This window comes from Chlorogloeopsis sp. ULAP01, assembly GCF_030381805.1.
Classification (GTDB): Bacteria; Cyanobacteriota; Cyanobacteriia; order Cyanobacteriales; family Nostocaceae; genus Chlorogloeopsis.
In genome coordinates, this window is the sequence record NZ_JAUDRH010000012.1 from 57,672 (window position 1) to 279,296 (window position 221,625).

The following is a 221,625-nucleotide window of genomic DNA, read 5'->3' on the forward strand; positions in this document are numbered from 1 at the left end:
ATTGGGGATGGTAATGGGTATTCTGCTTTCTGGAGCTACTATCATGCTTTTAGAAGTCAGAGACACATCTGTTAAAACTCTGCAAGAGATAAAGGATCTGTTTGCTTATACCTTACTAGGAGTTATTCCTTCTTTGAAAAAGCAAACTGTTTCTCGTCATAAAGATACAGAATCGACAGTTCCGGAACTTCCTGTGAGAGACACTCCCCGCTCTCCGATTAGTGACGCGTATCGACAACTTCAGGCAAATCTGAAGTTTCTCAATTCAGACAAAGCGCTGCAAGTAATTGTAGTAACAAGTTCTGTTCCCAAAGAGGGCAAGTCTACAGTCTCTGCTAATTTGGCAGCAGCTATAGCTCAACTGGGGCGTCGGGTGTTGCTAGTTGATTCAGATTTGCGCCATCCCGTGCAGCACCATATATGGGGACAGACTAACGTAGCAGGTTTGAGTGATGTCATTATCGGTCAGGCTGAATTTAGGACAGTTGTGAATCAAGTAATGGATAATTTGGATGTACTGACTGCTGGAGTAATTCCTCCCAACCCCTTAGCTTTACTTGACTCGAATCGGATGGCTGCATTGGTTGAGTCTTTTTGTCAAACCTATGATTTTGTCATTCTTGATGCTTCACCCCTTCTAGTGGGAGCAGACGCTCTAACTTTAGGTAAATTAACGGATGGTTTGTTATTAGTGGCACGACCTGGAGTGGTCAATTATACTAGTGCTGCTGCTTCTAAAGAGTTATTGGAACACTCAAGCCAGGACGTTTTGGGCTTAGTAATCAATGGAGTGATTCTGGAAAATGAATCCGATAGCTACTTTCACTACACCAAGGCGTACTACCGCGAAGAGGATTCTACCATTCGTCAAAAAACTCCATCTCAGAGCCGGAATTTTGTTAGTTAGAAACAAGCTCAATTTTATCTGGAGCAATCACTAATCTGATAGGCGATTCCTCTAGCTATTGCTCGTATTCAGCTTTTTTATGAAGTTAGACAAATTCAAGCTCTTGATTGACCGCTTAGTCCAGAATTCTTTGGCTCGCAATACCCTGTGGATGTTGTTCGCCCAAGGACTTAGCTTAGTTTTGCAAGCTGGATACTTTGTCATTATTGTGCGAGTGCTGGGGGTAGAAGAGTATGGAGCTTTCGTGGGAGCGACTGCACTTGTAGCAATTCTAGCTCCTTTCGCTACTTTAGGAAGTGGAAATCTTCTGATTAAAAATGTATCTAGAAATCGGGCTTTGTTTGGGGAATATTGGGGAAATGCCCTGTTCATGATTTTTGCTTCTGGTTCAGCTTTAATTCTTTTTGTACTCCTGATTGCACCATTTATTTTACCTAAAACAATCCCACCTTTGTTAGTTTTTTTAGTAGCTGTAACTGATTTAATTTTTCACAGAACTTTAGGCACAGCAGGGCAAGCTTTTCAGGCTGTTCTATGGCTTAGTAAAACAGCTCTACTTAACGTTCTGCCAAACATAACAAGATTGATTGCAGCGTTGGCTTTGGCTAGCTTTTTCTCAAATCCGAATGCACTGGAATGGACATTTTTATACTTGAGCAGTACAGCAGTCTCTACCGTGATCGGAGTTCTGCTCGTCCATCGCAATCTAGGGACTCCAAAGCTAGCATTATCACGTATTAAGCCAGAAATTGTAGAAGGATTTTACTTTTCAGTCAGCTTCTCTGCCCAAACTATATACAATGATATTGATAAGACAATGCTGGCGCGTTTAGCAACATTAGAAGCTACAGGTATTTATGCGGCTGCTTACCGTTTGATTGATGTCGCTTTTGTGCCTGTACGAGCAATTTTGGCTGCTGCCTATGCAAAGTTTTTTCAACGTGGAGTTACTGGCATCAGCGGAACGATAGCTTTTTCCAAGCGGCTATTACCGATCGCAGGAATTTATGGTGCGATCGCTGGAATCGTGACATTTCTATTGGCTCCAGCTGTACCCTATGTGTTGGGTGATGAATATGCAGGTACGGTAGAAGCCTTACGTTGGTTAGCACCGCTACTCTTTCTCAGAGCCATGCATTACTTTGCTGCAGATACCTTGACAGGAGCAGGTTTTCAAGGGATGCGTAGTGTAATACAAGTGATTGTCGCTGTGTTTAACGTCTTGGTAAATCTTTGGCTAATTCCTCTGTATTCATGGAGGGGATCTGCATGGTCTAGTTTAGCTTCAGATACATTTCTCATGCTCGGTCTAGGGGTGTTAGTTGCTTTTCTCTATCAACGACAGATTAAAAGGCTTGAGAATCAATAATGGCAAACATTGCTTCTATGGTAGGAGACTTAGAAGGATTTAGATTGTTATACCAGAAGCTTAGAGAGGATTTCTACTTTCAACAACTAGTTAAGTATGATTGTCAACTGCTACAACCATAGTCGGTCTTTTCGCTGAGTTTATGGTAAAGCCAATGATGGTTTTAGCTGTTCGTTCCCCCAAGTTCTCAAAGCTTAGATAAGATACTTAACCTATGCAAAAGAGCTTTATTGTGTCAATACCAAAGGTAATTGAAAAAGTATTTGTTGTTATATTGCTTCTGTTTTTATCAGGCGCAATCATAGTCCTTTTGAATGAATCTGGGGAAAATCCGATATCGAAGGTTATTTCTGTTATCGTTCAGTTGGGTATCTCCTTCCCGGTTATAGTGTGGTGCAAGAAAATTGTTGGCACTGCTATCAGGGAAAAGCTCTTATGGGTTTTCATAGCGTTTGTTCTGGTTTCATCTTTCTGGTCTGCTTTGCCAGCAACTACCATACGTAGCAGCATCCTTTTGGTACAGATAACTTTGTTTGGGGTGTACTTAGCTACACGATATAGCTTGAAAGAGCAGCTGCAGCTATTAGCTTGGACATTTGGCATAGGAGCGCTACTTTCCATAGTAGTTACCTTGGTACTGCCAAGCTATGGGGTTATGGGTATGGGCAGCACACTTAATGCTCAGGCTATTGCGCATGTGGGAGCTTGGCGGGGTATCTACGTGCATAAAAACATCCTAGGTCGCATTATGGCTCTAGGTGCATTGGTCTTCTTAATATTTGCTACTAGTAGTTATCGACAGCGTTGGGTTGGATGGGCTGGCTTTGGACTGTCAGTTAGCCTGATTGTGCTTTCAACTTCAAAAACAGCCCTAGTAGTTTTGCTGGCTATTATTGCCCTAATTCCTTTATACAGAGCTTTGCGTTGGAACTACACTATAGCTTTACCCTTTTTCATTACTGTGATACTTCTGAGTAGTAGCGCGTCTGTGCTTCTCGTTGAGAACGCAGAAAGTATTGCTAGTACTCTAGGTAGGGATCTTACCTTCACTGGTCGTACCCATCTCTGGGCCGCTATCATTCATAAAATCCAGGAAAGCCCATGGCTAGGTTATGGATACGATGTCTTTTGGCGAGCAGGGTGGGATGGTGATGCCGCAGATGTTTGGTCTATGGTTAGACATCAAGCTCCGCATGCTCACAACGGTTTTTTAGAGTTAGCCCTTGACACAGGTTTATTGGGGATATCTGTATTTGTATTGTGCTTTTTAAAAGCTTGCCTTCAAGCAATCAAGTATGTACGCATTACTAACTCTTCAGAGGGGTTGTTTCCAATCGCATTTTTAACATTATTAATAATGGTAAACTTAACAGAAACTACACTTCTGAGAATACCTGTATTTTGGGTTATATATGTGACAGTAACTCTATCGATGTCCAAGTCTATGGTGTTTGGAGATTCAGTTGGTAGCAGAAAATCTAATAAAGCCCAAAGGGTAAACTTGACCAAGAGATATCAAGTAAAGCATTGAGGAGATTATTCAATTGAAACCTCTTGTAAGCGCAATCATACCAACGCGTAATCGAGCAGTGATAGTTAAAAGAAGTGTCCAAAGTGCTCTTGCGCAAACTCTTAAACAAATTGAAGTCATTGTGGTTATTGATGGCCCAGATGAAGCTACCCAAGTTGTACTTGCAGAAATAGACGATCCTCGATTGAGGGTGATAGAACTCCCGATTAGTGGGGGTGCGCCTGAGGCTCGTAATTCTGGGGTTTATCATGCACAGGGTGAATGGGTTGCCTTCTTAGACGATGATGACGAATGGCTTCCACAGAAGTTAGAACTTCAACTTGAAACTGCTAACCGTTCACAGTACGAATTCCCGATTATTACTTGTTGCCTAATTGCTCGAACACCAAGATCTGACTATAGATGGCCTAGAAGATTGCCTTCACCAACTGAATTAACTGGAGATTACCTCTTAGTGCGCAATTCTTTGTTTAGAGGTGAAGCATCTCTTCAAACCTCTACACTCTTTACAAGGAGGGATTTTCTCATGCAAAATCCATTTAGAAAAGAACTCCTAAAACACCAAGATATAGAATGGTTCTTACGTGCTAGCACTTTAGAGAACGCCAAAATAGAGTTCGTAAATGAATCTTTAGTTATTCATTACATAGAAGATCGAAGTGAAACTGTAAGTAGTAAAACTAACTGGCAGTATTCGCTTAAATGGATACAAGAAAATAAAAGCTTCGTAACACCCAGAGCTTATGCTGCCTTTATTATGAATCGCGTGAGTGCAGAAGCTGCAAAACAGGGTGATTGGAAGGCATTTAGAATTCTCTTACAAGAAGCTATGCGATCGGGTAAGCCAGAACCAATTGATTTCTTAATATATTTAGGTCTATGGTTGATACCTCAGGAACCTCGGCGTCTGCTTCGTGATTTTTTGATTGGAAGAAAACAAACATGAGTCTTAAGATGGCTTTCAGGTAAGTGTGAGTTAAGTAGCAAGATAAATATAACCCTTGCTTTCTACTCCAAAGTTAAACTACATAGATGAATATTATTGACACTATGAAGATTCTCCAAATTAGTCGTCAGTTTTTCCCATCTACAGGTGGTATTGAAAATGTCATGTATTGCTTGAGTCGAGCCTTACAGCAGAAAGGCTACTGTAGTGATACGGTAACGCTACGTTCTATATTCAATACGGGAGAGATAGCAGATGCTGAATCATTTGTTGATGGGTTGAAAGTATATCGATTACCCCATATTGGTATCAAGCGCTATCCAATTGCACCTGAGGTAATATCATTTGTGTCTTCTTATGATATTTTGCATATCCATGCCATAGATTTTTTCATAGATTTTTTGAGCTTGACACGCCCATTTCATCACAAGCCAGTAATAGTTAACACACATGGTGGTATTTTTCATACTCAATGGCTAGTTTATTTGAAGCAATTCTACTTTAGAATCTTTACTCGCTTATCACTGCGCGGAACTGATGCCATTATATGTGTAAGTAAACAGGACTACGATCTGTTTCGAACGATTGCACCAGAACATAAGTTACATATTGTTTCTAATGGGGTAAATGTGGAGCCATTCCTAACTATTAATAAACAAATTGTACCTGGGCTATTAGTAGGAATTGGTCGGATTGTGAAGCATAAATGTATTGAGCGATTGATTAGCTTTCTCCCAATACTGGCAAAAGACTTTCCAAAAGTTCATCTAATTTGGGTTGGCAACGATCCCGAAAAACGCATTCCCCAACTACTTGCATATGCACAGCAACTTGGTGTTGAATCGCGAGTCAACTTTGTAGGGCAAATTCCCGATCAAAAAGTCCAAGATTTGTTATCTCAGGCTCATCTATTTGTTTCAACTGCCGAGTATGAGGGATTTGGACTCTCTACTATTGAAGCAATGAGCAGTGCAACTGTCCCGGTAGTGACACCAGTAGGTGTTCATCCTGAGGTTGTACGAGAAGGAAAAACAGGTTTTATCTACGGTTTTGAAGAGCAGCAGGCACTAGAGTGTTTTCGCTACGTGCTATCACTAGATGAAAACCAAATTAATCAAATAGGAAACAACGCACGAGAAACTGCAAAACAATATTCTTGGTCTAGAGTTGTTAATTCTTATCTCGCCATTTATGAGTCTGTCTTATCAAAAAAATTGTCAAAATCTACAGCCTAACATCAGTAGTGACAGGCTTACTAACCAATTTCGTAATATAGATTCTCATATTCTATATTTTCAAAATTCATGAATAGAAAACGATTATTAACTAGACGACGTACCCTCTTGTTAGGCATGGGTGCCTTTACAGTGGCAGGTGGGCTCAGGCATTTAAACAACCAATTTCCAGAGATTGTTTATGAAGGGAAAGATGCTATAGGGAAGAAAAATTTTACGGTAGTTGGAGATATTCCTCTACGCGAGCGGGCTGCGAGCAAAGGATTAATATATGGGGCAGCTAGCTCATATAGAGCCTTAGCCTCAAACACAGATTATGCAACTAGCTTTGCCAAGGAATGCGCTATTCTAGTTCCGGAAGCCCAACTCAAGTGGGATGCCCTTCGTCCTAGCCCAAATCGTTTTGACTTTACTAGAGCCGATTGGATGGCTAAGTTTGCCCGCACTCACGGTATGCTTTTTCGCGGTCATACCCTAGTCTGGCACAAAGCTTTACCGAAGTGGTTTGCAGGTACAGTCAACAAACGAAACGCCGAGCGGATATTACTTGAACATATTAAAACAGTTGTTGGGCATTACGCTGGCAAAATTCATTCCTGGGATGTAGTCAATGAGGCAGTTTTTCCTGAAGATGGACGATCTGATGGCTTACGAAATTCACCGTGGCTTCAGTTTTTAGGAGCGGGTTATCTTGACATTGCCTTTCGTGCTGCAGCAGAGGCCGACCCGCGAGCCTTATTAGTTTACAACGATTTTGGCTTAAACTATCAGTATGAGGAACCAAAAAGAGCTGCTGTCCTTAAGCTGTTAGAGCGTTTGAAGTCTCGCGGCTCTCCTGTGCAAGCCCTTGGTATTCAAGCTCACTTGTGGTGTGATAACAGCAGCAAGTTTAACCCCAAAACGCTGAAGAAATTCCTGCGTGAGATTGCAAATATGGATCTGAAGATTTTAATCACGGAACTGGATGTTAGTGACAAAAATCTTCCCTTAGATGTTTCTATTCGCGATCGCATAGTTGCCGCAATCTATGAGGATTACCTTTCAGCAGTCTTAGAAGAGCCAGCAGTGATTGCAGTATTAACATGGGGATTGAGCGATCGCTACACATGGTTGAATGAAACTGACTCAAGAAAAAGATTGGATCGCTCACTTGTTCGCCCCCTACCACTTGATACCAACCTGAAACGTAAATTAGCATGGAACGCAATCGCACGCGCTTTTGATCAAGCCCCCAAAAGACATTCGGAACAAGTTAAAAGTGAGTAAATTTTGTCAATACATTTTGAGGAGAAGGAGATTACTACTTCCTTTCTTCCCCTACCCATTATTTGATTATCACTATCAAGAGACCTCTTGCATGAATCAAGAAAATAGAGCAAGTTCATAATTAAGAAGTCCAGCAATCAAGTTGCATCGCAAGCCAAACCGTTTTCTGCGTTTACGATATTGTTCTTTGAGAATACGAAAAATCTTCAATCGGCGGTTGATATGTTCGCCAACAACACGTAGTTGAGCTAGGTTGCGATTGTGCTGACGTTCTGGAGTCGATAAATCAGCGCGACGAGGTTTTTTAGTGGGTATGCAGCTATGAGAATGGATTTTGGCAATCCCTTGATAACCTTTGTCAGCTAAACACAATTGTGAGACAGGAAATCTGACTTTTGTGATTTTTAGTAATCTAAAGTCAGTAGACCGAAAAGTTTGGCGATCGCTAAAAAATAGTAGCCTGTGATACCGTTTTTGCAGAAAAGTGCAAAAGCTGATTACCTTGGATAAGTGATAAGTTTAGATTATTAATAAACTGCAAAAACCAACTAAAAACTAAAATCAGCCGGACGGTAAATAAACTTCGCAGGCTACCCCATAGTTGCGGTCTACTGCCTGTCTCTTAATCCCAGTTGTCGGTAGTAATTTTCTTGGGATGTGATGGCAGGTGTAAGTAACTGCTCAAGTTGCTGGGCAATTACTTCGTCTTCCACCATTGGGCGTTGCTTCTTTTTAGCATGATCTCGATTGGTTTTACGACTGCTGCTCACGGTTTTTTACAATCGCTCAGTTACTTGTATTAACTGAGTTTGCCATGATTTTGAACAGAGCAAATCATCCTAGTAGACTAGTATGATAATGATAATCAAAAAGAGGGGTGGGGAAGGAGATGAGCGTCGCTCATCTCCTTCCCCTTCACTACGATTATCATTCTTATACAGATATCTTTATACTCAAAGACTTATTGACAAAATTCGCTCTCTTCTAACTTGTTCCCAATGACATACTGTTGATTTATGGATACCTCAGCTTTTGCCGATATGAAAGTATGTACGATACTCACGCCAATATTCAAGTGCCACTAATAACTGGAATTTCTATATCCTAAAATACACTCTCTCTGACGTTTATTTAGTTTGCTAGAAATTCTTTGCAATTCATCTCTATGTAATGCAGATTTAGTAAACATTGTGATGGGCTGTCTAGAAGTGTAGGCAAAAGTTAATGAAAATCTGTCTGCTTCTACAGGTGGTTTAGCACGATGAAAAACATTGCACGTATCAGTAAAAATTACTGTACCATCCTGCCCTACGCAAGAATTCCAATCTGATTTAGCTACAAAACTTTCTATGACTTGATCTGAGACGAAACCAGCACTATATTTAAGAGCTTGAGATAATGATGAAGTGAGAGATTTAGAAATGTACTCAAAAGGACCGCCATTTAAACTGACATTATTTAAATAGACTATAATTTTGACCATGCGATAATCTTCTATGTCTATGTGCCATTGCCTTACATTTATTGGTTTCCCATTAGCAATTTCTCGACGAAAATCTACACCATGATACATTATTGGAAGACCAATATAATTTTCAACAATATTAATTAATCGTTCTTCAAGTCCCCAAAGAAAAATTTCTGGATAATTCATCAATATGCAAGAAGATAGACTAATTGAATATTTACCGTTACTGGGAAGTAATAGTAATTCTGGTAAAAGCTTTTTGGCGCTAACAATTAGTAGAGATGTAGAGGATATTTCTAGTGTTTGTAAATAGGTAACAAAAACTCCTTCTTGACGTAGAGAATCAATCAAAGTGAAGTCTTCTGGGTAAATTTTAGGTAAATAATTAACATATTTTTTCAGTTCTTTTTTATAAAAAAACTCGGATACAAATTTCAGGATAGGAAATTGCAGGATTTTCCTTTTAATTTTATTCGGTAGACGTTTAAGTTTTTTTACAATTATCATATCATTTGTATCGAAATAATACCATATAAAAAGGCAAAATTGATAATTGCAAATAATCATGAATTTGTCAATTTATATGCAACCTTGCATGAAATCTCAATATTCCTTAAAAAAATAAAAAAATTAGTGGAAACTAGAACCAAATTGGAGGTAAAATAAGGTGTTCATGATGCTAATCAGGCGAGAAAATCCATTCTGAAGTTGGGGAATAGAAAATACTTTGAGCCAAGGTTTAATCAGATTGAAAAGAATGATTGGTTGAACAATAAGACGTAAATTATTCAAGATATTCTTCCAACCAAAATTTTCATCCCACAAAGGATGTTCTGCAAATATTTGGAGAATATAGTTGTGAGAGTCGTGGAAGACGCTTGAATGAAGGCTAACCATGAGATAGGTACTACAAACTATTTTCCACCATCTCTGAATGTGAGGATAATGGGTCAGCCGGAAATCTGCCCATCCCAGTTCATTTTTACTTTGTTTGAGTCCATATTCTACCCATGTTCGTAAACCGTAGAGATTTCCAACTTCTGAGTATTTAATACCTGGAACATGCGTCATTAAAAGGTGATTCTGTTAAAAAATGATGTAATGATTGGTGATTCTCTAACCCCACAACATGAGCTATTTCTGGTAAGGATTTTCTTTTATATTTCCGATATCATTCCCAAATTTCAGTCCTCTTTTCTAATTTTACTCTTCCCAGAGTGACAAAAGAAAGTTATCTTTGTAAAATCCTTACGATATCGAGTTATATACTTGTTTTTCAAAAGCAAAACTTTACTTTGTATTTAGTGTAAATATACTTAGCTAAATAAAATAATGTGTTAGTTAATACTATATTAACGGACTATAAGTTATTTTTTACTTACGTAGTCTGTGCTTAAATAAGCGTTTTTATTTTGACTTGTGTATTTTTATCCGTGAAAGAGACAGTAGAGCGTCGCCCCTACAGTTCTTACAGGAAAAGGGTGCGATCGCCCCCTACCCCACCCCTACAACTGCTCCATCTTAATACCCGGCACTTCCAGCTTTACCGTCGTAATCGGCACCAGTCGCCCTACAGTCGTGTAATGGCTGCTTCCTACGGGTGTAGTAGTGGCACGTTCCCGAAATCGCCGCATCGTAATCAAAAACCACTCCCGCGTTTTGGGCATGGGTAATCTGTAAAGCTGGCGGGTATGATACCGTTGGCGCAATATTTCTTAACGCTTGAAATCCTTATGCCATCATAGGAAACTCACAACAAAAGTTTTCAAAAACCACCCTTTTAATGAATTCGCCTCCTCATGAACTTATCCAGTTATAATAATTATCATTTCTATTTGTCTGTTTGCGGATCATCCAGAATTTACCCAACTGGGTGAGCCTGCCTACAATGAATACTTAGATGCTGTCCTCCACAAAACTTGTGAGCAAATGTTTGGTAGGGCAATAAAGATTGGTAACTTTTTCCTGATTGATATTGCAGAGTATCATTTCTTTCATGGTGCTTTCCAAGTTGAAAGACGTATTGGGGGTGTGATTTATTTCGAGGATATAAAAATTGAGTTAATTGCAGTATCGGCAGATTATCCTCCTACCGATGCGGTTAAGTATTCACGTTCTAAAACAGGTTTAATCTCTCCATCGCTAACTCGTAAGCGTTGAGTTTGACTCAAAATTGAATAAATATCTGGGTAATTGGAGCGTGTTTGAGTATTCATGCAGGTGGGGGCAACAGTCTTTCAATAAAATTCTAGATGGATTCGGACAACAAACCTGACATATCTAATACTCGTCCCGACCAATCACTAGCTAGCTCGGACATATTTTTGCGTTCGCTCTCATCAGACCAAAGACTATCAAACTTTAATTTCCACCGTGCTAGTTGGACTTGAATGTTAACCAGTTCTTCGGCATATTCTGGTTCAATTTCTGCTGCTGTCCATTCGATAAAATACATAGTTTCATCTGCCACACTTTCAACTGCTTCAGGGTAAGCAGTATTACAAAATGTTCTCAACCTGGCTAAATTAGAAGCTATATGTCCTAAGCGATTTGATGTATTTTCGCTTTGAAACCGTGCTTGTTTTTCATCTAATTTCTGGTTCATATCCACCTATTAACTCCTGAGTGATTTGTTTAACACGTTCCCGAATTGTTGGATCTTGAATTAGCATCGAGCGATTATTCTGGCTGGGGCGAATGTTAATAATCGATTCATAGGCAATTGATTGATTAAAGGGAGTCCAGTCAGCACCCCAGATATCTCGCTGTCTACTACCATCTTCGAGCAATGCTGCTTCACATTCAGCGTGTTTTTCTCCTCCCCCTGCTAGAATTCCTCTTTCTATGTCTACTGCTATTTTGATATAAACTCCCAAAGTTTGCAGCATTTGCTCAACTTGTTCCAGTGTCGCTCTTTTCTTGATAATCAGTACCAAAATTTCACTCCTACCTGTGTAGATGCACAAGTCCAAATTCCATTTTGTAGGATCACTTGAATGAATACCACAATTAATCACTTGCAGCATTGTTGCATAGTCATAGAAATGTCACCAGAGTATGACTGTTTGCACGATATGTTCGTAGAAGTGCGGTATCAAGAGGGAAGCGTTGACAACATTTTTTCCGCACGTCTATTTGAAGTTAACCCCATTGACGTTGATGAGGCAACTGCTCAAGCTATCGCTGACTGGCATTATTGGGTAGGAAGGGGATACGAATTAATACATTACTAAGGGAGGCAAGGATTACCTGCAGGCATACTATCACTATGAATTTTGGAATCAGGGCGATCGCCTAATTAAATTGTCAAAATACATTCCCAAGCGGTTACTAAATCGAGTTCAGCAGCTAGAGCAAGAAAAAGCGCCAGTAAGAGAAATTCTGGGGGTGTGGTGGAATGAGGGGCGATAAACCTCCGCATTTAATTTTTTTCAAAATTGAGATTTGAGAGAAACTGTCTCACTTCATCGTATTCAGGAAATTTACCTGAAGACATATATCGAAAATCCCCACACTTAAGGGTTTCCAGTTCAGCACTAGTACATTTTGCTACACTGGCTTCAACTGACGCTAAATTTCCAGCTAGTTGCACGGAAGTACTTCATTCTTCCCAAACAGATCCTTGTTGTATACCTAAAGAGTATGGTAAAATGTTAAAGCTTGCTCCTGTACCTAGCAGTCTTGTGACTTCCACAATAGAATTTCGGTAAGCCAATGTCAAAGGTAATTGTGGTATTGCGTCAATATCACCAAATGCATCACGTCCTTCAATGAAGGGAAACCTTTGAGCGTTAACCATCGTTTGCTTGTTTGTCTTCTTCCAAAAGTGCAGCTAGTTTCAAAGCAGCATCATGGGAATTGAATGGAGACCACACATTGTAAGTAGCTCCCGGTTGCAGCGACAATGCTTCTTCATCTGCTAGTTGTTGAACTAAAAACTGCATGATTTGTAATTTTTCGGTACGAGACAGATTTCGCAACAGCGGCAATAATTCTGCTATGCTCATCTCATCAGACATTACGGCGTTTGCTGGCATCACTTCTGCTGCTTCCAAACAATCTTGTACTCCCTCTCAATAGCTGCCAGTAGCTTCGACTGCAACGATGACAGATACGGTTTTGTCTGCTTGCCTAACCCCTGCAAAAGCCAATCCACAGCTTCATCACGGCTAGCCACTTGATGTAACTGCCCTGACGGGGTGACAAGGAGTCTGGAAGGACTGGTATATCGAGATGTGGCGGTTGTGCGGTAGAAAAAGATAGGTCAAGTATTGTCAACAAGACCTATCTGATGAAAATGCTGCCTGAATTCTACCAAAATTGTTTTCAAAATTTACTAACACCCGCGCAGTACATGATGCTGCAAATCTTGGTAATGCTATTACAATTTCATAGAACAGTCACGATTGAAAAACTGGCAACAGTATTTCCACAACCAATACTCTTTGAAAGCAGACGTAAAAGTATTCAAAGATTTTTACTGCTACCACAACTGTCAATTCAGTGTCTTTGGTTTCCTGTAGTGAAGTATTGGGTAAAAAATCGTCAGATTAAAAAAGGGAAACAATTAATATTTGCGATTGATAGGACGCAGTGGCGGGAGCAAAATATCTTTATCATCAGCTTAATTGAAGACAAACGAGCCATACCAATTTACTGGTTAACCTTAACCAAAAGAGGTTGTAGCAATCTGGGAGAACAAAAAGCATTAATTCGTCCAGTTTTGCGCTTGTTTAAAGGCTATCAAATTTTGATATTAGGCGACCGTGAATTTCATAGTATTAGATTCGCCAATTGGTTACACACTAAGGAAATCAACTTTGTTTTGCGGCAAAAACAGGGGACATATATTCGCTCTTGTAATCAATCATATCAGCGATTACAAGATTTAGGGTTAAAACCTGGAGTCTCATTCTTTATCCATAATGCTCAATTGACAAAGCAAAAAGGTTTTGGACAATTTAATCTAGCTGGATACTATCCACGTAAGTATCGGAATAAGATTGAACCTTGTGGATGGTATCTACTCACAAATTTAGACAGTTTTTCAGCAGCTATTAAAAGCTTTAAATATCGTAGTGGGATTGAAGCAATGTTTAAGGATTGTAAAACAGGTGGTTACAATTTAGAATCCACTTATACGACTGGTAAACGTTTAATTGCACTGATTTTATTGGTAGCTATAGCCTACAGTTGTGCGGTCTTTAATGGTCGGAAATCACGACAAATTGGTTTGCAAAAGTATGTTGGTCGCCTTCAAGAATTAAAACGTTCTATACGTCGGCATAGCGCATTTTGGATTGGTTTATACGGTGAGCCTGCGCGTTGGGCGGCTCTGCCGACTTGAAGCGACTGGCGAACCCGTAAGGGTTATTTATGGGTAGGTGCAATGGAATTTTGGTCAGATTTGGCGATCGCTCTTATGCGAAAAAAGCCCAATAAGCTACCTCATTTTCAGAAAGGTCTACGCGCCATGACGCTTATTCAGTCAGCATTATAGCCTCACTGTCACCCCTTCAGATCTCATTTGTTGTAGATACTCCCACCCCCGATGGCGACTGATACGTTTTCCTGTCAGTTCACTTAACCAATCTGCTACCTTGCGACCATTCCACAACCCACCATCCGGTGCTTTGCCTTCCAGTACCTGCCACAGTTGCGCTTGTTGTACATCTGTAAAGAGTGCTTTTTTTCCTGGGTTATGATGCCTTTGGTCTCCCAGTGCGCTTGCACCTAGTTCGTTATAATTCCCATTATGGAGACTCGGCTGGTGCAGTAGTGTTTTCTTCTATCCCTAATATTTCATCCCCATTCTCAGGTGAGGTGTTAAGTTCGCTGCTGAAACTGGAGCGATCACTTTGGGGTAGTGATGAGTGCCCACTCCTGAGTAATGAGTTATCCTCGACTGAGGAGTCTTCACTCAATATGTTGGCACAAGAGTGAAGTAGTTCTACTGTCGAAGCCAGGAGTGTTCGTACACGAGTTAACTGATTTCGCCGCTCAATCCCAAGCCGAGCTTCCAAGTTTCGGGGATCGTCATCATGGCTTAAATGAACAACTCTAACTTTTTGCTCTTTTTGGGAAGGCTCAAATATTGGTTCATCGGCAGTGAGTTTGTTGTAGTCATAAATACCACTTGGACGTTTCACACTGTAATGATGTACCTCACAACCACCAGGGGCAATGTATTGTCCTTCTAGATTATTTAAGTGATGATGCAATTGTTGAACACAAGCAGCGATCGCCTGAAGGGGTGCAGTAACACCTAATGACTCAGGACTTTGAGGACATCCTCTGGACATCAGCATCATGATTGCGGCTTGACGGCGTGTAGTTCTAAAAGTTTCTTGAATACGTTCCCACTCCTGATTCCATAAACGTACTCGCAGTTCGCGTTCCTGTGCTTCAATCTCACGAACGCGAATTAGTTCGATTTCCTCATCTGGAGTCAACTTGGTAGCTGCTCCACAAGTCTTGTAATTTAAGCATTCTCCAGGATCTATCCCCGGTTGCAACATCATAGAGGCACAGTCAAAGCCAAGTCCGCAGATTTTACGAGGCATGAGTTAGCACATAGTTCTAGCTTAATATTTATATTTTATCAGCTAGAACAAGGAGATAAATCAAAGGAGATAAATCAAAGGAGATAAATCAAGCGACTTAATATTAATCGTAGTTTATGTCGTATAAAAGATAAGGGTATCTTATTTTGTGTTGTAGTCTTGTATTACGCTGTAGTTATAAGCATAATATGAGCAACTCACTCAGTTGATGGTTTAAAGCGTGGCAAAACTAACCATTCAAATACCGGATGAACTAGCTCAACGTTTAGAACCTCTGCAAAATCGTTTACCCGAATTGCTTTGGCGATTGCTAGATACTGAGCCAGGGCAAACAACACAACAACCCTTAGTCAGTGCAGAGACTATAAACATTCCGGAAATTTATCAAGAAGTTCTAGATTTTTTACTGAAGCGTCCAACACCAGAAGAAATTATTGCTTTTAAAGTCTCAGAGCAGGCACAAAGGCGGTTGCAAGCATTATTAGAAAAAAACCGCTCTGGTTCACTCACTTCAATGGAAATAGCAGAGTTAGATGTTTACGAGCAATTAGAACATCTGATGATTTTACTCAAGGCGCGAGCAACAGCAAAGTAATCAAATAAGATGTCTTCTAATTCAATTTCTACAGAACTGAGGAAGCTGGTTATCAATAGAGCGTCAGGACGCTGTGAATATTGTTTAATTCACTCCTGTTTTTCAATATATACCCATGAGGTGGATCATATTATTGCTGTAAAGCATGGGAGCGAAACTGTGGAGGAAAATTTAGCACTTTCATGTTTATCATGCAATCGCCATAAAGGTTCTGATTTCGCAACTATCGATGCGGCTACAGGAGAAATTGTTCCATTGTTTAACCCGCGCCGTCAAATTTGGGATGAGCATTTCTATTTTGAGGGCGCGAGGATTAAGGGGAAAACTCAGATTGGACAAGCAACTGCAAGGTTACTTCAGTTTAATCTTCCTAATCGATTGCTTCAGCGACAAGCGTTAATAAGCCAACAAAAATATCCGTGATTATTCATAGATTTTAGTTGACATTCTTATAAGAATAATTCTATTAAAGAGGCTTAATTTATATATAACAACTATGAAAAAACAAAAAATATGATGAATATCAACCAGCAATTAACACAATTAACTAAGTATTCACCAAACATATTCAAAATATCTAAATTAACAATGAATTATAGTGCAGATTCTTTACCTCCAATCAAACTCATTCCCCTTAACAAGGAAACTGTATCCGCACCAGAACGACAAAGAACAAATAGACCGACAAAAATAGCTGCACCCACTGATATTAGGTGGGTAAAAGTGCTGGAATTCTTACGTAGCAACAACCTTGCGCCTAACACTCGGAAATTGTATGAACGAGAACTAAAGCGATTTTTGGCATGGACAGAACTCCACTACCACGAATTGCGATCGCGACACTTTGGGCAGTACAAAGAGTACTTAATGCAAGAAGTACACACTCATGAGGATAAACCGCTTTCTAAAAGCAGTATCAATGCTGGAATTGCTGCTCTCAAAAGCTTTTTCAAATGGATGTGTTTAGCCTATCCTGACATTATTGCTACGAATCCGACGTTGAGCATAAAACTGGAAAAAGTGCCTCTACCACCAGCCCAGAGTTTAACACCAGAACAGATGGAACGGGTGTGGTCAGCTTTAGAATTGCTTGGAGAAACAAAGCAACGCGATACTGCGCTAGTTCACATTCTTAGCCACGGACTGCGGGCTGGAGAAATTGTGCAGCTAAATGTTGGCTCCTTCGATAGTAAGCTACTGTTTTTGCCGGATACCAAAACGAATGAACCACGCTTAGTGCCATTGCGAAAAGAAAGTCGGGAAGTTTTAGCAGAGTATTTACAAGCACGAGAAGAACAAGGTGAAGTATTAAACAGCCTTAGTCCATTGATGATTTCACACCATCCTTCATACCAAGGAGAACGCTTAAGTTACCACGGCATTTACTTTGCGATAGAAAAAATAGGTGAACTGGCCCTTATTGAAGATTTGCATCCGCACCAATTCCGGCATACTTATGCTACTGACCTACTACTATTGGGTGTTGATCCAACTCATGCGCGAAAGCTGACAGGGCATCAAAGTGAGAAAGCATTTCGACGGTATACACTCCGCAGTGAACAATCAGCGGCGATCGCTGCTTATTATCGTGCCATTGGCGAAGAAGATGTGGAGTAGAGTATGCCGAAGCCACTAGATCCTAAGTGTCAGCTATGCGCTAATTTACCAACAGCTAAAGCAAAGGTACTGCATGGGACAGACGGAGATGGATGTTGGAATCCCAAAGTCTGTCATAATCGCCGTTCGTTCTACCGCCGAAGAACCAAGAGTGATTCGACAGAAATTGATGTGATCGCTATTGTTCCACCAGCGACCTATTTTGCAGTGCTATATCTGTATAAAGAACCGGGAGATAAACCATTACATGCTTTGAGTGCAGAATTGTGGCTAGGACAAAAACCTGTTTGTCGCCTAGAGCCAATTCACTGTTTTGGGCTAACGGCTGGAAAGATACGCATCTATACAGATCAGGTATTACAGGTGTTTGCTCAACAATATGATATTTCGCTCTATCAATATAAAGATATGTTTGAAATTAGCCCAAGCCATTGTCCAGTACGCCCTTGTCCGTTACACCCAGAGTTATCCCTCTTTTGTCACTATGATGAGAGAATAATAAGATAAAAACGACGAAACCGTTGCTGTGAGCATGATACAGTCTCGTTCCGCTGCACCAACAGTAAAATTTGTGGACGAATATTGCCAGTGGTATAAAAACCTGTTTTCAGATGTTAGGAATTTCGAGGCTTTTAAGTACCTTCATGTGGGTTGTGTTTCAGATATAAAACGTAAAACCCTACCAGCGAGCGCTAAGATTGTTGGGTTAGATAATCATCAAGGATTACATCATCTTTTAACTTCAGCACATTGGGAAGTAGAAAAGTTAAGAACCTTGCGGTTAGAACTAATTTTACAAGTGTTAAAGGGAAGACCGATCATTTTAATTATTGACGAAACAGGAGATAAGAAAAAAGGAACATCAACAGATTATGTCAAACGGTAGTACATAGGAAATTTGGGAAAAACCGAGAATGGGATTGTGGTGGTGACAGCATATGGTGTGTTCTATGGTTTAAAACAAAGTAAGAATGAATTAGGTTGGGCAGATTATCGTTTGACTCACTATCCAGATATTGAGCGATGGTGAGCCAGCGCGTTGCGGGGGTTCCCCCCGTTGTAGCGACTGGCGAACCCGAAGGGTGGGAGATTGTTTGTAGTAGCTATTTGATGGTTAGTCTTCATTCAGACCAAATGCGCTCTTCTCCGTCACAATCTCAATCAAAATTGGCTTCTCATCCCTGGTGGAATAATGGTAAAGGCTGGAAGAATATTCTGAACAATCTCCGTTTAATAGTTCAACCTTTTATCCTATTTAATTTAATTCAACCTTGGCTTACAGTTTTCCTTATCCCCCAATTATCTTTGGGATTTGCGCTCACTTCAATCCATTGTTAATTACCTTACTTATCCCATTTTTATCTTCCTGTCTCACCCTGATTTCTTTTTTTCCTCTGCCTAAAGTGACAAAAGAGCGATAATGTGGAAGCGAATTGTCCCCTCGTCTGAATACCAACTGATGGTAGTTTTCTGACTTCCAGAGATAGGACTACTAGTAATTTCAAATGCACCTTCTGGTTGATGAATGCCGTTAGAGACTGCGCCGGGGATAACTTGTCGAAAAGCTGGACTGTCGGGACAACGACCCTCAAGTATGTTGTAACGAATACGCCACTCGATTGAGTTGAGAACGGATGCGACCAAGTTATCAGTTGCGCCATCAAAGAATATTGCCATAGGGATTTCTCCTACGATTAAGTTGTTATCACAGGAGTTATGCGAGAGCAACTGTATAAACATAGACAGTAAGAGATTATTAGTTTGAGTAGTGCTGCTGGTTAGTTTCTACAAATTACAATGTTTAGCGATCGCGTGTTGGATTTGGTTGATAAATTCGTCATGCTTTATTTATTCAGAGGGCGGTAAGCTAACGAGGATTGTGTTTGGCTGTACGTTTTAACATGAGGATTTCTCCTATCAATAAGAAAGTTCGTGTTCCGCTGTCTTCGACTGTTATAGATGTAGAGAGAATTGAGTTATAAAAATAAAAACCCTCTCATTAGAGGGCTTGGTAGCAAGAATTATTTGTACAGCTTCCCAATTTGTTTTTTAATATTAGATGATTTGAAATAGATGCGAAACGAGCCATCAGAGTAGTATTTGATATCGCGTTCGCTGAAAGAGATATCATCTTGACTCAGCCAAGTTTTTATAGAGTCTTGGTTTTCTGCCACAAATATAGCAGGGAAATAGACTCTACCAGTTTTTGCACCTGTTATTTGATGGATAAGAATTTGGGCCTGTGGTAGTGTAAGTACGACAGCCATAGTGTGAATTATTCCGTGGATTTTTCACCCCCTTCTTCGCGTTATGCGGCTGTAAAGGTAGTGTGGGTGAAAGAAAAATCCCTTTAAGAAAGAGGGACTTCTTGATTAATACAAATTACCTTTTTCATCAAACATGAAGTTTGAATTTACCTTTGTTGCTATTGTTATATTAATTAGCTTTGTATTTTTTACTTGCTGATTTGTCGTCTAATAAACTCGCTATATCTTGTGAGCTAATTTTGAGCTTATTTCTAGGGCAGTTTGGATATTTTAGTTTAATTAATTCTGGAGGACTAATTTCAATTACGCGTCTAGATAGCTCTTGAATTATTTGATTAGTTGTACATTCTCTTAATTTAACTAGCCCATCTGCAACGCTCTCTCTTTTCGTGTTATCCCATACAATAATTATTTTTCCACCAAGTGCTTTGATAACATTTTCCACTGTTTTAATTTTAGATTTTTCAAGCATTTCAAACAATTTGCCTATGGCAGAATGATATCTTGAGGCTGGACTGTTTTCTTCTCCAAGAACTTTTATATATTCTTTGGCTAATTTATACAGTGTCCATCCTAAATTCTCTAGGCGAGTTTCCAGTAATTCTTTCCAATTAGTATTATTAATTTCGTGCCACATGATAACTTATTCTTCGCTTGCTTCATGTAATTGAAGCAGCTGCTATTGTGGTGATTTATCCTAATGTAAACTTTTAATTTAATTAGTGGTTATTGAAATTTTTGTGAACCAACCTGCTCTGATGTACGTGTAGGTTAAATTGGTTGTTACCACACTCATTTATAAAAAATAACAAATATGGCTAAAACTAGTGATAAATCTCAACCTAAGAAGATAGTTTTAACTTTGGATATGGGTGGTAGCAAGACTAAGGCGATCGCTCAGGAGTATCCAGAAGGAAAGCCGCAAGTTTTGCTAATGGATTCGGAAGTGGCTGATGTAAGCAAAGCTTCAGTTGAGAGTATAGATGCAGAAGGGTTGCCCGAAAGCCGCGTTTGGGTAGGTGTGGGGGGAGAGTATTATGTGCTGGGAGAACTTGCCCGTCGTCGGTTTAAAGGTATATCTCAACTAAGAGAACTAAAGTATGAACTGGCTATACCCAAAGTATGTGCGATGATTTGGCTTGTGAAGGAGAAACTGAACCTGCATAATGATGTTGCGCTGTATCTAAATATTTTGCTACCGCCAGGAGAAGTGCGCGATAAGGAGCAGTTAGAAACTCGCTTGCGGGAAGTATTTAGGGGGTTTGAGACACCAGCAGGTAGGATGCGGGTGAAGATGATCCGCTATGAAGTAGCTTCTGAGGGTAGTGGGGTATTTTTCCATCGCCGGAGAGTGCTTGATGGGAATACACCTAACTCGTTGTATGTGATGTTGGGTTATCGCAATGCGAGTGTATTTCTTGTTATGGGTGGCGTTCCCAGTCGAGGGATAACTTGCGACTTGGGGATGTCGTGGCTGGTGAACAATTTTGTTTCCAAGGTATCAGGATTGAGCCAGGATAATCCTAATATTGTCGGAGTGTTGGTTGAGGCGGGAGCTGATTGTAACCCCCAACTGTTACAGAAACTCTCGCGCAAGCGTAAAGCCGATGAGATAAAAGCTGATGGGGAGTTAATGTCCAAGGCTTTGTTGCTTGCTCGCGATGAATACCAAAGGGCGATTGTGAGATGGTTGCGATCGCAAATGGAAGAGGATGTGTGCGAGGTGGTATTTTGTGGAGGTACTGCTGATTATATACGCTACGAAATTGATGCTTACTTCCAGAAGGAAGATATTAGGGTATCTTGGCATGGGGGTATCGCCATCCCAGATATAGCTAGCAGCATGGGCAATCGGATGGCGGATGTCGTTGCGCTACACGAGCATATGGTGTTGGAGTTTGATAGGGTGACTAATTACGAGCGCTCTCAACCTTTGTTTGATGCTCCTACGGTTAAACCAACTAGTACTGCCAATACTTTAGTAGAGGCTAATAGCTCTGCCAAGAAAGTTCCTAACTACACGCCCCGTGAGATTCCCAAGGAGTTTCTGACAATGAGCGATAAGATTTAGCCTCTGCAAGCATGGATTGGAGTAGAGTGGACATAGAGCAGTAGAAAAAGCAGTAGTTGCAGAAATTTCTGCAACTATTCTCTTTAGATTAATTTTTAAGAGAGTGTTTCTCTAGCAATAGTTGAGCGAACGCTCTTGGATGTATAAAAATAAATAGTCAGAATGTTATTCCTGACCGTTTTTTGATTGTTAAAAATTTTTAGTTAAATAACTTCTGGTTGATTGGCGAGATATTTTTCTCTACGCTGCCAAGTTTTGCGGTTGACCTCTAGTAGTTCAAGAAGCCCCTTGTTGAATTTGTCGATGGAGAACTGAATCATTTGTTGAGTTGAATATTTCGGCTGTTCAACTGTCCCAAAAGTTTCTTAGAACTTTGCCTTGAACTCATCCCATTCGGCTTTCTTCCATTTCTTACCAGTTTTGGCTTCACAAGATTTCCCGCAGACCTCCTGCAAGGCATAATAAACCTGCTTTAACTTGCTCTCCTCATAAGATGGAAGTATATAAATACCCATTGTAAAATCGTTAACTTGAGCAAGCTTTTTGGTTTTGGTAGCCATAATTATATCTCCTATTGAGAGTTATTTTTTATTCGTGTTTACTCGGCTAAAGCCGTTGAAAAAACAAACGACTGTTCGCTAATCAGAACAATCGTTTATTTTTTGTTGATTACAGTCCGCTTTTATAGAGTGAACTTCGTATAAAGTTATCTTGGCTTACGCAGCTTCTTCGATAGTTTCAGTAGATTTGCCCCAGTTCGTAACCTGGATCTCTTCAGCTTCTACATAAACAAGCTTTGCTTTCTCATCGCTACCTTTGGGAGTAAATACATTAGTTTCAATGCTTCCCGATACGTTCACTTGCATTCCTTTACGAAACTCAAGTTTGTAATTTTGACCGCACCAAAACTTGACTGGAATCCAGGAAGTTTCGCCTCCCTTTTTGTTAACTCCAAGGGAAATTTCCCAAACCTTGCGCTCGCCAATTTGGAATAATTTTGCGTTACCGATGGTTCCGGAAAGTACTACTACGTTGATATTCATGGACATCTCGTAAATGTTGTAACTTGAATCGTTTTTCTTCCGCGAATGCGGCTGTTCAATTCAGTTTTTCTTTTTAGGAGGGTTTTATTTAAACTTGGCTCTACTGCAGCATCTTTGCTTGTAACTCCGGTGTGGATTGATTTTACCCTGCTTAATTATATATTTGTAATATCCTCCAACTAGAGTTATACGTAATTATTGAATCTTCGTTTGTTGTGGGATTTTCGTATCTAGGTAAAGATGATTTTTGTTGATATCTTTACAAGTGGTACGTGCAATGTTAATCATCGACTAGATAAGATAAATTGCTGGGGCTAGTTTATCTAGGTTTCTTTACACTACGGATGATATCCTATGAGCTAGTTAGTGTGATTTCAGATGTGCGTTTAATGAATGCCCATCATCTTGCTTCAGCTTATTTTTGATAGTACTGTTTCCAACTTGATTATTTTTATAGCAGTACTCAGTTTATGAGTACTGCATTAAGAGCCTTGAATTATATTTACTATCATGTTCAATAAATACCAAAAGATACATCATTATTTTGTTTTGTTTAACCCTATTACATATATACTTGTAATGCCTGTATTAGGGTTAATTATTGGCTTACCCTACTTTTTCCGCTCACCTAAAATTGAAGAACCTCCTAAGCTTGTAACTGCACAAGACTTTGTGGATTATAGTGAAAAAATTTTAGCTAATAAGTTGTTTGGCGTTGATATTGATGGTAATAGAATTGAAGTATGTACAAAAGCGTTATCTTACCTCAACCAGGGTTTGAAACTCGATCCAAATAACGCTCAAGGTTACGCAGTAAGGGGACTTGTTCAAGATTGTCTCAATAAGTACAAAGCGAGTATATTCGATTTACAAAAAGCGAAGAACCTCTATCAATCCCAAGGGAAAGTTCAAGACGTTAAGCTAACTGAGAGTGCGATTAAAAGTATTAAAGAGAAATATAAAGCGAGATAAGTAGGGTAATTAGGATGCTTTTTGTATGTTTTAAGCTAAAGGAGGGATAATTATTATCTCCCTTGCTTCCTTATTTTAAGCTTTCCATCTCTGTGTTCTCTGTTTCAGATGGAAAGAGTTCTTCTATCTGTGCTAGCAGCCGATTGATTTTATTTGTTATCTTTTTGTCATTTTCTAGAAATTTCCTGTGTTTTTTTAATAGTCCTTGTACATTTTTTCCTCTTGATGCTAACTGTTGAAAGGGGGTTTCTTCTTTATCTGTTTTACCTGCTTCCAGAACACCCTCTACTATCTCTTTTATTTGCGATAGTGACAATCCTTCGTCAATCGCCTGCTTTATTATTTTCCCCCTCGCTTGTTCCTCCTTTACCCGTGCGATCGCATGGGCTTTGGTATATTCTAACTGCCCTCTTATAAGTACATCCTGGATATCGTTTGGTAGTTTAAGTAAAGGTAGGCGCGTTGTGACAAACGACTGCCAGGTAATTTTGCCAAATTTAGAGAACAAGTTTTGTATAGTAAGACTTTCATCGCTCCCCAAAACGTTTTGGGGAACTTTATTTTTTTCCTCATCTAGCATTCTGTTTAGAAGATAAACTATATTCTTTTGGTCAAGATTCAAAATAGCTGCGAGTAGTTCGAGAATACCAATGGTTTCCTCATAAGTGTTGAGATCTTCGCGTTGGAGGTTTTCGACCAAGCGGATGCGAACAGCAGCATTCTCATCGCAGTCGATTACATTGACGGGAATTTCTTCGAGTCCAGCTAGTTTGCTTGCTCGCAGGCGACGCTCACCAGCAACTAGTTCAAATTCGTTACTACTTGTGGATCTAACTACAATAGGGGAAAGCAACCCGTTTTCTTTAATATTTTCTGCAAGAGATTGAATTTTTTGCGGATCAAAGTACCTACGGGGTTGTGATGGGGGAAGGATAATTGAATCTATTGGGAGGGTAGTAGTGTTTTTGTTGTCTGAATCTTCTTGGCTAGCACCACTAAATAAATCATCGAGTGCGTTTTTATCGTATGCTTTGAGTTCAACTTGTTTAGTCATATTTATAGTTTTATAAGGTAATTTGCGATTTCTTCTAAGATACTAACTGCTGGGTGATTTTTCTTCCACAGAGCAAGCGGGAGATGTGCTTGTGATGCACTTGGAAAGTCTATCGAATTGGGAATGGGTGTAGTTATATGCGCCCGTCCTTCGATTTGTTTTTTAATGGCTTCGAGGATACCTGATTGTTGAAGGGTACGTTTGTCATATTGGGTTGGGATAAAAGCTGCGATTTGTAAGTCTTTGTGTCCTCCTTTCTTAAGACGGGCAATTGTTGTTAGCAATTGTTCTGTAGCAGCATAGCATTTATATTCTGTCTGCACTGGTATCAGGATATGGGTAGCTGCCATTACACTCATAATGCTTAGGTATCCCAGTGAGGGAGGGCAATCAATTAAGATGTAATCATATTCGCCGACTATTGGTTCAAGTGCAAACTTGAGTTTTTGTCGAGCGTCAGTTGTGATATCGCGTCCTAGTTCGATTTCAGCTCCGGTTAGAGCATTATTACTGGGTACAAGATACATATTATGGATAGGTTCGTGCCAAATGTATAGCGGCCCGCGTTCGGTGATAGCAGCATATATTGTCTGCTCATCTTTTAGCTCCTTGGGTTCTATTCCCATAAAGGTTGTCAGACTTGCTTGTGGGTCCATATCTATAAGCAAGACTCGGTGTTTTTGAGCAAGATGATACCCAATATTATGAACTGTGGTAGTCTTACCAGCTCCACCAGACTGGTTGAATGCGGCAATTATTTTAGTCTTCTTTTTTGGCATTTTCAAGGGTGTTTTTTAACTCATTTGAAGTGATTCTATCAAAGTCTTCTTGATAAAGAGTAAAAAAATAATGCCAATATGAGTCTCTATACCGACTCATAATGACATTATTCTTAATTCTTAAACTGGATACTTAAGTATTCATATTAGTATCCACTTTAAAAAGGAGGTTCATCACCTAGATTTTCATTATTATCACTGGAAATATTCTCCTCCAGCTCTTGTGCGAAATCAGAAGATTTTTCTTGTGTAGCTCCAAAATATGCTAGTTCTTGGAGGGTTTTTCCGGTGGGGATAAATCCTCTAATTACGAGGGTAGCTACTTTTTCTTTATAGTTTTCCTGTTCGTTAATTTGTAAATCGATGTACCCGTTAGCTATCCCTTGGCAGTTTTCCCCACTCCCTTTTATATCTACAGCAGGAGTACCTTTAGCACGGTAGGGGATTTCATCTACTACCATGCCGTCTTTACCCCGATAACTAAAACTAGCTACCCCATGACAAATGAGTGAACCTTCTCTGTCATGGGTCTCATTAATATTTTCGATTGTTAATGTCAAATTGGTTTCTATCATTTTATGGTGTTCCTATTTACTAATTGAACAATGCCCCCAAGCAAGAACTCTCTGCTAGGGGCTATTTTTGAATGCAAAGTTCTTTTAGAAATTTGCGTTAGTTATGTTCGCAGTTTGTTTGTCTTCTAAGGAAGATTTATCTTCACTGCGAGGAGAGCTTAACAGTTCGATTTTTTGGACAGTTACTACAGGTTTAGACCTCATAGTTCCTGAATTTTTATCCGTCCACCTATCAAAGCTAAATTCGCCTAATATAGCAATTTGGGTTCCCTTTTTGACATAATTTGCAATTACCTCTGCGGTTGATCCCCAAGCGGTAAGGTCAAACCAAAGTGGAGTTTCACTTTTATAGGGAGGCCGCACTGCAACCGAAATAGACGCTTTGACAGCCCCACTCTCGAAGTAGCGGACTTCCGGTTCTTGTCCTGCCCTACCAACTAATGTGATGCGATTGAGATACTCGCTCATAGGATTTTAATTTTCTAATACTTCAAATCCCTATTTGCGTAAGCACCTGTTAGTCTGTGGTTGTTGGTCACTGGGTGGAGCTACCCACAATTTGTCTGGTATTTTGTTTATCTATAAGTATAAAATTTGTGGCTACGGGAAGTATATATGTACGTGTTGAATTTTTATCAGTTATGGAAACATTCAAATTAGAGATAGACTTGATGCAACCTCTTCAAGTAAGGTTGGTAGAGTGCAAGTTGGTTTTACTGGCGTTAATGTGGATGCAGCATGATGAAAACCAACAAAGCAATATTCCTGTTGATTATTCATCACCCTTGCTTGTAGATAATTCAGAATGGCGAGATAGGTCTTTTGCTACCCCGGATGTTGAACATTTTAGGAAGGTATCTAATACTGCTCGAATTGGTGCTTGGGATGAGATGATTTTACTCCGTTTGAGTCATTATATTACCCCTCACGTCAATTGTTTGTATGATGCTTCTTTTTATGCGCTTGTAGTGATTGCGATGCATCTTATAGATGCAGAATTGAAGGGGATATTTGTCAACTCCAGCGATCAATATTTTGCTCGTAGATTAGTATACGAAAGTTTTGAGATTTTAGATAAGCATCAATTTGGCGATAACCTTAAGTTTGGTGATGAAATATATTTTACTGGTATTGAAGAAAAAGATAGCTTAAAGTGGGGAATGTTGCTAAATTACCTTAGCTTTAAACTGGCGGCTTTGGGTGAATTTATTATGGGTACTAGCGATATTGATGATGAAGTTGATAATGAATATGATGATTTAGATGAAATTGAAAGGGAAGAGTTTGATAGAAAATACGAACGTTTGCCTGCTGATTATTTCCAATGCAAACCTTATATTGAAAAATGCACTGACCGTTCAGAACTGCTATCAAGATTAGTCCAAAGGGTTGTTTATTACTTATTTGTAGGTAAAGAATATAATGCAAGTCGGTTGGATGAGATAATGTCTATTCCAGTTACTATTCGCTCTACTGTTACTTTTCAATCAAATTTGGCGATTGCTACTTATAGAATTGGTTATTTCATTACTGCTTCAGGGATTGAGGAATGGGCTGATGGCAAAAATTGGTTTTTGTGTAAGGCTTTTTCTAGTTTGATGCCTTTCTATAACCGAGGTAAGAAAGATGCTGCGGGATTATAAATAAAGAAAAAATCAGGATTATAAAGATAATTCTGATTTCACTTAATTCATGGTTCCACAGCTATCACTGCCTACCCAGTAGTTGCTAGTTGTTAAAAAAGTGATAATTGTGGGTTGATTTCTTCTAAAGTATTTACCTTTTTAGGGAGTTTTTGTTTGAGCCTTTTACCCCATTCACTACTTGCATTTTTGATTACACGAGTGCGGATATCGGTGGCGAGAGTGTCATAATCGTGTTGGATTTGTTTATAATCAATAGGAGTTGTACCAATGATTTTCCATAGATTTTCGTAATCATAATTTGGGAATGGTTTGTGCTTGATAAGGGTGGTATGACTTGCCCAAAAATATACGTTATTCCACTCCCAAGATAGCGGAACTTCAAATGTGATTGGCATCATCACAGCAAGTACTTCACTTGGCGTAGCAAGTTTACCTGTTTCTCCTTTATCTACTTCTTCTAAGATTGTATCTAATCTGTCGATTGCTATTGCTTGCCATACCCAATTGGGAATAGTATACCTCCATTCTCGTCCATCAGTAATTATCGGGCCAGCTAAATACTTTACTAACTGCACTTCAACTTCCGCTATTTCTAGCAAACAGGCAAATACTTTTCTATCCATTCCCATACTGGCTAATACTTTGAGCATTTTTTTAAGGTTGGGAGTTACTATTTTCTCTCCTTTCGACTTACTATTTTTGATGGTTTGTTCGATATCGAAAAGGGTTTGTTGTTGCATTTTAACCTCCAGATAAAAAGCCGCCAGTTAGTAGTAATTAACTGACGGCTTAGTGTGTGTAGCAGTATTTTCTTAACGTGAGTTCGACGAATTAAAAAACAGCAGGAGGTAGAGCAGGTAAGTTTTTGGGGTAAATATCAAGTGAAGGTTTTTGAGGCAAATAGGTATAAGCAGCCAAACCAGCCATCAAATTGACCAAAAAGTTAAAAACACTACGATGGCGAGAATGTTCTATCTGACACAGGTTTTTCAAGTGGTCATGAACTGATTCAATGACTGCACGCTTGCGTAAAAGAATTTGATCAATGAGTTTTACCAAGCGGTTTTTCATGTTCTTTTTGGATTTGGTCACGAACTGTAAGCCTCGTGCATACAATTCCTCAAAGAGTCTTTGTGAAATATATCCTCGGTCTCCAAATAGTTTACCAATCAAGTCCTTAGTCATATCTGGAACTGGTTCTCGGTCATCAACATTTGCAGGAGTAAGTTGAAATGCCAGCAGTTCTCCACAGTCATTAATAATTAAATGAAGTTTAAAACCAAAGTGCCAACCCACCGAGTTTTTACCCCATTTGACTAATCCTTTAAACACTTTGTGTGCATGTGCGCGGCATTGATGACAAACTTCGATAGGAGTGGAATCGATAAAACTAATCCCTGTAATTTCTCCCGTACGTGTATGTAAAAAGCAACATAGCAACATCAAACACCAAGGCATCAATTCCACAAATCTTGTATAGCTTACTAAGTTGGGAAAAGCTTTTTTCCAACCTGGTACTACCTGTAGTGTGTAGAACTCCTTAAATGTCCTATAACCACTGCCATGAAACGCTATCACTATTGTTATCACTTCACTTAGATGCATTCTCGATTTGCTGCGTCTCTCTCCCGTCATCGATGGTAGCTGCGGCACTTGTTGCCAGCACTGCTCCCATCTTGAGCAAAAATCGTCTACATCACAGAAAATCTGGGTTACATCTAGGCGAGATACAATTGTGGACATAGCTGAGACACTCTTGATTTTTTCTTCTAATTCTAGTCTCAGCTTTTTTTTGCACCTAAATCAACCCGTCGAACTCACGTTTTCTTAGGGCATGAGTAACGTATCCCAGATATTTCTAGGTGATACTGAAAAGCAAAGCTGCTTTCTTGCTTGATTGAATTTGGCAAGGCTTCCCGTATTTTTGGTCTTTTTCCACCAGCTTGTCTGCAAGTAGGTGAGTAATAAAGCTTGAGTTTGTTTATCCTGCTTGCTTGTCCAATTACTTACCTCCAGGGCTGTTATTATGTCTAGTGGAGGTACTTGCAGTTGGTCGAGTATGCTTTCAGGTATGGAATTTAACAGCTTGTGGAATGCGATCGCACGACCAGGGCTTACCGAACAAAGTTTGAGGATGTCTTGATGCAGGCTGATTTTATAGCTCTCCAAGATAGTTTTTACTTCATCAGGAAATAGTTGACTAAAAGGTACTATTTGACACCTACTTTTGATAGTAGCTAGTATATTTTGAGGTTGGGATGTGATGAGGATAAATACACCCTTTCCTGGCTCTTCTAAAGTTTTGAGTAAGGCGTTGGCAGCGGCGGGTGTGATGCTATCGCACTCATGTAAAATTACAACTTTTCGCTCACCCTCGATTGGGGAAGTTGAAACGAAGGTGATGATTTCCCGTACCTTTTCTACACCAATACTGGAATTATCTCCTTGGGGATGTATTTGCAGTAAGTCTGTGGATGCCGAGATATAGGAGGCAAACACAAGAGCAGTTTTAGTTTTACCTACTCCCTCGGTAGTACTAGTAAATAGGTAGGCTGGTGCAGTCTTACCGCTTGCGATCGCACTACTCAAAATAAGTTTTGCGGTATGCTGTCCGATAATTTCGGTGAATAAATTATTCATAAATTGCAGATTTTGATGATGCTAGGAGTAAAGTTGTCAATTCCAGTTTTGAGTTCGCCCTCAACTTGAATAAGTGCTACTAGGCTTTGTTTAAGTTTGGCGGTACTTACGGTTTCAACTTCCTTCTTGAGGAAGTACAGCCTTTTGGGGTTGGTTAGTTCAGCAAGTGTTGAGATTTTGTTATCGGGCAGTTTTCCTTCTACCCCAGTTTTGGTAACAAGCCAGGTACGGAAATAAGTTATGAGAGTGGCGATGATTTTGAGAGGGTGTTCGTTGTTACCTACCAGGCGGTGGAGTATTTGCGCTGCTGCATCTGCTTTACCATTTTTGATGGCGTGGCCAAGTTCGGTACAGTTAGTATTGTTATTGCTAACTAGGGCTTGTACATCTTCTAACTTTAGTTTTTCTCCTTGAGCGTAGATAGCAAGCTTGGCGAGTTCTCTATCAAGCCGTGCAGTATTGTTGCCAATTGCCTCTACAAGATAGCTTGTGGCAGTGGGAGTAAGTTCTAGGGAATAGGTTTTTACTGTTGTTTGAATTAGTTTTTCTATTCCTTGTTTATCCCAACTGGCGATCAGGGGAAATTCTTCAACCTCTACGTACTGGAGTAGTATTTTAACGGCTTTACTTCTGCCATCTGGTTTGTTTTGTGAGGTAATTAAAAGTAGGTTTTGTTTGGGTACTTTGGAAAGATTTTCTTCGAGAGAGGAAATTACTTCATCCGAGCATTTATTGAATATTGTCCCGTCTGTAATATGGACAATCTTTCCTCCCTCCCCAAAGGAATTGTCATTACCTCTGTTATTATCTGGGGTATTGCTGCCGTTTTACAATCAACTTGGATATAGTTGAATATCTCCCATTCTTGAGTAGTAACATCTTTGATTAATTGTTCTACCCTTTTTGATATTGAATAGGTATCTTCCCCATAAATTAATCTTACTGGCATGGGCAATATACATGTGAATTTCGTTATGGAGATTGCGTTAGCCAGTAAGTAGTGATAAATCATTTATCTTGGTTTTAAATTTCAAGTAAAAAATAGAAGCAGCCAAATTGTTTAAATGTACTTATTTATACTCCATGATTAAAGTATCTCGATTATATCTTTCTTCCTTCTGCCTTCTGCCCTCTGCCTTTCCCCAACCTAGATCACCAAAAGTTGCCAAGAACCGCTAGTTCAAATCAGAACCGAAGAGATTTTACCTATCGACTAAGAAGCAGCAGAAACGGAAAATATACCTATCTTCAGAGTAAGGAAAAAATAAAGTTTTTGAGAAAATTGCCCGGCTGTACAGCCCAAAAATTGGATAAACGGTTAGTGCCGTTCTTTCGTTGTTGATGCTGACTGTGATGAAGCGTCTGGAGAAGAATTAGCCTTTATTAGCAAGCTCTATCAGAAGATAGTGGAGACTCATTCGCATCCCGATCACGATAGAGAAGTTCCAGTGACGCTTAGATGTCATTGGAGCAGGAAGAACAAAATCAACACCTGTTAGCGATCGCCACCGCACTACGCCAACAAAAACTGACGATTATCGCTCAAGGGCTACTTAGGAGGTTTTATTTTAGCCCGCACAAAGCGCGATTTCACCGAGTGGGTGATTCATCGCCTTGAAGTTCAGCCGGATGACAAAGTGCTAGAAGTTGGATTCGGGCCAGGAGTGGGCATTGAGATTCTGGCGGCTGCGGTGTCAACCGGGTATGTGGCAGGTGCTGACTATTCAAAAGAAATGGTTGAGCAAGCCAGAGCGCGGAATGCGAAAGCGAGTGAGACAGGCTTAGTCCAACTTGAGTATGGCTCGGTTGAAAAGCTGCCGTTTGCAGATGACAAATTTGATAAAGCCTTGGCGATCGACTCCATGCAAGTTTGGCCAGATGCAATGGCTGGGCTGCACTCAATGCGACGGGTGATCAAGGTCGGTGGCAAGATTGCGCTTGGGTTTACTCCTCATTCCGGGCAATCGAGTACTGGATTGACCGAGATGCTCACGACGGCTGGCTTTACTGAGGCACATTTGGTAGAAACAGAGGGGTTTCTGTGTGCTGGCGACCAAATAATCAGCTGATAAACGTAAAACTGGCACACAATAATCCCAGGAGGCAATAAGATTTGTTCTAGTTAGATTTATTAAAAATAATAGCTAGAACAAAGGAGTAACCCATCAAATCCATTCAGCTACGTTAGAACTACCTGGACAGCGATCGTATTTCCCTTATGCCTCATAGCGCAGTCAATATCTATCTATTGGTGGAAGATGGCTTTGAGATTACGCGCCCCGTGTAGGATTCTCAAAATTTCGACTGTTTCATTGATGATGCGATAGAAAATCAGGTACTTGCCTTCAATAAGACAAAAGACACCTAGTGCTAAATCATCACGTCTGACACCAACTCTTGGGCTATCAGCGAGAAGCTGGCACTTTTTATCTATTTTTTCTAACAAGCGGTCAGCCGCATCGATGTTATTTTGGGCAATGTAAAGCCATATTTCCAACAGGTCTTCGTCTGCAAGACGAGTACGGACAACTAAAAAAGCCATCAGGTTTAATGTTTCTGGTTGTTCAGCCTGCGCCGTCCTTCTGCTTTCAAGTCTTCAAGGGACATTGAGGAAAAAACTTTTCGATCCGCCTCATCAATGCCTCGGCCAATTTCTTCTTTCAAAGAATCGGTATGTTCTTTCCACAGCTGCAAGGCGGCACAGATGACATCATCGGCAGAGGCATAGACGCCACTAGCCACATTGGTTCTTACCAATTCTTCCAGTTCCGAGGGCAAGGAAATTTGCATAAGCCTGCATTGTTTTCATTTGGGAATATAAGCTATTGTTACTGAAAAGTCCCATTAACAACAACTTTTTTCACCCCGTGTCTGCAAGTACAATACTTACAAGCGCTTGTACGCATCCCAAAAAGTCTTATGACGTCCGTTTGCCCGTTTCCCTGCCTCTACAGTAACAGACCACCTGCGTTGTTTTTTGTTGAGTAGTGATAATTTTATCTTAAATCGCTAGAAGACCTCAAGTGAAGCTTAATCGGAACTTGAGGATAAATAGCCGTCAGAAACGAGACACCCTTTGAGCGAAATCGAGCCAAGCGAGATAAACGCAAAGGGTAGTTGAGTTTTTGACAAAAACGAGACACCCTTTGAGCGAAATCGAGCCAAGCGAGATAAACGCAAAGGGTAGTTGAGTTTTTGACAAATTCCTGGTACTCTAACTAATAGTAACCATGCCAAAAAAATGATAGTCTACGAAGCAAAAGCAGAAGCGACAATAGAGCAGTTACTCAAAGTCAATAAAGCTTTGAGGACTGCTCTTTTTGTTAGAAATTCTTGCTTGCGTTTTTGGATGGATGGTCATGCAAAAAATGGTTACGATTTGAATAAATATACAAAAGTTTTGTCAGACAACCCTGCTTTTCCTTGGGTATCAAAACTCAACTCATCGGCAAGACAGGCAATGGCAGAACGTGCCTGGGCAGCAATCTCTAGGTTTTTTGAGAATTGTAAAAACAAAGTTCCTTTTAAAAAGGGTTTTCCCAGATTTCGTAAACTCCAAACCAGAGCATCTGTTGAATATAAACAAAGTGGTTGGTCACTTTCACAGTGTCGTCAATACATCACATTCACAGATAAGTTTGGGATTGGAACGATGAAACTAAGGGGAACTCGTGACTTAAATTACTATCAGTTAAAACAGATAAAACGGGTCAGGATAGTGCGTCGTGTGGACGGTATATATGTCCAATTCTGTATCGACCATGAAAGAAAAGAGCAGTTAGAACCAACAGGTAAATCTCTAGCTCTTGACTTAGGGCTGACTCATTTCTACACAGATAGTGATGGCAATAAAGTAAAAAACCCCAGGTTGCTTCGCAAGTCCGAAAAAACATTAAAAAAGGCACAACGAAGATTATCTCGTTGTGCCAAAGGTTCTAAAAATCGTGCCAAGGCACGAATTAGATTAGGCAAAAAACACCTGAAATTACAACGCCAGCGTAAAGATTGGTGCGTCAAATTGGCCCTATGCGTAATAATGTCTGCCGACATTGTGGCGTATGAAGATTTACAGGTGAGAAATATGGTGAGAAATCACAAACTAGCCAAGAGTATTTCAGATGCTGGCTGGAGCATTTTCACTCAATGGTTAGAGTATTTTGGCAAGGTGTATGGGCGAGTTGTAGTTGCAGTGCCACCAGCGTACACGACTATTGATTGCTCTAATTGTGGGCAACAAGTTCACAAAACACTCACTACCAGGACACATCACTGTCCACATTGCTCCTACACCGCTTGCCGAGATTGGAATGCTAGCCGCAACATCCTTAACAAAGGATTAGAACTTTTCAGAAATACCGATGGGCAGTCGGGAATTTACTACGCCTCTGGAGAGTCCGATCTCTGCTTGTACAAGGCGACTTCTACAAGTAAATCGTCTCGCAGAAAGAGGAAAATCCAACAGTGATGTTGGAATCCCCGCACAAAACACAGCTTTAGTGCGGGGTGGATGTCAAAACCATCTTAAAACAAAGTTAATTGTTTGTAACTGCTTACTATTTGAGGATTTGCTATTTGCAAAATTTCTTCTCTTTTTCGGGCAACCAATTGGAGATAGTAGTGGGATGAATACTTCTTATGACTGTTTATATTGGTTACTCCCTGGATACTGTAGTAGTAAGTTACGACATCTCCAGTTTTTCCTAGTTTGAGAAGTTCCTTTTCGCCTTCTTTAATTTTGCGGGTGATGCATAACTTTTCTTTGGGGTATTCCCTTGATAAAATCTGAGAACAGATGTGTGCGTAATATTCCTCTGCTGCTGATGTATTTTGAATTAGATAGGTTAAGTACTGAATAGAAAATTCTTTTTCTAATTGCGAGCGATCGCGGCTGCGCCAGTTACCTTTAGTAATGATTTTTCCGTCCGCAAGCCATAGAAGGTAGTTTTTGGTTCCCCTTTCTGGGATAAACATGGCATCGGCAATAAATTTTAGCTTGACGGTTATCCCTTGGGGTAGTTGACACTGAAGTGTAGTGTATACTTCCTCTGGGTTGGGGTGCGTGAAGAACACACTATCAGTATCAACTTCTATGGATGTTGCACTAGCTTTATTGATTACTTCGATCATGAATTGTAATGTGCGCCGACCGTAGGCTGTTACAAGGGCGGCTGCTTCCATATCATTGAAGGGTAGTTCCGAAGTGCCGAAGAACCCAAACTGAGAATTAGCTAGGACTTTGGTGGATTCTTTTTTTTCCTTAGCAACGATATCTCCAGTACTGGCGAGTTTTTCCAACCTCGACTTCTCGGTTACTAAATATTGCAGGATGTTCAATCCGACTCGGTTCGTATCTTTATGAGAGACAATCCCCTTTGACAATATAGTACTGGGATACATGGAACTAATATCAATGTACCCTACCCTTCTATACAATCCTGGTACAGAGTGAGCTATCCCCCCTTGAAATTTATACTTGCGGTCTGGTTTAGGCTTGTAACCAGGATAGTGATGCTCGAAAATTCTTTCCCATTTGGTACCGTTACCAGCGAGGGCTAGTTGCTGGAGGTTCATTCCCGGTACTACCAGTGCTTCGTAATAGTACGAGGGTACGAGCATATTGGCAATGAGTCGGGTATCTTCTAAGTCGTAGGTCAGATACTCCCTGATTTTTTCCCATCCCCTGCTACCAGAACCAGCTTTCCAGCAAACCTTGATTTCTTCATAAGGAAGAACTAATCGAGTTTGCGAACGCAATCCCATTTCCAAAACAGCTTGTTTGAGCGATCGCCCGTTGGTAAGTTTTTTGGCGATAAAATCCCACCTAAGAACGCAGATATAAATGTCTACGTGTTGGCAGTTGCGGATGAATATTTCCCGAATTTTTAGCGGTTCGCCGTGTACTTGAGCAGTTCGGATAGTGCGGGTCTTAGATGCGACTTTAAAGGGGTGAGCAATGCCGTGTAACTTGCAGCGAGTGATGATAAATGGTAAGTCAAATTGCATCCCGTTGTAGGTAAAAATTACTTCTGGATTTTTCTTTTCCAAATGATTGAGAAATTCCGTGATTATTTTCGCTTCTGAGATATCTATAAAAACAGTGGAACACCCTATTTCATCCATACATCCGATGGCGTAAATGCGATTCTCAACTGGGTCTATTCCTGCGGTTTCGATATCAACAAATAGTTGCGAAAGTTCCTGGTATCGCTTTAAGTGTACTTGGGGTTGCCAGGGTTTTATTGGAGTGGGGTCTTTCCAATATATGTCTAGCTTGCTTTCATCTACAACAATTATACCTTTAGACTTTTTAACAAAATCTCTGTGATTGTAACTCATGAATTAGAGATTTTTCCAATTGTATGTATTGGTGGTAATTAATAATTTCTTGCCTCAATAGCGTATGCTTATGTAGTGGTTTAATTATTTGACTTTTTTACAAAATATTTACAAGCCTTTTACCAAATAAAAACCTAATTATTTATCTAGTATATATACTTATACTAATAGTTCAATTTTGCTATAGTTAGTTATGTTATTTAAGAGATTTTTAATATTTTCTATCCTAATTTATCTAGTAGGCTGTTCTCCTAAATCTTCTGATAATACCGCACACTTGAATTTACCAAAACCTGTGGAATATTTAGCTTCCGTATCTCCCGCACCTGCTTCTCAATCTGAAGTTTTGCCAGAGTTATCCGAAACCAAGAAATTACCTGCTGTAGATTCAGTTAATGATTTGATTGATAATTTCCACTTTGATGGAGATGGGGTGAAGGTACGACTTGTTGTTAAGGACGATAAAGGTTGTTTTGTTTGGATAAAACCTTCTACTCCTGATGCAACTGGTGAATTGGTGATGGAGGGTTTGAAACGTGAGAAATTGGGTTTATGGAAAGGGAATAATACCCAAAGATTATTGACTCAATCTGCTCCTAATCAATTGGATGTCTACTCTCCACATGAGGAATTGCAAGCTAGCTATACTAATCCCTCCATTACAAAAGATTTATTGAAAGCACCAGGTGATTATAAGGAACGCACTGCTGGTTTTGACGTTCTACTGCGACGTGATTTGAGTAAGTCTAAAGTAGCACGTACTATATATACTAATCAGTGCGCCCAGTTTACTAATTTTTACTATCGTGAAGAGTTATCACCTTTGATAAGTGAGGAAAGATGAGAGGGAGACAAAGCAGAATATTGCAGCTTACACAGAGATATTAGCAGATTTGAAGTTTGAGAAAGACTTAATTTGTCAATTTTTGGCGAGGATGATATGCAAGAGTCAGTAATTTATCAAGATATATTGCAGAAGGGACAACAACAAAGAGCTTTTTCATTTTGTATGTCCTTAGTTAATGAACGCTTTGGTGAAATTGATTCATCAATCGTCGCACAAGTTAAAGTTTTAAATAAAGAACAGCTAGAAGTTCTGGTCGAGCGCTTTTTAAAATGTCAACAATTGCTGATTTAGTTGCTTGGCTTAACCAACAGTAAAGAAGTTAAGATTTTTATAAAAGTACTAAGTCAGAGATGAAAACTTCGACTTTTTATTTCCTATTTAATAACTATTAATTACAGCGTAGTTTATCAGGATTGATTTGAAACTGTATACTGGTCATCTTCCGCTTTCCAGGTAGCTCTTGAGCATCCAAAATATACCCAAGAGCTTGCAGTTCCTCTATAGTCCGCCACAGAATTTGGTTGTTCCTAGACAGGTTACTGCCCAACAGATCTAAATTTTTGAACAGATATTGCTTAGAAATCACTAAATATTGTGCATCAATTAGCTTATCCCATTTCATTCGGCTAGCAAGATAAACTAGTAGTTTCATCTTGTAGTCATGCTTGGCATTACTCCCCAGCTTCTGCTTAGTGTCTATGCTGTTGGAAAACAGTATGTAATCTCCTGTTCGCTCCGATCCCTCAAAGAATTCCAGCGCCACCGTATAAGCATCTGCCAGTTCATAAGTGTAATCGGCAGCCTTGGCTAAATCGAAGTCTCGTGGCACATTGTCGATTTCGTAATCTCGGATGCGGAGGATACTTTTGACGATGACCTTCGCTCCCATTGTGTTGCCTTTTTTCAAAGACTTAGCGAACACTAGCTCAGTTCTATGGAGAGCAACCAAGTCTTGATTAAGCTGCGATCGCGACCTGGCTGTGAAACTACCATCCTTAGCACGGGTATAGCCCAAGCTTTCTAACAGATCATTGGATCGAAAAGAAACAAGACTTCCGTTGTCCTGTTCTCGCGCTTCCTTGTACAAAAACAGCACAATCGCAACCTGCCGTGGATTTAAAAAGGTTAGCAATGCTTTAAATAAGCGCTGAACTCGGCGATCCTGAATCTTCTCCAGTCCCTTACTAATTCCCTCTTCTGTACAAACTTTCAGATTTAAGTTGGCATACTGGGCTTTCAGTTCCTCCCACTCCTGAGCAGAAAGTTCTTCTAATTGAACACGACGAGTCAATGCGACTTCGCTCTCGTCTTTAGGGTCAGCGTTAACTCGCATTTCTAAATAATAACCATCTGCATCAGCACGGAGAATGGGCTGTTGTACATCAGGGTTTCTAATTGATGCTCCTGCTCTAGGCAATACCATCAGCAGTTGTCCATCCACGGGAAAAGCGGTATGTTCCTTACTCACAACTATTACCTAATTATTGAGCAAATTTTATCAAGTCTGCCAGTTCTAAGCTGCCACACCTCCATAAATCAATAACAGTCTTAGTTAACAAATCTTTATGAAGACCTGTGATTCCGGCGTATGATTTTCACGCTTTTACCTGTGACTCCGGCGTATAGTTTTACCTGTGACTCCGGCGTATAAACATCCCGTTGACCTGTGACTCCGGCGTATAGTTTTACCTGTGACTCCGGCGTATAGTTTTTTGACTCAATTTTTTGAAAGGCTAATACTGCAAACTATCCAAACATTGACCTGTGATTCCGGCGTATAGTTTTACCTGTGACTCCGGCGTATAAACATCCCGTTGACCTGTGATTCCGGCGTATAGTTTTACCTGTGACTCCGGCGTATGAGCCACCTGTGACTCCGGCGTATAAGCGATTTTGCCCCCTTGATATCAAAATCTTTCAATGCTAAGTTTCAAATTTGACAGCCTGCTCGTCATGACTGTCGTCATTTAAAAAGCCGAGGAGAACAGCAATGGTTCTCTCCCGACTTACCTGAAGACTAGGACTTTGTTAAAGTCAACGCAGTGCCAGCCGCGTGGAACAAAAGCCCAGATATACAACTATCTAGACTTTAACAAAATTCCCGCTAAATGGTAAGCGCAGAGAACTTTACTTTTGCTGCTGCTCGGCTCCGTAAACTAAAAATTCACGGAGTTCGCGATCAATGGAAGTAAGCTCTAAGAAAATTGCATTATTTGACTTTATTAAGCTAAATATTGGCATTAAACAGACTTATTTCGCTATTTATTCTATATATCGTAATTATGCATTCACCATCTTCTCTAAGTTCATGTTCGCTTTGAACGAGGAGGGCGCTCAGTGATGATTACACAGCTTTCAGCATTTGAAATTGATACCTCACAAGCGATTAAGCAGCTAGAACTTTTGGGATATCAGCGAGGTGATGCTATTTATGTTCGGGCTTTCTTGCCTAAAGAAGACCCCCGTTACGCTCCTAACACAGGACGCAAAGCTGATAAACTCAACTTCAAACAAATTTTGCAGTGGCAGCAGCAGGGTTACGGCATATATTTTGTGATTAACGGCGGTGGCCATAAAGATGAAGACGTTCAACTGTGCCGTGCAGTCTTTATTGAGCATGATGACCTGGAAATAGAGTTACAGAAAGATTTGTGGCAAACACTTTCGCTACCAGAACCAACCTTTCAAATCCAGACTCGCAAATCCGTGCATTCTTACTGGGTGTTTGAAAAACCCATCCCAGTTGAAGAGTGGAAGCAGTTGCAAAATGATCTACTAACCTACACTGGTGCTGACCCAGCCATCAAAAATCCCAGTCGGGTGATGCGATTAGCTGGTGCGTGGCACATCAAGCCAGGGGAAAAGCCGCAAAGGTGCGATATCATCTCCCAGTCTGGTATTAGGTACACATATGAAAAATTGCGTTCCTCTGTGCCGTTATCGCAGAATCCTGAGTTAGTCCAACGAGAGCGTAAAACAGTGCAATCAGCAGCCAGTGCTTTTGCACACGAGCAACAGTACACTCGGTATGAAGATATCTCTGTACCAGTGCCAGTTGCAGTGCCGCTCGAAGTCTGTCTCTCCAAAGAGTCTCGTACTCTGCTCAACTTTGGGGTAAACGAGGGGGGTCGTAATACCAATGGAGCCAAACTAGCACGAGACTTAATTGGCACTGCCAATTATCTTACTAACATCGGTCAGCAGTTTGACGGCGACCCACAGCTACTGTTGCAGGACTACGCTAGTCGTTGTAACCCACCGCTACCAGCTAAAGAAGTTGATGCTATCTGGAAGTCAGCCGAAAAAGACCGCCCTAAACCCAGCTGTACTCCTTTATGTGTGGAAACCTGTATTAAGGCTTGGTACTGGAACACTTATATTAAGCCGAATCAAAATTTCTTGGCTAGTTCTGGTAAACCTGCTAGAAATCCTGGGTTTGGTAATGTTTCCAGTGTTGGGAAAAAGCCGCTTATTTCAGATGCCGCACTGCACGAACGCATTCTAGAAATTTTGAGCAGTTGTGATTCCGAGTCAGGGCAAGCGATCGCATTGATGGAGTTGGCGGCTTCGGTGGGGTGTCCCTATCGGCAGATTGAGCAGCTAGTTAAGCTACTTACTTTTGAAGTAGATTTACAAACTGACACTTTAGTTGCCACGCAGAAGCTTTCATCTTTGCTTAAAACTCATCCTCACCAACTTGACCTTACCCGATTGCTTGAACCTCAGTTCGCCCAACTTCTGATTGATACCGCTAAGGCCATGCCGACAGCTCCTGAATTTTTATTTACGACACTCTTGGGAACTGCGGCATCTCGAATTGGATCGGCAGCGCGAGTAATTGTAAAGCCATCCGCAAAGTACGCTCAACCGATGGTGATGTGGACGAGCATTGTAGCTGAATCTGGTTCTATGAAAACTCCAGCCCAACGGTTAATTATCGATCCCTTAGTGGAATTAGAAGCTGAGGCTTTTGAGCGCTATCGGATGGAACTAGCTGATTACAACAAGCTGCAAACAGTGGGTAAAAGCAAAAAGCAGGACGACTCACAACAGGAGCCAGCAATAGCACCCACTCGCCAGCGCTATCTAACTAAGGACAGCACACTAGAAACATTGCAGCGAATTCATAGTGAAAATCCTCGCGGACTGCTGTACTACCGGGATGAACTAGCAGGGTTATTCAAAGCCCGTAATCAATATCGCGGTGGTTTAGGGGCTGATGAAGAGCAGGAACTCGATCAATTCAATGGGTCTGCAATTATCTACGACCGCTCAGACAAATCTGTATGCTTACCTAAAAGTGCCATCTCACGTACAGGCAGCATCCAGTGGGAAGTTTTAGCTACTATAATGGGTGACCACAACGACTGCAACGGCAATTTTGCCCGATGGCTGTTCTGTGCTGCAAAGTCTCCCAAACGTTATCTGCGGTTAGTTGGAGAAAATACTGCTGTCGATACTGGTATCTCTCAAGGACTACGTCAACTTTACATAAAACTCGGCCAGGTGCCAGAACAAGATTACTTCCTAAGCACGGAAGCGGCTATGTTGTTTGAGGCGTGGCAGCATTCTCTCGTAGATGTCCAAGTTGCTGAGGAATCTTATGGACTGAGGGTAGTCTACCCCAAGATTGAAGCTTACACCACAAGGTTGGCACTGTGGCTACACATCGTCAATGCTGTCTTAAGGGGTGAAACTCCGAGTCAAGTCATCTGTGGTGACACGATGGAAAAGGCCATTGAGCTAGCAGCTTATTTCCTGTGGCAGCATAAATTAATTCATGCTCAAAACTCTCCAGAATCTGGGCTGACATCTTGGGGTCTGAAAATACAGAAAGTGGCTGAACGTCTGGGAGGGGCTACAGCTTCCATGCTCAAGAGTAGCATCCGCGCTTTCCGCAAAAAACCGACTTTTGAAATCCGGCGACTGATGGAAATGATGGCAGCAGCAGGTTGGGGTCGTGTTGAAAATAAAGGGTCTAACTTAGTCTACGTGCCAAATGGTGTGCCACTGAGTGAGATTGACAAAATTGACATAAATTTGACACCTGTGTCAATCCAAAAAACCCAAAGCACTCCTGGATTTGACAAAGAAATTGACTCATTTGACATAAATCTTAAGGCACCTGTTTCTTCAGAGAAAGTCACTAACTGCCACTCAAATTCCTCATTACGATTGGAAGATGTAGAGTTACGTCAATTTGTCAATTCAAACGCTCAAATGCCCACCGAAGAAGGCACTGACTTGATTGACAATAACTGTCAATTGGAGCGTCAATTGTCAACGGATGAATGGTCAAATATAGAATTTCTAGGCAATAGTCACGATCATGATTCATCTCGGTTGCTTCGAGGAAATGATGTACCAACTCCTCTGCCATCAAATGGTAATGTTACGGAAGCACTAGTTGACTTAAATTTCCCGAATGCTACCGCCAAGACAGAGCAAGACGTGAACCCAACAGTTACAGGTAGGAAATCAAACAATCGCAAGCTTCAGCCAGTCGAAATTTTGACGGCAGCTGGGGAGTGGATTGGTGGGTATTTTATTGATGCTTGTGTCACTGTTGCCAATTTAGTAGGGCGATTTAGTTTATTTGATGCAGAGGGGAGAATGCATGTCTTTGAAGGACAAATCCGAAGAGCATCATCAGGCTAGGTGCAAGCACAACTTTAACACCTACTTTTGTTACATTTATCGCAGTATCTTGTGTTCAATTTTACTCAAAAGTAAGGGGGTGAGACATACTGTAAAAACGGATAATAACTGTATATTAAGCTGAGAATTTCCCGTACAAAAGTTTCAGCTGTTTTTAAAAGGTATCAATTATGACAGTTGGAAAACTTAAATTAAAACCCGGTCAAGAAGTTAATGCAAATAAAAGTGACAAACGGGTAAAAAGAAGTGATAGTGAAATTTCAGTCACCACAACCTGTAATTCTTCTGAACAAGAGTCAGTAGAGCACGAACCCAAACCAAGGGAAGAATTTGCAACAGAGTCAGAATTACCGACGGCTGATACTGTAGTTGTTGCGGTCGAAGTGCTGGAAGAGCTAACCGAGGAGGAAAAAGCTGATCGTCACAGATTGGAACTAAAAATAGAACGGGCATTTTATGAAGCGGGTTGTGCCTTGAGGGAACTGCGGGAACGGCGGCTATACCGAAGTACTCATAGAACTTTTGAGGAATACTGCCGCGATCGCTTTAATTATAGTCGCGACACTGCTTACCTGAAGATTGCGGCTGCTGTTGTCTATGACAATATTCAGAAATTTTTGCCGACCATTGGTCGGCAAACTCCCATGCCGACCAACGAACGTCAGTTACGTGATTTAGCTAAAGCAAATTTTGAACCAGAACTTCAAGCGGCTGCATGGTTGCAGGGTGTAGAAGAAGCTGGCGGTAAAGTTCCTAGCGGACGCATTATTAAGGGAATTGTGGAACAGCTCAAGGAAAAGCCTCTGCTTCTTGCCAGTGATTTTTGCCAAATAGGTGAGGTGTTTACCTTAACTAGGTTAGAGGGTACTGAACGCAAATATAATGGCTGTTGGGCGATCGCAGTTGCCCTTAAAGAATTTAGTGTAGAAGTGGACGTTCATGACACTACTCTAAACGTGAAACCTGAAAACCTTAACAAAATTGATTCTCCGGAAGTACATCGCCAACTACCACAAATTAAAAAACGCATTAAGCGTTTGCGCGATTATGGAATACTAGATCGCTGTGCTTATACAGTGTTGGAGTCTCTGGGACGACAGACTTACTTGACCCCAGTCGAGGAAGGCTTGTTGGAATGGTTGGAGAAATATTATGGGGTTGATAGCTGAAACATAATAACTGGTCGATAGCAAAGCATCAAACGAGTATAAATAATTTGACATCCTCTCCCGCTAATCCTGACGGGATGTAGCGGGAGATTCCCAAGCCTCACGAATTGGGTTTCTGTTTCTTTCCCTTACGGGTTTTTCGCAACTGCCCTTTAGCAAAATGTCTATCAGGTCTTATGTTCGCTCCACAGACTGTAACGGTGTATCCCACCGCCAAAATGTTTTTCGCTGCATTGATATCCCTGTCGTGGTGCGTCCCGCAGTTGGGGCAGTCCCACTTCCTGATATTCAACGGCAATTTTTCAACAATATGCCCACAGTTGCCACAGCGTTTGGTGCTAGGAAACCATCGATCAATCTTCACCAAGGTTCGACCATACCATTTGGCTTTATATTCCAGTTGCCTCACCAATTCTCCCCATGCAGCATCGCTAATCGCACGGGCAAGCTTGGGATTCTTGACCATATTCTTAACTACCAAATCCTCAACTACTATCGTTTGGTTTTCACGAATCAGTCGAGTTGTCAGTTTGTGCAGATGATCTTTCCTGGAATCAGAGATTTTAGCTTGAAGACGAGCTACTTTGAGCCTTGCTTTATCTCGGTTACGAGAGGCTTTCTGTTTACGACTCAAAGACTTTTGGGCTTTCCTCAACTTTTGATAGTGTTTGTCAAAGGCTTTGGGATTAGCAATTTTCTCTCCTGTACTCAGAGTGACAAGGCTACTCACCCCAACATCTAGTCCAACAGTGCTATCGACTGGTTGCAAAGTTTCGTCAGATGGATCATTAATCCGCAAGCTGACAAACCAGCGTCCAGAAGGTTCAAGTTTAACAGTGATGGTACTAGGCTCGCATCCATTGGGCAGTTGCCTAGACCATTTAATTGGCAATGGTTGAGAACATTTAGCCAAGTAGACTTGCTCATCTTTCCATCGGAAAGCAGACTTGGTGAATTCTGCGCTGCCGCCACTGCGTTTCTTCTTGAAGTTGGGATATTTCGCCCTACCCGCAAAGAAGTTGGTGAACGCTGTTTGCAGATGTCTCAAGCCTTGTTGTAGTGGCACACAACTAACCTCATTCAAAAACCGGAGGTCTTCAAGTTTTTTCCAAGAAGTCAACATAGCAGAAGACTGAACGTAGTCAATCTTCTCTTGCCTCTCGTACCAAGCTTCGGTTCTCGCTGCCAAAGCCTTGTTGAAAACCAGCCGCACACAACCAATTGTCCGGCGCAACATCTGTTCTTGCTCGGCAGTTGGATACACTCTGTAACGGTAGGCTTTTTCCATACTTCACATTTTATCATTAAATCTGTGAAATACTTACAACCCGCTATCTACCAAAGTTTAACTACTCACTCGTCGCCCAAAGAGTCACCTGTTGCTGCTTTGCAGCAATTCGGCTCAGGGATGAAGCTCCTCGCTCGTCCCCATTCCTCTCACCGCCAAGAAGATCGCTGTGGCGGGAGTCTCCTGGGGGTGTTAGTTCAAGCTCTGTAAGGGGTGAATTTATCAAGATTAGGTTGTAGAAGATGTTATATAAAACTTTGTTATTATCAATCTTCTACAACGTGGATTCTACATAATTCTTGAAAACTGATGAGTAATTATTTAATAGACATTAGTTGTCTTTGTTGCAGCTTCTGAACAGCTTCTACCCATGCTGGTGCTCTTTTGCCATTAATGGGTGTAAGCTCTTGCCAGTGTTCTTGTAATTGGGCTTGTGTCATCTGAGGTAATTGAACATGCGCCCAATTGATAGCATCTTGGGGAGTTTTCCAATCTTTCCAAGGTTGCAGACTGTTCTTTTTAGTTGGAACTATCTCGATCAGGGTAGCTTCCAACCACAGGTGTGCTGCTTCATCCCGCATAAGATTTTGACGTGCCATTAGGAGTGCGATGCTTGATTGAATGCTGGTTGTACTCCACAATTGGGAGATGATTGTAAGTTCTTTCCAAGTGTCCTCCTCTAATTGAGTAAGATTTCTGCTATTGGGGTTAGTTTTGCAGACAAGTAGGTCTTTGAGGAAATTGACAAGACTGGTGTGGATGGTGGTTGGGTGCTTACCGCAGGTAATCCAATCTTGGAGAATGCCCAAGTTACCCGTGATTTCCCCTTTGGCGATATTTTCACACAAAGTGAGTAAATCGTGTTCGGGAATTGTACCTGATAGTTCCCACACCCAATTAGGAGTAATTTCTCCATCGCCCAGTAAGGTTAGCTGATCGAGAAGTTTGATTGAGTCGCGCAGATGTCCTTTACAAGCTTTGGCGATCGCCGTAACTGCTGATAGTGTGATGTTAATGCTTTGGTGGTGAGCAACCTCTACTAGGTAATCTACAACTGCTCTTGGTGAAACCCTTCTAAAATCAAACTTCTGGCAGCGAGAGGTAATAGTTTCTGGTACTTTGTGTATCTCTGTCGTACAGAATACAAACACTACATGGACTGGCGGTTGTTCGACTGTCTTTAATAATGCTTGCCACGATTGGTGAGACAGGGCATGACATTCATCCACTATCAGGATTTTGTACCTGCCCTCAATTGGTTTGAGTTGGAGGTTGGACACTATTTCACGAATGTTATCTACACCAGAGTGGCTGGCAGCATCAAGTTCGGTTACATCTACAGATGAGGAATTTGTGATAGTTTGACATGAATTGCACTTTCCGCAAGGTTCAGTTGTAGCATTCTCCAATGATTGACAGTTAAGGGATTTGGCGAGAATACGGGCTGTACTGGTTTTACCCGTACCCTTGGGGCCGGTAAATAGGTAAGCGGGTGCAATTTTCCCACAGGCGATCGCATTACTCAAAGTGCGAACAATATGCTCTTGACCGATAATTTGTGAAAGTTGTTGGGGACGATACTTTAGATGCAGTGGTGTGTACATATTTTTAGACTGTCAAGTTTTATAAATGGAATTTGTGTATAACCAGCACTATTACTGGCTATACTTTTTGGTTTATACGGTTGTGGTTTCCAATTCCGGTTTAGGTTTTGCTTCCTGCTTGCGTTTGCGGGATTTAGGTTTGTTAGTAGCAGGTGTATCAGATGTAGATTTCTCTTCCCGATTGGTTGTTTCATTGGATACCTGCTCTGCTTCTGGAAGTGACTCTGCTTCGGCGCTATTTTCTGCTACTGCTTCCGTGTCTGGTTTTGAGGTATCTTGAAGCTGCTGTGGTTTATTAAAATCCTGTACATCTACAGGCATAACTAGTGTTAGTTGGTCAAGTAATCCACCTACAGGAGAAATGATTACTGGCTGGAGAGGCTTGTTAAACCTGAACACGATTTCATCGGTTGAGATGTGCTTGAGTGCTTCTTGCAGGTAGCCGCTATTTAGACCAATACCGATGTTTTCTCCAACACTGGTTTGCGTTTTGATAAGTAGAGAATCTACCGCATCGCCAATATCAGTATTACCTGTCATTAATGTTGCTTGCTGGTCATTGACCTCCCATAGGATTTTGACGATTTTGTGTTTTTTCTCTGCAAAATGGCTAATTCTTTTGAGAATTATTTCCATTCCCTTGCGTTCTACAACTATTTCGTTGGCAAAGCTTCTAGGGATAAAGCTGTTGATATTGGGGAATTGTCCTTCTAGCAACCTGGATGTAAGTTCAGCATTTGGCAGGATAAATTGAATAGTGTTTTCTCCGACTTTGAGGGTACAACTGCTGTTTTGGGCTGCGTTCGAGAGGATTTTTTCTAACTCGGTAAGGCTTCTTCTAGGAACAGTAAATGAGAGTGGTTCGTAGCTTACTTCTAATTTGGAGGATACAAATGCAAGGCGGTGTCCGTCAGTGCTAGCACAACTCCAATTTTCACCTTGTAATTGAAAATGTACACCTGTGAGGACAAGTTTGGTTTCGTCAGTGCTGCTGCAATACAGACAAGATAAAAGTGCAGCTTGTAGCTTCTTGCTAGGGATACTGATAACGGTGGGGTTTTCTGTTTCTGGGATGCTAGGGAAATCTTCTGCGTTTCCTCCCACAATGCGACACTTTCCCGTACTGTGGCTGATTATGCAGCTGCGATCGCTAACCTCAATATCGAGTTCGCCTGATAGATTGTTAACCGTGTCAGCTATTAGTTTGGCGTTTAGTGCTACTGTACCTGCTTGTTTTATGTTAGCTATAGAATAAGTTTTGATACTAACATTTAGGTCAGTACCAATTACGGTGAGTTTGCCTGAGTCTGATGCTTCGATTAGCAGACTGCCAAGGATTGGGTCTACTGGTTTTGTAGATATGCCATTTTTGGCTGTTTCAATGAGTTCTGCAAGTACAGATTGAGCAATTGTTAGTTTCATTTGGGTTATATATCTTTTATGGATATTCATTCACGAGTGCTAGTTGTTACTAGCACTTATGTTTATTTTTAAAACACTCAGTACGGTAAGTCCTCAATAACGGGAGTTGAAGGTGGTAGTGCCATTACTTCGTTTGTGGCTTTACCAACTAAACGGTGGTGTTCGGCGACAACAGCAGAAGTTTTACCAATGCGATAGCTAAACTCAGGGTTAGCTTGCATCAATATTTGGAATTCTGCTTCTTTGTCCTCACAGAAGAATTCGAGGAAGTTGCTACCATCAGGGTTGGGAGATTTGTAGGATTCGACTACCGCTACCCAGGATTTATCGCGTTGGTTAATTGCTTCCTTGGGTTCGAGTGATGGTACGAAGGTGGGTTGGAATATACCAAGGCGGTGAAATTCTTGGGATTTTTCAGCAACAGGTACATCTGCAAACCTGGCGAACGCCACTTCTAGTTCCCGTTGGAATTGTTTATAAGCTTCACCAAATCTAGAAGAAGCTACTCCTTTAATTGAGAGAACGATTGGTTTGCTGTGGAGGTTGTTGTTGTTCTCATCCACTAGGTTAATTAAGTAGAACCGCCGCAGTACGACTTTATCTTTTCCTAGAGTTTGGTACATATCATATCCGTCACCGTACTCGTAGATACCGATAATTGCACCATCATCCCGTTGTTCGATGTACCTGGGAGAGATATCAAGAATGTGCATTCTAGGAGATTGCAGCAATACTCCCATCTCTGGCGTACCATTGGAAAAGGTATGTTTGTGGGTAGGTTCGCCTCCTTGCCAATCAATACCTCCTAAGTATTTATCCTTAATGAATAAGCCCACTTTCTCCGGCTCCATGTGGTTTATCATTTGGCATATGCAGACATTGCTCATGGGAGCGTTATATTCTGGGTTAGCAAATTTTGATATAGCAGACTTTCTCTGTTGGAGATTATCTGGAGTTGTAGGGGAAGGTGGTTGTTCTTTTTGTTCAGATGAAGTTGTACCAGATTTGGTTGGAGTTCTAGCCATAATTATTGTTGTTGAACTAGTTCAAATAAGGTGTGCATTTGCATATGTCGTGGTAAAAAAATAAAGCCGCCTGGATGTAAAAGACGACTTAGTAGATTTAATCGATTTAACAATATGAAGGTTGCTGTACATTATGGCTTGTGCATTTTGATGATTCGGGTGGTTACACCTGTGGGGTTATTTGATTTAAGAAAGGCATTTTTGGGTAAAGATTCATCGTATGCATTCCAACTTTCCAACCATTCTTTAAATTCTCGATATTTGCGGTTAAAGAATACTGATTCTGGAACAATTGCTATTAGTATTCCTCCTGATTGAATTAGCTCCCATGCATGATAAATATGTTCTACTAGCTGAGAGAATGGAGGATTCATGATGACGTGCGAGTAGAGATTATCTGTGGTATAACTTGGAAAATCTCTACCAACTAAATTAAACCCTTTGAGTTCGAGCATTCTGCGTAGAGTTGGGTTAATTTCTACTACTTCTAAATCCACTTGGGGGTATTTTTCGATAATCGCTTTGGCGATACAGCCAGAACCAGCACTTGGTTCAAGTATGCGAGAGTTTTCGTTAATTTCTGCTAATTGAATAAGGCGTTTACAAACATCAGGCGGTGTGGGGAAGAAATCTTTCCATGTCATCCCGATAATTTCCAATTCTAACTTGTTTAACTCCTGTTGAGTTGTACTTATCTCTTGGGGTTTAACATATAGTTGAATTTCCCTAATAGCAGATACAATTTCGCCTGCATTGTAGATACTTGCACGGTTGAGAGAATTTACCCAATCTTGGTAATATTTCTCGTTAAGGGTTTCTTGCAGTTCCTGGGGAGTTTTTCCCTGTTGAGAAATTCTAAACAGTGTCTCAACCTGTGACTTTTGAGAGATACCGCGCAGTACTTCGGGGATATTTCCCTTTTCCCACATTTGTGCGATCGCAAGCAACCAAGACTGGATTGTTTGTAATTCCATCCCTTCAGCGATAATCCCTTGGGCGATGCGCTTGCGGCGTTTAGTTGCTCTTTGGTTCCCAATAGCAGGATTGAGCTTTGCATCAATAGTTTTCTGCATTGATGTGGCTAGTTCTCGCAGCTTTGCAGCTTTTGTGGGGTTAGGTATATTGAAATTGAAAGTAAGGGTGTCGGCGGTGTCTGCTTGCGTTCCAGCTTTAAACAGTGATAGTGATAGCTGCATTTTCCTTCAAATCCTTGAGCGCGCATTCGACTATAAGAGATTCCTCTACATTCCAGGCTTTGACTTCCCAAGGGGTAGTTAGGCGTTCGCTTGGGCGAACAATCGCTTTTGAGCATTTTTCCTTGCAGGTAATCCATTTAAGGAATTTGTCTGCTTTTTCTTTGGAGTCAAACCCAAAGTAAGAAGTGATTCTTCTGCCTTTGGGATTTGTTATAGTTCCGACTCTTGGTGATAGGATATTGAAAGTCCACCCATTAGATGTAAGTTCGATTTTTTTGACTTTAATTTCCGAAGAATTCATAATTCGACTTCTGGGATAGCGTCTAGGTATTCTTGAGTTGAAATTTCTTTATTCATCCACCTTTGATGGATTATCTCCAAGTCTTCTTGTTGAGTTTCTTCTGCAATATCTTCCACAAAAAACTGTTTTAAAATTGATAAAAGCCTTTCTTTGAAGACTTGATTTTTTACTTGTGAATAGGTAAACTGATAGATATTATCTGTATTGACAAACAGGTAGATTAAGTTAATATGTTCGGGAGGTAATTGAGTTTTTTCGTGTAATAGAAATAATCTGAGTTGTGTATTCAATGAATTTTCTAGTACTTGGAAATTGGATAGTTTTTGAATAGTCCAATCTATTCCAATCACTTGTTTATCTTGGTAGATGATTAAGTCGTAATTAGCGTGTAATAACTGCAACTTGTAAAGATATTGCACTTCGGCATTCCATTCTTTGCTGCCAGGAATTTCTAGAAATGGTTTGACCGCTTTTACCCACTTGTCTATTTGAGGATATGCTTCTAATAGAGGTTCTACTGGTAAGCCTAACCCAATTTGTTGCATGATCAGGTGAAACTCACCACCAAGTTTTTCACCTGGGCTAATTGGGATTAGCCTTGTATTTACTTTTGAGTTTTTGCTTTCCTGTTCAATATTTTCTAACTGAATTGGATTGAATTTGTTCATCATAAATATCTGTCGTGATTGATTTTTCAAGACAGATATGTGTTAACTATTTGTGGTGATTATTATTTAAACTTGCTGGTATTTTTCAAGGTTGGTAATTGTGGTTTGGATGCTGCGACAGGACATGGTATTTAGATCGAAATAACTGGCGAACTTTGTGATTTTTCCTGTCAGGGTTAACTCTAAGAGGTATTGGGACGCGATCGCTGATGTCATGCGGTTAACAAACAACGATTGGTAGTTAAGTATTTGAATTTCCGCACACGACAGATTATTGGTGTTGAGTTCTTCTGGTTTGGGAAGTAGCAATTCGGGATGTATCAGCGCTGGTGAAGGTAGCTGTTTCCAGAATGAGGGAGTTTTTGGGTTGTCGCAACTATTTATAATGTAAAACTCCTGGTGGGTTCCCAATAGAATTTGTCCAGAGTGTGAACTATTGCCGCAGTCTAGCCAGAATATAGAAGCTTGTTCGCGAAGGCTATTATATTCCAAGCACGAGTGAATTTGCGCCCTGGCGGCGGCATTATCCACACAGCCTATAATAACCGTCAGTCTGTTCCACCTGTATTTGTTCATATAGTTGGGTGAAAACCAATCCAAAATCGCCTTTACCTCTAACCCGTACTTGGCGCTACACCTGGTAGCAAGACACCTAGCTTTAGGCAAACCCACCTCAGCTGCTTGGTAGTTTTGCCGGGCGATATTTTTAGGTTCGACTGTATCTCCGTCGATGATGGTAAGACTGGCTTCCTTGCCTACTCGGTTTAGTTGCAGCATGAGGCGGCACACTTCTTCAGCAAGATATCCTCCAGTACCGCCAGCACCTATCAAGATAAAGTCTACTTTCTGGTGGGGGTGGGGAACAACGGGGTAAGCTTTTTCACAGTCGAGTTGGATCATGGTTCAAATATAAAATTGGGAGCAATTTCAAAAAAGTGGTTATATATCCCTAACCTGCTGTATATTGTGGGGATTGTATTAACTGTCCCGACTATTGCAAATACGCGAAATTTCCCTGATTCCTCTTGGTTGTCTTGGCTACTGGGAATTGCTTTCATGCAGCCATGTGAATGTACTTCAACCAGTGCTTGCCTATATTGAGGGTTGTCTTGTTGTAGCGATCGCACGTGAGTCGATGATGCTTCCTGCATCGGAGTGTGTAACCACCAGCGATTATTCTCAACTCCCAGGTAGAAAAGTATTTCCTGATGGGGATTAACCCTTGCAGTATTAACGATGTCTGCAATCATACTTGCTGGCACTCTCGGTACATTTAACTTGAGATAAGGTTGTATTTCTGCTAACCCTGGTATCTTAGTACGGGCGATTGGCAGGCAAATTTCTAGTTCCGGGCGGTGCGATCGCAAAAAGACTCCATTAGCTGCAACCCAATATTCCTGAAGTTTTTGACTGTATGGGGGAAGGTTGGGATCGAATGTGTAGTAGTGACTGATGAAGGGATTACTCATGTTCAAATAGATACTTGGGTATGTCGTTAGGGCTTTTAATTCTTTGGTAGCTGCAACTTACTAATTCTTTGACTGGGAAGGATTTTGCACCCTGCAAACTGATTAGTAGGTTGCAAACATTGTGAGGATGCGATCTACACTTGTTCTGACTTAAATCCTGGTTAAAAGGGCTGTTCCAGAACAATTGCCAAGCTTTATTTATTGAGTCAGGATTGCAAGTAGGTGGGGTATTTTTACCGAAACAAATTCTATTCGAGTCATTCCAAATATTTGGTAAAGGCGCTTTGTATAACTGACAATCCTGCTTAAAGATTTTTCCCTTAATTACCCATAGATAGTAGCTGCTATAATTTCCAGCAAATATAAATCCTGGCATGGGAACAGTTATGGTTTTATTCCCTTCTAAAAGTTGTATTGTGATTGAGTATTTTTGAGGCGGGTAAAATTGAATAATACCTTCTCCGTTTGGTGTTTTCCCCCACCATAAAGTATTGGGAGATAACCATTCAGAACTAACGGTTTTAGCTGTAAATGCTTTTTCTACAGCTTCAGGTGATATAAACTTATGGCTAGTTTTATTCTCTTCTTTCTCTACTAAAACAAATTGACCTTTAAGTATGATTAAATGTCCTAGTACTTCTTGTTGTGGAATATTTGCAAGGATAGTTTGGGCGTTTACTTCTACATTCATTTGGCAGCTTTATTCCAGATTCTGATGATTTTATTTCGATTAGCTACTGATGTTTTTATCCAGTCGGATAACTCTTGAAATTGGTCTAACATGATAGTAGCTTCTTGCCATTTTTGAGCTAGAAAGACTATATTTTCTTCAGTCCAATCCCACCAATCTCCAGTTTCATAAGTTGTATCTAACCAGATGTTGCCTGTCGAGTAGTCCAGAATGCTAAGGCTAGTTGCTAAATATTGAAGGGGTGATTTAAACTTATTACAGATTTTCACAAGCTTTTGAAAATCTATATCCTCTACTCTTGCTATATAGTCAGGCTCAAATCCAAACTTCTCTTCCCAATATTCAAGCTGATACCCATTTCCCATAACCGACAGTAAGAACTTTTCGCTTGTTTCTAGACCTTCAAAGTCATTCTCCCACCATTCGATTATTTGTGGGACTATGGGAATATATTCATACTTGTCACAAGCTTCTATTTCATCAACAAATTCAACAGGGAATAGGTTTGAATCTACTAGCTGAATAAATTCAATTTCTCTATCTGAATAAATGCAATCAGGATGTGCTTTTCTATCGAGAGGAGTTATTGACTCATTCCACTGTTCTGGAAATAATTTTTGGTATAAGCTGAGTAAGTTTGCTTTTTGAGAGAGATTTTCCAGATAGATGATTGTTTCTTTGCAGATAATGGGTATTTTGAATAGTTCTAGTGATATCATAATTATGATGACTGCCGCTACGCGCAGATAGCGGCATTGTTTGACTACAGTACTGGGTAAATGCTGGGGATAGATGGTTGTTGTTTGAGAAAATTAGAAACTTTTTCTGTATATATCTCCCAGCTTTCTCCTACTTTGATTGTATGGGTTATTTCTGCTTGGATACTAATCAAAAGTTCTAGAGGTAGTTGATTTTTAATTTCTAAAAGTTTTAACTTCCAAGCTAATTCAAACGCTGGGTTAATTTGTTCTGGTGCTAATTTGAGTTCGGTGATACAATTACCCTTAGTTCCAGCGCGTTTAACTAGCCTGATTTCGGTTGTATCTCCTGTAGTTGTCCGAGTGATTTCGGCATTAGCATATTCTGGGAAATATGTGCTGATAGCAAGTCTGATTTTCTCATCGTTGCTTGCTGTTTCTTCTGGGATAGGGACTTGTTGACCTTCGATGATAGCGATATAATTCATGATGATTAGAACAGTGAAAGTTGTTTTTTGTTAGATTCGACTTCTTGATAATTGGCTGGTAACTCTCGCTTTTGTATTTGTTTCTTTTGGTTAGAACTTTTGGTAGTGACTTTTGTTTTTTCAGCAGCTTCAATGATTTTGGGTAGTGCTTCTTCTAACTGGTGAATGTAGTCTCTGAGCATTGGTTGTGAAGTTATTTCCTGATAGTTGATAGTTTCAATGATGGGTGGTGCGTTTCTGATACCAATTGATAGGATGGCTTGTTGCTCATCTGGATGAATGAGTATGGTTATTAAATATGTTTTGGAATTTAGAGTGCTGTTATCATCAACTTGCTCATCAATTTCATCATCTTCTGCGTTATTATTGTTACTAGAATTTAAATCACTACCGTAACTAACTTTGGGGTTAGTTATACTTTCCTGGTTTTGGTCTTGATTGTTCATGAAAGATTGGCAAATTTTGAGAGGGTACGGATGGTAATCCCGGTTCGCCTAAACGACTGCCATTTGTAAGCACATTCTCCCGGTTTATATTTGGGTGATAGTTGACTCCAGGTGTCCCATGCTTCTAGTAGAGTGGGACTGACTGATTTAAGCGCCATTCCTACCTGTATCCAAGTGATGTAGTCATCTGCGAACCGGGGGTGAATGACTTCCACAAATGTGAGTGCAGCCTGAATGTTAGTTTCGATATCTGGGTATAATTGGTATCTGTTTACCCCATATCTGCGGTTATATTTTTCTTGTGGTAGGCAAGTTGCCTTTTCCTTCTGCTTTGACATTTGGGTTATTACCCATTGGGGTGCGATCGCAACTTGTTTTTCTTGGGGACTGCAACCGGGAACCCACTGGTAATACCTCCCTTCTGGGTGATAGGAAGGAGGAAGGACTGAGACGTGATTTTTACCCCTAAACTCCAGATTTGATATTTTGCTAGAAGTAATTGACTTATGTTGGGGTATTAGGTATAGAAACTGGCATTTGTACTTGCCTCCAGAGGTAAAGGCGACTGTTGGTGGTAAGTATGCAAGTGCGCGATCGCATAATTTTTGGGGTGCAATCTCTTTTATTTCCTCCTCTTCTAGCTTTTCTGTAAGGATGAGTATTTGACCCCAGGCGTGTAGCCCATCGCAGTCGATGGCGATGATATGTCCTTGTGGTTGGTTATCGCCACAGACAATAGCAACCCCGGTGACACGTGTATACCTTTTCCCTGACCAAATCTTGCATTTAGTACGAATGAGTTCGGTTTGTAGCTGTTTGGGAGAATAAGTTTTATGCTGCCATTGTTTTCCTCCCAGAGGGCGTTTGCCGAAGGTAGGTACAATTTGCCAATTTGATGGTAATTGTTCCAGAGACGAGATGATTTTACGCGCCTGGGGGTGCATCGTTTCACGTGATTTTCACTTCTTTACTGTCGGTAGTTGTGTGCATGAGTTTTTAGGAGTAGTTAACATAATTCGTAATTTTTAATTAGAAAGTAGTGATTACGAACTACGAAATCCTATGGTTTAAGCTAATCGTTGGTTGAGGGCATTCTCAACTTGATAAGTCCCAAGGGTGCAGTTAGAATCGAGTGGGAATATGGGAAATTCGGGGAAGTTATTCATGGTTTTTGTTACTGTGCACAGCACCATTACTCCTTCTCTCCCCTTTTTTTCTTGATTGTAGTAATAACTGATTATTTTAAATTCGTTATTGCCTGCTTCAAATCTCTTTCCTGCAAATTGGTAGATAGCCTTTTTCCAATCGGGTTGCCAGCACATTAGAGTATCTATCGCCTTTTGTCTAAAGTCTGCTTTATCAATATGAGCAAGTATATTCAATATGCAATATTCTTTTTTGGCGATAACTTCACGGGCATAATTAATTAGCCAGTACTCTGCTTCTTGGAGAATGGCTTTTGATTCTCTGTTTAGGCATACTTCGTCATGGCTTTTTGCCATTACATATGCCCGTTGCTCAAAAATCATGCCGTTGAATCGCATTTTTAAATCAGATGGATAATACGTCATTAAATCAGCTAGTTCATTACTAATTGCTGGTAGGGGATATTTAATTAGAGGGCAAATTTTAACTTGATATCCCAATTTGACTGATTGATTAATTATGAGGTGAATATCTGATGCAGGAATGAAATCACCCAACTGATAGTTTGTATCTGTTAGTAAATATGCTGGTGCATGAATAATTTGGAATTTTTGGGGTGATTTTTCGCAGTCAGGAACTAACTCTACGTACATAACACTAACAAAAAGACTTTGCTTTAGCTAGCGTTAGTTTATGTCGTAGTTTTATTAATGCAGTATCGTATGTTAGTTTTTATAAACTGTTATTTAACTGTTTCATGAAAATTTTACTCTCTATATAAAATAGAAAGTAAAACCATTTTTTTAGAGAGTTTGTACCTGTTGTTGGATTAAATATTGAAGTATAGATAATCCAACTTGTTTGGAGATTGCCGTGTTATCATCAGGACACCTATAGATAACAGTACAGTTTGAACATCCGTGCTTGCATGGGCAATTTTCTACTAAAAACTGTGCCTTAGATATAGCTTTTTCCAGGTATTGAAATAGCGTATCGCACATTCCAGTTCCCCCTTCAACTGTGTCGAAGAAGTAGCCGACTAAATTAGGTTGCCTTGGTTCCTCATGTAGTATGAAATCGATATCCTTACTACTGGCTCCATGTTCAACTAGCGGAAGGGCTAGCATCAGTTGATGCGCTAAACTGTGGATGCAAATATCGGTTTCCTTGTATTCAAATAACTCTCTTTCCTCCCTGGAGATGTATTTCTGGTTCTTGATTACCGACCTAATTTGGTCTACCTTTGATTTGAATAAATTTTTTGCTTCCAGGTCTATTTCAACTTCCAGACAAGTTGTAGAATAGCTAATAGTTAAAGCTTCCTTGTACGGTACTTCTTCTACTAGCTGGATGATGTCTCTTTCTGTTAGTTGACTATTGCATATGGAACAGTTTTCTAATTTGCTTGCTAGGAATTGATTGTGATTTCTACAATCTCGATTCGGACAAGTCCATCTCAACTCCCGGTTGTATAACTTGTATCCTGATACTGACTCTGAAATTTTACATATTTTGGGAGTAAGTTTTATTACTCCTTTTGATAGTTGAATTAACTTTTCTTCGCCTGTTGTTTTGACTTCTTCAAATCTAATTGCTCCTTGAGGACGGGTAAATAGGTTTGTTTGGGATGTTGGTTTAAGAAAGGCTTGTCCCTCCTTGATTTTGAGTTCTAATGACCGATACCAAACGGGGTTGCCATCAAAATCTTGTGCTATGTAAATTGCATCAGGGTGTACCTCCCTCAACGCAGAATTTACAGCACTTTGTTCAAATTCTTCTCCAGTCGAGGTGTTGATATAGTCGATGTTGTTGCTTCTGCTTCCCCTAATTTTGATATCACCGTGTATGTAGCCCAAATGGCGGGCGCACGCTAGCTTGTTATTAAAGCTGTACACAAGCTTTTTGTCTTCAAGTAGTTGGTTTGCGATCGCAACTCCCACTTGTCCGAAATGCTTGGCAATTTGGTTGATTGTCGGGCGTGATTCTTTGCAGCAGGCTAGGATATGTGCTTGTAGTAGGTTTTCAAAATTGGGATTGAAGTTGATTACCTCCGGTGGGTCAATCAATAACCGTTCGGGGTGGTTTGAATAGTATGAGTCTAGGATTGATTGCCTGGAAGGGATAAATACTATCAAGCCTTCTTCCTTCCTACCAGCACGACCAGCCCTTTGGCGGAAGGAGAGGATGCTGCCGGGATACTTACAAATGAGTACGGCATCAATGCACCCCAGGTCAAGACCCGCCTCAAGTGCAGACGTTGAGACTATAAATTTAACATCTCCAGATTTTATATCCGCAATGATTTTTCTCCTTTGATTGTTTTTCAAATTGGCGTAGAATGCAGAGATAGTATTTTTGAGGTGAGGTAGTCCATTTTCAACTAATATTTTGCGAATTGTTTGGGTTAGGGTTTTGACCGTTTCGCGACTATCGCAAAAGCATATTCCAACCACGTCTTTACTAACAAGTAAAGCTGCTATTTGGGCGGTTGTGTACAGAACACTATTTTGGGGCTTGAGACTGATAAAAGTGGTTTGAGCTTTTCTTGCCCCACTTTGACTAATAACCGTAAGATTTTCCCTCCGATTGGAAATCTTTTGGGCTATCTCTTGACTATTGTTTATAGTAGCTGAGGCATAAATGTATTTTAGTTGTGATAAATTGCCTCCTGCTTGTTCTATTATTAGTTGGGTGCGACGATTAAGTAAAGCAAAATTAGCCCCAAAAATTCCACTATAGAAGTGAAGCTCGTCCACTACTATAATGGATATTTTGCGTAAGGTTTCAACGAAATTGTAGTTATCAAATTGGTAGTTGTTAAGCTCATGATGCCATACATCGGGAGTAACACAAATAATCGAGGGTTTGTGTGTATAAAGTTTTTTGCGTTCTTGGGATGGAGTATCGCCATTAATATTGAGAATTGCAGGGCGAATTGACTCTGGTAGAAGGTTTACAAATTCCCTGATTTTTTCTTCTTGGTCAAATGCTAGGGCTTTGAGGTTGAAGAAAATGATACAGGAGTTACCTTTGAAACATTCGTGAATGACTGGAAGTAGGAAAGATATGCTCTTTCCACTAGAAGTTGGTGTTTCAAGAATAATATCATTTCCTTGATTGTACGCTTCCCACGCTTCAATTTGGTGGGAGTATAATTGATTAATTCCTAGTTGATTGATGGCATTATTTACTGCTGAATGAATACTATCTGGAATTGGTTCTAGGTTAGCTGCTTGTTCGGGTATTACATCACAGTAGGCAAGTTTATTTCTACCTTCTATGTCAGTAGCTATTTCTTGATATATGAAACTTTTTGAGGATGGTGTATCTTGAATTTGGGAAAGATTTCCTTTCTTTATTTCTTCCTCCCAATTGAAGATAGTTTGGCTAATTACGCCTTTTCGGAAATAAAGGTTATCGCCGATAATTGCACTAACTTGGATTATCCCATGCTGCCTGGAGTAGATGCTGCGACTTGGTTGTAACCACTCTGGTCGGTTGCTCATAAAAAACTACCTACTTGTTGTTTTTAATAAGTAGGCGTCAGTGGTTGTAGTGGTTTTTATACAGATTTGATTATATTAATTTAATCGCCTGGATATACTCAAACAATTTTAATGGGACTGCCTACGCCGCAGTAGACAACATCACTAATTATATGACTAAAGTGAATTGTCAAAAAACTGATCTCATAGGACTAGGGATCATTGTTTGTTAGATACTCGATAGAAATAGAATTTATTATATAAATAATCAGAATAATTTGATTTTAATACCTTGGATTTCAAAAGCCAATGGGTTTTGACTTTATGAAATTTTGATATTACTGAGTGAACTTTGATTAAAGACAAGATTACCTTGACAATTGGAATAAATAGGTTAATTTAGATTATGTATATAGATATTTACTTATGAATTATGCTGAACGTAAATCTCAGGTTGAACTGTTAATTGAGTGGGCAAAGGAAGAGAAATTTAATGATAACGAGATTACTGTATACGACGATTTTTTTGCTGAAGGGGGTATTGAGAACCCTGGCAAGATGACGGAGCAAGATGCCATTAACTTTATTAAGTTCTTAGACCGTTGTGATGCGTCGAACGAATTTATAGCAAGCGCTTTGACTCGATTGGCACAGCTTGCTCCAGCGAGTGTGGTGTCACAAATACTAGAAAGTGATGTAGATGGAGATGGTTTAACTTTAGCTCAAGAGCTAAAACTTGGGACTAAGGCTACTGAATATAATACATCAGCCCAAATAGCTGCTGCGCGTCAACAGCAATATCAAGCATTTCCATCCAGGGATTCTGATTTTGAGCTTTAAGTTTTATGCAGTTTTTTTCTAGCAATTATTGTTACTTGTAAACAGCGATATTCTCCCCTATGCCACACCATACCCTGTATATGGACGCTTGTAGGGCGGGTGCAATCCCAAGATAATATCTTCCTTTGATACCCCCATCTCTACTAATGCTTGAGCAATATCTAGCTCAGTCGTATTGCGCTGAATCCAAATCTTGCCATCTTTAATATCCAAATGGATAAAACAGTTATATACTCGCTTGAGTCCTTCCCAACCAACATCCAGCAATTGATAATGGTCATGTTCTGTATCAAAAACCAGCTGACACTCAACATCTGGGTTACTATTTTCCGCAGATGCCTGTTCAGTTAGCAAGTTACGGATGCATTGGCGGTAGTATTCTATTCTCTCCATTCGATAACCTCCTCTTTAATTGGGTCGTAGACAACGAGCTTTAGTTGATAAAACTTGACCGCTTCTTGAACAAACAGTTCTTGGAAGAACGTTTTAAAAGTATCAAAAGGTACTGCCAGATAAAGCGTCCGGTCTGGTTCTTTCATTTGTAGGGCAAGCCGATAGTTGAGAAATTGTCCCAAAGCTACGTGAAAGTCAGTAATCGCCGAACTATTTAGAAAACTTTTTACTTCAACTGCTATTTTTCGCCCTGCTTTCTCAGCTCCTAATATCTTTTCTGCTGCTAAATCAATCTCGAACTTCACACCTTCAATTTTTATTATGAGCGGATCGGCTGTAATTATCCACTCTTCCTTCAGTAGTGCTTGTTTGACAGCAGCATGAAATAGGTCTTTGGCTGACATCTCTCCTCAGTGTGCTTTTAACTTTATCTTATTGTATGTAAATTAAAGTAATATTTGCTACATAGTAAATCCAAAGATGATACTTATGACATCATCTGGAGAGATTTGGAATTTGCGAGCAATACTATTTATATTAGCTTCTCCGTTCATGTGTTCTTGTAGTATTAGCTGAATCGTTGATTCAGATATCTTTGCTTTTTTACCCTGACCGATGCTAGTATAATAGCTTTTAATAAACTCGTTTATTTCTGCTCGTTCAAGTTCTTGCCAACATTTTTTACGGTTGCTCCAAAAACAATTCCCAGGTGCATAATTTCCGGTAGCATCTATACGGGCGATGATTGTATTTTTGGGAGCAGTTCCCATATCTACTAAGAATTGGTTAAAATCATCTTTCCAATCTGGATGTACCTCTATTCCACAACCACCATGTTTTTTATAAAAGGGGTGGTTTTTGTTATAACAAACCTGTTTTATATAATTCCATGAGTGGTATTCTCTTGAATTTTTTGATGTGATTTTGATTGCTTTTTTTCTTCTACATCCGCAGCTATTAGTATTACCAGCAATTAGACTGTGTTTGTAGACATATTTCTCTGTTCCACAGCTACAGCGTACTAAAACTTTTACAAATCTACCTGGTTGTTGTATTTCTGTGTTGTCAATTACTGTTAGTTCGCCGAAGGTTGTTCCTACTTCTATAAGATTTCCTTTCTTAATACAGCCGCAGCTTTTTGTTTTACCATTAAGAAGATTGTACTTGAATACTCCTCTTTCCGTACCGCAAGCTGTACACTGACATAGTATTTCTGTCCCTTGGTTTTTAAGTACTTGCCAGTAACCAAATTTTTCTCCTATGTCAATAGTTCGACTATGCATATTTACTAATATTTATTAATATATTTGTTTCTATAAAAATCTGATGAATTAGCTAATTCTTGATTAATACAAGAGCCAGCTAACTATCATTTTATATCTTGAGTTCGAGTTGTTTGGGTGCAGATAATTGGTCTGTTAACCACCTAATTTGCTGTCCAATACCCAAACCTTCCATTGGTGTCCTAATAACGTATTTATGCGCCTTTAATATAGGAATTACTTGCTTTCGATACAGTTTGCCAGTTAGGAAGACAATTTCTGTATCTGGGTTGGCTTTCTGCATGATTCTGCGGGCTACTTTCTGGGCCCACTGCTGGCGTTCTTTAGGGGATAGGGAGTGGGGGGATAAATCATAGGGCGAGATTATTTTTTCTGGCTCAAGAACTTGATGTAGAGGTGATAGGATGTTCCATTCGCCTTGGGTTTGGGCATATTTGCGACAAGCCTGGAAGTGCTGGGAGCAATAAACTTCCTTCGCCGCTGCTTTTTGATTGGTTTGTTTCCCACATCCGGCGACAAGGTAAAGAGTTTTTGGTTTGCTGAGATAGTGATAAGTTGCCAGTAGCGAGTTAAGGTTATGTGCCAGACGCATAATGCTTGCTGGGCGGTTGTTTATCTGCTTAGGGTTTATGCGATGATTCCGTGCGATCGCACAAGTCCGACAGTTGCACCTGGCTGCTTGATGCATTGGACATCTAGTCAGGCTTTCCCCATTGTTGAATAGAACTGTATGGAGAGAGAGTCCGTGAATAACGGCGAGGGGTGTTCTACTGGGCAGTTTTTCCTCTGCTATCTTGATAAAAATCTGTGCCTGTTGGAGATTATATTGTCGTCGCCAGTCAATATTTCTAAGGAGTAGATTATCGGGGCAAGTTACAATATCGCCAGGGCGGCTGCGCTCTCGATATCGGTTGGCTGCATAATATGCGTCACATTTCTATTCTATTTCTTTGGATTTCCCTTGAGGTGTAGCAGCGGCGACTGTTTGCTTTTGAGGGAAGCTAACAACCTGGGTGGGGGTAAACTGCTGTTTGATTTCTTCAGCCCGCCATTGTTGCAAGTCCTGCATGATGTATTTGAGGGGGGTGAACTCAATAGTGCTTTCCCCAAGCCTTTGTACCTCGTTTGTTTTGTGGGTCATGATTTTGAGGTACATTTCCCGCTGGTCGGCGATCGCCAACTTACCATCGTTGTCTTTAAGCTTTTGCAGGATTTCCTCATTATCCTGATTGAGTGCCCCTCCCCAGGCAAGACCTCCTTTTTTTGTCATCTCTGCCCACTGTTGAGCAATGTAAGGATGTACTTTAACAGGAATATCACCTGCACTTTGGATTTGTTGGGGTTGTTGGGCAGGGGGTTGTTGGACGTGTGCTGTTTGTCCGCCCTCGAATATCTGTTCAAGATTGAGTTTGCTGGCGTTTTGGGTAATAAACTTTACCTGATTGATGTCGTAGTCACTGATATTTATCTTGGCGACTTCTTTTTTTATCCCCTCCTCAGTTTTAGTTAAGTCAAATTTGACTAATTCCTGAGTACCCCTTTCCTCAGTTTTTTTAAACAATTGCAAGCTGGCTTTCTTGCCTTGAGGGTCACGGGTGCGTTTAATGGTAAATTCTCCTACAGTAAGTTCATCTTTCCCTACTGCCAAAAGAGTATTGTTGAGAGTGTCCAACATCTCGTTTTGTTTGAACACTTCCAGGGTTTTGATAGTGCCAACGGGAGCGAGACTGCCGAGGGTGTTTGCTACATCTCGGATGTCTGAAGTACTGAGGTTGGGTAGCGTTCCTTTATCTTGCAGGTGTTCGCCTACTATCAGGAATTCTTGGCGTTCGACCCCTAACATTTCTTGATTCTGTTTGGTAATTTTGGGTTCCCTGTTTCCCTTACCGGGTTTGAACTCAAAGAGTGAATTTTTCCACCCCTGAAGTTCGTCACTGCGACGATGAATGCTAATGGTGCCTCCCTCTTGCCGAATTACAAAGGCATCACTTCTATAAATACGGGAACCATCCTGTTCAATGGTGCCGTATTTTTTCAACATCTCGGTTGCAGCTTTGGCGATATCTTTGTTTTCGCCCTTGTAACGTTCTTTTTTTGCTTGTTTGTTTTTTATCTCGTATACAGGTACTTCTACCTGGCGTGCCCACTGCTGCGCTTGTGGTTCTACCCCTGGTGTTTTTGCTACCTGTTGGTAAGTATACTGGGCAGCATATTGTTCTTCTTCCTCCAAACTTTCCTTTTTGGGGGTTGCGCGCTTTGCGATTGCGCTTTTCTCTTCTTCCTCAACGAGCTTTTTATTACTGGTAACTGGTATTTCTTCTGAAGTATAGTTTTCTTTATTTTCTACTTTTTCCTGAAGATTACTGCTGACAAATTCTTTGAGGTTTTCTTCTACTTTACCTGGCTGATTTTCTACTGTTTCTGGGGGTATAGTTGATACAGTGGACTCAGAATTTTCGAGATTTGAAGGTTGGTTATCTACATTAGTTTCAGATTGTAAATCGCTTTCCTGACCTTCTATAAATTCTTTAGTATCTTGGTAATTCTTGACAATATCAGATGAAGCAGGTAGTAACTTTACTATTGGTTCGTAAGCTACATCAATAATTTCATCTTGAGAAAGGTTTTTTGTAATTAAGTTAGTCCTACATTTACCTTCATCATCTTGTTCATAAATGATAATTTTATTACCTGAAGAGGTATAGGCAGTTATTTTAATAGCTGCTTCGTAATCTCCAGGTTGATTATCATCTAAATCTGGTACATCTTGTACTAGACGAATGGCAATAGTTTGGGCTTGAAAATCTGTTATTTGTGCGCCTTCTCCTTGGGTAATAACTTGATGATTTTGAGGGTCGCATAAGTCTATTTTTTGCCATTTGTAAGCTCCAGGGGTAGATTCATCGGGGATCAGATTGTAAGTATCCTTACCAATTGTGATTGCGATTTTATCTGCTTCTTCTCTTTCTTTAAGTATTTCCCTAATCTTTTTATAAGTCTCAATCAGGATTTTGGCTAAATCCAAAGCTGCTTGGCTGGTGGTACTGGTTATTTGAAGATAGTTATCTGTTATTTTTTGTTGCTGGGTGTCGAACATGGTGGTTTTGGTAATCTATCGAGAAATACTGATAAGTTTTGTATCTATCATGAGAAAAATTCCTTATAGCTATCCACAGGCAATGGTGCATTTCCTGCTTGTACGGGTGCTTGGGGAATTGGGAAACGCTTATCTACCTCTTTTACCCTAATATCCAAATCTTCTTGAGTTGGTCGTTTTTGAGTACTTTTACGAGCAAGCTTATTGATAAGTTTGTCCCAATTTTTGCTGTTTTCTTCCTCCAGTCTGATGATATATTTTGGTACTTTAATATTTTTTAATATGGGTACAGAACCCTCTTTTCTATTATCATAAGCAGGGTTAATAAATACGCATTTACCGGGTGGTAACTTGAGAAACTGAGCAGGCTCAAATAATTTCCGAGTTTTCTCTTGGTCGGAGATTGAAATACTAGTTTTCCCCCCGACCATTGACCGGGATTTCTGCTTATATTTAATTTCTTCTTCACCAAGGTAAGCACTAAAAATCCTTGCGGATTCTTCTTCACCTGGGTTGAACACAAACTTTGTACCGCACGCACCGAGGATAGCTTTGGCGATTTCCTTACCATAGATTTTTTCTAACTGTCCCATGTTTTGCCAACCGAGGATACCGCAGAATCCTTCAGAACGTGATTCGTTGAGCCACTTAAATAAGTCTGGTAAGAAAATTGACGGCAGTTCATCGACAGAAACCACAAGCGGCCCAGTTTCTTTCCGCTTTTTGGCGATACTGCGGGCGACGGTCATATGCATAATAGAGGTCATCAAAGGACCCACTGCATCTCTACGTTCCCTGTCCAACCCAAATATAATCATCTGCTTCTTGCCTACCTCCAGTGGCAAGGTAGTCTTACCAATAAAGCAACCGAGAGTGTTTTTCGCCATGAAGCGGGTAAACATTAAACTAGCGGTACCGGCGATACCGGCGATGGTCTTTTCCGAACCAGCCGAGCTAAATAATTGACCAAAAGCTATCCGTATCCACGGGTTAAGGCTAGCAGCCATTAGGCGTTCGACCATCTTTTCGCTCGACAGGATAGCCGCTGCGGTCATAATGTCTGCGTACTCACCAAACTCTTTGGTTAGCATTAAAATAGCCTGCGTCAACTGGTCGCCGGCGGGGCCAAAGAATGCATCTTCAGAGGCATTTCCTAACAGGCGGAAGTTTTTGTTGATAACTGTAGCTAACTGCCGTGCGGTTTCAGCATCGCTACTGTCGCGCAAGAAATCGATTGGGTTACATACCTCTGATTCGGGAAATCCCGGTGCAAAGATATGTACGTCATACCCCTTGGATTTGGCATAACTGGCGATTTTAGCTTGACTAGCATACTTAAAGTCGTATAATACTATACCAAAATCTTGGTCAATTGCTGAGTAAATCATCGGGTTAATAGCTGAGAAAGATTTACCGCTACCAGGTGCACCAATTACGGCAGTCCCGCGTTGGACATCGGGTACATAAACAGGGACTCCCCCACTCCCCTTTGGTGGTTTTTGACCTTTATATCTATGTACTCCAATATACAAGCTGGCACTGTCGTATTTAGGAGAAGTGATTTGTTTGAGAGCTTTTTTCTTAGCTTGGGCGGTTTCCTTTGCTCCACCCCAATAGCTAGTAGCAAGCTTGCCTTTTTTGCCATTACTAAAAAGCTGTAAAAGCAACAATAAGCCAATTCCCCCTGCAAGTACCAAGCCTTGGGGTGAGATTAGCTTATCTGTATATATACTAAAGTCTTGATTGCTGCTTTTTTTATCAGCCTTTACTTCCCTAACAGTTTTAGTTTTGGCTGTTGCCAATAAGTAATTCATAATTAATATGCGTTAATTTTGCATAAGGAAATCGAAGAAATATGCGATTTTTTCATTGCATATTTCCTCGTATTTCGTATTGGTGTGTTGAGGAGATTGAGGAAACTTAGGGGGTTACTTTTTTGGGCACGCTGAGGGGAGTACCAAGGATAATTGGATCTATTTCCCGATAGGTGAAGAAGGGAACGGGGCCAATGAAGTAAGGCGAGCAGCCTAAATCAATCCATCCACGCTTGCAGATACGGAAGAACATTGCGGTGCTAATACTGCCGTCCGCCTCGTTAATGTCCCAAATGACTTGTTTAAATGATTTGCCGAAGGGATGTCTTCCTGTAGGTTCTTTTCCGCCGTTAAGGTTCCCCAAAATGCCGAACCCGCCTTTTACCTTTTGGTCTTTACCAGACATCCACTGTGCACCAACGACTATATCACTCCCCGAAACTTCGATATGACCACACTTTTTCTCGCACGGCACATTAAACCCAGCTTGATAGCTACCGCTTATTGATTTCCAGCGTCCGCTTTCAAGCGAACCGAGGGGTAAGTCTACCTTGCCGATAAAGCTAACATCGGGAATTGGTACACTGGGGAACTGGTCAAACGGAACATCAACTAATCCTGGAACTTGATCAATTGTTGTGTTTTGCCAGTTCGTGAAGTCTTTTAGCTGTGCATCCTCAATGCCAGGGATGCTGGTTAGCTTATACTTATCGAGTTTGACATACTTACCGAGTTCGGCTTCTCCCAGTTCGGGATAGTTGTCTAACACCTCACCAACAGTTTGGTAATCTGCGGCGTTGCCTGTAACTTTGGTTACTAGTTCTTGAATTGGTGGGATTGCTCCCACTTCCAAATCTTCTAAATTAGGAATAGATAAAGCAAGGTCTTCGAGTGTTTGCCACTTTAGTGTCTCAAAGTCAGATAGTTTGAGGTCTTTGAGTTTAATACCTGTGATGTTGGCGATGTCTTCAAGCGTGAAATCTTCAATATTGAACTCAGTTGCCTCAAAATCGCCTAATTCCATGACTTCGGAAAGGCTTTGTCCGGCACTCCAGGTGCGGCTTTCCTTCATCCCAGGATTGTTGATATTGGGGAATTCAACACTACCCCCTTCCCCAAACTTCATATTTTTGAACGTGATATTACTCCAATCAGGAGTAGGTGCACCGTTGACGTATTTAACTGCGATAGGTTGTTTATTGGCGGTTTTGGCTTGTTTGGTAAGATTAACCGAATGATTCAAATTTGAATACTTCGATGCAACTGTCTGGGCTAAAGCTTTCTCTCCAAATAGAAGACTACCGATATTGTAATTACCTCCAAACCGGATTAACCCGTGCAGGACGAGTCCTGCTATCATCCCAGTAGCCATGAGATACCGCCATGTATTCATTTTTTGTTCCCGCCATTGGTATCCCTTGCTGGGTAAGCTTTTCGGTTGGCTGGCTACTTTTGTTTGTACCGGGACAATTGCGGCTATTTCATCATTTACTTGGATGGTGTTTTTCTGTTGGTTTATTTCTTCGTTTGTAATATATATTACTTTAATTATTTGGTTGTCTGTTGCGAAATCTCTGGTTTCCATAGTTATCTCTTGCTTTCAACAACTAGATTCGGCGATGTAGGTTGTCCAAGTTGGGTATTATTTGTATCGACGTTGAGAGGAGGCATTTCTATGAAGCGTTTTCCTCCTAGCGACATGAGTTTTTCAACCAACTGCATTGATACTCCGGCATTGCTGGCGGCGATGACTAGTTCCTCTCCTTGGGAACGTAACTCAACAAGTTGATTCAGCCGCTTCCAAAGTTTGCTATCCACAGTAATCCACTGCTTATAAAGTGCAACTTGCATTCCTTTGGCGATATACCTGCTGTCAGATAGGGCGAGATCACTAACTTTTGGTTCTACCTGTTCAGGTTTGTTTGGTGTTGTATCGCCAATAATTTCAATTTGGCTGTACTGTGGTGCGCCAGTGCCTGATACTATCCGAAAATGATAAGATTTGCGCGTTCCTCCAGCTTCGGTGATTACCGTCATGTGTGCGCCGTAGGAAGCTGGCGGCAAACCAGGTATTTTGACTTTCTCGATCTGGCGGATGTGTATAAATCCAGCCCCTGTACTCTTCCCAGAACATCTGCCTAACCCTTCCAAGCATCCATCTACATCAAAAACAAACTTTGAGGGGTCATCCAACCAGATTTTCTTGATAGTTTCTCCGGTGCGGTAAAATGAAATCGATACCCCATGCCCGGGCCAGACTTTAACTGTCTGCAATTTGGCATTTTCCCCTGACACCTGGGACGCTGCAACTTGACGGATAGTATTGGCCAGTACAACTTGATTTAGTGTAAGTACAGAGGCGATCGCGCAGGGGGTAATTAAACTAAAGCTGTCTATATATCTGAGTTTCACAGTTTGATTGACCTATCGACTTTAATAGTAACTCTGGTATTTTTAGGTACATACCAGACATTAGGACGGCGGTTGATTTCATCAGTGGCACGCTCTGTCCGCTTGCTAACTGTTTCGCTAAGTTTGCTAAAGGCACCTTCAAGGAAGGCAGCTGCAAGGTTGCGGTTGTTATTGCGGCTGCGGGTTCTTGTCCCACCTAAAGGCAAATCTTCTGTGACTTCTTCATCCGGCTGGTTGATAATTTCCCCTACCTTGGCAAGACCAGCTATTGTCCCCAAGGTGGCATCATATTTGGCAATTTCAAATCCCTTGTCGTCGTGAGGTCTGGCGATTAGGGGTGAACCTGCCTCTCCCAAAACTGATATCGTTCCGGGTGATACTGGATACTCGGTTCCATCCTTAAGGATGGCTGTGACTTCGGCACGCACGCCTGATGTGCTATCAACCGAAATCATGGTGATACTTAAGAGCGTTCCTGCCCCAATGGCAATCTCACCAGTATTGTTATAAAGAGGTTCGTCCAATTGGGCGACAAATCTGAGCGTATTTGTCTGCTCCTGGGAACGACTGTTATTACTGGTTTGGGGTATAACGAGCGGAGTTACCAGGGTTGCACTTGCAAACGAACCGACAACTAAATACTGCGGTTGTGTTTCTTGGAGTATCTGCGCTTCTTCTGGCAGGTAGTTATTTGCAACTTGTTCGATTTGCTGAGTGGAGTTGTTTTCTTTATTACTAGCAAGACTGGATTCTACGGTCTTTTCTTTGTCAAGTTCTAAGCTAAATTGTGGCTCTTTTACCGAGAAGCTATAAATAACTGGCACGGCTTGATTGTTATCTTTGTCATCAGTATTGCTATACTCTGGAGTACTGTTGTTTGTGGTTATAGGTTGCCAACGCGGGCGCAGTTCTTCAACTTGATTAGAGGTATTGGTAACTGTTTCGGTATTCTCGCTGCGGCGGCTACGGCGACGACGAGAGCGATTGGTATTTTGTTGTGCTGGACTTACTGTTTCTTCAGTTGCACTCACTTCTTCTACTGTTGTGTTTGTGGATTCGCTTACAGTAGTGCTGGCTAACGTATACTCAACCCGACCAACCGAACCTAGACTACGCAGGCGTTCGATCTCGGCGAGGGGGTCTTTGGCAATGGTTTGGTTGTCATTAGCTGTTTGTTTGGTAACTTTTGCCAGTAGATTGGGGGAAAGGCTGGAACTGTTAGGAGAAGGAATTGTTGGCACAGGGGCGCTAGGACGCAGAGGTGGTATTGGTTGGGAAGCGACTTTTGTGCGTCTTATCCCAACTGGTTCAGAGGCTTGTTCCCCATATACGTGCCTTCTGGAATTAGGGGTAGTTTGCCCTGTAACTACCTTTTGTTGTCGAGTAGGGCGCGCTTTTTCTTTAGATTTATCCTCCTCAATATCTTCCACTTCGTCTTCCTTCTCGCCTTTTTTACCATTTAACGCGTCGAGTTCTTCTTGCTGTTTGGCGAGAGCGAGTTTGGCGTAAATATCCCCTTCTTCTTTTTCAGATGAGGTAACTGTGGGAGTGGAAGTAGGGATTACTTCTGGTTTTTGAGCATTATTGCCACCGCCGTTTATCATCCCGTTAAGGACGACAAACATGAGTATAAAACCTACTCCAAATGCACCTCCGATGATACCCAATCTTGACCAGGGAGATGTGACAAAATCGTGTTTGGTTTGTACTAATGCAGGGTCTTCTGCTTCAATTTCCTCTTCGTCAACTACCTCATCTTCCGTACTTGCTATTCCATCTTCTACAGGTTTTTTATCTTCATCAATTGGTAGAAGACTATCTACAGAAGAAAATTTATGATGATTTGGAGTGTCGTCTTGTAACTGCAACATATTTATATTAAGTAATTACTAATACTTTTCTTTTTTACCGAGGTTATAATCAACGATTTGGGTAATCTCCAGACCTGAGCGTCTAGCTAAATGAATTTTTTTATCAAGTTCGGTTGGTTTGGCTGGCAACTTTGGAGTATCAATAGCTTCGACAGTAATTGTTTTGTTGAAGGCAATTCCTTTACCTTGGTTTTCGCTTCTATTAAAGCTTACGAGCGTACCAATATAATCAACTTCCCATTTTCCATCTTTAATTTTTCTGGGTTTGGAGATATGGCGAGTTACGAGTGAGACTTGAACTTCACCGTTAAATACACCACTTGGAACAATTTCTGCTAATTTTTTAATAAAGTTTGCCCGAAAATCTTGATTTTCAGATAGTGCAAATGCTGCTTCCCAGGCTCTTGTTGGAATTTTTTTTCTGTTATTTCTTTTTGTCTGGATATCTATTCCTCTATCAGGTTTGGTAATGTTTTCACCATTTTCGCTTGCTTCGATAATCCCGTTCCAACCGAACATTTTAATCATGCTATCTGAGATAAATCTTTTAATAGTTTCGTCATCGCGTTCGTAGGAACCGACAAATTTAGCAGGTGAAATAGACCCATCTTGGAGTTGAACAACTGTCATGCCTTTGACATAACGGTTTGTACCAGAACTTATTCCAAAAACTATAAATTGTAGTAGAAGAGAAAGTATGCCTGCTGCTGCACCTACTGTAGTTGCGATCGCAACTGGTGTTGAAGTTGATTGACCGTAACTAAGGAGGCGAAGTGGTTGCGATTTTGCTTTTAATTTAACCATAATTGATTAATCATTTACCTTTTGAGGCGATAGATTTAGATACGTTAACTGCAATTGAAGAACCACTCGTTGCGGCAGCACTGGCAACTTGTGTGGCAACTCCGACTGTAAATTCAGCTGCTTTGCCTAATCCTGTCCAAACTGCGAGTCCGCCACCAGCAGCTAATGCAGATGCAAGTATGGGAGAAAACACACCTACAAATAGGAGAAAAATCATTGGCTGACTGGATTCAGATGTAGCGATTAATTGTCCGCACAGCCCGATCATGATGTTAAAGCAGAGTTTTGCCATTCCCACTGAGAAATAGCCAGTTAACCAGGCGAAAATTGGTTTAGTACCGTAGGGGAGTAGCGAACCACCTACTGCTAGTGGAGCAAGGAGAGCGGTTAGCAGCATTGTGAATTCGATTCCCCACTGATAGGCTACATTTAATCCGAGTAAAAGAACGCTGACGAAAGAGACGATTTGGTCACCAATGTAGCCAGTAATGCTTGAAGCTAATTTTGACCCCATCTCAGCAGGATTTAGACTTGACAGTGCATCTTTAGCTGCACCTAAAGCTGCTAGAGGCCCAAATTCCCAGCTTCCAGAACCGGGCGCATCTCCTTTAAAAAGATTGGGTGCAGTTTTTCTAAGTTCTTTTTCTGCTTGGTCAAAGCATTGTATTTTGTCTTCAGTTGTACCTGGCAAAGAACGGCAGCGTTCCATTGCTTTTCCTACTTGGTCTTTTAATAAAATATTTCCAACAGCTCGGTTATAAGCTACCTCTAGATTTGAGCCAGCTGCTGTGAATTTAAGTACATCGTTGTTGATAGTATTGATATAACCTCGGATTGCAAGTGTTCCGCTTTTGAGCAATGCACCATTACTAGCTAGTAATCCGATCACAATGATGGGCCATATCCAACTGGATAGAGCTTTCATGTCTTCTTGATTAATCCAGTTTTTGGCAAGTTCTACCATGAAGAAAATAAGTGTAGCAAGAGCGAAAAAAGTAGCTACATTACACATCGAGATATATAAATTGCCATCAAGAGTTTCTTGCCAAAGTTCATTAAAGCTTGCTGAAATAGTTTCACTAACATTGGCGGCTGTTTTTAAAAGGTCTTGTCCAAAAAAGTCGTCTGGACTGTAATAAAAAAAACCGAAGAAAATTAGATTCATCGTATTCTTAACATTTATCTGAATCATCTCTTAGAAAAACTAAGAGATGATTTGTAGGTTATTCCATAGCTGTTGATCTAAGATTGCTGTAACCAGATATTTCCATTAATTGACTGGACAGCGCGTCAAGATTTACATTTTCTCTTTGTCTTGCAGCAGCATTTTGTTCAGCAATTTGACTGAGCATCAAATTAGTTTGCTGTGCATCGTGTCGTGCTTGCAGTCCGTCAGTACGGGATTGTCCCAACATTGAGACAATTTGTGAGTTTTGGGCAGCAATTACCTTGAGGATGTTTTGTGAAGCATCCATTGTTTGTGCAGATTCCGCGAGTTCTTTTGCCTCGGCTACAGTTTGTTGGGTTGCTTCAATTTCCTTTTTGGTACGTTCTTGCCCTTGCTCTCCCAAGACACTTTCAACTGTGGCGCGGGTGGTTTCGCGCTCTAGTTCGTTTGCTGCTGATACTGCACCCTCAACGGTATTGCTTTCGTTCCAGAAACCCTTTTGTTTGAGTTGCTCTTTGAGCTTGTCGGCTGAGTTTACTGGATCGGGCATACCCATACTGCCAGTCGAGTTAATAGTAGCAGTTTTAGCCTCATTTTTGAGTCCACCCCAACTTTCATTTATTGCGGCGGTGAGTTCGTTTTTAGTTTCTTCAAAATAGCTATTGAGTTCGCCCAAAATTTCATTAAAGAAATCTTCGATTGTGAATGCGTAACTAGGTGCAGTTCCCATCAGGGTAATTATCCCGATTATCGACCCAATAATTAATCCTTGCTTGGATTTGAGCTTGAATTTTTGTTTCATAATCTACTTACTAGTTATGGATGTGGCAGTTAATTTAAGCCACTTGTTTAGAGTTTTCGTTTAATGTTTTTTCTTCTGTAGCTTGTACTGTTAGTACTGGTTTTTTATTCTCTGAATTTAATAGTTCTTTGGTTTCTGGTGTTGGTTCTTCTCCCCGAATCATCTGCACGTATGCTTCGGAGAATTTCACCATTCCCAACATGGGATTATCTTTATATTTATTGAGATATAAGGTACGTAATTCTTGCTCGTTGGGGTTGTTTGCTACTGCTGCAAGTAAGCAATAAGCAGGGTAATATCGACAGAAGGTAAGTTTACCGTTGTCATCGAGCAACCACTGCGAGTAAATACTTTTTTGTTTGGGAAAAAATGCTTCCGTGCTGTTACGAGAGACGATTTCATTGGGATATTTGAATCTTGCTACAAATGGATCTACTGCTGATGTTTGAATCCGACCAATAAGACGGGTTGTAAGGTTAGCAAAAATCTTGGGAGCAGACTTACTTTGGTAGATACTTTCAGGTTCTTGTGCTGATAAAATTACTCTAATACCAGCTTTTGCACCATTAGCGCACAGGCGACCAATTAGCTCGGCGATTGACTCAAAGGAGAACAAAATCGGCGCTTCGTCCAGGAAGAAAATACTTTTCGGACTTGATAATGCTCTTCTCAATGCAGCTGCATATGCTGATAGTGCCAGTACTGCTGCATCAGCTTCAGATGATAACGAACGTAAAGCAAATACAAGTAACCTTGCATCAGTTCTAAAGCTAGATGGACGGGCGATTGATTGACCAACTCGGTTATTTAGCCAGAACTTTAATCGCAGTCTAACTTGGTTGAGTGCGCCTAATATTTCGGTTGAATTATTAGTAATTGAATCGAGTTTGATATAACCGGGAGAACAAAAATTGTAAAAGTCTTGGAGTGTTGGGATATCATTCCATGCTTGCGTACCTACTCCCGATTCAAGTGCAAGTTTGTACCGCAATTTGATATCGTCGTCATTGAAGAAAGTCTCAAGACTAAGGGTAATTACACTTTCAATATTTGATATCATGATGGGACTAACCCCTACGGGATTTGTCCCCAGCACCATTGTTATTAAAGTTGATTTCAAAAAGTCCTTAAAATCGGTCATTCGCTCTTTAATTACTTCAGGTTCATACCCTCTTAAATCGGGAATCTCGAATAGGTTGTTTGCCTCTTTACTAATGTCAAAATACGCACCCTCTTCTCCCAAAAATTGCGTGTAATCTGTAAATGTCGAACTACCGTCGGGTTTGGGATAGTCAAGGGCAATAACGGGAATACCCTGAGCAAGGGCTGGTGTAAGCAATCCGGCAACTAGTACGGATTTACCAGCCCTGGTGGTACCAAAAACAGCTAAGTTTTTATGCTGGTTATAGAGATCGAGGTGGACTGGTGTTCCTCCTTCTTCGGCGATTAGCTCAAACCCGGATTTATCACCCGTGGCGGTACGTACCAGGGGCATGAGTCCGGGTACTTCAGATGAGAAGTACGGGAGTCTGCGGTTGATGGGTTTGGTAAGTAGATTTTCCAAAATAATAGGAGTAGTTTGAAACCAAGTTTTCCATGCATATTCGAGTTCTCGTTCTACTACCGCAGGCCTAAGAAAGCAACTGGAAAGATATTTGCAAGCTTCGTCTAGTTGTTGACGTGTGTGACTATGGATACAAAACACAAGGGCGGTGTGGATGGGGATAGACCCTCTGAGCATGGTTTCTTGGGCTTTGACAGCTTCTTCGATGTTCATGTTGGCTTTGACATCGATGCTGCCTTTGTCCGCAGACATAGCGGATGATGTAATTGACTGTTTAGTTATTCTTTGAACCGCTGTTTTGGCAAGCGATTGGTTGGCTTTGCTAAGTTGGCAAATAATTTCGGTGTCGGAGATTTTTTCGCGAGAGAGGACTTCCCAGAGATATCGTAGTTGGTCGTATTCAGCTATCCAGCCTTGCGGTTTTTCGCTGAACTGAAGTACGCCGATATACTTGTCTTGGAGTTTTACCCAAGCGCGATCAACAAAAGGAACAGACTGTTCGTTTTCCAGTACGAGGTGTCTAATGTGGAAGTCGCTGGTTTGTTCTTCTCTAAGTCCCTCGTCATTGAGGATAATAGGGTTGGGGATAGGGATTGGTTGTGAGTGGTTAAACTGTTTCCAAATAACTTCCCAAATGTCACCTGCTGTAAGTACTTTTGTTGATAGACCCATTGTGTTAGCGATAATTTGCTCCCACATTTGGAACCCGGAAGTGAAGCTATCGCGGAGGATAGTTTCGATACGTTGGTGTCTAACTGAATGAATCTCTCCAGTAAATTGTTGCCAGTAGGTTTGCAGTTGCTTAATAGCTTTTTCGATGGGGTCGTTACTTTTAGTATCCTCGGTTGCAAGTACTGTGTAAGTACACCAGAAGCGGAGAAATTTGTTCTTGCGTACCCCTGCTTGGGTGAGTTCTCTTGCCCGCAGGCGTTCTGACCTAATTAGAAGGGTTAGCTGTTCGAGGTTGCATGATGACTCAATTTTCCTTAGTTCTTGCTGTCTTGCTGTATCATCAGTGAACGAACCCATGTGAATGGTCAGGGTTTCGCGTTCCGGTAATTCTTTGAGTCCTCCTTCGATGTTCTCGAATATAGGTACAATTTGTTCTTCGGGTAGGGATGGGTGAATTCCCTGAATGTCAAAACAGAAGCGAACTTGAATATCTTCTTTCTTTTTAAGAATTAACGCACCGATATCTTTACGACCAGCAAGCGAGATGCTTGCAATCCCGGCTAAGTGAGTGATGTCTTCAAACGGGGTGAGGTTTTTGACTACTCCCAGTTGTTCGGTATTGAGGGATTTTCTGCCAATTTTTTCTTTATTTTTAGTTGGCTTTTCTTTACTCGAAGTCATAGCTATCTAAGCGTTAATATTTCTTAAGAGAGAAAGATTATTTGCGTTTTTTTCTTGGTTCTGGTTGGGGGGGATTAACTAGCGATACGAAGGGTTTGTATCCGCGAACGATGCGGGGTGTACCGATAAACTTACCGAAAAAGGCTTTATTTGAAGATACTGTCCACCAGGTTGCCCATCCCCAAGCGGTTACTATTCCTGTTGCAAGCCAGGAAGCTTGCATAAAACCCTTGACTACCATGTAGGAGATGAGAGCGATCGCACTCCAAGGAACAATTTGGTCGGCGGGAAATGGCCCAAGGCGTGGTTGTTCTCCTAATACGCGGTTGACAGTACGAAATTCCCGTTCTCTGGCCATTATTACGAAAGACAAAAGTCAGTTTTTGAAATTTTGATGAGTGGCACTTGTGGAAGTGTGCCACTCGTGGTGGCTTTTTTGACGAATGGCTCCTCAGCCTGTTACCAGTCCTGCGAGCAAGTCTCCAACTACAACTGTGAGGGCAACGATAATTGGTGTACGGGCGATTGTTTGCCAATCTTCGTCATTTCTGGCAGCTTGAACGACCCTAATCAGACCAATACCAAGGTAAATTAAGAACAAACCGCGCAGAACCGCAAATACGTATCTAATAATGTCTTCGTTAACACCTGTAAAATACTCTGTGAAAAAGTCTTCTGCGTTTTGCATGAACTGAGCATTTGCGGGTGCAGCGGCGATATCCAACATAAATACTGCACCTACCAAGCAGAACAGGACAGTATAGATATTGATACCATACTTGCGCTGCATACGCTCGAAGTTGGAAAGTAGGCTGTTCGCTTCTTTGGGTAGTAGAGCTACAATGCCAGTTCCAAACGCGAGCGATGCCATTATCATGTGGTGGATGGAGATATCTGCAATCATCAAGCCAGTACCAACTGCCATCAGTCCAGCGATGCTGGCGTTTTCTTTCCAATTGCGCTTTTTGCGGTGGGTCTGAGTGGGATATCCGTATTCTTCCTCGTAGCTCTTAACGCGATCGTTTCCAAATTCGGATTCGTAGTATGTTCTCATATGAGTTGAAATTACGGGATTAGAATTGCTTTTATCTTGAGAGAAGTCGTCGCAGAGATTTTCTTTCCAGTTCACTTCTAGGGTTTGATTAAAACCTGGAAAGCTTTGTTGCTTATGTGTTTATTCTATGAGGGACAATAATTTTGATACATCAGATTAATTGTTTAAGTTTTGATGCTATTTTTGCCTACAAAGTGTTAAAGCAAATTTAAATGCTAGTTAGATTGACAAAGCTAAAAATTTATTTCAAAACTATCTTTAAGCAAAGTAAAAATCCCTCAAATAAGTATTTTGAGGGATTAAATGTTTTATTTTTATTCTTTTTTATGAGAAACAGATAGATTACTTGTTGAAATTTATTTCGATATATTTACCAATTTTTAGTCCTAAAGAATCTGCACTACCAGCAGGTAATTCAATTACTTGATTTACAGGGTGAATTGAACTGTATTTAGGACATTCTTCAGTTTTGCAAGGAGGTGTATTTCTGACGATATTTTTAATTTTTCCATCTTTGAGAAATATCATGTCTAGTGGGATGTAAGTATCCTTCATCCAAAGTTTTACTTTTTCAGGTTTGTCGAGTACAAATAACATTCCGTGATTATTGGGAATCGAGTTACGAAATTTGAGTCCGTGGTTATATTCTTTTCTATCGTCTGCTAGTTCGAGTTGAACTGTTTGATTGTTGCTGGTAAAGGTTGCACCAATCGGTAGATACTGGGGTTGGCGAGTCCAAAAGTAGTATGGTAGGGGTGAGAGGGCAGCAGTAAAACCGGCAATTGGCCCGGCAATATTAAGAATTTTGAGGAACAAGCTTTTCTCTGAAGTTTGTGCGCCTTTTGTTTGAGTACTGGTTTGAGTTGTTTGTCTTGTGACTTCCATAATCCTTCTTAGATAAATAAAGTGGTAAAGTGGCTAGAAAAAGAACTTGATGTATGCGAGCGCTAACCAAAAATATCGATGTTACCAACGGCAAAGCGCGACGAATCGAGAGGTGAGCTAGGTAAAGCTTGTTGGTCAGCTTTGTTACGCATAGACTCAACTGTGTCAGCTTCCCGAATGGCGAGAGGGTTAATTTGACGGCGTTCTTCGAGTAATGCTTCAATGGTTAGTTTGAGTGGGGGAAGTTTTTCTTCTGAGTAGGTATCTTCTTTTACTGTTGAGCAGAATATAGTGCTGGCGGCGCGTTCTACAATTGTCTGAATTTCAGCACCCACACATCTATTAGTAGCTTTGAGGATTCTGCGCCACTCTTCTTCGCTCCAGGGGTCGCTGCCATTGCGGAAGCGCTCGTCAAACCGGGCAGCGTGCAGTTTGAAGATAGCGTATCTTTCCCCATTGTTAGGCAGGTCTACCTTGAACAGGTAGTCAAACCGTCCGGCACGGGTGAGTTCGGGTGGCAACCATTCCATGCGGTTGACAGAGGCAATCACTAGCACGTCGCTTGTTCTTTCCTGCATCCAGGTTAAAAGCTTACCTGCAAGGCGTTTAGCTAAGTCATCATCTCCGGCAAAACCCTTATCAAAGTCGTCAAAATAGAGTATTATTTGTGACAATTTATCTGCTAGTTTTAGCAGGCGTTCGAGTTTAATTTCGGCTTGATTGCCAAAACTGCGGAAATTACCCCAATCAACCATGATGAGGGGAATACCCATATTTTGCGAGCAGGCTTTCGCGGAGTGGGATTTCCCCGTCCCTGGTGGTCCCACTAGCATAATACCTTTTGGTACGCGCAAGTTGTATTGTTTGGCGCGGGGGGTGAGGAGGCGCTTAAACTTTTGGAATGATTCCTGCATGAGTTCTAACCCACCCAGTTGGACTTTGGGTGGAGGTAGGAACTCAATATCGTAGAGGCGGTTAAGGAGTTGGATTTTTTGTTTGAGGAGAGCGATCGCTACTTCTTCTGAGTTATTGAAATCAGTAGTTTTTTTAACTTCTTTGAGCAGATTAATTATATCTGATATGTACAACCCCATCCCAGCGTTTGCTACTGTGAGATAGTCTATTTCGGTGTATTCTGAGGGTAATATCCTGGTTTGAATGAGTGAATTAATAATTTCGCTAACATCGGGTAAATCTTGCTTCCAGATAGGAATTTCAGCCACGATATCGCTACTAATATCAGCAGTTGCTCCTAGAAGTAGGGCAATTTTACCAGTATTTTGATTGTAATGTTTAATATTAATTAGTGAAGATTTAATCCATTCGGATACTAAGAAAAATTCAGTTTCTTTTGGGCGATTTTCCTTAATCCAAGGGTATATATTCTCGATAATTATAACGCCGCTTTCCTGATATTCTTTCCAAAAGCTGAGTACGTGAAAATAATCTTCTTTATTGTATTTTGGCTTGGAAATATAGTCTTTAAATTCTGCAATCTGTAATTTTGAATTCTCGACTGTCAATTCCTTGATAGCTTCTTCGCCCAAGTTCCACAGATAACACTTGCGGTTGTTGTTTTGGCAGAACTGGGTGATATGCACCAGTAGGCGCAGTCTTTCTTGGAGGGGAGATTCGCAGGCGATGAGAGGGTATTCCTCTTGAATCAGCCCTTCGAGTATCTGGAAGCTGTACATAGCTCGATTTAATGTGTATAAGAGCGCATTTTCTCCTATCTACACAAGATTTGGCATCTAATTTTAGTTCTAAAAAATATCCAATATTAGTTGGTTTTCACAACTTCAATATGACTGTAAGACTGGATATAAGACTATTTAATGTTTAAGGAATTTGTGAAATTAGAGGCTAGTATTTAAACTTTTGACTAACTATGTCTAAATTATCTAAACCAGTTCCATCCTTTCCCCAGGTGTTTGTTCCTCAATTGGTACGAGATAAGAAATTCGCCCCCGTGATTGTACCTTCGGGTACGGGTGATGCGCCTGTGGGAGCGAGTGAGAAGCTATTTGAGAATGTCTTGAAGCATTATTTTGGTGATGCAGTTTTCCCCCAACAGAAAATGTTGCCGCCGGGGCATGATTTGCACTACACGGCTGACTTTCTCATTGTTGAACCAACTACTGGACTCCATCTGGATGTGGAGGTTGATGAACCTATCTCGTTTTCAACAGGAGAGCCTACCCACTGCATCGGGCAGGACGACTATCGCAACAAGTGTTTCGTTGATGCTAATTGGGTGGTGGTGCGATTTGCCGAGGAACAAGTTTCATCCCAGCCAGAACGCTGCGCTCGATTTATTGCTGGTGCGATCGCACAACTAACGGGCAATGAAACCTATCGTCAGAACTTACTTCATATAGAGAAAGTTACTCCCATGCGACAGTGGTCGTACCGTCAGGCTGCAAGGTTGAAGAAGAAGGATTACCGCCAAGGCTATCTGCAACAGAGAAAGAATTAGGAAAGGCAGTTGCAATTTTAGAGGGTATTGGGAAAGGGGAAGCGGAAGGTTTAATTGAAGCTCTTACAGCCTAACTGTGATGGACTGGTACACAATATTGACCTACTCTACCTATACCGGAATTAGCTTAAGTTGTTTTAATCGTTCTTGGGGATTCACTACTTCAACCTCCCAGAATTTTTCCATTGCCAAATAGAGTTTATTGAACTCTCCTGGCTGCAAATCTAGGAGGTTACACAATCTTAGGACTAGTTTATCCTCATCGATATAGTTATGTTCACACAGGTAGTTCCTTACCATTTTATCACCGCTACTTTCACGGTCAAATGTAATGCCGCACCTGATTTCTTCTATAAACATTTTTGGTTCGGGAAACTTTTTTTCATATTCCTTAAAAATTAAGGCTATGCTTGTGAGTTCTTCAATTGAAAATTCTTCCATGTTTGCTATACCCATATATTATTTTCTGTTTAACTTAGTATTAAGTATAGCTATAAAAATAAAAAATAGTCTTTTCGATAATTACTTTATCTTGATTTGTCCTAAATTTTATATTTTGGGATTTATGATTATTATATACTTGATTACTTCAAAACATAACCATTAGAATGGTATTTATTTATAGAGTACCTTTCTAATGGTTTTTATTGATATTACATTTTGTTTATGGTAATCTTAAATAGGATGCCAACAAGAGTTGTAAATTTAAGATTGTTTCTTCCTTCTCTATTTTGTGGAGAAGATGTAGTATATTAAAGAAACTATCTACTGAATTGAGTAACTGGCGTACTAAGATTTCTTGTTCGTTTGTAAATGGCTCATATATGAACGGATTTTTTCTTTAGGTATGAGCAAATATTAGGACGTAGTTTTCATTAATTGTGTGACATTTTCCAAATCCCTATCCTGTTATCCAGGTTTATGTTTCTTTATTTTCGTTATAACATCTAATTTGTGGCGTTTATGCTGGTTTCTTGTCCATCATACTTGGTGACTTGGTTGATTGATAAGTGTAATAACTGTATTTGAAGTTAGGGGATTCCATCGGGGACGAGAGAATTTTTCACCGTCAAAATTGAACTGTACTAGACAAAATGTTTCTACTACATCCCCCCAAGCTTGATTGTGTCGGGGATAATGTTCTATAAAGAGAAATCCTGGGTTTTTGGCTAACTCTTCCTCTTTATATTTATTCCAGATAAGGGTAGCGAGTCTTTCGCATGAGTTGTGATTGAAGTTCCCGTTTCTGATTCATCTAAGTCCGAACAGATAATAATCACGGGCATCGAGTACGTGCGATAAATTCTTAATTTACATTTGGAAGTCCAAATGTTCAAGTTAATTTGTTCGTAGTCATTTCCTGCCCCTTTCCACTCGAAGATTGTTTCAAGTACGAGATTAGGGCTGTTTAGGTTGATATTGCTGTTATTATGCAAATCCTTGTCCTGCTTTAATACAAACCCACTTGTTAATATCTTGGCGTTCCCAGATTGCATCCCATAAAGGTGCTTCCATAACTAGTTTCCAACTACCTGTTTCCTGTCGGGCTACTTCCTTGAAATATTCTAAAGTTTTGTCTTCTTCGTCTTTTTCACCGTCATAATAAATTTTTCCATTTTTGGTTATTTGAGCTGTGCCAAATCCGACTTTAATTACTGTATCCAAAGGGCAAATGCTGCCGATAGGATTCCGAGAAGTATCGGTTATGTTTAGATGATAGCCCATTATGAAAATAATTTTTTAGGTTTTTTCACAACGGGCGTTAGCTTTGGTAGTGGTCTAAATTTTAGCTGAAATTACTATTGAATCTGGTTATATTATTGCTGCTAAAGCTTTAGCATTAGCAAAATTATTTTTACCGTTACTGTTAATAACTGCTTGTTGAATATCACTGCTAGTCGTAACTACAGTATCGTTTTCGAGGATGATAAGTATCCGGATGTAGTTTTCTTTTACTGTACTTTTATTGAAGACAAAAAAACCCCTGTTTTAGGGATTTTTCGCCTTGTTTTTCCGATAATTTTTTGTTTTTCGGTCAGGCACGGCTAATGGATGCGATCGCCTTTTACTACAGGAGCAGCGACTGTATTCGGGGTCAAAGTTATTGCTAGTTAGGGTGCGCTTTTGAGACAAAAACAGACTTTTACTGCACCCTAACTGATTAACGCACTTGTAGTTGTTAGGGTGCGCTTACAACCAAAATTTGGCTTCAACCGCACCCTAAGTGTGCTGCACCAAAGCACAAGTAGAAATTAGGGTGCGCTCATAACTGGAAATCTGCCTTTGACCGCTTCAAGAAGGAGATTCCAAATATCCAAAAGTTAAAGAATTTTTAATTAGAATTACTGATCCTCATAATTTCATTCAAGTGTAATGCCCCTACCAGACTACATCGACAACTCCCGCCACAACTCCAAACCATCCTTTAAACCTTAATTGAGGGTGAAAACCAAATAGTCCTCGATATGCTCAGGCTATCGCCCCCATCCAATTCTTATAGGAAACCCCAAGCGATCGCTCCCTATCTCCCTATATCCCAGGTTCGGCTTGAAGGAGCCAGTGGAGACAACCAGCCGGCTGAAGCCGGGCGACGGCACAAAACGAGCAAGCGTGAATTAGTGTTTGCATCGCGACCAAATGAAAATACCGCATCGTGGCAAGAAAAAATTAACTTCGATAGTAATTGATGATTTGATGATTATCCAGCGATTTCCTTAATTTGAGCGCTAGTAAGTCTCAAATTCTCCCCACTGGGAAGATTTACCGTCAACTCAAATTTTGCATCCAAAGCGTATAGATAAGCGACAAACTCGTCCCAAGTGTGGGGATAGTTGCAATTTTCTGCCTGTTTTACCCATTTTTCATCTTTACTTTCTGTAAAACTAACTTAAAAAATAAAACCCCACGTGTGAGGTGGGGGGTTTCTCTTGTTGGTACTAATGTACTATAAAGTGACGAAGTTGACAAGCGATTAGGGTAAAGATTGAAACCTGTAGGCGATCGCTGCCAGTAATAGTCGGATTTATGGTAATGATTAGACAAAAATCACACTTATAGCTGCTCTAAATCACAATTTTCTATCTGGAAAATTACTATTCGAGTTTGAAGATATTTGTAGAAATTGAAAATTGAGGTAACGACAATGACTTTTAATTTAACTGATGCCATTCAAGTTATTCTGATTGCTGCTGTCGCTAGCGTAGTGTTGTCTTCTGGTATTTACTGGACATTACCTAAAGCTAAAAAGGCATGAGGGAGTTATAGCATTACAAGAGCGATCGCTTATACATGAATGCGCGGTATAGTCCCAGACTCTCTTCCTAGTCACTTCTACACGAGAGTGGCGTGTTGTGGTGTAGCTTGAAATATGGTTAGCAAACGCTACTTGCATTTCCAATATGAATATCAGGATAAATAAGCTGCTAAAGCCGTAGATGAGGATGTAGAGAATTGCGTCTAGTATCTCTTGCATTGTTTTAAATTTATGTTTTGATATGACTAATAACTAGTAATTTTGAAGCAAGTGAATGATATGAATGCTTTACGGGATTTTTTCTAGTTGTAATCTTGAAGATACTTTGATTTTTTGATATCAAATAAAAGTGGTTTGATTTTACTCCAACCACTTGATAATAAATTCAGAAATTGATAGGATATGCCTGTGTTTGTTTGCTTATTTTATTAGGGCTTATGCTCCTAGTTGTGGTTTATTTATTTACGATTTATTTTTCCACCTGATTGGACTTTAAACCGTACCTGCTTACCGATAGTTATCTCAGCAACATTGCTGACATCTTTACCAGATTTGTAGGCTTCGAGGATTGCTTGATTATTAGCTTGGTACTTGATAGTTCTAAACTCCGAAGGAAAATCTTCATCATCTACTTCTACTAATAAATTAGCTACTTTAGGCGGGTTGTCCCTAATTTCAATTACCCTTTCCTTGCCAATATTTTTATCAGAGATAAGACCTTTCTCGTGCAACCAAATAAGGGTACGTTTGATTTGCGATAACTGGGTTTTTCGACGCTTGATTATCTGGTCGTGGAGTTCTACTACCCGTGCTTTCCTCTCTTCCCATACCTCTAGGTCAAGATTTAACTGGTCAACTACCCAAGCGATCGCATCGATTTTGGTTTCGATGCTATCCTGAACAGCCATAAGGTTTTGTACGAGTTGTTCGATTAAACCCTCTTCTTGTGACTGTGTAGCCTCTTCAATTTGAAACCACAGTTTAGCAGCATCGAGGGAAAGTTCTTTGAGGGTAAGCTGGTTGATTTCTTTTTCAATTGCTTGAGTCATTTGTTTTACTCCTATTTATGGGAAAACCAGCAGTGGTGGAATACTGCTGGTTCAAAGAGAGAATAGATGGTGGTGAGAGAATTTGAAATTGTTAGCTAGCCGCGACAGAAGCCACATCTCACCTGACGGAGGTGTGTGGAGTCGTCACTAGTTGTATCTCATATGGTAGTAGTTAGCCGTTTCGTAAGCCTTAGCTGCTTGGAGTTCGAGATACTCAAGTTCTTGGGGACTAATAATTTGCGTTTGCTGCTGTTTTGGTTTTTTGGTAAATGGTTTAGAATTAACTACAGTATTCATTGCACAACCTTCATTTAGAGCATGAAAGCTGTGCGATAGCACTTGTGCTGTTGTTTGAATAAAAAGGGAGAATGATGATTTGTCATTCCCCTTTTAAATACTAAACTAATAGGAGAGTTGACTACTAAAACTGGTTAAGACGTCAATACTAATTTTGGTTTTGATTTATCGTTTATATTAGACTTAGAATTAATAATTTTTCTATACAAATTGTTCAGGTAGAGCGACGCACAGGTGTATAGATTTTCCCAAATTTCTTGATTACGGTTGATTTCAACTCCTAAAGACTTGCCAGCAACATATTCCTTTTTTAGATATTCGCAGAAGTGTTTCTCCCAGAGGTGTTTGATTAGCCCTTCTGAAAATTCCTCAAAGGGCATAATCCATTGATATTCCTTGTCTAGAAATACTCTAAATGCAGCTACTACTGGTAGGGCTAAATCTCCGGGTGCACCAAATCCAAAGGAGTATTTACTATCGGGGAGAAGAGTATTTTTTTTAGTGTCAATGCTAGCTAAATTGTTTACCCCTTTGCGGCGGGGGTTTCTCAGATATTCGTCAATGATTGTGTAAAGGCGTTGTTCAATCCACAGGGCAGATGTTAGTAGGTGTAACAGGCGGTTAATCCTTTCCTTTTCTGTTTCGTTGATCTCACTGGGTGTTTTTAAACTGGTTGGGTGTTTTCCTCGTCTTTTGTCACTATCTCCGTTGTAGCGATTGCAGTCCAAACAGTTAAGCAGCTTGAGGATGTGACCTATTGAGCAATGGGCATTTTTTGGTATTCCGCTTTGGTTTTGGTAGTAGCGAATGCGAAATTTTCTTTTTTCTTTTGATTCTAACTGGGCTATATATGTTTTGATGAAATCATAATCGCCGCAAGTGTTGATGCGCGAACTGGCATCGACTGGGGCGTTGGTATTGGCAGCGAGGGCAATATCTCTTACTTCTTTTTCGGTTAACCCGACGTGGATTGTTACTTTAACTCGTACCTTTTCTAGGTTGTATTTATAGGCTTGAGCTTTGCTAAACATCGCTACACTGTTACCACCGTTAGCTATACCGTAGTGGCTGTATCCCTCACACTCCTCTAGGATTTCGATTTCTAACTCGCCTTTGGCTACTTCTGTTACTTTGTGTGCGGATATAATTATGCCACTATGTTTCTCTACAAACTTCTCTGGCGCTACAAATAAGCTATCAAGGATTTGCTTGCAAATCGAACTATTTGGGTTGGGTTCTCTGACGTTAGCTGATAGTGGTAAGTCACATGGGAAATTTGCAACCTGCGCTATACCTACTATGTATTTGGTTTTTGGCGTGCTTATAAGTTCGGTATGGTTATCTACCAGTAGTTTGTAGATTTTGGGCATAACAGCTTTTTTCTTATTAGGTTTAGACTGCTTGCCTTACTTTTACCATGAAAACATTGACATCCCTGCTATTAGAAACTCAAAAGCCTCCCCCTTTCCTTGAGAGCGCCTTTCATTTAGTTTGATGCCATTTGATGCCATTGGTTGCGTCTTGATTAATTATTAACTGTGGGTGGTAAGAGCCATAGGAGCGACTTCACCCGACACCAGATCTAAGGGGAAATTGTGAGCATTACGCTCGTGCATTACGCGGGAGCTGATTCCAAGGGAATTTGTCGCACTAAGAATCCTTCAAGCTGGAAGATGTGCATCTTGCTACGCACCATCTGCTAGTTTGGGGGTTTCACGCTTTATTCTTAGGTAAACTAATTTTCATTTGATTTGGTAGGAATCTTTGCTACTTTAGAGTAAAAAGGAAGAAAAGATATGCCTAACGTTGAAAAAATTAGTGTTGCCTTGACGCCAGAAATGGCTGCTTTTGTCCGTGATGCTGTGGAATCTGGTGAATACGCCAGCAGCAGTGAAGTTATCCGCGAAGCACTGCGCGACTGGAAGCAGAAACGCTTGCTTCAGTTACAGAATGTTGATGAGTTGCGTCGCCTTTGGCAGGAGGGCATTGATAGTGGATCTGGGCAGTATGGCAGTATTGATGCCATTAAGCAAGAAGCACGCAGGCGCTAAAACGAAGCAAAGTAATCTGCTTACCTCCTGCCGTACCCTGCCAATGCCAAGCGGCGAAAAAACTGCCTAAACCAGTCGTGTGGCAATCGGATTCTCGAATTGTCCCATAATTCCCCTCATCCATGAGTGCCATCGCACTTCTTATGGGTACTTCCGCATCATCGCTCCCATCGGAATTTGTGTCATTATGTAACAATTTTGCAAAACAATGACAGTATGATGCCAAACCTTTTACAATCAACATATCGATATCAAAATTGATATCAAATGGCTGAACAAAAGTCCCCACCAAGTGAGATGATCCGCGTGCCCGTTCCACTAATTGGGGTGGTTCGGCGGCTATCCAAGCTACATCGGCAAGGGCATACAATTGCCTTGCTACAAGCCTTAGAGGAATTACTAGGAGAATTTGATAGCAAAAATGATATCGATGTCACAGCAGGCAGTAAATCAGTCAAACAGCTAGAACAGAAGCTCTTGAAACTCGAATCCCATCTTGCCGATCAAGGCTCCTCGATGGAAACAAAACTTGAAGCTATCACCAAAAAATTGGAGCTAATCGAACGGGCGATCGCTTCCGCTCGATTAGGCAATAACAAAGGGCGAAGACAAGCGTACCCATACCAACAAACACAAGTTGAGCTACAACCCAGGACAAACGAAAGTCTTGCCCGAAGACTCGGTGTTAGCCCCCAAGGTCTGGCCGCTGAAAGAGAAAACAACAGCGCCAAAGAATTTTTGAGTTGGTCGCGCAACCGCGATCCGATGAGTGTCGCTTGGGAATGGAACGCTTCGGACAGACTATACCACCCCCAACGCTAAAGGATGTCTCTCCAACACTCATCTTCTGGAAGCTTTATATATAGGGACTTCCAGCCATTCGTGCGCCATCGTGTCGCACCTAATTGAGAAAACTGTATGCTACACCAAAGAAATGTTGGCACTGCCATGCTTTACCTATGTTTGCTTTTTTTACGCAGTGCGTGAGAAGTCCCAACACGCCCGACATGGTGAATGTACTTTGCAGTTGTCGCCGGGGAAGCATGACCCAAATCTGCTTGCAAGTCAAAATCAGAAGCTCCATTTTTTTTAGCCAGCGTTGCGTGAGTGTGGCGGAGAAAGTGGGCGCTGAACTTAATTCCCGCACAAGCAGAAATTTCCTCCATCATCAGTCGCAACCCGCGATCGCTTAAAGGTTTACCCCTATCCCGCCGGCTGGGACTGGGAAACACCGGCCGATCGTTGCCTGCATCCCCACGGTAATCCAGTAGCACCGCACTAGTTTCCGGATCGAGACTAATAGTTCTAGTTTTATTTCGTTTCCCCGTCACAGTTAACAACAGACAATCCCCATCCTCCCGAAACTGCCGCCAAAATAACCCCGGCGTAATTACGCGCTTACCATAATCAGAAGTTTGCCGGGCAATTTCTCCCGCCCTCACCCCACTGTAAAACATGAGAGTAAACAGCAGCCAATGCATCTTATTAGTGTTATGTTGCAAGTCTACTGCCATCGCCGCTTTTTCCAACTTAGCAATCTCGCGTTCCGAGAGAATGCGCTCTGCGAGCTTATCGTCCCACTGGATGCTTAAGTCCTTGCCCAAGTCGATAGCAAAATAACCAATAGAAGCTCTAGTACCCCATTCCCACAAACTTTTAATCGCTGCCGTGTACTTAGCCGCAGTATTTTTACTAATTCCATAAGTATTTTTCTTTCCCCGTACTGGCTTTTCATCTTTGAGCCAAGCCAGATAAGCGTGTAGATGGAATAACGTTACCATCCTCAAATCAGATATCCCAAACCGCGACAGCATATAATCGACAAGCTCATAACCAATTTGCCGATATGCCCGTCGCGTTTGGTCGCTTTTAATAGTGACAGAATGCACCCATAGCTCAATTAGCTGCTGTGTCGAATTAATTTTCTGGCGGTTGGGAAAATAATAATCTACAAGCGCAACACGAGCTTCATCAAGCGGTAGAGTCACTACCTCCACAGCAAGTGATTCCACGCTTTTGACGGGTAAATTTTCCATAATAAAATTCCCCAACCCCCACTGATAATTATGATGCCGAGAATGACAATTCCCGGTATCTTTATAATAATTCTTTCCCAAGCACCACAAAATTACTCATTGAAAATAATCTATATCGTATATCCGCGGATATCCCGTGTGCGATAATGGTAGTGGGGAAAGTTAGGGAAGTAGGGGGAGATAGGGAGGTAGGGGGAGATAGGGAGGTAGGGGGAGTTAGTAAATATTAGAACTCGAAGCAAATGGTTAAAGAACTGGTTAGAAAGCATCAAGATTTAGAAATTTACAAGATGGCATTTGACACAGCGATGCAAATTTTTGAATTATCGAAAAAGTTTCCTGTGGAGGAAAGGTATTCGCTTACCGATCAAATTCGTCGCTCATCCCGTTCTGTGTGTGCGAATTTAGCTGAGGCGTGGAGGAAGCGTCGATATGAGGCAGCATTCGTCGCTAAATTGAATGACTGTGAAGCAGAAGCAGCCGAAACTCAAACCTGGATAGAGTTTAGTGTTAAATGTGGTTATTTGGATGTTGAGATTGGTCGAGAACTCTACGGAACCTATAACCAGATTTTGAGTGGATTAGTCAATATGATTAATCATTCTGAATCTTGGTTAATGAAACACTAAGAGACTTGCAAGTAAATAACTATTCCATCGCTTTTGAAGCTGGGGGAGAAAGAGCATTTCCTTCCGCTACTCCCCCTACTCCCGCTACTTCCCCCACTTCCCCTACTCTTCTCACTTCTCCACAACAAAAGCGCGAGGGACTGGTGGAATATCCGCAGATAAATATAAAACTTCTGTCTGAAGAAGACCGGGAGTTGGTGAAGCAGGCCAAGCAGCGTGCTGAGGAGTTGCGCCTCACTTTTAAGGAGTTTGTGCTGAATTGTATTAAACAAGCACTTGTGGAAGAGAGTCCGGATGATGCAGATAGTGCAACTGCTGCCGAAATTGAAGCTTTGAAAGCTCAAATCGCCGCCCTGGAAGAGAAGGTGAATATTCCTTCTGCAACCAAAACGGAAGTACATACCCTCCAAGAGCGGTTAAATCAATTGCGGGTGGGGATTTCAAATGAAATTAAGAAGGATAGGGAGCAACTTGCTTCTTTAACGCTGGCGATCTCCCGACTTGAAAGCCAAATTGAACAGCTAATACCTTCCTTAAATCTTCAAGTGGATGGCGGAGGTAATGCCGACAGTGATAGCGACTGGCTTTTTGGGGAAGGCTCCAGTGGTGCAGGAGAAGAAGATGTTGGGGGTTTTTGAATGTGCCCAACTCATGGAGGGCGATCGCTACTTCACAGAACTTATGATTTGCAACATAAAACATCCGTTTCAGACAAAATATACTTTACAAGCTAGTAAGACAATGTATTCACACCATCCACGCAAGTTTAAAATCGTTTAAACAAAAGCAGCATCAGTAGCATCGCTTTTATAGTTGACTTGTACTAAGTCAGAAATTAAGAAAAATTTTTAGTAAAAAATTATTGTTATCTTAGTATGACTGACAGAAATTACAAATGGGAACGGTTTTGGTACAAAGCAGGAAGTGCAAGTCGTGTTAGTACTGGATTTCTAGAAGTATACAGGCTACCATCACAGAAAATTATTACTCATCCAGATGCAGTCCTTTTTCAGGAAATATCTAAAATTCCCTGTTTAGTTATGTTAGGAGAGTCTGGAATGGGTAAAACTCACACACTAGATAGTGAATTAAATTCTATTCCTCAAGAAGACAAAGTACTTTTTGTAAACCTTGGAGCTTGTGGGAGTGAACTAACTCTTTACAACGATTTATTTAATTCAGCAGATTTTCTTGCCTGGACGCAAAGTACATATTGCTTGCACTTATTTCTTGATGGTTTAGATGAGTGTCAATCCAGAATTCCGAATATTTGTGAGCGACTAATCATTGAATTTAATAAGCATAAAGATAAACTAAATCGTCTATTTCTGCGTATTGCCTGCCGCACTGGATCTTGGGGCAAGGAGTTGGAAGAAAACCTGAAAAAGATTTGGAATAATGATGCTTTTGGACTTTATGAGTTAGCTCAACTAACGGCAGATGATGTTAAATTAGCTGCTACTGACAATAGTATAAACCCTGATGAATTTCTGCTAGAAATTCATCACAAACAGCTTGTTCCTTTGGCAGCGAGACCAGTTACTCTCAAATTACTGCTTGCAGAGTATCAAGATGGTAACAAGCAACTTCCCTCTAATCAAGCAGATCTTTACTTAAAAGGCTGCCAAAGGCTTTGTAGAGAGCGAACGGAACTTCGCCAACAACTTATTAAACTTGATGAGCATCAATGTCTGGCTGTAGCAGCACGTATAGCCGCTATCTCAATTTTTACGGGTCGCCCTGTTATTTGGAAAGGAATAGATTTAGATGCTATCCCTGATAGGGATGCCACCATAACTGTTGAAGAATTAATTGGTGGCAATGAGTATTTTGAGAGAAACGGCTTCAAAAACAAAATTTCGGTAGATAAAGATGCTGTAATAGAAACTTTATCTAAAGGGTTTTTCACACGCTACTCTAATGATTCTGCTGATAAGCTTGTTTGGACACATCAAAGTTATGCTGAATTTTTAGCAGCTTGGTATATTAAGCAACAGGGTTTGGCTTTACCCCAGGTGAAAAGTCTCTTATTTCATCCTGACGGCAGACTTGTTCCTCAGTTACATGGAACAGCTGCTTGGGTTGTATACCTAATACCTGAAATGTTTCAGGAAATTATAAATTCAGACCCTGAAGTTATACTGAAGGGAAATATTAATACTGAAAGTAATGAAGATAGATCTAAATTAGTTACTGCTATTCTACAACTTTGTGAAGAGAATAAAATAGTATCTTATGATTTACCAATTTTAACTTATGGAGATAAATTTTATCATCCAAATTTATCTCAACAACTCAAAGCTTATATTGAAGGAGTAAATCGAGGAAATGATGTAAGAAAGTTAGCCATTTATATTGCTAAAGTTTGTGAATTAAAAGAATTACAATCTATAATTTTATCAGTTGCTCTTGATTTTTCTCAATCTATGGAAGTTCGTCAAGAAGCAGCAAAAACTATTTGTAGTATTGCCGATGAAGATATAAAAGCCCAGCTTAAACCTTTAATAAACGACAATCCAGAAGATGAACTGGATACATTGAGAGGTTATGCTTTAAAAGCCACCTGGCCTAAATACTTGTCGGCAACAGAATTATTCAGTGTAATTACATTTCCAAAAAAGTCTAATTCATTCGGAGCCTACGAAAATTTTTTGACTCAGGATTTAGTTAAAGATATTCAACCGAATGATTTACTAATAGCATTAGAGTGGGTTAAAGAACAACAAATTTGGTTTAATCAACAACTTAGGTTGATTGACGAAAGTGGAACTGGAAAAGGGTTAGATTCTTCATTTCGTAAACTTATAATTTCTTTAATAGGTAAAGGGTTTGAATTTATTGATTATCCAGGTGTTATAGAGTCTCTTGCTGAGATAATCTTAACTGCAATGTTTGAGTATCAAAGAATTGGCGGAAGTTCTCTTGAAAAGTTGTTTGAATTGGGGTTATGGAATGATGATAACAAACGCTATAAGCTTTTAGTAGCCATATCGGATCTAATCGTTAATAAAAGCATTCCATTTTTGCAAATATATTTTTTAATCTTGGCAGTGAAAGCAGGTTCGTACAGCTTTCTAAAATATACATTTTCTAAACTCGAATGCTTACTTATAAATTTTAAAAAAATTATTGATAATCCAAATTTATATACTAAATTTTATAGCTTACAAATTCTTAGGAGCGAAGATTTTTTATGGTTAATCAATTCTTGGAAAACAGCTATTACTATAGAGCATAAAAAAGTATGGATTAACTTCTTATTGAAAATTTTTAATTTACAAAATCGAGAACATATAGAACAAATATTATATATTATAAATAAGAATATTGCAGAATTAAAAGAAGCTTTTTCATCCTATATAGATCCAATTGAGTTGGATTCAGAGCAAGCAAGTTATGCCAGAAATTATTATTACAATAATTTAGAGTTAGATAATCAATATATAGAGAGTAAACATGCCCAAGAAGCTGAAATTTCATTACAAGAGATAAATCAAACTCTCAATCAATTGTTAGATAAATCTCTAGAAAAAAATTTAGATGCTTGGTGGCAATTAAACTATTGGATATCTTACGATTTAGACAATAAATATTTATTAGAGTATGAGGTTGATTTAGAAAAATTACCAATCTGGCAGAATCTAGATTTTATAATTTCTCCAAAGATTATAGAAGCAGCAAAACATTATGTTTGCAATCAAATTCCAAATGTAGAAACATGGGTAGGAAAAGCATATAGACCAGCATCGGCAGGATATCGGGCTTTTTACATCCTTCTAAAACAAGAAAGAAATTTTATTCTCAATCTTCCTAAAGAAATTTGGAATAATTGGACACCTATTATTATTGATTACGGTAGTCGCTTATTTGAACAGAATGAAGTGAAATATGAATTAGTTAAAATTGCGTATGATAATAATCCAGAAACAACAATTCAAACTGTTCTTAAACTTATAGATATATATGACGAGGAAGAACCACCATATATATTAGCATTAGTAGAATATTTGAGAGATTGCTGGGATAATTGCTTAATTCATAGAATTTTGAGCAAACTAGAGCAACCAAGATTGAAACTGGAAACATGGAGAAAATTACTAGAGATTTTAATTAAACAAAATAGTCAAGAAGTCAGAAATATTTTACATAAATTCATTGAGAGTTTAACCATTTCTGAACAAGAAGTACTCAATACTACTCAAAGTATATTAGACTGGCTTTCAACAGTCATAAATAATCATCTTTATGTTAGATGGTGGTTTTTACCTTTACTGCAACAACAACTATTGCTACTCTTAATTTATTTTAAGAGTTGGCAAGAGCCGATAATTGCAGCTTCAACACTTCTAAGCTTTGCAGAAGATGCTGGATGGTCTTTCCTATGGCCATTATTTCAACAAAATTCTAGTTTTGGTCGAGCGGTTGTTGAGGATGCTATACGGTATGATGATGTCTTTGTTAATATTGGCTCTATACTATCCGAAGGTGAGTTAGCAGATTTTTTTATTTGGCTTGCTCATCAATATCCCTACGCTGAAGATCCTAAACACTATGGTATATACACTCGTGGCATCAGAGACTATATTGCTGAGTTAAAAAGTGCTGTCTTGAAACATATTCGAGAACGCGGAACTCCACAAGCCGTGGTAGAAGTGCAACGCATTAAAAGCGAGTTTCCAGAGCTACTTTGGTTGAATTCAGTTCTTTTATATACTCAAGCTAAAACTCGTAGTCAAACTTGGCCTCGCCCTCTTCCTCAAGATATTCTTGGACTAGCAAGGAATCGTCAAGTACGTCTCATTCGTAGCGGGGATGAGCTGCTTAATCTAGTTTATGAATCTTTAGAGCGATTAGAGAATAAACTTCAGGATAATGAAACTTTACCTGTAATGGATTTGTGGAATAAGGTAAAAATTAGTGTACTGAAGAAGTTGGTTCTCACAATTATAAAGCCACTATACAAAATAGTTCCTAATTTGGAATCTACCATCAAAACTCAACAAAATGAAATTTTCAAAGAAAATTTATTTACACCTAAAGATGAAGATGATTTATCTTCTTATGTAAAAAGGCACTTGGATAACGACCTTAAACCATTAGGTATGATTGTTAGTCGTGAAGTCGAAATTAATCGAACAGATTATGTAGATTTGCGTATCGACTGTACTTCAGAATATGGTAATTATCAGACCGTTGAATCTTTTAGTGTGATTATAGAAGTTAAGGGAACATGGAATGAAGAACTTAATACTTCAATGAAAGAACAGCTTTTTGACCGCTATCTTAGCGATATCAGTTGTCAACATGGAGTTTACCTTATTGGTTGGTTTTATTGTGATAAATGGAGTAAGCAAGATTATCGTAAATCAGACGCTCAGAGATATACAAAAAATTTTCCAACCCTTGAAGCTGCGAAAAACTATTTTGAAATTGAAGCTATAAAGATATCACAGCCTAACAAAAAGGTTAAGTCTTTCGTACTGAATGTTTCTCTCCCCTAGTTGACTAGCGAAAGTAATAAGGTAGGGAAAATATTTAACTTAAAACTTGAGCTATTCGATTTTTACAATTTGCTAGAACTTCGTAACCTTGTTTTGTCACTCATAGCACTGAACAGCTATAAAAACCAGACAATAAAACAAATAAAGTGGCAGCAGGACATAACTTAAGATAGGAGTGTATTTGAAAGAGTTGATGCGATCGCGTGCAGCCCATACACAACAGAAAAATAACACACTAGCTTGATTGGGGTGGCCACTCTATCCTCTAAGTAAGATTTGCGGTCAATTGATGATTCACAAATGAGGATATTTTCTTGTGAAAGTCACAGGGCTGTCTGGAAGTAACGCAACGCACAAATCCTTAATACCTAGTTTATTTTTACCGCAAGGTTGTATTGCTGCATTTAAACTATTGCTAGTTTGCTGAAACAAATTTAGCTGGAAATTGCTGAGAAGAGTTGGAATGTTTTAGAGTATTGACCATTAGATACCCATGCGTAGCAAGTAATTGGTGCTGTAGCATCCAAGCGATGTCCCAGAAACAGAGCAAGATGAGCAGGTCCAGCAAAAAATAAATGAATTTCTTTACCACCTAGAGATACTAATGTATTGACAATTAATTTTTTAATGCTTCCAACGGCATTATTGGCATGTTGTGGGGAACTAATAGGCTGCTCTCCTCTAATGTGAAGCAGTGGCTCACCTGTGAGTCCATACTTCTCCAGATTGACTTCGACTTCAGGAATAATATCTCGAATAATGCCTATGCTAACAACTAAGCGGGTTCCTGTTTTACCTATAATCTGATGAGCTAAAGGATAAACGGGGGTTTCTTGAGTGGGATGAGCATCTGTTGCCCATACCTCTCCACGGTATTCCATTTCGATGGCGTAGCCCCTAACAGCTGAGAAGACAGATCCTATTGCAAGACATGCTGCCAGACGACGATTGCCAGCAAGCCTGATTCGCTTAGTATTTCTATACTTTTCAATCCAGCTTCGAGTATCCTGTAGTTCAATCAGTAAGTGATTCCACTGTTGGGATGGGGCAATTGCACGAGTTTCACCACCAGAAAAAGATGCCCAATCGAAATACAATCCATGATGCTCTGGGTTATTTTCAGAGGCAATGGCTGTGTAAATCAAGATGGGACGAAGGGCAGGAAGTTGACTGGGAGGAATTTTTTCCCGTAGTTTTGTCTCTAAGTCTTTGCGGGTAATATTTTGGTTCTTGCGCTGTCGTATAAATGTACCTAAGTGATTATAAATATTATCAAAAGTTCTAAAAGATAAATCTTCATATTCACTCAGATTGTCAGCCAAAGACTGCTTAAAAAGAGCTTCGCCATGAGGTTTTGCAGTGTTCCAATCTGCCTCTACTATCACCTTTTCAAAAATGAAAAAGGCATCTTGTTCTGTACCACCAATTTTTTTGACTAGGCGGGTGTACTCTTTGAAAGAATTTTCTTTGACTGTAGAGTTTTCTTCGTAAAAATCTTGAGGATTACGAACGCGGCGCAATCCATTTACCAAAGGCTCTAAGTCTCTGGAAACTCCTGCTGCTACAAGTATAAACTGCTGATAAGTGTTTGGACTACCAACATCTACTTCTCGGAACCGTTGAATTTCATTTAAAAACTTAGATGGTTGGAGTGTATGGTCTTTAACTTCAAGAAACTCTATCGCAAACCCACGACCGGGTACAAAAAACTTTGCCTCTACATCTCCAATCCCTTCTCGAATCATAGCTGTGAAGCCATCTTGTGCTAGCCAAGCAGGGATGCGAGCAAGCATGACTTGCTCCTGAAAGGAAAAGCCACCTTCAGCAATATCACCACCACGAGACTGTGGTTCTAGAAGTGAGGGAGTCAAATGTTCGCTTTCTGTCATGCAGTTTGCTGCTCAGTCGGTTTTTCTACAATAGAGTACCCTTCAACGGGATTGGAACTCCAACTTTGGAGTTTTGAATCTGAGGCGTGTGAAGATGGGCCAAGCCATTTTCCTGTATCTAGCCACAATTCATAGTAATATAACCATAATGCAGTCCACGGAATGATAGTCTCTGCTAGCAGCATATCTTTCTGCCACTGTTTTTCTTTGGGGTAGTAGAGGCATAAAGTTCCGTCTTTCCAGACATGGGGAGGTCGTGGTGCTAAAGTCGGAGATATGACATTAACGGTTGGGTAAGAACTGAGTTTGTAGCGGATTGCTACTCGGTATTTTGGCGAGAACTGACGCGGTTGAAGTGTTCCTCGCCATACAGTTACCCCGCGCTCTCGCCTGTAAACGAACCCAGGGAATCGGTGCAGTATGTGCAGGTTTTGTAGCCCCAGGTTGATAGTGGGTTTCAATTGATAATATTCAGCTTTGGTCAATCCCATGAAACTTGGTTGCAATGGTTGAGGTGTATAAACCAGAAGCAGGTTGGCTGGGTAGAATCAAACCAGTAGAGCTGACGTAAGATTTACCAGGTAAACCCGCTTTAGCTAATTTGGATGCAGCGGTTTCCACCTCTGATGGAAAATATTCTTCTCCAAAAATTTTTTGCCAGTATTTAATCGCCTTCTCCCGATCGTTAGTCTCTAGAGCTTTAGCTGCCCAATTCCGTCCCTCATTAATCCGTCTCATGAAAGTTTCAAAGTGGGTACGGCTCCAGTTCCAAGAGATGTTATGACCAAGAATTGGATCGGGGAGGTTTGGGGTTGCAACATTGCTAGTATATAGCAGGTGATCGTATTGGCGGTAAATAGCATCCAAAAGCTCATAAAATAGGACTGCCAAAGGCTGTGTCATATCTAAAGTGTTCTGTTGGATGTGATAAACCAGCAGAGCACCAAGCCAGTAACTCTTGGGTTTGCGGCTTTTCATTTGGCAGTCACGAAAGTGCTTCAGAAGCTTGCCAAGTGGTTTAACTTTGCGAGCGTGTTTATTTTGTAGTTCATTCAGTAAGTTAATATACCCAATGGGGTGCGATGCAATCCACTTATTGAATCCTCGATCTGGGACATAAAGCACACCCTCGAATCCATCTGGCGCAATGCAAGGAACAAAGTCTAGATGGAAGTCTTTGCCTTTGAAGTAGACATGGACAGAACGACGTGCCCGCTCTACCTCTATTTCTGCTTCTGCATATCCGTCAAAGCCCAAAGCTTTTGGCAAACCATCAAGCAACTTTTTCATGTCTTGAATTAATCGTTTAGCTTCTGGTTTATTTGCCTTTGGATCTCCAGAGACGCGTATTAAGGTATCTACGTCTTTAACATCCCCTGATGTCATGTCCTGAGCGTAAGAGCCTGCAAGTCGAGAGTGAGGATAGACAGTAGGAAAATCTTTACTTTTGGCGATGTATTCACGCACTACGGGTGGCAAATCGCGTGCTGCATCAAGGCGTTCTTGAGGAGGTTGAATGTTCTTGAGCAGTTCTTCAAAGTGTGTAATCAGAGGAAACATCTATATTTTTTACCTTTACTGAATTGGGCTATTCATAGCGCAGTGCTATGGTAATTTCTTTTCATATGTCACCATCATCAATATCTGAATTAAAATCTATCTTCCAGAAAAAACTTACTGGTATTACCTATAGTTCGTAACCAAATTCATCTAAATTTAGCCAATATTGACTTACAATAGATTATTGTGTAGCACTTTATTACATTGTATTTTAATCATATTTGATTAAAAAGAACAATTGTACTTGTAGTAAAAACCGAACTAAAGTTAGTAGTAATTTTACGGTTTCTCGTTTAGTCTGGTGATTAACTCAAAGCTAGAGGAGCGATCGCTTTCCTCATAATTAATCTGCACTTCGTCACAGAGTTGTTACTCCGCAAATATTTCACGCAATTGGTATATGTTTACACCCTAAAATTAAGTAGGGAGCAGATTTTTCTGTTATACAAAACTATATAGTTCATTCCTGCCCCGAATCAGCACACCATTCAACAATTCCCTGACGTACCCAAAAGTGGCAGTAGCATTCGTTAAGCTGCCTAACAGAAGGATTAAGTGTTGGTCGCCCCAACGAATCAATGGCGATCGCCCAGCAAGGATGCTGCTTTTGATTTAAGGACAGCAAAATACTTTCTCCACATCCTCCAGGACAACGAAAACAAGCCCATTTTTGATATTCAGCATCGCCAACAACTAAAATTTCCCCTGGTTTTATATTCTCAGGTGCAGGATGTGTTGGAACTATCCGTGCTGATAAGTCTGGCTGACGAATAAAACGCAGCCAGATTAATAGTTGTCTGATTACACCACGAAAAAACATCCTTTACTCCACCAGATTGAGAAAAGGCACAACATCCCCTCTGCCCCACCACTGGATACCGACTGTCCCGCAAACTGGGCAATTGGGATTAGGGATTGCTGCTGGTTTACGGTCAGTCGTCAGATGGAATTTACGAACCCTGTGAGCTGCTGCACCATCCTCACCACGGAAACCTTGAAGGCGGTGAACAAGTTCCTGTATTGCCATAATTGCAACCTCTGTTGTAAATAAAACAACGGCAGGGCTGGGGTTTCCTTCTCCAATAACGTAGGCTTCTGCCTTGCGGCGTTCGTACTCATCAGGATTACTACGTTTTAACGCTTCATCCCGTGCAGCAACAGGATTTATAACTTCACGACACAATAGACAGGTATGTCCTGGCGCAGGTGCAAGCACCGTGACCCGACCATCTAAAGCCTGAAAATTGGGCGTTTCCTCTTGAGAAACCTCAATTGCTAAACCCATATCAAACACAGGTGTTGCATAGTAGTAGGCAAACCGATTCAGCATTAGGCGACCTGTGTGGTCATCAGTGCAACAAAAAATTACGTCGCACGCTTTTAGGGGATCGCGGCAGTCAGCTTCCCCAATCCATGCTTGATATGTTCTTACTTGAACACCAAGTCCAAGTTCCACAAGTGACTTGGCAACAACTTCAACTTTGGGACTCATAGCATCAGCATCTGACTGACGCGCACCATGTAGTCGATTTAAATTTGTGTCCTCAACAATGTCTTTATCAAAAAGTGCAATGTTGCGAAAACCCATCTTTGGCAGCAACATGGCGATCGCACTTCCTGTACCGCCGCAACCAACAACCCCAACACGCAACATGGATAAGTCTTGATTGAGGGCCTTCCCAAAAGCTAAAGCCTGTCGGTGAAATGCCGGAGGAGAAATCCCCAGTCCCCGGTTTGGATAATGCAAACGGATTTTCTGCCCAATAACACGAATCATCTGCAAGGAAATAACTTCCTGGGAACTAACCCAGATGCGACCAATCAAATTTCCATCTGGTGTTAAAATCACACTCAAAATCTGAGTATCTGAGCCGTTGCGGTTTTGTGCCAGTTGAATTAAGTCTGGTTCGTTAGTATCATCCTGGATAGAGAATTCTCTCAAACTTTCTGGGTGGCTGTGGAAAACGGCTACCGTCAGGTTCTTTGCTTGTGCCACTTGCAATGCCCGAACAAAAGAATCTGTTTTCCAGGTAATGTGTTTGACAGAGAAGGAAACAATTTCATCCTCTGGCACTGGTATTACTTCATATGAAATGAATTTTTGGTGCGGCTGTCCATCCCAAGGGTCGGTATTTATAACGGCCTTTCCACACAGGACATATGCTGCTCGCTCTTTCCCATCTGTGGTTAATAGCAATTCCCGCAGGGAATTTAAGTGTTGCTCTTGCAATGTCAAGCTTGCAGAAATCAAGCAGCCACCTCCAAAGCATTTTCAATCCGTTTGAGCATTGTCCATATGCCATCTGTACCAGGTCGCCACTCATTGTTATGTCTCGACCATCGTTGCCATTTCTGACTATTAAATTGGTGTGCTTGGTCAGCTGCTTTTGGATATTTTGCACCTTGTACTAACTTTACCCACGGCAGCAGGTAAAACATATCGGGGGGTGCATCCGGATATCCGCTCGGCAAGAGAATTAGGATATCTGCCTGTTCGGTATCAAAACGACCAGGTGGTAACTGAAATTCCCGTAAAATGACACCCTTTTGACTGGCATCTACCACTTCTTCAAAAGGTAAACCCCTGTTTTCCAGGTATTGGCGATCGTTTGAGGGTAAAAAGCTCATTACTTAACCCTCCGTTGTAGTCTTTTTACCAGTGAAGAATCGCTCGACTCCTGGTGCTTGTAAATCGACAGATTCGTTATCAGCAATTGGGCGGTCTTCTGCACCGCGTACTTCCAGCCACACTCCATAGGATTTAGGGTCAACACCTGCAAGTTCCTTCAGCTTTAACCCTGTGATAATTGGCGCGCCCCACTCAAATCGCCGACCGTCGATAACAAAACGGAAAGAGCGATCGCTACGCCAAGTAATGAATCGCTCGATACCGGGCTTTCTGAGTTCGACCGTTTCATCAAGGCGGATTTCTTCCAACTGACCGTTATGTAGCACTTGGAAGATGAGGTGCTCATCCACGGGTCTCTTGCTTGCTTTATCAAGCAGCTGCCCTCCTGTAATCACGGGGTCGTCTACTTTGTAACTTCGGTCATCAATCCGCACCAAGTAGTGTTTTGCAAGCGGTGGTTGTACAGCTCCGTGCTGCTTGACCCACGCTTCCAGTTCAATTTCCTCAACCACTGTATTGTTAGTCATAGTTTTAGTTGCAAATTTGACTTTTGATTTCACTTATGAAATTTCATCCATTATATTGCACACCTGATGTAAAATTGCAAGAGTGAAATTGGAGGTAAAATGGCAAAAGGACAGTTTGATGTTGAAGCCTTTTACGCAGCATTGGACAGTCAGAGGCTGTCTAAGCGTTTGACTTGGAAACAAGTTGCCGAAAAATCTGGCGTTAGTGCGTCCACTTTGACTCGGATCGCGCAAGGTAGACGACCAGATGTAGACAGTATGGCAGCTCTGTTAGCATGGTCTGGGCTGAACGCAGACTCCTTCATCAAGCGCGAACAGGATACTCCAACCGAATCCGAACCACTTGCTAAAATTACGGCATATTTGCGTGCAGACCCCCATTTAACGCCAGAAGCTGCATCTGCAATGGAAGCCGTCATCAAAGCTGCTTACGAGAAACTTCGCAAGGATCAATGAGATGACATTACGCTGTGGTTTTAGGAAGGAGGTAAATGCTTATGCCAGTTAAGGCGAAGTTCCGTCGCGGCTTTAAGAAGGAGGCAAGTGCTTATTCCAGGGAGTTTCGGGCAGAGCTTGGTCTAAAACCACATGATCCCTTATGTCCTTGGCAGCTTGCTGAACATTTAGCAATTCCTATTGTTCCTCTGTCGGAATTTCAAAATAAAATTCCTGACGAGGTTCGCTATCTCACAGAAAAAGACACAAAAAGTTTTTCTGCGATAACAGTGTTTTATGGTACACAAAGAATAATTGTTCACAATGACGCTCACAGCCTTCTACGTCAGGCTTCCAATGTCTCTCACGAGTTAAGTCATGGCATCCTTCAACACCAGCCAGATGAAGTCTTCAACGAATGCGGATGCCGGAATTTTAACCAAGAATATGAAGATGAAGCAAACTGGTTAGGCCCAGCACTTTTAATTTCAGAAGAAGCTGCCCTCCATATTGTTAAAATCGCAATGACAATAGATGAGGCTGTTGAATATTACCGTGCTAGCAAGGAAGTGATCAATATGCGTATTAATGTTACTGGAGCGAGAAAACGAATTTCTTCTCGTTGGAGAGCTAGTTGAATTAGCTTAAGTGCAAAAATTAATATTCAGCAGTCTCTTCCTGGGGCTGCTCTTTTTCTTGGGATTTGATTTTGGCGTGATAATCTGCGTTCGCTTCTTCCCAATCTCCAAATTGAGTTGGGTTAACCTCTTCAACAAACTTGACAATTAACCGCTTGCCTAACAATGCCATGACTTCCCCTACTCCGTATTCAGGGGAGTAAACGTGTTTGCCAGTAGTCAACCATTCGGGAGGTTCCCCAACAGTTTGGTTAGCGGCGCGGATCAGGGCAGCGTAGTCGGTTGGTTTATCGTTGGTCACAAATCTATGTTTTTGCTACCAAAAGATATTTGTTACTTGTTAAGTATAAATCTAATTATTTAATTGAGGTCAAAAAAGCTTGGGATTATTACAAAACTTATTGCGGTAAAGACGAGCAGCAATACAGCCAAGTATGGGTGAGAACATATAATTTAAACGTTTATAAGTTTGAATTTGTTATTGCTGATTGGGAGTTTTTTCAATACCTTGAAGATAATGCCGATGCTCGCACACAGTATGTTGAAGAAGTAGAAATTTTTAGTGAAAAACTTAAAGCGTTAAAAGATTTAGGTATTTTTGAAAAACTATTGCTACAAGAGGAATATAATTACATCAATTATGAGGGAAAGAAAAGCCTAACAACAGCTGCTTATATTAGATACCGTAGACCACTGCTGAATTGCATTACAACAATTATCTCGTAATACCCATTATTTAGAAAGTTGCACAAAATAAAGCTTTAACGATTAAGTTTAATATTACAATAAGTCTCATTATTAAGTCTAATATCAGGTAAATTGGTGCGCTTACAAGTCCAGTTAAATCGTGGCAATGACAATCAACTAATCGATGGGGTTATTGTTGAACTTGCACAAAATCACATTGATGATTTTGAAAACCTTTGGCGCGAGCAATTGCGTGTTTTTCAGACAGAGGATAAATTCTGGGATTGGTTGTTTAAACTTGGCTACATTAGCAACAATGAAAACGAAGAAGGTTACGCTCTCGAAGTAGAAGGCTGCACCCAAGGGTTGATGATGGTGGAAACTCAACTCCACGGTTCGCGAGAGGCTATCGGACAGCGATTGGTATATATTCAGTACATCACCTCAGCTCCGTGGAACCGTAAGGAAATCCAACGCCCGCCGCGATATAAGGGAGTGGGAACGGCATTGCTGCGATACGCTCGGATTAGGAGCGTCGAGTTGGGATATGGTGGGAGAGTTGGCTTGCACTCGTTGCGTTCTAGCGAACAGTTTTACGAAAATCAAGGCATGACCAACTTTGGTTCCGAAGAAGAGTACGAAGATATGACATATTTCGAGTACGGTTTGCTGCGCCGCCCATTACGATAGTGCTGGAGGAAAAAATAATGAACGAAGAAATAACTATTGGCGAAGCTATCGATTTACTATTTCACCCCGGATCGTTTCAAGAAGCAATCCGTATCGAGGACGAGGCTGACTGTGATGTGATAGCAGGGTTGGATTGGGGAACAGCTATAAGTGCATTATTGAAAAATCCTGGTTTGCTGGGCAGAATGACGCAACTGCGTGTCTCGCTTAACCGCGAAATCCGCCATCTGCTCTCCGAGTGGAATTTAGGAGTGGGAGAAGAAGCTGCGGTTATTGTTGCGCGATCGCTTTTGTTATCTCGACTAAAATCGCCAGAAGTATCTGTGTTACCAATGCTTGAAGGTATCTTGATGCAAAATGACCTGTACGGGGAAGAGTTTATCCAAAATTCTGACATTTTGCGACAGTTGCTTGGAGTTCTGCTTGTTGAGAGTGACTGGGAAGACATTGCAACTGCTGCGGCAAATGCAGTTAGGATGCAAGTGATGCAACGAATATCTGCTTGAGTAAAAGAAATTATGGACAATTCGGATCACATTATGCTTTAAGTACAGTTTGAGAAAGATTGTTACCTGTTCCATGCCGCAGCATATGGGCATGAACTGGAAAAGGTAAACCTGCTAACTCACCAGCTTGCTCAACAATACCGCCTATCGAATACAGTCGCTTTTGACGAGAATGCGCACACAATTGTTATTCATCCGACGGTTGGCGAAGAGTTTTTCAGCTTACGGTGAGTCCTCATTGGGTATGGCAGCGATCGCACTCACAGGCTGCTGTCTATATATTCTAATCGAATAGACGTTCACTATTCAGAAATAATTTCTATTTGAGAAAATTTGATTAAGACTGAATATTTCCTTTTTATCAAGAACTGCTGTAGGTAGTGTGACGAGCTTTTAATGATGAGGAACCATTCATATTGGACAGATTTGACCTTTGCACTTCCACGACTCCACGAAACATATTCATACCGCAGGTAAAGGGATATTGCCCTGGTTTTTCAGGTGTAAACTCAACAGAGGTGACGTGATTCAGGTCTAATTGTTGAGCAATGTGAAAATCGGGTAACAATACTTGCTCCAAACAACTACTCGGATCTCGTCGCATGAAATTTAACCGAACTTTTTGACCTGCATTCACGACTATACGGCTTGGTTCATAGCCACCATCGACCAAAATAGTGACTTCCTCTATTCCTTGATTAGTTTCAGCCTGCTGGGACTTGGTTTTACTCCAAATAAACCACCATAGCTCCAGCCCAATTAATGCTATGCCACCCACAGTCACACCGACTTTTACACCTAAAGGTTGCTCAATGCGGCGAAACTGAGTAGTTTGCTCTGTTTCGGATAATGGCATTTCGCCTGGCGGCATTTGGGCACGTGTTACGCCTGAAGTAACACCAAGCAAAAATCCCAAAGCAATAAGGTGTCCGAAAATTGTTTTTTTACTGAACATTGCTTAAACTCCACCAAATGTTTTGGGTTGAAAATTCCGCAAGCGCAAGGCGTTAGTGACGACAGAAACAGAGCTAAATGCCATTGCTCCCCCAGCAATAATTGGATTAAGTAACCAGCCAAACAAGGGAAACAAAATTCCGGCAGCAATGGGAATGCCAGCAACATTGTAGATAAAGGCAAAGAAAAGATTTTGACGAATGTTGCGAATGGTGGCGCGACTAAGCCCAATCGCCGTGACAATGCCTTGTAAATCTCCAGAAATTAGGGTGATATCACTAGCGGCGATCGCTACATCTGTCCCCGTACCAATAGCAATCCCTACATCTGCCTGTGAAGCGTGCTGGTGCGTCATTGATGCCATCACCTACCATTGCCACCAGTTTTCCTTCTCTTTGGAGTGTTGCCACAGTAGCCGCTTTTTGATCTGGTCGTACTTCGGCTTCGACTCGTGTAATCCCAACTTGTTGAGCGATCGCTTCGGCTGTACGACGATTATCTCCAGTCAGCATAACCACCTCTAAACCTAACCTCCGCAGCGCTCTGACTGCTGCTGGTGAGGATGGTTTTATGGCATCTGCGATTCCCATCAATCCTTGAATTTCCCCATCCACTGCAATCCAAACAACAGTTTTACCAGATGCTTCTAAAATGTTTTTGTGCTGCTGGAGGGCGCTGGTATCAACACCTAATTCTTCCATCCAGCGTTGCGTACCAATTTGTACTAGATGGTCTGAAATAATGCCTTGGACACCACTTCCAGCAATGGCTTCAAAATTCCTGGCTTCTTGGGGAGTTACCTCTTGGGTTTTGGCATATGTGACAATAGCTTCTGCCAAAGGGTGTTCAGAATTCCTTTCTACAGACGCTGCTAGTTGCAGAAGTTTTAACTCATTACGGTTGGCTGTACCGTTATTAGTCACAAAATCTATAACAGTGGGCTTTCCTTGAGTTATGGTTCCTGTTTTATCCAGCACGATAGTCTGGATTTTGTGCGCTAGTTCCAAGCTTTCGGCTCCCTTAATGAGAATGCCGTTTTCTGCCCCTTTACCTGTCCCCACCATCACTGAGGTGGGAGTAGCTAAACCCAAGGCACAAGGACAGGCGATAATTAACACGCCAACTGTAGTGATTGTCGCTAGGGTGAGGTTGCCCATAACGTCAAACCAAATGACAAAAGTGGTAATAGCGATCGCTAACACTGCTGGTACAAACCACCCAGTCACTTGATCTGCTAAACGTTGAATCGGAGCTTTGGAGCCTTGAGCTTGTTGTACCAGTTTGACAATTTGGGACAAAACTGTATCCTTACCAACTCGTGTAGCGCGAAACTTAAAGCTACCAGTTTTGTTAATCGTGGCTCCAATTACCTCATCAGAAGGGTGCTTCTTAACTGGCATACTCTCGCCTGTCACCATTGATTCATCTACCGTGGAAGCACCTTCAATCACCTCGCCATCCACCGGAATTTTTTCACCGGGACGCACCAAAATCACATCTCCAATTTGAACTTCCTGGATGGGTACATCCATTTCTTTTCCATCTCGGATGATGCGAGCATCTCTTGCTTGCAAACCAATTAGTTTGCGGATAGCTTCGGAAGTTTGACCTCTAGCGCGATTTTCCAACAGCCGACCCAGTAATATCAAAGTGGTGATAACTGTTGCAGCTTCATAATACACATCAGGCATTAAACCTTGAGCGATAAAGAATCTAGGGAAAAGAGTGACAAACAGCGAATAGAAATAAGCCGCGCTAGTACCTAAAGCTACTAGGGTATCCATCGTTGCAGCATGGCGTTTAAGGGCTTTCCAGGCATTTCGATAAAAGGAAGCACCGCACCAAAACTGTACAGGAGTCGCCAGTACTAACTGTACCCAGGGATTATCTAGTAATAATAAGCTAACCCAACGTAGGTTTAACCCGGTCATGGCAGATAATGCCCCAATCACAATTAGGGTGCTGAGAATACCTCCAACTACAACTTTGCGTGTGAGGTCGCGTGACTCTGCCTTACGGGCAGCTTTCTCAGCATCATCTTCCCCTGTCACCATTTCTTGTTCTTGAAGGGAATAAGACGAGTATCCCGCAGCATCTATAGCCTCTTGGATTTTTTCTATATTGGTTTTGAGGGGATCGTACTGAATTGTAGCTTGTTCCGCGCCGAAGTTAACTTTAGCATCACTAACACCAGCAACAGTGCGAATCGCTTCTTCGATGTTGTTAGCGCAGGAGGCACAACTCATGCCCCGAAGTTTAACTGTGACGGTATCCATAGTAATACTAGCTTTTTAGCTAGTGCTTTGATTAAATTTTAGAAACAGTAACGAACATTTAAGATAATTTGTGTGATTGAAGCTGGTACTTAACTGAACTTCAATGGCTGTGGCGATCGCTACTATTGCTTCCTCCTGCAACCCTAGCTATACGCCGCTGCGCTTCGTTTGCTGGCTCCGTTCCCTGTCCTGTAGGAGCAACACCCACGCCATTTGAGTACACAAGTTCGCTACCCAGCCATCCCTGAAACAAAGTCAGTCCCAGCACCACGACAGCTACCACCAAATAACCCCATCCCCAATTAAAGCGTGGGTTGTACTGGATGAGCCAGCGCCAAATTGTTAGCCCTGCAATGGCAGCTGCAACAGTAAAGCCAACCCTCATGTGGGTGTGAACGTGCTGATGGGCTGTATGCTCAAGTCTTTCGCGTCTCATATCGAACAGTCCGGCAGGAACAGCGATCGCTGCCCCAATTAAAGCTCCAACCAGCGCCCACCAGCCCGTTGCCTGCAAAGACGCGTTATCCATTAAGTAACCAAATCCATCAGCAAAAACCGAGAGTGTGACAAGGGCGATGGGAAAGTGAACAATAGCGGGATGAATCGGTGGCATGATTGGTACCTCATCGAAATGTCAGTCAGTTACCTGTTGCCTACTTTTAAGCTGCGGGATAGCCAACGGCAGCAATCGCTTGTTTAATTTCCGCTTCTGGTTGCTGTGTCTCAACCCTGACCATTTTTGTTTTCGTGTCAACTTCTACTTTTGCCGTTGCATCAACACTTTTAACTGCTTTAGTGACGGTATCTACACAAGAAGCACAGACGATTTTCGGAACTTTAAGTTGTAATGGCATTTGCTTAACTCCAGGAAGTTAACGTTTTCTTGAAGAACTAATTCTATTTTTGAATCTCCAGTTAGCAGAAGAGTCAAGGGAAAAATACGCTCTCGCTTAAAGTTTTATTGTTTTATTCCTGAGTATCTTCAAATAGGTACAAGGCAATGGAGTTGTAGCAATGAATAACTTTTTTCCTGTGATGCATTTCCCTCCTTAATCTTTAAGGAGGGTAGTATACATCTCGGCTACCTTTACTGTTTAAGCTTAATTAAGCCACACCTGCAACAGTGGCGATTTTGCGATATTCCTCAGCAGCTTGGCGACAAGCTTGTGCACACTTTTGACAATGGGGGTTATCTGGGTACTTCTCACATTCACTGGCGCAGGCTTCGCAAATTTCGATACAAGAGCGAACAATTTGGGGAATGAAGCGCGAACTACGGCTTATATATGCAGCAGAAGTCCAGCATATTTGAGCACAATCTATGCACAGGCGAGCGCATTCAGGCATACTACCCAGGCATTCATCAGCACAGTGTTCGCATTCATAGGCGCAATGAACAGCAATATCTACACTGGATTGAGGTATTTTATGTGCCATTGTAATTCTCCTTAGATTAACAAGTCTTGGTTTAAGTCTGTTTTTAAACGTGCCTCTGCATGAGTTTCGATTGCAACGTTAGACATTTGCCGACAAGACTCGGCACAGCGACGGCACATATCAGCGCAAGCTTTCATTTGAGCATCATCACCCATGCGAAGCTCCTTTGGAGCCGCTACGCGAACGTAATTCTCCGCACACCGCTCACACACTTCTGCACAAACCTCGCAGGTACGAGCGTGTAACTGGGAAGTCCGTAGCATAAAATTAGCACTGGTTTGACAAATTTCAGCGCAGTCAAGCAGTAGTCGAATATGAGATTGTTCTACGTGATTGCCACCCTTTTGCAGACAGTATGTCACTGTATTCAAGCAGATGCTATGGCAGTCCAAGCAGTTCTGAATGCACTCCTGCATTCCTTGATTCACTTGGTTCAAGGTGAGTTGTTGTACAGTCATTCTTCAAACCTATGCAATTACTTGGATCGCTGTTTATGTATGCATAGTGGTTTTGCACTCGCTGACTACCGGATTACGGCAGCCAGCTTTTACAGCGTTTACAGTGACTTATGCAGTTGCCATTGACATTTGCCGACAAGATTGGGCACAACGACGACACATATCCGCGCAAGCTTTCATTTGAGCATCATCGCCCATGCGATCGCAATTCTCCGCACAGCGCTCACAAACTTCCGCGCAAACCCCACAGGTACGAGCGTGTAACTGGGAAGTTCTTAGCATAAAATTAGCGCTGGTTTCACAAATTTCAGCGCAGTCGAGCAATAGTTGAATGTGAGATTGTTCTGCGTGATTGCCACCTTTTTGTAAGCAATATGTCACCGTATTCAAGCAGATGCTGTGGCAGTCTAAGCAGTTCTGAATGCATTCCTGCATCTGTTGATTAACTTGGTTTAAGGTAAGTTGTTGTATTGCCATGCTTTTTACATCTCCAATTGCTTAGGTCAGAGGCAGAATTTCCTCTAGCCTCACCTTAAAAATGTTGAGGTACAGTTACCTCTACCTAATGGATTAACGAGTATTTATTACCAATGAAATATAAGGATTTCATACTAATTTCATTTCTGTATGCATATCTAATTTTTTGTACTTAGGATTACAAGGATTTCATGCAAATTTCATCTTTCTACGAAAAGCTAAATATATAAGGAAACATAGCAATTTTTATAAACAAGGTTAATTATGAGCTTTGATTACGACCTTTTTGTAATTGGCGCAGGACCGGGAGGACTTGCTGCCTCAGAACGGGCTGCTAATTATGGGGCAAGGGTGGCAATTGCTGAACAAGACCAAGTAGGCGGTACTTGTGTCGTTCATGGTTGCATTCCAGAAAAAATGATGATCTATGCTGCAAGTTTCTCCCACATTTTTAGAAATGCTGATGAATACGGCTGGGGAAAAGTTCAGAAAAACTTTGATTGGTGTCAGTTTATTGCAGCTAGAAACCGTGAAATCAACCATCTAAGCAAGGTGCATACTCAGCATTTACAAAAAGCAGGGGTTGAACTGTTAAAAGGACATGTCCAATTATTAGATGCTCACACCTTAGAAATCGAAGGAAGGCAGATTACAGCTAACAAAATTTTGATTGCAGTAGGTGGAAAAGATGTAAAGCCAAACATCCCAGGAGTTGAATATGCTATCAGTACTCTTGAAATGCTACAACTTAAACAGCAACCAGAACACTTAGCAATTATCGGCAGCAACCATATTGCTGTGAAGCTAGCAGGAATTATGAATGGTCTAATTTCAAAGGTCACGCAGATAGTAACTGAAGACAAAATTCTGCCAGGCTGCGATGAAGATATTCGCACAACTATTCAAGAGGAAATGACTCGATTAGGAATCAGAATTTGCTGCAATAGTTCTGTTGAAAAAATTGAACAAGCACAGAATTGTTTGAATTTAATCGTATCAGGTGACAGTGAGCCAGTTACTGTAGAAACAGTTGTCTTTATCACAGATCGTGTCCCTAATTTAGATAGGCTGGATTTAGAGAATGCAGGGGTTAAGGTAGATGAAGGGGGGGTTGTTGTAGATGAATACAGCCGTACTTCTGTGGCAAACATTTTTGCTGTTGGTGATTGCACTCCTAGACCTCATTGGACTCCAGTGGCGATCGCTGCTGGTTGCGCTTTCGCTGATACAGAATTTGGCAAGCATCCTCACACAGTTAGTTATGAAACTATTCCTCATGTATTGGCTTCGCAACCTGAAGCTGCTACAGTTGGGTTAACAGAAGCTCAAGCCCGCGCACAATTTGGTGAATCTGTACGCTGCTATTCTAAAAAGTTTCAACCACTATTCAACTTAATAGGTGAATCGGAGCAACAAACCTTGATTAAGTTAGTGGTTGCTGGCAACTCAGAGCGAGTTCTAGGTGCTCATATGGTAGGGAATTACGCCGCAGAGGTGATCCAAATGATTGGTCTTGCTATGAAAGCAGGTGTTACCAAGCAACATTTTGATCGCACAATTGGTATTCATCCAACAGTTGGCGAAGAGTTTTTCAGCTTACGGTGAGTCCTCATTGGGTATAGCAGCGATCGCACTCACAGGCTGCTGTCTGTTCTTTTCCTGAGTAAAGTAAATCTACCGCACAGATGATTTAAGGCATTGCTCTTGCTTTTAACATGGGTGTTACTAAGAAAGACTTTGACATAACTATCAGCATTCATCCTCAACTAAATAGTTTGTACATTGAGGCGCTAAAGCTAGATTTCTGTGTTCTTCACTAATGTTGGAGATTGTCAGCTAAAAAGGAGGGAAAATGGCTAATATTGGCTTATTCTATGGCAGTGAAACAGGCTACACCCAAATAGAAGCAGAAATGATTCAAAAGGAATTTGGTGGGGAGTCTGTGGTGGAGATTTTTGATATTGCAAGGGCTGAAGCAAGTGATTTTGAAAACTTTGAATACATTATCATTGGTTGTCCCACTTGGAATGTTGGTGAACTACAAAGTGCTTGGGAATATTTTTACGATGAGCTAGACAACATAGATTTTAGTGGCAAGAAAGTTGCTTATTTTGGCCCAGGCGATCAGGTAGGTTATCCTGATACTTTTGAAGATGCACTCGGCATTTTAGAAGAAAAAATTTCAGAGCAGGGCGGTACAACAGTAGGGTACTGGCCTACTGATGGTTATGAGTTTAATGAGTCTAAAGCAGTTAGGGATGGCAAATTTGTCGGTCTTGCTCTTGATGAAGATAACCAGTCTGATTTGACCGAAGAGCGAATCAAAGCCTGGGTTGCACAACTGAAGAAAGAATTTGGCTTATAGGAGAGTTATTTGATTGAGCTTGTTGTAAATGAGTCAATACAGTTTATTGCCCTTACCTATCTACGAAATGCTAGGTACTATGATTTTAGCAGTAGATAATTTATAAGAAAAACTCAGTAGACCCCATTGCCCAGTAGGTGTAAGTGAAATTTAGTTAGAGGAGTTATTAAATCTAACTAATTGCAAGAGGTCTATTGAGTTATTTTTGAGTTATTTTTATTCTGACAGGTAAAGATGAAATTAAGATGAAATATGAAGTTATTTCCGAAAATTTATAACTGCACTTAAAACCAACTACAGTATTAATAAAAAGCTAAATTTCTTCATCATTTCAGGTAATAAAAACAGGCATCATTTTTGACCTATTATTATAAGTAAAGCAATCCTTATTTCTATCAACTGGAAACCTCAATACGCTCATTTTTCATACAAAAGCCCGCCCGCAGGCGAGCTTAGATTTATGTAATCGACAATAGCTAATTGCTAATAACAATTGACCACTATCAGTTAGCAGTTTTAGAAAGTGAAAGTGGTGCGGAGTGTACCTACATAGATGGTGTCATTGTCGTTATTATGTTCTGGGTTGAAGATCACTATTGCACCAGGGGTGACGGAAATATTATCAGTGAGTTGCAGTCTGTACAGCGCCTCTAGGTGGTAGGAGGTGTCGTTGTCTTCACGCCTAGTGGTTCTTGCAGCAGAAGTGAATGCATCATTGTCGCTTACTTTAGGTGGTTGACCGAAGATGAGACCAAGCAAGTTTCCCTCTTTGCCAAAATCTTTGAGGGCAAGGGTTGCAGTCCAGTAGTTCATTGATGCCTCATCACCTTCATCCACACCTGTACCATCTGCCTTGGCTTCTGCGTTGCTATAACCGTACCAACCACTAATAGTTAACTTTGAACTGGGTTTGAAAGCAACTTCTACACCATAGTGGTTAGCGACAGTGGCAACACCATTGAAAGGGTTACCTGCGTATACACTACCTGTGCCCTCAAACATATTTACACCAGACAGACTATTTTGATAGTTGCGAGCGTAGGTCAGACCAATATTAAATGCATCACTGGGCTGGAAGGCTATCTGACCAAGAGCTGTATAAGCACCATTTGTCAGACCTCCATCTGAACCAGGATTGTTAGCTGTGCGAGCTATATAAGCTGCAGATGCACTGAAAGATCCTTTAGGGTTGAAAGTTATGGTTGCACCTGCACCACCGAAACCAGTGCGATAGATGGGACTGAAGCGACCGTAGCGAGATAAAGCGCCTTTACCGTCACTTGCAAGGTCAGGGTTAAAGTTGTTGATGTTGTCATATATATTACCACCAGCAGCATCAACTTTTACCTGTACTGCGTCACTCAGGTTAAAAGTATAGTTGACTTTATCTATGACAGTGTCGTTGTCCTGATTTCCATCAAAGCCAAAGCGGGTCATGTTAGTACCCGTTACATTTGTGTCATACGGAGTGATGTTCCGAGACTGTAAACGGATTTGCAACAGATCTGAACCTGTAAAGCTGCTGTTCAATCTTAGACGAACTCGATCGGCGAAGATAATGTTGGAATCTAGGTCGGGAGCTGTATCTGGATCTACACCAGAGGGAACTGCCCTCTTGTCGCTACCGAAAATGTCAGAAACGTTGAAAATCACTTCTCCAACTAGTTTTGTGGTAGTCGAGAACTGATTAGCTTCCAGTTCGGCAGTGCGAGCTTCTAAAGTATCTACACGACCACGTAAGGTAGCAAGTTCCGCAGAAAATTCTTCTTGCAAACGCTGTAAGGTAGCCAAGTCTTCTTTTGTTACTAAATCAGCTGTCGCTGTAGCAATTAGTTCGTTAACCCTGTCTAAACAAGCATTCAATCCTGCGGCAAATTCATAACGGGTTAAAGCACGGTTACCACGATACGTACCATTCGGATAACCTGCAATACATCCGTAGCGCTCCACTAAGGATTGCAAAGCTTGGAATGCCCAATCTGTGGGTTGTACATCGGAAAACTGCGAAACTGATGTGACTTGGGCAGTCTCATCACTGTACTGCTGCGTTTGGCTTAAAGGAGAATCTTTCGGAAGAGAATTTGCTTGTTGTTTAACTTCAGTTTGAACTGGAATTTCAGCAGCTAATGCTGCTCCTGAAAAAGCTAAGTTGGCTAATAAAACTCCGGGACTAATTAGCAGGCATTTCCACAATAACTTAGACATGATTGTTTACTCTTCACACCAAAGTAAATATTTACAGGGGACACCCCTATAGATAGATTCTCAAATCATGATGAAATTAAGATGAAATTTCAAATTTTGAATAAAATAAATTAGTAAGTCAGACAAGCTTTTTATCAGATATTTGTCAAGTGTAATTTAAATAAAGATAAAATCATAGCATGATGAAATTAGGATGAAATTACAAGTGATTGAATCAAATAAATTCAACGAGTAAACAACCACTTAATAAATAAGTTAAATCCAAACAAACATCAAAGCACTAAATCCGATAGAAACAGCAAGTTACATTCAAAGCCGCTTCTCGAACTTGCAAATTTTGGTATTCCAGCAAACGACCATCTGCCGCATAGTTCATCATGCCCGTAGCGCTGCAACCGCGCAATGGCTTGCTGATTTGTTAGACCAACCCACGCGATCGCTGTCCAGCAATAAGAGAGATTCTTCTATTTCTATCGTGTGCCAAGCTGTTGCCGTATCTGATATAAACCTGGAGTTAGAAGGAGTTATGGGAGATGGCAAATAGTGCAGCCTTATACCTGCTTAACTATATTATTGGTTCACTTCTACACTTAGATTGACAGAACTTGATGAAATCAGAATGAAATACCGATTTATTCTTAAAGAAATTTTTTAATATATTTCAGTGGTCAAATAAAATAAATTTGCCAGCACCCAAGAGACTGGTAGTTTAAGACTCTACTACCTATTGAGTGTCATCAGTAACAATCGTATTCACAGATTGGAGAGTAATAATTTCCTATTTGTGGTAAAGCAGATTTCATTCTCATTTCATTTCTTCACGCCAAACTAAATAGTAAGTATGTACGGTAATTACGGTACATCACGGTCAACTCTCTATCTAACTGGAGATTTCAAAATAGAGAAGGAAACTCTTTAATTTCAAAAGTCAAAAATTAATTTAATGTCTATGCGACCTATTTCTTGGAAAACTGGATTTTTTGCGTTTACTTTTGTAGCACTTGCATCCCTAACAGGCGGCGTGCTTACAGCTTGTTCTACAACTGCTTCCCAAAACCAAAGCCAAGCACCAAATACCGTCGCTAGCGGTACTAGTGACAACAAACAGATAAACCATGATAGCGACATGATGAATCATGGTGGCATGAACCACAGCATGGCAATGGATTTAGGCCCAGCTGATGCTAACTATGATTTGCGGTTTATTGATGCAATGACTTTGCATCATCGAGGAGCGATCGCAATGGCAAAAGAAGCTGAGCAAAAATCTCAACGCTCTGAAATAAAAAAATTAGCCCGTAACATCATTGTTGCTCAAAGTAGAGAAGAAAATGAGCTATTGCAGAAGTGGCGGAAAGCCTGGTATCCCCAAGCAAGTGCTGAGCCTGTTGCCTACGACGGCGAGGGTAAATCTGTGGTTCCTATGTCAAAAGAACAACAGAAAAGCATGACAATGCTTGAGGATCTCGGATCTGCCGATGCACAGTTCGACCTTCGGTTTATGAACGCAATGATTGCTCACCATGAAGGTGCTGTAATAATGGCCCAAGATGCTTTGAATAAGTCTAAACAACCTGAAATTAAGCAATTGGCTCAAGAAATTATTGATTCACAGCAAGCTGAGATTAATCAAATGAAGCAATGGCGACAAGCTTGGTACAACAAGTAAGTTAATTATTTATTGCTTTTTGCAGATGATATACCACTAATAGCCAAAGTGTTTGAAAATTTTAGCTGTGTGTTTCTTGATTTAAGGAGTAGTTTAAGTGCGATTTCATCCTAATTTCATTTCTATATGAAAGACTAAAAATGTGTGTAGATCTAACGCGCATCAATAACACTAATTACGATACGAAATCCCTTTCCTGTACTCAAGGACTTGAAGCACCATGTCCAACTCCTATCCCAAACCACCTACAGCAATTAGTCGTGTTTCTGGAACACTCCTAAGCCTGTTGTTATTAGCAAGTCCCGCAGTAGTTCTAGCTCATGGCGGACACGGAGATGAATTTCAAGGCCCAAACCAAGCCACTCAAACTACTGGCTCAATTCAGGTTGATGCAGAGACAGCCAAACGGTTAGGGATTAAAGTCGAGCTAGTTAAACGTCAGCGACTAGCTGTTGGCATAAAAACCACAGGGCAAATCGAAACTCTTCCTAGCCAAAAAGTGGAAGTGACTACCCCAATTACTGGGGCAAAAGTGGTTGAATTGTTGGTGGAACCTGGTGCAACAGTAAAAAAAGGTCAACCCGTTGCTGTTGTAACCAGCCCAGACTTGGTGACATTGCGAGTTGAATCACAAGAAAAACTAGCACAAGCTCAAGCTGATTTACAACAAGCACAAGCAGACTTGAGATTAGCTCAACAAAACTACGATCGCTATCAACAAATAGCTGACTCTGAAATCGCTCAAGCACAGAGTCAAGTATCATTTGCTCAAGAAAAGTATGACAAGGACAAGCAATTAGCTGATGCTGGTGCTTTACCACGTCGTAATGCCCTTGAATCCCAAACCCAGCTAGCAGAAGCTAAAGCAGAACTAACCAAAGCCAAGAGCCGCCGGGACGTGATCGAGGCGGAAAATCAACTCAAACGCGCTCAAGCAGCAGTAAATGTAGCACAATCACGTATCAACCTCAGTAACACTACTTATCAAACGCGACTGCAACAACTAGGAAACAGTGCCAATGCTAAAGGACTGGTGACAGTAACCGCTCCCATCTCCGGCAAGGTTGCTGATAGAGAAGTGACTATTGGTCAAACTTTTAATGATGCAGGTGGCAAATTAATGACGATTGTCAACGATAGTCGGCTTTTTGCCACAGCTAATATTTATGAAAAAGATTTAGGTAAGGTAAGAAATGGTCAAAGAATTAGTTTAAAAGTCGCTAGTATGCCTGAGCGTAACTTTTCTGGACGAATTTCTCGAATTGGTACACTAGTAGAAGGAGAAACACGAGTAGTACCAGTACAAGCAGAAATTAATAATATAGGTGGGCAACTCAAACCGGGAATGTTTGCAGAGCTTGAAGTTCTGACAGAGCAAGCATCAGCTGCTAAGTTGGTGATTCCTAGTTCAGCTGTAGTTGATGTGAATGGTAAAAAAATTGTCTACGTGCAAAATGGTAATGCTTACCAACCGATTGAAGTCAGCTTAGGGCAAACTTCGGGAGACACGATCGAGGTAAAGACTGGGTTATTTGAGGGAGATTTAATAGTTACTCAACGTGCGCCGCAACTTTATGCCCAATCATTGCGGGGTGATACTAAGCAAAAAGTAGACGAACATACACAAGCTCCTTCGCAGACAACGGAGGTTCAAACGTCTAGCTTACCAGTACCGCTGTGGTTGCTAGGAGTAGGTGGAGGAGCTGCAATAGCCACTATAGCTTTTATAGGTGGTGCTTTCTGGTCTGGTCGTAGCAGTAAATTGCAGCAGCTAGTACTAGTAGGCAGTTCGTCGGAGTTAGATGCTCCTGTTCATGAAACAGAAAGTTATCATAATAACTCTAAATCGCCAGCTTTATCTGGTTCAACCACAAATATAAATGAACATGAAGATCCTCATTATCCACAATCTTAACTAAATTCTATTGCCCATACTTCACCAGCAGCACGCACTATCTTAAATTGAACTAAATATGTTAAATGCTATTCTCAAGTGGTCGATTGTCCAACGCTGGATAGTGGTGCTAGGAGCTATTGTTGTGACATTTTTGGGTGTGTATAACCTTAGCCAGATGCCCCTAGATGTCTTTCCTGATTTTGCCCCACCCCAGGTAGAAATTCAAACCGAAGCTCCAGGACTTGCTCCCGAAGAAGTCGAGTCTTTAATTACTTTACCAATAGAAAGCGCAGTTAATGGTACGCCGGGAGTAGAAACGGTGCGTTCTTCCTCAGCAGTTGGTATTTCTGTTGTGAAGGTGATTTTTAAATGGGGAACTAATGTTTATCAAGCGCGGCAATTAGTGACAGAACGGTTGCAACAGGCGCTGCAAAAACTACCAGAAGGTGTGGAAAATCCGCAAATTTCTCCGATTTCTTCTCCTATTGGTACAGTTGTGCAATATGCTTTCACTACCGAAACAACTCCAATGATGGAAGTGCGGCGTTTGGTTGATCGAGATATTACCAACCGACTGCTAGCTGTACCGGGTGTTTCTCAGGTGATTGCCTATGGTGGTGATGTTCGCCAGTATCAGGTTTTAGTCGATCCAGCCAAGCTCAAGGCTTTTAATGTCACCCTAGAAGAAGTAACAGCAGCAGCCAGAGGTGCGAATGTCAATGCTGCGGGTGGCTTTTTGATTAATCCCGATCAAGAAATTGTGATTCGTGGAGTAGGGCGCATAGATTCAATTGAGCAACTGGGAAATTCCGCGATCGCAGCTCGCAATGGTACGCCGATTCTACTCAAAGATATTGCTGATGTGCGCATTGGTGCAGCCCTCAAGCGTGGAGATGGTAGTTTAAACGGTCAAAGGGCGATCGTAGTGATGGTTAACAAGCAACCCCAATATGATACTCCGACTGTCACACGAGCCATTGAAAGAGCAATGGAGGAAGTCAAAGCTGGTTTGCCCAAAGATGTCAAAGTTACAGAAACTTTTCGCCAGGAAAACTTTATTGAAGCAGCAATTGAAAATGTTACCAGTTCTCTACGTGATGGTACTATCATCGTTTCGATTATCTTGCTGATGTTTTTGATGAACTGGCGCACTGCCATCATTACCCTCAGTGCAATTCCTTTGTCAGTTCTAATTGGTATGTTAATTTTGGGTTGGTTTGGTCAAGGTATTAATACTATGACACTGGGAGGTTTGGCTGTCGCAATTGGCTCGGTGGTAGACGATTCGATTGTAGATATGGAAAACGCTTACCGAGGCTTGCGAAAGAATCAGTTAGCAGGAACTCCTGTACACCCATTTAAAGTAGTATATGATACCTCTGTCGAAGTAAGAGTTAGTGTAATTTTTTCTACTATAATTATTGCCGTTGTCTTTGCGCCGATTTTCTCGCTGACAGGCGTGGAAGGTCGGATATTTGCACCGATGGGAGTTGCTTACTTAGTGTCAATTTTTGCTTCTACCTTTGTAGCAATGACCCTTTCCCCTGCGTTGTGCGCGATTTTATTAGCAAATAGACAGTTACCCGCAGATGATACTTGGGTGAGTGGTTTATCGCAAAGACTCTATCGTCCGATGTTAAATTTTTCGATTCGCTTCCCCACAATTATTTTGGCGGTGGCGGGGGCATCTTTAGTAGCATCTTTGGTTATTCTCCCAAGTTTGGGGCGAGTATTTTTGCCTGAGTTCCAAGAACCATCTTTAGTAAACGCAGTCTTGCTTTATCCAGGAAGTTCTCTAGCAGCAACCAATCAAGTTGGATTTGTGATGCAGGATGCTCTCAAAAATGATAAACGATTTAAATCAGTGCAGTTAAGGTCTGGACGTGCGCCTGGGGATGCAGATGCAGGTGGAGTTAACTTGGGACATTTAGATGTAGAACTGAGTGCAGAGGGATTGAAAGATAGGGAAGGAAGTATTGAGAAACTGCGAGCCGAATTTGCGAAGATACCCGGAGTTGCACCGAATATCGGCGGTTTTATTTCTCACCGCATGGATGAGGTATTATCTGGCGTAAGGAGTGCGATCGCGATCAAAATTTTCGGCCCCAATTTGGAAGAACTGCGTCGCCTTGGCACTGAAGTGCTAGCGGCTGTAAATGGAATTGAGGGACTTGTTGACTTACAACTTGAACCCCAAGTCCCGATTAAACAGTTGCAAATTCAATTTTTAAGAGAAGCAGCAGCTCGCTACGGCTTAACTGTCGGTAATCTGACTGAGATGGTAGAAACTGCTCTCAATGGACGAGTTGTTTCCCAAGTTCTCAAAGAGCAGCAACTATTTGACTTGGTGGTTTGGTTAAAAGAAGATGCTCGCAATAACTTAGATATTATCCGTAACTTACTAATAGATACTCCTACAGGTCAAAAAATTCCTCTTGCTCAAGTTGCCAGTATAGACTACGGCACTGGCCCCAACACAATCAACCGTGAAAATGTCTCTCGCCTTATTGTAGTGTCTGCAAACGTATCAGGTCGAGATTTAGGTTCTGTAGTGGATGAAATTCAAACCAAGGTGCGGCAGTCAGTACAATTGCCCACAGGTTACTTTATCCAATATGGCGGTCAGTTTGAATCCGAACAACGAGCTACTTATAATTTACTGGTATTTGGAGCACTGGCAATTGTCGTTATTGCAGTCTTAATGTACTTCGCTGTTAAATCTGTTGCAGCAATGTTGATGATTATGATTAACTTACCTCTGGCTGTAGTAGGGGGAATATTTTCGATTGCGATCGGCGGCGGGATAATTTCTGTAGCGTCGTTAGTAGGATTTATTACTCTGTTTGGAGTAGCGACACGTAACGGATTGCTACTAGTAGATAACTACAACAACAAGCTGGCACAGGTAAAAAGTCTGCGGCAAGTCATATTTGAGGGTTCAATGGAGCGCTTAGTTGCTATTTTAATGACGGCTCTCACCTCAGCTTTGGGAATGATTCCTTTAGTCATTGGTACGGGTGCGGGTAAGGAAATATTGCAACCTTTAGCAGTAGTAGTGCTGGGAGGGTTGTTTACTTCTACAGCATTAACATTACTTGTATTGCCTGCACTATACTCTAAGTTTGGCAATTTCTTAATACCTAAGCAAACTTTGTCAGAAGTTGAAAAGGTGAATGGAGTGGGAACAGTACTGGAGTGGTAAACAAAATTGACATATGAAATTTCATACTGATTTCATTTTATTTTGAGAAACTGGGGTAAAGGCTAGCCAATGCACAAGCACTGCGGTCAAACTACCATCTTTCCCTTGCCTAAAGTCTGAATATGCTCAGTTCTATCATTAAATGGGCGATCGCTCGCCGTTGGTTAGTCATTCTGGGTACAATTATCGTTACTGTTTGGATATTTCGTACAATTATCCAAATGCCCTTAGATGTGTTTCCTAGTTTTGCACCGCCCCAAGTCGAAATTCAAACGGAAGCACCAGGACTAGCACCGGAGGAAGTAGAATCTCTGGTAACTTTACCAATTGAAAGTGCAATTAATGGTACTCCAGGAGTCACAGCAGTACGTTCTTCCAGTGCCTCGGGAATCTCCGTTGTCAAAGTCATTTTTAACTGGGGAACTGAAATTTAGTACGTTCTTCCAGTGCCTCGGGAATCTCCGTTGTCAAAGTCATTTTTAACTGGGGAACTGAAATTTATCAAGCACGCCAGCTAGTAACAGAGCGACTGCAACAAGCGCAAAGTAAACTTCCAGAAGGAGTTGAAACACCGCAAATTTCCCCTACTAGTTCCCCCATCGGAACTGTCTTACAATACGCCTTTACATCAGAAAAAACTTCTCTAATGGAAGTGCGGCGCATAGTTGATTGGCAAGTAACAAACCGCCTTTTGGCTGTCGGTGGTGTTTCTCAGATAGTAGCATACGGCGGTGATAATCGCCAATATCAAGTATTAGTTGATCCAGCAAAACTTAGAGCTTTTAATGTCACCTTAGAAGACGTAGAGCAAGCTGCCTCTGCTGCTAATGTTAATGCTCCGGGTGGTTATTTAATTACTCCCGATCGCGAAAAATTAATTCGGGGTATAGGGCGAATTGAATCTATAGAAGAACTACAGCAATCTGTAATTACTGCTCGCAATGGTACACCTGTAAAAATATCAGATATTGCCGACGTGCAAATCGGTGCAGCGATTAAACGAGGTGATGGCACCTTTAACGGTCAAAAGGCAGTGATTGTAATGATTAACAAACAGCCACAAGCCGATACTCCCACTGTCACCCGTGCGATTGAAGCGGCGATGTCAGAGATTAAAGCAGGCTTACCCAAAGATATTAAAGTTACCCCTACCTTTCGCCAGGAAAATTATATAGATTCTTCGATTGAAAATGTTCGAGAAGCGTTAATTGAAGGCAGCATTATTGTTGCTATTATCTTAATTCCATTTTTGATGAATTGGCGCAACCTGGCTATTTGTTTAACTGCCCTTCCCTTGTCTTTATTAGTAGGAGTGCTACTACTAAACTGGGTGGGGCAAGGTTTAAATACGATGACTTTGGGAGGATTGGCAGTAGCAATTGGTTCCGCTGTTGATGATGCCATTGTCGATGCTGAAAATGTCTACCGCAACCTGCGAGAAAATAAATACTCTCCCCACCCACGCCCTGTTTTAGATGTGGTATTTAATGGTTGCCAAGAAGTACGTGATTCGGTATTTGGAGCCACAATTATTACTATAGTTGTCTTCTCACCAGTATTTGCTTTGACTGGTGTAGAAGGTAGCATTTTTATTCCAATGGGATTGGGTTATATGGCGGCTGTGATTGCTTCTAGTATCACAGCATTAACAGTAACTCCAGCTTTATGTGCAATATTGTTGCCTTACGGTCACTTGCCAGAAACTGAACCTTGGGTAGCAAGATTTTTTAAGCGGCTTTATTATCCTTTAATAAATTTTTCTCTACGACGTTCTGGAATTATTTTAGCCTTAGCTATTGCGAGTTTAGTAGCAGCAACTTTGATTGTTCCCTCATTTGGAAGAGTGTTTTTACCAGAGTTTCAGGAACAAACTTTGGTGAATACCCTGACTCTTTATCCTGGTGTGTCTCTAGAAACTACTAATGCAGCTGGTGAAGCACTTCAACACGCTCTCAAGGGAGACTCTAGATTTCCCTACGTACAGTTACGTTCTGGACGTGCGCCTGGTGATGCAGATGCAGCAGGAGTAAATTTAGGTCACTTGGACATTGAGTTAAGCGAAGAAGGAATGAAAGATAGGGAGGGGACGATTGAGAAGCTACGGGAAGAATTTGCTAAATTACCGGGGGTAGCACCGAATATTGGTGGTTTCATCTCTCACCGCATGGATGAAGTGTTATCAGGGGTAAGGAGTGCGATCGCTGTCAAAATTTTCGGCAGTGACTTAGAACAACTTCGCACAATTGGTCAACAAGTTGATAATGTAATGAAAACCGTTAATGGGATTGTAGATTTACAACTAGAACCTCAAATACCGATTGAACAAATACAAATTAAGTTTAACCGTCCGGCTGCTTCAAGATATGGATTGACAGTAGGAAAACTTTCTGAAATTATCGAAACTGCCCTGAATGGAAGAGTAGTTTCTCAAGTTTTGGAGAAACAACAAACTTTCGATTTACTTGTGTGGTTAAAGTCAGATGCACGTCAAAACTTGGATACAATTCGCAATTTATTAGTTGATACTCCTGACGGTCAAAAGATTCCCTTAGCACAAGTTGCCACAATTGAAAATGGCACTGGGCCAAACACTATCAACAGAGAAAATGTCTCTCGTTTAATAGTTGTTTCTGCTAATGCTAGCGGTAGAGATTTACGCTCTATAGTGAATGAAATTCGCGACAAAGTTCAGCAACAAGTACAGATTCCTCCGGGTTACTACATTCAGTATGCAGGGCAATTTGAAGCAGAAGAAAGAGCTACTCAAAATATTTTAATTTTCAGTGCCATAGCCCTTGTTGCTATTACAGTCATCATGTATATTTCAGTTAAATCTATTCCTTCTACTGCCATGATTATGATTAATTTGCCTTTGGCATTGGTAGGGGGAGTATTTTCAGTGGCTTTGAGTGGCGGTATTATTTCTATTGCCTCTTTGGTTGGCTTTGTCACTTTGTTTGGAGTTGCCACTCGTAATGGCTTGTTATTGGTGGATAATTACAACACTAAATTTGCAGAAGGAATGCCACTTAAGGAACTGTTAATCAAAGGTTCAATGGAACGGCTGAATGCTATTTTGATGACAGCTTTTACCTCGGCTTTAGGATTAGCGCCTTTAGTAATTGAGAGTGGTCCGGGAAAAGAAATTCTCCAACCACTTTCGATAGTAGTATTGGGTGGTTTGTTTACTTCTACAGCATTAACATTAGTGGTTTTACCTGCTTTATATGCTAAGTTTGGAAAAATTTTACTGCCTAAGCAAAGCGTGCAAGTAGTAAAGGATGGGAAGGTATCGAAAGCACTTTTCGAGAATCAGTCAATATAATAAATTGACATTAAGATATCGTTCAATTTTGTTGCTGAAAGTTCTTGTAATTTAAGCAGAACAAAGCATTAAAGTAGGAGTGGTGTTACAAGAGCTAATTATTACGATTCGTTGCTACGTCGAGGGGTAAAACCTAGACGTAGCATACCTCTAAAAGAGCCAGCCAGTAATAAATAAAAGCACTTTCACCTATTACTGCACTGCCTCGTCAATTACTTTGAATGTGACTCTGGATTAAGAAGACTGCTTTCAGCGTCAGGGGTATCAGCAGCCGAACCCGCAGCTGCTGATCCAACATAATCTATGTTGTAGATTTTTTTGAGCCAGCTTCGCAGCTGATTAATTTCCCTTGTTTGCTGAGTAACAACATCGGCACCTAAGTTTACAAACTCTACATGATAAGCGCGGTCAATAATTTCCCCAGCGAATATGATGGCACCCCAGTGGTGTGAGGTTAGAGTCTTCATGAACGTGATATTGAAATCGTCTCCACTTAGTGCTGATAGCTGATTTATTACATTTTGACTAAACTTGTTCGATGTTGGTGAGTACGAAATGCCATACCAGTCCCTAAGCCACGACTGCATCGTTTGAATTTCTTGCTGCTGAGCAGTAATGACCTGCTGACAGAGCGATTTCAATTCTTCAAGTGTAGCCCTTTGCAGACATACCTCCGACATTTCAATTGCAAAGTTGTGACCGTCAATCAAATCCCGCATAAGGCGAATTTCAAGTTGCGTGAGCCTGTTTCTTGGAGCAGGTTGGCTTGCCAGTATTGGCTCAATCGCAATAGTAAAAACGCCAAGGGTGGGTGTCAGGGCTAGAAGCACACGTAAGGCGATGCTAGCAGTTAAACGTAGTGAGCTATTATTGTGCGACATCTATACCTAGTTGTTTTTAGATAGCTTACTTGCAACGCTATCAAGGATGCCTTTCTCATCCTAATAAAGGTAAATAAAATAGCAAGACTTACACATGAAATAGTTGTCTAATCAGCAATGTCATATTGCCTTTAAGGCAAACACATGAAATTCTTATCAAGCTTATTTAAGTAAGCAAGATCAAGTGGAAAAAAACCTCCAACATTGCCGAAGTGCTTGACCAAAACTTCGGATTATGCAGCATAGAATTAACTAGATCTACTGCTAAGAGCGCTAGTCAATACCTGCTTGAGTCGGTTGTGTTAAACCTATACCAAGAACACCAAATACAAGAAAACCCAGTGTAGCACTAGGTTTGGGGGGAAAATTTGTAGGGAGGCAATATCATAAAGTTATAGTTAAGACCAGGATAGCAGCCTTGTTGCCACTGGGTTATCGGAGTGATAGCTATCTCAATAGCATTGTGATAGTAAACGTTCGTTGCATCAATAAATCTCAGATCGTGTTGATCATCAGCAGCTACTAGTTTCATATTTATCATGCCACTTGTTTTGGCATAGCTGATCATTCGATCAGCTTCAGTGGAGCGAGTTCTAGAGAGTAGAATGCTGGCTGGTTCTAGAGTTACTGACGCACTTCCTTGAGAGCAAACTTCTAGAGTTATACCGAAATTTGCAGCAAGTGTATTGCTTGTTACAGGTGTATTCATGCACTCCTCAACTAAAGTATTGCCTGATTTTTGTATTTAGCTTTCAATTAAGACACCACAAACAAAATATTTAACTAGAACAACAAATTCTTCTTAACCATAGAATTTGAGATTGCTAGCAATCAACACTATAAAAATGAGAACTGACAATAATTTAAAGGGGTCTAGAGGAAAACACTTCCATCTAAGGACTTAATTATTATTTATGACTAATGAAGTATAAGCATTTCATCTTGATTTCATTTCTTTATACACAATGTGATTACTGATACATAAAAATGATTTCATTTTGATTTCATTTTTTTTAAAAGGCTGAATATATATTTATTTTGCAAAAATTAGCAATACTCTAGTAAGAGTGCGGAAACTAGATTAACAGTCTTTTTAAGCTAAAATTTGCCATTTGACAAAAATCGTATGCAATATATAGCAAGGGTTTGAAAGATTTTAGCTTTGGGTTTACTGTGTACAAATTTGAGAGGTAATTTCTTACTATTGAAGTTAGATCAGAATTAGTTGCCACATTATTAAACCAGTACAAATCATACTTTTAAAAGCGAAAGTGTAAGAGACCATTTATAAAGTAAATCTTTAGGCGACTAGACGACGTAGCATAATACGAGTCATAACACCATATATAGCAGCTTCACTCATGTCAGGAAGACGTTCGTAATCTTTACTTAGACGATGATACTGGTTGAACCAGCAATCATGTTCTTTCTACTACCCAACGCTTGGGTAAAACCTCAAACCTGTTATCAGTACGGCGCATGACCTCAACATGAGCTTGAATCATCAGCCATACCGCCAGGGCAAACTTGTCACCGTCATCGCCTGAGTCAACCCACATGACTTCAACTTTTTCCAATAATTCTGGCCGTTCCTCCAGTAATTCCATCAAAGCATATGCTGCCAGTACTCTTTCAGGGGCATTGCCTTCACTTACAACCACTTTGAGCAATAGTCCTAGACTATCTACTATCGTTTGACGTTTCCTTCCCTTAACTAGCTTGCCACCATCAAAGCCGTAAACATCCCCCTTTTTTCAGTCGTTTTTACCGACTGACTGTAGAAGGGCGATCGCTGTTGGTTGTGTTGATTTACCTAACTTTGAGCGAACTTGACCGCGCAGTGTATGGTTTAATTTTTCCCAAACACCTTTGCGCTGCCATTTGCGGTAGTAGCTGTATACCGTTGAGCTTGGAGGGAAATCTTCTGGCAGCATATCCCATTGACACCCCGTTTTTAAGTGGTAGTAGATGGCGTTACATACTTCCCGCATATCAGTTGTGCGAGGATGTCCTCCAGATTTTGCTGGTGGAATTAATGGAGCGAGAATTTCCCATTCTAAGTCACTAAGGTCTGTAGAATAAGCCTTTCGAGCCATTGCTTTCTAAGTAGTTGTACCGTTTTAAAAGTATCCTAGAAATTGCAATTTCTCTGAGCTAGCTATCTTTAGATTTACTTTATAAATAGCCTCTTAAGGATTCGCGGACAGACATTTTCTTTTCCTTCCTTTCGACTTTCCTTGAAGCAAATAGGAATTTCTTTAGTGGATTGGGGATTGGCGATCGCTGTTCTCTATCTTCTGTTACCCCCAAGTATTCCTTTGTCCTATTTCGGCTTTGCTGGTATCTACTTATTAGCAATGATTGCAGGCATTGTTAGCAATGTTCCTGGTGGCTTAGGAGTGTTTGAAACCGTAATACTTTTGCTACTGCCATCAGAAGTAACAGCCCCAGCAGCTTTGGGTTCGCTAATAGCTTACCGAGGAGTTTACTATATCCTGCCCTTGATAGTTGCAGTGGTGTTGCTGGGTTTGTATGAAATTAATCAACGGCTAAAAGTGCGTTCCTAGCTTAATTTATGTTTAACCCAACTTGAAATTAAACTTGCTCCACGACACAATCAAATAGTTAAGCAAAGTGAGGAAAAGCAATTGCTAAATAAACGTCAACGCATTGGATTGTGGACAGCCTCTATTTTAACCGCCATAGTAGGGGTTGTGAATTTGATATCTGCGGGTACTCCTAATTCGCCTAGACGCACAGAATTAATAGAGCAATTTGTCCCTTTTGATATCCGCGCGAGTGGACATTAGGCTACCGTACTGTTCAAATTGGTGAGGAGGCAATTGTTGACTTACATAGCTTGACCCTTCAAGGCAAAGCTAACCAAAACTTAAGAAATGCTCTCAATAGACTTACGAAGTCGGGTCATCAAGTTAAATTTTATCAACCACCCATTGCAGATGAATTATTAAAAGAATTGAGGTCAATAAGTGATGAATGGCTTCAGATGATGCAGGGAGCCGAGAAAAAGTTTTCTGTTGGTTGGTTTGATTATGACTACTTACGTGAGTGCGAAATTGTGGCTGTACATACTCCAGAAGGAACAATTAGTGCCTTTACAAACGTGGTATCAGAGTTTCAGAAAAATGAAATTACTATCGACTTAATGCGACGACGTACAGACATTGAAAAAGGGACAATGGAATTTTTATTTGTCTCAATGTTTCAGCACTTTCAGCAACTCAATTATGACGGTTTTAATTTGGGATTATCTGCACTTTCTGGAGTTGGAGGAACACAAGATTCTCCCGCTTTGGAGAAAGCATTAAAATATCTCTACGAACACTTAAATAAGTTTTATAACTTTAAAGGTTTGCATACATTTAAGGATAAGTTTAGTCCTCGTTGGGAACCTCGTTACTTAGTATATCCCAATTTAGCTGCACTACCCGATATAGTGGTAGCTCTGGTAAGGGCAGATTCAGGGGATAGATTACTAGATTACTTTAAACCAGGTGCTTAAAAGCTTAATTTCAATAAAGTAACTGAATTTTTGATTTAAAATTATCTTTTCAGTTTCTTGACTATTATTCTATAAGCTATAAATCAATAACAGATTTAGACATAACTCAATGATACGAAAAATTTCTACCTTTTGGTTACGACATATACACCCTCGTTTAGCTCCTTTAATTGCCACGATTGGTATAGTTGGACTTACTGTTTGTCTGCTGATTTTGTTTGTTGTCGCCAAGCTTGCTGAAGAAATTCTGGAAAAAGAAGCTTTTGCCTTTGATACATCTTTTTTATTATGGCTACATCAATTTGCCAATCCGAGTCTTGACAATTTGATGCTATTTATTACGAATCTTGGTAATCCAAAGACAGTAGTAGTAGTTGCAGCATTTACTTTAGGAATACTTTGGTGGCGACGTTACCGGATAGAAACATATATTTTTGTGCTTACTTGTCTAGGAGGGTTAATTCTAAATACAGGTTTAAAGTTATTTTTCTCAAAACCCCGTCCGCAACTTTGGACACTTTTGATTTCTGAAAAATCTTTCAGTTTTCCTAGCGGTCATGCACTAGGTTCTATGGTATTGTATGGTTTTATTGCCTATATAATAGCCACTCACTATCCTAAATTTTCGCAAATTATTTATACTTTAGCAGTTATTTTAATTGTGGCAATTGGCATCAGTCGCCTATATTTAGGAGTACATTGGCCAACAGATGTAATTGCAGGTTATGGAGTTGGTTTCTTGTGGTTGATGATGTGTATCATGATGCTAAAACTACAAAGATTGAGACAAGGACAGTTTTTTGGTTGAAACTATTAGCTTATCAGCCATGATGCTACACCCGCCACTTCAAATTTTTTAAAGAGGTCAATCGCCTTACCTTTGCCAGACTTGCAAGTTTCGTTTAATATTCACTGGTCTTGGTTCTAAATAGCCGCATTCCATTCGCAGTTACTAATAGTCAATACTGATATTATATTCTTGTTAAGTCAAAGCAGCGATCGCTACTCTTGCCTCTTAACTAATGATTTCACAACAAAAAGGAGAAAGTAAAGCTATGGCAGCAACTGTAAACCAAGTCAAATGTGCCTGTGGTACTTGCCTATGCGTTTTTTCCATTGATCAAGCTGTGATGAAGGATGGCAAACCTTACTGCTGTGAAGCTTGTGCCAACAGCCATCAAAATGGTGAAGTCTGCACTCAATGTGAATCTGTTTGTGGCTGTGCTAAATAAAACTAGAAAATCTCTTTGCCGTACTTGGTAAAATGCACTGCTAGCCTAAAAGTGGTAGTTGGTAATGTCTAACGACTTTGGAGTCGTGCTTCTGTCTTTGTAAGTGTGCGGTTCCTAAGTCATGAAAAAAGCTCTTTTGATTACCTGGGAAGCTGTTGGTCAGTTACAATTTCGGCAACTAGTACTGGGGTTGCTGATGCTGATTATAGCAGGACTGAGCAAGTTTGCAGACTTTGAAGAATCAATCTATTTAATATTGCGTAAAGTATTATTAAAGTAAAATTTGACAGCTTGTCTTTTGACGCAGACAGTCGCTTTGTGCCAAATTTCCAAATAAAATCATATGCTTTATCAATTCAGTTTTTATCATACTCTAGGCTGCACACTGTTTATAGCTTTACTAGTCAACCCAGCTGTTGCCCACAACATTCAAGTATAGGCGTGGAACTAGCGGTGCGATGTAGAAAGTCGAGTGTTAGAGGATGAAATATGATCTCACTGTGGCATCTGGTACTGCATCAACACCCAAAGTAAAAATATCGCCACCGAAAAACATAGCTAGCACAGCGGAGCAAAAACAATAGAGCCGAGAGTGGAAAATTCCTGCACTAGTTCTAGTAGTACTGTTAGGATTAGGAGTTTTTGGGATAGTACTACGGCGTATCGTGAAACGCTGAGTTCACCACTGATCCAAGTAGTCAAGAAGACAACCCAAATGAATGGATAACCAAGCTAATAAAGTATAGGATTTTGGAGAATTGGCTAGCAAATTTTGCGTTGATCAAAGTTGTCAATTATTAAAGTAAAAAGCGATCGTATTAGCTAATAATTAATAATTACTTTCTACTCTGAGTCCAGAAGCGTTGGGACATTTATGACAGTAAATACGTTGATACTCTGCCTAAAAAATAGCAGCCACCATTCAAAATTTCACCCGAATTTCACATCGATATGAAAGACTGAATAAAGAACGCTAGTTAAACTTCTTAAAACTACTTGTACAAACGACATAACTAGCCCAAGACAGTGCAAGAACCAAATTCTTCCTAAAAATACCAACATTAAATTTAACTCTGACTTCTCCTAACTCACAGGACATAATTAGCGATGGTAATATCTAAGCGTTATCAACCTTCTACTCCACTCCGTTGTGCTTCTTCCGCAGTACTCAGTTTGCTATTGCTATCTTCTCCCACGGCTGTTTTCGCCGGCGGTGGACATGACCACACTGGTGGAAGTGCATTTCAAGCTGGAAGCGAAACAAGTGGTTCAATTGAAGTTGATGCTGAAACAGCCCAGCAGTTAGGAATTAAAGTCGAACCAGTAAAAAGACAACCATTAGCTTTAGGTATTAAAGCCACAGGACAGATTGAAACTCTACCGAGCCAAAGAGTAGAAGTAACTACCCCAATATCTGGAGCAAAAGTGGTTGAACTTTTAGTCGAACCTGGTGCAAGAGTTCAAAAAGGTCAGCCTGTAGCCGTTTTAACCAGTCCTGACCTAGTGAGCTTACGTGTGGAATCTCAGGAAAAACTTGCTCAAGGACAAGCAGATTTACAACAAGCACTTGCCGATCTCAGACTAGCCCAACAAAACTACGATCGCTACCAACAAATTGCCGCAGCAGAAATCGCTCAAACACAAAGCCAAGTGGCATTTGCACAAGAAAAGTACGATAAAGACAAGCAGTTAGCTGATGCTGGTGCTTTGCCACGTCGTAATGCTCTCGAATCTCAAACTCAGCTAGCAGAAGCCAAAGCGAAACTTGTAACAGCTTCAAGTCGCCGCGATGTGATCGAAGCAGAAAATCAACTCAAACGTGCTCAAGCAGCAGTGGCTGTAGCAAAACAGCGTATAAGTCTTAGTAATACCACGTATCAAACTCGACTGTCTCAACTAGGAGCGATCGCCAACGCCAAGGGACTAGTAACAGTAACAGCTCCTATTTCAGGTAAAGTTGCTGACCGAGAAGTCACCATCGGTCAATCATTCCAAGATGCAGGTGGCAAGCTAATGACAATATTGAATGACAGTCGGATATTTGCCACAGCTAATATCTATGAAAAAGATTTGAACAAGGTAAAAATTGGTCAACCACTCAGAGTAAAAATTAGTTTTTTGCCTAACCGTAGCTTTACTGGTAAAATCACCCGAATAGGCTCAGTAGTAGAAGGGCAAACACGAGTAGTACCAGTGCAAGCAGAAATAGAAAACTCTGGCGGACAGCTCAAACCCGGAATGTTTGCCGAACTGCAAGTATTAACAAACGAAACATCTGCACCTGTCTTAGCAATTCCTAGCTCTGCTGTGGTAGACGCAAACGGCAAAAAAATGGTTTATGTCAAAAATGGTAATGCCTTTCAGTCAGTTGACGTGAGTTTAGGTCAAACATCTGGAGATTTGGTAGAGATAACTAGTGGTTTATTTGAGGGAGATTCAGTAGTTACCCAACGTGCGCCCCAACTTTATGCACAATCATTACGGGGAGGTAGTAAAGCTAAAGAAGAAGAACATAAGGAAGAAGGTGGTTCCCACACAGAAGAAACTGAAGCCAAAACTAACAGCTTGCCAATACCTTTATGGTTGCTAGGCACAGGGGGAGGAGTGGCGATCGCAACTTTGGCTTTTGTCGCTGGTAGTTTCTGGTCTAGCCGTCGTATCCGTTCCCGTCTACTACCAGTAGGTGACGGGTTCAATTATGAAACCGAGGTTTATATCGACAACCACAAACAACCAACCTCCACTACTTCCAACACTTCTGTGGAAGAACAGGAAAATTATCGTCGTTCAGACAATCATTAATAGTTATTGCTTAATAGTTCACGAAAAACAAAATCAAAAATTAGCAATCAAAAACTAAATCAATAATAAATAATGATTAGTGCAGTCGCTAAATGGGTAATTTCTCGACGCTGGTTAGTAGTAATTGCGGCACTTATTTCCACAGTAATTATATTATTTAATACCATCCCGCAAATGCCGCTGGATGTTTTCCCCAACTTTGCTCCTCCCCAAGTTGAAATTGAAACAGAAGCTCCCGGACTTGCTCCCGAAGAAATAGAATCTTTGGTGACATTACCAATTGAAAGCTCAATCAACGGCACACCAGGGATCAGCGCAGTTCGTTCTTCCTCCTCAGCAGGACTTTCTGTAGTCAGAGTTGTTTTTGGCTGGGGAACAGATATCTATCAAGCCCGCCAGTTGATACAAGAACGACTGCAACAAGCAGTTAGTAAGCTACCCGAAGGAATTGAAACACCTAGACTCGCTCCTATTAGTTCACCTATTGGCACTGTATTAAAATATTCCTTCACAGTGGAAGATGAGGGAGAAAACCAAAACCTCAAATCCAAAATCGATTTGATGGAAGTACGCCGCATCGTTGATTGGCAAGTGACAAACCGCCTTTTAGCAGTCCCTGGCGTTAGCCAAGTGCTAGTGTATGGCGGTGATGTGCGTCAGTATCAAGTATTAGTAGATCCGAACAAACTCAATGCTTTTAATGTATCCTTACAGCAAGTATCTGAAGCAGTACAGGGGGCAAATGTCAATGCTCCTGGTGGCTTTTTAATCACCCCTGACAAGCAAACTCTGATTCGGGGAATTGGCCGAATTGAATCCCTGGATGATTTAAAACAATCTGTAATTGTTGCCCGTCAAGGAACGCCTGTGCGATTGGGAGATGTTGCCGACATTCAAATTGGCGGTGCGATTAAGATTGGCGATGGCAGCTTAAATGGCAAAGATGCTGTAGTGGTGATGGTGAATAAGCAACCTCTAGCTGATACTCCTACCGTTACCCGTGCCATTGAAACTGCAATGACAGAGTTGAAAGCAGGTTTACCTAAAGGAGTAAAGGTAACAGAAACCTTCCGCCAAGCAGATTATATTGATGCTTCAGTAGAAAATGTCAGATCGGCCTTGGTGGAAGGCAGTATTATTGCCGCACTTATCCTCATTCCTTTTTTGATGAATTGGCGGACTCTAGCAGTGTGCTTGTTAGATTTTGTTCTAACTTTTGTGTTCGCCTTGCAAGTATTATCCTGGTTAGGCTTGGGGCTAAACACCATGACTTTAGGAGGGTTAGCGGTAGCCATTGGCACAGCAATTGACGATGCCATTGTTTATGCAGAAAATACTTATCGCAACCTGCGCCAAAATAAACATTCTGATAATCCGCGTCCGGTACTACAAGTCATTTTTGAAGGGGGACAGGAAGTTAGAGAATCTCTTATTGGTGCAACTTTAATTACCATAGTTGTCTTTTCCCCTGTTTTTGCCCTCGCAGGTGTAGAAGGTCGAATTTTTGGGCCGATGGGAATGACTTATCTAGTAGTGGTCATGGTTTCCAGTTTAGAATCATTACTATTAAGTCCGGCATTGTGTGCGATTTTACTTCCACACGGAAAAATGCCGTTAAAAGAACCATTAATACCCCGAATTTTCAAGCGGCTATACTATCCTTGTTTAGAATTGGCTATCCACAGTCCCATGATTATTATCTCTGTGGCTGTGGCGGGAATGGTAGCGGCAATAGTGATTTTTCCAGCTTTGGGACGGGCTTTTCTACCAGAATTTCAAGAAACAACTTTGGTCAATACTTTAGCTCTTTATCCAGGTTCATCTTTAGAAGCTACTAACAGTGCAGCCTTTGTATTGGAGAATAAACTTAAAGATGATCCCAGGTTAAAATATGTGCAACTACGAGCAGGACGCGCCCCTAACGATCCAGATGCAGCACCCGTAAATCTCGCTCACCTCGACATTGGGTTAAGCAACAAAGGAATGGAAAAACGCAAAGAAACAGTAGAATGGTTGCGAGAAGAATTTAATAAAGTACCGGGTGCAGCTGCGAATATTGGTGGATTTATTTCGCACAGAATTGATGAAATATTATCCGGGGTTAGAAGTCAAATTGCTGTGAAAATATTTGGCTCAGATTTAGAAGAACTCCGCAGAATTGGTAAACAAGTTGAAGGTGTAATGTCATCTGTTTTTGGGCTAGTGGATTTACAATTAGAACCGCAAGTTCCCATCGAACAGATTCAAATAAAATTTGACCGTGTTGCCGCATCACGTTATGGTTTAACTGTTGGGCAACTATCTAACATAATTGAAACTGCGCTCAATGGCAAAGTAGTATCGCAAGTTTTGGAGCAGCAACAAAGTTTTGATTTAGTGGTATGGTTACAACCACAATACCGAAATAATTTACAAACAATTGAAAATTTATTAGTTGATATTCCTTCCCCAGGAGGAGATGAAGGGGGAAATAAAATTCCTTTAGCTAAGGTGGCTCAAGTTACCTATAGCACTGGCCCCAATACAATTAACCGAGAAAATGTCTCTCGTCTAATTGTAGTATCTGCTAATGCTCAGGGTAAAGATTTGCGATCGCTAGTCAATGAAATTCAAAACAAAGTCAAGACACAAGTGCAATTGCCCTCCGGTTACTTTATTCAGTATGGCGGTCAATTTGAAGCCGAAGAAAGAGCCTCACAAAATATTTTAATTTTTAGTGCCATTTCCTTCGTAGTAATTACGGTATTAATGTATCTTTCTGTCAAATCCATTGCTTCTACAGCAATGATTATGATTAACTTGCCCATCGCTTTAGTTGGAGGTGTAATTGCTGTAGCCTTAACAGGGGGTGTTGTCTCAGTTGCTTCCTTGGTAGGCTTTGTAACTTTATTTGGTGTAGCAACTCGTAACGGACTGCTTTTAGTAGATAATTACATAACCAAGTTTGCGATCGGAATGTCTTTAAAAGAAATCCTGATAGCCGGGTCAATGGAACGACTCAATGCTATTTTAATGACATCATTTACTTCAGCTTTGGGATTAGTACCGTTAGTAATTGCAGTAGGGCCAGGTAAAGAAGTTTTGCAACCACTTTCGATAGTAGTTTTGGGTGGTTTGTTTACTTCTACAGCGTTAACCTTGATGGTTTTACCAGCTTTGTACTCAAAGTTTGGTAAGTATTTGTTACCTAAGCGAAGTACTCCTGTTGTGGAGGATGGGAAGGTAGCTGGGGTGGTTTTGGAAAATTAGTTGGCATTGCAATTTTGATCAAGTACAGCCAGTGAATCCTTTACTGGCTCATAGGATAAAAGGTAATTTCTAGGTGTACATAAACTGCTGATAGTGTGTGTCGCTGCTCGAATGAAATACTCTGGATTAATTTGTGTTTATTTATGATTTGATAAACATTTAAATTTATTCAATGGAGGCTAACTTATTCATGCCTAACTCAGCATCTCAACCAACTAAAGTTAAGAGCAAGAATAACGAATTTTCATCTATAGCAGATACAGTGGGTATCTATCTGCATCAAATTGGACGTGTACCTTTATTAACCCATGAGCAAGAAATTTTTTTTGCTAAACAAGTTCAGCAAATGATGGCAATGCTGACTGCGAAGGAAGAACTATCTGAAAAATTACAGCGTGAACCTACGCTACAAGAATGGGCTGATAAGATGCAGTTGCAAGAAGAAGTGCTGCTGCAACAACTAAGTCAAGGACAAATTGCCAAGCAAAAGATGATTCAGGCTAATCTGCGGTTGGTGGTGTCTATTGCTAAAAAATACCAGAAACGCAATATTGAGTTTCTAGATTTAATTCAAGAAGGTACATTGGGGCTAGAACGAGGGGTAGAGAAATTTGATCCAACTTTGGGATACAAGTTTTCTACTTATGCTTATTGGTGGATTCGTCAGGGAATTACACTAGCGATCGCACAACAATCCCGCACCATTCGTTTACCAATTCACATGGTTGATAAACTGAACAAAATTAAGTATGTACAGCGAGAGTTATCTCAAAAGCTTGGTTACATTGCTGGCGTGACGGAAGTCGCCCAAGCACTCAATCTAGAACCCAGTCAGATTCGAGAATATTTGCAGCTGGTTCGTCAACCTATTTCCTTAGATATGCGAATTGGGTTTGAGCAGGATACCCAATTACAGGATATGCTGGAGGACGATAGAATATCTCCTGAACGCTACGTCGAGCGAGAATTTTTCTATCAAGACATTCACAATCTATTAGCAAAGCTGACTCCCCAGCAAAGGGAAGTATTAATCTTACGCTTTGGTTTAGCAGATGGATACGAACTTACCCTAGTACAGACTAGTCAACGCATGGGCATTAGTCGGGAACGAGTCCGACAAGTGGAAAAACAAGCTCTCGCCCTTCTACAAAAATATGGGGTTAACTCACGCAGCTATTTAGCTGACTGATGCTGTCAAGAAAAGGAAGAGTCAAATGCGGTAGCGATCGCTGACCTCAAATGTGATGATTTGTTAGCTAACTAGTTATATTTTATAAATGTAAAAACATCAGCCCAATGATGATTTAGCGATCAATTTCAAAAAAGCAGTAAACGATCGCGATCGCCCAGACTCTCCCTTGTAGAAATTTCACCCGAATTTCATTCCAACCTGTCATCCTAGATCAAGTGAATGCTGAATTATCTTCAGTAAAGCTTTATCTTACCAGTAATGCTTAATTCTATTGTTAAATGGTCGATCGCTCAACGCTGGCTAGTGGTTCTTGCCTCTATCCTCATATCTATTTGGGGCTTCCTTGTCCTTACACAGATGCCACTAGATGTATTTCCCAGCTTTGCCCCGCCCCAGGTCGAAATTATGACCGAAGCCCCAGGACTTGCGCCAGAGGAAGTGGAGTCTCTAGTTACCCGACCGATAGAAAGTGTGATTAACGGCACACCCGGACTAGAAGCATTGCGTTCTTCCTCGGCTGTCGGTCTTTCGGCTGTAAGAGCCACTTTTAGTTGGGATACAGAAATTTATCGCGCCCGCCAATTAGTCACAGAACGGTTGCAACAAGCACGCAGCCAGCTACCACAAGGCGTGGAAGACCCAGAGGTTCTTCCGGTTAGTTCGCCTTTAGGATGGACTGTTAAATACGCCTTCACCTCCGAAACCACTCCTTTAATGGAGGTCTGGCGGATTGTCAATTGGCAAGTGAAAAACCGCTTGCTTGCTGTCCCTGGCGTTAGTAATATCGTGATATTCGGCGGGGATGAGCGTCAGTATCAAGTATTGGTAGATCCTGCAAAGCTAAGAGCATTCAATGTTTCCCTGGATGATGTCACCAAAGCAGCACAAGCAGCTAACGCCAATGCACCAGGAGGATTTTTAATTACTCCCGACCAAGAAACTTTGGTGCGAGGTGTTGGACGAATTGAATCTATTGAACAACTAAAAAAATCGGTTATTAAAGCCAGCAATGGCACACCCGTACTTCTCGAACAAGTCGCAGATGTGCAAATAGGATCTGCACTCAAACGCGGCGATGGTAGTTCTGCGGGTAAAAAGGCGGTAATTTTGACTGTCAATAAACAGCCAACTGCGGATACACCAAGCGTTACGAAGGCGGCTGAAGCGGCAATGGAAGAGCTAAAAGCCAGTTTGCCTAAAGATGTGAAAGTAACTGAAACCTTCCGTCAAGAGGATTTTATCGAAGCCTCTATCAAAAACGTTGAAGAAGCTTTGCGCGATGGCACGATCATTGTTTGTGTCATCTTGATTCTATTTTTGATGAATTGGCGCACGATCATCATTACCTTGAGCGCGATTCCCGTATCTTTGTTGTTGGGAATGATGATCCTCAATTGGACGGGACAAGGTATCAACACGATGACTTTGGGCGGATTAGTTGTGGCGATTGGTTCGGTAGTGGATGATGCAATTGTGGATATGGAGAACGTCTACCGCCGTTTGCGAGAAAACCAGACAGCAGGAAATCCTGTGTCACCACTGCAAGTAGTTTTTAATGGCTCAGTAGAGGTGCGGGTGAGCGTGCTGTTCTCGACAATCATTATCGCAGTCGTCTTTGCACCAATCTTTGCCCTTTCTGGGGTGGAAGGTCGGATTTTTACACCAATGGGTATAGCTTATTTGCTGTCGATTGTGGCTTCTACCTTAGTAGCACTGACATTGACTCCGGCACTATGCGCCCTTTTGCTAGTAAATCGACGTTTACCAAGTACAGAAACTTGGGTTGAACGATTTTCTCACCGCCTGTATCGCCCGCTTTTGAAATTTTCTCTACGTCGCCCCAAGATTATTTTGACAGGTGCGATCGCTAGTTTTGTCGCTTCAATATTAATTATGACCTCGTTAGGGCAAGTTTTTTTACCAGAATTTCAAGACCGCGCCCTAGTGATCACCACGATTCTGATGCCTGGTCAATCTCTAGATGCTACCAATCAGGTAGGTTTGGCGATAGAGAACACTCTCAAAAAAGACCCTCGGATTCAAGCAGTTCAGTTCCGTTCTGGGCGAGCGCAAGGTGATACTGAAGTAGCTGGTGTCAATGTCGGAGAACTAGATGTTCAACTGAGTGAAGAGGGAGGAAAAGACCGAGACAAAGCGATTGAAATGATTCGGGAGCAATTTGAGAAAATTCCCGGTGTAGTCCCCAATATCGGTGGTTTCATTTCACACCGCATGGATGAAGTGCTTTCTGGGGTACGAAGTGCGATCGCTGTAAAAATTTTTGGCCCCAATTTAGAACAACTCCGCCAGCTTGGTCAACAAGTACAATCAGCAATGGGTGAGGTTTCCGGTTTAGCAGACTTGCAATTAGAACCGCAAGTACCAATGAAACAGGTGCAAATTCAATTTGACCGTGACGCAGCTGCTCGCTATGGTTTGAGTATTGGCGAATTATCAGAGACGGTAGAAACGGCTCTGAATGGGCGAACTGTATCTCAAATCTTAGAACAGCAACAAACCTTTGACCTGATTGTCTGGTTACAAGAAAAATACCGCAGCAATATCGAAGTCATTCGCGATTTGCTAGTTGATACACCCAACGGACAAAAAATCCCCTTAGCTCAAGTTGCAAAAATTGACTACGGTACAGGCCCTAACACCATTAACCGTGAGAACGTCTCCCGTTATATTGTTGTCTCTAGCAATGTGGCTGGACGCGATTTAGGTTCTGTGATTAAAGAAATTCGGAACAAAGTTAAACAAGAGGTGCAATTGCCTCCCGGATATTACATTGAATACGGTGGTCAATTTGAAGCGCAAGAGGGAGCCACAAAAACTCTACTTTGGGCTGGTGGATTAGCTTTTGTTGCTATTGCAGTCCTGATTTACTTTGCTGTCAAATCGATTCCTGCCACCATCATGATCTTGCTAAACTTACCCTTGGCGTTAGTGGGTGGAATCATTTCCATTGCCTTAGCTGGAGGTATTCTATCTGTGGCTTCGATGGTAGGATTTATTACCTTATTCGGCGTTGCTACACGCAATGGACTATTGCTGGTTGAGAACTACAATTCTAGGATGGCAGAAGGACAACCTCTGCGACAGGCTTTGATGGAAGGGTCGGTAGAAAGGTTGGCTGCTATCTTAATGACAGCGTTAACATCGGCTTTGGGTATGGGGCCTTTGGTAATTGGTAGCGGAGCCGGAAAAGAAATCCTCCAGCCACTAGCCGTTGTGGTATTGGGTGGATTGTTTACCTCAACTGCTTTAACTCTTTTAGTTCTGCCAGCTTTGTATGTCCAGTTTGGTAAGTTTTTAATGCCAAGAAAAACTGAACCAATGATGCAGTCAGAAGGGGCAGGAGAGGCAAGTTTTTAGTTGTTAGTTTACCAAACATTGAGGAGTGTAAATCCATGAAATTGTTAAAAACCAACTTTGTAGTTTTAGGCAGTGTAAGCTTGCTTTTCTTAGGTGCTTGTAGCGGTAGTAATCAAGCTGCAAATTCAGAGAATAGTTCAGCAGTATCAACAACAGAAACGGCTGCCAAGACTGAAACCGTAGCGAAAGATAATCATTCAGAAAATGATGGTCATTCTCATAATCAAAATAATGCTCAAGGTCATTCCGAAGATGGCAAAGGTGAGCATTCACATGGCGGTCAAGTTATTGAGTCGGGGCAATATCATTTAGAGTTTGTTGCCGAACCGCAAAATGATGTGACTCACTTAGATTTCTATTTAAAGAAAGGAGAGAAGCACGATACAGTTTCAAATGCAAAAGTAACGGCTCAAATTCAGCTACCTGATGGTAGTCAAAAAGAATTGCCCCTCACCTATGAAGCTAAAGAACAACATTACCATGCTGTACTTTCTGAAAAAGCAGCAGGTGAGTATAAAGTTGCTATTCTTTCTGATATCAATGGTGAAAAAGTGAACGGTCGCTTTACCTTTAAACGATAATTAACAGCAAGTGGTAGCAATGAGATAACAGTTATGGTTCACCAGCACGATCGCGAACCAACTAAATGGAAGCAACTAACAATCCATATTAGTGAGTCTGATAGTTGGCAACACCAACCCCTTCACCAAGCTCTACTGGGAATAGCTCGCAAACAGGGAATAACAGGGATGACGGTGATGCGGGCAATTTCCGGATATGGCAAGCATGGTGTTTTTCGGACTATGAACGAGCTAGATCCATCTACAGAGTCTTCTGTGCTACCACTTGTGATTACGGTTATTGATAGTGAAAGTGCAATAACCGAATTTTTTTCCTTGGTCAAAGATATGCTGAAAGATAAGTTTGTCACTTGTCAAAGCATAGAAGTTCTCTCACCGTTGGTAACGCTTTAAGGGCAGTATTCATGTCTCACAGTCACGGACACAGCCACGAACCGACTAATTACAACCGTGCCTTCATTATTAGCATTGTTCTCAACACTGGATTTGTTGTTGTTGAAGTCATTTATGGATTAGTTGCCAATTCCCTTGCCCTACTTGCTGATGCTGGTCACAATTTGAGTGATGTTCTAGGTTTGTTACTTGCCTGGGGAGCAAGCTTCCTCGGTCGTCGCCAACCAACACCACGCCGCACTTACGGGTTACGTCGCTCCTCTATTTTGGCTGCTCTGTTGAATGCTATCCTCGTACTCGTAGCTTCTGGTGCAGTTGCCTGGGAAGCTATTGGGCGTTTCCTTGAACCCAGCTCAGTATCAGGCAGTACAATTATCGGCGTGGCAGCGGTAGGTATTGCCATCAATATGGGAAGTGCCTTGATGTTTCTGTCTGGTCGCGAAAGAGACTTAAACATTAGAGGAGCCTTTATCCACTTAGTTGCTGATGCAGCAGTGTCTGTGGGTGCAGTCCTGGCTGGGATTGCAATTGTAACCACTGGTTGGCTATGGTTTGACCCTGCTGTGAGTTTGATAATTGTTGTTGTGATTGTTGTGAGTACTTGGCAATTGTTCCAAGAATCTTTCAACTTGATCACAGATGCCGTACCAGCAGGTATTGAACCACTTGCAGTCCGTACATTCTTAGCTGAACTTCCCGGTGTGACTAGTGTACATGACTTACATATCTGGGGTATGAGTACCACCGAAACAGCTCTGACTGCTCACTTAATTATGCCCGCAGGATATCCTGGCGATGCTTTTTTAGTCCAGGTAAATCAACAACTCCACGACCATTTTGGTATTGAACACACTACAATTCAAATAGAAACGGGCAATCCAAGTTATCCATGTCCTCTTGCTCAAGAAAACGTGGTTTAAATTAATTTAGTGAGCATATGGACAGAGAATCTGGTGGCGATCGCATTTGGAGCGATTTCTGTGACTAAATATCCAATCAGATTAGCTTTTTGAGAACGAATTCTCAAAGTAATAACTTTACTTGAGATTGGAAATTTGACGCTTAACTAACCAGACAATTATAGGTGGTATTAATATCCACTGAAGCAACGGAAGTAAGCCAGTACCAAAAAAAGGAAGTATTGGCATAGTAGCAGCATATTCCCATCTATCAAGCACTCCAGTAGCTAGAGCTTCAAAAATAATCGTAATTACAACACCAACTAAAATAAAGTTGCTTACCTGCCACCAACGTGGCTGACGAAACCACTGGCGTGACTTCGATACGACTGCAACAACCCAAAAGGCGATAAGTGAAATTCCTACATCCCCTACGGTAGCAATAGTACAGTTTCTTATCATATCAAGGCAAGAAAACTCAGAGGTAAGCTGAAAAAACGGCATTTGCTGCATCTCCCAAAGAAAATTTAGAAGAAAGGAGAAAATAGCAATATTCAACTCTGGTAAATTAAGCAAGCGTTGGAAGTGAATGGTATTTAAGGAATTTGACATAAAACAACCACTTTTATTTCATATCATTGTTTACTTATAAAACATTGAGTACCTAAAAGAAAATTACATTCAGGAAAGCCAAAGAGATGCTATTCAACACCAATAACTCTTGCAGCTTAAAACCAGGTTCCTGTAAACCCACATCCTTCTATGGAAATAAGTACAGCATTATCTACTGTATTCCAACTAATGGCGATCGCTGATTTCGTGGCACAGAAGCGTCTATGTTGTCGTTTTTTTCGTTTTCAGTTGATTGTAGAACCGGATACAGGTTCATTTTGGCTCGATGTATCTGGAGCAAGTAATATCACCAAATTCTTATTGACAATTTTTAACTTTGATGAGTAGCATTCTGATTCGTCTTCTCTAATCAATTATACAAATGCAGAATTGTTTAAATTAGAGAGAATATTTTTTAAAATACTGATTTTTCATCTTAATTTCATCCCAATTTTATAAAGTGGAGTTTAGAGACTTAAGCTTTAAATATTTTAGCTCTTTAAAACGCTACAGATGTGCCACTAACTTATTGGTGCAACTGGAATTTTGAATGCTTATTACAAATTAAGATGAAATTAAAGCCATCATCTCAAAAGATGAGTTTTATTCCCCGATCTATCCTGCGAACCATAGGAAAATTTCAACAGACGTTAGATCCAAATGCTGAGACAAAGGTTATTAAAGAGTTTCGCGCTTCTCGCCGTCAAACGATTTTATCTATCCGTTTTTTATTAATTCTGATTGTAGTTCCACTACTTATAAATCAACTTTCTAGAAACTTTATAATTACTCCCCTAGTTGAGAAGTTTTGGAGTTCACAAGAGTCGGATATTTTCATAAACTCTTCTCAAGAAGAAAAAGCCTTAGCTGAATTAAAAAGATTTGAGCAAGGTCTTTACTTTGAAGCTCGAATTGGAAAAATTCCAGTATTATCTAGGGAAGTTGTACAAAAGAAGCTAAAGGAAAAAGCTAGTATTATAATAGAAGAAAATAAAATTGAAAGTATTAATGCAGTGACAAATGTCTTTGCAGATATACTTACGGTCATCACATTAATTATTTTAATTTTAATAGGTAAGCAACAACTATCTATTCTTAGGTCTTTTGCTGGCGATATAACTTACAGTTTAAGCGACTCTGCTAAGGCTTTTTTAATTATTCTATCTACAGATATATTTGTCGGTTTTCACTCTCCCTATGGTTGGGAAATAATTCTAGGAAGTACTTTAAAGCATTACGGCTTGCCGGAAAACAAGAGTTTTATTTCTCTGTTTATTGCTACTGTTCCGGTGATAATGGATACTATTTTCAAATACTGGATATTCCGCTATCTCAATCGCAGTTCTCCCTCAGCTGTGGCTACCTATCGAAATATGAATGAATAATTTTTATTAAGCTGCAAAAATTTCATCGTAATTTCATAGCAAGCTGTCATCCTTTTTAAAGGAAGATTCATGTACCAAGTATTAATCTGTAATAAGTTGACATATTTTACTACCTGACCAACCAAAATTATGAATAGAATGCTGATCTATACTGCTACATTTGCTTTGGCGATCGCATCTGTAATTTCTGTTGGCTATGCAAGTGCCAATGCAGATGATGAAGTTTCCAATGTTGATAATAGTTTGCAACTTCCTCCTATTCAATGGCGGCTTGTTAAGCATACTTTTCGATTACATATTCCTCGGAACAATAAAGCTCTTTCCCAGCTAATTATTGATACTCCACCAACTGTGGCTGTAAGTAATGATATGGAAGTATTAGATGAAAAGGGTCAAAGGATTAACATTAATATTTCTGTCAATGGTAGTAAAATCATAATAAATTTTCCTGAAATAGTTATTGCTAATACTAAGCTTAATATTAACCTCAACAAAGTAAAACAACCAACTCAAGGGCCAGCTTCTGTGTACAAACTTTCAGTTAAAGTTGTTGGTAGTAATAAAGATATTCCAGTAGGTATAGCTCAGTTCCCCACATTTTAATTGTAGTGTAGATTCAGAATGCATATTTTAGAAAAAATCTTACTTAAGCACCCGTGTTGCATTGAGAATTGCTAAAAGTGCAACACCGACATCGGCAAACACGGCTTCCCAAAGCGTTGCAACACCGAATATACCAAGGATGATAAATAGTCCCTTAACTGCCATTGCTAGCACAATATTCTGCACGACGATCTTGCGGGTTTTTCTAGCAACTTGAATCGCTTGGGCGACTTTGGATGGTGCATCAGTCATAATCACCACGTCAGCCGTTTCAATGGCAGCATCGGAACCTAGCCCACCCATTGCCATTCCGATATCGACTCTAGCAATGACAGGAGCATCATTGATGCCATCACCCACAAATACAACCTTGCCTTTACCCGATTTCCTCAATAACTGCTCAATTGCTTCGACTTTGCCTTCTGGTAACAATTCAGCCACATAGGAATCTAAACCTAATTGATTGGCTACACCCTGAGCAACCACCTTGTTATCACCCGTAAGCATAACCGTTTGCTCAACTCCAACATGCTTGAGATCTCGAATAGCTTGAGCCGCATCTTCTTTGATTTCATCGGCAATTAGAATGTAGCCTGCATAACGTTGATCTACAGCAAGATGAACAACAGTACCTTCTACATTGCAGGTATCATGGTCAATGTTTTCTCGATGCAGGAGGCGATCGTTCCCTGCCAGCACCGTTTGATTATTCACTTTAGCCCGGATGCCATGACCCGCAATTTCTTCGTAATCGGTCACATCTGCATCATCAACTGGTTGACCGTATGCCTCTCGGATAGATTGTGCAACGGGATGGCTAGAATGAGCTTCGGCTTTTGCTGCCAGGGATAGCAATTCTGACTCTGAAAAACCATTTTGAGTCACAATTTGCGTGACTTTGAACACGCCCTTGGTCAGTGTTCCGGTTTTATCAAAAACAACGGTTTTAACGGCGGTGAGGGCATCGAGAAACGCTGAACCTTTGACGAGAATGCCTCGTTTAGCAGCCCCACCAACGCCTCCAAAGTAACCCAGTGGAATACTGATCACTAACCCACAAGGGCAGGAAATGACAAGTAAGATTAGGGCACGATAAACCCATTCTTCATGAGTTGCACCGACAATAAATAAGGGGGGCAACAGAGCAACTGTCAGCGACATAATGACGACAATCGGCGTATAGTAGCGGGCAAACCGAGTGATGAATTTTTCCGTCGCTGCTTTCCTGTTGGTAGCATTTTCGACTAGATCAAGAATTTTGGCGATCGACGATTCTCCAAACAGTTTCGTGACTCGAACGGTCAGCACCCCCGTCTTGTTAATCATGCCTGCTAAAACGGTTTCTCCAACCTTTACCGTGCGTGGAACAGATTCTCCTGTCAAGGCTGAGGTATCAACCTGAGAATAGCCCTCCAGAACCTCACCATCTAGAGGAATTTTTTCTCCTGGTTTCACCAGAATGATATCTCCCACCCTAACCGCTTCTGGTGAAACAGCTTTTACTGAACCATTAACTTTGAGATTGGCAGTGTCAGGGCGAACTTCTAGTAAGGCTTTGATAGAACGGCGCGATCGCCTGACAGAATATTCCTGAAATAGTTCTCCAACCCGATAGAACAGCATGACAGCGACGGCTTCAGGAAGTTGGTGAATGGCGATCGCCCCCACAGTTGCAATGGTCATCAGAAAGTTTTCGTCAAACACCTGCCCTCTAAGAACATTGCGTCCAGCCGTCTTCAATACAGTCCAGCCACTTAGCAGGTAGGCAGGAATGAAAACTGCATATTCACCTAGCCTATAAGGCGTGTTATGCAAGGGTTCCTCAAAAATCATTCCTACTGCAAAAAGAGCCACAACTAAAAGCACTGGAAGGAGTTCTGCCCTCAAATTAAACTCGCCTGTGCCATGACTATGCCCGCGATTGTGGTCGTGGTCTTCGTCGTCTGTCAGCTTTGGAGTGGGACTGATAACGGTATAGCCTAAAGCGGTGATGCGATCGCGAAGGGTTGCCTCATTCACCTGCTGCGGATCGTAGGACACTCGCAACTTGCCAGTACTAAAATTTACGGATGCTTCTGTTACACCTGACAATTTTTTGAGGGATGTCGAAATCTTGTCTACACAGGAGGGACAATCCATGCCTCCCACCATGACATCCATCGTTTGGTTTGATGCGGATCGCTCAACTGCTACGGTATATCCCAAACTCACCACTTGATTTTTTATTTCTGCCTCAGTTACTTGTTGCGGGTCATAGGAAACCATCAAGCGTTCAGTTACTGCACTTACAGATACCTCAACCACGCCTGCTAATCTTCCCAGGGCTGCTTCAATCTTCAATGCGCAGCTTGCACAGTCCATGCCACCGACCTGCATCTGCTGAGTTTTGATAGATGGAGTTTGAGCCATAGCCGTTTCAGTAAGTAGCTGAAGAAGAACTTCTTTGAAGTTTAACACAGTTATCTCAATATCTGAATATATATTCAGATGTTAGAATGATTATTATTCTGTCTATCTTGAATTCATCCTCTGCTCTCAACACTATCTCTACTTATGAAAAAACTAACATTGCCCAAAGCGAAGTCTCTTCACTCTGAAGACGCGCCCAGTTGTGATGCTTATCTGGTTCATCTCGATCGGGTGCGCCAGGTGCAACCAGAAATTATTTCTGTTGAAAAAGCACAACAGATGTCAGAGTTTTTTAATGCATTAGCCGATCCAAATCGTTTGCGATTGATGTCTGCTTTAGTAAATCGAGAATTGTGTGTTTGTGATTTAGCCGCAGCCGTAAAGATGGGTGAGTCTGCGGTATCGCACCAACTGCGAATTCTGCGATCGCAACGGTTGGTTAAATACCATCGTGAAGGTCGGAATATATATTATAGTTTGGCAGACAATCATGTTATGAGCCTTTACCAAGAAGTCTCCGAGCATCTGAAAGAAGCGAAGACTTAACCTGTAGACGGAGGATACCTCGTCTATTAGCAAAGACGAGAAGGAAAAAAGGACTGGCGGGGTAAATCGCTCCTAACCTTTATATCTGAAGAAGGTTGCTCAACTTTTCTACCCTCTTTAGGTTTGGGTTAATTCCTTATGTTATTCGGCAAGTTGAGGTGTGAATGAGTTCCTAACTGTTCTGGAATTTGCAGGATTACCCGCATTAGGAAATTTTGCGGATGGGACACTGGCAGAGTTTATTATTATGTCCGCTCGCACATAGTTGAAATTTCATCCTAATTTCATCTTTATCTGTCAATATAAGATACTAGTTACTCAATATATCCTTATATCCTTGTAAACTACTAAGTTAATCAATTTAAGTAAGTAATTACAAAGATTGATTTTTCCTCATACTACTTTTTCATGCAAGGTTTATATTGAGTTTTTTTATTTCTTCTAATTGTTAGAAAATTAAATGTTTGTATTAAGCAAATCTGTACTTTAGTTTATTAGGAATTATTATAAACCCATATCGAAAATTCAAATAAACAAATATCATAGTAAATAGTTAAAGAAATAAAAATTCACAAAAAAGCTATTAGCTTACAATTATTTTAATTTGTAATTAAGTTTAACTTCAACCTACGTCTAAATTTTTTGGTCAATAAATACTAAAATCATGTCAGCTTCCGACACCAGCACAACAACTTCAAATACTAAATTTACCACAGATATAGTTCGGAGTTATCTGCGAGATATAGTTCGTGTACCATTGTTGACTCATGAGGAAGAGATTTTGTATAGCAAACAGGTACAGCAGATGATTGCATTACAGGAGAAAAAGGAAACTTTGAAGAAACAACTCAACCACGAACCAACCCAAAAAGAATTAGCTGAATATTTACAGTTTAGTGAAACGAAAGTGAAGGAAATATTTCAGCAAGGCGTACAGACAAAGCAAAAAATGATTGTAGCAAATCTGCGTTTAGTGGTTTCTATCGCTAAAAAATATCAGAGACGAAATTTAGAGTTTATGGATTTGATTCAGGAAGGTTCATTAGGTTTAGAACGTGGTGTAGAAAAATTTGATCCCACACGTGGCTACAAATTTTCTACCTATGCTTATTGGTGGATTAGTCAGGCAATTACACGAGCAATATCTCAGCAAGGACGAACTATTAGACTGCCAATTCATATTACTGAAAAATTGAATAAACTTAAAAGAGTGCAAAGAGAATTATCCCAGAAATTGAGGCGCAGTCCCAGTGTGTCTGAAATTGCAGAAAAAATGAAATTAAACCCTGCCCAAATCCGCGAACTTTTGATGATCTGTCGTCAACCTATCTCGTTAGATAAACAAGTGGGCGATAATAAGGACACAGAATTGCAGGAACTTTTAACAGAAGTTCCAGAAGCCTCGCTTGAAGCCTACATAACTCAAGATTTTATGCGTCAAGATATCCATATCTCACTGACAAAATTAACTCCACAGCAGCAAAAAGTCCTAATTCTGCGCTATGGCTTGGAAGATGGTTGCGAACTCACATTAGCGCAGGTGGCTAAACGGTTGAACATTAGTCAGAGGAGAGTTCGTTACATAGAACAACAAGCACTCAGTTACCTCCGTCGTTGTCAAACAAATCTACGAGAGTATATAGTTAGTTAAATGTATGGAAAAATATCAGTACAAGTACTTTGCTTCTTTAAGTGTTTACTCAAATCTTGCACCTGGAAATCTGAATGTCAAAACCACAACTACGTGCAAGGGAAGTTAGACGTTCAACATTATGTAAAATAAGAGACACAACTATTTCGGGGAAAATAGATTCTCTTGCTGTTTGTGCAGCTTGCCCCCAATCAGGTGGTGATTCAGGCTGAATATGCAGATAAGTCCAATGAGCAATCAGGTAAGCAGTCAGAGAAAGAATCAGCCAGCGATACATACCCAGCAAAGTTCCTTGCCCAAAGCGATGCAAACCGAAACGATGCTTTGCGGTTTTAAACCATCCAACAAGGCTGCCCTTCGGGTACTCTTCGAGAAGCCGCCTTCGGCGTCTACGCCAGTCGCTTTATGCCGGGGAACCCGTCCACCGCGCTGGCTCACCATCGGCGCTTACCCCACCACTTAAGGGTAGAAGCTTTAATAGGTCGAGTAGATAAGACAAAGCGTTTTTCTAGTTTGCCATTATCGCGTTTTAAGTAATACCAAGAAACAGTAACAGGAAACTTTAAACCAAATAAATAAACCTGTTGCCCTTGTTTATGTAAACGTCTTAAAAGTCTACCGTCTGCTAATTTACGGCTAATAGCTACACCTGTAACAACATGATATTTCAGACGACGCACACCCTCAAGGAATTCTACGCTGCCAAAGGCTGTATCAGCTAAAATAATTGTCTGGAAGCGTTGAGTTAAAGATTGCGGTAAACGTTTAACGCTCTTTCAGCCCAAGAGTAGCTGGAGATGGAGTTCCTTTACCTCTCCAAACCCGAAAACTCCACGGAATACGCCACTTTCCTACAACTAAGTAAACTACAACTAAATGTAAACCTCGCTTGCCGTTATAGACTTTTATCAAATTCTCAAAGCATTTAAATTTACCACGTTTTTCTAGAGTAGTTAGGTCAACAATGACCTGTAAAAAAGGTTTACGTCCTTTACTAGATGACAATAACATTTTTAAAACTGTTTGCAATGTGTGGGTACGAACTACACGAATCATCTCCCTTGTTGACCAAGGATTGATATTTAAAAAACGACTCAATGCACTCGCAGATTTGGCTTGAGAGTGTTCGGGTAAGGGGTTCCCTTTCGCCTCCAAAAATAATCCCAGCATGGCATCAAGATTATCTTTTTGATATTGGGTAGGCATCAATTCTTTCAAGCTATAAACTAGTTCTTGGGCGTGGGCAAGCATTGTCTTGCTAACTTACGAATACATTTCACGCCCTTTCTCTCATGTTTTGAACCAACCAAGCAAATCAAAGTGCGATCGCACTCTTGTTGAGGCAGAATGCGTCATCCCAGCATCTTGTAGTTTTTGAAGCTATCTATGTATTATTGCGCTTGATTTTAGTTTTATTATTAACTCTTTTGTACTGAAGCGGCGTTCTTCTTCCACTGTTATATTTTGCCCTCTTTATTTACCTTTTGCGGATTTATTCGGTGAGGTGCAAGATCTGAGTTTACCAATATCGTTGTCATCTGAAATGAAGTTAGAAAGAGCTTTGAATGTAGAGCCAGACTATAAAAAAATATGAGTTTACGAAAACTTTATGGCTCTATTAAATACTACTTATTTATTTTTATTTTTGAAAAAATTTCTTTAACTGGCTAAAATTTCATCCAATTTTCATCTCACTTTGTCAAGCTATTAAGAGGTAACTTCAATTTACCAAAAATGTTTTGATGATTGATTGACATAGTGAAGTAGTTACGAGAATGAAATGGATAAAACACTAATATACGCTGCTGTTTTCATCTTGACTATGGTAGTTTCAGTTCCAAGTACTTATGCAAATCCCTCACTACAATCTGATAAGTCTCCTCATGTTATTGGCTTCATGGAATTTCCTCAAGGTATTCGCCACTGGAGAATTCTCAGACATACCTTAAAAATAGAAGTTCCTCAACAAAGCAAGGCTATTTCCCAACTAATTATCCAAGCTCCAAGTAACATAATTCTTAGAGATGATATTGATGTATCTGACCAGTTAGATAAAAAAGTTGATGCTAAGATTTCTATTAGTGGTCAAAAAGCTACATTAGTTTTTGTTGGACAAGTTGAACCAGGAACTACTTTGACTATAGATATGAATAAGGTCAAAAAAACAGCACCAACAAATGGTGACAAAATGTACAAAGTTTCTGCTGTTCTCGCTGGTATTAATGCTGAATTACCAGTTGGTATAGCTCAACTGCGTGTACGTTAATGGACAAATTTTTGAGTTATATTGGCTTGTTATGAAAGTTCTGCTAGTTGAGGATGAAACAGACTTGGGTGCGTCAATTCAGCGAAAACTGAATCAGGAAAGATATATTGTTGACTGGATTTTGGATGGTAATGAAGCTTGGACTTGTCTAGAATCTCATTGGAGTGAATATACACTGGCAATCTTTGATTGGTTACTACCAGGAATATCAGGTTTAGAATTATGCAAGCGGTTACGAGTTCGTGGTAACTGTTTACCTGTACTGATGCTAACAGCAAAAGATAGCATGAAAGATAAGGTAGCCGGACTAGATGCAGGAGCAGATGACTATCTGGTAAAGCCATTTGGCATGGCAGAACTGCTGGCACGGTTGCGGGCTTTGCAGAGACGTTCTCCCCATTTTCAGTCTCCACAGTTGCAAGTTGGTAGTCTAATCCTAGACTACAGTAATTTTACATTTTCTTGCGAGTATTCCAATGGGGACAAAAGGGTAATTTCTTTAACAAAGAAGGAATTTCACCTACTAGAATACTTCATGAAACGTCCCAACACACTTGTTACTCGCGATCAACTTCTGAATCATTTGTATACGTTTAGTGCAGAACGCGTTAGTAATGTAGTAGCTGCTCAAATTAGACTTTTACGACGCAAGTTGTCGGAATCTGGTTGTGATAGTCTAATCGAAACTGTCCCTAGTATGGGTTATCGTTTTAATCCTAGCAATGCAGATTCGACTTTTTCATAAAACCCGTTGGCAATTGGCTACCTGGTATGCGCTGGCTATGGGTCTAATTTTGAGCCTGTGCGGTTTTGCTGTGTATGAAGTAATTATTGATGCTTACTCGATTTCTATCAGCCGGGAACTAGAGTCTATAACAAGCACGCTGCACGATGTCATTGAACCAACACTAAAACAACCCAGCCGCATAGAGCCGATTTTTCAACAGGTTTTACCCAATCTTTGTCAAATAAACTCTACCTGCCCTGCTCAAAAAATCTTTGAACACAGCCAAGGCACCCTTGCTGAACACGGCATCTTTAGTCCTGTCTATAAAGATAAGCAATATTACATTCGTTTTATCGATGCTTCAGGAAGATTAATCGCTGTAGCGGGTTTTCAGCCCAACGAATTACCACCAATTGTGCGAACAGATGTGTGGCAAGCAGTCAAAGACGCACAAGGCAATCGTTACCATCAAAAGTCCCTGCCACTACATACTAAAGATCAGGTATGGGGCTATATACAAGTAGGGCGCTCTCTCAAAGAACTAGATAATCGCCTTGCAGCTTTGAAATTAGTTTTGGCGTTAGGATTACCAATTACGGTACTGCTAGTTGGTGGTTCTAGTTGGTGGCTGGCAGGGTTGGCGATGCAACCAATTGACAGGTCTTATCAACAAATGCAACAGTTCACATCTGATGCCTCTCATGAATTGCGTACTCCCCTAGCAGCAATTCATGCAACGGTGGAAACCATACTCGATAAGTCACACCTGTCTGAACAAGAAGCGCGAGATGTTCTAGCATCGATTAAACGTCAGAGTCATCGACTGGCGGAACTAGTTCAAGATTTGCTGCTACTTTCGCGATTGGAACAGCACACTCTGTCGATAGAACGGCTACCTTGTTGTCTCAACGTTTTGATTGATGATTTGATAGAAGAGTTTTCAGCGTTAGCGAGTGCAGCTTCTTTGCAATTAACATCCTCAGTTTTGTGCCATCAGCCTCTGTATGTGATGGGAGATGAAGACCAACTTTTACGTTTGCTTTCTAATTTAATTGCAAATGCTATTCAATACACGCCTGCTGATGGTTATATAACCGTCATTCTCAAACGCAGCAATAGTGATGCCGTAATTGAAGTTCAAGATACAGGTATTGGGATTGCACCACAGGAGCAAGAAGCGATTTTTGACCGTTTTTATCGAGTCAATAGCGATCGCTCGCGTCGTACTGGTGGATCTGGATTGGGATTGGCGATCGCTCAAGCAATTGCCCAGACGCACGAGGGCAGCATCCAGGTGCAAAGCCAAGTTGGTAAAGGTAGTACTTTTATCGTTCGCTTGCCCTTAACAAAAGAGTGGAAACAACTGACCTGGGTATCGACAGGTGAAAATTAAATACCCCCCTATGGGATATAATAGAAAATATTAATATATAAACAATACAGAAATATCCCCTCTTTAAAAACAGCACTAAAAAACTAGCTTTAAGAACATGAACAGGAGATTTCATCTCTTTGGCAGCCTGAGAAATCCCATTTTTGCGCGGCTCTATGCAGCTCAAACCACCAATTTGTTGGGAGATGCCCTCACCTGGGTAGGTTTAGCTTTACTCGCCTTTGAGTTAGCTGGAGATAATAGTGCAGTTGTACTTGCCTTGGCTTTGACGTTGCGGATTACTGCGTTTGTCTTGCTATCTCCCTTAGCAGGTGCTTTAGCTGACCGTTTGGATCGCAAGCTGATACTGATTACAACCCACTGTATACGCATGGTTCTAGTTAGCCTGTTGCCTTTTGTGACACAGGTTTGGCAAGTTTATGCACTTGTATTTGCCCTCAACGTCTTTAATGCCTTTTTCACACCGACTTATCAAGCTACAATTCCTCTAGTTACTGGTCAGAATGATTACCTGCAAGCGATCGCTCTTTCCAGTGCCACCTACCAATTACTAGGGGTGCTTGGCCCTGGTATTGCTGGCAGCGTGGCAGCATTAATTGGAGCAAGACAAATTTTCTTTCTAGATGCTCTAAGTTTCCTGATTGCGGCAGTATTTATTTTTACGCTACCTGGTCAATTAAGAGTCGAACAAAGTCAACAACCGTCAACTACCAGAGGTAGAACGTGGCGAGATATTAGAGACGGTACTACTCGCCTCTTTACTGATGCATATATCCGCTATGCATTATTCATGCAGTTGGTAGCATCTATTGCTGGAGCGCAGATTTTGGTCAATACTGTCGGTTACGTCAAGGGAACGCTCAAACTGGGAGATGTGGAGTATGGTTGGGTAATGGGTGCCTTTGGTATAGGTGCAACGCTTTCAGCAGTCGCTTTTGGTGCAATAAGTCAACGCTTTAGACGGACAACCTTTGTGCTGTTCGGTGCGATTTTGATAACCTTTTTGACTGGCTCGGTGTATGGATCGTGCTTTTGGGTGTGCTGGTGATTATGTATGCGCCTAGAGGTTGATGTTCATTGCAGATTTGCTCATCCCAGTTTTCCAAAAATACCAAACAAGTACCGTAAGCATAGCTCCAGATACACAATGCACGGTGTACTTACTACCATTCATTGTAAAGTTTTTCATATTTCTTTCATTTTTAGCTCCTTTGTAGTAGAGTGAGGAAAAATGAGAAGATTATGAAAAATATATAGATGAAATTTAGCTTCAACAGTCGCCTGGTACAAAGACCGCACTGCACACGGAAGTTGGTTGTAACATCTGGGGTACTGTTTGGACTTTGGCTGAGTGGGTGTAACTCCACACCCCCCAATGCTGTGCTGTCACAGACGAGTCCAACCCCAGGAGAAACCAATACCACGAACCAAAAAACGAAAGAAAAAAAGGTAATTCTGACAACGTTTACAGTCATCGCTGATATGGCGCGAAATGTAGCGGGTGATAAGGCGATAGTAGAATCCCTTACCAAACCAGGATCGGAAATTCACGGTTATGAACCGACACCCAGCGATTTAGTGAGGGCGCAAAAAGCTGACCTGATTTTAGATAATGGTTTGAACTTAGAACGGTGGGCAGAGAAATTTTACAATAATGTCCCCAAGGTTCCCCATGTCACTATGAGTGCAGGTGTTCAACCTGTAGAGATTGCGGAGGATGCTTACAAAGGTAAACCCAATCCTCATGCTTGGATGTCGCCGCAAAACGCCTTGATTTATGTAGAGAATATTCGTAAGGCATTGGTCAATTTAGATGCGGCGAATGCAGACACCTACAATGCAAATGCCAAGGTATACAGCCAGAAAATTAAAGATATTGACCAGAAGCTGCAAAAAGAGGTGTCGGTAGTTCCAGAAGACAAGCGGTACATGGTTAGTTGTGAAGGGGCTTTTTCTTACATCACCCGCGATTATGGTTTAAAAGAAGTTTATCTGTGGGCGGTCAACTCTGAGCAGCAAGCCACTCCCAAACAAATTGAAAAGGTTATCAATACGGTCAAGACAAATAAAATACCTGCTATTTTCTGTGAAAGTACGGTGAGCGATAAAGCGCAACGTCAAGTAGCCAAGGAAACGGGTGCAAAATTCGCTGGAGTTTTCTACGTTGATTCCCTCTCTCCTCCTGATGGCCCTGCATCAACTTATGTCAAATTGTTGGAACATAACGTCACAACTTTAGTTAAGGGTTTACAAGGGAATTAAAGATGGGGAGATGAGGGAAGTTTGGGAATCTGGGGAAGTGAGGGGAGTGGGGAATAATTACCAACTAATAACCACTAATGTACAGACGCGATTAATCGCGTCTGTACCCACTAACTAATGACCAATAACTAGTAAATCTTATGAAACCTATCAGTATTGATGTAGGAAATCTGACAGTTGCCTACCACGGTAAAGTTGCATTGCATGGTGCTTCTGTGCAACTCAAAACTGGCTCTATTTGTGGGTTGGTAGGGATGAATGGAGCTGGGAAATCGACCCTTTTCAAGGCAATTATGGGGTTTGTAAAGCCGACAACGGGTAGGGTGCTAATTAACGGCTTACCGATCGCAATGGTGCAAAAAAATAACTTGGTCGCGTATGTGCCGCAATCGGAAGAGGTGGACTGGAATTTCCCTGTGAGTGTCCGCGATGTAGTAATGATGGGGCGCTATGGGTATATGAATATACTGAGGATTCCCTCTGCCAAAGATAAAAGGGTGGTGAGGGAGAGTTTGGAGAGAGTGCAGATATGGTCAATGCGCGATCGCCAAATTGGGGAACTTTCTGGAGGACAGAAAAAACGTGCCTTTTTTGCGCGTGCTTTGGCGCAACAGGGAACAGTCTTACTATTAGATGAACCATTCACAGGGGTGGATATCAAAACAGAAAAAACCATGATTGACCTATTACTAGAACTACGAGAACAAGGTCACACAATTTTGATTTCTACCCATGACTTAGAATCAATTACCACCTTCTGCAACCAAGTCATCCTGATCAACCGCACCATTTTAGCCTACGGCGATACCTCCGAAGTTTTCACAGAAGAAAACCTCTCTCGTACCTTTGGTGGTTCGTTGGGTGATTTACCGTTTAGTAAAAGCCGCTTCAAGAGTGAAAATCAGGAGGGAATGTAATGGAAGTGCTACAGTGGTTTACCGCACCCTTGCAACATGAATTCATGGTCAAGGCAATTCTTATCAGTGCCTTAGTCGGGGTGGTTTGTTCGGTGTTATCTTGTTACATGACCCTCAAAGGTTGGGCATTGATGGGGGATGCAGTATCTCACGCTGTTATGCCTGGAGTAGTCATTGCTTACGTTCTCAAGATACCCTTTGCCGTTGGTGCGTTTGTGTTTGGAGTCAGTTCAGTCATTGCCATTGGCTTTATCAAGGCGAAGACGAGAATTAAGGAAGACACGGTCATCGGACTAGTATTTACAGGGTTCTTTGCCTTGGGGTTGGTGCTAGTTTCTAAAACTCCAAGTTCCGTTGACTTGACACACATCCTGTTTGGCAATGTTCTCGGTATTTCTGACTCAGACATTATTCAGACGGCGATCATTAGCGTGATTACATTAGTTGCGATCGCTATCCTACGCAAAGACCTACTGTTATTTTGTTTTGACCCCACTCATGCGCGTTCCATTGGCTTGAATACAGGAACACTTTACTATATTTTGCTATCGTTACTGTCTTTAACTGCTGTCGCCGGACTACAGACTGTGGGGATTATTCTCGTTGTGGCGATGCTGGTGACACCCGGTGCAACGGCTTATTTGTTAACAGACCGCTTTGACCACATGATGCTCATTGCTATAGCTTCTGGAGTATTTTCTAGCATCATGGGGACTTACATCAGCTATCACATTGATGGTGCAACTGGAGGTTGCATTGTGGTATTGCAAACTCTGCTGTTTGTGATGGCGATGATATTTGCACCCAAGCATGGTCTACTGGTGAGGGCAAAGCGGCAGAAAGTGACCTCCAATACATAATGCACTTACTTAGCGGTTTTGCCCTAATCACCGCAGGCTTGATCACCATCGCTTTGACTTATTACAAACCGAGTCCTTACCGGAACAAAAGCAGTGTCAGATTTGTCAAAAACCTGATTGGTGACACAGGTGCGGCCATTTTTTATTATGCGATCGCAATTTGCTTGCTGATTGTGGGAACTGTTGTAATATTCAGCAAGTAGTTGGCGGAATGAAAATATTATTTAGTTGTTCTTCAATAGCAGAGTTATCCCTTTGAGCTCACAGCTAGAATTAATATATGGAATTCCGCAGCCACGGGGAGTAAAGCGATGAAGTACATCAACAAAACAATCGCTATTCTGGGAATCACGAGTTTATTGGGTGGAATACCTGCTGCTGTTTACGCACAGCCACCACAAATTCGCTTGGGGCAGATGAATTTTCAGAAATACTACAATCAAGGGGTGCAAAAGCTGGCACAAGGGAACTTCAACGAAGCTATTGAAGATTTTAACTCTGTAGTCAAGCTGAATCCCAGATATTACGAAGGTTATTGTCTGCGGGGTTTGGCAAAATCTCAATTAGGAAACTTTCAAGCAGCTTTAGCAGATTATAACCTAGCCTTACGACTGAATCCCAGACACGCAGATGCATACAATGGTCGGGGAACTGCTTATGCGGAACTGGGAAATATCCAAGCAGCGATCGCCGACTTTAACCAAACACTAAAAATAGATCCGCAGTTTGTGGATGGCTACTACAATCTTGGACTAGCCAATATTAGACAGGGAAATCATAAGCAAGCCATTTCAAACTTTAACCAGGCATTAAATATTAATCCTAACCTGCCAGATGCTTACGGCAACAGAGGACTTGCTCGATATGCTCTAGGAGATAAGCGTAACGCTGTTGCTGATTTGCAGCAAGCAGCAAGTCTGTTTCAACAGCAAGGAGATACTCTTAGGTATCAGCAAACACAAGCTCTCATACAGCAAATTAGCCGTAAGTGATTCAAAATAAATAATTGTCAAACCCAACCTTCCAGCAAACTTTACGGAATTGTTGGGTTATTTTGTTTTGTGTTTATTGTTGAACAGTCTAGGAAACGATCAGGCGACTTTAGCTCAATTGTTTCCAGTTTTTACCGCTATCTTGCGATTGAAAAACAACGTTGTTCTCATTTACTGCATAAAGTATCTGTGGGTTTTGGGGAGCAATCGCTAGTTTCACAACCACTCCATCAGTTTCCGTCCAAAGCTTCTCCCAAGTCTTACCACCATCATTACTGCGATAAACACCAGGCGCTGATTTGAGAAAACGATACCCATACATGACAGTACTGTTGCCATCTTTGAGTAAAGCTAGACTAACAACAGGAGCTTCCTGTGTATTTGGCACTAGCGCCCAGTCATTACCACCATTAGTACTCTCGTACAAACCCGTGCGAGTAGCTGCAAACACATGGTCAGGGTTTTGTGGATCAATTGCAAGGTCAAAGGGAGCGCCCCCTAACCCATTCATGCGGGGATTAGTCCAAGTTTTTCCACCATCAGTAGAAGTATGCAGCCCTTGCGCTCCCGAAGCAGGCCATCCATAGAAAACATTGGGGTTACTGGGAGATATTGCCAAAGCGTGAAAGTCTACCCCAGGCATAGAAATTTGTTTCCAATCTTGCCCTTGATTCTCACTTTTGATGAATCCTAAATTACCTCCCGTATGAGGGTGTCCACTAGCATAAAAGCGATCGCTGTTAGTTGGATCAGCGGTGAAACCCATGTAGTCAGCTCGTTGTTTTCCTATCCAGAACCACTCCCCAGTTTCAGAACGTTGCAGCAGACCATTGTGGCTAGCAATATAGATAACTGTGGGATTCTCTCGATTTACCGCCAAACCATGAACATGATTATTAGTTTGCCAATTGACCGCTTTTTTTAGAGATACATTCACAGCCGTTGGTTGAGACCGAAGCTGAGGAGCTTCTTGGCTGCCTAACTGGTTGCTAGAGGGCTGCTGATTATAACGACCAAACAAAAACCCCAAACCTCCACCTAGAAATAAGGAAACTGCTATGGGGATAGCGCAGACTACCATAGCAATTCCTATCCATTTTATAGATTGATTATTTGTATCTGGCTGACTCATAGGTAAGATTTCTCTAAAAGTTTTTGGAAATAGTTATGTATACATTCTTGACTCTATAGTCTGCTATAGAGTCAAGAACATTTGCATGGAAATAAAGCTTTTATACTCAAAATAAATGGGGATAGGGAAACATACTCGTACAGGCAAACGTTCTCTTGAAGAAGAAATACCTATGATGGACGTGGTGATGAGATAGGCAATAAAGAGCCTTGACTCTAAAGTCTACTGTAGAGTTTAAGCTGTAGTTGGTAGACAGCAAAAAATTTATAGTGACTACCATGAAAAATACTTGTGAACCATCATCCCACAATAAACTTCTAAAAATCGGAGAGTTGGCACAACAAACTGATGTTGCTGTGGGAACGATTCGTTATTACGAAACATTAGGGTTGTTAGAACCCGTCCACAGAAGTGAAAGTGGCTATCGCTATTACGATTCTGATGCCATCAAGCGGGTGAAATTTATCAAAAAAGCTCAATCCTTACAGTTTTCTCTTTCTGAAATTCAGCAAGTGCTTGGTGTGCGCGATCGCGGTAATCCTGCGTGTCCACTTGTGCGAGATTTACTAAATCAGAAAATCGCTCATCTGGAGAACCAAATCTATCAGATGCAAACGCTTAAAGCTGAACTAGAAACCTATCGAGAGCAGTGGGAAGATAAACCTCTTGATGACCCCTATAGTCAGAAACTTTGTAGCCTAATTGAACAAGTTGCTGATAAGAATATATCTATTGAAAAATGATATTTTTTCACTTAAACAAAGCTCTCACCGTTAATAGTAACGGTGAGAATATATCCCTTCCTATCTAGACGGGTTGTTTTGATTATTCATTATCTTCTGCATATTGCTGTGATTCATTTGCTGCATATTGCTCATCATGGATTTGCAGCAGGCACATCCCTTCTCATTTGTCGGCTGTTGTGTTGGTGATGTTTGCGCTATTGTTTGATTTGCCTGCTCTTTAGCTAAATTTGTCTTGTTTGTAGATGTGGTTGCTTCTACAGTCTGGCTAGCAGTGTTTGCTAATGCAGGATGAGTTGCGAATGATAGCAATACCGTTACAGTTACAATTCCGCCTAATAAGGTTTTTGTGGGAGTAGATATGCTCATTTCTGCTTCTTGATTATCTAGTTGGTCAAACAGTTCCTTAACAGTTAAAGCAATACTAAACTCTTTAGTTAACTAGAGAGTCAAGTAATTCGCTTAAAAATTTTACTCAGGTAGGGTTGACTCTATAGCAAACTATAGGGTTGAGAATATTAGTGAAGTAAAATTATTGATGAGCAAAATGTCAAAACGTCAAATAGAGATTTTTACAGCTGACTGTCCTCTGTGCAGTGAAACAGTGCAAATGGTGCAAGAACTCGCTTGTTCAAGTTGTGAAATATTGGTCTATAACCTGGGACAAGAGCGCTCAAAAGCCCAGCAGTATGGAGTAAATGCAGTTCCTGCGATCGCCATCAATGGAACACTTGTCCTGACTGGTAAACCGAGTCGGGAGCAACTTCAAGCTGTCGGTGTTGGTCAACCTTTGAGTTAAAAGACTTTAATAATAAATTCTTAAGCGACAAGTCTAGTGTTAGCTAAATAAAGCAAAAGCCACCCTTCATTTTTGAATTGGGTGGCACTTACATTTATATGGTTTTGTGTTTTTATTACTAAATTATTTTTATTTATGATTTAGTAACCGCGTCAACACGCGCCAAAATATGTATTCAAACACTTTGATATGCGACCTCATTCCGACGACGGCGTAATACCAATCCTCCTGCTAGTCCCAAAACAAAAATTCCGGTGAAATAACCTAAGCTAATAAAGCGTCTAGAAAGGGGAGGCTCAATTCCTTCAACTTCCACGAATTGTGCTACTTTAAATGGTTGAAATTGTCGTGCAGCGCTTGCTTGTGGTGAAACTTCCACAACTACTTGGTGCGGTACGCCATCAAAAAACTGTTCTTGCCAAGTGAACTTACCCTGATCATTAGGAGTAGTTTTGTAAGCAAACATCAGTTCATTGTCTTCCAGGGCGATCGCCTGAATATTTAGCGTCACATCATTTACTGGCTTTCGGGTTACAGCGTCGGTTACTTGCACTGTCTGGGTTGCAGTTTGTCCAACAGTTGCATTAGTATCGCCAGACAAGCGAACTTCCAAACCTCCAGACTTTTGGATAGCTGGTGTAGTGGCGTGGCTATGTGCGGAGTGAGCGTGAGTTGATGCTCTTTCTGCGCTAATATTGACTATCAATAAGGCTGCAATAGCAGCTATTGTTGCTCCACTCAGCAGCACGCGCACTCGTTGTGGGGCAATTTCACCTGGTTCTACAGTTTGTCTGCCACCAATAACCCAACCACCACCAAATCCTGCTAGTAGCAAAATAGCAGCTAAAATCGCTACATTCCGATATTTCACAGGTTTCTCTGGGACAGAAAATGTCAGGGTTTGCTCAAATGGCTTAAAAGCACCCACAACCTTTGGCGTCACCTTGGCTTGCAATTGATAGGTGCCACGAATAGGTATTACTTGCTCAAACTGCAACTTGCCAGAAGGGGCAGTGGCATTGAACTCCAGTAACTTTGTTCCTTCCACAATTGGGAAATCGGAAGTTAGCCAAGGAGTCGGTGCAGGTGTTAACAATTTTAGTTGCAAGTTGGTGTTAGAAAGGGGTTGTCTTTGAGGATCAACTACTTGAAGAGTCAGTTTGACAGGCTCAGATGATGGTAAAACTTTATCTAGTGATGGTTCGGTTTTTAGTTGTACTGTAGGCGAGGATGCAACTGACGGTGATGGCAAAAACCAGTTTGTCAAACTGACTACACTAATAGCAGCGAAAAGTAAGCCTGTATTCCGTTTTTTCATTAAATTATTTGATTACGGAGTTTATTGCACCAGGGAATAGGGTGAGTATCGCCCACCACTATAGTATTTATGCGATCGCTATCTTTAGTGACACGCTACTGATTCAGTGCCGTGGCGCAATTTATGGAATGTGTCATGTACTGGGGGGTAGGGGCTAAAATAGACAGTCCAGAGGATGAGCATAACCAGACCAGTCAGTAGGCTTGCTTGGCCAGGTACTGACAGAGTTACTTGTTTTGCCCGTTGCCCAACAATAGAGATGGTATTCATAGTTGTTCCCTAATTAGCAGATTAAATGATTACTGAATATGAGTGAGTAGCCAGGTTGGGAATAGCTTGGTTTGCTTCACATTTGTAAATGGCGGAATTACACACCATATTTCCCCTTACCTTCAGTTGCTGTCTTCACTAAAACCCAGTCCAAAACTTTTTATCACGATACCTTAGTTTTTGCCACCAGGTAATTATGTATATTTGCTGACTTAATTACTGAATAAATCTTAGCTAGATGATACATTTCATCCAAATTTCATATTCTCTTGGCAAACTAGATAATATCTCTGACCGCAAACATCACTATATTATCCTTAAAATCTAGCAGCTAATGAAATCATTTAAATCGAGTTTGATTGTTTTAGGAAGTGTAGGATTGCTTTTTTTGGGGGCTTGTAGTAACAGCAATCAAACGGCTGATACAGAAAACAGTTCTGCTGCTTCTACCTCAATTACTGAGTCTCCAGTTACTTCAGCTTCACCTACTGCCAAAACTAATAACGAACATAGTGTATCTAAAGGTGGTCAAGTTGTGGAGACAGGAGCTTACCACTTGGAGTTTGTGCCTGAGAAAGAGGCTAATGGAACTCACATGGATTTATATTTGCAAAAAGGCGACAATCATGAAGCAGTTCCTAACGCTAAAGTGACGGCTGAAGTTCAGCTGCCCGATGGTAAGCAGAAAACAATCCCTCTCACTTATGATGCCAGTGGCAAACACTACACGGCTGCACTTTCTGAAAAAGCTACTGGTCAGTATCAAGTAAAAGTTACTGCGGATGTTGGAGGTGAAAAGGTAAACGGTCGATTTAGTTTTAATCAGTAACTGCTTCCTGTTAAAGAATGCCGTAAGAAGCTTTTAAGCGTTGCTGATTTTGGGTATGAAATAGTAGCTGGAAGCTCAAAATCTCGTTTAAATTGGGTTTCATGAAAGTTACTCATATCTGCTAAAGCATACGGTTTGATGGGTTTGATTCGTTTACAATAAGGGTTTTTTGTATAAATACCCACACTCGCTGCAAGCCAAAATCAGTGTCAAAGCGTGAGTAGATTTGAGTAAGGCACTTGCTGATTTGAGCAGGTTTTTCCCAAAGGCAAAATCATATCACTATCATGCAACGCAGGCTTTTACATAGAGAATAAGAGCAACCAATAGTTTACCTAACCCCAGAGGTTCTTGGCAATGAAACACTACAGCAGTCACAACAATAACAAATCATGAGGGACAACACACCTAAGCAAAGCGGAAGCATGGTAGCCCCGAAATTAGTAGCTCAAGAAATTAAATGAATTGAGCTACTAATGTTATTTATATCGGGGCGGAAATGCGACACGAGCAGATTTATCTGCCGTCAATATTGTTATTAAGTATTGAGATGATATTTGTTTCATGAGAAAATAATTTTATTCAGAAAACAAGGAGGTGATTAACGTAGTGGCTAAAAGCAAAACTCCATCTTTTGTTACAACCATTCCATTGATAGTTAACAGCAAGCAAGAATCAGAATTGTTGTCCCGCTTTCAAGCTAGTAGACAGCTATATAACGCCTGTTTAAATGAAGCAATGATTAGGATGGAGTTGGTCAAGAAATCTGAAATTTATCAAGCAGCTAAAAAGATACCTAGAGAGCAGAATAAACAACGCTCTACTATGTTCTCTGAAGCTAGAAAAAGATATAGATATTCAGATTATGACCTACAAGCTTACGCCACTAATGTGAGCAATAAATCAAGATGGATTGCTGAAAAAGTAGATTCAAATACTCAACAAACAATAGCTACTCGTGCTTTTAGAGCTAGCGAAAAAGTTTTATTTAGATTAGCTAAAAAAGTTAGGTTTAAAACTCCTACAAGATTTAAATCTGTAGAAGGTAAAACTAACAAACAAGGCTTGCGATGGAAAAATAATCAGTTAATTTGGGGCAAGATTGCTCTTGAACCAATAATTGATAAATCTAACAAAGTGATAGAGCATAGCTTGAGTTCTCCAATCAAGTATGTTCGCCTGCTATGGAAGGAGATTAATGGTAAACGTCGATGGTTTGTCCAGTTAATCAATAAAGGTGTTCCATACCAAAAGCCACAAAATTATGTTTCCGATGGTGTTGTTGGTTTAGACTTAAATATCTCCAATATTGCTTTTGTAGGAGACAATCAAGCAGGCTTACTACCTTTTGCCGATAAAGTTCCTAGTTTCCAGAACGAAATAAAAAGACTGCAAAGAAAAATGCAGCGTTCTCAAAAAGCTAATAATCCTGACAATTATGAACCGGATTTTTTAGCTAAAAAGGGACGTAAAACAGTTACGAAACAAGGAAAAGTTAAAAAAGGTAGTTGTAAGTGGAACAAGTCTAATACCTATAAAAAGGTTGCTCAAAAGAAGCGTGAATTAGAAAGGTGTAAAACCGCTTATGCTCAGTCTCAAAATCGCAAAGTAGTCAATGAGATTTTCAGACATGGAAACATAATTAAAACTGAGAAAGTTTCAGTCAAGGGATGGCAGAAACGCTATGGTAAAGCGATTTCTGCTAAGTCCCCTGGCTTCGTACAAAGTGAATTGAAACGCAAAGCTGAGAATGCTGGTGGACAATTCATAGCTTTTTCTACCCAGAAAACTGCACTCTCTCACACTCATTTAGACGGTAGCCGTATCAAAAAATCATTATCCCAAAGAGTTCATAAAGATGTTACTGGGCTTGTGATGAACAGGGACATCTGGAGTGCGTATCTGGCTAGATACATTAATTAGGATCAGTTGTCATTGCAGGATGCTCAATGTGAGTATCCGAGGTTGGAGTCAACCTTAAGATCGGCATGGCAGCAATATCAAACAAACTGCAAACAAGTAAGCGCGTCTGAAAGTAGGTTATCTCATTTACCCTCGGAGCAGTTCGATCTAAAAGGCAAAAGCGTTAACCAGATAGCGATAAAGCGCGAAAAGTTAACGTGACCTTTGCCTGAATCCACGAACTAGAAGTTCGTGAAGTGGCTAAACTCCTCAAATGCCATAACCTTGCGTCGAGTGCGGCTAGCTTAGATTTGACGATCGCAGATATTTTTCTCGTGGTTCAGCAAGCCATGACATTGTAAACAAATTTATATCTAGAAAGATATTTCATCTTGATTTCATTTCTAGATGAAAAGCTAAAAGAATAGGCTGCTGTTAAAGGAGTAACTCAAAACAGGTAAACTATGATAAGTAAAGTTTTGTTGCTGTACCTTGACCCTCCATCTGAGTAGAGAGTTGAAAATTGAAATTAAGAAGGAGTTGATTAATAACTAGAAAAAGGTAAAAAACAAAAGTAAATTTTAGCATTGAAGAGAATAATTAGTTTAGATAAAAGATGTCAATCGTGGCTGATTTAAAACATTGCTTTCTATCATTATCTAGAAGGTAATAAGTTCATGTCAAGTCTCTGTTTTAGACAGATAGTGTTAGCATTAGAAACCTTTTTAATAATTAGCTAATACTGATTACTGCTTGCATTTGATTTGTCCCAGTTAATCACATCTGAGCAAAAAGATGTGAATAGTTCTTTTGTGTGCCTAGTTATAGCTGCTGAAATGAAAAGTTTTCTGGATTGATTCGGTAACAAATTTTATTATATAATACAACCTCATTTTTCTACTATTTTATAGCTGTGCTGTGTAGAACTGCTTCAGCATAAACGATGAGAATAATTAAGAACAAAAATAGTGTTTGTTTAGAGATAAATAAAAAATTGACCCTCACAACTTCCTCACATTTTACAGTTAACTTCAATTATATAAACAAAATATTCAGTCGATAAAAGAGGTGATGTTATGAAAAATAGAATTCTAATTTATAGTCTCACAGGCTTATTGACTAGTAGTGTTCTTGCAGGACTATTAATTACAAATAAAACGCAAGCTCAGTCTCCAAATTCAGAACATAATACTCATCACCCATCTGCTCAAGCAACTCCTTCCCAACGAGGAATGATGACTCAAGTGGATCGGCATTTCATCGAAATGATGGTTCCCCACCATGAAGAAACTGTGAAAATGGCGGATCTGGCTTTAACCCGTACTAAACGGCCTGAAATCAAAAAACTGGCTGAAACAATTAAAAAAGACCGAAGCCGCGAAATTCAACAAATGCGAACTTGGTATAAGGCATGGTACGGCACAGAAGTACCTGCTAATGCAATGGCTGGCATGGGAATGATGAGAATGCAGCAGGGTATGGGTCAAGACAACCAGGGAATGATGAGGATGTCCGGGAAGCAGAACATGATGGGCATGGAAATGCATTTGGAAGACTTGAAGAATACCTCTGACTTCGACCGTGAATTTATTCGTCAAATGATTCACCATAACCAAATGGGAGTGATGATGTCGCAGATGGCACTTAACAGCGCTACCAAGCCAGAAATTCGCAACTTAGCTCAATCCATCATTAAGACTCAAACTGCTGAAATCGCACAGATGCAGCAATGGTATCAGGCTTGGTATCAGCCTACTCCTACACAAAGTCAACAATGAGTTTGAAAAGGTTGATGTTAATTTTATTGGCTGTAAGTCTTGGGATGATTGCTGGATTGCTTGTTGTGAATAGTATACAACCTCAAGCTTTGCAGCCGTCAAAACACCAAGACCCCTACCTCCATCCTCTTGGAAGAACAGCAGAATAATAATGCTGCATTGCAAAATAGCAGCAAGGAAGGTTCCAATGAAAGTGATTGTTTCTGTAAGTTCTGGTACAAATGACCCAACCCTTGCCACTCTAGGGATGTTGGCAGCAAAAGTTGCAGTCGATGAAGGTCATGAAGTAATAGTGTGGCTCCAGGGTGAAGGTGTAACTATAGCCAATAAAAATGTTTACGACAAAATTCAGGGGCTAAATATGCCACCGATGAAAGCTGTAGTAGAAGCGCTGTTATCTGCAAATGTGCCTATCTGGGTTTGTGAGGCTTGTGCTAAGGGTCGCAACATTACGCCAGAAAACTGGATATCAACCGCCAGTTACAAGAATATGAGCGATTATGTCAGCACGGCATTGAGTATGGATAAAAGCTTGAACTTCTGATACAGAGCAAAACAGGGTGTACTCACAAGCTCTAGAAAATTTGGAGCCACAATTGTGAACATCGAGCTTCGACACTTGCATTACTTTATAGCTGTGGCGGAAGAGCTGAACTTTGGGCGGGCAGCTGAACGACTCCACATTGCTCAACCTCCGCTGACTCGGCAAATTCGTCATCTAGAAGAGGAGTTGGGAGTAAAACTCTTTCACCGCACCACGCGCCGGATTCAGTTAACAGAGCCAGGCCGAGTTTATTTGGCGGAAGCCCGTCGAGTGCTAGCGCAGATTCAAGAAGGGATTGTTCTGGCACGGCTTGCCAGTCGGGGTGAGATAGGTCGGCTTGTTATCGGATTTGAGGGTTCCTCTGCCTATGACATCGTGCCGTTGTCGGTAAAGGTCTTCAAAGAACGGTTTCCTAAAGTAAACCTAATTGTATACGAGATGACCACAGGCGATCAGGTACAAGCTCTACATAATGCTCACATTGAAATTGGCTTCGTTGTACCGCCACTCTCTAATGCTTGCAATCTCATGGTTGAAAACATCTTGCGAGAGCCACTAGTCGTAGCTCTACCACAGACACATCATCTCTCTAACCAATCAGAGTTGAATATGGCAAACCTTAACGACGAAACCTTCATAATCTGTCCACGCCATCATAAGTGTGGCCTATATGACCATGTAATTGCAGTTTGTCATCAGGCTGGTTTTAGTCCAAGACTCACTCAAGAAACTTCGGAGGTGCAAAGTATATTGGGCTTTGTTGCAGCAGGGCTTGGCGTTGCCTTATTACCTGCTTCCGTCACGCATTTACAGAAATCAGGAGTAGTTTATCGGAGGTTACAACCCCCCACTGCGGAGCTTGAGTTGGCGATCGCCTGGCAAAGAGAGAAATCGTCCCCCATGTTGCCAGCCTTTATTGAAATCGTCAAAGAATTTGCTCGTCAAATGGCTAATGAAAACGGCTATCAAACAGGAGAGTAGTTTTTAAATACATCTGAATTCATACACAAAAATTTATTAATACTCATATGGTATGAATTACTTTCAAAAAAAGTATTTGACAAATACTAAATTGTGAAATTATATCGAATTTTATTCTCTAAAATTTATGTATAAATGTATTTATAAAAAGAATGTAAAAATAATTTCAATCTAGTATATTCAAACCTATGATGAATAAAAATTGACTCAAATTAGCCCCAAATAAAGAAAACTTTAAAGAAGTTACAAACTGGATGCATTTGAGAAATTAATAACTTTTCATAAAAAGCTTTATCAACAAGAAATCTCTTCAAATTCACGAGCTATTTAACCAAAAGGAGTTGAAATTATGTTTGAAAAACTTTTTAAATGGCGACACAATCAAGTCGGTCAAGAAACGCAAGACAAACTTGCTGTAGATCCTATCTGCGGTATGACAGTGGAAAAAGCTACAGCACTAAAATCAGAACGAAACGGACAGACCTATTATTTTTGCAGTGCCGTTTGCCAGCGCACCTTTGAATCATCACAAGCCGAGTGAACTTTTACTACAGAAATAAATAACAAATAAATTCAACTTAATGTCTTCGACAACGAAGGGTAAGCAGAGGCACCTGTAAAACTCAAAACTCTAAACAGGAATTTGGAGAAAGATGACAAGAACCAACAAGCATACACATCACGGACATACACATGCAAGCACGGTAGCAGCAAATCCGGGAGAGATGGCGAAAGACCCCATCTGCGGTATGGTAGTGCCTAAAGCCACATCGCTGAAGACAGAACGAAGCGGATGCACTTACTACTTTTGCAGCCAGACTTGCCTAAACACGTTTTTAGATCCTGAAAGAGAACTCAAATCTATGCGGAACCGCGTCACCCTTGCGTTGACGGGGGTGTTGCTTTTGGCAATTCTCAGGGCTGCGGCTTTTCTGGGACTAGCGGCAGGTGTCACCCTTGTAACTTGGGTTCCCATCCCAGCCCTACCTTGGTTCACGTGGGGCGTATGGCTATTTCTTTTGACTACACCAATACAGTTCATTGGTGGGTGGTCATTTTATCTAGGTTCGTGGAATGCTATCCGCACCCGCCACATTAATATGGATTTCCTAATAGCTCTAGGAACCACTGTAGCTTACATTTACAGCGTAGTAGTCGTCTTCTTTCCTAACTTGTTGCCTGTTCGAGTCGAAGAGCGTGATGTCTACTTTGAGGTATCCGCTATCATTATTGCCTTTGTCTTGCTAGGCAAGTACATGGAAGAAATCATCAAGAAGAATTCATCGGCTGCTGTCCGCAAACTCTTGGATCTAAAACCTGCTACCGCAAGAGTTATCCGAGATGGGATGGAGATAGAAATTCCAGCAGAGAGTGTGATGGTGGGTGAAACCGTTGTGGTGCGTCCAGGTGAGAAAGTACCAACAGATGGAGTTGTCCTGGAAGGGTCTTCTTCTATAGACGAGTCAATGTTGACTGGGGAGTCTATACCCGTAGAAAAAAGACCAGGGGCGGAAGTGATTGGCGGAACCTTAAACAAAACAGGACTTTTCCGCTTTCAGGCTACTCGCGTGGGAGCAGAAACGGCACTGGCTCAAATTATCAAGTTTGTTGAAGAAGCTCAAGGTAGCAGCGCTCAAGTTCAACGACTTGCTGATAAAGTGACTGGTTATTTTGTCCCTGCTGTGGTGTTGATAGCAATGATTGCCTTTATTGGCTGGTTGCTGGTTGGTAATTTTCCCCAAGCGTTGCTGGCATTTATTGCGGTACTCATCATTTCCTGTCCTTGTGCCTTGGGAGTCGCTACACCAGCTGCCTTAATGGTGGGTGTGGGTAAAGGTGCAGAAAACGGGATCTTGATCCGAGGTGGTGAGGTTTTGGAACGCGCTGAGAAACTCTCTACAGTTGTTTTTGATAAAACTGGAACATTGACACGCGGAGAACCCAGTGTTACGGATATTGTTGCTTTGACAGATCGTCCAGAAGATGAAATTCTCCGGCTAGCCGCTGCTGTAGAAGCGGGTTCTGAGCATCCTTTGGGTGAAGCAATTGTACGGGCAGCCAAACACCAAATGCTAGACATTCCCAAAGTCAATGATTTTGAAGCAATTCCCGGACATGGTATTCGAGGAGAGGTGAACAGCGATCGCATCTTACTGGGAAATCGTCGGTTATTCCAACAACAAGGCTATGCCGTCAGCCCTGAAGTTGAACGCTTATTGACTCAATTGGAATCAGACGGCAAGACGGCCATGTTGGTTGGTTGCAATGGTCTATTGATGGGGATAGTTGCAGTAGCTGATACGTTGAAGCCAGAAGCTAAGGAAGCAATTGCAGCCTTACGTAAAGAGAAAGTGAAGGTAGTCTTGCTGACTGGGGATAACCAGCGTACTGCTGAAGCGATCGCTCGTCAAGTGGGAATCGATAGGGTAATTGCTGAAGTTTTGCCAGGTGATAAAGCCCAAGTTGTCAAAGAAATTCAGCAGCGCGGCGAAGCAGTGGCAATGGTGGGCGATGGAGTAAATGATGCACCCGCACTGGCAACTGCTGATATTGGTATCGCGATCGGCTCCGGTGCCGATGTCGCGAAAGAAACAGGAGGCATCATTTTGGTGAAAAACGATGTGCGCGATGTAGTAAAAGCTATCCGCTTGTCTCGCGCCACCATGATCAAGATTAAACAAAATCTGTTCTGGGCTTTTATTTACAACACGATAGGGCTTCCTATTGCAGCTTTCGGTTACTTAAGTCCGATTATTGCCGCTGCTGCTATGGCTTTGAGTTCTCTATCAGTAATTGTCAATTCGTCCCTGTTGAAGGGGTTTAAGTTATCTAGCACATCATCCTAGAAAAGGAGGTTTTTTATGATTCATCAACATAGACATTATTCCTTCCAACTTAATAACTTGTCTGCAAACCAGGCACTATTTATTGTCTTCACTGTTACTGCTTTTTTACTGGTAGCTGTTTCTCGCTCACCTATAGTTTCTATGATTCTTTACGCCATACCACTGGTCTTTATTTTGATGTCTTTTCCTATCTCAATTACGTTTTTTAGAAAAAAGCCAGTAGCAAATAATCCACCCTTAATGTTACCACCAGCTAAAAAGCTGATTTCGCTGTAGAGATACACAAGTAGAGAATTTCAATTACTACAAGTTAAGAAAACATGACCCACCAACACAATCATCAATCTAGCACAAGAATATCAGTTGTAAAAATCGCATTGTTTGTCTTTATCGCCATCATAGCCTTCTTTCTCATCGCAGAACATTGGGCGCATATAGTTGGTCTTCCGCCGCTATTCTTAATTCTGGGAATTTGTATAATTATGCACTTATTTATGCATGGTGGACATGGTGGACATGGAGGAGGCGGTGGAGGCAATAACCAATCTCAATAAAGGCAATTGGCACAAAATAACTAGATATATCACCACAAGATAAGGAAATTTAACTATGAAAGATATACCTGCTTATGGTCTTTGGTCTTTAGTAATTATCAATTCACTGATATTCATCATTTTTGCCTTCAGCTTCACAAAGCCAAAAAGTCCTCGTGATTGGCGTTCATTTGGTGCTTTCTCAGCCTTTATTGTCGCGTTATTTACGGAAATGTATGGGTTTCCATTGACCCTTTACTTACTATCAGGTTGGCTACAAACTCGCTTTCCACAACTAGATATTTTTTCTCATGATGCCGGACATCTTTGGTGGACAATACTTGGTATGAAAGGCAACCCACATTTCAACTTACTCCACATCCTGAGTAATATATTCATTTTCGGTGGACTCATCTATCTTGGCTCTGCCTGGGAAGTCCTTTACAAAGCCCAACGCAGTCACACGCTAGCGACTTCTGGACCTTACGCAACAATTCGTCATCCCCAATATGTAGCTTTTATTATCATCATGTTCGGATTCCTGCTTCAGTGGCCGACAATCTTGACGTTGTTAATGTTCCCGGTACTGGTGTGGATGTATACACGGCTGGCACGCCAGGAGGAGCGTGATGCACTTGCAGAATTTGGTGATGAGTACCGACGCTATGCCGAGAATACACCCGCCTTTTTCCCTCGTTGGGGGAGCGCCAAAAATCGCACAAATAAACATCCTGAAATCTAAGCTTTCTCGCTCCTATGGAATTCATACAGAAGTTTAGTAGATTATGAAATTTAAATTTAGGCGATCGCGACATCTGGTAGTAGTACTCATACTACTGGCTTTAGTACTCAGCCTCCTGATTGCAAGACTATACGGTGGCTTTACAACCAGTAGTAAAAATATACAACACGGCAAGTCTATGCCTGGGATGAGTATAGACAACGACTCCATGCCCAGAACGAATATGGGCGACAACAAATCTCCTGTCCCAGTGTCATCGCTACCATCTACACCCATAAGTAGTGTTACTCAAATGCATGGTTTTGTCATGCCGCCAGGAATGATCATGACTTCTGATATGAGCATGGAGGCGATGGAAGACATGGCAGCAGTAGACTTGACAAAGATTTCCTACACGGCTCCTGTCGATGCACGGGGCGACCAGATTCTAACACCCAAAATAGAGAACGGTGTTAAAGTTTTTAATCTGGATGTTTCTTTGATTAAGTGGAATATTCTACCGGATGTCCAAGTGGCTGCCTACGCCTTTAACCATCAAATTCCAGGCCCCCGTATTCAGGTAACTGAGGGCGATCGCGTGCGGATCGTTGTCAAGAACAACTTACCAGAATCAACGAGTGTCCATTGGCACGGGATGATTTTGCCCAATGCGATGGACGGTGCAGCAAATGTTACCCAGAAGCCAATCGCACCAGGCGCAAGTTTTACTTACGAGTTCACAGTTAAGCAACCAGGTACTTACTTTTATCACTCTCATCAGGACGTTGACCGTCAGCAAACCCTGGGAATGTATGGTGCGCTGATCGTCGCTCCTAAGGATAAATCCAATACCCCAGCTTATGACCAAGATGTTGTTATACAACTGCAAGAGTGGACATTCAAGCAAGGCTATACCTTCCCGGCAATGCCAATGGAAGGGCTAATGCCAAACTTCTTCACAATTAACGGCAAGGCTTTTCCCACTACCGAAACAATCAACGCCAAGGTTGGTGAGAAGATCCACTTCCGCTTTATTGGCTCAAACAATGCCTTCATCCACCCAATGCATATTCATGGTGGCCCGTTCAAAATCATTGAAACAGATAGCAATTCACTACCTGCCACTGCCCAAATTGAGAAGGATACTATCAATGTGGGTCCTGGTGAACGCTACAACGTGATTTGGACAGCCCGCGATCAGGGTAAGTGGTTACTGCATTGTCACATTCCTCACCATACAACAAATGACAACGCTGAAGTACAAGGAGCAGGAGGTTTAACCATGATTATTAATGTTACCTAAGCTAAAACAGACTTCTCAACATAGGCAAGCCATTGATTTTTTACATCAGCTAATAATGCTCAATTTATTATGGCAATGATTCAAGTTTTAAAAACATTAAATTAATAGGAGTTTCATTATGGTATCGCCCACTCACGATCGGGAAAATCATCACCTTAGCAGGAACTCTTTTACTAAATTAAGAACGCGATCGCTCTCTCTTGCCACAGCTATAATCACAGGCTTAGTCTACTCAATCTGTATCCTATTTATTGCCTTAGCACCAAAAGCAGCAATGGCTTTTTTCAGCTACATTCTCCATGCGGACTTGAGCAATATTGCCCGAACAGTTACCTGGGGAAGCTTCATTGTTGGTCTTCTATTTTGGTCTGTAGGAACGGCTTTATATGCTGCCCTGATAGCTCGACTCTACAACAGCTTTGCAACTAGGTAAGAAGTCAAATATACATGAAAAACCTTTGTAATTCTATGGCAGTAATACATGGCGGCTACCTTACTAGGAGCCACTGCACGTCTACATTTAGTACGTCCTGCAAAATTAGCAAACATAGAGTACCAGTACAAACACGAGGTATTCAATGAAAATTCAAACAGCTTATTTACCCAATTACTTACCAACCTTGTCTCAATGCGATGACAACTACAGTGTAGAAGTCGCAATCCTGCAACGCCTTTTGGTCTTCTACGGCTACCTTAATAGCAATGCTGTTAATGGTGTCTTCGGATCTGACACCGATAACGCAGTGAGACAATTTCAACATGACAATGCTCTTTACGAAGATGGCACCGTTGGGCCTCATACCTGGGCGACACTAGCTGGTATCCCTTTCGAGAACAGTTAGAGACAGAGGCTCGCAGAGTCGGAATGAAATTGACCAAGGGAGAGTGCGCTAGTGCCGCATATGAGCAGAAGTAAACAATCAGTTGACAAAAGGTCAAAAGCAAGGGAGTAAAAGATTTTTTAACTTTAAACTTCTGAATACTTGACTTCCGCGTAGACGCACGTAGCGTGGCTTCTCGCAAAGTAGCGGTGCTAGTGCTTTTCTAATTTTTTTGCAAAACAACCAAATTTAACAATTAAAGCCCAATTTACACAGGAGGAAACTATGAGCGATTTAATTGCTATCGGCTTTAAAGATGAGTTTAAAGCAGAAGAGGTTCTGATTGATCTAAGAAAACTGGAACTAGAGTATCTTATCGACCTAGAAGATGCTGCCATTGTTGTCAGAAATAAAGAAGGCAAAGTCAAGATTAAGCAAACCCAAGAACTCGTGACTTCTGGTGCGTTAACTGGAGGTTTTTGGGGACTGCTTCTTGGTTTGATATTCTTTCACCCAATTTTGGCTCTCTTTGGTGCGGCTGCTGGCGCAATTTCGGGAGCGCTCACAGATATTGGCATTGACGATAACTTTATCCGAGAACTTGGTAACACACTAGAACCGGGAACATCTGCCCTATTTATACTGGTGAAAAAGTCTACTCCAGACAAAGTTTTAGACGATTTGAGGAAATTTGAGGGTAAGGTTTTACGAACTTCGCTATCAAAAGAAGATGAAGCAAAGCTACAGGCAGCTTTAACAAAAATTGAAGCCCAAGAAGAGGTTTTCGACAAGATTTAATTTCCACAACTAACTACAAAATTTTCATCCTACCCTACGGTTGATGCTACCGCCTATACCAGTAGGGGAGGGAGAAATTGCAGGAATATTATGTTTACGACAATGTGGCCTCAGACTCGAAAAAAATCAAAGAGTGGGCATCACAAGGGTTAGTAACTATCAGAACAAGAGAAAACCCATGAATCCTATTTTAAAAGACCCAGTTTGTGGCATGACCGTTCAACCAGGCAGAGAAATCACTGCCTTTTACCAGGAGCAAAAAATTCACTTCTGCTCCGAATTTTGTCGAAATAAATTTTTTCAGCATCCAGAGCTATACATCACCACACTAACTACCACCAGCTACGAAGAAGCCAAAGAAAATCGGCGGATTGCCTATTTCTCGATGGAGGTGGCTGTTGGTTCTGCTATGCCAACTTACAGTGGCGGCTTAGGTATACTGGCTGGCGACACTTTGAAATCCTTTGCCGATTTGCGAATACCTGCGGTTGGGGTAAGTCTACTCTATCGCAAAGGTTATTTTGACCAAAAGCTGGATGAGTGGGGAGGACAGCAGGAATTTCCTGTTTTGTGGAGTCCCGAACGTTTCCTGCACCTTTTGCCTGAAACCGTTCAGGTAGAAATTGAGCAGAGAACTGTACAAGTTCGAGCCTGGCAGTATGACATTGTTGGTTTAAGTGGCTACAACGTCCCTTTAATTTTGTTAGATACCGATGTTGATAAAAACACTGATTATGACCGTACTTTAACTGATTTTCTCTATGGCGGGGATGAGCGATATCGGCTGGCGCAGGAAATTCTGCTGGGGATTGGTGGTGTCAGAATGCTCAACGTCCTCGGTTACAGGGAAATTGAAAGATTCCATATGAACGAAGGACACGCCAGTTTGCTGCTTTTGGAGTTGCTAAAAGAACGAAACGGGATAAATACAGAAGCATGGAATTTTAGCAGCATCAGAAATCAATGCGTCTTTACCACTCATACCCCTGTTCCAGCAGGGCACGACCAGTTTGACTACGGTTTAGTGCAGTATAGTTTAGGGCAAATAGTGCCGTTTGATGTACTGCAAATGCTGGGGGGACACGATCGCCTAAACATGACTATGCTAGGACTAAACTTGAGCCACTATGTCAACGGTGTTGCCAAGCGGCACGAGGAAGTTTCGCAAGAAATGTTCCCCGGCTATCCCATCCACCACATTACAAATGGTGTTCACTCATGGACATGGACTTGTGACAGCTTTAGAACCCTCTACGATCAATATATTCCTGGCTGGAGTAACGATCCCTCAATGCTAAGGCACGCCATCAGTATTCCCCAACAGGAGATTTGGAATGCTCATTTAGCGGCTAAAGCTCGTCTTTTAACTTACATTCAGGAAAAAACCGATTTTTCGCTATCTGCGGAGACTCTGACGATTGGCTTTGCTCGCAGAGCTACTCTTTACAAGCGGGCAGATTTAATTTTTTCAGATATCGATCAACTTTTGGAAATTGCCAAACAGGTTGGTTCTTTACAGTTTATTTTTGCTGGTAAGGCGCACCCCAAAGATTACGCTGGCAAGGAGTTAATTCGACGGATATTTGAAATTTCCCACCGATTACAGAAACAGATACCTATAGTTTTTTTGGAAAATTACGACATGGAGCTATCCAAGCTGATTGTATCTGGCGTGGATCTATGGCTCAACACGCCACAGCGACCTTTAGAAGCTTCCGGTACATCGGGTATGAAAGCAGCACATAACGGTGTTCCCAGTTTCAGCATACTCGATGGTTGGTGGATTGAGGGACATATCGAAGGGGTGACTGGCTGGTCTATTGGTTCTAGAGAACCTGAGTTTTCTGGTTCAGATGTCCTGAACCGCCAGGATGCAAAGGACTTATATCAGAAGTTGAAAAACGTAATTGTACCCTTGTTTTATCAGGAGCGCGAGTGGTGGGTGGATGTAATGCGACATGCGATCGCACTAAATGCCTCATTTTTTAATACCCACCGTATGGTACAGCAGTATGTCACGAATGCCTATCTGCCCTGAAGGTTTTTCTAAAACTTAGGAGGGTTCTATGTTTCACAAGATTTTGGTTGCAATAGATTGTTCTAAATTTAGCAAGCGTGTTTTTGAAGAGGCACTTGCCCAAGCAAAAGCCAACGCAGCAAGCCTTATGGTGTTACACGTTTTATCTCCAGATGAAGAGGATTGTCCAGATACCTCTGGACTTTTAAACACCTATTATTACGCGGGAACAGATAGCGAAGCTGCTCAACACTGCCAAAAAATGTGGGAGGAATTTTCCCAAAAGGGTTTGGAGATGGTAAAGGCGCGCGCCGCCGAAGCAATAGCCGCCGGAGTGAACGCAGAATTTACTCAGAAACCTGGCAGTCCCGGTCGAACTATCTGTGATGTCGCTCGTACTTGGGAGGCTGACTTAATTGTAATTGGGCGACGGGGTCATTCAGGTTTGAGTGAGTTATTTCTGGGGAGTGTCAGTAATTACGTACTCCACTATGCTCCTTGTTCAGTCCTAACTGTGCAGTTCCAGATCAAGACAAGTAAGCAACCTGCACAAAGTCGTGAAGCGGCATGATTTCCACTAATCAAAAACTAATTAATAGTAAGGAGAACGAGAATGCTTCTAATTCATTCGCAATATCAATCTAGTTTCGATGTCGCCATGTATTGTGCGGTGGAGTGCGAACACTGTGCTGAAGCCTGTACAGGTCATGCAGAAATGATCAGATGTGCCCGCATCTGCCTTGATTGTGCTGAGATTTGCCGCACTTGCGCCATCTACATGGTGCGAGGGTCGTACTTTGTTGCCCATCTGGCGCGGACTTGTGCTGATATCTGCGAAGCTTGTGCCATTGAATGCGAAAAGTACGATATGGAGCATTGCCGCAAATGTGCTCATGCTTGTCGGCAGGCAGTGGAGGCATACCGCAAGATTGCGGATATTGCGGCAGCATAAGCTAGATGTACAGGGCAAACGTATCTTGTTCTCAACTACTTGCTAGATAAAGTGGTTGCCCAGCAAGGCTACTCAAATTTAGATGCCTACGCCCTTTCGGATGGATTTCTACTCTCAATCTGACTACCTAGTAGCAAAAGTTTAGTCATGAAAATTATTCATCTCCAATTAGAAAACATCATGTGTGACTTTTGTGCCGAAGTGATCGAGCGAGCACTTCACAGTCTTCCAGGTATTAGTGAGTGCAGTGTGAACTCTACTGAGAAGCGAGCGACTATTGAATACAATCCACAGCTTACAAATCTGGAGACCATCCAGAAAGCTCTAGAGATTGCGGGTTACGCCGCGCGACCATTGGATAAGCAGTTTAATTGAGGATTAACTTATGCAGCACGAACAGGGCCATCACGGACACCATTCACACAGTGCTTCCACTTCCCCCAGTAAACATGAGGGGCACGATAAACACGCTGGACATAACCCGGAGATATTTAAGCGACGCTTCTTTATCTGTCTTGTGCTGACGCTACCCGTTCTTTACTACGATCCAGCTTTTCAGGGTTGGTTTGGCTATGAAGCAGTACAGTTTCCAGGTTCAAACTGGGTGGGGCCTTTCCTAAGTATCATAATTTACTTTTACGGCGGTTGGGTCTTCCTCAAAGGAGCTTGGTACGAACTTCGGAGCAAAGTTGGGATGATGACCCTGATCGCTCTGGCGATTACCGTTGCCTTCGTTTACAGTCTGGCAATTACCTTTTTGAGATTAGAGGGACAGTCGTTCTATTGGGAACTGGTTACCCTAGTAGATATTATGCTGCTGGGTCACTGGATTGAGATGGCATCGGTGCAGGGAGCTAGTCGTGCCTTGGAACACCTGGCAAACCTTGTGCCAGACATTGCTCATCGCCTGGTGCAGGGACGGATTGAGGATGTACCCGTAGGAGAGTTACAACAAGGTGATAGAATTCTCATTCGTCCTGGAGAACAGATTCCCATTGACGGGGAGGTGGAAGAAGGAGCTTCTAGCGTCAATGAAGCATTTCTCACCGGAGAGTCGCGTCCGATTACGAAGCAAGTAGGGGATGAGGTGGTTGCAGGTGCTGTCAATGCTGAAGGTGCTTTAACCGTCAAGGTAACACGCACGGGAGAGCAGACAACTCTGAACCAGATTATGCGCTTGGTGGAAGAAGCCCAATCGTCACGCAGCCGTTTTCAGGCGCTGGCGGATCAGATTGCCTACTGGCTAACCTTGATTGCTATTGGAGTAGGAACACTGACGTTTGTTGTCTGGTTTGGGTTGAATGCTGGGTTAGTGTTCGCTATTGAACGAGCCGTTACAGTGCTTGTAATTGCCTGTCCCCATGCTCTCGGTTTGGCAATCCCACTAGTAATTGTTAACGCCACTGGCTTATCTGCAAAGCATGGAATTTTGGTGCGACGGCGAGAAGCGTTTGAGCGTGCCCGGAAAATTAAGGCGATCGCTTTTGACAAAACTGGAACTCTCACTGAAGGTCGGTTTGGGGTACAGCGGATTTACACCGAGGGTATGGATGAGCTAGAAGCACTCTCTATTGCTGCTGCTTTGGAAGCTTTGTCAGAACACCCCTTGGCTCAAGCAGTGGTGCAAGAAGCCGAGATCCGTCAAGTGTCTCTGGCAAAAGCGAGAGATTTCCAAGCTGTTGCAGGCAAAGGGGTTGAAGGTACTGTCAATGGCAAACGCTATCGAGTTGGGCGACCGGAATGGGCGCAGGAATTGAATCTGGCTTTCTCTGCCAAGCTGCAAACGGGTTTGGAAAACATTGAGTCTCGTGGCGAGAGTGCGATCGCCCTGTTAAACTCGGAGCGTATGATTGCTCTGTTTGGACTGGCAGACCAAGTGCGAGAACAGGCACGTACCGCAGTACAGCGACTCCAAGAAATGCAGGTTCAGGTAGTTATGATTACCGGAGATGCTGAAGCAGTCGCAAAAACTGTTGCAGAGGATTTAAGTATTGACCGTTACTATGCCCGCATCCTACCGCAGGACAAAGCTGCTATTGTACGTAAATTAAAAGCATCACAGCCTACGGCGTTTGTTGGCGATGGTATAAACGATGCACCTGCTTTGTTTGAGTCAGATTTGGGACTCGCCATCGGAGCAGGCACTAATGTAGCAATTGAGTCTGCTGATTTAGTACTGGTTAAGAGTAATCCTTTAGACGCTGCCTATGCCTTAAAACTATCAAAAGCTACCTACGGGAAAATGCGTCAGAACCTTGTTTGGGCAACGGGTTACAACGTTATTGGTATTCCCCTAGCAGCTGGTGTTGCCTATCCTTTAGGTATCTTGCTTCCTCCAGCTTTAGCAGCAGTGTTCATGAGTGTTTCTACTGTAGTTGTATCTATTAATGCAATGCTGCTGCGACGAGTGCAGTTAGGTTAAGCATAGTTTGGGACTTGTAGCACACAGAGTTAACAGACTCTGATAATCAGATGGAAATAAATCAAATTCTTTGTAGAAATCTTACCATGAATCAAGACTATAAATTACAAAATACTCCTCAAATTTACAGGCGATGTGCCCTCAGACTTAAAGCATTCTTAATAGCAATTGCTTCAGCAATAATAACCGGAGTCATCCTTTTAGCCTGTATATTATTTATCGTCTTGATATCTCAAGCAATAATGACATTGTTTAACTATATCTTTCACATTGACCTAACCTCAAAGCATCAAAATTTTCATTTGATAAAGTTTTTGCTCACTCTTCTATCTTTTGTCTTGGGAACGGGTATATTTTTTGCGCTATTAATTCCCCTTTCCGACTGGTTTATGGCAAAAAAATTACCAGAGATACCACCAGATAAATTTGATGAGTCTTCTAATTAGAACCTGTTAACCTTTGGCTCAATCAAAGTTTTAGGAAAGTTTACAATCTCGCAATCTCCTAATTACTAATTATCAAACACGAAAAAGATAAAGCTTCCGAAGTAAAAACTCAATTTGTACTTCCTTTTCCTAAAGATTTAGTAACTATGACAACAACAATTTCCATACAGTCAAAACCTCTTAACGCAGAAGAATTGCGTAAAATAAATGCCTACTGGCGTGCAGCTAACTACATTTCTGTTGGGCAAATATATCTACTCGATAATCCCCTGCTGAAAGAACCACTGACGCTGGAACACGTTAAACCGCGACTCTTGGGTCACTGGGGAACAACTCCTGGTCTAAACTTTGTCTACGTTCACCTCAATCGAGTTATCAAAAAATATGGCCTAAACATGATTTACATTGCAGGCCCTGGTCACGGTGGCCCCGGACTGGTAGCAAATACATACTTGGAAGGGACTTACAGTGAATATTATCCCAACATTTCTCAAGATGCCGAGGGCATGAAAAAACTTTTCAAACAGTTTTCCTTCCCTGGTGGTATACCCAGCCATGTTGCACCAGAAACTCCTGGTTCAATCCACGAAGGCGGTGAATTGGGTTATGCCCTTTCCCACGCCTATGGCGCTGCTTTTGACAATCATGACTTGATAGTTGCTTGTGTTGTAGGTGATGGCGAAGCGGAAACTGGGGCTTTAGCAACTAGCTGGCATTCCAACAAGTTTCTCAACCCAGTGCATGATGGTGCAGTTCTCCCAATTCTTCATCTCAATGGGTATAAAATTGCCAATCCGACCGTACTGGCACGGATGAGTCATCAAGAGTTGGAAAGCTTATTTTTCGGTTATGGCTACAAGCCTTATTTTGTTGAAGGTTCCGAACCGGAAACTATGCACCAACACATGGCAGCAACACTCGATATCGTTATCCAGAAAATTCACGAAATTCAAGAACACGCACGCAAAAACGGTTTTCAACAGCGTCCCCAATGGCCCATGATTATTTTAAAATCTCCCAAAGGTTGGACAGGGCCGAAAGAAGTTGATGGGAAAAAGACGGAAGATTACTGGCGATCGCACCAAGTTCCTTTTGGGGAATTAGCTAGTAAACCCCAACACCTGAAACTTCTTGAGGAGTGGATGCAAAGTTACAAGCCGCAGGAACTATTCGACGAAAATGGCAGGCTGCATCCGGAATTAGCGGAACTCGCACCTCAAGGACACCAACGTATGGGCGATAATCCCCATGCCAACGGTGGTATCCTGCTACGCGACCTTAAAATACCTGACTTCCGAGATTATGCTATTGATGTACCTAAACCGGGGACTAATATTGCTGAAGCTACCAAGGTGATGGGCAAATTTCTCCGAGATGTCATGCGAGAGAACTTGCAAAGCCAGAATTTTCGCATTTTTGGACCCGACGAAACCGAATCCAATCGTTTAGGTGCAGCATTGGAAGCTACAGATAGGGCTTGGGTTGCTGAAATACTCCCTGAAGACGAACACCTGTCACCCAACGGGCGGGTGATGGAAATTCTCAGTGAAACTACTTGCCAAGGTTGGTTAGAAGGCTATCTGCTTACAGGCCGTCACGGTTTCTTTTCCTGCTACGAGGCGTTTATCCACATCATCGACTCCATGTTTAATCAGCACGCCAAGTGGTTGAAAACCACTCGTCACATCCCTTGGCGCAGACCAATTGCTTCACTTAATTACCTCCTTACCTCCCACGTGTGGCGACAAGACCATAATGGTTTTTCACACCAAGATCCCGGTTTTATCGACCATGTAGTCAACAAGAAAGCTGAGGTAATTCGGGTGTATTTGCCCCCTGATACTAACACCTTACTATCGGTGACAGACCACTGCCTGAAAAGTCGTAATTATGTCAACGTGATTGTCGCTGGTAAACAACCTGCATTACAGTACCTTGATATGGATGCTGCTATCAAGCATAGTACTAAAGGTATTGGCATCTGGGAGTGGGCCAGCAATGACCAAAGTAGCGAACCCAACGTAGTTATGGCTTGTGCGGGGGATATTCCTACCCTAGAGACCTTGGCAGCAGTTGATATTATGCGTCAGTACTTCCCTGAGTTAAAAATACGGGTAGTGAATGTAGTTGACTTGATGAAACTACAGCCACAAAGCGAGCATCCACACGGTTTATCTGATAAAGATTTTGACACAATCTTTACTAGCGACAAGCCTATTATCTTTGCTTATCACGGCTATCCTTGGCTAATTCATCGTCTTACCTATCGTCGGACGAACCATAAAAATCTCCATGTTCGAGGTTACAAAGAGGAGGGAACTACAACCACTCCCTTTGACATGGCGGTGCTTAACGATTTAGACCGCTTCCATCTCGTCATGGACGTGATTGACCGTGTGCCACAACTCGGATATAAAGCTGCTTATGTCAAGCAGATGTTGCAAGACAAGCTGATAGAACACAAGCACTATATTCAGCAGCATGGTGAGGATATGCCTGAAGTTAGCAACTGGAAATGGTCGTATTAGCAGAGATTTTCTTGTTTGATTTCAGGAGGCATATTTATGCACAAACAAATTTTTGATACTTCGGATAATTCAGATATCCAAAAAGATAAAAATGCCCAAAATTTAGTCAGCAAAATTATTGGCACATTTCTAATGTTTGCTGCTTGCTTAATGGTTTGCCATTCTCTTGGACTCATTCATATAGCAATACGGCATTTCTCTCTCTAAATTTCCTGTTAGGAGATGTTCAATGAGGTTGAGGTTTTTATACGTTAATGACTTTTTGCTACACAGCTCTATATGCCTCTTTAAATACCCACGGCATAGTTCATCAGTATTTTACTAATACTTTTTTGCCTTAAAGGCTACTTCTATGAACCGGCCCCCATTACCGTTTTGGAGTATCCCAACTGCCAAATTGCTTGAGGAACTAGAAACTACACCGCAGGGATTGACGGATGAAGAAGCCAAGCTGCGACTGGTGCGCTATGGCTTCAATCTCTTGAAGCCCAAACGGAAATTAGACGCTTTTATGCTTCTAGTGGCTCAATTCCAAAATCCAGTTATTCTCATCCTGATATTTGCTGCTGGTTTGTCGTTCTTCGTCCATGACCATACAGACGGTTTGATTATCTTGGCAATTGTTTTTGTCAGTGGACTATTGGGTTTCTGGCAGGAGTGGGGAGCTGCTGATGCTGTTGAAAAGCTGCTGGCAATTGTCCAAGCTAAAGTAGTGGTGCGGCGAAATAACAATACTCAGACTGTTTCTCCAGAAGAAATTGTTCCTGGAGATGTTTTTGTTCTCACCGCAGGAGAAACGATTCCAGGGGATTGCGTAATTCTAAAATCCAAAGACCTCTTTGCTGATGAGGCAGCTTTAACTGGGGAAACCTACCCAGTCGCTAAAATAGCTGGCGTATTGCCATCAGAGACACCCCTTAGTCAGCGAACCAATGTGCTTTTTATGGGTACTCATATAGTTAGTGGACAAGGGGAAGCAGTAGTAGTATATACAGGCAAATATACGGAATTTGGTAAAGTCTCGGAGCGATTGCAACTCAGACCACCAGAGACTGACTTTGAACATGGTATCCGGCGATTTGGCTACTTCCTCTTAGAAGTCACTTTGATACTGGTGATTGCCATTTTTGCAATTAACGTCTACCTAGCACGCCCAGTTTTAGAGGCTTTTCTCTTTGCATTAGCTTTAGCAGTTGGATTGACTCCGCAGTTACTGCCAGCAATTATCAGTGTTAACCTAGCTCACGGTGCTAAACGCATGGCTAGGCAGAAGGTCATTGTCAAACGCCTTGCCTCTATTGAAAACTTTGGCAGTATGAATGTGCTGTGTTCAGATAAAACTGGCACTTTGACTGAAGGAGTTGTCCACATCCACGCCGCGCTTGATACTGATGGGAATGAGAACGAAGCGGTACTGTTTTATGCCTACCTTAACGCCTTCTATGAAACTGGTTATGTGAACCCGATTGATGAAGCTATCCGTAGTCATCGCCAGTTTGAAGTATTAGGTTATCAAAAATTAGACGAGATTCCCTATGATTTCATCCGCAAGCGATTGAGTATCTTGGTTGGCAAAGATAGCAACCATTTGCTAATCACCAAAGGTGCACTGAACAATGTACTGGCGATATGTTCAAAAGCACAAATGACAGATGGGGCGATCGCCGACATTAATACAGTGCAAGAATTACTCCAGCAGCACTATGAAGATTTTAGTAGACAAGGTTTTCGCACTCTAGGAATTGCCTTACGGGATATTGGTTCTGCTTCCTGCATTACCAAAGACCAAGAAACCGAGATGACTTTTCTGGGCTTCCTGCTCCTTGCCGATCCGCCTAAAGCTGGCATTATCGACACTATCCGCAATTTGGAGTACACAGGTGTTTCCTTAAAAATTATTACGGGTGACAACCAAAAAGTTGCTGCCAACATTGGTCAACAGATGGGATTTGCAAACCCAACGATGCTTACTGGCTCAGACCTGCATCAGATTAGTGATGAAGCACTGCTAAAAAGAGTCAATGAGGTTAATGTGTTTGCTGAGGTTGAGCCAAACCAGAAAGAACGTATTATTTTGGCTTTAAAAAAAGCTGGTAACGTGGTTGGTTACCTGGGAGATGGAATCAACGATGCTTCAGCCCTCCATGTCGCTGATGTTGGAATCTCAGTAAATAGTGCAGTTGATGTAGCAAAAGAGGCAGCTGATATTGTGCTGCTAGAAAAAGACTTGGATGTATTGGTGCAGGGTGTACGGGAAGGACGCATAACCTTTGCAAACACACTCAAGTATGTTTTTATGGCAACCAGCGCTAATTTTGGCAATATGTTTAGCATGGCAGGAGCCTCTCTATTTCTCCCATTTCTGCCACTATTACCCAAGCAGATTTTGCTGACTAATTTGCTAACAGATTTTCCGGAGATGACCATTGCTACTGACAGCGTAGATCGAGATATGGTTAGCAAACCCCGTCGCTGGGATATTCAGTTTATTCGGAATTTCATGCTCGTTTTTGGTTTGATTAGTTCGGTGTTTGACTACCTTACTTTTGGAACACTGCTGTTCATTCTGCGTGCTACACCCGATGAATTTAGAACAGGTTGGTTTATGGAATCGGTAATTTCTGCTTCGCTAATTGTATTAGTAATCCGCTCTCGTAAGCCCTTTTTCAAAAGTAAACCAGGTAAGTATTTGTTGATTTCTACGCTGCTAGTTGTGGGTATTACCCTTACCTTTCCCTTCACACCCTTAGCTAAACCGTTTGGTTTTCAGCCTTTGACTCTTTCCTTTATTTTTTGGTTGGGAGCAATTGTTATTACCTATGTTATGACAGCAGATAAGGTAAAGCAAATTTTTTACCAGCGAGTAAAATTTTAATCCTGAATTACATTATTCTGCCTGCATTTTTCAAAAATTGTAAAGATTTCTTAGTTAACTTTTTCTCTGATTTTAGAAATAAATTAGACTATGGTTACTCACAAGCAAGGTTTGTTTTTTATTGGCCAAATAGCGATTCAAAGTGGTGTACCCATCAAAACAATTCGCTATTACGAAGAACTTGGTTTACTGAAATGCTCAGGGAGAACTAAGGGAGGCTTTCGCTTATTTTCACCTGAAGTACTTGACCGTCTCGCATTCATCAAACGCGCTCAAAAATTTGGTCTCAGTCTGGAAGAAATTGGAGAATTTCTCAAAATCTGCGATGAAGAATGTTTTTCTAGTGAAGAAATCACAAAAAAACTGAAAGATACTATTTTGGAAATTGACCCTCAAATCCAACAATTGCGGCGCTTAGAAGCTGAATTGAAAGAGTTAATACCTGGAGTGCAGATAGTTAAAAAATCTAAATGTAAAACTTGTACCAATATTGCTGAAAAACTTAAATAGCATTTTCTTCTCAAATCAAATAGAAGTATTAATTAATACTTGATAAATCAGGCTAACAATAAAATTATTAAAGTGCTAAACCTACCTATGAATATACTACGTACAACATTTTTAATGGCACTGCTCATTGTTCTATTTGTATTAATTGGGCGGGTCATTGGCGGACAGTCGGGAATGACTATCGCCTTCATTCTGGCGCTGGGGATGAATTTCTTCAGTTACTGGTTTTCCGACAAGATGATTCTCAAACTTTACAACGCCCAAGAAATTACACAAGCCGATGCACCCCAGTTGTGGGAAGTAGTCACCCACCTCGCTAAACGAGCTAAACTGCCAATGCCACGAGTTTACATTATTCCATCCGACCAGCCCAACGCCTTTGCTACGGGTCGTGACCCCAAACACGCAGCAGTTGCCGTTACAACTGGCATCCTAGAGATTCTCAATTGGGATGAGCTTGCAGGTGTTCTTGGTCACGAACTAGCACACGTCAAGCATTATGACATCCTCACAAGTACTATTGCTGCAACCATTGCTGGGGCAATTACCTATCTGGCTCAGTTAGCTTACTGGCTCCCTTTTGGACGCGGCGACAGTCGCAATGGTAATCCTTTTGTAGGATTGCTGTTACTGATTACGGCTCCTATCGCCGCTATGCTGATCCAGATGGCAATTTCGCGATCGCGTGAATTTGAAGCTGATGCAGGTGGAGCTAAAATCTCTGGGAATCCGTTGGCACTGGCAAATGCCCTCCGCAAACTTGATGCAGGCGCACGGGCAATACCAATGGATAATGCCACTCCCGCAACTGCACACCTTTTTCAAATCAGTCCTTTTAGCGGCAGAAATGGTATGAGCAATCTTTTTTCTACCCATCCCTCGACTGAGGAACGCATTCGCCGACTAGAGGCAATGGCAGGAAATTTCTAACAGGATGAAGCAGTAATTATGAAAAACAAGTCTGTCTCTAAGTGGGTGGTTCGCATTTTGGCTGCACCAGAAACAAATTTATTTCTGTTCGCTTTTCTCCTTAATTTTGTTTACGAAGTTTGGCAAGCTCCTTACTACGAGTTCTATGGGATGCCCTCTTTATCAGACAAAATTAATGACCTCAATCATTGTACTTTCGGTGATGGTGTTATTACCCTTATCAGTGGTTGGGTTGTGAGCGCTTTGGCTCGTTCTCGTTACTGGATACTTAACCCTGGCTGGCAGTTAGCTTTGAGTTTTACTTGCATAGGCTGGTTTATTACTTTAGTTACAGAAACTTATCGAGTTAATATTGCCAAAACCTATGGCGTTACAGTATTAGCTCTACCCGTTCTTGGTATAAGCTGGCTAGCTGTATTTCAGTGGATAATTTTGCCACCGTTGGTGCTTTATTTAGCTCGCCGTCATCTGCTGGGTTGGGGAGTGGAGGGGAGAGGATGAGCCAGATTGCCGTTAATTTTTATGGTGTATTCCTTGACACAGTTATCATCTCATTTTGAAGAAGTTACCGCTCAATTGCTTAATGGAGTTATTTATGACTATGTCAACGCAAGCAATGACTGATGTCCAGTGGCATCTCAAAGGTGAATGGTTCGATGTCTGTAGCTGCAAACTGCCGTGTCCCTGCACGTTTGCCCAAGAACCGACGTATGGTGACTGCTTGTTCACGCTGGTATGGCAAGTACATGAGGGACAATATAACGATGTCAAACTCAACGGTCTGAGTGTCGTTGCACTGGGAGAGGTTGAGGGAAATCAGTGGACAGAGGATGTCAAAGCATCGATGAAGCTGATGTTTTACATCGACGAGCGTGCTGATGAACGCCAGCGATACGCCCTTGAGCAAATCTTCACAGGCAAAGCTGGGGGTTGGCCGAGGGAATTTAGCAAGCTATTCTGGGAAATCCGAGGGATCGAGTACGCACCTATCGAGGTTGAAATTGCAGAGGACTTGAGGTATTGGCGGGCTGAGATCCCTGAGAAAGTTATAGCAGTAGTTGAGGCACTGACCGGGCCGACGGCAGATCCAAACCATCGTGTTCAGTTGTACAATCCACCAGGTTCTGAAACAGGCCCCGGACAGATAGCTACTTGGGGCGTTGTGAAGAACACTTACGCCATCGGCTTCGATTATTCTCAACCCTTTGAGGGACAATCAAGCAAGCATATCCCGTTTGATTGGAAGGTGCCCTCATAGACAGATGTAGAAAAGACTTCCCGATTGCCCGTTCCTTTCATGTGGGGACAATTGGGGTGACTCTTAATACCGTACTCCTTCAGGCTATCGAGATGAACGATAAAAATTGCTTGGTACGAATTCATCAAGACGTGTCATATAGGAAATTTTATTTATGGACGTACCGTCAAAAACTCCGCAAATCAAACGTTCTAAACGATGGGTGCTTCTGTTAGCAATTACTGTTGGAATTGCTACTATTTTTACCGCAGTTTACACAATCTCACGGTATCGACGACTGTCCTCCACGTCTGCACCAACTCCCTCACCAACTGTTGCAATAGCTAGGAAGGTAACAGCCCTGGGACGTTTAGAACCCAAAGGCGAAGCTGTTCACGCAGCTACAACTGGTTCTCTGGAAGGAACTCGGATTCTCCAAATTTTGGTAAAAGAAGGAGACAAAGTTCGGGCTGGGCAAATTCTCGCCATCCTGGATACACGCGATCGCCGTTTAGCTGCTTTGAAAGAAGCGACCGAACAAGTAAAAGTTGCTCAAGCTCGTTTGGCACAGGTAAAAGCCGGAGCCAAAGCCGGGGAAATTAATGCTCAAAAGGCAACAATTGTGCGAATGGAAGCTGAGTTACAGGGTAATGTGAAAGCTCAGTCAGCAACGGTAGAACGTTTGGAGGCAGAGTTACGCAATGCTGAAACCGAGTATAAACGCTACCAGCAGCTCTATCAAGAGGGTGCAGTTTCAGCATCTACCCGTGACAGCAAGCGTTTAGCAACAGAAACCGCTCAGAAAAAGCTAGAGGAAGGTAGAGTCACGCTCAAGCGGATTCAGGAGTCAGTGCAAGCACAACTGAACGAAGCTAAAGCCACGCTTTCTCGCATCGCTGAAGTCCGTCCCACTGATGTGCAAGCGGCGCAAGCAGAAGTAGATAAGGCAAAAGCTGCCGTTGAACAAGCAAAAGCAAACTTGGAACTATCATACGTGCGATCGCCAAGAGACGGTCGAATTTTGAAAATCCATGCCCGTCCTGGGGAAGTGGTAAGCAACCAGGGAGAAGGAATTCTCAAACTTGGTCAAACCGACCAAATGTATGCGGTGGCTGAGGTGTATGAAACTGACATTAGTAAAGTTCGTCTTGGACAACGTGCTACAGTTACCAGTGATGCATTTCCCGGAAAATTACAGGGCACGGTAGACCAAATTGGCTGGGAAGTGGGTAAAAAAGACGTTCTCAGCACCGATCCCGCAGCTGCCACAGATGTCAGAGTCGTCGAAGTAAAAATTGGTCTAGACTCTGCTTCTAGCCAGCGAGTTGCTAGCTTAACCAATTTGCAAGTAACTGTGGAGATTGAGCCATGAACCGCAAATTATTTCTAGCTTGGCTGCAACTCTCCAGGGAAAGAGCAAGGCTGTTGGTTGCTCTTGCGGGGATTGCCTTTGCAGTTATTCTCATGTTTATGCAGCTAGGCTTTCAGGCGGCGCTGTTTGAAAGTGCAACCCGCGTGCATCAAAGTATTAATGCAGATGTGGTGCTAATTAATCCTCGCTCGCGTGCGTTGATCAGCATGAACAACTTCTCCAGACGGCGTTTGTATCAGGCTCTAGGTTTTGATGGCGTAGAGTCGATTAATTCAGTATATTTAGGTTTGGGAACCTGGAAAAGTCCTGAAAGCCAACGCGATCGCGCCATCTTAGTTTTAGGAATTGACCCAACCAAGACAACTCTACACATCCCAGAAATCAATCAAAACCTGGATAAGCTAAAGCTTGATGATGTTGCCATTCTCGACCGGGTTTCTCGACCGGAATTTCAACCGTTCATTGCAGAAGTTGCTCAAGGTAAAGTCATCACCCCTGAAATCAATAGTAGAAAAATTAAAGTCGTAGGCTTGTTTACAGTTGGTTCGTCTTTTGGTTCTGATGCACTCTTAATTACCAGTGAAGTTAATTTTTTGCGTATTTTCAAAACCCGTGAAGCTGGAGAAATTAATATTGGTTTAATCAAAGTCAAGCCTAATGCAAATATTAAAAACATTGCTCAGGGGATACAAGCTAACTTACCAAAAGACGTGCAGGTGCTAACTCACGATGAATTTGTGGAATTTGAGAAAACCTACTGGCAAAAAAATACAGCCATTGGCTTTGTTTTCACACTAGGAACCATCATGGGATTTATTGTAGGAAGTGTGATTGTCTATCAAGTTCTTTATACCAATGTCTCTGACCATTTGGCTGAGTATGCAACGCTAAAAGCAATGGGGTATAAGGATACCTACCTGTTATTAATGGTGTTTCAAGAAGCTCTGATTCTGGGATTTTTAGGTTATATACCTGGATTTGCAATCACACTAGGTCTATACGACCTAACCAAAAAAGCCACCAGTTTACCGATGGCAATAGATATTGGACGAAGTTTAATGGTTTTAATATTGACAATTTTTATGTGCTTTATTTCTGGTGCAATTGCAGTTCGGAAATTACAAGCTGCCGATCCTGCTGATATTTTTTAGCCATGAATTATGACTTACGAATTATAACTCTAAACACAGATCTAAACAATATTTATTAAACCTATGTATCAACAACCTGTTGTAAAAGTCTGTCATCTCAATCACTATTTTGGTCAAGATGAATTAAAGAAGCAGGTTTTATTTGACATTAACCTGGAAATATATGCTGGAGAAATTGTCATTATGATGGGTCCATCTGGGTCAGGGAAAACAACTTTACTTACCTTGATCGGTGGTTTGCGGTCTGTCCAAGAGGGAAGCCTTAAAGTGTTTGGTCGCGAGCTATATGGAGCCAACAAAGACCAACTCTTTGAAATTAGGCGTAACATCGGTTATATCTTCCAAGCTCATAATTTGCTCAAATTCTTAACAGCTTGGCAGAATGTGCAAACATCCCTTGAACTGCACGCAGATATTCCAGCTGAAGAACTCCGTCCCAGAGCAGAAGCCATGCTTAAAGCAGTAGGGTTAGAACATCGGGTGAACTATTACCCAGAAAATCTCTCTGGCGGGCAAAAACAAAAGGTAGCGATCGCTCGCGCCCTAGTTAGTCATCCCAAGCTGATTTTAGCCGACGAACCAACTGCTGCTTTAGATAGTAAATCAGGACGAGACGTAGTAGAACTGATGCAACAACTAGCACAAGAGCAGGGATGCCCTATTTTGGTTGTCACACATGACAATCGCATTCTAGATATAGCTGACCGTATTGTTCGCATGGAAGATGGTCGGCTAGCTGTGGATACTACTGTTTCTACAAGTTAATTTATTTCTTACCTACTTTCACGGTGGTCAAAAATGTCTGAACAGAGCGCTATTGCTGTCTACGACAGTATGGCGTGGAACTAGCGAAGCTGTCACCAGGGGCAAACTAAACGGTATAGTTTAGAAGCAGAATTGAGAAAACCTGAAGCAGTCAAAGTTTCAGTCTGTCCAAAAAGATTCAAATCGTTTAGGGGACAATTGAGTATAACGGACAGTATGGTGAATGTTCTTATGGCCTAAATAATCCTGAATAGCTCTTGTATCATGACCTTGGGAAGCTAAATAGTAGCCACAGGCGTGACGCAGTTGGTGAGGATGAACAGGTTGATTAATTAGAGCAAGTTTACCTGCTCGTGCCACAATCTGACGAATAGACCTAGTAGAGAGCGGAGCTTTACGCTCAGAGACAAACACATACTGAGTGTCAGGATAATCCCGCAATAGACAGCGTAATGCCCTTAGTTCAGGAGAACGCAGAGGATGAATGCTATCATGTCCGTGCTTAACGCGGTGAATCTCAATATAGCCCCCTGACAAATCTACCTGTGACCATTTGAGGGCAACCAATTCGGCAGTGCGAAGCCCGTGACGAAACATGAGTAAGATAATAGCTGCGTCCCTCACTCCATGCCTGCCTACTTTTCGTGCAGCTTTCACCATCACCTCAACTTCTTTGGGGCGCAAATATTCCCTATCTCGTTCTGATGGTAACTTCGGGGGAGGAGAGCGAGTGTTAGACTTTGCCGAAAAAGGAAGTTGAGCAGAGGCTTCTAAAATAAGTTAAAGTCTCATGACAATGGTTGTACTTCTAAGATACATTGCCTAAAAGAAAACAAACTAGGCAAAGTTATATTAATGAAGAAAAACTGGCAGCCCGAAGAACTGATAGAGTTTTGGACTTTACTACCAGATGAATTAGCATTAATAAATAAGAAAAATAGCCAAAATAAGTTGGGTTTCGCTTTATTACTCAAATTTTTTCAGATTGAGACTAGATTTCCAGAGAATCTGCAAGATATCCCTAGCATTGTGATTAATTACGTTGCTAGACAAATTAATGTTTCAGTAGATAAATATCGAGATTACGATTGGCAAGGGCGTTCAATAAAATATCACCGTTCTCAAGTCCGAAATTTTTTTGGCTTCCAAGAAGCAACTCTCAATGATGCACAAGAGCTTACTAATTGGTTGGTAGAACAAGCACTAATTTATGAGTTAAAATTTGAGCAACTAAAATTAGCAGCAATTGCACGTTTAAGAGAGCTAAAAATAGAACTGCTGTCATCAAGTCGATTAGAACGTATCACCCGTTCTGCACTCCATACTTTTGAGGAAAGATTTCTTAATCAAACTACAGAGAACTTAGGAGCAAAAACAAAAGAGCAGATAGACAATTTATTAATTTCTTCTAACTCTGCCTCAGAATTAGATAATAAATCTGGATTAGAATTCTTAGAAGAAATTACCTCGGAATTAGAGCTATCTAAATTCAATGAATTAAAAACTGACCCTGGTAGAATAGGTGTTGAGAGCTTTCAGAAAGAAATCGAAAAGCTGGAAATATTACGTCAGATAGAGTTACCAGAAAATTTATTCAAAACAATACCAACCAAAGTTCTACAAACATATAAGCAGCGCGTGCTTGTGGAATATCCTCGTGACTTACGCCGTCACCCTGAGCCAATTCGTTATACTTTAATCGTCGCTTTCTGTTGGCTGAGAAGTCAAGAGATTATCGATAATTTAGTAGAACTGCTAATACTTATTGTACATCGCATTGGCGCGAAGGCAGAAAAACGTGTTGAGCAAGAACTACTCAATGATTTTAAAAAAGTCAATGGTAAGACTAATTTATTATTTCAGATGGCGGAAGCTTCTTTAAAACAGCCAGAGGGGGTAATCAAAGAAGTAATTTTTCCAGTGGTTAGTGAAGCGACTCTTAAAAATTTAGTTAAAGAGTATAAATCGACTGGTAATGCTTATCGCTCACGAGTTTATACGGTAATGCGAAGTTCCTACGGCAGACATTATCGCCGAATATTACCGTTAATTTTAGAGCAGTTAGAATTTCGCTCAAATAATGAGGTACATCGTCCGGTAATTCAAGCCTTGGAATTGATGAAAAAGTATGCTGACAGCAAACAACGCTACTATGACATAGGAGAAGAAATACCTGTCGAGGGAGTATTACGTAGTGGCTGGCAAGAATTAATTTTAGAGAAGAATGCAGACGGCGATATCAAAGTTAATCGCATTAATTATGAGTTAAGTGCATTACAAGCCTTAAGAGAAAAGCTTAGATGCAAGGAAATTTGGGTAGTAGGAGCCAACCGTTATCGTAACCCAGAAGAAGATTTACCTCATGACTTTGAGATGCAACGCGAAGAATATTTCCACGCACTTAATCAACCATCAGATGTTGAGAAATTTATTGCTAATTTGAAAGCAGCAATGGAACAAGCTCTCTGTGAATTTGATAGAGGGTTGCCCAAAAACAAGTATGTAAAAATTAAAACTAAAGGTAAAGCAAGGATTTGTGTAACACCTCTCAAGCCGCAAAACGAACCTCTAAACCTCGCACGTTTAAAAAATGAAATTCAAAGGCGCTGGCCCCAAACAAGCCTTTTAGATATCCTCAAGGAAACAGACTTACGTGTTGGTTTTAGCGACCATTTTAAATCAGTTTCAACGCGAGAAGTCTTAGAAGAAGAATCACTACAAAAGCGTTTGTTGCTATGTTTATACGGTTTGGGAACAAATACTGGACTCAAGCGTTTGAGTGATGAAATGGGTGGTGACGATTACAAGAATTTACTGCACGTTAGGCGGCGTTACATTCACAAACAACAGTTGCGTAACGCTATTGCTAGTGTTGCCAATGCTATTTTTCGCACCAGGATGACCCACATTTGGGGAGAAGGTACAACTGCTTGCGCTTCTGACTCCAAAAAATTTGGTTCTTGGGATCAAAATCTTATGACCGAATGGCACATCCGCTATGGTGGTCGCGGTGTAATGATTTACTGGCACGTTGAAAATAATTCGGTATGTATCTATTCACAGCTAAAAACCTGTTCTAGTAGCGAAGTTGCAGCGATGATTGAAGGTTTGCTGCGTCATTGTACCGAGATGAAGATAGAAAAGAATTTCGTTGATAGCCACGGTCAAAGTGAGGTTGCTTTTGCTTTTACCCATCTACTGGGTTTTCAACTTATGCCCCGCCTCAAACGCATCCACGCGCAAAAATTGTATCTTCCAGAAACTGGGACTAATAGTGCCTATCCTAATTTACAAGCAATTATTAAACGTTCAATCCGATGGGATTTGCTCAGACAGCAGTACGACCAGATGGTTAAATATGCTACAGCACTGCGATTAGGAATGGCGGAAACTGATGCCATCTTGAAGCGTTTTACTAAAGGTAATTTGTTACATCCCACCTATCAAGCGTTAGCAGAATTGGGTAAGGCTGTTAAGACTATTTTCTTGTGTAAATATCTGCATTCGATTGAAGTCCGGCAAGAGATTCATTCTGGGCTAAATGTAGTTGAAAACTGGAACAGTGCTAACAGTTTTATTTTCTATGGAAAAGGTGGAGAAATAGCAACAAATCGTTTGGATGATCAAGAAGTAGCTGTGTTATCTCTGCATTTATTGCAGATTTCTTTGGTATATATCAATACTTTGATGATTCAAGAGGTTTTGTCACAACCCCAATGGATGAAGACAATGAAGCAAGCAGATTTACGATCGCTTTCGCCTTTGATTTGGCGGCACGTCAATCCATATGGTATTTTCCGTCTAGATATGAATGAACGAATACCAATTGAAAAAACAGCGTAGCTGTTTTAATCATTACCATCTGAGTCACAATTAAGCGTCAGTATCCAAGGCTCTCAATTCTGCTTTTAAACTATACCGTTTAGTTTGTCCCTGGTGACAGCTTCGCTAGTTCCACGCCAGCTTACAAGTTTGTTTGCAATCAAGACATCTGTGACCAGGTGATAGACCTGATTGAAGCAGACGAGATAGGTAGTATAAGTGATGGTATCGCTTGGATGCGGAATGGCGATCGCAATCCGTTTCGGCGTTTCCAAATTGGTCAAGTATATCAATTTAAGGAAAGACTGCGGACAGAGTTGGAAATCGTGGGGCGTGTTATTGGTATAACTAATGAATTTGTTGTGTTTGGATTGAGGAATTTAGTAAATATGAACCTAGAAATTGTGAATCTACGTCCGAGACAGATTGATGCAGAGTTGCAAGATGAACCATCTGCTGAACAGAGAGCAAGAATTCTTCACTTAATGGAAAAGTTTAGTGATGTTTTCCCAGTTCAGGTATCTTTAGCTGAGTTGTTAAAACTACCAAATTTAACTGATAAAGAGGAGGTTTTATTACGGATGTATGAATCTGACGTATTTGAAAAAACCTGGGAGGATTATAAGAACCAAATGCAAGCAATGGAAGTGTCTACAAATCGAAAAAAGGATAATATTCGTGCTGCATAGGTAGCTGTGAGCAGTTAATCTAGCAGAGAATTTATCCCACAATTTAACGTTACCTAATAGATTAGCATCTCAATACTGATTGCAGTACGAGTTCATATTTTGGGTGCTGAACTCGTATGGATATATTTGACTGTTTTTTGTTTTTAAATTCGTTGGTGCAGTGTAATTTAATCTTCACCCATTGTACTAACCTCTGTCAGTTTTTGGTGACACTTTTAGGTGTTACTAGCTTTGCATTCTTATTCCAAAACTATTTTCTAGATTTAGTCACAACTTCGCTAGAACTGACGTATTTAAATAGCTCTCAAAAAAAAGTTGGGTAGCCGCATTGTTGTTGGTGAAGCGTGTTGGACTAAATCTTAGCCTAAGCCTACGTATGTCTAAGCCTAAACAAGTATAACCTCTGTTTGCTTTCAACCATGAGACGATTACCAGTCGCCTCCAACAAGCGGATAACCAACCGCTTCTTAATAAAACAAAAATTTCAAATTTAGGCTAACACATTTTGACCAACAGCGAGGCTACCTGATGCACTAAAACCATCAGGACAGTCACTCATGTTCCAAGAAGATGTCGGGGCAGATGTTGATAACAGGCCCCAATTAAGTCTTTCACAGCCTTCAAAAAAGAAAATCAAACCCCATTTACCCTCAGAATCTGTGGGTAAACGCTACGTAGAGCGTTTTTGGCATCCATTTGGGGCGATAGTTGCCCCTTCTTTAGTAGAAGGTGCAAAACCAGCATGGCGTACCATCGATTATTACCTGCAACCTTCCCAACTGTGGAAGTTGCACCAAGATAAGTCAAAATTAGTAGGTCTACGCTTTGACAACACAACCCGTTACGGCACAATCGATTTAGACTTTTTTGGTGACTACCATAACATTGAATCCATAAATCGCATCAAAGCGGCACTAGAGGAAATCGGCATAGTCGATATCGTCATTCTCCAGTCCAGCTTTAGTGGTGGTTATCACTTGATTTTAAACTTTGCATCTCCCCTGCCTACCTTTGCCCTAGCCTGCGCCTTAGAAATTACTTTGAGAAATGCAGGCTTTATCATACGCCAAGGACACCTAGAAATCTTCCCCAACACTAAACCATATAGTGCCAAACAAATAACCAACTACAAAGCCATCCGTTGTCCCATGCAACCGGGTAGTGGGTCATTTTTACTTGATGATGACTTACAACCAATTAGCGATTCCGTTTCTATCTTCCTCGATTATTGCGATCGCGCGGCCAGTCGGCAAGATTTAACCAAATTAAAACGGGTAGCGAACAAAGCCAAAAAACAAATTTCACAGGAGAGATATCGTAAGCAAGAGTCTGCTGATGCTGCACAGTGGCGTGCCAACTGGGAAGAAATAATTGCGATCGGTTGGACAGGACAAGGACAAACAAACACCCTCCTACAAATCTTTGCAGGCTACGGAATTGTCTTTCTAGACTTAAGAGGCGATAAATTAGTCGAATTTTGCCTTTCCACCGCAATTAACGCCCCTGGCTATGAGCAATATTGCCGACACCAACATGAAATCGAAGCTAGAGTACGGCATTGGGTAGAATGCACAATTCGTAATAAATGGTACAGTGCCTACGTTAGTTATCCCGAACGGCTGTTGGGTACATTCGTCAACACATTTGCAGAAGCAATAGCAGGTGTTAGCAGGATCGATCAACCTAAAGATAACGTAATTTCATTTGACCGTCGCCACCAACAGAACTGGGAACGCAGCCAACAAGCCCAAAGACGCATCCAGATAGTAGTAACAGCAATAGAGTGGAGTAGTGGATTACCAGCAGGGGCTACTGAACGGGCAAAAGCTATACGTGCTGAGTATAAACGCCGCTTTAACAAAACTGTCTCTCAAGAGACACTACAAAAGCACTTACATTTGTGGCATCCCACACGCTACATTTTAGACCCTTGGGCAGAAAATAGCTCAAACCCTTATCAATCAAGTGAGAACGGGCAATTTTATGAATTTCAAAGCTCATTTGTAAAACACGATACTCAAAATCCTTGTGGAATAAGTAATTACGTTCATTCTTTCTATATGAAGGTGTTTTGTAAGTGCTTACCTCCTGCTGCTACAGCCCCCCAAGGGTTGGAGTCAGCAGGGTTTGTTGAACAACCCGATGTTTCTCAGTCAGACTCAGCTGTCATCCAGTCTGCGGAAAATGTTGAACTCATAAATTCTTCTAATACTGCTGACATTAATTCAAATAAAACCAGCAATCAATTAGAGAATTCAGTTCATACAAATATTTTACAATCAAATCAATTCAGTTCTCATCAGGATTTTATATACCTGTGTAGCTCCGGCACGTCGTCAAAAGTTGATAATCAAAACTTATCTAACACGGAGGATAACGGGCTGGGTGTAGTTTCGATACCTGCTGCGGTTCCACTAGAACAACCACTCCAAAACCCCAACAATGGCTTGCAGGGTGCATCTGTTGGTGACGAGACTGCTGATGTTTCCTACCGCATCGAGGAACTCAAGCGAGTGACAAAACTACGGCTAATGGCTTTAACCCAAGCTAAGGCTAAGGTGCGCCAATACTGCGTAATCACGGGACATATTCTCAGCACTCAAGAACGCGATCGCTTAGAGCAACGTGCCAAAATGCAATTCTACCTCGATTCCGGTAACGAAACTCTAATTGCAGAAGCTAAGGAGTGGGCGACTGCCAATCCTGGGTGTCTACCGTTTTCCTTGGAGTTGGAAAGCGAAAAATTTTGGAAAAGATGAGGGACATCAGGCGCTAAGATGTTTGGTATTTTAGATTTTAACTGCACAAAAAGAGGTGATTCAGCTTTACAGAAGTTATTATATTTGTGAGTAAAATTTGGTACAAAAATATAGAAGGAGATATGAAAGATATCTTAATGGAAAAACTGTTTAATCAAGCAGTTGAACCAATCTTCCAAGCCAACAATTTAACTAAATATTCAGCACTCAAACAAAGAGAGGATGAATTTAAATTACTGTTTAATATTGAATTAGCAGAATACGTGGACTCGAAAAGAGGATTTAATTTTTCTCTATTTATCCGCGACTTTTTAAGTGAAGATTGCTTGCTGTACAGGGATGCTATTCAACAAAAATATGGAGAGCGGGCAGCGGATTTGATTGGGGAATTAATTTGTATTTGAAAGCAAAAAAAGTTAGCCGGTAGTTAGAATTTTATGACTGTACGGTCAGCGTTCCGTGCAACTTTAAAACTATGTATCTGTATTTTCTTGACTTAATTGTTGCCCAAACTCAGAAATTGACTCTGTAATACTAGCCCGTCTCAACAACTGCTTGAGTTTATCAAGCTCATAAATTTTATTTACTTGCTCAATTAATCCAGGGGGAACTTGATTAAATCTAGCTTCTAGAACTTCAGCGATCGACTCCTGGATAGCCTGCGCTCTGCCTATGCGTTCTATGCTTGTCATGTATGTCATTTCTTGTTCAGCCTCAAAACGATCTAATTCGGCTTTAAAATTTAAGTCTAACTCCGGCGGTAGAGTCATTAATCTATCTAGCAACTGGAGTAATTAAATGACTTTGCCTTTACTCCGGCTAGAGAAGCGTTTTATCTGCTGGTTTTATTATCTGTGTTTGTATCTTCCTGACTTAATTGTTGCTCAAACTCAGATATTGAACCTGTAGTTACTGCTTTTTCTAACAATTGATTCAATAACTCAATGTCATATAATTTATTTAATTTTTCTACTAATTCAGTAGGAACATCTTTAAATCGAATTGTTAGGATTTGAACAATATATTTCTGGGTAGCTTCTGCTATACCTATGCGTTCTATGCTTGTCATGTATGTCATTTCTTGTTCAGCCTCAAAACGCTCTAATTCTGCTTTGAAATTTAAGTCTAACTCTGGTGGTAGAGTCATTAATCTATCTAGCAACCGGAAGATTTGCTGGATTTTATCTCTACTATAGCCTAACTCATACATTCGTTTAATTAAGCTCAACTTCCACTGCAATCGGCCTGCTAAATCTTGAGTTGTCGCTTGTGTCCGCAGGTGCGCCATCACCAGTACAGCAAAAGGACTATCACTTTGTTCTAATTCTGACCAACGAGATTCATAGTCCAGTAGTTTCACAATGGGAAACTGAAGACTCAAGCGGCATCCCCAACGACCATAACTATATTCTTGTGGTCGCCAATTGGCTTGATTATCCCCCAGAATTGCCAAGCTAACAACTTCCTGGTTATAACGGTCAAAGATTCTGTAGTGGTAAGAAAACATCCGTTTAGGGAAGTTCGTATCTACTTGACTTTGGATTTCCAGGTGAATCAGCAACCAAGTTTCCTTTCCATCTTTTAGCCAAACTTTGATTAGCTTATCGACAAATTGTTTACCAATTTCAGATTCTCTTATCAATTGTTGCAATTCTTGATCGAGAAAATCATAGCCTCGTTCCCAATCAATTTCTGCTTGAATCTCTGGAAAGAAGAATGCAAGAAACGCTTCAAAATATTGTTCTACACCTTCCTTCCAAGCACCATCATAATCAGCTCGTACTTCACTCATAGATTATTTCCCATCAAAATATCATAATGCCTTTTTTGAAAGTCAAGTTACTTTAAACGACATAAAATTTATGACTAATTTACATATCAACAAATGTTTGTTTAATGTGGAATTTTGTTGCTTGGCTTTTTGAGCGAGAGGTTACATACTCAAATTAGTTTATTCAAAATAAATTAGGAAAATTTTATTGAGCAATATTGTTGCTGATTTTTCTATTTCATTAATTTAATTGATTAATTTTTGTTTACAAATTTAAAAATTTAGATTGACATTAACCTAACACAACAAAGTTTAGTTACTTTGTAAACAATATTATGACCCGAAAAAATAAAGAACAACCAGCCATGTCAAATAATACTTCCTCTAATACTAATGGTAAACCTCAAAAGCGACTGATAATTGTAACAGGTGATAAAGGTGGCGTGGGTAAAAGTACCTTTGCACGAGCAATATTTCAACTTTATATTAATAAAAATTTACCCTGTATTGCTTATGAAGCTGACCTCAGGAATCCTCAGATAGAAAGATATTTTCAAAAAAATTACCGTCCTATAATACGTTATATTGATATTTTTCATAGAGGTGGTGCTGACGATTTATTAATTAATCTAGATGAGAGTGATTGTCCTATCACATTATTAGACTTGCCAGCACAATCTGGAGGTTTCTTTGAAAGTTATGTCAAAGAGCTTGCATTTTTTGAAGTTCTGAAAACTGAAATTAATTGTCGAGTGACAATGGTTTCAGTCATTAGTAGAGTTCTTGACTCTATAAATGTTTTAGAAAAACTTCGTGAACTTTGTAAAGACCAAGTAGATTATATTGTTGTCAAAAATCTATTTCATGGTGAAGAAGAAAAGTTTGACCGATATAATGACTCTTCTCTACGTCAGAATATGCTTGCGGAAGGTCTAATAGAACTTGTAATGCCAGATTTATTCTACAAGTCTTATGATTTTCTTGACCGCCATGCTTTAACATTTAATGAAGGTCAGACTCATCAAGAAACAAATATTGTAATTAAGTCAAGAATTAAATCTTGGGTTGCTGAGTTTGAAGTGCAAATTAAGCCAGCATTTAATTTATTGGGTTTTGATATACAACCAGATGACTGTTACTACCCAGCAGTTGTGGAAAAATCTAAAGAGCTTAGAGAAAACGAAGAAAAAGAAAAAGCTAAAAACCAAGATGCAAATTTAACATCTGAAGATATAGCTGCTTAATTGAATAGGTTGCTTGGTTTTTATGTTTGGAAAGCGTTTTGTAATTACATCGGGTGATGCTCGTGTGGGTAAATCCACAGTTTCTAGGCTCTTGCTGGAATTGTACTTGAAAAGTAAATGCAATGCGCGTGTTTTCTACCACGGTTATCGTAACAAGCTATCGATGTATAAAACAAAAGGTTTTGAAATAAACCATTTGGGATTGTCTAGAGGCGATTCGGATAGATTATTACTTGACTTAGAAATGTTTCCAAATATTGATGTAGTTTTGACAGATATGCCAGGTCAAAACCAACAAGAGTTCAAGTTTTTTGATAAAGATGTTTCACTGATAGAAAATCTTAACCATTTCGGATATCGTGTTACTTTCTTGCACCCGATATCACATCGTAAAGACTGTGTTGAAGATTATCTTGAGGATTTATACCAGCATTTTGGTAGTCAAGTTGACTATGTTGTTATCAAAAATTATTACTTTGGCAAGCAATTTCGATACTATGAAGGTAGTAGATTCCAAGCTGATATTAAAAAATTAAATGGCTTGGAGCTAGTTTTGGGCGGGTTGCATAACGACTTTTACCAGTTGCTTGAGGATACTAGTTTACCCTATGCTCAACTTATTGAAACTGACTCCCCTCTTAATACTATTCAGCGTTCGATAGTATTCAACTGGATGGAGAATTTTAAGAATTCTGTTGTTTCTAATGTGATTGCTTCTAATTATTTAGGGCTGAGCAAGAACTGTACAGAACTAGCTTCTGTAGGTGCAAATCAACAAAATCCTTCCAATTTTGATGTAAATGAAGATATTGAATCTGAAGAATGGTAAGTATTAGCTTTACCAAATTGACAGTGAGGTTTTAAATTAACTATTTAAACAACCTATGACCAATATTGCAAAAGTTGTTGAAAAAGTTATTGCAGAATATTCTGAAGAAAAGAAAGCAGAGGTTACTGATTGGATACTTAAATTGGGTGTTCGACCTGATGACCCCTTGTTTAATCTATATGCCGAACTAGGTACAACCCAATTTGCGTTGCAGCAACTACCTGGTAGGCTTGACTCGCTTGTGATGGGTTGGACTGACATGGTAGACGATAAGTTAAATAGTGCTTCTAAGGTGGCAATACAGCAACAAAAAAGTGCGATCGCCCAAGCCGCTAAGGATTTAATTAAGATGACTAAGCAAGCTGGTGGGGCATTGCCTCTCTTGGGCGTAAGTAATTGGCGATTGGCACAAGTAGCGGGAGTGTTGGGTTTTGTACTGGCTTTGGGATCTACAATTGGTGTTTTTACATACAAAACTATTGCTGGAAGTGTAACTTTTCAGCAGGCGGCTTCTGGAACTGCTATTTTACAACCTGAAGATAAAAAGCTTCTGGATTGGGCTAAATCCAATGAAGGTAAGGTAGCACGTAGTATTTATGTTAGAAACGCTGCCATCATTAAAACTTGCCGCCAGCAGAAGAAGTATTCAGGCGGCTGCATAATTGCAGTTGATTAACTCTCTAGGCAACCCAGCCTTTGTATCCCTTATTACTCGTTTTAGCTGTATCTTTCTGACCATTTTGATTGGTTTTGACTTTGGTGTGGATTGCTTGAGTAACTTCTTCTTCGATTTTCATGTCTGCAAAGCTGAGGATTCCAGGCGGATAGCTTCGCGGATAGCGTTTAATCTATCTTTGACTCCTAACTTGATAAATGAATTATGTAAATATGACCTGACTGTACCTTCGGAAACATACATGACATTGGCAATTTCATTATTTTTCATGCCACCAGCCGCTAATTTGAGAACTGTAATTTCTTTATTAGAGAAATCACTTAACAAATCTAGTGAATCTCTATCGGCTGTGTCATTTGACCTAAGATTATCAATCAAAATACGATTAATAGTTGGGTCAATCCATGATTCATTATTGTACGCAGCCATTACTGCTTCAATGAATCTTTCTCCTACTTCTTCTCTGGCATTATTTTTACAGTAGTAGCAGTCTGCGCCATTACTAATTGCTGCGTTAATGGTATCTCGGCTGCTATTTGCAGTCATAACCACTATTTTAATTGACGTGGTTTGCATTTAATTAAACTTATGACATCAGTGCCATTGATATCAGGTAAATCAATATTTATCACCACGATATCTGGCTTTTGTTGGTCAACAATTTCTATTCCTTCTTTTCCGGTTTTTGCAAGGCCACATACCTGGATTTTACCAGTTTCAGATAATATCGTCGCCGCACCAACCCTAGATATGTTCTCATTTTCAATGATGACAACATTAATAGGTCTCATATTGCATACTGTTTGGTTTAGTATTGTCCCTGATAATAATACTTATAGCACGTACTTTTTACTGTTTCTTAATCTTTACAGTTACTATAAATTAATCAGTTTATTTAAAAACTTTATTATTCTTTTTTAAGAATTTACAAAGTGATGGGTTGGTTTATGTGGTTTTCGTTAAGCAATTTATTTACTAGGCAATTTTATTGATTGGTTTTAGTTTTAATAGTATTTATCGAATTTAGGGAGTCTAAACGATTTTTTATGAATATCAATAAACTTTTAGGATGGATAGAAAATATTATTGTTTGGTCTTTAATAGGAATGCTATGTTTGGTCGGGTTAGGTAGATTACCTATTAACCCGACGAGTTTATTTGATTTTACTGCGTCTTTTTATTATTTTTCTGTTGCGGTTGTTATTTGCCCCAAAACTCCCTTGAGTTTTAATAACAAGCTAATTTTGGGGTTTATAGCTTTTTCGTATGGTGTGTGCTTTGGGTTGATTTAATCTATCTCTTGAGCAGCATCCTGGTTTTTGAATTTTTGTTGGTTCTGTTCGCAGCGTGCTTGTTGCTCATCGAACAGAGCCTTAAACCGTTCAAATTCATTATAGGTAAGGTTATTGATGATGATAGAGTAATTCTCTGAGCTATTATTACGAGATGCTAGGAGTGCTTCTTGGCTTGCTTCTGAATCAGGCGAATTTCTATCAAGGCTAAGAGTTTGTGAGTCTTCTTCCAATTTGAGACTTGCAGTATATGCCTCACTTTTATAAATGATACTTTCTGTCTCTTTGTCTGGTTTTCCAAATATATTTAAACGGTCTAAAATTACAGGAATAACAAATTGTTGAATTTGGAAATTAGCGATAATAGATTGTACTTTATCGTGTTGACCTTCTTCTACTATATTGCCATTATTGTCGTCATTTTTATTTGTGAAGTTTTTTAGAACGTCTGGTTCAATTGTATTGTCTTTAGACTGGCTTAGTTCGGGTTGTAAAGATGACTCTTGGCTAACTGGATTAACAAAATTGATGGCTTCAATTTCTGTGGAGCTTAACTTTACTTCCTCTTGTGCTATTTCACTGATTCTATTTATTTCTGAATTTAAATTTAACACAGCCTCTTGTCGTTCCTCAGCAGTCGGAGGATTTTTTGCATATTCTTCAAATTTCTCATCAGGTATATTAAGCTGTGCGATTAATTCTCTGAGGAGACAAGCTTGCATTGCTGGAGTTAAACCTTCTACCGGAAACTCGATTAGTTCTTTCATAGTAAAATTACCTTTCTACTAAATCTTTTTTGACATCTTTGAATGCATTATTGATGCGATCGCTCATAACTTGAAAATCTTGTAATGTTTCATCACTAATGTTACTGACTTGAGTTTTTCCTTGTTTGACATATAACAAGATATTATCGTTTTTATCTTTAACTAAATAAGTTTGGTTTTGAGGTTGAGTAGCAATCTGATATTTTTCTGTTTGGACTGACATAATGCCATTAATATCTTCTTGTCCAATTGTCTTAACTACACGTTGAGCAATACTGGTCATCTCATTAACTTTTTCTAGTTCTTTAATGTCTTGTTCCATTGCCTTAAAAGCATTCTCAAGACTAATATTTTCTTGAATGTATAAATTAGTTATCTCTTGAATTCTATTGAGATATGTGTTTGATTTACCGAGTTTTTCAGCTGCTATATACCAGTCTTGGAGATTTTGCACTGTATTAACTTTCATCCGCTCGATAATGCTATCCATCGCTCCAAACTGCTGCATTTTGGGTTGATCAGGTGATGCGAGTGCTTGGTCAATATTTGATTGTTGGCTTTGTTGTGATGAAAAAATGCTCTTATTTTTAGAAATTAATGAGTTATCTGATATTTGTGTATTAGCAGAAATAATATCACTACTAACTTTGGTGTTTTCGATAGGATTAAATACTGTGTATCCTTGGGAAGTTTGTTCTACTTTGTACCCTTTTTCTTGAAGATAATTTTGAACTAATTGGTCAGTTCCTTGTGCGTTTCCAACTATAAAAGAGCTTTTCACTGCTATTGCCTTATCAAGTAAGGGCTTATAGTGATTTTCAAATGTTTGGGCAATTTGCTCGCTTGTTACTCCACGCCACGGGCCAGATCCGGACACCATAATGATGTCTTCTTTTGAGTAATTTCCTGTGTTGGCGCGTTCCCCCCATACTTGCTCGTAATTTCGTGTGCTTGAAGGTGTACCGGGGGGTGCAGCTGATTTACCGATAAACTGGGTAGCTATTTGGGCCATCGCAATGTCTTTTTTCATGTGTTCAGCGACGGCGGCGTTTATGGGTTCGAGTTGGGACAGTGGATTTGTTAGCGGCCGATCAGTCTGTTTGGACTTTTCTTGCTGGGTTTGTAATGTGCTTTGTTGTGATTTTTCAACCACATAGATATATGCTGCGCTGAGGGCTTGAATAAATGCGGATTCTTTACACCTACCCTCCCACTGTTTATCCTGGGCGTTAGTTATGCTTGTACAGTTCTCTAACCAATCGACTCCCCCGCGTTTGGCGATCGCCTCAGTCAGCCGGGGGTGTTGTTCGAGTTTAGCCTGAAGCACTTCTACCATTAGCTGGTATTCATCAACTGATGGATGCAACTGCTTTTGGTGATTAAATGCGTGTTCGGCGGATGCGTATGCTACCCCTTGAGGTTTTTGGACATGGGTTTCTACTCCATACTGCCCAGCAGGGGCTTCTGGATTATTTTTGACTGAAACTTGGTAATTGTTTTGCAGCTTGCCTTGTTCTTTGGCGAGTGCAGTGGCAAGGCTGAGTGCAACTCCTAGCCCATCTTTGGAGTCGGGGCTGATATTTACTGGAGTTGCAGGTTGTTTTTGGATGGTTGGGAACGGAACAATTTTGCCATTGACATAATCTCCTAGTGGCTCCATGAATAAGCCATATACCTGACTCTTACTCGCTTGAGTTTGGGTAAGTTCTTTTGGTGAATGCTTCTCCCATCTCGCCCAGGCTTGCTGGTAACTTGGGTCTTGAATCATTTGGGTGGTAATTTTGTATTGCTTACCTACCCGAAAAGCAACTTGCTCGCCGTTTTTACTTTGGGCGATCGCAATATCTCCCTCTTTGATACCATAAGTTTTTTGGTAGTCTACACCTCTGGTAGTGTGTATCCTACCGTGTCCACGCATAGCATTGATGGTTGTATCAACTGGTACTGCGGCAGCTTCACCGTGCAGATGCAGCGAATAAACCATTGGTACCGGTTTTCCAGATATAGTCGGGTTGTCTGGAATCTGAGGATTAGCAGCGCGTGCCGCAGTGGAATTGCCAATGGCGATAATTTCTTCGACAGTTGGTTGGTTTGAAGAGTTTGAGGGTATGTTTTGGGTGACTTTTCTGAGGCTGGTATAACTACGCTCTACTTTAATTTCTCCCCCAGGTGTCCACTCGTTAGCTTTGATGGTGAGGTCGTTGTTGCTTTGGACTACCGCACGCGGAGGTTGGTTTGAAGCGAGGAAGTTCTCAAATTTTTGGCGAACGCTGTTTTCTCTGCCCAGGTCATTTTTAATTGACCAGATGTTGATAGACCATCTGCCAGCCTCAGTATTCAGTGCAGCGTGTTCGTTTTTGCAGTTAAAGCGAGTTACTGTACCCGACTCAAGTTTAAACTCTTGGTATGGTGCGTCCTGATTCTCTTCCCTAGTCCATGCCATTCGTTCCTTAGCAGCACGATAGCCCCAGTCAGAATTTCCGATATTAATGCTGCGGGCTTCCGTCGCGGCGTAGGAGTCATCCCGGTGGTAGTTTATGCCAGCACCGGCGTTCTCGGAATAAGTTACCAGCACAATATCAGCGTCAGGATATACTTGCTTAACAAGTTCCATCAACTTGTCGTCCTGCACCCCTGGCTTAAAGTCTTTATCCTTCAAATCCCATTTTGCACCGACCCAGGCGACTTGTCTCAGTGGTGCATAGTTGGATTTGTCATTTTCAAGTATGGGTTTGAGGTGGGTTTCAAGATGCGATCGCAGCTGTTCTACTTTTTCCTCGCTTACCTTACCCAAGATTTCGATAGCTTTAGTTGGATCGGCTTGACGCGAGTTGGGTAGTAATATTGGTTGATTTTTAGCTCCTGATTGTGTATTATTTACTACTTGTATCTCAACCGCGTTTTGATAGACTTGTGAAATTTCTGTAACTGTGGCGTTAGTATTTAATTGAATATTAGTTGTATTCTTTTCTGGTAAAGCTTTAGCAGGAACAATTGGTACTGGAGAATCTTCTTGATTGAGTTCTCTTGGACGGTTAGGTAGTGCTTTTAGAGCTTTTTGGTAATCACTATTTTCTGGAATATAGTTTAATTTTAAAAGACTACCTTCAGTTGCAACTTTTTGATTTAACTCTGCACTAAGCTGTTCGTAACGGTCAAAACCATCAACTTCACCAATATTAATAGCTTCTCCAAGCAAAGTATTTAATTCTTCGGTTATTTCCTCACTAATCTCATTTTTATTAAAAATGAATGTAGCTGTGTTACTCTCAATAAAATAATCGTTTTTAGTAGACTTTGATTCTAACCAAGTGGCTACAGCTATCGCATCTTGTGCGGGAACTACTAATCCAAAAGCTTCTTTAGTTTCTACCTGCGCTTTATCGGGGGAAGTATATTGTTGATTTGGATTATAAAAATATACAGTTTGTTGGGGAATGATTGGTGTGGGTTGTGACGGTGTATCTACACTTTTGATATGACCACCAGCACGGTTAATAAAGGTTTGTCTTAATTCGTTGCTGATAGTAGTTTCATCAAGTACGAATACAGTCATTCCTTTTTTGGCTTCTAACCGAGCTTGTGATACAGGAAGCTGTTCGTATGATACTCCTACTTTTTCAAGATACTTTTTGGTTTTTTCGGTTAGATTTTCATCAACTGCTAATCCTAAAAGCCCTACTAATTTTTGTTCTTTATCTTGGAACATGATTGCAGGGCGTTCGTTGATTTTACTGAGTATTTGGTTGCGTTTTTCCTGCTGCTCGTCTCTGACAGGCTTTTCATTACTTATAAGCTGACTGCGTTTAACCCATTTGTCGGGATATTGTACTGTTTCTGGATTAATAATTATTTTACAAGTACTTTCATTACTGGTAATTTTTACAGGGATAGTGGTTCGTTGTTGGTTTGGGCGAATAATACCCGTATCAATTAATTTTTGTACAGTGCTACTTTCTTTCCTTTGCCACTGTTTTTGTATATTTCCTTTATTTAAATCAGCTTCGAGACGTTCATTATGCTGACCAATAATACCGAGTGATTGGTCGCCAATTTTAGCAATATAAACGTGCTTTTTATCAAATGCCCTAACTAAAGTTTCTTGAAATGCTTGGTTGTTAATCTCCTGTTTCTTGTATTTTGGATTCGTAATATTAATTCGTAATAGATTGCTTTGAGATGTTTCTGCTATAGCATAGGCATTTTGTCCAGTGATGATAGTTTGAATTTTAAGATGTAACTTTTGCCCATTCCCAGGCTTTTCTGCTAGCCAGCCTTGGGTAATACCTTCTTTGATTGATTCTTTATCAATATTACCTAGTTTTTCAGGTTTGTTACCATTTTGAAGATAGATAGTATAGTCTTCCCGAATCAGGTCAACCTTTTCAATTGTTAACATTACAGGTTCATTATTAAACCTTTGGAAATTTCCAAACTTATTAACTTCGCCTACTTTGAAAGTTAGTTCTGGTAGTCCAGGTACTTTGGTTGTAACAGAGGTGGTGTATACTTCACCTTTTTCAACACTGCCAATAGCGATAGTACCAATTGGTAGCCGGGCGTTACTTTGTTCAATATTTCCAAATGTTTTGTAACTACCCTCTTGATTCTGAATTTCAATTACACTTTTTCCATCTTCAGCTAGATTAAATCGAATACTCTGAGGTTGATTTTCATTAAGAAACTCACTATTCCGGTCAAACCCAGTGATACTAAACTCGGTAAACTTGAGTGTATCCAACTGACTGATAATCTCTTGAGGAAAGGCAGCAAAGGCGAAATTAGAAACTTTATTTTGGCGATCGCTACTTTTATCATTACCAGTCTCACGAGTAGTTGATACCGCCCAGGTGGCAGATGCCATTGCTAGCTTTTGGTCTTCTGGAATCGAATTATAAAATTCCTCTGCTATCTGGTAAGCTTTTTGGTAAAGAAGTTTAATTTGACCTTCGCTTAGTTCAGGTTGGAATGATATTTTGTTAGATTTTACTTCTTGTCCAAGTGTAATTCCTATTTCTTCGAGTTTATTTTCTTGCTCCCTCGCCAATGTCCCTAATTTTCTAAACTTGGGTTTACCATTCTCAGTTTCATCGTTAATTTGAGCATAAACTAAATATTTATGCGGACGGTTGTTGTTACGCTTATCTTCGGATATTTCTGATACTTTTATTGTAATTGTATTAGCTTTCCAGATAAATTCATTATCATACTGTAGAAGATTAGTTATACTTACTTGATTACCATTAGCAAGGGTAATATTTGCAGATGGCTTTTTTTCAGTTTCTTTTTGTTTAGATAGCTCGCTTGCTCGGTTGAATGATTTGTCGAATTCTTTTTTGATGAGGGTAGCTCTTAATCGCTGTTCGTGAGAAAATTCAACCCCTTTAAATAAAGCTTGAAATTGAACGATTTCACGCGATTCGAGGCGAGATTTTTCAAAATACTGATTGGTTTGAGCAATTAGTAATTCAACAGGTGAATATCCCGTCGGTTGAATTATGTTGTCAATATAGACATCTTTCTTCTTATCCTTAATATAGTTGACTTCCCGGTGAAGAATCCGGCTATTATTGCGAATAATTTCAATTTCGGGTTTTTTGGCACTCTTAAAAAGGTCAACTGCAATTTGATTTTGAAATGCTGCCTCGGCAATCATTTCACGGTACATTTGGGTATTAATGTTCATCGCCACTAGTGTATTGGTGGGTTCTTGTCGAACAGTTTTGATGAACTCTTCCATGTAACTGCGATACTTGCTTGGAATCTCCTTCCCTTCAATACCCTTGGATTTTGCCCAGGCTTCTGTTTTGAATAAATCTTCGTAGTGTTTGGCTACCTGCTGTACGTACTCAATTGAGTCTTTTTCACTACCAAAGTTTTTCAGAATCGTAATTTCTGACTCTAACGCCTCAATTGCGGTAAGGTGATTGTTGATAACACCCACACTAATGCCATCGCCCATGTGGATGGCGATTTCCTCAAATTCTGGCTGACTGCCATCTTCTTGGTAAAAAGATTGTTTTTTAAGTTTGACAGTTGGAGCGTAGGCGTTTTCAGGAAGGTTACGCTCCTTTGCCTCGGCGGTGAGGTTGGTATACTTGGTTGCCCGCTCGAAGCCGATACAATCACCATCGTAATCGCGTGCTTGACGCTCTTGTTCAGACTCTTGAGGAAGAATATCTAATTCATAACCAGCTGATTTTAGTTCTAAAATATACTGATTAAATTTGTTGGTAAACTCGATTTTATCTTGAGTTTCGAGCTTACTAATATTTTGGTCTAAGTAATTTTCAATACCTTCTAAGTGGATATTTTTTCCTTGAGCTTCTGACAGGATAGATTTAATTTGCTCATTGAGGCGGTTGTAAATGCGATCGCTTGTTTCGTCCGAGACAGCGATCGCACCAGCGAGAGGTTGACCATCAGGCCCAAGGATATCTTCTACAATTTTGTTAGTTGAGACGCACAGACCATTTGAGTTGAGGAAAGGGGAGCGGAAGTTGAGAACTTCTTCCCCATATTGATAATGCGGTATGAAAATTTCCCCATTTTGCAGGTCTTTGGAGGGGATGACCATTGCTCGCTCAAACGTGAGCGTCTTGCCGATGGCGATTTCTTTCCATTCGTTTTGGACGAACCGGGCGAGTTCGCGCTGTACTTTCTCAGTTTCGAGAAGTTGCCCCTCTCCTTGCAAGTCAGCTTTGATGAGTTTATAGATAAACGAATCAGTAGCAATGCGATCGCGCAAAGTTTCTAACTCTTCTGCTAATGTTGGATCTTCTGCTGCTTGTTCTTCTAGTGTGGTTGCTTGTTCTTCAAGAAAAGCTTTCCGTTTCTCGTACTTTTCGCAGTAAAGTTGTGCAAGTTGCCGAGGATCATCCTGTGCTTCTTTAAGCTTTTTGGCTTCAAGTTCTAATTGTTCAGTAAAGTCTTTCAGTCCGTTAGGGAATGAAGCGAGTAACTGCGATATAGCTGTCTTGCCGAGTTCAGATTGTGATTTTTCACCTAGCCAGATATTTTGTCGGTACAATCCAGGTTGAATTTGAGGCTTAGTCGAGCCATTAGGATTATCTTTATCAGTTCCCTTGAACGCAGATAAGGGAAGAATTAGGTCAATTTTAGTTGAGTTATTCGAGTTTTGATAATTGAGGATTTGCTCAAGGTTAGCAGGGCGTAATGTACCTTTACCAAAACGGTATTTGTTGTCATCTCCGTCTCGATCAGTCCAACCGAAGCGGTGCTGAATTACTCGATATTTATCACCTTTTTGATGCTTAGTCAATTCGTGATACAGGTCTTTTGATATTTGTCCGTAACAGTCTCCTGTTAACCGATATGCTTGGTCATTACTGATAATGCCGCCATTTTCACCATTACTATCATCAACTATTAGGATGTTTAACTCTTTATTGACAGCATTTTTACATGAACCAAGAAAGATAGACCCGTAAGCACCTCTATCTTTGTTATCAGGGCACTTTGTTATCAGGGCATAATTGTCTAATTGTATCTAGACATTCTTCGGGGCCATATAACAACCGAGTTTTTGATGATAATAATAATTTATGAGCTTCAGGATGATTAGTTAATTGTTCCACAGTAGACTTTTCGTCCATATGCCCGAACGAAAAGTTTACCCCAGGAAAGAAATATTCTAATAGGGTATTATTAAGTTCTTCCTTTAACAGCGAATCTGGATTATTTGTATTACCATCTGTATGAATCCATTGATTTAATCTAGTGTCAAAATGTTTAGCTTGAATTGTCATATATGAACAATTAAACTTATAAAATTAAATATAAATTTTTACTTTTTGGCACTAAAATACCCGTAGAGTTTAATTTTACTTTCTCTTTATCGGTAATCTATTCAACAAATTTCTAATTTCTCCTAGCAATTTATAAGTAATTAAAAATACATTTTTATAAAAATTTTACTTAGCTTTTTATTGATAAATACTTATTCAGTGTGATGTCAAAGTTTAAGTATGACAAAAAATATACAAACTTATTGGCTCCTTTTTACTTAGTTATAAATCCGTAGTAACTTTTGTAATGTTTGTGATTATGGTTGTGTTTGTAGTTTTAAGCAGAATGACAATGTGTTAAAAACTCAATACTAGATAGCATAGAGGCATCACAGTAGGGAGGCGATTAACACTGATGAGCATTGTAGACAGTATATTCATGCAGATGTTTGGTCGCCCGAAGGGTATGCTAGGTGGATGCAGGTGTAGAAGATTCTTCATCTGTGGTCAATTCAGCAATAAACACATCCAACGCTTGAGCGATGCGGTCTTTTGATTCAGCACGTTTTGATACACACCACTGTTGAAGAATCCGATCGCGTATTGCCTGATAATCAGTTACAGATAATTTGTTATGTAACTTCTCGGAAGTATACATCTGTAACTCTTGCCTGACAGCTGATAATTCTACCGTCAGGCTATCAACTTTCCCAATGCTTGTGTTAACTGTTCCTCTTTTTTCTGTAACTCATTCTGTAACTGTGCTAGCTCTGTTTTTAATTGATCCACATCAGAGGTCTTGGTTACAGATTTTTTACCTGTAACTTGTTTTTTGGGAGTAGGATTGCTCAAAGTAGTTGCAATTTCCTCCAGCCTAGTTACAGATAAATCTTCACAACGTCCTATATAGCGTTTTGTGAGAACACCGCCTTGTTTTCTGTAGCCGTACCAATAACTAGCCTGTCCCTTCGTTCCCTTCTCTTTGCGAGCAGTGTAAGGTGGTTCATTGTTATTGGGGACATATCGAAAAGATTGGGCAGTCAAGAGCCACCTCTGCCACTTCTCCCATTGCTTATTTATTTCAATAATGGAAGTGCTGTTATGAGGTGAAAGTAACCCCTCTCCTACTACTGAAAGCTTGCTCATGTTAGTTACCCATAACCTATCTGTAACTAATCTATACGTAATTTGAGTTAGATTACATAGATTTTCCGATCGAGTTACACAGAAAAAATATCTGTAACTCAAATCCAAACAGCGATCGCAGTTTATCCAAGCACGTATATGTCAACGCAATAAACAGCGGAAGATACCAATCTAATATTGCCAATTCCTCCAAAAAGCCTTAACGCACAGTTTTCAAGCTCTCCACAGAAGAGCTAAACATATCAGTGAAAATCGACATCACCGTGCGTTCCCTGAGCTTAATATTGGCACCTATGGACATCCCCGATTGCAACGGTATCTTGCGTCCATTCACCAAAAGCGACTGCTGTTCCAACTGCACTTTAGCAGGAAATCTGTAAAACGGATAAATCTGATCCGGTGGCAAGGCATCTGAGCCAATCCATACCAACTTACCTTTGATATCTCCAAACTCGCTAAAAGGAAATGAGTCAATCCTCACATCTACCGTCATTCCCTCTTTCACAAACCCAATATCTTTGTTAGTAATAAACACTTTGGCAATGAGCGCATCAGTAGGTACAACTTTGAGGATTGGTTCACTTCCTGTAACTACAAATCCTGGAGTATGTGCCTTGAGTTCAAAAATTGTACCTGCAACTGGTGCGACAATCTCCTGATACTTCAGATTCAGCCTTGTTTGGGCCAGTTGGCTATCAATCTCAGCAATGCGTTTGTTATTTTCTACTATGGCTTTCGTCAGTTGAGAGTCAATTTCTGCTATACGTTTATTATTTTCTGCAATTTGATTGAGCCAATCTCTGCGAGAAAGAGCAACAGTGTTTTGTAATTTCGCTACTCCTTGTGCTATGGCTGATTGCAAACGTGCCTTTTCTTGAATCAGTTGGTCAATTTCCGATAGTGCATTGCGGACTTCTTGTTCTTGTTTGAGGTACTGAATTTTGGAAATAGCCCCAGATTGCATGAGTGGGGTAACGTTATCCAAAATCCCCTGATTCATTACCAAGGTATCTTTGGTTGTAGCCAGTTTAATTTCAGCTTGTTGGAGTTGGCGTTTTGATTGGTCAACTTCCAACCCGGCAGCAGCTACACGGGCATTTAATTCGATTTGGTTGGATAAAAAGCGTTCTTTTTGTTCCAGTGTGAGGCGAACTTTAGATAAATTGTCATCTAATTGGGTACGATACACTTGGTTTTCTGCAACCAATGCGGCTCGACTTTTAGTCAAATCAAGCATCTCTTTGGGGACTGAAAGAGTGAGAGAGTGAGGGAGCGTAGACGCGGTAGCGGCTTCCCGCAGGGTGGGAGCGAGGGTATTTTCTCTCCCTCTGTTGCTCCTTCCCTCTCTCATTCCTTCTGTTAATTGTGTTTGATAAAACCGATTTTCTTGAATAAGAGAAGAGCGTATTTTTTGTAACGAATCTAACTGAGCTAATGCAGTAGTGGAGTCAAGACTTACAAGACGTTGCCCTTGTTTGACTTGCTTACCATCTTCAACAAAAATTTCTTTGACTACTCCACCGACAGGTGCTTGTACTTCCTTAACAGTGCCTGTTGGTTCCAGCTTACCAGTAGCAGAAACTGCTTCTTCAATTTTGGTTACGTTTGCCCAGATAATAGTACCAGCAGTTACTGCCATTAAACTCCACAAAATTGCTCTTGACCACTTCCTTGATTGAGTAAGAATAACTGGTTGGTCAAATTTATGGAGACTACGTGCTACAGTTCCAGGTGGTTTTGGTTCTATAGAGTCTGGTGTAGCGTGATTTGATAGCTGTTCCAATTGTTGGATAAAAGTTATTGATTGTTTCGGTGAGCTATTGCCATTACTTCCATTTTTACCGTTATCGTTAGTACCATTACCATTGTGGAAATCTTTGCTATTACCATTTGTACCGTTGACGTTATTGTTATTCATAATTAGTTTGTGTAAACGTGATTATTTATAAAGTTTTCGTTATTGATAGTTATTATTTGTAAGTGTTGGCTGTTTGTGAGAGTGTTATCTTTTTTGTTGGTGATTACTTGTTAAAGCTTTATGATTAAGCTTTTAATTGTTGGTTATTTATAAACTTTCTAGGTTAGAGAATTTAGATGGACTGTCTCATCCTCCCGCAGTCTCTTGTTGCTGATACAGACAGTAGTACAATCCTTTGAAAGCCATAAGTTCAGCATGAGTCCCCTGTTCTGCTATCTTCCCAGCGCTCATCATCAAAATAATGTCAGCACTCTGAATAGTCGCTAACCTATGGGTAATAAAAAGTACAGTTCTTCCTTTAAATGCTGCTGCTAAATTCAAACAACAGGAGCGTTCGGTGGCATAATCCAAAGCACTGGTAGCCTCATCTAGTATGAGTAATGGTGGATTTTGCAGTACAGTGCGGGCGATCGCAATCCTTTGTCTTTGTCCCCCAGATAAAGCAGCACCTCTTTCGCCAACACGAGTTTCATAACCCGACGGCAGGTTCATAATAAAGTCGTGGGCGCAAGCGATTTTGGCGGCTTCGACAATTTCTTCTGGCGTCGCGTCTGGCATTGTCAGGGCAATATTTTCTTGCACTGTGGTATCAAACAGAAGAGTATCTTGCAGCACCATGCCAATTTGTTGCCGCAAGGAGTAGAGTTCGACTTTGCTGATATCATAGCCATCAATGAGGATGCGACCAG

General features: G+C 41.0%; 213 protein-coding genes and 10 pseudogenes (1 of these 223 cut by a window edge). 113 read left to right on the top strand and 110 right to left on the bottom strand.

What is annotated here, in order from left to right; genetic code table 11:
• The 6 genes from QUB80_RS22505 to QUB80_RS22530 all read left to right on the top strand — a co-directional run.
• A protein-coding gene (locus QUB80_RS22505) for a GumC family protein (RefSeq protein WP_289791743.1) crosses the window boundary here: on the top strand, positions 1–907 show its end. It extends 1,310 nt beyond the left edge of the window; 907 of the gene's 2,217 nt are visible here — the last part of the coding sequence; its start codon lies beyond the left edge, outside the window; the stop codon is at positions 905–907.
• Between the two features lie 79 nt (positions 908–986).
• On the top strand, positions 987–2,276 hold the full coding sequence (locus QUB80_RS22510; RefSeq protein WP_289791744.1) for an oligosaccharide flippase family protein: 1,290 nt from the start codon (positions 987–989) through the stop codon (positions 2,274–2,276).
• A 214-nt stretch (positions 2,277–2,490) separates the two neighbouring features.
• Positions 2,491–3,807 carry an O-antigen ligase family protein gene (locus QUB80_RS22515; RefSeq protein ID WP_289791745.1) on the top strand — a complete coding sequence of 439 codons (1,317 nt, stop codon included), beginning with the start codon at positions 2,491–2,493 and terminating at the stop codon, positions 3,805–3,807.
• Between the two features lie 13 nt (positions 3,808–3,820).
• Complete coding sequence (locus QUB80_RS22520; RefSeq protein ID WP_289791746.1) at positions 3,821–4,753, top strand: glycosyltransferase family 2 protein; 933 nt, start codon at positions 3,821–3,823, stop codon at positions 4,751–4,753.
• Positions 4,754–4,839: 86 nt separating this feature from the next.
• Entirely contained in the window at positions 4,840–5,988 is a 1,149-nt protein-coding gene (locus QUB80_RS22525) for a glycosyltransferase family 4 protein (RefSeq protein WP_289791747.1), read from the top strand.
• Between the two features lie 69 nt (positions 5,989–6,057).
• Entirely contained in the window at positions 6,058–7,254 is a 1,197-nt protein-coding gene (locus QUB80_RS22530) for an endo-1,4-beta-xylanase (RefSeq protein WP_289791748.1), read from the top strand.
• Positions 7,255–7,350: 96 nt separating this feature from the next.
• Here QUB80_RS22530 and QUB80_RS22535 read toward each other — a convergent pair whose 3' ends face one another.
• From QUB80_RS22535 to QUB80_RS22555, 5 genes and pseudogenes are all read right to left on the bottom strand, one after another.
• Positions 7,351–7,752: a transposase family protein gene (locus QUB80_RS22535; protein WP_336622337.1), complete on the bottom strand. Its 402-nt coding sequence runs from the start codon at positions 7,750–7,752 to the stop codon at positions 7,351–7,353.
• A gap of 110 nt (positions 7,753–7,862) precedes the next feature.
• Positions 7,863–8,024 (bottom strand): hypothetical protein, encoded by a 162-nt coding sequence (locus QUB80_RS22540; protein ID WP_289791924.1) that lies wholly within the window; start codon positions 8,022–8,024, stop codon positions 7,863–7,865.
• Between the two features lie 311 nt (positions 8,025–8,335).
• Entirely contained in the window at positions 8,336–9,289 is a 954-nt protein-coding gene (locus QUB80_RS22545; RefSeq protein WP_289791749.1) for a hypothetical protein, read from the bottom strand.
• Positions 9,290–9,352: 63 nt separating this feature from the next.
• A pseudogene (locus tag QUB80_RS22550) lies at positions 9,353–9,778 on the bottom strand (IS701 family transposase); the annotation flags it as partial.
• Between the two features lie 449 nt (positions 9,779–10,227).
• Positions 10,228–10,389 (bottom strand): hypothetical protein, encoded by a 162-nt coding sequence (locus tag QUB80_RS22555; protein ID WP_289791750.1) that lies wholly within the window; start codon positions 10,387–10,389, stop codon positions 10,228–10,230.
• Between the two features lie 262 nt (positions 10,390–10,651).
• On the opposite strand from QUB80_RS22555, the gene QUB80_RS22560 reads away from it, so the two are divergent.
• Positions 10,652–10,882, top strand: a complete 231-nt coding sequence (locus QUB80_RS22560) for a hypothetical protein (protein ID WP_289791751.1) — start codon at positions 10,652–10,654, stop codon at positions 10,880–10,882.
• Between the two features lie 88 nt (positions 10,883–10,970).
• Here the strand turns inward: QUB80_RS22560 and QUB80_RS22565 are convergent, their stop codons facing one another.
• Positions 10,971–11,327, bottom strand: a complete 357-nt coding sequence (locus QUB80_RS22565) for a hypothetical protein (protein WP_289791752.1) — start codon at positions 11,325–11,327, stop codon at positions 10,971–10,973.
• Positions 11,308–11,658: a DUF5674 family protein gene (locus QUB80_RS22570; protein ID WP_289791753.1), complete on the bottom strand. Its 351-nt coding sequence runs from the start codon at positions 11,656–11,658 to the stop codon at positions 11,308–11,310. The genes QUB80_RS22565 and QUB80_RS22570 overlap by 20 nt, the downstream gene beginning before the upstream one ends.
• Before the next feature lie 60 nt (positions 11,659–11,718).
• Here QUB80_RS22570 and QUB80_RS22575 point away from each other — a divergent pair, with 60 nt between their 5' ends.
• Positions 11,719–11,955, top strand: a complete 237-nt coding sequence (locus tag QUB80_RS22575; protein WP_289791754.1) for a calcium-binding protein — start codon at positions 11,719–11,721, stop codon at positions 11,953–11,955.
• A 65-nt stretch (positions 11,956–12,020) separates the two neighbouring features.
• Here the strand turns inward: QUB80_RS22575 and QUB80_RS22580 are convergent, their stop codons facing one another.
• The 3 genes from QUB80_RS22580 to QUB80_RS22590 form a co-directional block, all read right to left on the bottom strand.
• Entirely contained in the window at positions 12,021–12,143 is a 123-nt protein-coding gene (locus QUB80_RS22580) for a hypothetical protein (protein ID WP_289791755.1), read from the bottom strand.
• Between the two features lie 180 nt (positions 12,144–12,323).
• A complete protein-coding gene (locus QUB80_RS22585; RefSeq protein WP_289791756.1) occupies positions 12,324–12,521 on the bottom strand; it encodes a hypothetical protein in 198 nt (65 codons plus the stop codon).
• Positions 12,514–12,777 (bottom strand): hypothetical protein, encoded by a 264-nt coding sequence (locus QUB80_RS22590; RefSeq protein WP_502875311.1) that lies wholly within the window; start codon positions 12,775–12,777, stop codon positions 12,514–12,516. Before QUB80_RS22590 ends, QUB80_RS22585 begins: the two co-directional genes overlap by 8 nt.
• 242 nt (positions 12,778–13,019) lie before the next feature.
• Between QUB80_RS22590 and QUB80_RS22595 the strand changes: the two genes are divergently transcribed.
• Positions 13,020–14,069, top strand: a complete 1,050-nt coding sequence (locus QUB80_RS22595) for an IS4 family transposase (RefSeq protein ID WP_289791757.1) — start codon at positions 13,020–13,022, stop codon at positions 14,067–14,069.
• A 177-nt stretch (positions 14,070–14,246) separates the two neighbouring features.
• On the opposite strand, the pseudogene QUB80_RS22600 reads toward QUB80_RS22595, so the two are convergent.
• A pseudogene (locus QUB80_RS22600) lies at positions 14,247–14,468 on the bottom strand (IS630 family transposase); the annotation flags it as partial.
• Positions 14,469–14,475: 7 nt separating this feature from the next.
• On the bottom strand, positions 14,476–15,285 hold the full coding sequence (locus QUB80_RS22605; RefSeq protein WP_289791758.1) for a hypothetical protein: 810 nt from the start codon (positions 15,283–15,285) through the stop codon (positions 14,476–14,478).
• A 220-nt stretch (positions 15,286–15,505) separates the two neighbouring features.
• Between QUB80_RS22605 and QUB80_RS22610 the strand changes: the two genes are divergently transcribed.
• From QUB80_RS22610 to QUB80_RS22630, 5 genes and pseudogenes are all read left to right on the top strand, one after another.
• Complete coding sequence (locus QUB80_RS22610) at positions 15,506–15,880, top strand: hypothetical protein (protein WP_289791759.1); 375 nt, start codon at positions 15,506–15,508, stop codon at positions 15,878–15,880.
• Positions 15,881–15,889: 9 nt separating this feature from the next.
• Positions 15,890–16,303 (top strand): HNH endonuclease, encoded by a 414-nt coding sequence (locus QUB80_RS22615; protein ID WP_289791760.1) that lies wholly within the window; start codon positions 15,890–15,892, stop codon positions 16,301–16,303.
• A gap of 165 nt (positions 16,304–16,468) precedes the next feature.
• Positions 16,469–17,497 (top strand): tyrosine-type recombinase/integrase, encoded by a 1,029-nt coding sequence (locus QUB80_RS22620; protein ID WP_289791761.1) that lies wholly within the window; start codon positions 16,469–16,471, stop codon positions 17,495–17,497.
• A gap of 3 nt (positions 17,498–17,500) precedes the next feature.
• Positions 17,501–18,004 (top strand): hypothetical protein, encoded by a 504-nt coding sequence (locus QUB80_RS22625; protein WP_289791762.1) that lies wholly within the window; start codon positions 17,501–17,503, stop codon positions 18,002–18,004.
• A 25-nt stretch (positions 18,005–18,029) separates the two neighbouring features.
• Positions 18,030–18,899, top strand: a pseudogene (locus tag QUB80_RS22630) (transposase).
• Here the strand turns inward: QUB80_RS22630 and QUB80_RS22635 are convergent.
• The 3 genes from QUB80_RS22635 to QUB80_RS22645 form a co-directional block, all read right to left on the bottom strand.
• Positions 18,896–19,174, bottom strand: a complete 279-nt coding sequence (locus QUB80_RS22635; RefSeq protein ID WP_289791763.1) for a hypothetical protein — start codon at positions 19,172–19,174, stop codon at positions 18,896–18,898. The pseudogene QUB80_RS22630 and the gene QUB80_RS22635 overlap by 4 nt on opposite strands.
• 344 nt (positions 19,175–19,518) lie before the next feature.
• Entirely contained in the window at positions 19,519–19,764 is a 246-nt protein-coding gene (locus tag QUB80_RS22640) for a hypothetical protein (protein WP_289791764.1), read from the bottom strand.
• Between the two features lie 169 nt (positions 19,765–19,933).
• Complete coding sequence (locus QUB80_RS22645; RefSeq protein ID WP_289791765.1) at positions 19,934–20,401, bottom strand: hypothetical protein; 468 nt, start codon at positions 20,399–20,401, stop codon at positions 19,934–19,936.
• A 177-nt stretch (positions 20,402–20,578) separates the two neighbouring features.
• Between QUB80_RS22645 and QUB80_RS22650 the strand changes: the two genes are divergently transcribed.
• Entirely contained in the window at positions 20,579–21,835 is a 1,257-nt protein-coding gene (locus QUB80_RS22650) for a ParM/StbA family protein (protein WP_289791766.1), read from the top strand.
• Between the two features lie 365 nt (positions 21,836–22,200).
• On the opposite strand, the gene QUB80_RS22655 is transcribed toward QUB80_RS22650, so the two are convergent.
• Positions 22,201–22,395: a hypothetical protein gene (locus QUB80_RS22655; protein ID WP_289791767.1), complete on the bottom strand. Its 195-nt coding sequence runs from the start codon at positions 22,393–22,395 to the stop codon at positions 22,201–22,203.
• A 156-nt stretch (positions 22,396–22,551) separates the two neighbouring features.
• Positions 22,552–22,878, bottom strand: coding sequence for a single-stranded DNA-binding protein (locus QUB80_RS22660; RefSeq protein WP_016877454.1), 327 nt, complete (start codon positions 22,876–22,878; stop codon positions 22,552–22,554).
• A gap of 579 nt (positions 22,879–23,457) precedes the next feature.
• Here QUB80_RS22660 and QUB80_RS22665 point away from each other — a divergent pair.
• Positions 23,458–23,850, top strand: a complete 393-nt coding sequence (locus QUB80_RS22665) for a tetratricopeptide repeat protein (protein WP_289791768.1) — start codon at positions 23,458–23,460, stop codon at positions 23,848–23,850.
• A gap of 70 nt (positions 23,851–23,920) precedes the next feature.
• On the opposite strand, the gene QUB80_RS22670 is transcribed toward QUB80_RS22665, so the two are convergent.
• From QUB80_RS22670 to ssb, 4 genes are all read right to left on the bottom strand, one after another.
• Positions 23,921–24,904 carry a ParB/RepB/Spo0J family partition protein gene (locus QUB80_RS22670; protein WP_289791769.1) on the bottom strand — a complete coding sequence of 328 codons (984 nt, stop codon included), beginning with the start codon at positions 24,902–24,904 and terminating at the stop codon, positions 23,921–23,923.
• Between the two features lie 2 nt (positions 24,905–24,906).
• Entirely contained in the window at positions 24,907–25,683 is a 777-nt protein-coding gene (locus tag QUB80_RS22675) for a ParA family protein (protein ID WP_289791770.1), read from the bottom strand.
• A gap of 158 nt (positions 25,684–25,841) precedes the next feature.
• Positions 25,842–26,258, bottom strand: coding sequence for a hypothetical protein (locus tag QUB80_RS22680; protein WP_289791771.1), 417 nt, complete (start codon positions 26,256–26,258; stop codon positions 25,842–25,844).
• A gap of 84 nt (positions 26,259–26,342) precedes the next feature.
• On the bottom strand, positions 26,343–26,726 hold the full coding sequence (ssb, locus tag QUB80_RS22685) for a single-stranded DNA-binding protein (RefSeq protein ID WP_289791772.1): 384 nt from the start codon (positions 26,724–26,726) through the stop codon (positions 26,343–26,345).
• Between the two features lie 128 nt (positions 26,727–26,854).
• On the opposite strand from ssb, the gene QUB80_RS22690 reads away from it, so the two are divergent.
• Entirely contained in the window at positions 26,855–27,901 is a 1,047-nt protein-coding gene (locus QUB80_RS22690; protein WP_289791773.1) for a hypothetical protein, read from the top strand.
• A gap of 92 nt (positions 27,902–27,993) precedes the next feature.
• Here QUB80_RS22690 and QUB80_RS22695 read toward each other — a convergent pair whose 3' ends face one another.
• From QUB80_RS22695 to holA, 4 genes and pseudogenes are all read right to left on the bottom strand, one after another.
• Positions 27,994–28,644, bottom strand: coding sequence for a hypothetical protein (locus tag QUB80_RS22695; RefSeq protein WP_289791774.1), 651 nt, complete (start codon positions 28,642–28,644; stop codon positions 27,994–27,996).
• 91 nt (positions 28,645–28,735) lie between these two features.
• Entirely contained in the window at positions 28,736–29,647 is a 912-nt protein-coding gene (locus QUB80_RS22700) for an IS982 family transposase (RefSeq protein WP_289791775.1), read from the bottom strand.
• An 84-nt stretch (positions 29,648–29,731) separates the two neighbouring features.
• On the bottom strand, positions 29,732–30,544 hold the full coding sequence (locus QUB80_RS22705; protein ID WP_289791776.1) for a DNA polymerase III delta subunit-related protein: 813 nt from the start codon (positions 30,542–30,544) through the stop codon (positions 29,732–29,734).
• Positions 30,541–31,556 (bottom strand): annotated as a pseudogene (gene holA / locus QUB80_RS22710) (DNA polymerase III subunit delta). The gene QUB80_RS22705 and the pseudogene holA overlap by 4 nt, the downstream one beginning before the upstream one ends.
• Positions 31,557–32,003: 447 nt before the next feature.
• On the opposite strand from holA, the gene QUB80_RS22720 reads away from it, so the two are divergent.
• Together QUB80_RS22720 and QUB80_RS22725 are read left to right on the top strand one after the other, a co-directional pair.
• Entirely contained in the window at positions 32,004–32,162 is a 159-nt protein-coding gene (locus QUB80_RS22720; protein ID WP_289791778.1) for a hypothetical protein, read from the top strand.
• Entirely contained in the window at positions 32,146–32,613 is a 468-nt protein-coding gene (locus QUB80_RS22725; protein ID WP_289791779.1) for a class I SAM-dependent methyltransferase, read from the top strand. The genes QUB80_RS22720 and QUB80_RS22725 overlap by 17 nt, the downstream gene beginning before the upstream one ends.
• A gap of 176 nt (positions 32,614–32,789) precedes the next feature.
• Here the strand turns inward: QUB80_RS22725 and QUB80_RS22730 are convergent, their stop codons facing one another.
• Positions 32,790–33,086, bottom strand: coding sequence for a type II toxin-antitoxin system RelE/ParE family toxin (locus tag QUB80_RS22730; protein WP_289791780.1), 297 nt, complete (start codon positions 33,084–33,086; stop codon positions 32,790–32,792).
• Between the two features lie 5 nt (positions 33,087–33,091).
• On the bottom strand, positions 33,092–33,334 hold the full coding sequence (locus QUB80_RS22735) for a ribbon-helix-helix domain-containing protein (RefSeq protein ID WP_289791781.1): 243 nt from the start codon (positions 33,332–33,334) through the stop codon (positions 33,092–33,094).
• A gap of 451 nt (positions 33,335–33,785) precedes the next feature.
• Here QUB80_RS22735 and QUB80_RS22740 point away from each other — a divergent pair, with 451 nt between their 5' ends.
• Positions 33,786–35,009 carry an RNA-guided endonuclease InsQ/TnpB family protein gene (locus tag QUB80_RS22740; protein ID WP_289791782.1) on the top strand — a complete coding sequence of 408 codons (1,224 nt, stop codon included), beginning with the start codon at positions 33,786–33,788 and terminating at the stop codon, positions 35,007–35,009.
• A 56-nt stretch (positions 35,010–35,065) separates the two neighbouring features.
• Here QUB80_RS22740 and QUB80_RS22745 read toward each other — a convergent pair whose 3' ends face one another.
• Entirely contained in the window at positions 35,066–36,880 is a 1,815-nt protein-coding gene (locus QUB80_RS22745; RefSeq protein ID WP_289791783.1) for a 3'-5' exonuclease, read from the bottom strand.
• Positions 36,881–37,157: 277 nt separating this feature from the next.
• Here QUB80_RS22745 and QUB80_RS22750 point away from each other — a divergent pair, with 277 nt between their 5' ends.
• On the top strand, positions 37,158–37,724 hold the full coding sequence (locus QUB80_RS22750) for a hypothetical protein (RefSeq protein WP_289791784.1): 567 nt from the start codon (positions 37,158–37,160) through the stop codon (positions 37,722–37,724).
• A 72-nt stretch (positions 37,725–37,796) separates the two neighbouring features.
• Positions 37,797–38,018: a DUF4351 domain-containing protein gene (locus QUB80_RS22755; protein ID WP_289791785.1), complete on the top strand. Its 222-nt coding sequence runs from the start codon at positions 37,797–37,799 to the stop codon at positions 38,016–38,018.
• A gap of 97 nt (positions 38,019–38,115) precedes the next feature.
• Here QUB80_RS22755 and QUB80_RS22760 read toward each other — a convergent pair whose 3' ends face one another.
• Positions 38,116–39,195, bottom strand: a complete 1,080-nt coding sequence (locus QUB80_RS22760) for a hypothetical protein (protein ID WP_289791786.1) — start codon at positions 39,193–39,195, stop codon at positions 38,116–38,118.
• Positions 39,196–39,460: 265 nt separating this feature from the next.
• Entirely contained in the window at positions 39,461–39,595 is a 135-nt protein-coding gene (locus QUB80_RS22765) for a hypothetical protein (protein ID WP_289791787.1), read from the bottom strand.
• A 472-nt stretch (positions 39,596–40,067) separates the two neighbouring features.
• Here QUB80_RS22765 and QUB80_RS22770 point away from each other — a divergent pair, with 472 nt between their 5' ends.
• Positions 40,068–43,385 carry a DUF3987 domain-containing protein gene (locus QUB80_RS22770; RefSeq protein WP_289791918.1) on the top strand — a complete coding sequence of 1,106 codons (3,318 nt, stop codon included), beginning with the start codon at positions 40,068–40,070 and terminating at the stop codon, positions 43,383–43,385.
• Between the two features lie 170 nt (positions 43,386–43,555).
• Positions 43,556–44,554: a hypothetical protein gene (locus tag QUB80_RS22775; RefSeq protein ID WP_289791788.1), complete on the top strand. Its 999-nt coding sequence runs from the start codon at positions 43,556–43,558 to the stop codon at positions 44,552–44,554.
• Positions 44,555–44,654: 100 nt separating this feature from the next.
• Here the strand turns inward: QUB80_RS22775 and QUB80_RS22780 are convergent, their stop codons facing one another.
• Positions 44,655–45,842: an RNA-guided endonuclease InsQ/TnpB family protein gene (locus QUB80_RS22780; protein ID WP_289791789.1), complete on the bottom strand. Its 1,188-nt coding sequence runs from the start codon at positions 45,840–45,842 to the stop codon at positions 44,655–44,657.
• 24 nt (positions 45,843–45,866) lie between these two features.
• Between QUB80_RS22780 and QUB80_RS22785 the strand changes: the two genes are divergently transcribed.
• Positions 45,867–46,052: a hypothetical protein gene (locus QUB80_RS22785; RefSeq protein WP_289791790.1), complete on the top strand. Its 186-nt coding sequence runs from the start codon at positions 45,867–45,869 to the stop codon at positions 46,050–46,052.
• Positions 46,053–46,159: 107 nt separating this feature from the next.
• On the opposite strand, the gene dnaX is transcribed toward QUB80_RS22785, so the two are convergent.
• The 15 genes from dnaX to QUB80_RS22860 all read right to left on the bottom strand — a co-directional run bounded on the left by dnaX (position 46,160) and on the right by QUB80_RS22860 (position 60,502).
• A complete protein-coding gene (dnaX, locus tag QUB80_RS22790; RefSeq protein WP_289791791.1) occupies positions 46,160–47,446 on the bottom strand; it encodes a DNA polymerase III subunit gamma/tau in 1,287 nt (428 codons plus the stop codon).
• 72 nt (positions 47,447–47,518) lie between these two features.
• On the bottom strand, positions 47,519–48,868 hold the full coding sequence (gene dnaN, locus QUB80_RS22795; protein WP_289791792.1) for a DNA polymerase III subunit beta: 1,350 nt from the start codon (positions 48,866–48,868) through the stop codon (positions 47,519–47,521).
• A 77-nt stretch (positions 48,869–48,945) separates the two neighbouring features.
• The gene (locus QUB80_RS22800; RefSeq protein WP_289791793.1) at positions 48,946–49,893 is read right to left on the bottom strand and encodes a DUF5895 domain-containing protein; all 948 of its coding nucleotides are present in this window, start codon (positions 49,891–49,893) and stop codon (positions 48,946–48,948) included.
• A 131-nt stretch (positions 49,894–50,024) separates the two neighbouring features.
• Positions 50,025–51,089, bottom strand: a complete 1,065-nt coding sequence (locus tag QUB80_RS22805) for a DNA methyltransferase family protein (RefSeq protein WP_289791794.1) — start codon at positions 51,087–51,089, stop codon at positions 50,025–50,027.
• Positions 51,064–51,390 (bottom strand): hypothetical protein, encoded by a 327-nt coding sequence (locus QUB80_RS22810; RefSeq protein ID WP_289791795.1) that lies wholly within the window; start codon positions 51,388–51,390, stop codon positions 51,064–51,066. Before QUB80_RS22810 ends, QUB80_RS22805 begins: the two co-directional genes overlap by 26 nt.
• Entirely contained in the window at positions 51,387–52,061 is a 675-nt protein-coding gene (locus tag QUB80_RS22815; protein ID WP_289791796.1) for a hypothetical protein, read from the bottom strand. The genes QUB80_RS22810 and QUB80_RS22815 overlap by 4 nt, the downstream gene beginning before the upstream one ends.
• A gap of 63 nt (positions 52,062–52,124) precedes the next feature.
• Positions 52,125–52,958: a ThiF family adenylyltransferase gene (locus tag QUB80_RS22820; RefSeq protein ID WP_289791797.1), complete on the bottom strand. Its 834-nt coding sequence runs from the start codon at positions 52,956–52,958 to the stop codon at positions 52,125–52,127.
• A complete protein-coding gene (locus QUB80_RS22825) occupies positions 52,955–53,527 on the bottom strand; it encodes a Mov34/MPN/PAD-1 family protein (protein WP_289791798.1) in 573 nt (190 codons plus the stop codon). Before QUB80_RS22825 ends, QUB80_RS22820 begins: the two co-directional genes overlap by 4 nt.
• Positions 53,520–54,218 carry a hypothetical protein gene (locus tag QUB80_RS22830; RefSeq protein ID WP_289791799.1) on the bottom strand — a complete coding sequence of 233 codons (699 nt, stop codon included), beginning with the start codon at positions 54,216–54,218 and terminating at the stop codon, positions 53,520–53,522. Before QUB80_RS22830 ends, QUB80_RS22825 begins: the two co-directional genes overlap by 8 nt.
• Entirely contained in the window at positions 54,215–54,937 is a 723-nt protein-coding gene (locus QUB80_RS22835) for a hypothetical protein (RefSeq protein ID WP_289791800.1), read from the bottom strand. Before QUB80_RS22835 ends, QUB80_RS22830 begins: the two co-directional genes overlap by 4 nt.
• Before the next feature lie 44 nt (positions 54,938–54,981).
• Positions 54,982–55,404 carry a hypothetical protein gene (locus QUB80_RS22840; RefSeq protein WP_289791801.1) on the bottom strand — a complete coding sequence of 141 codons (423 nt, stop codon included), beginning with the start codon at positions 55,402–55,404 and terminating at the stop codon, positions 54,982–54,984.
• Positions 55,405–55,409: 5 nt separating this feature from the next.
• Complete coding sequence (locus tag QUB80_RS22845; protein ID WP_289791802.1) at positions 55,410–55,850, bottom strand: hypothetical protein; 441 nt, start codon at positions 55,848–55,850, stop codon at positions 55,410–55,412.
• The gene (locus QUB80_RS22850) at positions 55,847–56,794 is read right to left on the bottom strand and encodes a bifunctional DNA primase/polymerase (protein ID WP_289791803.1); all 948 of its coding nucleotides are present in this window, start codon (positions 56,792–56,794) and stop codon (positions 55,847–55,849) included. Before QUB80_RS22850 ends, QUB80_RS22845 begins: the two co-directional genes overlap by 4 nt.
• Positions 56,795–56,917: 123 nt before the next feature.
• Entirely contained in the window at positions 56,918–57,649 is a 732-nt protein-coding gene (locus QUB80_RS22855) for a hypothetical protein (protein ID WP_289791804.1), read from the bottom strand.
• 150 nt (positions 57,650–57,799) lie between these two features.
• The gene (locus tag QUB80_RS22860) at positions 57,800–60,502 is read right to left on the bottom strand and encodes a DEAD/DEAH box helicase (RefSeq protein WP_289791805.1); all 2,703 of its coding nucleotides are present in this window, start codon (positions 60,500–60,502) and stop codon (positions 57,800–57,802) included.
• A 405-nt stretch (positions 60,503–60,907) separates the two neighbouring features.
• Between QUB80_RS22860 and QUB80_RS22865 the strand changes: the two genes are divergently transcribed.
• Positions 60,908–61,321, top strand: a complete 414-nt coding sequence (locus tag QUB80_RS22865; RefSeq protein WP_289791806.1) for a hypothetical protein — start codon at positions 60,908–60,910, stop codon at positions 61,319–61,321.
• Between the two features lie 57 nt (positions 61,322–61,378).
• Here the strand turns inward: QUB80_RS22865 and QUB80_RS22870 are convergent, their stop codons facing one another.
• The 17 genes from QUB80_RS22870 to QUB80_RS22950 form a co-directional block, all read right to left on the bottom strand.
• Positions 61,379–61,714, bottom strand: a complete 336-nt coding sequence (locus QUB80_RS22870) for a XisI protein (protein ID WP_276752505.1) — start codon at positions 61,712–61,714, stop codon at positions 61,379–61,381.
• A complete protein-coding gene (locus QUB80_RS22875) occupies positions 61,702–62,118 on the bottom strand; it encodes a XisH family protein (RefSeq protein ID WP_276752506.1) in 417 nt (138 codons plus the stop codon). The genes QUB80_RS22870 and QUB80_RS22875 overlap by 13 nt, the downstream gene beginning before the upstream one ends.
• Before the next feature lie 57 nt (positions 62,119–62,175).
• Positions 62,176–62,997, bottom strand: coding sequence for a hypothetical protein (locus tag QUB80_RS22880; RefSeq protein WP_276752509.1), 822 nt, complete (start codon positions 62,995–62,997; stop codon positions 62,176–62,178).
• A gap of 91 nt (positions 62,998–63,088) precedes the next feature.
• Positions 63,089–63,685: a DUF6884 domain-containing protein gene (locus tag QUB80_RS22885; RefSeq protein ID WP_289791807.1), complete on the bottom strand. Its 597-nt coding sequence runs from the start codon at positions 63,683–63,685 to the stop codon at positions 63,089–63,091.
• A gap of 249 nt (positions 63,686–63,934) precedes the next feature.
• On the bottom strand, positions 63,935–66,094 hold the full coding sequence (locus tag QUB80_RS22890) for a hypothetical protein (protein WP_289791808.1): 2,160 nt from the start codon (positions 66,092–66,094) through the stop codon (positions 63,935–63,937).
• A gap of 47 nt (positions 66,095–66,141) precedes the next feature.
• Complete coding sequence (locus tag QUB80_RS22895) at positions 66,142–67,911, bottom strand: type IV secretory system conjugative DNA transfer family protein (RefSeq protein ID WP_289791919.1); 1,770 nt, start codon at positions 67,909–67,911, stop codon at positions 66,142–66,144.
• A gap of 103 nt (positions 67,912–68,014) precedes the next feature.
• Positions 68,015–69,493, bottom strand: a complete 1,479-nt coding sequence (locus QUB80_RS22900) for a hypothetical protein (protein WP_289791809.1) — start codon at positions 69,491–69,493, stop codon at positions 68,015–68,017.
• Between the two features lie 2 nt (positions 69,494–69,495).
• Positions 69,496–70,320 carry a hypothetical protein gene (locus tag QUB80_RS22905; RefSeq protein ID WP_289791810.1) on the bottom strand — a complete coding sequence of 275 codons (825 nt, stop codon included), beginning with the start codon at positions 70,318–70,320 and terminating at the stop codon, positions 69,496–69,498.
• Complete coding sequence (locus QUB80_RS22910; protein WP_289791811.1) at positions 70,317–72,191, bottom strand: TrbI/VirB10 family protein; 1,875 nt, start codon at positions 72,189–72,191, stop codon at positions 70,317–70,319. The genes QUB80_RS22905 and QUB80_RS22910 overlap by 4 nt, the downstream gene beginning before the upstream one ends.
• A gap of 18 nt (positions 72,192–72,209) precedes the next feature.
• A complete protein-coding gene (locus QUB80_RS22915) occupies positions 72,210–72,995 on the bottom strand; it encodes a hypothetical protein (RefSeq protein WP_289791812.1) in 786 nt (261 codons plus the stop codon).
• 10 nt (positions 72,996–73,005) lie between these two features.
• A complete protein-coding gene (locus QUB80_RS22920) occupies positions 73,006–74,160 on the bottom strand; it encodes a hypothetical protein (RefSeq protein ID WP_289791813.1) in 1,155 nt (384 codons plus the stop codon).
• A 58-nt stretch (positions 74,161–74,218) separates the two neighbouring features.
• Entirely contained in the window at positions 74,219–74,965 is a 747-nt protein-coding gene (locus QUB80_RS22925) for a hypothetical protein (protein ID WP_289791814.1), read from the bottom strand.
• Between the two features lie 34 nt (positions 74,966–74,999).
• Positions 75,000–77,882, bottom strand: a complete 2,883-nt coding sequence (locus QUB80_RS22930; RefSeq protein WP_289791815.1) for a putative type IV secretion/conjugal transfer ATPase — start codon at positions 77,880–77,882, stop codon at positions 75,000–75,002.
• Positions 77,883–77,919: 37 nt separating this feature from the next.
• Entirely contained in the window at positions 77,920–78,240 is a 321-nt protein-coding gene (locus tag QUB80_RS22935; protein WP_289791816.1) for a hypothetical protein, read from the bottom strand.
• 93 nt (positions 78,241–78,333) lie between these two features.
• Positions 78,334–78,936 (bottom strand): hypothetical protein, encoded by a 603-nt coding sequence (locus QUB80_RS22940; protein ID WP_289791920.1) that lies wholly within the window; start codon positions 78,934–78,936, stop codon positions 78,334–78,336.
• A gap of 342 nt (positions 78,937–79,278) precedes the next feature.
• The gene (locus QUB80_RS22945) at positions 79,279–79,821 is read right to left on the bottom strand and encodes a DUF192 domain-containing protein (RefSeq protein WP_276746224.1); all 543 of its coding nucleotides are present in this window, start codon (positions 79,819–79,821) and stop codon (positions 79,279–79,281) included.
• Between the two features lie 62 nt (positions 79,822–79,883).
• Complete coding sequence (locus QUB80_RS22950) at positions 79,884–81,515, bottom strand: AAA family ATPase (protein ID WP_289791817.1); 1,632 nt, start codon at positions 81,513–81,515, stop codon at positions 79,884–79,886.
• A gap of 194 nt (positions 81,516–81,709) precedes the next feature.
• Between QUB80_RS22950 and QUB80_RS22955 the strand changes: the two genes are divergently transcribed.
• Entirely contained in the window at positions 81,710–82,297 is a 588-nt protein-coding gene (locus QUB80_RS22955) for a putative endonuclease domain-containing protein (RefSeq protein ID WP_276746230.1), read from the top strand.
• A 111-nt stretch (positions 82,298–82,408) separates the two neighbouring features.
• Here the strand turns inward: QUB80_RS22955 and QUB80_RS22960 are convergent, their stop codons facing one another.
• Positions 82,409–82,753 carry a hypothetical protein gene (locus tag QUB80_RS22960; RefSeq protein WP_276746233.1) on the bottom strand — a complete coding sequence of 115 codons (345 nt, stop codon included), beginning with the start codon at positions 82,751–82,753 and terminating at the stop codon, positions 82,409–82,411.
• Between the two features lie 972 nt (positions 82,754–83,725).
• The gene (locus QUB80_RS22965) at positions 83,726–84,022 is read right to left on the bottom strand and encodes a hypothetical protein (protein ID WP_276746236.1); all 297 of its coding nucleotides are present in this window, start codon (positions 84,020–84,022) and stop codon (positions 83,726–83,728) included.
• Between the two features lie 740 nt (positions 84,023–84,762).
• On the opposite strand from QUB80_RS22965, the gene QUB80_RS22970 reads away from it, so the two are divergent.
• Positions 84,763–84,984, top strand: a complete 222-nt coding sequence (locus QUB80_RS22970; protein WP_289791818.1) for a hypothetical protein — start codon at positions 84,763–84,765, stop codon at positions 84,982–84,984.
• A gap of 1,024 nt (positions 84,985–86,008) precedes the next feature.
• Here QUB80_RS22970 and QUB80_RS22975 read toward each other — a convergent pair.
• From QUB80_RS22975 to QUB80_RS22985, 3 genes are all read right to left on the bottom strand, one after another.
• Positions 86,009–86,599 carry a siphovirus Gp157 family protein gene (locus tag QUB80_RS22975; RefSeq protein WP_276746242.1) on the bottom strand — a complete coding sequence of 197 codons (591 nt, stop codon included), beginning with the start codon at positions 86,597–86,599 and terminating at the stop codon, positions 86,009–86,011.
• Positions 86,600–86,746: 147 nt separating this feature from the next.
• Positions 86,747–86,896 (bottom strand): hypothetical protein, encoded by a 150-nt coding sequence (locus tag QUB80_RS22980; protein ID WP_016877639.1) that lies wholly within the window; start codon positions 86,894–86,896, stop codon positions 86,747–86,749.
• Between the two features lie 134 nt (positions 86,897–87,030).
• Positions 87,031–88,266, bottom strand: a complete 1,236-nt coding sequence (locus tag QUB80_RS22985) for an AIPR family protein (RefSeq protein ID WP_289791819.1) — start codon at positions 88,264–88,266, stop codon at positions 87,031–87,033.
• Between the two features lie 426 nt (positions 88,267–88,692).
• On the opposite strand from QUB80_RS22985, the gene QUB80_RS22990 reads away from it, so the two are divergent.
• Entirely contained in the window at positions 88,693–88,947 is a 255-nt protein-coding gene (locus QUB80_RS22990; protein ID WP_289791820.1) for a type II toxin-antitoxin system ParD family antitoxin, read from the top strand.
• Here QUB80_RS22990 and QUB80_RS22995 read toward each other — a convergent pair.
• Complete coding sequence (locus QUB80_RS22995) at positions 88,922–89,191, bottom strand: hypothetical protein (RefSeq protein WP_276746246.1); 270 nt, start codon at positions 89,189–89,191, stop codon at positions 88,922–88,924. The two genes, QUB80_RS22990 and QUB80_RS22995, sit on opposite strands and share 26 nt — an antisense overlap.
• A gap of 23 nt (positions 89,192–89,214) precedes the next feature.
• On the opposite strand from QUB80_RS22995, the gene QUB80_RS23000 reads away from it, so the two are divergent.
• Positions 89,215–89,769, top strand: coding sequence for a hypothetical protein (locus QUB80_RS23000; RefSeq protein WP_289791821.1), 555 nt, complete (start codon positions 89,215–89,217; stop codon positions 89,767–89,769).
• Between the two features lie 131 nt (positions 89,770–89,900).
• On the opposite strand, the gene QUB80_RS23005 is transcribed toward QUB80_RS23000, so the two are convergent.
• A complete protein-coding gene (locus tag QUB80_RS23005) occupies positions 89,901–90,983 on the bottom strand; it encodes a tyrosine-type recombinase/integrase (protein ID WP_289791822.1) in 1,083 nt (360 codons plus the stop codon).
• Between the two features lie 242 nt (positions 90,984–91,225).
• Here QUB80_RS23005 and QUB80_RS23010 point away from each other — a divergent pair, with 242 nt between their 5' ends.
• The 3 genes from QUB80_RS23010 to QUB80_RS23020 all read left to right on the top strand — a co-directional run bounded on the left by QUB80_RS23010 (position 91,226) and on the right by QUB80_RS23020 (position 97,113).
• Positions 91,226–91,612 (top strand): four helix bundle protein, encoded by a 387-nt coding sequence (locus QUB80_RS23010; RefSeq protein WP_289791823.1) that lies wholly within the window; start codon positions 91,226–91,228, stop codon positions 91,610–91,612.
• On the top strand, positions 91,594–92,250 hold the full coding sequence (locus QUB80_RS23015; protein ID WP_289791824.1) for a hypothetical protein: 657 nt from the start codon (positions 91,594–91,596) through the stop codon (positions 92,248–92,250). Before QUB80_RS23010 ends, QUB80_RS23015 begins: the two co-directional genes overlap by 19 nt.
• Positions 92,251–92,487: 237 nt before the next feature.
• Positions 92,488–97,113, top strand: coding sequence for an NACHT domain-containing protein (locus QUB80_RS23020; protein ID WP_289791825.1), 4,626 nt, complete (start codon positions 92,488–92,490; stop codon positions 97,111–97,113).
• A gap of 434 nt (positions 97,114–97,547) precedes the next feature.
• Here the strand turns inward: QUB80_RS23020 and cap4 are convergent, their stop codons facing one another.
• The 7 genes from cap4 to QUB80_RS23055 form a co-directional block, all read right to left on the bottom strand.
• Positions 97,548–99,002, bottom strand: coding sequence for a CD-NTase-associated endodeoxyribonuclease Cap4 (gene cap4, locus QUB80_RS23025; protein ID WP_276746255.1), 1,455 nt, complete (start codon positions 99,000–99,002; stop codon positions 97,548–97,550).
• A complete protein-coding gene (locus QUB80_RS23030; protein WP_276746257.1) occupies positions 98,999–99,493 on the bottom strand; it encodes a type II CBASS E2 protein in 495 nt (164 codons plus the stop codon). The genes cap4 and QUB80_RS23030 overlap by 4 nt, the downstream gene beginning before the upstream one ends.
• Positions 99,474–100,562 carry a nucleotidyltransferase domain-containing protein gene (locus QUB80_RS23035; protein WP_289791826.1) on the bottom strand — a complete coding sequence of 363 codons (1,089 nt, stop codon included), beginning with the start codon at positions 100,560–100,562 and terminating at the stop codon, positions 99,474–99,476. Before QUB80_RS23035 ends, QUB80_RS23030 begins: the two co-directional genes overlap by 20 nt.
• A gap of 460 nt (positions 100,563–101,022) precedes the next feature.
• The gene (locus QUB80_RS23040) at positions 101,023–101,382 is read right to left on the bottom strand and encodes a ubiquitination-like system serine protease family protein (RefSeq protein ID WP_276746261.1); all 360 of its coding nucleotides are present in this window, start codon (positions 101,380–101,382) and stop codon (positions 101,023–101,025) included.
• 3 nt (positions 101,383–101,385) lie between these two features.
• The gene (locus QUB80_RS23045) at positions 101,386–102,813 is read right to left on the bottom strand and encodes a ThiF family adenylyltransferase (protein WP_289791827.1); all 1,428 of its coding nucleotides are present in this window, start codon (positions 102,811–102,813) and stop codon (positions 101,386–101,388) included.
• Positions 102,810–103,190 (bottom strand): E2/UBC family protein, encoded by a 381-nt coding sequence (locus QUB80_RS23050; protein WP_190876659.1) that lies wholly within the window; start codon positions 103,188–103,190, stop codon positions 102,810–102,812. The genes QUB80_RS23045 and QUB80_RS23050 overlap by 4 nt, the downstream gene beginning before the upstream one ends.
• 3 nt (positions 103,191–103,193) lie before the next feature.
• Positions 103,194–103,718, bottom strand: coding sequence for a multiubiquitin domain-containing protein (locus QUB80_RS23055; RefSeq protein ID WP_276746269.1), 525 nt, complete (start codon positions 103,716–103,718; stop codon positions 103,194–103,196).
• Positions 103,719–103,817: 99 nt separating this feature from the next.
• On the opposite strand from QUB80_RS23055, the gene QUB80_RS23060 reads away from it, so the two are divergent.
• Positions 103,818–104,174 carry a helix-turn-helix domain-containing protein gene (locus QUB80_RS23060; protein WP_053457985.1) on the top strand — a complete coding sequence of 119 codons (357 nt, stop codon included), beginning with the start codon at positions 103,818–103,820 and terminating at the stop codon, positions 104,172–104,174.
• A 41-nt stretch (positions 104,175–104,215) separates the two neighbouring features.
• On the top strand, positions 104,216–104,791 hold the full coding sequence (locus QUB80_RS23065) for an ImmA/IrrE family metallo-endopeptidase (RefSeq protein ID WP_276746272.1): 576 nt from the start codon (positions 104,216–104,218) through the stop codon (positions 104,789–104,791).
• Positions 104,792–104,810: 19 nt separating this feature from the next.
• On the opposite strand, the gene QUB80_RS23070 is transcribed toward QUB80_RS23065, so the two are convergent.
• Complete coding sequence (locus QUB80_RS23070; RefSeq protein WP_276746274.1) at positions 104,811–105,092, bottom strand: hypothetical protein; 282 nt, start codon at positions 105,090–105,092, stop codon at positions 104,811–104,813.
• Here QUB80_RS23070 and QUB80_RS23075 point away from each other — a divergent pair.
• The 3 genes from QUB80_RS23075 to QUB80_RS23085 all read left to right on the top strand — a co-directional run bounded on the left by QUB80_RS23075 (position 105,074) and on the right by QUB80_RS23085 (position 106,674).
• Positions 105,074–105,517 carry a hypothetical protein gene (locus tag QUB80_RS23075; RefSeq protein ID WP_276746277.1) on the top strand — a complete coding sequence of 148 codons (444 nt, stop codon included), beginning with the start codon at positions 105,074–105,076 and terminating at the stop codon, positions 105,515–105,517. The two genes, QUB80_RS23070 and QUB80_RS23075, sit on opposite strands and share 19 nt — an antisense overlap.
• 96 nt (positions 105,518–105,613) lie before the next feature.
• Positions 105,614–106,168: a GNAT family N-acetyltransferase gene (locus QUB80_RS23080; protein ID WP_276746280.1), complete on the top strand. Its 555-nt coding sequence runs from the start codon at positions 105,614–105,616 to the stop codon at positions 106,166–106,168.
• A gap of 17 nt (positions 106,169–106,185) precedes the next feature.
• Positions 106,186–106,674: a hypothetical protein gene (locus QUB80_RS23085; protein WP_289791828.1), complete on the top strand. Its 489-nt coding sequence runs from the start codon at positions 106,186–106,188 to the stop codon at positions 106,672–106,674.
• Positions 106,675–106,705: 31 nt separating this feature from the next.
• Here the strand turns inward: QUB80_RS23085 and QUB80_RS23090 are convergent, their stop codons facing one another.
• The 8 genes and pseudogenes from QUB80_RS23090 to QUB80_RS23125 form a co-directional block, all read right to left on the bottom strand.
• The gene (locus QUB80_RS23090; protein WP_289791829.1) at positions 106,706–106,858 is read right to left on the bottom strand and encodes a hypothetical protein; all 153 of its coding nucleotides are present in this window, start codon (positions 106,856–106,858) and stop codon (positions 106,706–106,708) included.
• A gap of 177 nt (positions 106,859–107,035) precedes the next feature.
• On the bottom strand, positions 107,036–107,629 hold the full coding sequence (locus QUB80_RS23095) for a cupredoxin domain-containing protein (protein ID WP_289791830.1): 594 nt from the start codon (positions 107,627–107,629) through the stop codon (positions 107,036–107,038).
• Between the two features lie 3 nt (positions 107,630–107,632).
• Positions 107,633–109,904, bottom strand: a pseudogene (locus tag QUB80_RS23100) (heavy metal translocating P-type ATPase).
• Positions 109,905–110,004: 100 nt separating this feature from the next.
• Entirely contained in the window at positions 110,005–110,517 is a 513-nt protein-coding gene (locus QUB80_RS23105; protein ID WP_289791831.1) for a DUF2231 domain-containing protein, read from the bottom strand.
• A 46-nt stretch (positions 110,518–110,563) separates the two neighbouring features.
• A complete protein-coding gene (locus tag QUB80_RS23110) occupies positions 110,564–110,758 on the bottom strand; it encodes a heavy-metal-associated domain-containing protein (RefSeq protein ID WP_289791832.1) in 195 nt (64 codons plus the stop codon).
• A gap of 250 nt (positions 110,759–111,008) precedes the next feature.
• On the bottom strand, positions 111,009–111,341 hold the full coding sequence (locus QUB80_RS23115) for a four-helix bundle copper-binding protein (protein ID WP_289791833.1): 333 nt from the start codon (positions 111,339–111,341) through the stop codon (positions 111,009–111,011).
• A gap of 11 nt (positions 111,342–111,352) precedes the next feature.
• Positions 111,353–111,799 carry a four-helix bundle copper-binding protein gene (locus QUB80_RS23120; protein WP_276746298.1) on the bottom strand — a complete coding sequence of 149 codons (447 nt, stop codon included), beginning with the start codon at positions 111,797–111,799 and terminating at the stop codon, positions 111,353–111,355.
• Between the two features lie 108 nt (positions 111,800–111,907).
• On the bottom strand, positions 111,908–112,276 hold the full coding sequence (locus QUB80_RS23125) for a four-helix bundle copper-binding protein (RefSeq protein ID WP_276746301.1): 369 nt from the start codon (positions 112,274–112,276) through the stop codon (positions 111,908–111,910).
• Positions 112,277–112,540: 264 nt separating this feature from the next.
• Between QUB80_RS23125 and gorA the strand changes: the two genes are divergently transcribed.
• Positions 112,541–113,881 carry a glutathione-disulfide reductase gene (gene gorA / locus QUB80_RS23130; protein ID WP_289791834.1) on the top strand — a complete coding sequence of 447 codons (1,341 nt, stop codon included), beginning with the start codon at positions 112,541–112,543 and terminating at the stop codon, positions 113,879–113,881.
• A 247-nt stretch (positions 113,882–114,128) separates the two neighbouring features.
• Positions 114,129–114,641, top strand: a complete 513-nt coding sequence (gene fldA, locus QUB80_RS23135; RefSeq protein WP_289791835.1) for a flavodoxin FldA — start codon at positions 114,129–114,131, stop codon at positions 114,639–114,641.
• 516 nt (positions 114,642–115,157) lie between these two features.
• Here fldA and QUB80_RS23140 read toward each other — a convergent pair.
• Entirely contained in the window at positions 115,158–116,846 is a 1,689-nt protein-coding gene (locus QUB80_RS23140; RefSeq protein ID WP_289791836.1) for an iron uptake porin, read from the bottom strand.
• Between the two features lie 337 nt (positions 116,847–117,183).
• Here QUB80_RS23140 and QUB80_RS23145 point away from each other — a divergent pair, with 337 nt between their 5' ends.
• The 5 genes and pseudogenes from QUB80_RS23145 (at position 117,184) to QUB80_RS23165 (ending at position 126,939) form a co-directional block, all read left to right on the top strand.
• On the top strand, positions 117,184–117,390 hold the full coding sequence (locus QUB80_RS23145) for a hypothetical protein (RefSeq protein WP_276746312.1): 207 nt from the start codon (positions 117,184–117,186) through the stop codon (positions 117,388–117,390).
• A 399-nt stretch (positions 117,391–117,789) separates the two neighbouring features.
• Entirely contained in the window at positions 117,790–118,515 is a 726-nt protein-coding gene (locus tag QUB80_RS23150; RefSeq protein ID WP_276746316.1) for a DUF305 domain-containing protein, read from the top strand.
• 220 nt (positions 118,516–118,735) lie between these two features.
• Positions 118,736–120,430, top strand: a complete 1,695-nt coding sequence (locus tag QUB80_RS23155) for an efflux RND transporter periplasmic adaptor subunit (RefSeq protein ID WP_289791837.1) — start codon at positions 118,736–118,738, stop codon at positions 120,428–120,430.
• A 58-nt stretch (positions 120,431–120,488) separates the two neighbouring features.
• Positions 120,489–123,614 (top strand): efflux RND transporter permease subunit, encoded by a 3,126-nt coding sequence (locus tag QUB80_RS23160; RefSeq protein ID WP_289791838.1) that lies wholly within the window; start codon positions 120,489–120,491, stop codon positions 123,612–123,614.
• A gap of 122 nt (positions 123,615–123,736) precedes the next feature.
• Positions 123,737–126,939: pseudogene (locus tag QUB80_RS23165) on the top strand (efflux RND transporter permease subunit).
• A gap of 212 nt (positions 126,940–127,151) precedes the next feature.
• Here QUB80_RS23165 and QUB80_RS23170 read toward each other — a convergent pair.
• From QUB80_RS23170 to QUB80_RS23180, 3 genes and pseudogenes are all read right to left on the bottom strand, one after another.
• On the bottom strand, positions 127,152–127,820 hold the full coding sequence (locus QUB80_RS23170; protein ID WP_289791839.1) for a DUF305 domain-containing protein: 669 nt from the start codon (positions 127,818–127,820) through the stop codon (positions 127,152–127,154).
• A gap of 349 nt (positions 127,821–128,169) precedes the next feature.
• Positions 128,170–128,529, bottom strand: coding sequence for a hypothetical protein (locus QUB80_RS23175; RefSeq protein ID WP_289791840.1), 360 nt, complete (start codon positions 128,527–128,529; stop codon positions 128,170–128,172).
• A 591-nt stretch (positions 128,530–129,120) separates the two neighbouring features.
• Positions 129,121–129,916, bottom strand: a pseudogene (locus QUB80_RS23180) (IS5 family transposase).
• A gap of 99 nt (positions 129,917–130,015) precedes the next feature.
• Here QUB80_RS23180 and QUB80_RS23185 point away from each other — a divergent pair.
• From QUB80_RS23185 to QUB80_RS23240, 13 genes and pseudogenes are all read left to right on the top strand, one after another.
• Positions 130,016–130,387, top strand: coding sequence for a lysylphosphatidylglycerol synthase domain-containing protein (locus tag QUB80_RS23185; RefSeq protein WP_289791921.1), 372 nt, complete (start codon positions 130,016–130,018; stop codon positions 130,385–130,387).
• A gap of 81 nt (positions 130,388–130,468) precedes the next feature.
• On the top strand, positions 130,469–130,630 hold the full coding sequence (locus QUB80_RS35285; RefSeq protein WP_502875312.1) for a hypothetical protein: 162 nt from the start codon (positions 130,469–130,471) through the stop codon (positions 130,628–130,630).
• A pseudogene (locus QUB80_RS23190) lies at positions 130,624–131,343 on the top strand (bifunctional lysylphosphatidylglycerol flippase/synthetase MprF); the annotation flags it as partial. The gene QUB80_RS35285 and the pseudogene QUB80_RS23190, both read left to right, overlap by 7 nt.
• A gap of 109 nt (positions 131,344–131,452) precedes the next feature.
• A complete protein-coding gene (locus tag QUB80_RS23195) occupies positions 131,453–132,151 on the top strand; it encodes a phosphatase PAP2 family protein (RefSeq protein ID WP_289791841.1) in 699 nt (232 codons plus the stop codon).
• Positions 132,152–132,398: 247 nt separating this feature from the next.
• On the top strand, positions 132,399–132,575 hold the full coding sequence (locus QUB80_RS23200; RefSeq protein ID WP_289791842.1) for a metallothionein: 177 nt from the start codon (positions 132,399–132,401) through the stop codon (positions 132,573–132,575).
• 121 nt (positions 132,576–132,696) lie between these two features.
• Positions 132,697–132,855 carry a hypothetical protein gene (locus tag QUB80_RS23205; protein WP_289791843.1) on the top strand — a complete coding sequence of 53 codons (159 nt, stop codon included), beginning with the start codon at positions 132,697–132,699 and terminating at the stop codon, positions 132,853–132,855.
• Between the two features lie 827 nt (positions 132,856–133,682).
• Positions 133,683–135,377, top strand: a complete 1,695-nt coding sequence (locus QUB80_RS23210) for an efflux RND transporter periplasmic adaptor subunit (protein WP_289791844.1) — start codon at positions 133,683–133,685, stop codon at positions 135,375–135,377.
• A 72-nt stretch (positions 135,378–135,449) separates the two neighbouring features.
• Positions 135,450–138,626 (top strand): efflux RND transporter permease subunit, encoded by a 3,177-nt coding sequence (locus QUB80_RS23215; protein ID WP_289791845.1) that lies wholly within the window; start codon positions 135,450–135,452, stop codon positions 138,624–138,626.
• A 190-nt stretch (positions 138,627–138,816) separates the two neighbouring features.
• Positions 138,817–139,815, top strand: coding sequence for a sigma-70 family RNA polymerase sigma factor SigB (gene sigB, locus QUB80_RS23220; RefSeq protein ID WP_289791846.1), 999 nt, complete (start codon positions 138,817–138,819; stop codon positions 139,813–139,815).
• A 261-nt stretch (positions 139,816–140,076) separates the two neighbouring features.
• Complete coding sequence (locus QUB80_RS23225; RefSeq protein ID WP_289791847.1) at positions 140,077–143,196, top strand: efflux RND transporter permease subunit; 3,120 nt, start codon at positions 140,077–140,079, stop codon at positions 143,194–143,196.
• Positions 143,197–143,231: 35 nt separating this feature from the next.
• Positions 143,232–143,777 (top strand): hypothetical protein, encoded by a 546-nt coding sequence (locus tag QUB80_RS23230; protein WP_289791848.1) that lies wholly within the window; start codon positions 143,232–143,234, stop codon positions 143,775–143,777.
• Between the two features lie 33 nt (positions 143,778–143,810).
• A complete protein-coding gene (locus QUB80_RS23235) occupies positions 143,811–144,170 on the top strand; it encodes a DUF190 domain-containing protein (protein WP_289791849.1) in 360 nt (119 codons plus the stop codon).
• 11 nt (positions 144,171–144,181) lie between these two features.
• On the top strand, positions 144,182–145,090 hold the full coding sequence (locus QUB80_RS23240; RefSeq protein WP_289791850.1) for a cation diffusion facilitator family transporter: 909 nt from the start codon (positions 144,182–144,184) through the stop codon (positions 145,088–145,090).
• Positions 145,091–145,207: 117 nt separating this feature from the next.
• On the opposite strand, the gene QUB80_RS23245 is transcribed toward QUB80_RS23240, so the two are convergent.
• Positions 145,208–145,681 (bottom strand): hypothetical protein, encoded by a 474-nt coding sequence (locus tag QUB80_RS23245; protein WP_016870576.1) that lies wholly within the window; start codon positions 145,679–145,681, stop codon positions 145,208–145,210.
• Between the two features lie 150 nt (positions 145,682–145,831).
• On the opposite strand from QUB80_RS23245, the gene QUB80_RS23250 reads away from it, so the two are divergent.
• The 3 genes from QUB80_RS23250 (at position 145,832) to QUB80_RS23260 (ending at position 147,669) form a co-directional block, all read left to right on the top strand.
• The gene (locus tag QUB80_RS23250; protein ID WP_016870575.1) at positions 145,832–146,029 is read left to right on the top strand and encodes a hypothetical protein; all 198 of its coding nucleotides are present in this window, start codon (positions 145,832–145,834) and stop codon (positions 146,027–146,029) included.
• Between the two features lie 221 nt (positions 146,030–146,250).
• On the top strand, positions 146,251–147,066 hold the full coding sequence (locus tag QUB80_RS23255; protein ID WP_289791851.1) for a CemA family protein: 816 nt from the start codon (positions 146,251–146,253) through the stop codon (positions 147,064–147,066).
• 129 nt (positions 147,067–147,195) lie between these two features.
• Positions 147,196–147,669, top strand: coding sequence for a DUF2808 domain-containing protein (locus QUB80_RS23260; RefSeq protein ID WP_289791852.1), 474 nt, complete (start codon positions 147,196–147,198; stop codon positions 147,667–147,669).
• Between the two features lie 39 nt (positions 147,670–147,708).
• Here the strand turns inward: QUB80_RS23260 and QUB80_RS23265 are convergent, their stop codons facing one another.
• A complete protein-coding gene (locus tag QUB80_RS23265; protein ID WP_289791853.1) occupies positions 147,709–150,126 on the bottom strand; it encodes a heavy metal translocating P-type ATPase in 2,418 nt (805 codons plus the stop codon).
• 96 nt (positions 150,127–150,222) lie between these two features.
• On the opposite strand from QUB80_RS23265, the gene QUB80_RS23270 reads away from it, so the two are divergent.
• Positions 150,223–150,624, top strand: a complete 402-nt coding sequence (locus QUB80_RS23270) for an ArsR/SmtB family transcription factor (RefSeq protein ID WP_016870572.1) — start codon at positions 150,223–150,225, stop codon at positions 150,622–150,624.
• Between the two features lie 664 nt (positions 150,625–151,288).
• Positions 151,289–152,275, top strand: a complete 987-nt coding sequence (locus QUB80_RS23275) for an RpoD/SigA family RNA polymerase sigma factor (protein ID WP_289791854.1) — start codon at positions 151,289–151,291, stop codon at positions 152,273–152,275.
• A gap of 187 nt (positions 152,276–152,462) precedes the next feature.
• Here the strand turns inward: QUB80_RS23275 and QUB80_RS35290 are convergent.
• A pseudogene (locus QUB80_RS35290) lies at positions 152,463–153,526 on the bottom strand (transposase family protein); the annotation flags it as partial.
• 529 nt (positions 153,527–154,055) lie between these two features.
• Here QUB80_RS35290 and QUB80_RS23295 point away from each other — a divergent pair.
• The 5 genes and pseudogenes from QUB80_RS23295 (at position 154,056) to QUB80_RS23315 (ending at position 157,732) form a co-directional block, all read left to right on the top strand.
• A complete protein-coding gene (locus QUB80_RS23295; RefSeq protein ID WP_016870568.1) occupies positions 154,056–154,541 on the top strand; it encodes a DUF2808 domain-containing protein in 486 nt (161 codons plus the stop codon).
• Between the two features lie 31 nt (positions 154,542–154,572).
• A complete protein-coding gene (rppA, locus tag QUB80_RS23300; protein ID WP_289791858.1) occupies positions 154,573–155,286 on the top strand; it encodes a two-component system response regulator RppA in 714 nt (237 codons plus the stop codon).
• A complete protein-coding gene (gene rppB / locus QUB80_RS23305; protein WP_016870566.1) occupies positions 155,264–156,661 on the top strand; it encodes a two-component system sensor histidine kinase RppB in 1,398 nt (465 codons plus the stop codon). Before rppA ends, rppB begins: the two co-directional genes overlap by 23 nt.
• 97 nt (positions 156,662–156,758) lie before the next feature.
• A pseudogene (locus tag QUB80_RS23310) lies at positions 156,759–157,607 on the top strand (MFS transporter); the annotation flags it as partial.
• 80 nt (positions 157,608–157,687) lie between these two features.
• Positions 157,688–157,732 (top strand): hypothetical protein, encoded by a 45-nt coding sequence (locus QUB80_RS23315; RefSeq protein WP_289791922.1) that lies wholly within the window; start codon positions 157,688–157,690, stop codon positions 157,730–157,732.
• Here QUB80_RS23315 and QUB80_RS23320 read toward each other — a convergent pair.
• Positions 157,722–157,850: a hypothetical protein gene (locus QUB80_RS23320; protein ID WP_289791859.1), complete on the bottom strand. Its 129-nt coding sequence runs from the start codon at positions 157,848–157,850 to the stop codon at positions 157,722–157,724. The two genes, QUB80_RS23315 and QUB80_RS23320, sit on opposite strands and share 11 nt — an antisense overlap.
• A 68-nt stretch (positions 157,851–157,918) precedes the next feature.
• Here QUB80_RS23320 and QUB80_RS23325 point away from each other — a divergent pair, with 68 nt between their 5' ends.
• The 5 genes from QUB80_RS23325 to QUB80_RS23345 all read left to right on the top strand — a co-directional run bounded on the left by QUB80_RS23325 (position 157,919) and on the right by QUB80_RS23345 (position 161,692).
• A complete protein-coding gene (locus QUB80_RS23325) occupies positions 157,919–158,923 on the top strand; it encodes a metal ABC transporter substrate-binding protein (protein ID WP_289791860.1) in 1,005 nt (334 codons plus the stop codon).
• Between the two features lie 140 nt (positions 158,924–159,063).
• On the top strand, positions 159,064–159,840 hold the full coding sequence (locus QUB80_RS23330; RefSeq protein ID WP_102185387.1) for a metal ABC transporter ATP-binding protein: 777 nt from the start codon (positions 159,064–159,066) through the stop codon (positions 159,838–159,840).
• Positions 159,840–160,700, top strand: coding sequence for a metal ABC transporter permease (locus QUB80_RS23335; RefSeq protein WP_289791861.1), 861 nt, complete (start codon positions 159,840–159,842; stop codon positions 160,698–160,700). Before QUB80_RS23330 ends, QUB80_RS23335 begins: the two co-directional genes overlap by 1 nt.
• Positions 160,700–160,903, top strand: coding sequence for a hypothetical protein (locus QUB80_RS23340; RefSeq protein WP_289791862.1), 204 nt, complete (start codon positions 160,700–160,702; stop codon positions 160,901–160,903). Before QUB80_RS23335 ends, QUB80_RS23340 begins: the two co-directional genes overlap by 1 nt.
• A 108-nt stretch (positions 160,904–161,011) precedes the next feature.
• Positions 161,012–161,692, top strand: a complete 681-nt coding sequence (locus QUB80_RS23345; RefSeq protein ID WP_289791863.1) for a tetratricopeptide repeat protein — start codon at positions 161,012–161,014, stop codon at positions 161,690–161,692.
• A 109-nt stretch (positions 161,693–161,801) separates the two neighbouring features.
• Here the strand turns inward: QUB80_RS23345 and QUB80_RS23350 are convergent, their stop codons facing one another.
• The gene (locus QUB80_RS23350; RefSeq protein ID WP_289791864.1) at positions 161,802–162,824 is read right to left on the bottom strand and encodes a F510_1955 family glycosylhydrolase; all 1,023 of its coding nucleotides are present in this window, start codon (positions 162,822–162,824) and stop codon (positions 161,802–161,804) included.
• Positions 162,825–163,102: 278 nt separating this feature from the next.
• Between QUB80_RS23350 and QUB80_RS23355 the strand changes: the two genes are divergently transcribed.
• Positions 163,103–163,567, top strand: coding sequence for a heavy metal-responsive transcriptional regulator (locus QUB80_RS23355; RefSeq protein WP_289791865.1), 465 nt, complete (start codon positions 163,103–163,105; stop codon positions 163,565–163,567).
• Between the two features lie 60 nt (positions 163,568–163,627).
• Here QUB80_RS23355 and QUB80_RS23360 read toward each other — a convergent pair whose 3' ends face one another.
• Complete coding sequence (locus tag QUB80_RS23360) at positions 163,628–163,936, bottom strand: hypothetical protein (RefSeq protein WP_289791866.1); 309 nt, start codon at positions 163,934–163,936, stop codon at positions 163,628–163,630.
• Between the two features lie 178 nt (positions 163,937–164,114).
• Between QUB80_RS23360 and QUB80_RS23365 the strand changes: the two genes are divergently transcribed.
• Positions 164,115–164,366 carry a thioredoxin family protein gene (locus tag QUB80_RS23365; RefSeq protein ID WP_026086282.1) on the top strand — a complete coding sequence of 84 codons (252 nt, stop codon included), beginning with the start codon at positions 164,115–164,117 and terminating at the stop codon, positions 164,364–164,366.
• 175 nt (positions 164,367–164,541) lie between these two features.
• Here the strand turns inward: QUB80_RS23365 and QUB80_RS23370 are convergent, their stop codons facing one another.
• Positions 164,542–165,684: a hypothetical protein gene (locus QUB80_RS23370; protein WP_289791867.1), complete on the bottom strand. Its 1,143-nt coding sequence runs from the start codon at positions 165,682–165,684 to the stop codon at positions 164,542–164,544.
• Between the two features lie 84 nt (positions 165,685–165,768).
• Positions 165,769–165,954, bottom strand: a complete 186-nt coding sequence (locus QUB80_RS23375; protein WP_071588477.1) for a CbtB-domain containing protein — start codon at positions 165,952–165,954, stop codon at positions 165,769–165,771.
• Positions 165,955–166,288: 334 nt separating this feature from the next.
• On the opposite strand from QUB80_RS23375, the gene QUB80_RS23380 reads away from it, so the two are divergent.
• From QUB80_RS23380 to QUB80_RS23520, 30 genes are all read left to right on the top strand, one after another.
• Positions 166,289–166,783 (top strand): hypothetical protein, encoded by a 495-nt coding sequence (locus tag QUB80_RS23380; RefSeq protein ID WP_289791868.1) that lies wholly within the window; start codon positions 166,289–166,291, stop codon positions 166,781–166,783.
• A gap of 609 nt (positions 166,784–167,392) precedes the next feature.
• On the top strand, positions 167,393–168,706 hold the full coding sequence (locus QUB80_RS23385) for a transposase (protein WP_289791869.1): 1,314 nt from the start codon (positions 167,393–167,395) through the stop codon (positions 168,704–168,706).
• 1,055 nt (positions 168,707–169,761) lie between these two features.
• On the top strand, positions 169,762–170,463 hold the full coding sequence (locus tag QUB80_RS23390; RefSeq protein ID WP_026086281.1) for a DUF305 domain-containing protein: 702 nt from the start codon (positions 169,762–169,764) through the stop codon (positions 170,461–170,463).
• Between the two features lie 187 nt (positions 170,464–170,650).
• Positions 170,651–171,007 carry a DsrE family protein gene (locus QUB80_RS23395; protein WP_289791870.1) on the top strand — a complete coding sequence of 119 codons (357 nt, stop codon included), beginning with the start codon at positions 170,651–170,653 and terminating at the stop codon, positions 171,005–171,007.
• A gap of 54 nt (positions 171,008–171,061) precedes the next feature.
• Positions 171,062–171,988, top strand: a complete 927-nt coding sequence (locus QUB80_RS23400) for a LysR substrate-binding domain-containing protein (RefSeq protein WP_289791871.1) — start codon at positions 171,062–171,064, stop codon at positions 171,986–171,988.
• Between the two features lie 349 nt (positions 171,989–172,337).
• Complete coding sequence (locus tag QUB80_RS23405) at positions 172,338–172,529, top strand: YHS domain-containing protein (RefSeq protein WP_289791872.1); 192 nt, start codon at positions 172,338–172,340, stop codon at positions 172,527–172,529.
• Between the two features lie 112 nt (positions 172,530–172,641).
• Positions 172,642–174,834, top strand: a complete 2,193-nt coding sequence (locus QUB80_RS23410; protein WP_289791873.1) for a heavy metal translocating P-type ATPase — start codon at positions 172,642–172,644, stop codon at positions 174,832–174,834.
• Positions 174,835–174,849: 15 nt separating this feature from the next.
• A complete protein-coding gene (locus tag QUB80_RS23415) occupies positions 174,850–175,110 on the top strand; it encodes a hypothetical protein (protein WP_289791874.1) in 261 nt (86 codons plus the stop codon).
• A gap of 44 nt (positions 175,111–175,154) precedes the next feature.
• Complete coding sequence (locus tag QUB80_RS23420) at positions 175,155–175,388, top strand: DUF2933 domain-containing protein (RefSeq protein ID WP_289791875.1); 234 nt, start codon at positions 175,155–175,157, stop codon at positions 175,386–175,388.
• A 55-nt stretch (positions 175,389–175,443) separates the two neighbouring features.
• Positions 175,444–176,109, top strand: a complete 666-nt coding sequence (locus QUB80_RS23425; protein ID WP_289791876.1) for a methyltransferase family protein — start codon at positions 175,444–175,446, stop codon at positions 176,107–176,109.
• A 43-nt stretch (positions 176,110–176,152) separates the two neighbouring features.
• Positions 176,153–177,391, top strand: a complete 1,239-nt coding sequence (locus QUB80_RS23430; RefSeq protein WP_289791877.1) for a multicopper oxidase family protein — start codon at positions 176,153–176,155, stop codon at positions 177,389–177,391.
• A gap of 118 nt (positions 177,392–177,509) precedes the next feature.
• The gene (locus QUB80_RS23435; RefSeq protein ID WP_289791878.1) at positions 177,510–177,824 is read left to right on the top strand and encodes a DUF5676 family membrane protein; all 315 of its coding nucleotides are present in this window, start codon (positions 177,510–177,512) and stop codon (positions 177,822–177,824) included.
• Between the two features lie 145 nt (positions 177,825–177,969).
• Positions 177,970–178,233, top strand: coding sequence for a peptidoglycan-binding domain-containing protein (locus QUB80_RS23440; protein ID WP_289791879.1), 264 nt, complete (start codon positions 177,970–177,972; stop codon positions 178,231–178,233).
• A 264-nt stretch (positions 178,234–178,497) separates the two neighbouring features.
• Positions 178,498–179,010: a DUF1269 domain-containing protein gene (locus tag QUB80_RS23445; RefSeq protein ID WP_289791880.1), complete on the top strand. Its 513-nt coding sequence runs from the start codon at positions 178,498–178,500 to the stop codon at positions 179,008–179,010.
• Positions 179,011–179,188: 178 nt separating this feature from the next.
• The gene (glgP, locus tag QUB80_RS23450) at positions 179,189–181,048 is read left to right on the top strand and encodes an alpha-glucan family phosphorylase (RefSeq protein WP_289791881.1); all 1,860 of its coding nucleotides are present in this window, start codon (positions 179,189–179,191) and stop codon (positions 181,046–181,048) included.
• Between the two features lie 28 nt (positions 181,049–181,076).
• The gene (locus QUB80_RS23455; RefSeq protein ID WP_289791882.1) at positions 181,077–181,598 is read left to right on the top strand and encodes a universal stress protein; all 522 of its coding nucleotides are present in this window, start codon (positions 181,077–181,079) and stop codon (positions 181,596–181,598) included.
• 42 nt (positions 181,599–181,640) lie between these two features.
• On the top strand, positions 181,641–181,979 hold the full coding sequence (locus tag QUB80_RS23460) for a four-helix bundle copper-binding protein (RefSeq protein WP_502875313.1): 339 nt from the start codon (positions 181,641–181,643) through the stop codon (positions 181,977–181,979).
• Between the two features lie 147 nt (positions 181,980–182,126).
• Entirely contained in the window at positions 182,127–182,354 is a 228-nt protein-coding gene (locus QUB80_RS35085) for a heavy-metal-associated domain-containing protein (RefSeq protein ID WP_353962234.1), read from the top strand.
• A gap of 10 nt (positions 182,355–182,364) precedes the next feature.
• The gene (locus QUB80_RS23465) at positions 182,365–184,401 is read left to right on the top strand and encodes a heavy metal translocating P-type ATPase (protein ID WP_289791884.1); all 2,037 of its coding nucleotides are present in this window, start codon (positions 182,365–182,367) and stop codon (positions 184,399–184,401) included.
• A gap of 86 nt (positions 184,402–184,487) precedes the next feature.
• On the top strand, positions 184,488–184,847 hold the full coding sequence (locus QUB80_RS23470) for a DUF5676 family membrane protein (RefSeq protein ID WP_289791885.1): 360 nt from the start codon (positions 184,488–184,490) through the stop codon (positions 184,845–184,847).
• Positions 184,848–184,993: 146 nt separating this feature from the next.
• Positions 184,994–187,375, top strand: coding sequence for a phosphoketolase family protein (locus QUB80_RS23475; RefSeq protein ID WP_289791886.1), 2,382 nt, complete (start codon positions 184,994–184,996; stop codon positions 187,373–187,375).
• Positions 187,376–187,411: 36 nt separating this feature from the next.
• Entirely contained in the window at positions 187,412–187,582 is a 171-nt protein-coding gene (locus QUB80_RS23480) for a hypothetical protein (protein ID WP_289791887.1), read from the top strand.
• 145 nt (positions 187,583–187,727) lie between these two features.
• Complete coding sequence (gene mgtA / locus QUB80_RS23485; RefSeq protein WP_289791888.1) at positions 187,728–190,250, top strand: magnesium-translocating P-type ATPase; 2,523 nt, start codon at positions 187,728–187,730, stop codon at positions 190,248–190,250.
• Positions 190,251–190,340: 90 nt separating this feature from the next.
• Entirely contained in the window at positions 190,341–190,760 is a 420-nt protein-coding gene (locus QUB80_RS23490; protein WP_289791889.1) for a MerR family transcriptional regulator, read from the top strand.
• A gap of 87 nt (positions 190,761–190,847) precedes the next feature.
• On the top strand, positions 190,848–191,690 hold the full coding sequence (gene htpX / locus QUB80_RS23495; protein WP_289791890.1) for a zinc metalloprotease HtpX: 843 nt from the start codon (positions 190,848–190,850) through the stop codon (positions 191,688–191,690).
• A gap of 18 nt (positions 191,691–191,708) precedes the next feature.
• A complete protein-coding gene (locus tag QUB80_RS23500) occupies positions 191,709–192,191 on the top strand; it encodes a hypothetical protein (RefSeq protein WP_289791891.1) in 483 nt (160 codons plus the stop codon).
• 94 nt (positions 192,192–192,285) lie between these two features.
• Complete coding sequence (locus QUB80_RS23505) at positions 192,286–192,948, top strand: DUF1326 domain-containing protein (RefSeq protein ID WP_289791892.1); 663 nt, start codon at positions 192,286–192,288, stop codon at positions 192,946–192,948.
• A 154-nt stretch (positions 192,949–193,102) separates the two neighbouring features.
• Positions 193,103–194,299, top strand: a complete 1,197-nt coding sequence (locus QUB80_RS23510) for an ABC exporter membrane fusion protein (protein ID WP_289791893.1) — start codon at positions 193,103–193,105, stop codon at positions 194,297–194,299.
• The gene (devC, locus tag QUB80_RS23515; RefSeq protein ID WP_289791894.1) at positions 194,296–195,450 is read left to right on the top strand and encodes an ABC transporter permease DevC; all 1,155 of its coding nucleotides are present in this window, start codon (positions 194,296–194,298) and stop codon (positions 195,448–195,450) included. Before QUB80_RS23510 ends, devC begins: the two co-directional genes overlap by 4 nt.
• A gap of 63 nt (positions 195,451–195,513) precedes the next feature.
• Entirely contained in the window at positions 195,514–196,215 is a 702-nt protein-coding gene (locus QUB80_RS23520) for a DevA family ABC transporter ATP-binding protein (RefSeq protein WP_289791895.1), read from the top strand.
• Positions 196,216–196,374: 159 nt separating this feature from the next.
• Here the strand turns inward: QUB80_RS23520 and QUB80_RS23525 are convergent, their stop codons facing one another.
• The gene (locus QUB80_RS23525; protein ID WP_289791896.1) at positions 196,375–196,899 is read right to left on the bottom strand and encodes a tyrosine-type recombinase/integrase; all 525 of its coding nucleotides are present in this window, start codon (positions 196,897–196,899) and stop codon (positions 196,375–196,377) included.
• Positions 196,900–197,070: 171 nt separating this feature from the next.
• Between QUB80_RS23525 and QUB80_RS23530 the strand changes: the two genes are divergently transcribed.
• From QUB80_RS23530 to QUB80_RS23545, 4 genes are all read left to right on the top strand, one after another.
• On the top strand, positions 197,071–200,058 hold the full coding sequence (locus tag QUB80_RS23530) for a Tn3 family transposase (protein WP_289791897.1): 2,988 nt from the start codon (positions 197,071–197,073) through the stop codon (positions 200,056–200,058).
• A 158-nt stretch (positions 200,059–200,216) separates the two neighbouring features.
• The gene (locus QUB80_RS23535; RefSeq protein ID WP_289791898.1) at positions 200,217–200,726 is read left to right on the top strand and encodes a hypothetical protein; all 510 of its coding nucleotides are present in this window, start codon (positions 200,217–200,219) and stop codon (positions 200,724–200,726) included.
• Between the two features lie 557 nt (positions 200,727–201,283).
• Positions 201,284–203,485, top strand: a complete 2,202-nt coding sequence (locus QUB80_RS23540; RefSeq protein ID WP_289791899.1) for a hypothetical protein — start codon at positions 201,284–201,286, stop codon at positions 203,483–203,485.
• A gap of 122 nt (positions 203,486–203,607) precedes the next feature.
• Positions 203,608–203,889, top strand: coding sequence for a hypothetical protein (locus QUB80_RS23545; protein ID WP_289791900.1), 282 nt, complete (start codon positions 203,608–203,610; stop codon positions 203,887–203,889).
• Positions 203,890–203,958: 69 nt separating this feature from the next.
• Here the strand turns inward: QUB80_RS23545 and QUB80_RS23550 are convergent, their stop codons facing one another.
• Together QUB80_RS23550 and QUB80_RS23555 are read right to left on the bottom strand one after the other, a co-directional pair.
• Positions 203,959–204,255: a hypothetical protein gene (locus QUB80_RS23550; RefSeq protein WP_289791901.1), complete on the bottom strand. Its 297-nt coding sequence runs from the start codon at positions 204,253–204,255 to the stop codon at positions 203,959–203,961.
• Between the two features lie 62 nt (positions 204,256–204,317).
• Positions 204,318–205,277, bottom strand: a complete 960-nt coding sequence (locus QUB80_RS23555; RefSeq protein ID WP_289791902.1) for an RpnC/YadD family protein — start codon at positions 205,275–205,277, stop codon at positions 204,318–204,320.
• A gap of 314 nt (positions 205,278–205,591) precedes the next feature.
• On the opposite strand from QUB80_RS23555, the gene QUB80_RS23560 reads away from it, so the two are divergent.
• The 3 genes from QUB80_RS23560 to QUB80_RS23570 are packed head-to-tail and all read left to right on the top strand — an operon-like array spanning position 205,592 to position 208,005.
• On the top strand, positions 205,592–206,500 hold the full coding sequence (locus tag QUB80_RS23560; RefSeq protein ID WP_289791903.1) for a P-loop NTPase family protein: 909 nt from the start codon (positions 205,592–205,594) through the stop codon (positions 206,498–206,500).
• 22 nt (positions 206,501–206,522) lie between these two features.
• Positions 206,523–207,329, top strand: a complete 807-nt coding sequence (locus QUB80_RS23565) for a hypothetical protein (protein WP_289791904.1) — start codon at positions 206,523–206,525, stop codon at positions 207,327–207,329.
• Between the two features lie 55 nt (positions 207,330–207,384).
• Positions 207,385–208,005, top strand: coding sequence for a DUF6753 family protein (locus tag QUB80_RS23570; RefSeq protein WP_289791905.1), 621 nt, complete (start codon positions 207,385–207,387; stop codon positions 208,003–208,005).
• Positions 208,006–208,122: 117 nt separating this feature from the next.
• Here the strand turns inward: QUB80_RS23570 and QUB80_RS23575 are convergent, their stop codons facing one another.
• Positions 208,123–208,551: a response regulator transcription factor gene (locus QUB80_RS23575; RefSeq protein WP_289791906.1), complete on the bottom strand. Its 429-nt coding sequence runs from the start codon at positions 208,549–208,551 to the stop codon at positions 208,123–208,125.
• Positions 208,552–208,556: 5 nt separating this feature from the next.
• The gene (locus QUB80_RS23580; protein WP_289791907.1) at positions 208,557–208,796 is read right to left on the bottom strand and encodes a response regulator transcription factor; all 240 of its coding nucleotides are present in this window, start codon (positions 208,794–208,796) and stop codon (positions 208,557–208,559) included.
• A 255-nt stretch (positions 208,797–209,051) separates the two neighbouring features.
• Between QUB80_RS23580 and QUB80_RS23585 the strand changes: the two genes are divergently transcribed.
• Positions 209,052–209,297: a hypothetical protein gene (locus QUB80_RS23585; protein WP_289791908.1), complete on the top strand. Its 246-nt coding sequence runs from the start codon at positions 209,052–209,054 to the stop codon at positions 209,295–209,297.
• Here QUB80_RS23585 and QUB80_RS23590 read toward each other — a convergent pair.
• The 7 genes from QUB80_RS23590 to QUB80_RS23615 all read right to left on the bottom strand — a co-directional run.
• On the bottom strand, positions 209,294–210,064 hold the full coding sequence (locus QUB80_RS23590; RefSeq protein WP_289791909.1) for a hypothetical protein: 771 nt from the start codon (positions 210,062–210,064) through the stop codon (positions 209,294–209,296). The two genes, QUB80_RS23585 and QUB80_RS23590, sit on opposite strands and share 4 nt — an antisense overlap.
• A 7-nt stretch (positions 210,065–210,071) precedes the next feature.
• Entirely contained in the window at positions 210,072–217,346 is a 7,275-nt protein-coding gene (locus QUB80_RS23595; RefSeq protein WP_502875314.1) for a hypothetical protein, read from the bottom strand.
• Between the two features lie 187 nt (positions 217,347–217,533).
• Positions 217,534–217,833, bottom strand: a complete 300-nt coding sequence (locus tag QUB80_RS35295) for a hypothetical protein (RefSeq protein WP_502875315.1) — start codon at positions 217,831–217,833, stop codon at positions 217,534–217,536.
• 448 nt (positions 217,834–218,281) lie between these two features.
• Positions 218,282–218,470, bottom strand: a complete 189-nt coding sequence (locus QUB80_RS23600) for a hypothetical protein (protein ID WP_289791910.1) — start codon at positions 218,468–218,470, stop codon at positions 218,282–218,284.
• Between the two features lie 35 nt (positions 218,471–218,505).
• Positions 218,506–218,958: a hypothetical protein gene (locus tag QUB80_RS23605; RefSeq protein ID WP_289791911.1), complete on the bottom strand. Its 453-nt coding sequence runs from the start codon at positions 218,956–218,958 to the stop codon at positions 218,506–218,508.
• A 199-nt stretch (positions 218,959–219,157) separates the two neighbouring features.
• The gene (locus tag QUB80_RS23610; protein WP_502875316.1) at positions 219,158–220,876 is read right to left on the bottom strand and encodes a beta-barrel domain-containing protein; all 1,719 of its coding nucleotides are present in this window, start codon (positions 220,874–220,876) and stop codon (positions 219,158–219,160) included.
• Positions 220,877–221,062: 186 nt separating this feature from the next.
• A partial coding sequence (locus QUB80_RS23615) for an ABC transporter ATP-binding protein (protein ID WP_289791912.1) occupies positions 221,063–221,625 on the bottom strand: 563 nt, incomplete at its 5' end.

Coding starts and splice junctions, on each gene's coding strand:
- QUB80_RS23505 (WP_289791892.1), top strand. CDS start 192,286: ATGACTATGTCAACGCAAGCAATGACTGATGTCCAGTGGCATCTCAAA.
- QUB80_RS23110 (WP_289791832.1), bottom strand. CDS start 110,758: ATGCCATTACAACTTAAAGTTCCGAAAATCGTCTGTGCTTCTTGTGTA.
- QUB80_RS23155 (WP_289791837.1), top strand. CDS start 118,736: ATGTCCAACTCCTATCCCAAACCACCTACAGCAATTAGTCGTGTTTCT.
- QUB80_RS23590 (WP_289791909.1), bottom strand. CDS start 210,064: ATGAAAGAACTAATCGAGTTTCCGGTAGAAGGTTTAACTCCAGCAATG.
- QUB80_RS23235 (WP_289791849.1), top strand. CDS start 143,811: ATGGTTCACCAGCACGATCGCGAACCAACTAAATGGAAGCAACTAACA.
- QUB80_RS23270 (WP_016870572.1), top strand. CDS start 150,223: ATGAAAAAACTAACATTGCCCAAAGCGAAGTCTCTTCACTCTGAAGAC.
- QUB80_RS22815 (WP_289791796.1), bottom strand. CDS start 52,061: ATGATGAACAAATTCAATCCAATTCAGTTAGAAAATATTGAACAGGAA.
- sigB (WP_289791846.1), top strand. CDS start 138,817: ATGCCTAACTCAGCATCTCAACCAACTAAAGTTAAGAGCAAGAATAAC.
- QUB80_RS23345 (WP_289791863.1), top strand. CDS start 161,012: ATGAAGTACATCAACAAAACAATCGCTATTCTGGGAATCACGAGTTTA.
- QUB80_RS22545 (WP_289791749.1), bottom strand. CDS start 9,289: ATGATTATTTGCAATTATCAATTTTGCCTTTTTATATGGTATTATTTC.
- QUB80_RS23275 (WP_289791854.1), top strand. CDS start 151,289: ATGTCAGCTTCCGACACCAGCACAACAACTTCAAATACTAAATTTACC.
- QUB80_RS22625 (WP_289791762.1), top strand. CDS start 17,501: ATGCCGAAGCCACTAGATCCTAAGTGTCAGCTATGCGCTAATTTACCA.
- QUB80_RS22640 (WP_289791764.1), bottom strand. CDS start 19,764: ATGGCTGTCGTACTTACACTACCACAGGCCCAAATTCTTATCCATCAA.
- QUB80_RS23370 (WP_289791867.1), bottom strand. CDS start 165,684: ATGAAAAAACGGAATACAGGCTTACTTTTCGCTGCTATTAGTGTAGTC.
- QUB80_RS23520 (WP_289791895.1), top strand. CDS start 195,514: ATGTATCAACAACCTGTTGTAAAAGTCTGTCATCTCAATCACTATTTT.
- QUB80_RS23545 (WP_289791900.1), top strand. CDS start 203,608: ATGAAAGATATCTTAATGGAAAAACTGTTTAATCAAGCAGTTGAACCA.
- QUB80_RS23230 (WP_289791848.1), top strand. CDS start 143,232: ATGAAATTGTTAAAAACCAACTTTGTAGTTTTAGGCAGTGTAAGCTTG.
- QUB80_RS22800 (WP_289791793.1), bottom strand. CDS start 49,893: ATGGCTAGAACTCCAACCAAATCTGGTACAACTTCATCTGAACAAAAA.
- QUB80_RS23020 (WP_289791825.1), top strand. CDS start 92,488: ATGACTGACAGAAATTACAAATGGGAACGGTTTTGGTACAAAGCAGGA.
- QUB80_RS22650 (WP_289791766.1), top strand. CDS start 20,579: ATGGCTAAAACTAGTGATAAATCTCAACCTAAGAAGATAGTTTTAACT.
- QUB80_RS23200 (WP_289791842.1), top strand. CDS start 132,399: ATGGCAGCAACTGTAAACCAAGTCAAATGTGCCTGTGGTACTTGCCTA.
- QUB80_RS23500 (WP_289791891.1), top strand. CDS start 191,709: ATGAAAAACAAGTCTGTCTCTAAGTGGGTGGTTCGCATTTTGGCTGCA.
- QUB80_RS22745 (WP_289791783.1), bottom strand. CDS start 36,880: ATGAGTTACAATCACAGAGATTTTGTTAAAAAGTCTAAAGGTATAATT.
- QUB80_RS22900 (WP_289791809.1), bottom strand. CDS start 69,493: ATGGAAACCAGAGATTTCGCAACAGACAACCAAATAATTAAAGTAATA.
- QUB80_RS22565 (WP_289791752.1), bottom strand. CDS start 11,327: ATGAACCAGAAATTAGATGAAAAACAAGCACGGTTTCAAAGCGAAAAT.
- QUB80_RS22890 (WP_289791808.1), bottom strand. CDS start 66,094: ATGTTCGACACCCAGCAACAAAAAATAACAGATAACTATCTTCAAATA.
- glgP (WP_289791881.1), top strand. CDS start 179,189: ATGAATCCTATTTTAAAAGACCCAGTTTGTGGCATGACCGTTCAACCA.
- QUB80_RS23355 (WP_289791865.1), top strand. CDS start 163,103: ATGAAAAATACTTGTGAACCATCATCCCACAATAAACTTCTAAAAATC.
- QUB80_RS23440 (WP_289791879.1), top strand. CDS start 177,970: ATGAAAATTCAAACAGCTTATTTACCCAATTACTTACCAACCTTGTCT.
- mgtA (WP_289791888.1), top strand. CDS start 187,728: ATGAACCGGCCCCCATTACCGTTTTGGAGTATCCCAACTGCCAAATTG.
- QUB80_RS22580 (WP_289791755.1), bottom strand. CDS start 12,143: ATGCGGAGGTTTATCGCCCCTCATTCCACCACACCCCCAGAATTTCTC.
- QUB80_RS22875 (WP_276752506.1), bottom strand. CDS start 62,118: ATGTCAGCCAAAGACCTATTTCATGCTGCTGTCAAACAAGCACTACTG.
- QUB80_RS22925 (WP_289791814.1), bottom strand. CDS start 74,965: ATGAAACAAAAATTCAAGCTCAAATCCAAGCAAGGATTAATTATTGGG.
- QUB80_RS23610 (WP_502875316.1), bottom strand. CDS start 220,876: ATGAATAACAATAACGTCAACGGTACAAATGGTAATAGCAAAGATTTC.
- QUB80_RS23095 (WP_289791830.1), bottom strand. CDS start 107,629: ATGTTCAGTAAAAAAACAATTTTCGGACACCTTATTGCTTTGGGATTT.
- QUB80_RS22920 (WP_289791813.1), bottom strand. CDS start 74,160: ATGAATCTAATTTTCTTCGGTTTTTTTTATTACAGTCCAGACGACTTT.
- QUB80_RS22645 (WP_289791765.1), bottom strand. CDS start 20,401: ATGTGGCACGAAATTAATAATACTAATTGGAAAGAATTACTGGAAACT.
- QUB80_RS22740 (WP_289791782.1), top strand. CDS start 33,786: ATGATAGTCTACGAAGCAAAAGCAGAAGCGACAATAGAGCAGTTACTC.
- QUB80_RS22575 (WP_289791754.1), top strand. CDS start 11,719: ATGAATACCACAATTAATCACTTGCAGCATTGTTGCATAGTCATAGAA.
- QUB80_RS23375 (WP_071588477.1), bottom strand. CDS start 165,954: ATGAATACCATCTCTATTGTTGGGCAACGGGCAAAACAAGTAACTCTG.
- gorA (WP_289791834.1), top strand. CDS start 112,541: ATGAGCTTTGATTACGACCTTTTTGTAATTGGCGCAGGACCGGGAGGA.
- QUB80_RS22885 (WP_289791807.1), bottom strand. CDS start 63,685: ATGCATCAAGCAGCCAGGTGCAACTGTCGGACTTGTGCGATCGCACGG.
- QUB80_RS23575 (WP_289791906.1), bottom strand. CDS start 208,551: ATGACTGCAAATAGCAGCCGAGATACCATTAACGCAGCAATTAGTAAT.
- QUB80_RS22525 (WP_289791747.1), top strand. CDS start 4,840: ATGAATATTATTGACACTATGAAGATTCTCCAAATTAGTCGTCAGTTT.
- QUB80_RS23060 (WP_053457985.1), top strand. CDS start 103,818: ATGGCAAAAGGACAGTTTGATGTTGAAGCCTTTTACGCAGCATTGGAC.
- QUB80_RS23260 (WP_289791852.1), top strand. CDS start 147,196: ATGAATAGAATGCTGATCTATACTGCTACATTTGCTTTGGCGATCGCA.
- QUB80_RS23125 (WP_276746301.1), bottom strand. CDS start 112,276: ATGGCAATACAACAACTTACCTTAAACCAAGTTAATCAACAGATGCAG.
- QUB80_RS23530 (WP_289791897.1), top strand. CDS start 197,071: ATGAAGAAAAACTGGCAGCCCGAAGAACTGATAGAGTTTTGGACTTTA.
- QUB80_RS23225 (WP_289791847.1), top strand. CDS start 140,077: ATGCTTAATTCTATTGTTAAATGGTCGATCGCTCAACGCTGGCTAGTG.
- QUB80_RS23600 (WP_289791910.1), bottom strand. CDS start 218,470: ATGTATACTTCCGAGAAGTTACATAACAAATTATCTGTAACTGATTAT.
- QUB80_RS23010 (WP_289791823.1), top strand. CDS start 91,226: ATGGTTAAAGAACTGGTTAGAAAGCATCAAGATTTAGAAATTTACAAG.
- QUB80_RS23415 (WP_289791874.1), top strand. CDS start 174,850: ATGATTCATCAACATAGACATTATTCCTTCCAACTTAATAACTTGTCT.
- QUB80_RS23245 (WP_016870576.1), bottom strand. CDS start 145,681: ATGTCAAATTCCTTAAATACCATTCACTTCCAACGCTTGCTTAATTTA.
- QUB80_RS22855 (WP_289791804.1), bottom strand. CDS start 57,649: ATGTACGTAGAGTTAGTTCCTGACTGCGAAAAATCACCCCAAAAATTC.
- QUB80_RS22805 (WP_289791794.1), bottom strand. CDS start 51,089: ATGCAGCTATCACTATCACTGTTTAAAGCTGGAACGCAAGCAGACACC.
- QUB80_RS23085 (WP_289791828.1), top strand. CDS start 106,186: ATGAACGAAGAAATAACTATTGGCGAAGCTATCGATTTACTATTTCAC.
- QUB80_RS23465 (WP_289791884.1), top strand. CDS start 182,365: ATGCAGCACGAACAGGGCCATCACGGACACCATTCACACAGTGCTTCC.
- QUB80_RS23065 (WP_276746272.1), top strand. CDS start 104,216: ATGCCAGTTAAGGCGAAGTTCCGTCGCGGCTTTAAGAAGGAGGCAAGT.
- QUB80_RS22835 (WP_289791800.1), bottom strand. CDS start 54,937: ATGATATCACTAGAACTATTCAAAATACCCATTATCTGCAAAGAAACA.
- QUB80_RS23490 (WP_289791889.1), top strand. CDS start 190,341: ATGGTTACTCACAAGCAAGGTTTGTTTTTTATTGGCCAAATAGCGATT.
- QUB80_RS22810 (WP_289791795.1), bottom strand. CDS start 51,390: ATGAATTCTTCGGAAATTAAAGTCAAAAAAATCGAACTTACATCTAAT.
- QUB80_RS23205 (WP_289791843.1), top strand. CDS start 132,697: ATGAAAAAAGCTCTTTTGATTACCTGGGAAGCTGTTGGTCAGTTACAA.
- QUB80_RS23475 (WP_289791886.1), top strand. CDS start 184,994: ATGACAACAACAATTTCCATACAGTCAAAACCTCTTAACGCAGAAGAA.
- QUB80_RS23250 (WP_016870575.1), top strand. CDS start 145,832: ATGGAAATAAGTACAGCATTATCTACTGTATTCCAACTAATGGCGATC.
- QUB80_RS23365 (WP_026086282.1), top strand. CDS start 164,115: ATGTCAAAACGTCAAATAGAGATTTTTACAGCTGACTGTCCTCTGTGC.
- dnaN (WP_289791792.1), bottom strand. CDS start 48,868: ATGAAACTAACAATTGCTCAATCTGTACTTGCAGAACTCATTGAAACA.
- QUB80_RS22735 (WP_289791781.1), bottom strand. CDS start 33,334: ATGCAAATTTCCTTGCCCTCGGAACTGGAAGAATTGGTAAGAACCAAT.
- QUB80_RS22595 (WP_289791757.1), top strand. CDS start 13,020: ATGCTGCCTGAATTCTACCAAAATTGTTTTCAAAATTTACTAACACCC.
- QUB80_RS23055 (WP_276746269.1), bottom strand. CDS start 103,718: ATGACTAACAATACAGTGGTTGAGGAAATTGAACTGGAAGCGTGGGTC.
- QUB80_RS22840 (WP_289791801.1), bottom strand. CDS start 55,404: ATGAATTATATCGCTATCATCGAAGGTCAACAAGTCCCTATCCCAGAA.
- QUB80_RS23570 (WP_289791905.1), top strand. CDS start 207,385: ATGACCAATATTGCAAAAGTTGTTGAAAAAGTTATTGCAGAATATTCT.
- QUB80_RS23445 (WP_289791880.1), top strand. CDS start 178,498: ATGAGCGATTTAATTGCTATCGGCTTTAAAGATGAGTTTAAAGCAGAA.
- QUB80_RS23470 (WP_289791885.1), top strand. CDS start 184,488: ATGAATCAAGACTATAAATTACAAAATACTCCTCAAATTTACAGGCGA.
- QUB80_RS23430 (WP_289791877.1), top strand. CDS start 176,153: ATGAAATTTAAATTTAGGCGATCGCGACATCTGGTAGTAGTACTCATA.
- QUB80_RS22705 (WP_289791776.1), bottom strand. CDS start 30,544: ATGAATAATTTATTCACCGAAATTATCGGACAGCATACCGCAAAACTT.
- QUB80_RS22975 (WP_276746242.1), bottom strand. CDS start 86,599: ATGACTCAAGCAATTGAAAAAGAAATCAACCAGCTTACCCTCAAAGAA.
- QUB80_RS23215 (WP_289791845.1), top strand. CDS start 135,450: ATGATTAGTGCAGTCGCTAAATGGGTAATTTCTCGACGCTGGTTAGTA.
- dnaX (WP_289791791.1), bottom strand. CDS start 47,446: ATGTACACACCACTGCATCTAAAGTATCGTCCCCAACAACTTTCACAA.
- QUB80_RS22510 (WP_289791744.1), top strand. CDS start 987: ATGAAGTTAGACAAATTCAAGCTCTTGATTGACCGCTTAGTCCAGAAT.
- QUB80_RS22915 (WP_289791812.1), bottom strand. CDS start 72,995: ATGGTTAAATTAAAAGCAAAATCGCAACCACTTCGCCTCCTTAGTTAC.
- QUB80_RS22965 (WP_276746236.1), bottom strand. CDS start 84,022: ATGGGCTATCATCTAAACATAACCGATACTTCTCGGAATCCTATCGGC.
- QUB80_RS23560 (WP_289791903.1), top strand. CDS start 205,592: ATGACCCGAAAAAATAAAGAACAACCAGCCATGTCAAATAATACTTCC.
- QUB80_RS22935 (WP_289791816.1), bottom strand. CDS start 78,240: ATGGCCAGAGAACGGGAATTTCGTACTGTCAACCGCGTATTAGGAGAA.
- QUB80_RS22985 (WP_289791819.1), bottom strand. CDS start 88,266: ATGCCCAAAATCTACAAACTACTGGTAGATAACCATACCGAACTTATA.
- QUB80_RS23195 (WP_289791841.1), top strand. CDS start 131,453: ATGATACGAAAAATTTCTACCTTTTGGTTACGACATATACACCCTCGT.
- QUB80_RS22720 (WP_289791778.1), top strand. CDS start 32,004: ATGTCATTGGAGCAGGAAGAACAAAATCAACACCTGTTAGCGATCGCC.
- QUB80_RS22770 (WP_289791918.1), top strand. CDS start 40,068: ATGATTACACAGCTTTCAGCATTTGAAATTGATACCTCACAAGCGATT.
- QUB80_RS22850 (WP_289791803.1), bottom strand. CDS start 56,794: ATGCACCCCCAGGCGCGTAAAATCATCTCGTCTCTGGAACAATTACCA.
- QUB80_RS23140 (WP_289791836.1), bottom strand. CDS start 116,846: ATGTCTAAGTTATTGTGGAAATGCCTGCTAATTAGTCCCGGAGTTTTA.
- QUB80_RS22775 (WP_289791788.1), top strand. CDS start 43,556: ATGACAGTTGGAAAACTTAAATTAAAACCCGGTCAAGAAGTTAATGCA.
- QUB80_RS22695 (WP_289791774.1), bottom strand. CDS start 28,644: ATGCAACAACAAACCCTTTTCGATATCGAACAAACCATCAAAAATAGT.
- QUB80_RS22860 (WP_289791805.1), bottom strand. CDS start 60,502: ATGAGCAACCGACCAGAGTGGTTACAACCAAGTCGCAGCATCTACTCC.
- QUB80_RS22865 (WP_289791806.1), top strand. CDS start 60,908: ATGAATTATGCTGAACGTAAATCTCAGGTTGAACTGTTAATTGAGTGG.
- QUB80_RS23150 (WP_276746316.1), top strand. CDS start 117,790: ATGTCTATGCGACCTATTTCTTGGAAAACTGGATTTTTTGCGTTTACT.
- QUB80_RS23160 (WP_289791838.1), top strand. CDS start 120,489: ATGTTAAATGCTATTCTCAAGTGGTCGATTGTCCAACGCTGGATAGTG.
- QUB80_RS23240 (WP_289791850.1), top strand. CDS start 144,182: ATGTCTCACAGTCACGGACACAGCCACGAACCGACTAATTACAACCGT.
- QUB80_RS23040 (WP_276746261.1), bottom strand. CDS start 101,382: ATGTTTTTTCGTGGTGTAATCAGACAACTATTAATCTGGCTGCGTTTT.
- QUB80_RS22970 (WP_289791818.1), top strand. CDS start 84,763: ATGCTCAGGCTATCGCCCCCATCCAATTCTTATAGGAAACCCCAAGCG.
- QUB80_RS22515 (WP_289791745.1), top strand. CDS start 2,491: ATGCAAAAGAGCTTTATTGTGTCAATACCAAAGGTAATTGAAAAAGTA.
- QUB80_RS23480 (WP_289791887.1), top strand. CDS start 187,412: ATGCACAAACAAATTTTTGATACTTCGGATAATTCAGATATCCAAAAA.
- QUB80_RS22680 (WP_289791771.1), bottom strand. CDS start 26,258: ATGATAGAAACCAATTTGACATTAACAATCGAAAATATTAATGAGACC.
- ssb (WP_289791772.1), bottom strand. CDS start 26,726: ATGAGCGAGTATCTCAATCGCATCACATTAGTTGGTAGGGCAGGACAA.
- QUB80_RS22585 (WP_289791756.1), bottom strand. CDS start 12,521: ATGGTTAACGCTCAAAGGTTTCCCTTCATTGAAGGACGTGATGCATTT.
- QUB80_RS35295 (WP_502875315.1), bottom strand. CDS start 217,833: ATGACAATTCAAGCTAAACATTTTGACACTAGATTAAATCAATGGATT.
- QUB80_RS23405 (WP_289791872.1), top strand. CDS start 172,338: ATGTTTGAAAAACTTTTTAAATGGCGACACAATCAAGTCGGTCAAGAA.
- QUB80_RS23005 (WP_289791822.1), bottom strand. CDS start 90,983: ATGGAAAATTTACCCGTCAAAAGCGTGGAATCACTTGCTGTGGAGGTA.
- QUB80_RS23175 (WP_289791840.1), bottom strand. CDS start 128,529: ATGAATACACCTGTAACAAGCAATACACTTGCTGCAAATTTCGGTATA.
- QUB80_RS22660 (WP_016877454.1), bottom strand. CDS start 22,878: ATGAATATCAACGTAGTAGTACTTTCCGGAACCATCGGTAACGCAAAA.
- QUB80_RS22990 (WP_289791820.1), top strand. CDS start 88,693: ATGCCTAACGTTGAAAAAATTAGTGTTGCCTTGACGCCAGAAATGGCT.
- QUB80_RS23120 (WP_276746298.1), bottom strand. CDS start 111,799: ATGACTGTACAACAACTCACCTTGAACCAAGTGAATCAAGGAATGCAG.
- QUB80_RS22910 (WP_289791811.1), bottom strand. CDS start 72,191: ATGTTGCAGTTACAAGACGACACTCCAAATCATCATAAATTTTCTTCT.
- QUB80_RS23380 (WP_289791868.1), top strand. CDS start 166,289: ATGAAATCATTTAAATCGAGTTTGATTGTTTTAGGAAGTGTAGGATTG.
- QUB80_RS22950 (WP_289791817.1), bottom strand. CDS start 81,515: ATGTACAGCTTCCAGATACTCGAAGGGCTGATTCAAGAGGAATACCCT.
- QUB80_RS23115 (WP_289791833.1), bottom strand. CDS start 111,341: ATGGCACATAAAATACCTCAATCCAGTGTAGATATTGCTGTTCATTGC.
- QUB80_RS23330 (WP_102185387.1), top strand. CDS start 159,064: ATGAAACCTATCAGTATTGATGTAGGAAATCTGACAGTTGCCTACCAC.
- QUB80_RS22945 (WP_276746224.1), bottom strand. CDS start 79,821: ATGGAAGTCACAAGACAAACAACTCAAACCAGTACTCAAACAAAAGGC.
- QUB80_RS23565 (WP_289791904.1), top strand. CDS start 206,523: ATGTTTGGAAAGCGTTTTGTAATTACATCGGGTGATGCTCGTGTGGGT.
- devC (WP_289791894.1), top strand. CDS start 194,296: ATGAACCGCAAATTATTTCTAGCTTGGCTGCAACTCTCCAGGGAAAGA.
- QUB80_RS23035 (WP_289791826.1), bottom strand. CDS start 100,562: ATGTTTCCTCTGATTACACACTTTGAAGAACTGCTCAAGAACATTCAA.
- QUB80_RS22870 (WP_276752505.1), bottom strand. CDS start 61,714: ATGGAGAGAATAGAATACTACCGCCAATGCATCCGTAACTTGCTAACT.
- QUB80_RS23030 (WP_276746257.1), bottom strand. CDS start 99,493: ATGGGATTGACCAAAGCTGAATATTATCAATTGAAACCCACTATCAAC.
- QUB80_RS23395 (WP_289791870.1), top strand. CDS start 170,651: ATGAAAGTGATTGTTTCTGTAAGTTCTGGTACAAATGACCCAACCCTT.
- QUB80_RS22605 (WP_289791758.1), bottom strand. CDS start 15,285: ATGCCTCGTAAAATCTGCGGACTTGGCTTTGACTGTGCCTCTATGATG.
- QUB80_RS22620 (WP_289791761.1), top strand. CDS start 16,469: ATGAATTATAGTGCAGATTCTTTACCTCCAATCAAACTCATTCCCCTT.
- rppA (WP_289791858.1), top strand. CDS start 154,573: ATGAAAGTTCTGCTAGTTGAGGATGAAACAGACTTGGGTGCGTCAATT.
- QUB80_RS23360 (WP_289791866.1), bottom strand. CDS start 163,936: ATGAGCATATCTACTCCCACAAAAACCTTATTAGGCGGAATTGTAACT.
- QUB80_RS23455 (WP_289791882.1), top strand. CDS start 181,077: ATGTTTCACAAGATTTTGGTTGCAATAGATTGTTCTAAATTTAGCAAG.
- QUB80_RS23540 (WP_289791899.1), top strand. CDS start 201,284: ATGTTCCAAGAAGATGTCGGGGCAGATGTTGATAACAGGCCCCAATTA.
- QUB80_RS23320 (WP_289791859.1), bottom strand. CDS start 157,850: ATGAAAAACTTTACAATGAATGGTAGTAAGTACACCGTGCATTGTGTA.
- htpX (WP_289791890.1), top strand. CDS start 190,848: ATGAATATACTACGTACAACATTTTTAATGGCACTGCTCATTGTTCTA.
- QUB80_RS23605 (WP_289791911.1), bottom strand. CDS start 218,958: ATGAGCAAGCTTTCAGTAGTAGGAGAGGGGTTACTTTCACCTCATAAC.
- QUB80_RS22930 (WP_289791815.1), bottom strand. CDS start 77,882: ATGACTTCGAGTAAAGAAAAGCCAACTAAAAATAAAGAAAAAATTGGC.
- QUB80_RS22670 (WP_289791769.1), bottom strand. CDS start 24,904: ATGACTAAACAAGTTGAACTCAAAGCATACGATAAAAACGCACTCGAT.
- QUB80_RS22730 (WP_289791780.1), bottom strand. CDS start 33,086: ATGGCTTTTTTAGTTGTCCGTACTCGTCTTGCAGACGAAGACCTGTTG.
- QUB80_RS23410 (WP_289791873.1), top strand. CDS start 172,642: ATGACAAGAACCAACAAGCATACACATCACGGACATACACATGCAAGC.
- QUB80_RS35085 (WP_353962234.1), top strand. CDS start 182,127: ATGAAAATTATTCATCTCCAATTAGAAAACATCATGTGTGACTTTTGT.
- QUB80_RS22615 (WP_289791760.1), top strand. CDS start 15,890: ATGTCTTCTAATTCAATTTCTACAGAACTGAGGAAGCTGGTTATCAAT.
- QUB80_RS23585 (WP_289791908.1), top strand. CDS start 209,052: ATGAATATCAATAAACTTTTAGGATGGATAGAAAATATTATTGTTTGG.
- QUB80_RS22555 (WP_289791750.1), bottom strand. CDS start 10,389: ATGCCCAAAACGCGGGAGTGGTTTTTGATTACGATGCGGCGATTTCGG.
- QUB80_RS23350 (WP_289791864.1), bottom strand. CDS start 162,824: ATGAGTCAGCCAGATACAAATAATCAATCTATAAAATGGATAGGAATT.
- QUB80_RS23550 (WP_289791901.1), bottom strand. CDS start 204,255: ATGACTCTACCGCCGGAGTTAGACTTAAATTTTAAAGCCGAATTAGAT.
- QUB80_RS22780 (WP_289791789.1), bottom strand. CDS start 45,842: ATGGAAAAAGCCTACCGTTACAGAGTGTATCCAACTGCCGAGCAAGAA.
- cap4 (WP_276746255.1), bottom strand. CDS start 99,002: ATGACAGAAAGCGAACATTTGACTCCCTCACTTCTAGAACCACAGTCT.
- QUB80_RS23000 (WP_289791821.1), top strand. CDS start 89,215: ATGGCTGAACAAAAGTCCCCACCAAGTGAGATGATCCGCGTGCCCGTT.
- QUB80_RS22655 (WP_289791767.1), bottom strand. CDS start 22,395: ATGGCTACCAAAACCAAAAAGCTTGCTCAAGTTAACGATTTTACAATG.
- QUB80_RS23335 (WP_289791861.1), top strand. CDS start 159,840: ATGGAAGTGCTACAGTGGTTTACCGCACCCTTGCAACATGAATTCATG.
- QUB80_RS23420 (WP_289791875.1), top strand. CDS start 175,155: ATGACCCACCAACACAATCATCAATCTAGCACAAGAATATCAGTTGTA.
- QUB80_RS22830 (WP_289791799.1), bottom strand. CDS start 54,218: ATGAATGTAGAAGTAAACGCCCAAACTATCCTTGCAAATATTCCACAA.
- QUB80_RS23435 (WP_289791878.1), top strand. CDS start 177,510: ATGGTATCGCCCACTCACGATCGGGAAAATCATCACCTTAGCAGGAAC.
- QUB80_RS23580 (WP_289791907.1), bottom strand. CDS start 208,796: ATGAGACCTATTAATGTTGTCATCATTGAAAATGAGAACATATCTAGG.
- QUB80_RS23325 (WP_289791860.1), top strand. CDS start 157,919: ATGAAATTTAGCTTCAACAGTCGCCTGGTACAAAGACCGCACTGCACA.
- QUB80_RS23050 (WP_190876659.1), bottom strand. CDS start 103,190: ATGAGCTTTTTACCCTCAAACGATCGCCAATACCTGGAAAACAGGGGT.
- QUB80_RS22825 (WP_289791798.1), bottom strand. CDS start 53,527: ATGAGTAATCCCTTCATCAGTCACTACTACACATTCGATCCCAACCTT.
- QUB80_RS23510 (WP_289791893.1), top strand. CDS start 193,103: ATGGACGTACCGTCAAAAACTCCGCAAATCAAACGTTCTAAACGATGG.
- QUB80_RS22960 (WP_276746233.1), bottom strand. CDS start 82,753: ATGGGTATAGCAAACATGGAAGAATTTTCAATTGAAGAACTCACAAGC.
- QUB80_RS22820 (WP_289791797.1), bottom strand. CDS start 52,958: ATGATCCAACTCGACTGTGAAAAAGCTTACCCCGTTGTTCCCCACCCC.
- QUB80_RS23340 (WP_289791862.1), top strand. CDS start 160,700: ATGCACTTACTTAGCGGTTTTGCCCTAATCACCGCAGGCTTGATCACC.
- QUB80_RS22560 (WP_289791751.1), top strand. CDS start 10,652: ATGTTTGGTAGGGCAATAAAGATTGGTAACTTTTTCCTGATTGATATT.
- QUB80_RS22980 (WP_016877639.1), bottom strand. CDS start 86,896: ATGAATACTGTAGTTAATTCTAAACCATTTACCAAAAAACCAAAACAG.
- QUB80_RS23295 (WP_016870568.1), top strand. CDS start 154,056: ATGGATAAAACACTAATATACGCTGCTGTTTTCATCTTGACTATGGTA.
- QUB80_RS23255 (WP_289791851.1), top strand. CDS start 146,251: ATGAAATTAAAGCCATCATCTCAAAAGATGAGTTTTATTCCCCGATCT.
- QUB80_RS22880 (WP_276752509.1), bottom strand. CDS start 62,997: ATGCATAGTCGAACTATTGACATAGGAGAAAAATTTGGTTACTGGCAA.
- QUB80_RS22955 (WP_276746230.1), top strand. CDS start 81,710: ATGTCTAAATTATCTAAACCAGTTCCATCCTTTCCCCAGGTGTTTGTT.
- QUB80_RS22530 (WP_289791748.1), top strand. CDS start 6,058: ATGAATAGAAAACGATTATTAACTAGACGACGTACCCTCTTGTTAGGC.
- QUB80_RS22675 (WP_289791770.1), bottom strand. CDS start 25,683: ATGCCAAAAAAGAAGACTAAAATAATTGCCGCATTCAACCAGTCTGGT.
- QUB80_RS22995 (WP_276746246.1), bottom strand. CDS start 89,191: ATGTTGATTGTAAAAGGTTTGGCATCATACTGTCATTGTTTTGCAAAA.
- QUB80_RS22845 (WP_289791802.1), bottom strand. CDS start 55,850: ATGAACAATCAAGACCAAAACCAGGAAAGTATAACTAACCCCAAAGTT.
- QUB80_RS22700 (WP_289791775.1), bottom strand. CDS start 29,647: ATGTCCACAATTGTATCTCGCCTAGATGTAACCCAGATTTTCTGTGAT.
- QUB80_RS23170 (WP_289791839.1), bottom strand. CDS start 127,820: ATGTCGCACAATAATAGCTCACTACGTTTAACTGCTAGCATCGCCTTA.
- QUB80_RS23210 (WP_289791844.1), top strand. CDS start 133,683: ATGGTAATATCTAAGCGTTATCAACCTTCTACTCCACTCCGTTGTGCT.
- QUB80_RS22940 (WP_289791920.1), bottom strand. CDS start 78,936: ATGAGAACATACTACGAATCCGAATTTGGAAACGATCGCGTTAAGAGC.
- QUB80_RS23425 (WP_289791876.1), top strand. CDS start 175,444: ATGAAAGATATACCTGCTTATGGTCTTTGGTCTTTAGTAATTATCAAT.
- rppB (WP_016870566.1), top strand. CDS start 155,264: ATGCAGATTCGACTTTTTCATAAAACCCGTTGGCAATTGGCTACCTGG.
- QUB80_RS23390 (WP_026086281.1), top strand. CDS start 169,762: ATGAAAAATAGAATTCTAATTTATAGTCTCACAGGCTTATTGACTAGT.
- fldA (WP_289791835.1), top strand. CDS start 114,129: ATGGCTAATATTGGCTTATTCTATGGCAGTGAAACAGGCTACACCCAA.
- QUB80_RS23555 (WP_289791902.1), bottom strand. CDS start 205,277: ATGAGTGAAGTACGAGCTGATTATGATGGTGCTTGGAAGGAAGGTGTA.
- QUB80_RS23460 (WP_502875313.1), top strand. CDS start 181,641: ATGCTTCTAATTCATTCGCAATATCAATCTAGTTTCGATGTCGCCATG.
- QUB80_RS23105 (WP_289791831.1), bottom strand. CDS start 110,517: ATGCCACCGATTCATCCCGCTATTGTTCACTTTCCCATCGCCCTTGTC.
- QUB80_RS22635 (WP_289791763.1), bottom strand. CDS start 19,174: ATGGCAATATTCTTTGATGGCGCAACTGATAACTTGGTCGCATCCGTT.
- QUB80_RS22665 (WP_289791768.1), top strand. CDS start 23,458: ATGCCTGTATTAGGGTTAATTATTGGCTTACCCTACTTTTTCCGCTCA.